Annotated in this window: 159 protein-coding genes; 78 read left to right on the top strand and 81 right to left on the bottom strand. The window is 68.5% G+C overall.

All coding sequences use genetic code 11. From position 1 onward, the window contains the following. The 10 genes from AC1DEL_RS17220 to AC1DEL_RS17175 form a co-directional block, all read right to left on the bottom strand. Window positions 1-855: hypothetical protein (locus AC1DEL_RS17220; protein WP_477159133.1), on the bottom strand; the 855-nt coding region annotated here is incomplete at its 3' end. Next, window positions 855-2,195, bottom strand: coding sequence for a T6SS effector BTH_I2691 family protein (locus AC1DEL_RS17215; protein WP_477159132.1), 1,341 nt, complete (start codon window positions 2,193-2,195; stop codon window positions 855-857). The genes AC1DEL_RS17215 and AC1DEL_RS17220, both read right to left, overlap by 1 nt. 212 nt (window positions 2,196-2,407) lie before the next feature. Then, window positions 2,408-3,106, bottom strand: a complete 699-nt coding sequence (locus AC1DEL_RS17210; RefSeq protein WP_477110418.1) for a phosphorylase — start codon at window positions 3,104-3,106, stop codon at window positions 2,408-2,410. After that, window positions 3,103-5,121 carry a squalene--hopene cyclase gene (shc, locus tag AC1DEL_RS17205; RefSeq protein ID WP_441592868.1) on the bottom strand — a complete coding sequence of 673 codons (2,019 nt, stop codon included), beginning with the start codon at window positions 5,119-5,121 and terminating at the stop codon, window positions 3,103-3,105. Before shc ends, AC1DEL_RS17210 begins: the two co-directional genes overlap by 4 nt. A 78-nt stretch (window positions 5,122-5,199) precedes the next feature. Next, entirely contained in the window at window positions 5,200-6,048 is an 849-nt protein-coding gene (gene hpnD / locus AC1DEL_RS17200) for a presqualene diphosphate synthase HpnD (RefSeq protein WP_092297016.1), read from the bottom strand. 201 nt (window positions 6,049-6,249) lie between these two features. Next, entirely contained in the window at window positions 6,250-6,855 is a 606-nt protein-coding gene (locus AC1DEL_RS17195) for a DUF2889 domain-containing protein (protein ID WP_092297429.1), read from the bottom strand. A 94-nt stretch (window positions 6,856-6,949) separates the two neighbouring features. Further along, on the bottom strand, window positions 6,950-8,098 hold the full coding sequence (locus AC1DEL_RS17190; RefSeq protein ID WP_477126043.1) for a porin: 1,149 nt from the start codon (window positions 8,096-8,098) through the stop codon (window positions 6,950-6,952). A gap of 276 nt (window positions 8,099-8,374) precedes the next feature. After that, window positions 8,375-9,031, bottom strand: a complete 657-nt coding sequence (locus tag AC1DEL_RS17185) for a hypothetical protein (RefSeq protein WP_092297023.1) — start codon at window positions 9,029-9,031, stop codon at window positions 8,375-8,377. A gap of 13 nt (window positions 9,032-9,044) precedes the next feature. Further along, window positions 9,045-10,172 carry a CaiB/BaiF CoA transferase family protein gene (locus tag AC1DEL_RS17180; protein ID WP_441592871.1) on the bottom strand — a complete coding sequence of 376 codons (1,128 nt, stop codon included), beginning with the start codon at window positions 10,170-10,172 and terminating at the stop codon, window positions 9,045-9,047. Between the two features lie 87 nt (window positions 10,173-10,259). Further along, window positions 10,260-11,222 carry a tripartite tricarboxylate transporter substrate binding protein gene (locus tag AC1DEL_RS17175; protein WP_092297028.1) on the bottom strand — a complete coding sequence of 321 codons (963 nt, stop codon included), beginning with the start codon at window positions 11,220-11,222 and terminating at the stop codon, window positions 10,260-10,262. 286 nt (window positions 11,223-11,508) lie between these two features. Between AC1DEL_RS17175 and AC1DEL_RS17170 the strand changes: the two genes are divergently transcribed. The 3 genes from AC1DEL_RS17170 (at window position 11,509) to AC1DEL_RS17160 (ending at window position 16,544) form a co-directional block, all read left to right on the top strand. Continuing rightward, on the top strand, window positions 11,509-14,316 hold the full coding sequence (locus AC1DEL_RS17170; protein WP_441592872.1) for a winged helix-turn-helix domain-containing protein: 2,808 nt from the start codon (window positions 11,509-11,511) through the stop codon (window positions 14,314-14,316). 162 nt (window positions 14,317-14,478) lie between these two features. Then, window positions 14,479-15,564 carry a Zn-dependent alcohol dehydrogenase gene (locus tag AC1DEL_RS17165; RefSeq protein ID WP_092297031.1) on the top strand — a complete coding sequence of 362 codons (1,086 nt, stop codon included), beginning with the start codon at window positions 14,479-14,481 and terminating at the stop codon, window positions 15,562-15,564. A gap of 59 nt (window positions 15,565-15,623) precedes the next feature. After that, window positions 15,624-16,544 (top strand): TauD/TfdA dioxygenase family protein, encoded by a 921-nt coding sequence (locus AC1DEL_RS17160; RefSeq protein WP_092297033.1) that lies wholly within the window; start codon window positions 15,624-15,626, stop codon window positions 16,542-16,544. A 75-nt stretch (window positions 16,545-16,619) separates the two neighbouring features. On the opposite strand, the gene AC1DEL_RS17155 is transcribed toward AC1DEL_RS17160, so the two are convergent. From AC1DEL_RS17155 to AC1DEL_RS17145, 3 genes are read right to left on the bottom strand one after another with little or no spacing between them, the layout of a single operon-like run. Continuing rightward, window positions 16,620-17,450: an SDR family NAD(P)-dependent oxidoreductase gene (locus tag AC1DEL_RS17155; protein ID WP_454757682.1), complete on the bottom strand. Its 831-nt coding sequence runs from the start codon at window positions 17,448-17,450 to the stop codon at window positions 16,620-16,622. 36 nt (window positions 17,451-17,486) lie between these two features. Next, on the bottom strand, window positions 17,487-18,674 hold the full coding sequence (locus AC1DEL_RS17150; protein ID WP_092297037.1) for a lipid-transfer protein: 1,188 nt from the start codon (window positions 18,672-18,674) through the stop codon (window positions 17,487-17,489). 36 nt (window positions 18,675-18,710) lie between these two features. Beyond that, window positions 18,711-19,850, bottom strand: a complete 1,140-nt coding sequence (locus AC1DEL_RS17145) for an acyl-CoA dehydrogenase family protein (RefSeq protein ID WP_477126042.1) — start codon at window positions 19,848-19,850, stop codon at window positions 18,711-18,713. Window positions 19,851-20,101: 251 nt separating this feature from the next. On the opposite strand from AC1DEL_RS17145, the gene AC1DEL_RS17140 reads away from it, so the two are divergent. The 8 genes from AC1DEL_RS17140 to AC1DEL_RS17105 all read left to right on the top strand — a co-directional run bounded on the left by AC1DEL_RS17140 (window position 20,102) and on the right by AC1DEL_RS17105 (window position 30,140). Beyond that, window positions 20,102-21,238 (top strand): acyl-CoA dehydrogenase family protein, encoded by a 1,137-nt coding sequence (locus AC1DEL_RS17140; RefSeq protein ID WP_092297042.1) that lies wholly within the window; start codon window positions 20,102-20,104, stop codon window positions 21,236-21,238. Between the two features lie 30 nt (window positions 21,239-21,268). Next, complete coding sequence (locus tag AC1DEL_RS17135) at window positions 21,269-22,462, top strand: lipid-transfer protein (protein ID WP_092297045.1); 1,194 nt, start codon at window positions 21,269-21,271, stop codon at window positions 22,460-22,462. Window positions 22,463-22,490: 28 nt separating this feature from the next. Next, on the top strand, window positions 22,491-22,934 hold the full coding sequence (locus AC1DEL_RS17130) for a MaoC family dehydratase N-terminal domain-containing protein (RefSeq protein WP_092297048.1): 444 nt from the start codon (window positions 22,491-22,493) through the stop codon (window positions 22,932-22,934). Window positions 22,935-22,947: 13 nt separating this feature from the next. Next, window positions 22,948-23,367, top strand: a complete 420-nt coding sequence (locus AC1DEL_RS17125) for a MaoC family dehydratase (RefSeq protein ID WP_092297051.1) — start codon at window positions 22,948-22,950, stop codon at window positions 23,365-23,367. A 48-nt stretch (window positions 23,368-23,415) separates the two neighbouring features. Further along, on the top strand, window positions 23,416-24,249 hold the full coding sequence (locus AC1DEL_RS17120; RefSeq protein WP_441592874.1) for an SDR family NAD(P)-dependent oxidoreductase: 834 nt from the start codon (window positions 23,416-23,418) through the stop codon (window positions 24,247-24,249). Between the two features lie 85 nt (window positions 24,250-24,334). Further along, entirely contained in the window at window positions 24,335-25,888 is a 1,554-nt protein-coding gene (locus AC1DEL_RS17115) for a long-chain-fatty-acid--CoA ligase (protein ID WP_092297057.1), read from the top strand. A 6-nt stretch (window positions 25,889-25,894) separates the two neighbouring features. Then, entirely contained in the window at window positions 25,895-28,663 is a 2,769-nt protein-coding gene (locus AC1DEL_RS17110) for a helix-turn-helix transcriptional regulator (RefSeq protein WP_477126041.1), read from the top strand. A 55-nt stretch (window positions 28,664-28,718) separates the two neighbouring features. After that, entirely contained in the window at window positions 28,719-30,140 is a 1,422-nt protein-coding gene (locus AC1DEL_RS17105; RefSeq protein WP_092297062.1) for an aldehyde dehydrogenase family protein, read from the top strand. 248 nt (window positions 30,141-30,388) lie between these two features. On the opposite strand, the gene AC1DEL_RS17100 is transcribed toward AC1DEL_RS17105, so the two are convergent. Continuing rightward, a complete protein-coding gene (locus AC1DEL_RS17100; protein ID WP_039009350.1) occupies window positions 30,389-30,592 on the bottom strand; it encodes a cold-shock protein in 204 nt (67 codons plus the stop codon). 851 nt (window positions 30,593-31,443) lie between these two features. Between AC1DEL_RS17100 and AC1DEL_RS17095 the strand changes: the two genes are divergently transcribed. From AC1DEL_RS17095 to AC1DEL_RS17055, 9 genes are all read left to right on the top strand, one after another. Continuing rightward, window positions 31,444-34,332, top strand: a complete 2,889-nt coding sequence (locus AC1DEL_RS17095; protein ID WP_477126048.1) for a bifunctional glycoside hydrolase/polysaccharide deacetylase family protein — start codon at window positions 31,444-31,446, stop codon at window positions 34,330-34,332. Then, complete coding sequence (locus AC1DEL_RS17090; protein ID WP_477126040.1) at window positions 34,295-38,431, top strand: tetratricopeptide repeat protein; 4,137 nt, start codon at window positions 34,295-34,297, stop codon at window positions 38,429-38,431. The genes AC1DEL_RS17095 and AC1DEL_RS17090 overlap by 38 nt, the downstream gene beginning before the upstream one ends. A 42-nt stretch (window positions 38,432-38,473) precedes the next feature. After that, entirely contained in the window at window positions 38,474-39,031 is a 558-nt protein-coding gene (locus tag AC1DEL_RS17085; RefSeq protein WP_092297071.1) for a penicillin-binding protein activator LpoB, read from the top strand. 40 nt (window positions 39,032-39,071) lie between these two features. Then, entirely contained in the window at window positions 39,072-40,574 is a 1,503-nt protein-coding gene (locus AC1DEL_RS17080; protein WP_092297432.1) for a PelD GGDEF domain-containing protein, read from the top strand. Window positions 40,575-40,577: 3 nt separating this feature from the next. Then, complete coding sequence (locus tag AC1DEL_RS17075) at window positions 40,578-41,564, top strand: tetratricopeptide repeat protein (RefSeq protein ID WP_092297074.1); 987 nt, start codon at window positions 40,578-40,580, stop codon at window positions 41,562-41,564. Beyond that, complete coding sequence (pelF, locus tag AC1DEL_RS17070) at window positions 41,561-43,156, top strand: GT4 family glycosyltransferase PelF (protein WP_441592878.1); 1,596 nt, start codon at window positions 41,561-41,563, stop codon at window positions 43,154-43,156. The genes AC1DEL_RS17075 and pelF overlap by 4 nt, the downstream gene beginning before the upstream one ends. A gap of 1 nt (window position 43,157) precedes the next feature. After that, a complete protein-coding gene (gene pelG / locus AC1DEL_RS17065; RefSeq protein ID WP_441592879.1) occupies window positions 43,158-44,528 on the top strand; it encodes an exopolysaccharide Pel transporter PelG in 1,371 nt (456 codons plus the stop codon). Between the two features lie 266 nt (window positions 44,529-44,794). Further along, window positions 44,795-45,511 (top strand): response regulator transcription factor, encoded by a 717-nt coding sequence (locus AC1DEL_RS17060; protein WP_092297083.1) that lies wholly within the window; start codon window positions 44,795-44,797, stop codon window positions 45,509-45,511. Window positions 45,512-45,524: 13 nt separating this feature from the next. Continuing rightward, window positions 45,525-46,655: a sensor histidine kinase gene (locus AC1DEL_RS17055; RefSeq protein WP_441644286.1), complete on the top strand. Its 1,131-nt coding sequence runs from the start codon at window positions 45,525-45,527 to the stop codon at window positions 46,653-46,655. 125 nt (window positions 46,656-46,780) lie between these two features. Here AC1DEL_RS17055 and AC1DEL_RS17050 read toward each other — a convergent pair whose 3' ends face one another. Both AC1DEL_RS17050 and hpnN read right to left on the bottom strand, forming a co-directional pair. After that, a complete protein-coding gene (locus AC1DEL_RS17050; RefSeq protein WP_092297090.1) occupies window positions 46,781-47,650 on the bottom strand; it encodes an MlaA family lipoprotein in 870 nt (289 codons plus the stop codon). Window positions 47,651-47,817: 167 nt separating this feature from the next. Beyond that, on the bottom strand, window positions 47,818-50,544 hold the full coding sequence (gene hpnN / locus AC1DEL_RS17045; RefSeq protein ID WP_477126039.1) for a hopanoid transporter HpnN: 2,727 nt from the start codon (window positions 50,542-50,544) through the stop codon (window positions 47,818-47,820). 168 nt (window positions 50,545-50,712) lie between these two features. Between hpnN and AC1DEL_RS17040 the strand changes: the two genes are divergently transcribed. Further along, complete coding sequence (locus AC1DEL_RS17040) at window positions 50,713-51,354, top strand: MlaC/ttg2D family ABC transporter substrate-binding protein (RefSeq protein WP_092297096.1); 642 nt, start codon at window positions 50,713-50,715, stop codon at window positions 51,352-51,354. Window positions 51,355-51,462: 108 nt separating this feature from the next. On the opposite strand, the gene hpnH is transcribed toward AC1DEL_RS17040, so the two are convergent. Together hpnH and ispH are read right to left on the bottom strand one after the other, a co-directional pair. Beyond that, a complete protein-coding gene (gene hpnH / locus AC1DEL_RS17035) occupies window positions 51,463-52,623 on the bottom strand; it encodes an adenosyl-hopene transferase HpnH (RefSeq protein ID WP_092297105.1) in 1,161 nt (386 codons plus the stop codon). A 33-nt stretch (window positions 52,624-52,656) separates the two neighbouring features. Next, window positions 52,657-53,655: a 4-hydroxy-3-methylbut-2-enyl diphosphate reductase gene (gene ispH / locus AC1DEL_RS17030; protein WP_092297108.1), complete on the bottom strand. Its 999-nt coding sequence runs from the start codon at window positions 53,653-53,655 to the stop codon at window positions 52,657-52,659. A 212-nt stretch (window positions 53,656-53,867) separates the two neighbouring features. On the opposite strand from ispH, the gene hpnA reads away from it, so the two are divergent. Then, the gene (gene hpnA / locus AC1DEL_RS17025; RefSeq protein ID WP_092297111.1) at window positions 53,868-54,860 is read left to right on the top strand and encodes a hopanoid-associated sugar epimerase; all 993 of its coding nucleotides are present in this window, start codon (window positions 53,868-53,870) and stop codon (window positions 54,858-54,860) included. A gap of 30 nt (window positions 54,861-54,890) precedes the next feature. Here hpnA and AC1DEL_RS17020 read toward each other — a convergent pair whose 3' ends face one another. The 4 genes from AC1DEL_RS17020 to AC1DEL_RS17005 all read right to left on the bottom strand — a co-directional run bounded on the left by AC1DEL_RS17020 (window position 54,891) and on the right by AC1DEL_RS17005 (window position 57,888). Beyond that, window positions 54,891-56,033: a glycosyltransferase gene (locus AC1DEL_RS17020; protein WP_477110452.1), complete on the bottom strand. Its 1,143-nt coding sequence runs from the start codon at window positions 56,031-56,033 to the stop codon at window positions 54,891-54,893. Between the two features lie 20 nt (window positions 56,034-56,053). After that, window positions 56,054-56,962 (bottom strand): ferritin-like domain-containing protein, encoded by a 909-nt coding sequence (locus AC1DEL_RS17015; RefSeq protein WP_211943569.1) that lies wholly within the window; start codon window positions 56,960-56,962, stop codon window positions 56,054-56,056. A gap of 236 nt (window positions 56,963-57,198) precedes the next feature. Next, a complete protein-coding gene (locus AC1DEL_RS17010; protein ID WP_477126038.1) occupies window positions 57,199-57,465 on the bottom strand; it encodes a hypothetical protein in 267 nt (88 codons plus the stop codon). 153 nt (window positions 57,466-57,618) lie between these two features. After that, entirely contained in the window at window positions 57,619-57,888 is a 270-nt protein-coding gene (locus tag AC1DEL_RS17005) for a hypothetical protein (RefSeq protein WP_092297120.1), read from the bottom strand. A 199-nt stretch (window positions 57,889-58,087) separates the two neighbouring features. Here AC1DEL_RS17005 and AC1DEL_RS17000 point away from each other — a divergent pair, with 199 nt between their 5' ends. Beyond that, window positions 58,088-59,200: an AGE family epimerase/isomerase gene (locus AC1DEL_RS17000; protein ID WP_477126037.1), complete on the top strand. Its 1,113-nt coding sequence runs from the start codon at window positions 58,088-58,090 to the stop codon at window positions 59,198-59,200. 28 nt (window positions 59,201-59,228) lie between these two features. Here AC1DEL_RS17000 and AC1DEL_RS16995 read toward each other — a convergent pair whose 3' ends face one another. After that, window positions 59,229-60,086, bottom strand: coding sequence for a LysR family transcriptional regulator (locus AC1DEL_RS16995; protein ID WP_441644280.1), 858 nt, complete (start codon window positions 60,084-60,086; stop codon window positions 59,229-59,231). 129 nt (window positions 60,087-60,215) lie between these two features. On the opposite strand from AC1DEL_RS16995, the gene mdtD reads away from it, so the two are divergent. Beyond that, entirely contained in the window at window positions 60,216-61,622 is a 1,407-nt protein-coding gene (gene mdtD / locus AC1DEL_RS16990) for a multidrug transporter subunit MdtD (protein WP_477113403.1), read from the top strand. 21 nt (window positions 61,623-61,643) lie between these two features. Here mdtD and AC1DEL_RS16985 read toward each other — a convergent pair whose 3' ends face one another. The 3 genes from AC1DEL_RS16985 to AC1DEL_RS16975 form a co-directional block, all read right to left on the bottom strand. Further along, window positions 61,644-62,015, bottom strand: a complete 372-nt coding sequence (locus tag AC1DEL_RS16985) for a hypothetical protein (RefSeq protein ID WP_177219960.1) — start codon at window positions 62,013-62,015, stop codon at window positions 61,644-61,646. Then, window positions 62,012-62,683, bottom strand: coding sequence for an alpha/beta hydrolase (locus AC1DEL_RS16980; RefSeq protein ID WP_477107963.1), 672 nt, complete (start codon window positions 62,681-62,683; stop codon window positions 62,012-62,014). Before AC1DEL_RS16980 ends, AC1DEL_RS16985 begins: the two co-directional genes overlap by 4 nt. Before the next feature lie 118 nt (window positions 62,684-62,801). Continuing rightward, window positions 62,802-63,113, bottom strand: coding sequence for a hypothetical protein (locus tag AC1DEL_RS16975; RefSeq protein WP_092297134.1), 312 nt, complete (start codon window positions 63,111-63,113; stop codon window positions 62,802-62,804). Window positions 63,114-63,597: 484 nt separating this feature from the next. On the opposite strand from AC1DEL_RS16975, the gene AC1DEL_RS16970 reads away from it, so the two are divergent. The 5 genes from AC1DEL_RS16970 to AC1DEL_RS16950 all read left to right on the top strand — a co-directional run bounded on the left by AC1DEL_RS16970 (window position 63,598) and on the right by AC1DEL_RS16950 (window position 74,713). After that, complete coding sequence (locus tag AC1DEL_RS16970; protein WP_477126036.1) at window positions 63,598-67,701, top strand: cobaltochelatase subunit CobN; 4,104 nt, start codon at window positions 63,598-63,600, stop codon at window positions 67,699-67,701. A 112-nt stretch (window positions 67,702-67,813) separates the two neighbouring features. Next, the gene (cobN, locus tag AC1DEL_RS16965; RefSeq protein ID WP_477159131.1) at window positions 67,814-71,629 is read left to right on the top strand and encodes a cobaltochelatase subunit CobN; all 3,816 of its coding nucleotides are present in this window, start codon (window positions 67,814-67,816) and stop codon (window positions 71,627-71,629) included. Then, window positions 71,626-72,663, top strand: a complete 1,038-nt coding sequence (locus AC1DEL_RS16960) for a magnesium chelatase ATPase subunit I (RefSeq protein ID WP_441592889.1) — start codon at window positions 71,626-71,628, stop codon at window positions 72,661-72,663. The genes cobN and AC1DEL_RS16960 overlap by 4 nt, the downstream gene beginning before the upstream one ends. 62 nt (window positions 72,664-72,725) lie before the next feature. Then, window positions 72,726-73,337, top strand: a complete 612-nt coding sequence (locus tag AC1DEL_RS16955) for a vWA domain-containing protein (protein WP_092297147.1) — start codon at window positions 72,726-72,728, stop codon at window positions 73,335-73,337. Between the two features lie 146 nt (window positions 73,338-73,483). Continuing rightward, entirely contained in the window at window positions 73,484-74,713 is a 1,230-nt protein-coding gene (locus AC1DEL_RS16950) for a methyl-accepting chemotaxis protein (protein WP_441644276.1), read from the top strand. A 26-nt stretch (window positions 74,714-74,739) separates the two neighbouring features. On the opposite strand, the gene AC1DEL_RS16945 is transcribed toward AC1DEL_RS16950, so the two are convergent. After that, window positions 74,740-75,561, bottom strand: coding sequence for an alpha/beta hydrolase (locus AC1DEL_RS16945; RefSeq protein WP_477126034.1), 822 nt, complete (start codon window positions 75,559-75,561; stop codon window positions 74,740-74,742). A gap of 374 nt (window positions 75,562-75,935) precedes the next feature. On the opposite strand from AC1DEL_RS16945, the gene AC1DEL_RS16940 reads away from it, so the two are divergent. Next, window positions 75,936-76,286, top strand: coding sequence for a hypothetical protein (locus tag AC1DEL_RS16940; protein ID WP_092297157.1), 351 nt, complete (start codon window positions 75,936-75,938; stop codon window positions 76,284-76,286). Between the two features lie 138 nt (window positions 76,287-76,424). Continuing rightward, window positions 76,425-77,027, top strand: coding sequence for a TetR/AcrR family transcriptional regulator (locus tag AC1DEL_RS16935; RefSeq protein ID WP_092297160.1), 603 nt, complete (start codon window positions 76,425-76,427; stop codon window positions 77,025-77,027). A gap of 119 nt (window positions 77,028-77,146) precedes the next feature. Here the strand turns inward: AC1DEL_RS16935 and AC1DEL_RS16930 are convergent, their stop codons facing one another. The 5 genes from AC1DEL_RS16930 to AC1DEL_RS16910 all read right to left on the bottom strand — a co-directional run bounded on the left by AC1DEL_RS16930 (window position 77,147) and on the right by AC1DEL_RS16910 (window position 82,455). Continuing rightward, on the bottom strand, window positions 77,147-77,893 hold the full coding sequence (locus tag AC1DEL_RS16930) for an alpha/beta fold hydrolase (protein ID WP_477126033.1): 747 nt from the start codon (window positions 77,891-77,893) through the stop codon (window positions 77,147-77,149). After that, window positions 77,890-78,921 (bottom strand): M14 family zinc carboxypeptidase, encoded by a 1,032-nt coding sequence (locus tag AC1DEL_RS16925; protein WP_477126032.1) that lies wholly within the window; start codon window positions 78,919-78,921, stop codon window positions 77,890-77,892. The genes AC1DEL_RS16930 and AC1DEL_RS16925 overlap by 4 nt, the downstream gene beginning before the upstream one ends. Window positions 78,922-79,004: 83 nt before the next feature. Continuing rightward, window positions 79,005-79,919, bottom strand: coding sequence for a LysR substrate-binding domain-containing protein (locus AC1DEL_RS16920; RefSeq protein ID WP_092297168.1), 915 nt, complete (start codon window positions 79,917-79,919; stop codon window positions 79,005-79,007). Window positions 79,920-80,035: 116 nt separating this feature from the next. After that, window positions 80,036-82,186, bottom strand: a complete 2,151-nt coding sequence (locus AC1DEL_RS16915) for a phosphocholine-specific phospholipase C (RefSeq protein WP_441644272.1) — start codon at window positions 82,184-82,186, stop codon at window positions 80,036-80,038. 53 nt (window positions 82,187-82,239) lie between these two features. Next, window positions 82,240-82,455, bottom strand: coding sequence for a hypothetical protein (locus tag AC1DEL_RS16910; protein ID WP_255370894.1), 216 nt, complete (start codon window positions 82,453-82,455; stop codon window positions 82,240-82,242). Between the two features lie 451 nt (window positions 82,456-82,906). Between AC1DEL_RS16910 and AC1DEL_RS16905 the strand changes: the two genes are divergently transcribed. Further along, complete coding sequence (locus tag AC1DEL_RS16905; RefSeq protein WP_092297174.1) at window positions 82,907-83,392, top strand: hypothetical protein; 486 nt, start codon at window positions 82,907-82,909, stop codon at window positions 83,390-83,392. 9 nt (window positions 83,393-83,401) lie between these two features. Here the strand turns inward: AC1DEL_RS16905 and AC1DEL_RS16900 are convergent, their stop codons facing one another. Next, the gene (locus AC1DEL_RS16900) at window positions 83,402-84,550 is read right to left on the bottom strand and encodes a DSD1 family PLP-dependent enzyme (RefSeq protein ID WP_477126031.1); all 1,149 of its coding nucleotides are present in this window, start codon (window positions 84,548-84,550) and stop codon (window positions 83,402-83,404) included. A 106-nt stretch (window positions 84,551-84,656) separates the two neighbouring features. Between AC1DEL_RS16900 and AC1DEL_RS16895 the strand changes: the two genes are divergently transcribed. The 4 genes from AC1DEL_RS16895 (at window position 84,657) to AC1DEL_RS16880 (ending at window position 88,605) form a co-directional block, all read left to right on the top strand. After that, the gene (locus tag AC1DEL_RS16895) at window positions 84,657-86,009 is read left to right on the top strand and encodes a tetratricopeptide repeat protein (protein ID WP_441592896.1); all 1,353 of its coding nucleotides are present in this window, start codon (window positions 84,657-84,659) and stop codon (window positions 86,007-86,009) included. Window positions 86,010-86,052: 43 nt separating this feature from the next. Beyond that, window positions 86,053-86,424, top strand: a complete 372-nt coding sequence (locus AC1DEL_RS16890) for a DUF6152 family protein (RefSeq protein WP_441592897.1) — start codon at window positions 86,053-86,055, stop codon at window positions 86,422-86,424. 6 nt (window positions 86,425-86,430) lie between these two features. Beyond that, entirely contained in the window at window positions 86,431-86,937 is a 507-nt protein-coding gene (locus AC1DEL_RS16885) for a DUF6644 family protein (protein ID WP_477126030.1), read from the top strand. A gap of 120 nt (window positions 86,938-87,057) precedes the next feature. Continuing rightward, window positions 87,058-88,605, top strand: coding sequence for a methyl-accepting chemotaxis protein (locus AC1DEL_RS16880; RefSeq protein WP_477126029.1), 1,548 nt, complete (start codon window positions 87,058-87,060; stop codon window positions 88,603-88,605). Window positions 88,606-88,626: 21 nt separating this feature from the next. Here the strand turns inward: AC1DEL_RS16880 and AC1DEL_RS16875 are convergent, their stop codons facing one another. After that, window positions 88,627-89,220, bottom strand: coding sequence for a 2-hydroxychromene-2-carboxylate isomerase (locus AC1DEL_RS16875; RefSeq protein WP_092297192.1), 594 nt, complete (start codon window positions 89,218-89,220; stop codon window positions 88,627-88,629). A 51-nt stretch (window positions 89,221-89,271) separates the two neighbouring features. Beyond that, the gene (locus tag AC1DEL_RS16870) at window positions 89,272-90,000 is read right to left on the bottom strand and encodes an SDR family oxidoreductase (RefSeq protein ID WP_441592899.1); all 729 of its coding nucleotides are present in this window, start codon (window positions 89,998-90,000) and stop codon (window positions 89,272-89,274) included. A 133-nt stretch (window positions 90,001-90,133) separates the two neighbouring features. Here AC1DEL_RS16870 and AC1DEL_RS16865 point away from each other — a divergent pair, with 133 nt between their 5' ends. The 4 genes from AC1DEL_RS16865 (at window position 90,134) to alaC (ending at window position 93,447) form a co-directional block, all read left to right on the top strand. Next, entirely contained in the window at window positions 90,134-90,823 is a 690-nt protein-coding gene (locus tag AC1DEL_RS16865) for a PadR family transcriptional regulator (protein WP_092297198.1), read from the top strand. A gap of 20 nt (window positions 90,824-90,843) precedes the next feature. Further along, window positions 90,844-91,656 (top strand): siderophore-interacting protein, encoded by an 813-nt coding sequence (locus tag AC1DEL_RS16860; protein ID WP_477113409.1) that lies wholly within the window; start codon window positions 90,844-90,846, stop codon window positions 91,654-91,656. 69 nt (window positions 91,657-91,725) lie between these two features. After that, window positions 91,726-92,115 carry a hypothetical protein gene (locus tag AC1DEL_RS16855; RefSeq protein WP_441644264.1) on the top strand — a complete coding sequence of 130 codons (390 nt, stop codon included), beginning with the start codon at window positions 91,726-91,728 and terminating at the stop codon, window positions 92,113-92,115. Between the two features lie 117 nt (window positions 92,116-92,232). Beyond that, entirely contained in the window at window positions 92,233-93,447 is a 1,215-nt protein-coding gene (alaC, locus tag AC1DEL_RS16850; protein ID WP_477107950.1) for an alanine transaminase, read from the top strand. Between the two features lie 9 nt (window positions 93,448-93,456). Here the strand turns inward: alaC and AC1DEL_RS16845 are convergent, their stop codons facing one another. Together AC1DEL_RS16845 and AC1DEL_RS16840 are read right to left on the bottom strand one after the other, a co-directional pair. Further along, on the bottom strand, window positions 93,457-94,425 hold the full coding sequence (locus AC1DEL_RS16845) for a Bug family tripartite tricarboxylate transporter substrate binding protein (RefSeq protein WP_477105658.1): 969 nt from the start codon (window positions 94,423-94,425) through the stop codon (window positions 93,457-93,459). Window positions 94,426-94,560: 135 nt separating this feature from the next. Further along, window positions 94,561-95,472, bottom strand: a complete 912-nt coding sequence (locus tag AC1DEL_RS16840; protein WP_092297444.1) for a LysR family transcriptional regulator — start codon at window positions 95,470-95,472, stop codon at window positions 94,561-94,563. A 386-nt stretch (window positions 95,473-95,858) separates the two neighbouring features. Between AC1DEL_RS16840 and AC1DEL_RS16835 the strand changes: the two genes are divergently transcribed. The 3 genes from AC1DEL_RS16835 to AC1DEL_RS16825 are packed head-to-tail and all read left to right on the top strand — an operon-like array spanning window position 95,859 to window position 100,574. Further along, window positions 95,859-97,214 carry an MmgE/PrpD family protein gene (locus AC1DEL_RS16835; protein WP_477110427.1) on the top strand — a complete coding sequence of 452 codons (1,356 nt, stop codon included), beginning with the start codon at window positions 95,859-95,861 and terminating at the stop codon, window positions 97,212-97,214. Window positions 97,215-97,241: 27 nt separating this feature from the next. Further along, a complete protein-coding gene (locus AC1DEL_RS16830; protein WP_477126028.1) occupies window positions 97,242-99,380 on the top strand; it encodes an acetate--CoA ligase family protein in 2,139 nt (712 codons plus the stop codon). 33 nt (window positions 99,381-99,413) lie between these two features. Next, the gene (locus tag AC1DEL_RS16825; RefSeq protein WP_441592902.1) at window positions 99,414-100,574 is read left to right on the top strand and encodes an acyl-CoA dehydrogenase family protein; all 1,161 of its coding nucleotides are present in this window, start codon (window positions 99,414-99,416) and stop codon (window positions 100,572-100,574) included. Between the two features lie 17 nt (window positions 100,575-100,591). Here the strand turns inward: AC1DEL_RS16825 and AC1DEL_RS16820 are convergent, their stop codons facing one another. Then, entirely contained in the window at window positions 100,592-101,494 is a 903-nt protein-coding gene (locus AC1DEL_RS16820; RefSeq protein WP_441592903.1) for a LysR family transcriptional regulator, read from the bottom strand. 98 nt (window positions 101,495-101,592) lie between these two features. On the opposite strand from AC1DEL_RS16820, the gene AC1DEL_RS16815 reads away from it, so the two are divergent. The 4 genes from AC1DEL_RS16815 to AC1DEL_RS16800 all read left to right on the top strand — a co-directional run bounded on the left by AC1DEL_RS16815 (window position 101,593) and on the right by AC1DEL_RS16800 (window position 105,158). Beyond that, window positions 101,593-102,612, top strand: coding sequence for a Bug family tripartite tricarboxylate transporter substrate binding protein (locus AC1DEL_RS16815; protein ID WP_092297225.1), 1,020 nt, complete (start codon window positions 101,593-101,595; stop codon window positions 102,610-102,612). A gap of 24 nt (window positions 102,613-102,636) precedes the next feature. Beyond that, entirely contained in the window at window positions 102,637-103,392 is a 756-nt protein-coding gene (locus tag AC1DEL_RS16810) for a PIG-L deacetylase family protein (RefSeq protein ID WP_441592904.1), read from the top strand. Continuing rightward, window positions 103,389-104,102: a 4-carboxy-4-hydroxy-2-oxoadipate aldolase/oxaloacetate decarboxylase gene (locus AC1DEL_RS16805; RefSeq protein WP_092297231.1), complete on the top strand. Its 714-nt coding sequence runs from the start codon at window positions 103,389-103,391 to the stop codon at window positions 104,100-104,102. The genes AC1DEL_RS16810 and AC1DEL_RS16805 overlap by 4 nt, the downstream gene beginning before the upstream one ends. Window positions 104,103-104,216: 114 nt before the next feature. Further along, window positions 104,217-105,158: a LysR family transcriptional regulator gene (locus AC1DEL_RS16800; protein WP_092297234.1), complete on the top strand. Its 942-nt coding sequence runs from the start codon at window positions 104,217-104,219 to the stop codon at window positions 105,156-105,158. An 8-nt stretch (window positions 105,159-105,166) separates the two neighbouring features. On the opposite strand, the gene AC1DEL_RS16795 is transcribed toward AC1DEL_RS16800, so the two are convergent. Next, window positions 105,167-105,565, bottom strand: a complete 399-nt coding sequence (locus tag AC1DEL_RS16795) for a PIN domain-containing protein (RefSeq protein WP_144196992.1) — start codon at window positions 105,563-105,565, stop codon at window positions 105,167-105,169. Then, on the bottom strand, window positions 105,562-105,795 hold the full coding sequence (locus tag AC1DEL_RS16790; RefSeq protein WP_092297239.1) for a hypothetical protein: 234 nt from the start codon (window positions 105,793-105,795) through the stop codon (window positions 105,562-105,564). The genes AC1DEL_RS16795 and AC1DEL_RS16790 overlap by 4 nt, the downstream gene beginning before the upstream one ends. A gap of 275 nt (window positions 105,796-106,070) precedes the next feature. On the opposite strand from AC1DEL_RS16790, the gene tcuA reads away from it, so the two are divergent. The 8 genes from tcuA to AC1DEL_RS16750 all read left to right on the top strand — a co-directional run bounded on the left by tcuA (window position 106,071) and on the right by AC1DEL_RS16750 (window position 114,149). Beyond that, entirely contained in the window at window positions 106,071-107,507 is a 1,437-nt protein-coding gene (gene tcuA / locus AC1DEL_RS16785) for an FAD-dependent tricarballylate dehydrogenase TcuA (RefSeq protein ID WP_477159130.1), read from the top strand. Then, a complete protein-coding gene (gene tcuB / locus AC1DEL_RS16780) occupies window positions 107,494-108,666 on the top strand; it encodes a tricarballylate utilization 4Fe-4S protein TcuB (RefSeq protein ID WP_092297245.1) in 1,173 nt (390 codons plus the stop codon). The genes tcuA and tcuB overlap by 14 nt, the downstream gene beginning before the upstream one ends. A 42-nt stretch (window positions 108,667-108,708) precedes the next feature. Then, complete coding sequence (locus tag AC1DEL_RS16775; protein WP_092297248.1) at window positions 108,709-109,497, top strand: class II aldolase/adducin family protein; 789 nt, start codon at window positions 108,709-108,711, stop codon at window positions 109,495-109,497. 116 nt (window positions 109,498-109,613) lie between these two features. Next, the gene (locus AC1DEL_RS16770; RefSeq protein ID WP_092297251.1) at window positions 109,614-110,591 is read left to right on the top strand and encodes a Bug family tripartite tricarboxylate transporter substrate binding protein; all 978 of its coding nucleotides are present in this window, start codon (window positions 109,614-109,616) and stop codon (window positions 110,589-110,591) included. A gap of 31 nt (window positions 110,592-110,622) precedes the next feature. Then, complete coding sequence (locus AC1DEL_RS16765) at window positions 110,623-111,513, top strand: amidohydrolase family protein (RefSeq protein WP_477126027.1); 891 nt, start codon at window positions 110,623-110,625, stop codon at window positions 111,511-111,513. Window positions 111,514-111,585: 72 nt separating this feature from the next. Continuing rightward, window positions 111,586-112,581, top strand: a complete 996-nt coding sequence (locus AC1DEL_RS16760; RefSeq protein ID WP_092297257.1) for a Bug family tripartite tricarboxylate transporter substrate binding protein — start codon at window positions 111,586-111,588, stop codon at window positions 112,579-112,581. A 4-nt stretch (window positions 112,582-112,585) separates the two neighbouring features. Then, on the top strand, window positions 112,586-113,620 hold the full coding sequence (locus tag AC1DEL_RS16755; RefSeq protein ID WP_092297260.1) for a D-2-hydroxyacid dehydrogenase: 1,035 nt from the start codon (window positions 112,586-112,588) through the stop codon (window positions 113,618-113,620). Between the two features lie 88 nt (window positions 113,621-113,708). Beyond that, window positions 113,709-114,149: a response regulator gene (locus AC1DEL_RS16750; RefSeq protein WP_477126026.1), complete on the top strand. Its 441-nt coding sequence runs from the start codon at window positions 113,709-113,711 to the stop codon at window positions 114,147-114,149. A 27-nt stretch (window positions 114,150-114,176) separates the two neighbouring features. Here AC1DEL_RS16750 and AC1DEL_RS16745 read toward each other — a convergent pair whose 3' ends face one another. Beyond that, the gene (locus AC1DEL_RS16745; RefSeq protein WP_092297263.1) at window positions 114,177-114,818 is read right to left on the bottom strand and encodes an HD domain-containing protein; all 642 of its coding nucleotides are present in this window, start codon (window positions 114,816-114,818) and stop codon (window positions 114,177-114,179) included. 133 nt (window positions 114,819-114,951) lie between these two features. On the opposite strand from AC1DEL_RS16745, the gene AC1DEL_RS16740 reads away from it, so the two are divergent. Then, entirely contained in the window at window positions 114,952-115,938 is a 987-nt protein-coding gene (locus AC1DEL_RS16740) for a GlxA family transcriptional regulator (protein WP_477126025.1), read from the top strand. Here AC1DEL_RS16740 and AC1DEL_RS16735 read toward each other — a convergent pair. The 8 genes from AC1DEL_RS16735 to AC1DEL_RS16700 all read right to left on the bottom strand — a co-directional run bounded on the left by AC1DEL_RS16735 (window position 115,874) and on the right by AC1DEL_RS16700 (window position 124,473). Then, window positions 115,874-117,106: an MFS transporter gene (locus AC1DEL_RS16735; RefSeq protein WP_454757699.1), complete on the bottom strand. Its 1,233-nt coding sequence runs from the start codon at window positions 117,104-117,106 to the stop codon at window positions 115,874-115,876. The genes AC1DEL_RS16740 and AC1DEL_RS16735 overlap by 65 nt on opposite strands. Before the next feature lie 32 nt (window positions 117,107-117,138). Beyond that, window positions 117,139-117,879 carry an SDR family NAD(P)-dependent oxidoreductase gene (locus AC1DEL_RS16730; protein ID WP_441592908.1) on the bottom strand — a complete coding sequence of 247 codons (741 nt, stop codon included), beginning with the start codon at window positions 117,877-117,879 and terminating at the stop codon, window positions 117,139-117,141. Window positions 117,880-117,996: 117 nt separating this feature from the next. Then, window positions 117,997-118,926: a LysR family transcriptional regulator gene (locus AC1DEL_RS16725; RefSeq protein ID WP_477126024.1), complete on the bottom strand. Its 930-nt coding sequence runs from the start codon at window positions 118,924-118,926 to the stop codon at window positions 117,997-117,999. Window positions 118,927-118,950: 24 nt separating this feature from the next. Further along, window positions 118,951-120,765 (bottom strand): dihydrolipoyl dehydrogenase, encoded by a 1,815-nt coding sequence (gene lpdA, locus AC1DEL_RS16720; protein WP_477126023.1) that lies wholly within the window; start codon window positions 120,763-120,765, stop codon window positions 118,951-118,953. Window positions 120,766-120,868: 103 nt separating this feature from the next. After that, the gene (locus tag AC1DEL_RS16715; RefSeq protein ID WP_092297281.1) at window positions 120,869-121,780 is read right to left on the bottom strand and encodes a LysR family transcriptional regulator; all 912 of its coding nucleotides are present in this window, start codon (window positions 121,778-121,780) and stop codon (window positions 120,869-120,871) included. A 29-nt stretch (window positions 121,781-121,809) separates the two neighbouring features. Beyond that, on the bottom strand, window positions 121,810-122,676 hold the full coding sequence (locus AC1DEL_RS16710) for an alpha/beta fold hydrolase (RefSeq protein WP_477126022.1): 867 nt from the start codon (window positions 122,674-122,676) through the stop codon (window positions 121,810-121,812). Between the two features lie 132 nt (window positions 122,677-122,808). Then, entirely contained in the window at window positions 122,809-123,450 is a 642-nt protein-coding gene (locus tag AC1DEL_RS16705) for a CGNR zinc finger domain-containing protein (RefSeq protein ID WP_477107935.1), read from the bottom strand. Between the two features lie 57 nt (window positions 123,451-123,507). Then, window positions 123,508-124,473, bottom strand: coding sequence for a LysR substrate-binding domain-containing protein (locus AC1DEL_RS16700; protein ID WP_477126021.1), 966 nt, complete (start codon window positions 124,471-124,473; stop codon window positions 123,508-123,510). Window positions 124,474-124,564: 91 nt separating this feature from the next. On the opposite strand from AC1DEL_RS16700, the gene AC1DEL_RS16695 reads away from it, so the two are divergent. Next, window positions 124,565-125,893, top strand: a complete 1,329-nt coding sequence (locus tag AC1DEL_RS16695) for a D-serine ammonia-lyase (protein ID WP_092297290.1) — start codon at window positions 124,565-124,567, stop codon at window positions 125,891-125,893. Here the strand turns inward: AC1DEL_RS16695 and AC1DEL_RS16690 are convergent. From AC1DEL_RS16690 to AC1DEL_RS16670, 5 genes are all read right to left on the bottom strand, one after another. Continuing rightward, window positions 125,881-126,864, bottom strand: a complete 984-nt coding sequence (locus AC1DEL_RS16690) for a Bug family tripartite tricarboxylate transporter substrate binding protein (RefSeq protein WP_092297293.1) — start codon at window positions 126,862-126,864, stop codon at window positions 125,881-125,883. The two genes, AC1DEL_RS16695 and AC1DEL_RS16690, sit on opposite strands and share 13 nt — an antisense overlap. A gap of 162 nt (window positions 126,865-127,026) precedes the next feature. Next, window positions 127,027-129,348, bottom strand: coding sequence for a caspase family protein (locus AC1DEL_RS16685; RefSeq protein ID WP_477126020.1), 2,322 nt, complete (start codon window positions 129,346-129,348; stop codon window positions 127,027-127,029). A gap of 17 nt (window positions 129,349-129,365) precedes the next feature. Continuing rightward, window positions 129,366-130,040, bottom strand: coding sequence for a matrixin family metalloprotease (locus AC1DEL_RS16680; RefSeq protein ID WP_218158043.1), 675 nt, complete (start codon window positions 130,038-130,040; stop codon window positions 129,366-129,368). A 28-nt stretch (window positions 130,041-130,068) separates the two neighbouring features. Then, entirely contained in the window at window positions 130,069-130,848 is a 780-nt protein-coding gene (locus AC1DEL_RS16675) for a hypothetical protein (protein WP_477126019.1), read from the bottom strand. A gap of 12 nt (window positions 130,849-130,860) precedes the next feature. Beyond that, window positions 130,861-131,805: a hypothetical protein gene (locus tag AC1DEL_RS16670; RefSeq protein WP_477126018.1), complete on the bottom strand. Its 945-nt coding sequence runs from the start codon at window positions 131,803-131,805 to the stop codon at window positions 130,861-130,863. A 235-nt stretch (window positions 131,806-132,040) separates the two neighbouring features. Here AC1DEL_RS16670 and AC1DEL_RS16665 point away from each other — a divergent pair, with 235 nt between their 5' ends. Continuing rightward, the gene (locus AC1DEL_RS16665; RefSeq protein WP_441592920.1) at window positions 132,041-132,505 is read left to right on the top strand and encodes a RidA family protein; all 465 of its coding nucleotides are present in this window, start codon (window positions 132,041-132,043) and stop codon (window positions 132,503-132,505) included. Window positions 132,506-132,528: 23 nt separating this feature from the next. Here AC1DEL_RS16665 and AC1DEL_RS16660 read toward each other — a convergent pair whose 3' ends face one another. The 5 genes from AC1DEL_RS16660 to AC1DEL_RS16640 all read right to left on the bottom strand — a co-directional run bounded on the left by AC1DEL_RS16660 (window position 132,529) and on the right by AC1DEL_RS16640 (window position 138,609). Further along, a complete protein-coding gene (locus AC1DEL_RS16660) occupies window positions 132,529-133,824 on the bottom strand; it encodes a CaiB/BaiF CoA transferase family protein (protein ID WP_477126017.1) in 1,296 nt (431 codons plus the stop codon). 5 nt (window positions 133,825-133,829) lie between these two features. Beyond that, complete coding sequence (locus AC1DEL_RS16655; RefSeq protein WP_092297308.1) at window positions 133,830-134,987, bottom strand: acyl-CoA dehydrogenase family protein; 1,158 nt, start codon at window positions 134,985-134,987, stop codon at window positions 133,830-133,832. Window positions 134,988-135,014: 27 nt separating this feature from the next. Next, window positions 135,015-135,995 carry a Bug family tripartite tricarboxylate transporter substrate binding protein gene (locus tag AC1DEL_RS16650; protein WP_441592922.1) on the bottom strand — a complete coding sequence of 327 codons (981 nt, stop codon included), beginning with the start codon at window positions 135,993-135,995 and terminating at the stop codon, window positions 135,015-135,017. Window positions 135,996-136,021: 26 nt separating this feature from the next. Continuing rightward, window positions 136,022-137,230 carry an acetyl-CoA C-acetyltransferase gene (locus AC1DEL_RS16645; protein WP_477126016.1) on the bottom strand — a complete coding sequence of 403 codons (1,209 nt, stop codon included), beginning with the start codon at window positions 137,228-137,230 and terminating at the stop codon, window positions 136,022-136,024. Window positions 137,231-137,295: 65 nt separating this feature from the next. Continuing rightward, entirely contained in the window at window positions 137,296-138,609 is a 1,314-nt protein-coding gene (locus AC1DEL_RS16640; RefSeq protein ID WP_092297317.1) for an acetyl-CoA hydrolase/transferase family protein, read from the bottom strand. 248 nt (window positions 138,610-138,857) lie between these two features. On the opposite strand from AC1DEL_RS16640, the gene AC1DEL_RS16635 reads away from it, so the two are divergent. Both AC1DEL_RS16635 and AC1DEL_RS16630 read left to right on the top strand, forming a co-directional pair. Further along, window positions 138,858-140,024, top strand: a complete 1,167-nt coding sequence (locus AC1DEL_RS16635; RefSeq protein WP_441592924.1) for an acyl-CoA dehydrogenase family protein — start codon at window positions 138,858-138,860, stop codon at window positions 140,022-140,024. Between the two features lie 99 nt (window positions 140,025-140,123). Beyond that, window positions 140,124-141,656 carry a class I adenylate-forming enzyme family protein gene (locus tag AC1DEL_RS16630; protein WP_477126015.1) on the top strand — a complete coding sequence of 511 codons (1,533 nt, stop codon included), beginning with the start codon at window positions 140,124-140,126 and terminating at the stop codon, window positions 141,654-141,656. A gap of 15 nt (window positions 141,657-141,671) precedes the next feature. Here AC1DEL_RS16630 and AC1DEL_RS16625 read toward each other — a convergent pair whose 3' ends face one another. Then, the gene (locus AC1DEL_RS16625) at window positions 141,672-142,574 is read right to left on the bottom strand and encodes a LysR family transcriptional regulator (protein ID WP_092297325.1); all 903 of its coding nucleotides are present in this window, start codon (window positions 142,572-142,574) and stop codon (window positions 141,672-141,674) included. A 427-nt stretch (window positions 142,575-143,001) separates the two neighbouring features. Here AC1DEL_RS16625 and AC1DEL_RS16620 point away from each other — a divergent pair, with 427 nt between their 5' ends. Both AC1DEL_RS16620 and AC1DEL_RS16615 read left to right on the top strand, forming a co-directional pair. Further along, the gene (locus AC1DEL_RS16620) at window positions 143,002-143,772 is read left to right on the top strand and encodes an alpha/beta fold hydrolase (protein ID WP_092297328.1); all 771 of its coding nucleotides are present in this window, start codon (window positions 143,002-143,004) and stop codon (window positions 143,770-143,772) included. Between the two features lie 73 nt (window positions 143,773-143,845). Continuing rightward, entirely contained in the window at window positions 143,846-144,748 is a 903-nt protein-coding gene (locus AC1DEL_RS16615) for a ketopantoate reductase family protein (protein ID WP_441592927.1), read from the top strand. A gap of 40 nt (window positions 144,749-144,788) precedes the next feature. On the opposite strand, the gene AC1DEL_RS16610 is transcribed toward AC1DEL_RS16615, so the two are convergent. The 3 genes from AC1DEL_RS16610 to AC1DEL_RS16600 all read right to left on the bottom strand — a co-directional run bounded on the left by AC1DEL_RS16610 (window position 144,789) and on the right by AC1DEL_RS16600 (window position 147,993). Then, complete coding sequence (locus AC1DEL_RS16610; RefSeq protein WP_477159129.1) at window positions 144,789-146,291, bottom strand: tripartite tricarboxylate transporter permease; 1,503 nt, start codon at window positions 146,289-146,291, stop codon at window positions 144,789-144,791. A gap of 10 nt (window positions 146,292-146,301) precedes the next feature. After that, complete coding sequence (locus tag AC1DEL_RS16605; protein ID WP_092297337.1) at window positions 146,302-146,763, bottom strand: tripartite tricarboxylate transporter TctB family protein; 462 nt, start codon at window positions 146,761-146,763, stop codon at window positions 146,302-146,304. Window positions 146,764-147,021: 258 nt separating this feature from the next. Continuing rightward, on the bottom strand, window positions 147,022-147,993 hold the full coding sequence (locus AC1DEL_RS16600) for a Bug family tripartite tricarboxylate transporter substrate binding protein (protein WP_441592929.1): 972 nt from the start codon (window positions 147,991-147,993) through the stop codon (window positions 147,022-147,024). 176 nt (window positions 147,994-148,169) lie between these two features. On the opposite strand from AC1DEL_RS16600, the gene yddG reads away from it, so the two are divergent. Then, window positions 148,170-149,075 (top strand): aromatic amino acid DMT transporter YddG, encoded by a 906-nt coding sequence (gene yddG, locus AC1DEL_RS16595; RefSeq protein ID WP_477105670.1) that lies wholly within the window; start codon window positions 148,170-148,172, stop codon window positions 149,073-149,075. Window positions 149,076-149,089: 14 nt separating this feature from the next. Here yddG and AC1DEL_RS16590 read toward each other — a convergent pair whose 3' ends face one another. From AC1DEL_RS16590 to AC1DEL_RS16545, 10 genes are all read right to left on the bottom strand, one after another. After that, window positions 149,090-150,067: a Bug family tripartite tricarboxylate transporter substrate binding protein gene (locus tag AC1DEL_RS16590; RefSeq protein WP_092297346.1), complete on the bottom strand. Its 978-nt coding sequence runs from the start codon at window positions 150,065-150,067 to the stop codon at window positions 149,090-149,092. Next, entirely contained in the window at window positions 150,064-151,380 is a 1,317-nt protein-coding gene (locus tag AC1DEL_RS16585) for a DUF1254 domain-containing protein (protein ID WP_092297349.1), read from the bottom strand. Before AC1DEL_RS16585 ends, AC1DEL_RS16590 begins: the two co-directional genes overlap by 4 nt. A 30-nt stretch (window positions 151,381-151,410) precedes the next feature. Next, window positions 151,411-152,730, bottom strand: coding sequence for a DUF1254 domain-containing protein (locus AC1DEL_RS16580; protein ID WP_477126014.1), 1,320 nt, complete (start codon window positions 152,728-152,730; stop codon window positions 151,411-151,413). 24 nt (window positions 152,731-152,754) lie between these two features. Further along, window positions 152,755-154,908 (bottom strand): acetate--CoA ligase family protein, encoded by a 2,154-nt coding sequence (locus tag AC1DEL_RS16575; RefSeq protein ID WP_477113422.1) that lies wholly within the window; start codon window positions 154,906-154,908, stop codon window positions 152,755-152,757. 100 nt (window positions 154,909-155,008) lie between these two features. Then, entirely contained in the window at window positions 155,009-156,082 is a 1,074-nt protein-coding gene (locus AC1DEL_RS16570; protein ID WP_441592933.1) for a porin, read from the bottom strand. Between the two features lie 46 nt (window positions 156,083-156,128). Beyond that, window positions 156,129-157,145 carry a Bug family tripartite tricarboxylate transporter substrate binding protein gene (locus tag AC1DEL_RS16565; protein ID WP_477126047.1) on the bottom strand — a complete coding sequence of 339 codons (1,017 nt, stop codon included), beginning with the start codon at window positions 157,143-157,145 and terminating at the stop codon, window positions 156,129-156,131. Between the two features lie 97 nt (window positions 157,146-157,242). Then, the gene (locus AC1DEL_RS16560) at window positions 157,243-158,400 is read right to left on the bottom strand and encodes an acyl-CoA dehydrogenase family protein (RefSeq protein WP_477126013.1); all 1,158 of its coding nucleotides are present in this window, start codon (window positions 158,398-158,400) and stop codon (window positions 157,243-157,245) included. A 39-nt stretch (window positions 158,401-158,439) separates the two neighbouring features. After that, the gene (locus AC1DEL_RS16555) at window positions 158,440-159,636 is read right to left on the bottom strand and encodes an acyl-CoA dehydrogenase family protein (RefSeq protein ID WP_477126012.1); all 1,197 of its coding nucleotides are present in this window, start codon (window positions 159,634-159,636) and stop codon (window positions 158,440-158,442) included. Beyond that, window positions 159,629-160,339, bottom strand: a complete 711-nt coding sequence (locus AC1DEL_RS16550) for an enoyl-CoA hydratase/isomerase family protein (protein WP_477126011.1) — start codon at window positions 160,337-160,339, stop codon at window positions 159,629-159,631. The genes AC1DEL_RS16555 and AC1DEL_RS16550 overlap by 8 nt, the downstream gene beginning before the upstream one ends. Then, entirely contained in the window at window positions 160,336-161,565 is a 1,230-nt protein-coding gene (locus AC1DEL_RS16545) for a CaiB/BaiF CoA transferase family protein (protein ID WP_477126010.1), read from the bottom strand. The genes AC1DEL_RS16550 and AC1DEL_RS16545 overlap by 4 nt, the downstream gene beginning before the upstream one ends. A 195-nt stretch (window positions 161,566-161,760) precedes the next feature. Between AC1DEL_RS16545 and AC1DEL_RS16540 the strand changes: the two genes are divergently transcribed. From AC1DEL_RS16540 to AC1DEL_RS16520, 5 genes are all read left to right on the top strand, one after another. Beyond that, entirely contained in the window at window positions 161,761-162,780 is a 1,020-nt protein-coding gene (locus AC1DEL_RS16540; RefSeq protein ID WP_477113424.1) for a LysR family transcriptional regulator, read from the top strand. A gap of 199 nt (window positions 162,781-162,979) precedes the next feature. Continuing rightward, the gene (locus AC1DEL_RS16535; RefSeq protein ID WP_477126009.1) at window positions 162,980-164,233 is read left to right on the top strand and encodes an alkyl sulfatase dimerization domain-containing protein; all 1,254 of its coding nucleotides are present in this window, start codon (window positions 162,980-162,982) and stop codon (window positions 164,231-164,233) included. 9 nt (window positions 164,234-164,242) lie between these two features. Further along, entirely contained in the window at window positions 164,243-165,271 is a 1,029-nt protein-coding gene (locus tag AC1DEL_RS16530) for a Bug family tripartite tricarboxylate transporter substrate binding protein (protein ID WP_477126008.1), read from the top strand. A gap of 119 nt (window positions 165,272-165,390) precedes the next feature. Continuing rightward, entirely contained in the window at window positions 165,391-166,008 is a 618-nt protein-coding gene (locus AC1DEL_RS16525) for an ABC transporter ATP-binding protein (RefSeq protein ID WP_092297370.1), read from the top strand. Next, window positions 166,005-166,802 (top strand): ABC transporter permease, encoded by a 798-nt coding sequence (locus AC1DEL_RS16520; RefSeq protein ID WP_477126007.1) that lies wholly within the window; start codon window positions 166,005-166,007, stop codon window positions 166,800-166,802. Before AC1DEL_RS16525 ends, AC1DEL_RS16520 begins: the two co-directional genes overlap by 4 nt. Window positions 166,803-166,888: 86 nt before the next feature. Here AC1DEL_RS16520 and AC1DEL_RS16515 read toward each other — a convergent pair whose 3' ends face one another. Next, a complete protein-coding gene (locus tag AC1DEL_RS16515; RefSeq protein WP_092297376.1) occupies window positions 166,889-167,608 on the bottom strand; it encodes a GntR family transcriptional regulator in 720 nt (239 codons plus the stop codon). Window positions 167,609-167,801: 193 nt separating this feature from the next. On the opposite strand from AC1DEL_RS16515, the gene AC1DEL_RS16510 reads away from it, so the two are divergent. From AC1DEL_RS16510 to AC1DEL_RS16490, 5 genes are all read left to right on the top strand, one after another. Continuing rightward, on the top strand, window positions 167,802-169,103 hold the full coding sequence (locus AC1DEL_RS16510; RefSeq protein WP_092297379.1) for an MFS transporter: 1,302 nt from the start codon (window positions 167,802-167,804) through the stop codon (window positions 169,101-169,103). Between the two features lie 25 nt (window positions 169,104-169,128). Then, window positions 169,129-170,322 (top strand): serine hydrolase domain-containing protein, encoded by a 1,194-nt coding sequence (locus tag AC1DEL_RS16505; RefSeq protein WP_477105680.1) that lies wholly within the window; start codon window positions 169,129-169,131, stop codon window positions 170,320-170,322. Window positions 170,323-170,385: 63 nt separating this feature from the next. Continuing rightward, window positions 170,386-171,114: a maleate cis-trans isomerase family protein gene (locus tag AC1DEL_RS16500; RefSeq protein WP_477113429.1), complete on the top strand. Its 729-nt coding sequence runs from the start codon at window positions 170,386-170,388 to the stop codon at window positions 171,112-171,114. A 27-nt stretch (window positions 171,115-171,141) separates the two neighbouring features. Beyond that, the gene (hydA, locus tag AC1DEL_RS16495) at window positions 171,142-172,560 is read left to right on the top strand and encodes a dihydropyrimidinase (protein ID WP_477126006.1); all 1,419 of its coding nucleotides are present in this window, start codon (window positions 171,142-171,144) and stop codon (window positions 172,558-172,560) included. Between the two features lie 11 nt (window positions 172,561-172,571). Next, complete coding sequence (locus AC1DEL_RS16490; RefSeq protein ID WP_477159134.1) at window positions 172,572-173,318, top strand: aspartate/glutamate racemase family protein; 747 nt, start codon at window positions 172,572-172,574, stop codon at window positions 173,316-173,318. Here the strand turns inward: AC1DEL_RS16490 and AC1DEL_RS16485 are convergent. The 5 genes from AC1DEL_RS16485 to AC1DEL_RS16465 form a co-directional block, all read right to left on the bottom strand. After that, window positions 173,315-174,388: an alpha-hydroxy acid oxidase gene (locus AC1DEL_RS16485; protein ID WP_477126005.1), complete on the bottom strand. Its 1,074-nt coding sequence runs from the start codon at window positions 174,386-174,388 to the stop codon at window positions 173,315-173,317. The two genes, AC1DEL_RS16490 and AC1DEL_RS16485, sit on opposite strands and share 4 nt — an antisense overlap. A 5-nt stretch (window positions 174,389-174,393) precedes the next feature. After that, a complete protein-coding gene (locus AC1DEL_RS16480) occupies window positions 174,394-175,080 on the bottom strand; it encodes a Fe2+-dependent dioxygenase (protein WP_092297391.1) in 687 nt (228 codons plus the stop codon). Between the two features lie 58 nt (window positions 175,081-175,138). Continuing rightward, window positions 175,139-177,412: a TonB-dependent receptor gene (locus AC1DEL_RS16475; protein WP_441592940.1), complete on the bottom strand. Its 2,274-nt coding sequence runs from the start codon at window positions 177,410-177,412 to the stop codon at window positions 175,139-175,141. A gap of 220 nt (window positions 177,413-177,632) precedes the next feature. Next, window positions 177,633-179,036 (bottom strand): ATP-binding protein, encoded by a 1,404-nt coding sequence (locus tag AC1DEL_RS16470; RefSeq protein ID WP_477113431.1) that lies wholly within the window; start codon window positions 179,034-179,036, stop codon window positions 177,633-177,635. Then, on the bottom strand, window positions 179,033-179,773 hold the full coding sequence (locus AC1DEL_RS16465) for a response regulator (protein WP_477113432.1): 741 nt from the start codon (window positions 179,771-179,773) through the stop codon (window positions 179,033-179,035). Before AC1DEL_RS16465 ends, AC1DEL_RS16470 begins: the two co-directional genes overlap by 4 nt. 194 nt (window positions 179,774-179,967) lie before the next feature. On the opposite strand from AC1DEL_RS16465, the gene AC1DEL_RS16460 reads away from it, so the two are divergent. From AC1DEL_RS16460 to AC1DEL_RS16440, 5 genes are all read left to right on the top strand, one after another. After that, window positions 179,968-180,480 carry a sigma-70 family RNA polymerase sigma factor gene (locus tag AC1DEL_RS16460; RefSeq protein ID WP_441592941.1) on the top strand — a complete coding sequence of 171 codons (513 nt, stop codon included), beginning with the start codon at window positions 179,968-179,970 and terminating at the stop codon, window positions 180,478-180,480. After that, a complete protein-coding gene (locus AC1DEL_RS16455) occupies window positions 180,473-181,459 on the top strand; it encodes a FecR domain-containing protein (protein WP_477126004.1) in 987 nt (328 codons plus the stop codon). The genes AC1DEL_RS16460 and AC1DEL_RS16455 overlap by 8 nt, the downstream gene beginning before the upstream one ends. A 100-nt stretch (window positions 181,460-181,559) precedes the next feature. Then, window positions 181,560-183,812, top strand: a complete 2,253-nt coding sequence (locus AC1DEL_RS16450) for a TonB-dependent receptor (RefSeq protein WP_477159128.1) — start codon at window positions 181,560-181,562, stop codon at window positions 183,810-183,812. A gap of 52 nt (window positions 183,813-183,864) precedes the next feature. Then, complete coding sequence (locus AC1DEL_RS16445) at window positions 183,865-186,198, top strand: TonB-dependent siderophore receptor (protein ID WP_477126002.1); 2,334 nt, start codon at window positions 183,865-183,867, stop codon at window positions 186,196-186,198. 280 nt (window positions 186,199-186,478) lie between these two features. Then, complete coding sequence (locus tag AC1DEL_RS16440) at window positions 186,479-186,982, top strand: helix-turn-helix transcriptional regulator (RefSeq protein ID WP_477105687.1); 504 nt, start codon at window positions 186,479-186,481, stop codon at window positions 186,980-186,982. Window positions 186,983-187,003: 21 nt separating this feature from the next. Here AC1DEL_RS16440 and AC1DEL_RS16435 read toward each other — a convergent pair whose 3' ends face one another. After that, a complete protein-coding gene (locus tag AC1DEL_RS16435) occupies window positions 187,004-187,564 on the bottom strand; it encodes a Fur family transcriptional regulator (RefSeq protein ID WP_441592944.1) in 561 nt (186 codons plus the stop codon). A gap of 172 nt (window positions 187,565-187,736) precedes the next feature. After that, window positions 187,737-188,647 (bottom strand): UDP-glucose dehydrogenase family protein (locus tag AC1DEL_RS16430; RefSeq protein ID WP_477159127.1); only part of this gene is annotated, 911 nt, incomplete at its 5' end.

Genomic DNA, 188,647 nt, shown 5'->3' with positions numbered 1-188,647 from the left:
CAGCATCTGCTCCCAGCCCGCGAACTTCCACACTGCGTCGATAGCTGTCAGGATTCCCTGCGATACCGCGCCGTAAATCGGGATCGAGCTGCCGATCTTCAGTACGCCGTATTCGTGCAGGCTCTTTGGGGTTTTCACATGTTCGGCCAGCCAAGCGATTTTCTTGGTTGGGTCCTTGATGTTCGCGAGCGCCTTATCCATGTCGTCGGTGATAAACACGGCAATCTTCGCTTTCACATCCTTGGACGCAATGGCCATGTTGAATGCACCGATATTGCCGCTGGCGAAGCTTCCCGCCACCTGCCGTTCGGCGTATGCCGTCAACTGCCGGATCCGGTCGTTGCTCAGCGGCTTGTCGCTGCGCTTGCCTGCCTCAACGAGATTGCCGACGAACGTCTGTGCAAGGAATTTGATAGTGTCTCCCGCCTTGCCGCTGACATCGATCACGCCCACCGGCGTGCGCATCGTCACGCCGATAATCGCCATCCAGCGTGCGAGCGCGCGCTCGGCGGCGTTGTTGTTGTATTCGCGCAAGGCCGTGGCGATTGGAGCGGCAACGTGGACCAGCAAGCTGGCGACGGAGTCCGGTAGCAGCTTTCCATTGGTTTCCTGCTTCGCGGCGCGTGCTTTTGCCTTTGCGGCCCTCAGGCGCTCGGCCGTAGTCTTCAGTCTGCGTTGACGCAGGGTGTCGCCAATTTCCGCCGCCCCCATATCCATCGCCTCGGCGATGTCACGGACGGCGCTGTCGTAATCGGCCTTCGCCTTGTCCACCTCGTCTTGTGCCATAGCCGCCTTCACCTTCGCATCCCAGGCGGGCCTGAGCAGCGCCTGCATGTGCTGCTTGTACTGGTCCATCAGCGTTCCAAGGTCTCCGCGTAGGCGTCGCCGCTTAGCGCATTGCTCCCATCGTGCGTGCAGTCGAGCTTGTTGGCGAGCAGGTTGCTCCGCATCCACGCGGCGTGGGCCTTCGCCAGGGGTTCGACGTGCTGGGCCTGGAGCGCGTCAGACTGCGTCTTGAACTCATTGCGCCACGCGCTATGGAGTTCCGGTTTGAAGCGCCGCAGGTAATTTGCCCATGATCCACGCTGGGCCGACTCGATGGTCTGCAGCGAGGGATGCCTGATCGCTGCGTACAACTCCTCCAGGCCCGCCTGACCGGCCATCCCGGCATCGTTCTCGAGCCTGTCCGCAGAGTCCTTTGCATCCTTGAACACTTGCCACCTCACCTTCTCGTCATTGGACTGCCGCAGCGACTTGATGGCGCCATCCAGTGCAACCAGATTCCGATGCGTGGTGGGATAGTTACCATAGCCGTTCTTCTTGTCGTACTTGCCCGCCGGGACGTAGGTGTCCAGCAAGCGCTCCTGATGCCAGTGGATCAGGGCGGCGAGGTCTTGCGCAACGCCGGCGGGGTCGTCCAGTGCGATGATGGCGGCCTGCATGTCCGGGCTGCGGCGGCGGCAGGCTGATTGGGTGGCATCGGTCCGCCCTACGCGTCCACCAAAGTTCGGCGCGGAAGGCGGCATGAAGGCGCGGGGCCCGACCGGCGCCGATCTTGCGACAGTTACGTAGTCGGCCACGGTGGTGGCCAGGGCGTCGATCGGCACCGCATGGGGCGTGTTGCCCCGGCCATTGCCGGGCGGCTTGCCCGGTGTGATCTGATGCGCTTTGGCCCACGCGCCGGCGTCAAACGGACGCATGTGCAGTTCGCGCAGCGGCTTGCCGGCGGCTCCTCGGTGCGCGTCCATGACGGTCCGCGTCCATTGCACGTCGGAGTAGCCAAACCAGACAATGCCAGCCTGCGTAGCATCGGCGATGCCGATGCAGCCAGCCAGTTCCACGTGGACGGCGTCACTGCAGGGCTTGAGCGACCTCGAGCTTTCCGTTATGCCGGCCTCCGCAGGAAAGCTCGTGTAGTAGCCCTCCTCCGTGATCCAGTACCCCGTCATCCAATCGCGCTTTTCGTCGTACACGTATAGATAGCCGCAGCGCAGCAGGCGGGTGGTGTAGCGGGCGCTGCCATGCAGCGTCAGGTCCTGCTTCTGGCCTTTGCCGACGCTACGGGCGGAATCTTCCACCTTCAGTGGCGCGGTCACCGCCGGCAGGCCCATGTCGATGGGTGCGACGGCATAACGCACGGGCAGGATGAGCAGGCCACGCTTGTCGCAATAGTTGCACTTCTTTTCGATGGCCATAGACGTCAAATCCCCAAGGTTCGCGTGTGCGAGGTATCCGCAGACAGCAAGGCATTACGCCTTGCGCGCTGCAAGATAAACGCTCTTCTTTGGAAGGGGGAATGCCTTTGACGGTGAATTCAGCCGTTCCTTGTCCAGGATCGACCGTCACGCCACATTGAGACTTGTCTTATGTGGCAACCACATTGCGTGTGCTAGAAGCCGCGAATCGACTAGGCGACCGCGGAAGCCGGCAAGCCGAATTCCTCGCCCAGCGCCCGGCGGGCGGCTTGCAGCGCGCGGCGGGCTGCCGCGGCGTCCTGGCCCAGGCGCAGCAGGCCGGGCAGGTGATGGGGGGCCTTGAGCAGGCCGATGAGGATGGCGCCGATATCGGTGCTGCCATCGGCGCCCATGCCGGCCACGGCCAGCGGTGGCACGGGGCGGTCGGCCGGGTCCACCACCACGCGCAGCGCGGTGAAGGGCAGGCCGTGCGCGCGGGCTATGCGGGCGGCGATGTGCGATTCCATGTCTACCGCCAGCGCGCCGTGCAGGCCATGCAGCGCGGCCTTGTCCGCCACGGTGGTCACGGCGGTGTCGGCGCCGGCCAGCAGGCCGGGCACCGCCTGCGGCAGCGCGCGGCGTAGGGCGGCGCTCCAGAACGGGTCGGTGCGGAACGATTCGGCGCCCGCGCGCACGCCGGTGGCCACGATGACCGTGCCCGGCGGCAGCGTCGGGTCGAGCCCGCCCGCCACGCCAAAGCTGATCACCCCCGCGAAGCCGCCCGCGCGGCCATGCTTCAATGCCTGGTCGAGGGCCCGCGCCAGCGCGGCGTCACGGCGGCCGTACAGCGTTTCGATACCGGGGCCGGCTGCGATCTGCGCCTCGAAGCGCATGCCGCTCACCGCCAGCACCGGGGCGTGGGCGGGGCTCACAGGCCCCACGCCACGGCGTGGTTACCCTCGCGCAGCAGGTTGCGGAAGCGCGCCAGCGCCCACAGCGGGAAGAAGCGTGCATAGCCGTGGTAGCGCAGGTAGAACACGCGCGGGAAGCCCACGGCCGTGAAATACGGCTCGTCCCAGAAACCATGGCTGGCCTGCGTGCGCAGCAGGAATTCCACGCCGCGCACCACCGCCGGATGGTCGCCGGCGCCGGCCGCCATCAGGCCCAGCATGGCCCAGGCGGTCTGCGAGGCCGTGCTCGGCGCGCGCTCGTAGCCGCGATAGGCGATCTTGTAGCTGTCGCCCGACTCGCCCCAGCCGCCGTCCGGGTTCTGGATCGACAGCAGCCACTTGGCCGCGCGCTGCACTTCGGGCGCGTTGGCGCCGATGCCGGCGGCGTTCAGGCCGCACAGCGCGCTCCACGTGCCATAGATATAGTTGGTGCCCCAGCGGCCGAACCAGCTGCCGTCCGCTTCCTGCTCGTCCAGCAGGTAGCGCAGCGCGCGCGCGGCGGGCTCGCTGTTGGCCGGCATCTGGCCGAGCTGGCAGAGCATGGCCAGGCAGCGCGCCGAGACATCGGCCGTGGGCGGGTCCAGCAGCGCGCCGTGGTCGGCGAACGGGATGTTGTTCAGGTAGAGATGGGTGTTCTCGGGCTCGAAGGCGCCCCAGCCACCGTTGCTGCTCTGCATGCCGACGACCCACTCGCAGGCACGCGCCACGGCGGTCTTGTAGCGGTCGGTCCGGTCGCCCTTGTCGGCGCGGTCCATCGCGGCGGCCACCACGGCGGTGTCGTCCACGTCCGGATAGTGGGCATTGGCGTACTGGAAGGCCCAGCCGCCGGGCCGCACGTCCGGGCGGCGCACGATCCAGTCGCCCTTGAGGTCGAGTTCCTGCAGCGGCACCAGCCAGTCCAGGCCGCGCACGGCGGCGGCGATGGCGCGCGGCTCGCCCACTTCCAGCAGCGCGTGGCTGGCCAGCGAAGTGTCCCAGACCGGCGACAGGCACGGCTGGCAATAGGCTTCATCGTCGCGGACGACCAGCAGCTTGTCGATCGAGCGGCGCGCGATGGCGCGGTCCGGGTCGCTCTCGGGCACGCCGAGCACGTCGAACATCAGCACCGAGTTGACCATCGCCGGGAAGATGGCGCCGAGGCCGTCTTCGCCGTTCAGGCGCTCCACGGTGAACGTGCGGGCGCGCTCGATGGCCCGCGCGCGCAGGCTGCGCGGGAACAGCGGCTCGGCCACGCGCACCACGGCGTCCAGCGCGCGGAACACGCCCACCCAGAGCGGGCTCTGGTGCGGCGCGCGCGCCGGCAGCCGGGTGGACTGGGCCGGGCGCAGGAACAGTTCGTCGATGCCGATCTTGCGCGGGTTGCGCGCCCGCGGACGCAGGCTGTTCAGCACCAGCAGCGGCACGATCACCGTGCGCGCCCAGTACGAGACCTTGGAGAGATGGAACGGGAACCACTGCGGCAGCAGCATGATTTCCACGGGCATCATCGGCACGGCCTGCCACGGCATCACGCCGTACAGGGCCAGCAGGGTGCGCGTGAAGACGTTGCTCGCCTCGGCGCCGCCCATCCCGTGGATGGCGGCGCGGGCGCGGCGCATGTGCGCGGCCTCGGGGTCGTCCCCGGCCATCTTGAGCGCGAAGTAGCCCTTCACGCTGGCGCTGATGTCGGAGGCGCCCGCGTGGAACAGCGGCCAGCCGCCATCGGCGTTCTGGATGCGGCGCAGGTAGTTGGCGATCTTGCCCTCGAGCACCGGGTCGGCCTGCTCGCCGAGGTAATGCACCATCAGGATGTATTCGGCCGGGATGGTGGCGTCGGCTTCCAGCTCATAGACCCAGTGGCCATCGGCCTGTTGCTGGGCGAGCAGGGTATCCACGGCATGGGCGATGCCGGCGTCGAGCGGGTCCGGCAGGGCAGGCTGGGCGAGCCGGTTCACGCTGGCGGCCAGCGCGTCGGTGGTGGCGAATTCGGGGCGGGTGATCGTTGCGGCCTGGTTCATCAATTCTGGGGGCACTTCTCTCTCTGCGGATGGCGCGCCGGGCGGCGGCCCATCCTCTTCCATATTAGGTGTGTCGGGTCAGGCAATGGCATGCCGGAGCAGGATCCACACGAGCTTGGCCTTGGGCACGCGCACACGCGTGCGCGGCGGCTGCCAGCCACGCGCCAGCAGGCGCGTGAGAATGCCGTGGTAGACCTCGAACATGATGCGCGGCGAGCGCACCACGCGCGCCGGGCAGCGCGCCATGATGGCGGCGGAGGCGTCGTAGTGAGCCTGCGCTTCCCGCGCCAGGCCCTGGCAGACCGTGCCGATGGCGGGGTGATGGATCACCGCGTGCGGCGTGCCGATCGGGATGCCGGCGGCGGCCAGCGCCTCGGCGGGCAGGTACAGGCGGCCGATGCCGGCGTCCTCGTCGATATCGCGCAGGATATTAGTCAGCTGCAGCGCGCGGCCCAAATGGTGCGCCAGCGCAATGCCGGGTGCTTCGTCGATGCCGAACACGCGTACGGCCAGCCGGCCCACGGCGCTGGCCACGCGGTCGCAATAGGTGTCCAGCGTGGCGGCGTCCGGCGCGACGATGGTCGACACGACGTCCATGATCATGCCGTCGATGACGTCGCAGAAGTCTTGCTGCTGGAGGTTGAATGCCTGAATCTGCACATTCAGCGGCTCAAGCGCGGCGGGCGCCCGGCCGGCGTAGCAGGCGGCGATGTCCGCGCGCCATTGATCGAGCGCGGCCAGACGGTCGGCGTGCTGGGTGTCGCCATCGGCAATATCGTCCACGGCGCGGCAAAACGCGTAGATCTCGAACATGGCCTGCCGCTGGGAGGCGGGCAGGATGCGCATGGCCGTGTGGAACGAGCTGCCCGATGACACGGCGGCTCCCGCGAGCGGGGCGCCTGGCGTTGCGATTTCAGTACCGGCCACGGGTTTCCTCGGCACGCTTGTCGGGTCCGCGGGGCCTGTCAGACGCCGTCCGGTGGACTGCCATGGAAACTGCGGGATGGCGCTGTGCGGACGGAGCCGCGGGCGGGGCGCGGATTCGGAGTTTTTTGAAGTCGGGCGATTATAACAACTTCATTGCAAGCGAGCGATGTGGCGAAATCCGCACTATATGTGGATGGACGATCACTCTTGCGGCGTGGACTCGCGAACCGGCGCTGCCCGGCGGTGCATCGGCCAGATAACCTGGGCGGCCTCGCCGTCCAGGCGGTAGGCGTGACAGGTATCCAGCACCCAGGGCTGGGGCAGCGGGGTGCTGCCGTGGAGCTTGGTGTGCCAGGGCGTTTCCTCGCGCTGGATCGACATCATGGTCTGCATCGCCGTGGTGGCCAGCGGGCCGAGCAGGTCGGTCAGGTGCGTGCAACCGCGCACGCCGGCCAGCCGTTGCCGGGCTGCCTGATGAAAGCCCTTGCCGATGCGCAGCCCGATCAGGGTGGCGTAGGCGGCGTTGATCTCGGCGCAGTAAGGCGTGGGGCCGGTCTCGGTACGGGCGGCGAAGTGGTGGATCACCATGCCGGCATCGACGGTCATGGTCAGGTGCATCCGGTGCAGGTGGCCGCCGGCGGGCAGGTCGGTGAACGGCAGCTCGGTGGCGACGGCGGAGATGTCCTGCATCTCGGCCTCGATGTCGTAGCGCCCATCGTCGCGCAGGTAGCCGCGGCACAGGATGCTGCGGGTATGCCGCAGCGTACGGAAGGGGGGCGTGGTGGCGTCTGGTACGGCGTTGGCCATGGTCGTCATCCTTGGGACTGTGGGGGTCTGTCAGGGATGATGCCGTTCCCGGGGGGGTGGGGGTCCCCCCCAAGAACGGGTGGCCGGGGGGCGGTCAGAAGATCTGGCGCACGCCGATCGTGACGCCGACCATGTTCTGCTGGCCAGACATGGTCGGGTACTTGAAGGCGTAGGCCGTGGCCAGGCCGTCGAAGCTCAGCCCGCCGTTGTGGGCGTAGCCGACCGACATATAGACGTCGGTGCGCTTGCTGAAGTTGTAGGTGGTGGTGAAGGTGACCTGCTGCATATTGGGCGGATTGGTCTCGGCCGCCGTGGCCGTGGCGCGCGCGCCCTTCACGTCCGCGTAGTAGTAGGCCAGCGAGAGGCCCCAGGCCGGCGTGGCCTGGTAGTTCACGCCCGCCCACCAGTAGTCGTCACGCAGCAGCGTGGCGCCGCTGGCGAACTCGCCCTTGTTGTAGCGATAGCCAAGCGTGAACTTGAACGGGCCGGTGTTGTAGAGGCCCGCCGCGCCGAGCTTGGTCATCTTGCCCGGTGCGCCGACCTGCGCCGCCGGGCGCCATTCGTCGGCAGCAATCGCCAGGCCCAGGCCGGTGCCGTTCAGGTACATCAGCGAGGCGCCGTAGCCGGTGTTGTCCTTGAAGTTGCCCGGCACCTCGCCGGCGCCGCCGTTGGCCAGGGCGATGGCGGCGTTCTGCACGGCCACGCCGGTGCCGAACGAGAAGTGCGCGGCGGCCTGGATCGGGCCCCACTTGCCGATGTACTTGGCCATGTTGTCTTCGCGGTAGTTCAGGCCCATCCACCAGATGCCCGGCTCGTACGTGGCGGCGAAGCGCATCGGCGCGAAGTTGGCCATGCCCTCGAAGAACGAGGTGTACTGGCGGCCGAAGGTCAGCTTGCCGAAGGCATCGTTCTGCAGGCCGACGAACGACTGGCGATTGAACAGCGGTACGCCCTGCAGGGAACCGTTATCCCACTGGAAGCCACTTTCGAGCACGAACAGCGCCTGGTTGCCGGCGCCGAGGTCTTCCACACCACGCAGGCCCCAGCGCGAGGCGGACAGACCGCCCACGGAGGGCATGCCGACGCGGCTGCCGCCCTGGTTGGGCGTGGCGGCCGAGGCGGCGACCCGGTTGACGTACTCGATGGAACCATCGACCACGCCATACAACGTGACGCTCGTCTGCGCATGGGCCGTGATCGCGAGCGGGGCCAGCGCTGCCAGGGTAATGAACTTCCGTTTCATGCTTGAGGGTCTCCTTATCGTTCTAGGAACCAGCGCATTGGCTGGCTGCGCGTCCGCTTTCACGGCGCACGCACAGTAAAGCGCGGATGCCCTTCAAACCTGCCCACTCCCGATGGGCGGACTGTGGCATTTGCGCACTACCCATCCGTGCAGACCCTTACCTCCTTCGCACGCTGTCTTGCCCAACGTCGCCCAAAAAAAATCCGACCCTGAGGTCGGAGTAAAGGCCATCGCCGGAACCGACATCCAGCGATGGAGGGCCTGTTCAGGAAAGCTTCAGCGGTACAGCGGGGCCGCATGCCGGGCGGGTACCACGGCCCAGACGGCAAACGGTTCGAACGGGGGCACGCGCCGCACCCATTGCGTGGCGCAGGTGCCGCAGCGATACCGGCATTCGGCCGCCCCATGGGGCCGGGGCGGCTCGTTGACGCCGTCCCGCGCCAGTTCGGCATGCGGGGTATAGCGGCGGATGTCCTGGCGCAGGTCGTCGCAGTCGCCACACATGTCGGGCGCGACGGCTGGCGATGTCGATGGCGCTGCCACAGACGTCGCCGGGGTGTCGTCGCGCATCGGACGGCTGCCCGGCGCGCGGCTCCATCGCTGCACGCTGGCCCAGTAGAGCGCGCGCAGGGCGCGGTCCGTGGTGCCGGCGGCGGTGCGCCGGCCGATCTCCAGATGCCCCTGCTGGAGCAGCCCCTGCTCCGCGCCGCAGGCCAGGCAGACCAGTTGCCGCCGGCCTTGCGCCTGCCGGATCCACTGGTCGAGCAGCCGCGCGCGCGAGGCCGCCGCATCGCGGCTGGGCATGCCATGCCGCGCCAGCGTGCGGTCCAGTTCATCGCGCACCGCGCGCACCTCCGCGATCAGGGCGGACAGCTTCGGCTGGAGGCGCCCGGCCGGTTGCGGCGCGGCGCCGCGTTGGGTTGCACTCGCCATCACAACGCTCCGCTCAAGCCTTGGCGGAAGAACGCCAGACGCTGGCGGCGCCTTGCGCCAGCCCGGCCGCGATTTCGGCCGTATGCTGACCGTGCGTCGGGATGGCGCCGGGCTGGCGCGCTTCGCCGTCGAAGCGCGGCGCCGGCGCGGCCTGGAGCCGGCCTTCGCTCTCCACATAGACGCCACGCGCCACGTTGTGCGGGTGCCTGGCCGCTTCCTCGGGGCTCAGCACCGGGCCGAAGCAGACGTCCGTGTTCTCCAGCAGCGCGCTCCATTCGGCGCGGGTGCGGCTGGCGAACAGTTCCGCGAAGTGCCGGTGCAGTTCCGGCCAGCGCTTGCGGTCCCACTGCCGTGCGAAGCGCGGATCCTCGGCCACGCCGAGCTTTTCCAGCAGCAGCGCGTAGAACTGCGGCTCGATCGACCCGACCGTGATGCAGTGCCCGTCCGCGCAGCGGTAGGTGGCGTAGAAGTGCGAGCTGTCGAAGATGTTGTCGCCGCGCTGGCCGGTGACGAAGCCCTTGGCCTGCGTGGCGAGCAGCAGTTGCAGCATGTGCGCCGAGCCGTCGACGATGGCCGCATCGACCACCGTGCCCTTGCCGGTAGCGCGCGCGTTGAGGATGCCGGACAGCAGGCCAATCGCCAGATACAGCGCGCCGCCGCCGATGTCGCCCACCACGGTGATGGCGGAGGAGGGCGGCTCGACCGGCCCGCCGTTGTAGTACAGCGCGCCCGACAGCGAGATGTAGTTGTTGTCGTGCCCGGCGGCCTGCGCCATCGGGCCGGACTGGCCCCAGCCGGTCATCCGGCCGTAGACCAGGCGGGGATTGCGCGCGTGGCAGGCATCGGGGCCCAGGCCCAGGCGCTCCATCACGCCGGGGCGCATGCCTTCGATCAGCGCGTCGGCGTCCTCGATCAGGCGCAGCACCAGTTCGCGGCCTTCCGGCGTCTTGAGGTCGGCCACGACCGAGCGCTTGCCGCGGTTGATCACGTTGCCTGCGGGGGGCGGCGTGCCCGTACCCGTGCCCGCGGGCAGGCTGCGTTCCACCGCGATCACATCCGCGCCGAGGTCCGCCAGATGCATGGCGCAAAACGGCCCCGGGCCGATACCGCAGATTTCCACGATCCTGATGCCAGACAACATGTGTTTCTACCGTTGGATGAAAGGAGGGGCCTAGGTTACGGTCAGGCCCTCCCACCCCCTCCCCCCCGCATCGGGTAGGTAGCGGGGTCAGTCCAGCCGGGCGCCCGTGCTCATCACCAGCCGCTGTTGCACCGGGTACATCGCCTCGTAGTTGGCCAGCGCCTGCTTGCTGCTGTTGCCGATCGGCTCCATGGCGATGGCGCGCATGCGGGCGCGGATCGGCTCCGAGGCAATCGCGGCGCGTGCAGCACTTTCCAGCTTTTCGACGACCGGGGCGGGCGTGTTGGCCGGCACCATCATCACCACGCGGCCGGTGACCTGGAACTCCGGATCGGTCAGGCCGGCCTCGGCCAGCGTCTGCACGTTGGGCAGGCCGGGCAGGCGGCGGTCCGACGCCACCGCCAGCACCTTGAGCTTGCCGGTTTCGACGAACGGCTTGGCGGCGAAGGCGGAGACGAAGGCGAGGTCGATCTGGCCGCCCACGAGGTCCTGGATCATCGGTGCCTCGCCCTTGTAGGCTACGTGCGTGATGTCGGCCTTGCGCGTGCGGGCCAGGTGCGAACTGACCAGATGGCCGTAGGAGCCCACCCCCCACGAGCCGAAGCTGGCGTGGTGGTGCGCGGTCCAGTCCAGCAACTCCTTCATGTCCTTGGCCGGCACGTTCGGGCTGGCCACCAGCAACACGCCGGCGGTGCAGATCTCGGTGACGAAGGCCAGTTCCTTGCGGGTGTCGTACGGCAGCTTCGTATACAGGAACTGATTGTTCAGGATCGCCTGGGTCAGTGTGATGCTGACCGTGTAGCCATCGGCAGGTGCCTTGGCCACCACATTCGTGCCGATCATGCCGGACGCGCCGGGACGGTTTTCGACGATGACCGGCTGGCCGAGGCGCTTGCCCATGTCATCGGCCAGCGCGCGCGAGACAATGTCGGCGGCGCCGCCCGGGGTGAACGGCAGGACGAAGGTGATCGGGCGGTTGGGGTAGGGCGCTTGCGCCGCCGCGGCCTGGGCGAGGCATGCCAGTACGAGCATGCAGGTCTTCTTGAACATCGTGTCTCCTGGTCGGCGCGGTCAGGCCGCGCATCGTGATTTTTGGCGCTGCGGCGGGAAGGGGATCCCTGCCGCCGACGCCATCATGCACGGCGCCTGCGCGTCACGACCCACCCGGTCCGGGTGGACGTTGGGGAGGCCCGGGCCCCCGTGCGCGCCGGAAACCCAGGCGCGGCGCGGCCTACAGACTGACCCCGATGGTCCGGGTGCTGGCGCGTCTCTATAATGCGGGGTTCCCATCGCGCAGAATCCTGCCTGGGTGACGAGCCCGGCACAATCGACACACATGTCTTCGTATGACCCGGCGCCGAAGCCATTGTCGGAGGCTTCCGCGCGCAACTTCGAGCCCATCGCCGGTACCAAGCTGGTACCGCCACGGCCCGCCCGCCGCCCGCTGGCGCGGGAGGCCCTTGCGGCGCGCCTGCTCGAAGCGCGGCACAAGCGCTGCGTAATCGTTCAGGGGCCGGCCGGGTGCGGCAAGACGTCCGCGCTCGTCAGCTGGCGTCAGTCGCTGGTGTCGCTCGGCTTCGAGGTGGCGTGGCTGTCCTTGTCCGAGGAGGACGACGATCCGGCCCGCTTCTTCGATTGCCTGCTCGCCAGCATCGGCTTGATCGATGCCGACATCGTCCGCGACGCGGCGTCGCTGGTGGGCGACGGCAGCGATGCCTCGGCCATCGAGCATTGGGTGGTCACGCTGATCGAGGCCATTGCCGCGCAGCCCCGCGACCTCGTGCTGATCCTGGACGATGTGCACCTCCTAGAGGACGCCCGCATCTGGCAGATGCTGCAATGGCTGTTCGACTATGCGCCGCCGCACCTGCACATCGTGCTCTGTTCGCGCGCCGCGTTGCCGCTCTCGCTGGCGCGGCTCGATTCGCAGGGACTGGTGGCCACGCTGGACCTGCGCGACCTGCGCTTCAGCCCCGAGGAGTCCGAAGCCTACCTGCGCGACCAGCTCGGCGAGATCTCGCCGCGTGACGCGCGCCGTCTGCACGAGCTGACCGATGGCTGGATCGCCGGCCTGCAGCTGTTTGCGCTCGACATCAAGGCCAAGCACGGCACCGGCACGCCGGGCTTCTTCCCCGGTTCCACCAGCACGCTGCGCGACGCCAGCGCCTTTGCCGATTATTTCGAGCACGAGGTGCTGCGCCAGCTTGGCACGGACGACCAGGAACTGCTGACCTGCGTGGCCATCTGCAGCCGCTTCTGCGCGCCGCTGTGCGCCACGCTGGTGGGCGAGCCGCGCGCCGTGGCGCGCATGACCACCCGGTTGGTGCGGCTGGACAGCAGCAACCTGTTCATCATCCAGGTCAGCGGCCACGACCATGAAAGCTGGTACCGGCTGCACCCGCTGTTGCGCGAGGTGCTGCTGGCGCGCGTGGCGCGCATGCCGCAGGCCCGGCAGCATGCGCTGCACGCGGCGGCGTGGCGCTGGTTCGAGCAGCGCGGGCAGGTGGAGGAGGCGGTCCGGCACGCGGTGATGGCCGGCGAGGCCGGCGCGGCGGCCGACGCGATCCAGACCTGCGCGCCCGAGTTGCTTGCGCGCGGTAGTTTCCGCCAGTTGAGTGGCCTGCTGCGCCTGCTGCCCGTCGCGCAGATCGAGTCGCGCTTCGCGCTGCAGCTGATGCAGGCCCACGTGGATTTGCGCTCGCTCAGGCTGGACGCCACCGCGCGGGCCATCCCCCGGCTGGAAGCCCAGGCCGCCGCGCTGGGCGCCCGCGAGCGCTTCGCGGTCATCGTGCTGCGCGGGGCCATGGCGCTGATGCGCGACGATATCGGCGCGGCGGTGGCCCTGCTGCCCGAACTCGAAGCCGCCCCGCCCGATGCCGACGATTTCGTGCTGACCTCGCGCGCCAACGTGCTGGGCTGGCTGCACATGCATCGGGGCGAGTACGAACGCGCCCGCCAGATACTGGCCGATGGCACGCATCACGGCGGTGGCGGCATGCTCAGCAACCTGATCGGGCGATGCCTGTCCGGCCTGAGCCTGTCGATCGAAGGCAGGATGCTCCAGGCCGAGCCCGTGTTCCGGCAGGTGCTGCACGAGGCCGACCAGCTTGGCGCCGAGTACGTCGGCGTGGCCCACATGGCGGCGGTGCTGCTGAGCGAGACGTTCTACGAACTCAACGAGATCGACGCCGTCTGCACGCTGCTGGAGCGGTGGATTGGCCAGCTGGAAACGGTGTCGGTGCCGGATGCGACGCTGCGCGCGCTGCTGATGCTGTCGCTGTCGCACCGCGTGGCTGGCCGGCGGCTGGAGGCCGCGGCCTGCCTGGACCGCCTGGAGGACTACGCGGTGCGCAACAACCTCGACCGCCTGCTGGTAATGGCGCTCAACGTGCGCTCCCGCTGGCAGTTGCGCGAAGGCGAGACCGATCTGGCCGAGGCGACCATCGAGCGCGTGCGCAAGCTGGCCGCCGTCAACGCGGGCCGGACCGATGTGTGGGAGATCGCCGCGCACGCGCAGTTGGCCTGCATCGGCCTGTGCCTGCATCGGCATGATTTCGACGGGGCGCTGGCCCGGCTCCACCCGATGCTCTCCAGCCCGGTGCTGGCGTCGCGCGGCCGGCATGGCGCCATCGTCCATATGCAATGCGCGGTGGCCGAGAACGGCCGGGGCAATGGCCGTGCCGCGCGGGAACATCTGGTCGAGGCGCTGCGCCTGGGCCACCGGCTGGGCCTGCTGCGCAGCCTGCTCGATGCCACCTCGGGCGGCGTCACGCTGCTGCGCACGGTGCTGGCCGAAGGCACGCTCGATCCCGTACTGGCGTTTTATACGAAGCGGCTGCTCGAGGCATCGGGCCGCTGGCGCGAGCGCGAGGCGCCCGCCGCGCCGGCCCGCCGCTCCGCGCCGATCAAGGCCCTGAGCGAGCGCGAGACCGAGGTGCTGACCTTGATCTCCCAGGCGATGTCGAACAAGATGGTGGCGCGCACGCTGGCAGTCTCGCCCGAGACCGTGAAGTGGCACCTCAAGAATATCTTCATGAAACTGGGCGTGAGCGGACGCGACGAGGCGGTGGCGCTGCTGCGCGACCTCGCCGCCGATGCGCCCGCCAGCGGCAAGCCGTCCGCCAGCCGTCCGTCTTCCCAGTAGTTCCGCCGTACCGCTGCACCGCCACCCCCCACCCCCCCGTACCGGGGAGGGGTGACGCCGTCGCACCGCTGTAACGTCCAGATCCGTGGGCGGGCGTCCTTCCGGCATCTCTTTCGGCATGCCCGCCTGTTTGTCCGTCCCATCGCATTTAGAGGTTCAGCCATGAAAGCTGCGGTATTCCATCGTCCCGGCCAACCCCTCAGTATCGAGGACATCGCCATCGCCAAGCCCGGCCCGCGCGAGGTGCTGATTCGCACCCGCGCCGTCGGCGTCTGCCATTCCGACCTCCATTTCGTCGACGGCGTGTTTCCGCACCCGGCGCCGGTGGTGCTGGGCCATGAGGCCGCCGGCGTGGTCGAGCAGGTGGGCTCGGAGGTGCGCACCGTCAAGCCGGGCGACCACGTGGTGACCTGCCTGTCGGTCTACTGCGGCCACTGCGAGCACTGCCTGACCGGGCACCTGTCGCTGTGCGAGTCCCCCGACACCCGCCGGTCCAAGGGCGATGAGCCGCGCCTGGCCTACCAGCACAAGCCGATGCCCCAGTTCGCCAACCTGTCGGCCTTCGCCGAGCAGATGCTGGTGCACGAACACGCCTGCGTGGCGATCCGGCGCGACATGCCGCTGGACCGCGCCGCGCTGATCGGCTGCGCCATCACCACGGGCACCGGCGCGGTGGTCAACACCGCCAAGGTGGCGCCCGGCGAGACGGTTGCCGTGATCGGCTGCGGCGGCATCGGGCTGGCCGCGATCAACGGCGCGGCGCTGGCCGGCGCCGGGCGGATCATCGCCATCGACATGCTCGACAGCAAGCTGGAACTGGCGCGGCAGTTCGGCGCCACGGACCTGATCCAGGCGAAGGACATCGACGTGGTCGCGGCCGTGCGGGAGCTGACCGGGCAGGGCGTGCACCACGCTTTCGAGTGCATCGGCCTGAAAGCCACTGCCGAGCAGGCCTTCGGCATGCTGCGGCGCGGTGGCACCGCCACCGTCATCGGCATGATCAAGCCGGGCACCAAGCTGGAGATCGATCCCTTCCATCTGCTGTACGAGCGCCGCATCCAGGGCTCGATGATGGGGTCCAACCGCTTTCCGGTGGATATGCCGCGCCTCGTCGATTTCTACATGGCGGGCAAGCTGCATCTCGACCAGATGATTTCACGCCGCCTGCGGCTCGAGCAGATCAACGAAGCCTTCGACGAGCTGCGGCGCGGCGAACTGGCGCGCTCGGTGATCGTGTTCGACAGCTAAACCGCCCCGCACGTCCGCGCGGGGCTGCATTCCCACGACGATAAAACGAGGAGACAACCATGCAACCTGCAGCAACCGCCGTCGCCGAAGACGCGCCCCCCGCGCGGACCCCCGCCCAGGACACCGAAGCCTGGCCGTTTGGCGTGCGCCGCTCCACCCCGACGATCGGCGCCGAGATCACCGGCATCGACTTCGCCCGGCCGCTCGATGAAGAGACCCACCTCGCCCTGCGCCGCGCGCTGCTGCTGTACAAGGTGCTGTTCTTCCGCGACCAGCACATCACGCCGGCGCAGCACGTGGCCGCCGCGCGCCGATTCGGCGAGCTGGAGGTCCATCCGATGATCCCGCACCATCCGGAGCACCCGGAGCTGGTGGTGTTCGGCCGTGACGGCAGCGCGCGTGGCCGCGAAAACCTCTACCACTCCGACGTGACGTGGCGCCAGGTGCCGTCGATGGGCTCGATGCTGCGCTGCGTGAGCTGCCCGGAGGTGGGTGGCGACACCATCTGGGTGAACATGGTGGCGGCGTACGAGAACCTGCCGGACGAGGTCAAGACGAAGATCGCCCGACTGCGCGCGGTGCATGACGCCATGCCGACCTTCGGCCAGGCCCTCTCCGACGCCAAGGTCGAGGAACTGCGCAAGCTGTATCCGCCGATGGTGCATCCGGTGGTGCGCACCCATCCGGAGACTGGCGAGAAGATCCTGTTTGTCAATGAAGGCTTCACCACCCATTTCGACAACTTCAGCAAGGTGCAGCCGTACCGCATCGGCTCTGATTTCCGTCCCGCAGAGCTGGACCTGCTGCAATACCTGTTCCGCCAGGCCGCCGCGCCCGAGTATCAGGTGCGCCTGAAGTGGGAGCCGGACACCATCGCGCTGTGGGACAACCGCTCCACGCAGCACTATGCGGTGCAAGACTACTTCCCGGCGCCGCGCCATATGAACCGCGCCACCATCATCGGCGACCGCCCGGTCTGAGCGCGCGGGGCAGGGAATGAAAAACGGGGCGCATGCCGCAGTGGCATGCGCCCCGTTCTCATTGGAGCGTGGGGATCAGAACCCGCCGCGCCCACCGCCGCAGATGATGGTCTGGCCGGTGACGTAGTCGGACTCGGGGATGCAGAACATGAAGACCGAACCGGCGGCTTCCTCGGGCGTGCCCGGGCGGCCCAGCGCGATTTCCTTGCTGGCCTGCACGATGCGGTCCGGGTTCACGCCGACCTTGATGTCGCGCCCTTCGATGCTGACGGTCTTCTCTTCGGCGGTCGGCTCGGTCAGGCGCGTGGCGATGAAGCCGAACGCCACGCAATTCACGTTGACCTTCATGCGGCCCCACTCGCGGGCCAACGTCTTGGTCATGCCCATCACGCCGGCCTTGGCGGCCGAGTAGTTGACCTGGCCGGCGTTGCCCTGCGTGCCGGAGGTCGACGAGATATTGACCACCTTGCGGAACACCTCGCGGCCGTCCGCCGCCTCGGCCTTGCTGGCCTCGCGGAAGTAGGGCTGGGCGGCGCGCAGCAGGTTGAAGGGCGCCTTGAGGTGGCAGTCAAGAATCGCGTCCCACTGCTCGTCGCTCATCTTCTGGATCACGTTGTCCCAGGTGTAGCCGGCGTTGTTGACGATGATGTCGATGCCGCCGAACGATTCCAGCGTGGCCTTGACGAGGCGGTCGCCGAAGTCCGGCGCCGTGACGTTGCACGGAAAGGCCAACGCATGGCCGCCGGCGGCGCGGATCTCCGCCACGACTTCGTTGGCCGGGGCGGCGTCGAGGTCGTTGACGACCACGCTGGCGCCCTCATTGGCGAATTTCAGCGCGATGCAGCGGCCGATGCCGCGTCCCGCACCGGTGACGATGGCGACCTTGCCTTCCAGTTTCCTGCTCATGGTGTGACTCCTCTTGTCTCTTGTAGATGGGTAGCGTCAGTTCTTGCCGTAGAGCGTGACCACGCACGCACCGCCAAGACCGAGGTTGTGTTGCAGGGCCAGGCGCGCGCCTTCCACCTGGCGCTTGTCGGCCGTGCCGCGTAGCTGATGGGTCAGTTCGTAGCACTGGGCCAGCCCGGTGGCGCCGAGCGGGTGTCCCTTCGAGAGCAGGCCGCCGGACGGGTTGGTCACGACCTTGCCGCCATAGGTGTTGTCGCCGTCCATCACGAACTTCTCGCCCTCGCCGGTGGGGCAGAAGCCGAGCGCCTCGTAGCTCAGCAGCTCGTTCTGGGCGAAGCAGTCGTGCAACTCGCATACGTCGATGTCCTGCGGGCCGATGCCGGCACGCTCGTACACCTGCTTGGCGGCGGCGCGGGCCATATGGCCGCCGACGTAGCTGATCATCGAGGGCGGATCGAACGATTCCACCGGGTCCGTCGTCATCGACTGGGCCACGATGACCACATCCGAACGCAGGTTGTGCTTGCGGGCAAAGCGCTCCGAGACGATCAGCGCGGCGGCGGCGCCGCACGTCGGCGGGCAGGCCATCAGGCGGGTCATCACGCCGGGCCACATCACCTTGTCGTTCATCACGTCTTCGGTGGTCAGCACGTTGCGGAACAGCGCCAGCGGGTTGTTGGCGGCGTGGCGGCTGGCCTTGGCGCGGATGGCCGCAAAGGTCTCCATGCGCGTGCCGTAGCGCTGCATGTGCTCGCGGCCCGCGCCGCCGAAGCTGCGCAGGGCCTGGGGAATGTCCGTGACGTCCTCGGTCAGCTTCTTCAGGATCGGCTGGAAACGCGCGCGCGTGGGCGGGCGGTCGTCCCAGTGGGACTTCAGCGCGCCGGCCTGCATCTGCTCGAAGCCGAGCGCCAGCACGCAGTCGGCATCGCCCAGCGCCACGGCCTGGCGGGCCAGGTACAGCGCGGTGGAACCCGTCGAGCAGTTGTTGTTGACGTTGACGATGGGAATGCCGGTCAGGCCCACCTCGTACAGCGCGGTCTGGCCGCAGGTGGAGTCGCCGTAGACGTACCCCGCATAAGCCTGCTGGACCAGCTCGTAGCCGATGCCGGCATCGGCCAGCGCGCGGCGCACGGCTTCGGCGCCCATGTCGGTGTAGCTGGCGCTCGCGCCGGGCTTGGCGAACGGGATCATGCCCACGCCGCCGATGATGACTTTCTCGCTCATATCTATCCTCTCTCTATAGGGGGGAGCCGCCCGCCGTTACAGCTTGCGGGCAATCAGGTCGCGCATGACCTCGTTGGCGCCGCCCACCACGCGTGAGACGCGGTAGTCGGTAAAGGCCCGCGCGATGGGGTACTCGAGCATGTAGCCGTAGCCGCCATGGAGCTGGACCATATCGTCCAGACACTTCCACAGCGTCTCGGTGGCGTGCATCTTGGCGATGGCCGCCTCGTTCACGGTCAGCTTGCGGCGCAGGTGCTCGCCGAGGTAGTAGTCGACCATGGTGCGGATGGCCACGGCATGCGCCTTGGCGTCGGCCAGCTTGAAACGGGTGTTCTGGAAGTCCCAGATCGTGCCGCCGAAGGCCTTGCGCTCCTTCACATAGTCCACCGTGATGCCAAGCAGGCGCTCCAGCGCCACGGCGGCGTAGAGCGCGATGATCAGGCGCTCCTGGGCCAACTCCTGCATCAGGTAGCCGAAGCCCCGGTTCACCTCGCCCAGCAGGTTGCTGGCCGGCACGCGTACGTTGTCGAAGAACAGTTCGGCGGTGTCCGCGGCGGGCTGGCCCACCTTGTGGAGCTTGCGGCCCCGGCGGAAGCCCTCGCGGTTGGTCTCCACCATGATCAGGCTCACGCCCTTGGCGCCGGCCGCCGGATCGGTCTTGCAGATCACCATGATCATGTCGGCGCTCGTGCCGTTCGAGATGAACGTCTTGCTGCCGTTGATGACCCACTCGTCCCCATCCCGGACTGCCGTGGTGCGGCAGGCCTTGACGTCGGAGCCGCCACCGGGCTCGGTGATCGCCACGGCGAGGATGGTCTTGCCGGCGCAGATGTCGGGCAGCCAGCGCTGCTTCTGTTCCTCGGTGCCCAGCCGCGCGATGTAGGGCGCGACGATGTCCGAGTGCAGGGAAAACCCCGAACCCGAGATCCCGGCGCGGTGCGTTTCCTCGAGCACGACCGCCGAGTGGCCGAAATCGCCGCCGCCGCCGCCGTATTCGGTGGGGATGGCCACGCAGAGCAGTCCTTCGCGGCCGGCCTTCAGCCAGCTCTCGCGGTCCACGCGGCCGTCCGCGTCCCACTGCGCCTGGCGCGGGGCGCATTCGCGCTCGAAGAAGCGCCGCGCGCTCTCACGGAGCATTTCGTGGTCTTCACGGAAAACGGTACGGGTTACTTCCACGGCACACCTCCTCTTCTGGTTATGGTCGGCGCGGCGTTGGGGGCACGCGCGGCCTGACGGAGATGATGGAGGGGGGGAAGGGGGGTGCGGCCTCCCCGGTTTGGGGAGGGGCGCGGCGCCGGGGGGGCAGGGCGGTGGCGACTACCCGATTCGGGGAGGGGTGGTGCGCAATGCGGCCCCGCATCATTTCGCTCACCGCAGGCAGCCCGGGAGCCGCCAGGCGCTTGTCAATTCCGAACAGGAGAGTCTTCGTGGAAGTCGTTCGTAATGTTTATCGTGAAGATCACGAGCAGTTCCGCACCACCGTGCGCCGTTTCCTCGAGCGTGAATGTCTGCCGCGTCAGGAATCCTGGCTGGCCGACGGCATCGTCGACCGCGAGACCTGGCTGAAGGCCGGGCGCGAAGGCTTGCTGGGCACGTCCCTGCCGGAAGAGTATGGCGGTGGCGGTGGCGACTTCGGCCACGCGGCGATCATCGCCGAGGAAATGGCCGACGTGGGCGTCAGCGTGAGCTTCGGCCTGCATTCGGACATCGTCGCGCCCTACATCGCGCGGCTGGGCACGGAGGAGCAGAAGCAGCGCTGGCTGCCCGGCGTCTGCGCCGGCGAGACCATTCTCGCCGTGGCGATCACCGAGCCCGGCGGCGGCTCCGACGTCAAGGCTTGCCGCACCACGGCGGTCCGGGACGGCGACGAGTGGGTCATCAACGGCAGCAAGACCTTCATCTCCAACGGCTTTATCTCGGACATGGTGATGGTGATCTGCAAGACCGATCCCGCCGCCGGCGCCAAGGGCGTGAGCCTGATCATGGTGGAGACCAACCGCGAGGGCTTCCGCCGGGGCCGCAAGCTCCACAAGGTGGGCATGCACTCGCAGGACACCGCCGAGCTGTTCTTCGACAACGTGCGCGTGCCGGCCAGCAACCTGCTGGGCGAGGTCAACAAGGGCTTCGGCTACCTGATGCACGACCTGGCGCAGGAGCGCTTCATCATCGCCGTGGGCGCCGCCTCCAAGCTGGAGCGTCTGCTCGCCCAGACCGTCGAGTATGTGAAGGACCGCAAGGCCTTCGGCGGCACGATCTGGGACTTCCAGAACACCAAGTTCAAGCTCGCCGATATCAAGGCGAATGCCGTGGCGCTGCGCACGATGGTGGACTACTACCTCGGCGAGCACATGCGCCGGGGCCTCTCTGGCGAGGAAGCCGCGATCGCCAAGCTGTACTCGACGGAGGTGCTGTGGAAGTGCATCGACGACATGGTGCAGCTGCACGGCGGCTACGGCTACATGCTTGAGTACCCGATCGCCCGGGCGTTCGTGGACATGCGCATCGCCCGCGTCTATGGCGGATCCAATGAAGTCATGCGTGAGCTCATCACGCGCAAGATGTAAGCACAACAAGACCAGCGAGGAGACAAGGCAATGTCAAAGCATGCAGTGGTTGCCGGGGTCGGCATGATCCCGTTCAAGAAGCCGGGCCAGAGCGAGTCGTACAGCGTGATGGGTGCCACGGCGGCGAAGCTGGCGCTCGAGGATGCGGGCCTGCCGTACGACAAGATCCAGCAGGCCTTCGTCGGCTACGTCTATGGCGATTCCACCTGCGGCCAGGCCGCGCTGTACAAGGTGGGCGTGACGGGCATTCCCATCGTCAACGTCAACAACAACTGCTCGACCGGCTCCAGCGCGCTGTTCCTGGCGCGCCAGGCCGTGGAGTCGGGCGCGGTGGAATGCGCGCTGGCGCTGGGCTTCGAATTCATGCAGCCGGGCGCGCTCAAGGGCAAGTGGGATGACCGCGAGGGTCCGCTCGATGGCTTCACCGCGATTGGCGGCCACCTGATCCAGGACGCCGTGGATGCCGGCGTACCGCGCGCGCTGACGCTGTTCGGCGGCGCCGGCCGCGAGCATATGGAGCAGTACGGCACCAAGCTGGAGACCTTCGCCCGAATCCGCGCCAAGGCCAGCCGTCACGCCGCCAACAACCCGCTCGCTGTGTTCCGCGACGTGGTGACGCCGGAAGACGTGATGAACGAGAAGGTGATGTGGCCGGGCGTGATGACGCGCTCGATGGCCTGCCCGCCGACGTGCGGCGCGGCCGCCGCCATCGTCTGTACCGAAGCGTTCGCGCGCAAGCACAACCTGCGTACCGACGTGCGCATCCTGGCGCAGTCGATGACCACCGACGTGCCGGACAGCTTCGCGCCGCCGTCGATGATCCGCCTGGTGGGCTTCCACATGGCGCAGAACGCCGCCAAGGCCGTCTACGAGCAGGCTGGCGTGAGCCCGTCCGATATCCAGGTCTGCGAGCTGCACGACTGCTTCGCGCACAACGAGCTGCTGACCTATGAGTCGCTCGGGTTCGCCAAGGTGGGCGAGGCCGAGAAGATGGTGATGGACGGCGACAACACCTACGGCGGCAAGGTCGTCACCAATCCGTCGGGCGGCCTGCTCTCCAAGGGCCATCCGCTGGGCGCGACGGGTCTCGCCCAGTGCTACGAACTGACCAACCAGCTGCGCGGCACGGCCGACAAGCGCCAGGTGGAGAACGTGCAGCTCGCGCTGCAGCACAACCTCGGCCTGGGCGGCGCCTGCGTGGTGACGCTCTACGGCCGCGGCTGAACCGTCCAATCGAAGAGGAGACAAGAACATGGCAGACAAGAGCATGATCGGGCTCGGCCTGGGCAAGGGCTCGATCGAGGTCGAGAAGGGGCGCCTGCGCTTCTTCGCCAAGGCCATCGGCGAGACCGATGCGATCTACACCGACGAAGCCGCCGCGCGGGATGCCGGGCATCCCACGCTGCCGGTGCCGCCGACCTTCCTGATGTGCCTGAACAGCGACGTCTCGGCAGGCGTGGACCGCATGGGCCTCCTGAAGCTGGACCTCGCGCGCATCCTGCACGCCGAGCAGGCGTTCGACTATCACCAGATGGCCTACGCCGGCGACACGCTGCATTTCGAAACCACCGTGACCGATGTGTACGACAAGAAGGGCGGCGCGCTGCACTTCGTGGTCAACACGACGCGTGTGACCAACCAACGTGGCGAGCACGTGGCCGACATGCGCGGCACGCTCGTGGAACGCCGTGGCTAAGGAGACAACGACCATGCAAGCCCCCCGTTTCAACGATGTGAAGGTTGGCGACCAACTCCCGCCGCTGGCCCTGCCGGCGATCAACCGCACCACGCTGGCGCTGTACTGCGGCGCCTCCGGTGACCACAACCCGATCCACATCGATCTCGACTTCGCCCGCAAGGCGCGCATGCCGGACGTGTTCGCGCACGGCATGCTCTCCGCCGCCTACCTGGGCCGCCTGCTGACCGGCTGGGTGCCGCAGACGCAGGTGCGCAATGTGGCCATCCGCTTCACCGGCATCACGCACCTGGGCAACCAGCCCACCTGCACCGGCGTGGTGACCGAGAAATTCGAGGCCGATGGCGAGCAGCGCGTGAAGGTGGCGCTGCGCTGCGCCAACCAGTATGGCGAGGACAAGCTGCTGGGCGAAGCCATCGTCGCCCTGAAGTAAGCCGGCTCCCCATCGCACCCCAGACGAATCGATACAGGAAGAACAGACATGAGCAAACTCGCAGGCAAGTCCGCCATCGTCACCGGCTCGGGCCGTGGCATTGGCCGTGAAGTGGCGCTGAAGCTGGCATCCGAAGGTGCCCGCGTGGTGGTGAACGACCTGGATGCCGATCCGGCCGCCGAAGTGGTGGAGCTGATCCGCGCGCAGGGTGGCGAAGCCGTGGCATGCGTCGGCAGCGTCACTGCTCCCGATTTCGCCGACCGCCTGGTCAAGACAGCCGTCGAGCACCACAAGGGCATCGACATCATCATCAACAATGCCGGCTACACCTGGGACAACGTCATCCAGAAGATGACCGATGAGCAGTGGTATGCCATCCTTGACTGCCACCTGACCGCGCCGTTCCGCATCCTGCGCGCCGCCCAGCCGGTGATCAGCGCGGCGGCCAAGGCCGAAGCGGCCGAGGGCCGCGAGGTGTTCCGCAAGATCGTCAATATCTCGTCCGGCGCGGCTGGCGGCAACCCGGGCCAGTCGAACTACTCGGCAGCCAAGGCCGGCATCCTGGGCATGACCAAGACCCTGGCCAAGGAATGGGGCCGCCTCAAGGTCAACGTGAACGCAGTGGCCTTCGGCCTGATCGAAACGCGCCTGACGCAGGCACTGGCCGGCGACCAGAGCAAGACCGTCACCATCGAAGGCCGCGAGATCAAGGTCGGTGTGCAGCAGGCGATGCTCGACGGCGTGAGCCGCATGACGCCGCTGGGCCGCGCCGGCAAGCCGGAAGAGGCCGCTGGCGCCGTGTACCTGTTCTGCACGCCGGAGTCGAACTTCCTGTCCGGGCAGGTCGTCTACTGCGGTGGTGGCCCCGGCGGCAATTTCTAAGCCCGGCTGCACCCGGAAAACCCCACAGAGCGGCCCGACAAGAGGCCGCTACCGCCCCTCTCGGTTGGTGACGGAGACACATCGCATGTACATGACACAATCGCTGCACAGATCGCTGCAGCAACGGCCGGACAAGACGGCCGTGCGTTTCCAGGGCCGCAGCCAGACCTATGCCGAACTTGCCGACCGCGTGGCGCGGCTGGCCGGCGCGCTGAAGAAGCTCGGCGTGACCGACGGCGAGCGCGTGGCGATGTTCTCGCTCAATTCGGCCCGCTATATCGAGTACTACATGGCCGTGCCGTGGGCCGGCGCGGCGCTCAATCCGGTGAACACGCGCTGGAGCGCGGCCGAGATCCTGTATTCGTTCAATGACTCGGGCACCGCCGTCCTGATCGTCGACGACCCCTTCACGGTCGTCGCCCGCAAGGTGGCCGCCGAATGCCCGACGTTGCGCCACGTCATCTACGCCGGCGACGGTGAGACGCCCGAGGGCATGCTGAACTACGAGGCACTGGTCGCCGACAGTGAGCCGGTGGAGGACGCCTACCGCCACGGCGACGACCTGGCCGGCATCTTCTACACGGGCGGCACCACGGGCTTCCCGAAGGGCGTGATGCTCAGCCACACGAACCTCGTTTCCTCGGCTTGCAACCAGCCGATGACGGGCACTTTCGACGAAACCATCGTGATGCTGCACGTCATGCCGATGTTCCACCTGGCGTGTTTCGCGGCGATCAACGCCGTCTTCCTGGTCGGTGGCACGCACGTGCCGATGACGGCTTTCGATCCGGGCCAGATGCTGGAGACCATTGCGCGCGACCGCGTGACCTCGGTGCTGCTGGCGCCGACCATGATCCAGATGGGGCTCGACTGGCGCGAACAGAATCCGCAGCGCTCGGCCGATCTCGACCTGTCGTCGCTCGGCCTGATCCGCTACGGCGCTTCGCCGATGACGCCCGCGCTGCTGGCCCGTACCCGGGCCGCGTTCCCGAACGCGCAGTTCGCGCAGGGCTATGGCATGACCGAATTGGCGCCGGTGGCCACGCTGCTCGGCCCCGAGTATCACAGTGAGGCCGCCCTGGCGAGCGGCAAGATGCACTCGGTGGGACGCCCCGCGCCGATGGTGGAAGTGAAGATCGTCGACCAGCAGGGCCGCGAGGTGCCGCGCGGCACGGTGGGGGAGATCGCCGTGCGCGGCCCCAACGTGATGCTCGGCTACTGGAACCAGCCGGAAGCGACCGCGGAGGCCGTGCGCAACGGCTGGATGCATACCGGCGACGGTGGCTACATGGACACGGACGGCTTCGTGTTCCTGGTCGACCGCATGAAGGACATGATCATCAGCGGTGGCGAGAACGTCTATTCCGCCGAGGTGGAGCGCGCGCTGGCGAGCCACCCGGCGGTGGCGCAAGTCGCCGTGATCGGCGTGCCGCACGAGAAGTGGGGCGAGTCCGTGCATGCGGTGGTGGTGCTGAAGGCGGGCGCGGAAGCCACGCTCGAGTCGATCCAGAACCATTGCCGGGAGCTGATCGCGGGGTACAAGATCCCGCGCAGCGCCGAGTTCGTCGACGGCCTGCCGCTGTCCAGCGTCGGCAAGGTGCTCAAGAACGAGCTGCGCAAACGCCACTGGAAGTCGTAGACGTCGATGGTCGCGTCTCCCTGCATCCTGCCCAAGATCGTGCCGCCGCGCCCCGCAAGCGACGCGATCTCGCGCGATCGGCTGATCGGCCGGCTGCAGGCCGCCAGCGACCGCAAGCTGGTGCTGCTCACGGGCGGCGCCGGCTTCGGCAAGACGACGCTGATGGCGCAGTGGCGCCAGCGGCTCGACAAGGCCGGCGCGCGCGTGGCCTGGCTCACGCTGGCCATGCAGGATGGCGCATTGCCGACGTTCCGCGCCATTCTGGCCGGGGCGCTCGGGCACGCGGGCCTCGCCATCGAGGCTGGCGAAGGCGGGGAGGGTGGGGAGGGCAGCGAGGCGTTGATCGCGTCGCTGCTGGAAGTGCTCGCGCGCACGCCGGCCGACCTGTACCTGATGATCGACGATTTCCATCATGTGCAGGACCCCGCCACGCTGACGCTGGTGCAGGCGTTGACCGACGCCATCCTGCCCGGCCTGCATCTGGTGATCGCCTCGCGCACCGTGCCTGCGTTGCGGCTCGGGCGCCTGCGGGCCATGGAAGAGTTCGTGGAAATCGACGGGGCCGAACTGACGTTCGACTTCGACGAGACGGCGGCTTTCCTGACGGCGCGTGCCGGCGTGCCGGCCAATGCCGAGGTGGCGCGGCAGGTGCACGAGATTACCGAAGGCTGGCCGGTGGGCGTACGGCTGGCGGGCCGCACGCGCGACGCCGCCTGCGATAGCGCCGGCGATATGCCGGCCCGCGTGGGCGACGGCGGCAACCTGGAGGCTTACCTGTCGGAGGAGGTCATCGACGAACTGCCGGCCGAGTTGCTCGACTTCATGCTGCATGTGTCGGTGCTGCGCAGCTTCCAGGCTGACCTCGCGGCATTCGTCACCAGCCGCGACGATGCCGCGACCCTGATCGACCAGATTCTGGGGCGCCACGTGTTCCTGCGGCGCGTGGACCGCCGCGACGATCTGGCGTGGTATCGCTTCCATCCGATGTTCGTCGCCTACCTGGACAAGCGCCGGGCGCAGGCGGGCATCGACCCGAAGCCACTGCACCGCCGCGCGGCGCTCTGGTTTGTGCAGCAGGGGCGGTTCGCCGACGCGATGCGCAGCGCCGCGCTCTGCGACGACCTGGAGCTTGCCACGCAGCTGGTCGATGGCGGGCTGCCGCCGGCGCATTCGCTGGCGCACCTCGGCGTGGTGGCGCGCTGGACCGAAAGCGTAGGCGGCAACCGCATGGCGGCCCATCCGCGCCTGTTGCGCATGGGCGCGTGGGCGTCCGCGCTGACCGCGCGCATGGACCTTGCCGAACGCTGGCTCACGCGTCTGGAGACCACGGCGGAAGCCGACGGCCTGGCCGAAGACCCCATCGAGCTGCGCCATCGGCTGCTGCTGCGCGCCGTGCTGGCCACCCATGGCGACGACGAGCCCAGCGCGCGCGCCGCCTTGCAGGGGCTGGATGCGATCCCGGCGCGGTCGCTGCCGGGTGGGCTGGAGGATGTTGAACTGGCGGTGCGCCTGCACTGGCTCTCGGCACAGGGCCACCATCTGGCGGCGCGCTGCCTGTACAGCGCCCCGGCGGCACGCGCCACGCGCACCGGCCGTGGCGAGCTGGCGCTGGTGGCGGCGGCCGCGGCGGCCAACGTGGCGATGCGCGAAGGCAACGCACTCGAGGCGGAGCGCATCGGCGCCGCCGCGCTGCGCCGCGCGCGGACCATCCACGGCAGCGGGGCGCTCTGCGCGACCCTTTGCGCCGGCGTGGTGGCGCAGGCATGGTTCGAACTCGACCGCCTGGACGAGGCGTACGCCGCGCTGGCGGCGTGCCGGGTGCGCCTGCGCGGGGCCTCGGCGGAACTGAAGGTGCGCGCCGCGCGCGTCTTCGGCCGCATCCAGGCCCTGCGCGAGGCCCCGCAGGATGCGCTCGCCTACTTCACGCGCGCGGAGGCGCATTTCCGGGCGACGGGCATGGATCGCGGCGTGGTGGCAATGGTCGCCGAACAGCAGCGGCTGGTGCTGTCTTATGGCGACCGCCGTCACGCGCAGGCCCTGCAGGCGGTGCTCGACGGCTACGCGGCACGGCATCCGGGCGATGGCATTCACGATGTGGAGATTGGCGCGACGGCGGCGTTGGGACGCGCGCGGCTGGCGCTGGCGCAGGACGCTCCGCAGGAGGCGCTGTCCGCGCTGGAGACGCTGCGACGGTTTGCTGCCGTGCGCGGGTGCGAGCGCCTGCAGGCCGTGGCCGACCTGCTACAAGCCCGCGCGCTTGAAGCGCTGGGCCGCAGCGCACAGGCCCAGGCTTGCGCGCAGTCGGCCGTGGCCACGTGCTACCGGCTAGGGCTCCATCGCACCTTGATCGAGGAGGGCGCCGGCCTGCACCCAATGCTGCTGCGCGCCGCCACGCATGGTGGCGCGGCGCTGGTCGACCATGTGCGCGCGCTGCTGGGCGAGTCGGGCGGTGTCTCGGCGCCAGCCATGGCCCCCGCGCCCGTTTCGACCGTTTCGACAGTTTCGACCGTTTCGACCGCTTTGCCCGCCTCACCCCCGCCGGCACCCGCCGCGCCGGTGCGCACCATCGCCGCCACGCCGGGACTCACCCGGCGCGAACAGGAGGTGCTTGCGCTGCTCGAACAGTCCATGTCGAACAAGCGGATTGCGCTGACGCTGAACATCAGCGTGCAGACGGTCAAGTGGAACCTCAAGAAGATCTTCGTCAAGCTGCAGGTGACCAGCCGCTACGAAGCCATCGTCGCGGCCCGCAAGCTCGCCACCTGCGAGCAGTGAGCCGGGCATCCTCGTTTCAAACACCCGAAGTCCAACCCTCAGGGAGACACAGCGCATGTATCAGCTCGACCATTTCTATATTGGCGGCCAATGGGTGGCGCCAGCGGCGGGCGCCGGCCGCTTCGACATCGTCAATCCGGCCACCGAGGCGGTGATTGGCCACGTGGCCATGGGCGGCGCGGCCGATGTCGATGCCGCCGTGGCGGCGGCCCGGGCGGCCTTCCCGGCCTGGTCGGCCACCACCCGCGAAGCCCGCGTGGACGTGCTGACGCGGCTGATCGCGCTGTACAAGACGCGCATGGACGATATCGCGCTGGCCATCCACCACGAGATTGGCGCGCCGCAATGGCTGTGCAAGGTCAAGCAGGCGCCGCTCGGCCTGCAGATGCTGGAGTCGGCGCTGGCCGCGCTGAAGGAAGCGGATTTCACGCGGCAGCTGGGCGGCACCGAGGTGGTCAGCGAGCCGATTGGCGTGGCCGCGCTGATCACGCCGTGGAACTGGCCGGTGACGACGATCGCCACCAAGGTGGGTTCGGCGCTGGCGGCGGGGTGCACAGTGGTGCTGAAGCCGTCGGAGCTGGCGCCGCTCGATGCGCGGATCTTCGCCGAGATCGTGCACGCAGCCGAGGTGCCGGCGGGGGTCTTCAATATGGTCTATGGCGATGGGCCGACGGTCGGCGCGGCGCTGTCGCGCCATCATGACGTCGATGTGATCTCGATTACAGGCTCCACGCGGGCCGGGATCGAGGTGGCGGCGGCTGCCGCCGGCACGGTCAAGCGCGTGCTCCAGGAGTTGGGCGGCAAGTCGGCCAACGTGATTCTGGACGATGCGGACCTGCGCGCGGCGGTCTCGGACGGCGTGATCAGCTGCATGATCAACTCCGGCCAGACCTGTGTGGCGCCTACGCGTATGCTGGTGCCGCGCCATCTGCACGAGCAGGTCGTGGCCATCGCGGGGGCCACGGTCGCCGCGCTGAAGGTGGGCGACCCGACGCAGCCCGACAGCAAGGTCGGTTCGATGGCCAACCGGGCCCAGTTCGAGAAGGTCCAGCGCCTGATCGGCATTGGCATCGAGGAGGGCGGGCAGGTGGTGGCGGGGGGTGTCGGCCGGCCCGAAGGGCTGGCGTCGGGCTATTTCGTGCGGCCGACCGTCTTCGCCAACGTCCGCAACGACGCCACCGTGGCGCGCGAGGAGATCTTCGGCCCGGTGCTGGCGATCATTCCTTATGACTCGGAGGAAGAGGCGATTGCCATCGCCAACGACACCGAATATGGGCTCGCCGCCTATGTCTGGTCGGGCGATCCGGCCCGGGCGCGCCGCGTGGCGGGACGTCTGCAGGCTGGCATGGTGCGGATCAACGGCGCCCAGCCGCACAGCGGCGCGCCATTCGGCGGATACAAACGGTCTGGCAATGGCCGCGAGTTCGGCAGCTACGGGCTGGCTGAATATATGGAAGTCAAGGCCATCGCGGCCTGACCGGCGCCTGCTCCGGGTCTGGCGCCGGCTGGCGTCGGGCCCGATCTGAGACAGGAGGCGCCGAAGATTTCTGTCCCGGCAATGCGCGTAGTCATTCCCGCGACATGGAATATGGGTATACGAGAACTAAAACAGATGCCCCGGGAAACGTTCCCAAAGCCATACATTATCAAGAGTGCAAAAAGCAGAAAGCCCCGCCAGTGGCGGGGCTTCCCAGGCAAGATATTGCCGGGCGCTTCAGGCGGTTATCAAACTGCCTGAATCTTCGTGGCCTGTTCGCCCTTCTGGCCCATTGCCTTGACGTAGCGGACCTTCTGGCCTTCCTTCAGCGACTTGAAGCCATTGCCTTCAATCGCCGAGAAATGCGCGAACAGGTCGTTGCCGCCTGCGTCCGGGGTGATGAAGCCGAAGCCCTTGGCGTCGTTGAACCACTTAACGGTACCGGTTTCCATATATCTTTCCAACCTTGAATTTCAGATGAGCGTAATCGCCCGACGAGGCATGATCTTCGCAACAGCCCGCGTCGAAAAATTCGTTAGAGGGCAGTGCGCATGCGAGGACCCATTCTGCCGGTTTTTTTTCGCGTGTCAATCGGACTAAGCCCCTAACGGTATTTCGGCATGCAAACAGCAGATATTAGAGTTTTCTACATCGAACACGGTTTTGTCTGACATCTCAACACCTTGGACGATGGTAAGACAGGGTTATCCGCATACCGAGTATCGATAGTCGGTACGAATTCGCGCGATTCCGTTCCGCCGGGCAGTTCGGTGGCCCCCTTCCCGCCATGGCGCCGAATGCTTCAAACTCCTGTACTCCATATGGACTATGGCATTTGGCGGAGGATGCCACGACAATTGCCGCCAATAGAAAACAACGTCGTCTGGACACCAGGCGGCGCGCGCCCAAGGCGCAATTTGAACGTAGAACGGGGATTTTCATGTCAATCGAGCCATAGCCTGGCCGACCGGACGTGCATGCGCGCGTCGCCAGGGTCGGCCTGCCTCGGTCCACATCGGCCCATATCCGGGCTGGACGGACTCCCGCCACAATTTTTCACAATCCATTCCCAGCGAATGCCCTAGCATCGCCCCTTGCCCGGCACATTAGGGAAAATCCCGTATCGATGGCCACGGGGACGGGCATCGCGCGGGCAGCGCCGCCAACGGCGCGCCCAAGGCATAACAGAAGAAGCGGATAACAGCCAGTGAAGCAAGTGCAACGTTCAATCCGGGGACTTTTCGGCCATGCCGGCGATGCCGGCCAGGCGCCGTCACGGGCCGCCGCCCCATGGCAACGCGCCATGGCGGTCGTGGCGGTGCTGGCGTCCGCGCTCGGCGTGGTGCTGGGCACGCTGACGCCTTCGACGGCGGTTCAGGCCCAGCCGGCGGCCGATCTGGCCCGGCCGGCCGCGCCCAACGTCGCCTTCCATTACGGCAGCAAGCCCCCCGTGGACGCCCTGCAGGCCTTCGACGTGGCCGTGGTGGAGCCCGACAGCGGCTTCGATCCGCGCCGCGTCTCCACGCCGCAGACGGCGTGGTTCGCCTACGTGAGCCTGGGCGAGGTGCTGCCCAGCCGGGCCTACTTCCCGGACATCCCCAAGAACTGGCTGGTGGGCAGCAACGACGCCTGGCAGGCACGCGTGGTCGACCAGGCCGCCGACGGCTGGCCGGCATTCTATGTCGACAAGGTCATCGCCCCGCTGTGGGAGCGCGGCTATCGCGGCTTCTTCCTCGATACGATGGATTCCTATCACCTCGTGGCCAAGACCGACGCCGAGCGCGCCCGGCAGGAAGCCGGCATGGTGCGTGTGATTCAGGCCATCAAGGCCCGCTACCCCGAGGCGCGGCTGTTGTTCAACCGGGGCTTCGAGATCCTGCCGCAGGTCCACAGCCTGGTCTACGGCGTGGTGTTCGAATCGCTGTTCCGGGGCTGGAACCAGGCGCAGGGCCGCTATACCGAGGTCAGCCAGCAGGACCGCGACTGGCTGCTGGCGCAGGCCCGCGTCATCCGCGAGCAGTACAAGCTGCCGGTCATTTCCATCGATTACTGCCCGCCGACCGGCCGCCGCTGCGCCCGTGACACCGCGCGCCGCATCCGCGCGCTCGGCATCACGCCGTACGTGACCGATTCCGGCTTGCAGACCGTGGGCGTCGGCCAGATCGAGGTCATGCCGCGCCGCGTGCTGGTGGTGCAGGAGAGCGAGCCCGGCGTGGCCATCGACAACACGGAAGGCGTGCGTTTCGTCTCCATGCCGATCAATTACCTGGGCTACCGGGTGGACTTCGCCGAGACGCGCGATCCGCTGCCCGAGATCGGCCCGGACCGCTATGCCGGCGTGGTGGTCTGGTCCAACGGCTATTTCACCCAGCAGCCCGGCCGTTTCCTGGCCTGGGTGGAAAAGCAGATCGCCCAGGGCGTGCCGGTGGTCTTCATGAACGGCTTCGGCGCTCCCGTGGCCGGCTCGCTGGCGCGTACGCTGGGGCTCAAGCCGGTGAAGGGGCGCGTTTCCGGGCCGGTGTCGATTGTGTCGAAGGACCCGATGGTGGGCTTCGAGATGCCGGTCGCCCCGGACCGCACGGAGGCCGTGCCGGTGCAGGTGCAGGACGGCGCCGCCAACACGCGGTCGCTGCTGCGCATGCGATCGGGCACGCTGACCTTCGACGCCGCTGCCATCACGCCATGGGGCGGATACGTCACAGGCCCATACGCGGTGCGCCAGAACGTGGCGACCGACCAGGACCGCTGGACCATCCAGCCGCTCCAGTTCCTGCGCGAGGCGCTGCGCCTGCCGCAGATGCCCGTCCCCGATTCCACGACGGAGAGTGGCCGCCGCCTGCTGACCATCCATATCGATGGCGACGGCTTTGCCTCCAAGGCCGAGATCCCCGGCGGCGGTTTTTCGGGCGAGGTGCTGTTCCGCGAGATCTTCGACAAATACCGCCTGCCGATGACGATGTCCGTGATCGAGGGCGAGGTGGGCAAGGCGGGCATGTACCCGAAGCTGACGGCGGAGCTGGAGCCGATCGCCCGCAAGATCTTCGCCCAGCCCTACGTGGAAGTGGCCAGCCACACCTATTCGCACCCGTTCGAATGGGGCCGCACCGTGCCCGGTCACGAGAACGACGCCCGGATCCAGGAGGGCGACGAGGCCTATCACCTGGCGATTCCCGGCTACAAGATGGACCTGAACCGCGAGATCGGCGGGTCGATCGACTATATCAACAAGGTGCTGGCGCCCCCGGGCAAGCCGGTGAAGATGGTGCTGTGGCCCGGCGACTGCCAGGCCCCGCCCGAGGCACTCAAGCTGACCGAGCAGGCCGGCGTGCTGAACATGAATGGTGGCGACACCATGATCACGCGCAGCAACCCGAGCTGGACCGCGATTGCGCCGCTGGGCATCCACAAGGCCGACAACACCTTCCAGGTCTTTGCGACCAACCAGAACGAGAACATCTACACCAACCTGTGGCACGGCCCGTACTACGGCTTCGAGCGCGTGATCGAGACCTACGAGCTGACCGAGAAGCCGTACCGCTTCAAGGCCGTGAACATCTACTACCACAGCTATTCGGGCACCAAGGTGGCGTCGCTGCGGGCGCTGCGCAAGGTCTATGACTACGTGCTCACGCAGCCGCTGCTGCCGATCCATTCCACCGACTATGTGCTCAAGGTCATCGACTGGCAGGGCATGGCCGTGGCGCGCGAGCTGGGCGAGGGCGCGAATGGTGAGAATGGTGAGATGGGCGCGCCGGCCGCCGGGGCCTGGGTGGTGCGGGGCGATGGCAACCTGCGCAACCTGCGCTGGAACGGCACGGGCGTGCCGGACGTGGCCACCGCGCGCGGCGTGACCGGCTCGTCGCCGGCGCCGGGCGGCGGCACCTATGTCCACCTCGATGGCGGCAATGCACGCTTTCAGATCGTGCCGGCCGCCACGCGCGCCGTGCCCGAGATCCCCGAGGCCAACGGCCTGGTGCGTGACTGGCAGCGCGACGGCCAGGTCACGCGCTTCCGTTTCAGCGGCTACTACAAGCCCTTCTTCCGGCTGGCCAACGCCGGCCAGTGCAGTGTGACGGTCGACGGCAAGCCCGTGGCCGGTGTGCGCGAGCGCAACACGCTGCGTATCGATACCCCCGCGGTGAATGATCCGATCCATGTCCAGCAACAAGTCGAAGTCCGCTGCGCCGGCTGAGCGCGAGCGGCTGTTGCCGCCCGCACTGGTCCTGACCTTCACCGCCATGGTGGGGGTGGGGCTGGCGCTGATGTTCCCGCGTGAAACGCTGCGCGAGCGCCTGCTCGGCCAGGGCCGCACCGTCGACGGCCTGACCGTGGCCTACCTCGAGGCGTGGTCGCGCGTGGCCCCCAACGACACCAGTTTCATGGGTGTGCTGGCGGAGCAGTACGCCCGCAGCGGCCGGCTCGATGACGCCGAGGCCATGCTCGCCCGCATGCAGGCGGTGCAGGGCGCGGACCTGAGCGGCCCGATCCTGCGCACCCGGATCGAGATCTCCCAGCAGCGCGCCTACGCGGCGCTGCCGGAGACGCCCGAGCGCGCGCGGCGGCTGGCGATGATGAACGACCTGCTGAAGGACGCCACCACGCCGGCGCAGATGCGCAAGTGGTCGCTCGCCGATCTGCAGGCGCTGGCCACGCAGTCGCGCCAGATCGGTGCGGCGGACCCGGCCGGCAAGCTGTTCCGCGAACTGGCCGTGCGTGACCCCGGCAACGCGGACTTCTACAACAAGCAGCTCGCCGGCATCGCGCTGGCCGGCGGCAACTATCGCGACTCCGCCCAGGCGCTGTTCGACGCCCAGGCGCGCGCCAAGAACCTGTACGAGCAGCGCACGCTGTTCCTGCAGGCGCTGCAGACGCTGCAATCGGGCAACCTGCTCGACGAGGCGCTGGCGGAAGCCGAGCGCCGCGGCGGCAAGCTGCTCGATGATGCCGAGGTGCTGCGCTACCTGACCAAGCTGGCGCTGGCGGCGGGCAAGCCCGAGGTGGCGGCGAAGTACGTGGAGCGGCTGCTGAAGCTGTCGGCCAACAAGCCGATGGGCGCGACGCTGCTCGCGCAGGCCCATCTGCGCCGTGTCTCCGACACCGAGCCGTGGCTGGCCCGCGAGGTGGTGTTCCTCGACGGCCCGCGCGGCGTGAAGCTGCGCGACAAGCTGGCGGCAGCCGGCGAACTTGGCGTGCGCCACGTGGCGGACACCGGCAATGTCTCGCAGGCCGACGCCCAGGCGGCGGCCAAGGCCGAAGTGGCGGCTGCGGCAGCCGAAGGCAAGGCGTTCAATGCCGACGACTACGATCTCGCCTATCGCGTGTTCCTGGCCGCCGGCAAGCTCGACCAGGCGCAGCGCGTGGCGCAGACCGCCGTGCAGAAGCTGCCGAACGAGCCGGTCTGGCGTGAGCGGCTGGCGCAGGTGGCCGAATGGAACCGCCAGCCGATGATCGCGCTGCAAAGCTGGCTCCAGTACGCCCAGGCCACCAACGACGAGCGCGCGTGGAACAACGTCATGCGGCTGGCCCCGGGCCTGTCCGACGACCGCGCCTATCTGGCGGCGCTGCGGCACCGCGCCGGCGACCTGAAGACCATCGACGAGGTGGTGGCTGCCTACGAGCGGCTGGGCGAGCCCGAGGCCGGCATGGCCTTCCTCGATTCCCTGAGCAGCGGCCCGCACGCCCGCGAGGTGATGGAGCGTAACGCGCAGCTGGCCGAGCGCGCAGGCCGCGACGGCCGTGCCTTCGAGCTGTACGGCCAGCTGCAACAGCGCTTCGGCCCCCGGCCCGAGTACGCGCTCAAGCGCGCCAATATGCTCTACGTGGGTGGCCGGCTGACGCAGGCCATGGACGCGATGCTGCCCGCGCGCGCCAAGGCCGGCCCGCGCGACCTGCTGTACTGGCGCACCTACACGGACCTCGCGCGGCTGACGCAGCGCGACGACCTGCTCGCGGACGGCTACCGCCAGATGATGATCGCGGTCAGCAACACGCACGACGACCATTGCATGACGATGCCGCCCGGCGCCGCGCGCAACGACTGTCTGGCCGAAGTGCGCGATACCGAGGAAGCCGATTTCTCGAACCTGATCCAGTACTACGACAAGACGCCGATCGATGCCGGCCGGATTGCCGAGGCCGGCTGGCGCAAGGGCGGCAAGCGCGAGCAGCTCGAACTGGCTATCTATTACTACACCCGCGCCCATGCCTACGTGCGCGTGGAGCGGCTGTTCGCCAGCCTGACGCCGGAGCAGAAGCGCGACGCCGAAGGATCGGCCACGTTCCTGATGCGCCGCGCCGAATACTGGCGCCTGACCGGCGACCGCGAGCACGCGCTGGCCGACCTGCGCCACGCGGTGGGCCAGCCCGATGCGGACAGCGAGACCTTCGCCGCGCTGCTGTGGGCGCTGGTCGACATGGGCACGGACAGCGAAGTGCGCGCCGTGATGCTGCGCCTGAAGCCCGAGGCCGAGGACGATCCCGGTCTCTGGGGCGCCTACGCCGCCGGCGCCATGCGCTTCCAGGACGGCCGCACGGCGCTGCACTACCTGCACAAGATCCAGATGGGCAAGAGCGCCGATCCGCTCTGGCTGGGCCTGCTGGCCGATGCGTACGAGGCCATTGGCCAGACGCAGATGGCGTGGCGCATCCGCAAGCAGGCGTGGATCGACCTTCACAAAGCGTGGTCGCCTGCCGGGCTGCAGGGTGCCGATGCACCGCAGGCCGGCGAGGAGGACGACGCGGCCACTGACCCCGAAGACGAGGAAAACGCGCAGGGCGCCCCGGCGCGCGCGGACCTGCGCCGCCAGACGGTGGCGCTGGGTCAGGTGTTCGCGTCGGGCGATGTCTCGCGCAGCCTCGTCATCGAAATGCTGCGCCGCGACCGCGCGGAAGTGGCTGCGCGCCGTCAGTCGCCGGGGGATCTGCCGTCGGTCACCGGTGCGTCGAAGCTAGGCGAGGTGCCGGGCCTGCCGCCGCTGGTGGTGGCGCCGCCGGCCGAACTGACCGAGCGCGAGCGCCGTCGCCAGAGCCTGATCTCGGCCGCCAGCCGCGAGGTGGCGCTAGCCTGGGCGATGTCGTCGGAGTCGAACGAGCTGGCCCGCGCGTGGCTGGCGCGGCAGTACGTCAAGACGCTCCAGCGGCCGGCGTACGCCGAAGTGTCGATCGCGCTCGACAACAACGACCTGAACGCGCTGGACCGCATCATGGAGCGCCAGGCGGGCCGCGTGCCCGTGGCGAGCCAGATCGAGGCCAATCGCCAGCTTGACCGCATCTCGGCCGCGCAGACCCAGGCGTTCGAGACCCAGGAGCTGGCCCGCACCGACGACACCCTGCAGGAGACCCTGCAGGATGCGCTGCTGTTCAACGCGCAGGCCATCGAGCCGCGCGTGACCTTCCAGCACCAGAAGCCGCTCGAATACTTCGAATACAGCCTGGGCGCCGGTGCCCGGCTGTGGGACGGCTACGCGGTGGGCCTGCGCGGCGTGTTCCGCGACCAGCGCAGCACCGATCCGACCCAGCTGGCCAACGTGCCGGCGGGCGACCGCCGCGCCGAGCTGACGCTGGACTACCGCGACTCGCAGAAGCGCTGGCTGGTAGGCGTGGGCCGCCGCGACGGCCTGGAGAGCTTCACCACCGCGCGCATGACCGGCCAGTGGAATCTGGAAAGCCGGGTGTCGTTCACGACGCTGGCCGGCTACAACCAGCAGGCCGACGAGTCGTCGCAACTGCGCGTGGGCGGCATGAAGGATGTGCTGGGCGCCGGCGCCACGTGGCGGCTGGGCCTGCGCGAGTTCATCAGCGGACGCTTCGAGTACAGCCATTTCTACGGCCAGGACCGCAGCGCGCTGGGCCATGGCCTGCTGTTCGACGTGGAGGCCGGCTACCGCATCCGCACGCAGTATCCGGACTACACGGTGCGCGCCGTGGCCACGCGCGGCATCTACACCCGCAACAGCGGCACGCTCACGCCGGCCCTGCAGCGGCTGATGCCGGCCGATGACGACGAGGCGAACACCGCGTTCTACATGCCGCAGAGCTTCACGCAGACCGGCGTGCTGTTCGGCTTCGGTACCGACCTGCTCGCCGAATACACGCGCAAGTGGCGGCCGTTCGCGGAGGTGGGGGCGCTGTACGACTCGCGCGCCGGCCACAACTTCCACGGGCAGGCAGGCCTGGCCGGGTCGGTGTTCGGCAACGACCACCTGGCGCTGTATATCTCGCACGACACCGCGGCCCGCACCAGCGGGACGCCGCTGACCGAGGTCGGCCTGCGCTATCGCTGGCTGTACTGACGATTGACGACGAAGGTTTTCAAGGTAAACGAGGGGAATCCCATGAAAAAGACAATGACTGGCAAGGGCCGCATCGGGCGGATGGCAGCATGGATCGGTGCCGTTGGCGCGGCACTGTGGCTGGCGGGTTGCGCGGTGACGGATGTGGGCCGTGCGCCGCAAATGTCGCCCGGCGACACGGTGGCGGTGCTGCCGATTGTCAACTACACCGAGACGCCGCAGGCCGGCCTGCGCGCCGAAGCCATCGCCGAATCGCTGCTGAAGACCGGCGGCATCGCCAACCTGAAGCGCTACCCGGCCTCGCTGAACCCGGAAACGCTGTTCGAGCCGGCCGAGCGCGAGTCGGTGGGCAAGGCGCTGGAATGGGCCCGGGGCGAGCGCGCCCGCTACGCGCTGACCGGCGCGGTGCAGGAATGGCGCTATAAAGTCGGCGTGGATGGCGAACCGGCAGTGGGCATCTCGCTGCAACTGATCGACGTGGCCAGCGGCCAGGTGGTGTGGTCGGCCACGGGCAGCGACAGCGGCTGGAGCCGCGCCTCGCTGTCGGGCACCGCGCAGAAGCTGCTGCGCCGCCTGCTGGCACCGCTGATGCAGGGTTGATCGCGTTTTCGGACGCTGTAGAAAAGGACAGGTGACACGCGTGGGGAATTCTGCGGAAAAAAGGCGCCAGGGGCAGGGGATCGGCCTCGGCGGGCGCTATGCGCGCTGGCTGGCGCCCGCGGTGAGCGGGCCGGCTGCGGTGCTGGAGTTGATCGCCACGATGGTGGTCGCGATGGGGCTGGCCTATCTGGTGCTGCCGCAGAACCCGCTGCTGCTCGGCATGGGCTTTCCCTGGGCGTGGCTGCTGCCGGTGATCCTGGCGCTGCGCTATGGCACGCTGATCGGCGTGGGCTCGGTGCTGATGCTGCTGGGCGGCTGGTTTGTCTTCGAAGCGCTTGGCAGCTACACCAGCGCGTTCCCGCGCATGTTCTTCCTGGGCGGGCTGCTGCTGGTGCTGATCTCGGGCCAGTTCGGCGATGTGTGGGGCACGCGGCTGGCGCGCGCTCGCGCCGTCAACCGCTATCTGGACGAGCGGCTGGCCGCGCTGACCAAGAACCACTACCTGCTGCGCATTTCCCACGCGCGGCTGGAGAACGACCTGCTGGCACGCCCGACCACGCTGCGCGACACGCTCTCGCAGATGCGGGCCGTCGCCATGGGCGACGCGGCCCGGGGTGGGGTGGACCAGCCCGAGACCACGCTGCCCGGCGCGCAGCCGATGCTGCAAGTGGTGGCGCAGGCCTGCCAGATCGAAGGCGCGGCGCTGTTCGCGTGTGATGGCGAGCGCATCTCGCCGCAGGCCGCCGCGAGCATCGGGCCGGCCTTCGAACTGAACCTGGACGACCCGCTGGTGCGCCATTGCCTCGACACGCGCGAGCTGGCCCACCTGCGTTCCTCGGGCCTGCAGCAGGACGCCGAGACCCGCTACGTGGCCGTGGCGCCGGTGCTGGCCGGTTCCGACCGCCTGATCGGCGTGCTGGTGGTGGAGCGCATGCCGTTCCTCTCGCTGACCTATGAAAACCTCCAACTGCTGATGGTGCTGATGGGCTACTACGCCGATGGCGTGGAGCACGGGCAGGCCACGCACGGCATCCAGGCGCTGATGCCGGCGATTCCGTACGCGTTTGCGCTCGACTACGCGCGGCTGTCGCGGCTGCGCCAGGAAACCGGCGTCGAAAGCTCGGTGGTGGCGCTGGTGTTCGACCTCGACGAAGCCCGCGACGCGCTGTTCGAACAGGTGGTGCGCAGCCGCCGGGCGCTGGACGTGGCCTGGCCCGCGCGCAGCCCGCGCCAGCGCGCCATGCTGACGCTGATGCCGCTGTCCGACAGCCAGGCCGTCTCGGCCTATCTGGTGCGGATCGAAGACATGCTGCGCGCGCAGTTCGGCACCGATTTCGCCACCTCGCACATCGGCGTGTACTCGCTGACCGTGCCGGCCACCGGCGCCGAAGACGCGCTGGTGCGGCTGTTGCAGCGTTGCCAGATCGATGGCGCCACGGCGACCGATGCCACGGCGCCGCGCTCGGTGGCCCCCGGCGTGGTAGCTGGCGCCGCCGGCAACAACGCTCCGGTGCCGGCTTCGGCCGGCACGCAGGCGGGCTGACGCATGGGCAAGCTGACCTTCGGCGGCACCGCCTTCCAGATCGCCGCGCTGGCGCTGCTGTTTCAGGGCGGCACGGGCCTGCCGCTGCTGCTGGCATTTTTCGCCCTGCAGGCGGCGGCCTCCGGGTTGCTGGGGCTGGCGCTGTGGCGTCTGCTGCCGCGCCGCTTCCGCGCGCCGTTTGCGTGGACCTACGCCTACCTCGCCGCGTTCTGCTTCTTCGTGCCGCTCGGCGGCACGCTGGTCTGCCTCGGCAGCCTGCTGTTCGCGCGGCTGTTCCCGGGCCGGCGCGATGCGTCCGGCATTGCCTCGGTAGCGCTGCCGGCCTTCGTCACCCACCTGATCCAGCGCGTGACGCACGGTGGCGGGGCGCGCCTGCGCGCGCAGCTTGGCAATACCCGCGCGCCGCTGCCGGAGCGCATGAACGCGCTGGTGGCCATGCAGTCGATGCCCACGCGCACGGCCAGCCCGGTGCTGCGCGAACTGCTGGCCGATAGCACGGACGATATCCGCCTGCTCGCCTACGGCATGCTCGACGGCGCCGAGAAACAACTGACGCAACAGATCTTGGCCGAACTGCCGCGCCTGGAAGCCGCCGACACGCCCCAGGCGCGCGGCGAGATCAACAAGCGGCTGGCCGACCTCTACTGGGAACTGATCTACCAGAACCTGGTACAGGGCGATGTCTACCGCTATACCGCCAGCCAGGTGGAGCGCTACGCCAGCGCCGCGCTGGAGACCGACGACACCAACGCCGCGCTCTGGTACATGCGCGGCCGGCTGGCGCTGACGCGCAATGCGCCGGCCGAGGCGCGCGCGTGGCTCACGCGGGCCGAGTCGCTTGGCTTCGCGCGTGAGCGCGTGCTGCCGCTGCTGGCGGAAGCCGCCTACCTGGAACGCGACTACGCCGCCGTGCATCGCCTGATGGCGGCTTTCGACAGTCCTTCGCCGCTCCCACTGGTGCGGCCCCTGTTGCGGTACTGGCAATCATGAGTGAAATACTGGTCAAGGGAACGTCCGCCGACGTCATGCTGCTGCTGGAAGGCACGTTCCCGTATGTGAGCGGGGGCGTGTCCAGCTGGGTCAACCAGATGATCCGCGCTTTCCCGGACATCCGCTTCGGCATCGTCTTTATCGGCAGCCGCCGGCAGGACTATGGCGAGATGGCCTACGCGCTGCCGGACAACGTCGTGCATCTGGAAACCCATTTCCTGTACGACTTTCCGCCGCCGCCGATGGTGCACGGCAGCGCGGGCGACCCGAAGGCTTTTGAGAAGTCCGACGCGCTGCACGAAATGCTGCGGGAGCCCGGCAAGGAACAGGAGGCGGGGGAGCTGATCCGCGAACTGATGCCGGCGCTGCGCGAGGGCGGGGCGCTGTCGGAAGATGCCTTCCTCTACAGCCGCCGCGCCTGGCAGACGATCACCGAGCAGTATCGGCAGTTCTGCACGGACCCGTCGTTCACGGACTACTTCTGGACCATCCGCATCATGCACAAGCCGCTGTGGCAGCTGGTGCGGATTGCCGACTCGCTGATCCCGGCGAAGATGTACCACACGGTGTCCACCGGCTACGCGGGCTTTCTGGGCGCGATGCTGCGCTACCGCAGCGGGCGGCCGCTGCTGGTGTCCGAGCACGGCATCTATACGAAGGAACGCAAGATCGACCTGTTCCAGAGCCAGTGGATCCGGGACAACCGCAACATCTTCGAGCGCGACATCTCCCAGATCAGCTACTTCCGCGAGCTGTGGGTGCGTTTCTTCGAGACGCTGGGCCGGGTCTGCTACGACGCCGGCGATGAGATCGTGGCGCTGTACGAGGGCAACCGCCGCCGCCAGGTGGCCGATGGCGCGGTGGAAACCCGCACGCGCAATATCCCGAACGGCATTAACCTGCCGCGGCTGTCGGCGCTGCGCACGCAGCGGGCGCCGGGCGTGCCGCCGGTGCTGTGCCTGATCGGCCGCGTGGTGCCGATCAAGGACATCAAGACCTTTATCCGCGCGATGCTGACCGTGGTGCGCGAGTATCCGGACGCCGAAGGCTGGATCGCCGGCCCCGAGGACGAGGATCCCGAGTACGCGCAGGAATGCCGCAGCCTGGCGGAAAGCCTGGGGCTCGGCCAGAAGGTCAAGTTCCTCGGCTTCCAGAAGATCGACGAACTCCTGCCGAAGGTGGGCGTGCTGATCCTCAGCTCGATCTCGGAGGCGCTGCCGCTGGTGGTGCTCGAGGGCTTCGCGGCGGGCGTGCCGTGCGTGACGACTGACGTGGGCTCGTGCCGCGAACTGATCTTCGGCCTGCCGGGCGAGGATGCAGCGCTGGGCGCGGCGGGCGGCGTGGTCCGTATCGCCGATCCGGCCGCACTGGCTGGTGCCGCGCTGGAACTGCTCACCGACCCGCCGCGCTGGCAGGCTGCCCAGGCGGCCGGCATCGCCCGGGTGGAGCGCTACTACACGCAGGAACAGATGGTGGGCAGCTATCGCACGTTGTATGCGTCGCTGATGGACAAGCCCGATCACGCGGGGCGCACGGATGGGGTCGCGCCCGCCGGCAATCCGGCAAAGTGCCCCGTGCACGGAGGACGCTGACATGGCCGGGATTGGTTTCGAACTCCGCAAGATGCTCCGGCGCGACAGCCTGTCCGGCATGCTGAGCGCCTACGCCTACGCCGGCGTGATCAGCTCCGGGCCGTGGGTGCTGTCGATCCTCGGCATCCTGCTGATCGGCCTGCTGAGCATCGGCTTCGTGATTCCGGGGATGCTGATCACGCAATTCCAGGTGTCGGTGACCTACCTGATTGCCTGCAGCCTGATCCTGACCGGGCCGATGCAGCTGTCGTTCACGCGCTTCACCTCCGACCGGCTGTTCGAGCGGCGCGACCACCTCGTGCTGTCGAACTACCACGCGGTGGCGCTGCTCTCCACCGGGCTGGCCGGCGCCATCGGCGTGGGCTGCGCGGTCTGGGCGTTCCCGGAGCAGTCGGTGCTGTACCGGCTGCTGATGATCGCGGGCTTCGTGATCATGAGCAATATCTGGATCGCGGCGATCTTCCTGTCGGGCATGAAGCAGTACAAGGCCATCGTGTGGACGTTCTTCGTCGGCTACACGATCACGGTGCTGGGCGCGCTGGCGCTGCGCTCGCGCGGGCTGGAGGGGCTGTTGGCCGGCTTCGTGGTGGGGCAGCTCTGCCTGCTGGTGGGCATGATCACGCTGATCTACCGCAACTACACCAGCCAGCGCTTCATGTCGTTCGAGGTGTTCCAGAAGCGCTACGCCTATCCGAGCCTGGTGGCCATCGGCCTGTTCTACAACCTCGGCATCTGGATGGACAAGTTCATGTTCTGGTACGCGCCGTCCACGGGCCAGCAGGTGATCGGCCCGCTGCACGCGTCCATCATCTACGACATCCCGGTGTTCCTGGCCTACCTCGCCATCATCCCGGGCATGGCCGTGTTCCTGGTGCGTATCGAGACCGATTTCGTCGAGTACTACGACGCGTTCTACAACGCGGTGCGCGGCGGCAGTTCGCTCGAGCACATCGAGGACATGCGCAACACGATGGTCCAGACCATCCGCCTGGGGCTGTACGAGATCGTGAAGGTGCAGGCCATCGCGGCGCTGCTGCTGTTCGTGGTCGGGCCGTGGGTGCTGCGGCTGCTGGGCATCTCCGAGCTGTACCTGCCGCTGCTCTATGTCGACGTGATCGGCGCGAGCTTGCAGGTGGTGCTGCTCGGCGTGCTCAACATCTACTTCTACCTGGACCGCCGGCGCGAGGTGCTGCTGCTGACCGGGACCTTCGTGGTGCTGAACTTCGTGCTGACCCGGCTCACGCTGGAGCTGGGCCCGGCCTGGTATGGCTACGGGTTCGCGGTGTCGCTGCTGATCGTGGTGGCGCTGGCGCTGTACCTGCTGGACCGCAAGCTGGAGCGCCTGGAGTACGAGACCTACATGCTGCAGTAGGGCGGAGCGGGCAGGGGAGGGTTGTTGTAGCTTTTACACGCGACGGGGCGCTTGCGTGCGCCTCGCTAGCCATCGTTTCAAACGTGCCGGCCCAATGTGGCCCAATGTGGCCCAATGGCTGCGCTTGCCGCGCGCCATCCCCCGCCGTCGCGGCGGCGCCGCAACACTGGTGCATGCCCCCCGAACGGAGCCTCGACGCGCCATCGTGCGTTTGGGTAACATGACGCGGCCGCGCCACACATCGGCGGTAGTCATCAGAGGGATGTATGAGAATTGCCTCCGTGGAGGACGACCCCAGCCAGGCCGCACAGATCCGACAACTGCTCGAGGAGGCCGGCTTTACCTGTACGAGCTTCGCCGCCGGATCGGATTTCCTGCGCGCGCTGCGCGACCAGGTATTCGACCTGCTGGTCATCGACTGGCAACTGCCCGACATGAGCGGCTACGAAGTCGTGAACTGGGTGCGCCAGCATGCCGGCCGGCTGCCGCCCATCCTGTTCCTGACCAGCCGGATCGATGAATCCGACATCGTCGCCGGCCTCGCCGTGGGCGCCGACGACTACCTGGCCAAGCCGGTGCGCCCCGCCGAATTCGTGGCCCGGGTGCGTGCGTTGCTGCGCCGCGCCTATCCGGCGGTGCCTCATGACGATCAACTGCTGCGCCAGGGCCGCTATGTAGTGGATGCGCGCCGTCGATCCATCACGCTGTCGGGCACGCTGGTGGAACTGTCGCCGCGCGAGTTCGACCTCGCGCTGTTCCTGTTCCGCAATATCGGCCGGCTGCTTTCGCGCGAGGTGATCGAGCAGGCCGTCTGGGGCCGCGCCATGGAGGCCGGCTCGCGCACGCTGGACACCCATATCTCGCGGCTGCGCATCAAGCTGGAGATGCGGCCCGACAACGGCGTGCGGCTGATGTCCGTCTACTCGCACGGCTACCGGTTCGAGGAGGCCAGCACGCTGGCCGCCGGGCAGCCTGATGCGTAGCCAGGCGCCGCCGTTGCCCCGGTATCTCGACGGCCTCGAGAACCTGCCCGAGGCCACGGTGATCGTCGATATCGACGGTGGCATCCTCGTGGCGAACCGCCGCGCGGTGGCGCTGGCGCCTGCCATGCTGTCCGGCATCGAGGATCTGGCGGCGGGCGCATCCCTCGATTTCCCTGATTTCCCCGAAGATGCCTATGGCGGCCTCGCGCCGCCGGGCCTGCCGGACCTGATCGAAGCGCTGTTCCCGGTGCCGGGCCCCGGCCTCGCCTACTGGGACGGGCTCTGCGCGGTGCTGGATTCCCACGCCCCGGTCATGTCGTCCGACGATTCCCAGGGCGTGGAACTCGCCACCGAGGACGATCGCCGCTTCCTGCTCCACGGCGCGCCGCTGCAGGGCGAGGCGGGCTGCCCGCCCGGGGCCATCGTCAGCCTGATCGACATCACCACGGTGCGCCGCGCCGAGCGCCAGCGCGCCCAGATGCTGCATTTCCTGTCGCACGACATGCGTTCGCCCCAGGCGTCGATCCTGGCGCTGATCGACATGCAGTCGCGGCCCAACCGCGCGCTGCCGCCGGAGGTGCTGCTGGCCCGCATCGCCGAGCACGCTCACCGCACGCTGGCGCTGGCCGATGACTTTATCCGGCTGGCGCAGGCCGACTCGGAGCGGCTGGAATTTGCCGAGGTGGAGCTGACCGGGCTGGTGCTGGATGCCACTGACGAACTCTGGGCGCTGGCCAAGGCGCGCGGCATCGAGCTGCAACTGAGTCTGGAGGCGGAGGGTGAGACCCTGCGTGCCGCGCCGGTGCTGCTGGTGCGCGCCATCGCCAATCTGGTCAGCAATGCCATCAAGTTCGGGCCGCCGGGCAAACCGGTGTCGGTGCGACTGCGGCGCATGGGGCCGTTCCTGGCGGTGGCGGTGTCGGATTCCGGCCCTGGGATTTCCTACGCGGATCAGGCACGCCTGTTCGAACCGTTCCGCCGCGTGCATGCGCCGGGCGCCGATGCGCCGGGCGGCAGCGGGCTGGGGCTGGTGTTCGTGAAGACCGTGGCAGAGCGGCACGGCGGCCGCGTCATGGTGGACAGCGCCGCCGGCGCCGGGGCCACCTTCACGCTGTTGCTGCCGTTGCGCCGCCGCGCCGGCTGATCCGGCCGCGCCGACACAATTGTTGGCAATCGGCAGAGCCGAACTTGCCTACGATGGGTGGGGCCACGGACTCCGCATCCGAGGCTTTAGTGTCCGCGCTGGCCTCGGCGCGGACACGGCTTTTTTTACTTCGCCATCCCCGGTGCAGGCGCCGGCGTGGCGGCCGGCACCGGTGGGGTGGGTTCGGGCTTGGCGCCGTCGGCGTCCGGCTTGGCCGATGCATCGGGGGAAGCCGGCGTATCCGGCTTGATCCGCTTCGGCACGTCCGAAGGCGTGCCCTCATCCTCATCGTCATACGACGGCAGATCGTCGCCGCCCTGGCCCAGCAGGTAGCGGCGGCGCTGCAGATAGCCATCCCGCACGAAGGAATACTTGTCCAGCGCCGCCAGCGAGAGCAGGTCCGTCGCGCCGAGCAGGTTCGTCCGCACGTTCACCACGTTGAGCGCGAACAGCGAATTGCGCCATGCCGGGTCGAGGTAGTGCGCTGGGTCGAGGTAGAAGCTGCCGGCCAGCCCGATGCCATCACGCACCGTGCTCGGCCCGAACAGCGGCAGCACGATGTACGGCCCCTGCGGAAAGCCCCACACGCCCAGCGTCAGCCCCAGATCCTGCGAATGGCGCTCGATGCCGGCTGCCGTGGCGATGTCGATCAGGCCTCCGATGCCAAGCACCGAGTTGATCGCCACGCGCATCAGCGTCTCCGCCGCGGCGGTGCCCTTGCCTTGCAGCAGGTTGTTGGCGAAGTTGCCGACGTCGGCGAGGTTCGAATAGAAGTTGGTCACGGCCAGCCGCACCGGCTCGGGCGTCACGGCCTTGTAGCCCTTGGCGACGGGCACGGCCACGTACTGGTCCACCGTGTCGTTGACCTTGAAGGTCACGCGGTTCATCGGCTCGAGCGGATCGTCGGGGTTGGCTTGCGGACCGGAGGCGCAGCCCGTGATCAGGGCGGAGAGGGCGGTAGCGGCCAGCACGCTGGCGATCCGCGAGCGGCCCATCGAGCGGGGAACAGAGGGGGAAACCGGAAGATGGCGGGCGCCGGGCATGAGCGGGAGACGGGAGAGCATGGTGAGACGGTTGGTCTTTCTTGATTTCTTGTGGTTATGGGGGCCGGCCGCCGGTACTTCAAGGGCGGCGGCAGGCAACAATACCGCATCACCGCCACTTACCGCCTGGTATTCCCGTTGTCTGCCCCATGGTGGTTATCGGCGGAATTCCCCAGCGTCGTAGCCACCGTCAAGGGGGGTAGCGAGGGGCCGAGCGGGTCATGGCGCCCCACCGGCGCCCGGCGCGGCCGGCCCATCAGGATCGGCTGGAAGAACACCGCGCCCGCCAGCGTGGTCACCAGCGCCAGCGCCAGCAGCTTGCCCATGCTCGCCGTGCCCGGGTGGTGCGACAGCCAGAGGCTACCGAACGCCGTGGCCGTGGTGGCGGCGCTGAACAGCACCGCATGCGTCAGGCTCGATTGCAGCAGCTTGGTCTTGCCGTTGCGCCACGCAATCACGTAGTAGATCTTGAACGCGACGCCGATGCCGAGCAGCAGCGGCAGCGCAATCACGTTGGCGAAGTTCAGCGCGATGCCGAACACCACGCACAGCTCCAGCGTGACGATGCCGGACACCAGCAGCGGAATCAGCGTGCGCAGCACGTCGCCGATGCGCCGCAGCGTGATCCAGAGCAGCACCGTGATCGACAGCACGGCCCATAGGCCAGCATGGCTGAACGCGGTCATGATCGTGTCCGCCGAACCGCGGATCGCGATCGGGCCGCCCGTGGCATCGGGCTGCACGCGGGCCATCACGTCCAGGAAGTGGTCGAGCGCGGCGGCGCGCGCGGCCTCGTTCTTGACGCCTGGCGGTGGCAGCTTGGGCGTAACGCTGAGCAGCGCCTTGCCGTCCGGGGCCAGCCAGTCGCGCAGGAGTTCAGGCGGCAGGGTCTGCTGCGACACCGGCTCCGGCTGCAGCGAACGTTGCAGCGTGGCCAGCGCAAGCCGCAGCGGCAGGGCGATGGCGCGCTCGGCACGATCGCGCGTGGCGGGTTCGGCATCGGACAGCTTCTTCAGGGAACGCGACAGATGCGCGGCGGCTTCCGCGCCCGGGCCGGGATGATCGAGCGCGGCCAGGTCGAGCTGGCGCGAGGCGTTGCGCAGTGATGCCACGCGCCGCACATCGTCAGCCGGCGCGGATGGGGATTGCGTCAGCGCCGGCATCATCGTCTTCGCCAGCCCGGCGATGATCGCCAGCTTCGGCGCCTGGTCGTCAGGGATGAAGGTGCGCAGCGTGACCACGCGCTCCACCTCGGGCAGGGCCTTGAGCTTGTCGGCGGTGCGCTGGGCGGCGGCCAGGGACGGGGCCAGCACCTTCACGTCGTCGGTGCCGGCCTGCGGGGCATCCTTGAGCGCCAGCAGCGTGGACATCGACTCGGAATGCGGGTCCTTCAGGTGCAGCGGATCGAAATCGAACTTCAGGTGCGGCAGCAGCGGGGCGCCGCCGATGATCAGCACCAGCACGCCCACCAGCACGCCCTTGCGATGGCGCTCGAAGAACGCATCGGCCGGGGCCAACCAGCCGAAGCCGGGCAACTCGGCTTCGCCCTTGGGGCGCAGCACGCGGATCAGGGCCGGCAGCAGCGTGAACGTGGTGGCGTAGGCGATGAACATGCCCACGCCGGCGATCTTGCCCAACTCCGCCACGCCCCGGTAGTCGGTGGGCAGGAAGCAGAAGAACGCGGCGGCAGTGGCGGCGGCGGCCAGCGTCAGCGGCGTGCCGACGTCGCGCGCGGTCAGCCGCAGGGCTTCGTCGAGGTCGTCGTGCTCGTGCCGCTCGGCACGGTAGCGCACGCCGAACTGGATGCCGAAGTCCACCCCCAGCCCGACGAACAGCACGGCGAACGCCACCGAGATCATGTTCAGCGCGCCCACCATCATCAGGCCCAGCGCGGCCGTCATCAGCAGGCCGGCCACCAGGCTGGCCAGCACGGCCACGATCAGGCGCGCGGAACGCAGCGCCATCCAGAGAATGCCGATGACCACCACCAGCGTGAGCAGGCCGTTGAGCACGGCACCTTCGCTCACGGATGCGAATTCGTCGTCCGCCAGCGGCTGCGGGCCGGTGAGACGGACGGCGGCGCCATAGCGCTGGTCGAGCTTGAGATCGGCGGCGGCGCGACGGATGGCCTCGCTGGCGCCGGCGCCGGCCTTGAGGTCGCTGAAGTCGAGCACCGGCGACAGCGTGACGAAGCTGAACGCCCGGCCATCGGCATTAGGCTTCAGGCTGTCGTCGACCAGCCCCATCCAGGACAGCGCCACGGGTTTGTTGGCCAGCACGCCGTCCACGGTGGTGGCGCTGGCCGCCAGCAGCTTCTCCATATCGCCCAGCTTGATCTGGCCCAGTTGCAGCGGCAGGGTCAGCGTGGTGGTCAGCAGGTCGGACAGCCCACGCAGCGTGGGGTCATGGGCGAGGTTGTTGATCAGCGGTCGCGCCTGGGTGAGCTTGGCGGCCATGTCGTTGACCGAAGCCGTATCGGCGAACAGCAGGCCGTTGTGCTCGAAGAAGGCGCCCGCGCCGGGCTGGCCTACTGCGCGGAAGCGCTGCGGCTGCTGGCGCAGGGCGTCGGCCAGCTCGTTGGCGGCGGCGTCGGCCAGTTCCTTGGCCGGGGCCTGCACCACGGCCAGGATCATTTTGTCGCGCTGCGGAAACGCGTCGCTGATGGCCGCGTCGTTCTGCGCCCACGGCGCGTCGGACTCCAGCAGGCGGCTGATATCGGTATTGATGGCGAAGTTGCGCGCCATGTAGACGCCGCTGGCAATGGTGAGCAGCAGCGAGACGCCGATCACGGTCCAGGCGCGAACGGTGGAAAACTTGACGATACGGGTCAGCGTGGATCTGATCATTTGCGTGGGGTTCTGGCACCCGGCCCGGCCGGGGCGCACGGAGGCGGCAGCCCGGAGTATAGCCGCTGGCAGCGGCTTCTCCGCACCCGCCGCGGTCCGGCCGCGCCGCGATCCGCTATATACTGGGCCGACTGGCCCTGTGGTCGATTATCCCTGCATCGGAGACTCATGAACCGACAATTTCCCAGCGCCATCATTGCTCCCGCGATTGCCCCCGTTGCCGTGGCGATTGCGGCCGTAGCGATGATCGGCACCGCGCACGCCCAGACGTCACCTGACAAGCTCGTGCAAACCGCCGTCGAAGGCGTGATTGCCAAGATCAAGGCCGATCCCGAGACGCGCAGCGGCGATCTGGCAAAAATTACCGCCGTCGTGCAGCGTGAGTTCCTGCCTTACACGGATTTCGGCCGCACCACCCGCCTCGCGGTCGGGAATGCCTGGAAGCAGGCTACCCCTGAACAGCAAAAAACACTCCAGGAGCAATTCACGGCCCTGCTGGTGCGCAGCTACGCGGTTTCGCTCTCGCAACTGCGTGACCAGAGTCCCAAATTTACCTACAAGCCGGCCAAGGCTGGCAGCAGCGCCAACGACTCCGTGGTGGCCACCCGCGTGCTGAACAATGGCGACGAGATGCTGATCGACTACCGCCTCCAACGCGGCAACGACGGCTGGAAAATCTACGACATCAATATGATGGGCGCGTGGCTGATCGAGGTGTACCGCAAGCAGTTCGCCGACATCGTCGCCCGCGACGGCGTGGACGGCCTGATCAAGTATCTGACCAATCACAACGCCCGGGCGGCAGCTTAATCGTCCCAAACAAAAAATGAAGCCGATTTGGCTACAAACGTAGTCAAATCGGCTTCATTCATTTGGAGCGTGTGCCCCGGCCGCCATCGCCGGGGTGAGTTCAGGCGCTCAATGCGTCGCTTGCACGGCTTCGGCGCGGCTGCCCTGAGCCTTCTTCAGGTTGCCGATCTCGGCCAGCTTGATCTCGACGTGGCGCGAGAACACGTAGTCGGCCGGGCGTTGCTTGTCCAGCGAGATGTCCGGGGCCATGGCGCCGGTTGTCTTCACGCCGCGCAGGGTCACGCCCAGCGCCTTGAGCGGATGCGAGAACGTGTCGGCCACGGCGGTGGCTTCGAAGCCGCTGTGGACCATGCAGTCGGCGCACTTTTCATAGTTGCCGACGCCATAAGCGTCCCAGTCCGTGTCTTCCATCAGTTCCTTGAAGGTCTTCACGTAGCCTTCGCCCACCAGGTAGCACGGGCGCTGCCAGCCGAACACCGTGCGCGCCGGGTTGCCCCAGGGCGTGCACTTGTAGGTCTGATTGCCGGCCAGGAAGTCCAGGAACATCGTCGACTGGCTGAATGCCCAGTTCTTGCCCGCACGGCCGCGCGACAGGATGTCGCGGAACAGCTGCTTGGTCTTGTTGCGGTTCAGGAAGTGCTGCTGGTCCGGCGCGCGCTCGTAGGCATAGCCCGGCGACACCGTGATGCCGTCCACGCCCATCGCCTTGACCGAGTCGAAGAACTTGGCCACGCGGTCCGGCTTGGCGTCGTTGAACAGCGTGCAGTTGATGTTCACGCGGAAGCCGCGTTCCTTGGCCATGCGGATGGCTTCCACGCAGCGGTCGTACACGCCTTCCTGGTTGACCGAGTGGTCATGCATCTCGCGGTCGCCGTCGAGGTGGATCGACCACACGAAGTACGGGCTCGGCTCGTACTGGTCGATCTTCTTCTCCATCAGCAGCGCGTTGGTGCACAGGTAGACAAAGCGCTTGCGGGCGATGATGCCGCGCACGATCTCGGGCATGTCCTTGTGCAGCAGCGGCTCACCGCCGGCGATGGACACCACGGGCGCGCCGCACTCGTCCACGGACTGCAGGCATTCCGCCACGGACAGGCGCTGGTTCAGGATGGGATCCGGATAGTCGATCTTGCCGCAGCCGGAGCAGGCGAGGTTGCAGCGGAACAGGGGTTCCAGCATCAGGGCGAGCGGGTAGCGCTTTTGCCCGGAGAGGTGCTTGCGAGCAATATAGGCGCCAACGCGGGCGACCTGCAGAAACGGAATGGCCAAGGGGTGCTTCCTGTGAGGGTTCGGCGGTGCGGTTCAGCCTGCCGCCGTCTGGTCGGCGAGGCGCGCATCGCGCTGTTCGGTTGTCTTGCTGGCGGGTTGTGCCAGTGCTGTGTCGGCCAATTCGGCCGGCAGGCGGAATTCCGCGTGTTCCACGATGCCTTCCATGGTCGATACCTCGACCGGCCCGAGTCGGCGTAACGCCGCGATCACGTCTTCCACCATCGCCTCGGGCGCCGAGGCCCCCGCGGTAATGCCCACGACATCGGCGTCCCGAACCCAGGCGGGATCCAGCTCGCTGCCATCGGCAATCAGGTAGCTCGGCACGCCGCTTTCCGTGCCAATTTCGCGTAAACGGTTGGAATTGGAGCTATTTGTCGCCCCGATCACGAGAATCACATCCACCCGCGACGACATCTCGCGCACCGCACTCTGGCGGTTTTGGGTGGCGTAGCAGATGTCGCGCGTGTTCGGCCCGACCAAATTGGTGAAGCGCGCCGCGAGCGCCGCAATGATATTACGGGTGTCGTCCACGGACAACGTGGTCTGCGTGATATAGGCCACGGGGGCATCTATCGGCAGGTCCAGCGTGGCGACTTCCGCTTCATTCTGGACCAGGATCACCTTGCCGGGGATCTGGCCCATCGTGCCTTCCACCTCCGGGTGCCCGGCATGGCCGATCAGGATCACGTGACGGCCGGCCGCAGCATACTGGCGGCCCTGGGTATGCACCTTGATGACGAGCGGGCAGGTCGCGTCGATGGCGTGCAACGCTCGGTGCCGGGCGTCCGCCACGACTTCCCGCGAGACTCCGTGGGCGCTGAAGATGGTGACGGCGCCACCGGGCACTTCTTCCAGTTCCTCGACGAAACGCGCGCCTTTCTGCCGCAAGCCTTCCACCACGTGCTTGTTGTGGACAATCTCGTGCCGGACGTAGACGGGAGCGCCGTGCTTGACGAGCGCGCGGTCGACGATCTCGATCGCACGGACCACGCCGGCACAGAAGCCCCGAGGCTGGGCGAGTATTACCTGCATAGGGACGGCCCCCCGACCCACTGACGAATATTCAACATTTTCTTATCTTGGTATGCCGGCATCACTTTCCGGCTCACGGTGGTTACTATATACCGGTGCAGAAATTTCTGTCTGGCACGTTGGCTGCGGCCAACACGGGCTTTTGGGTCACAATGCGCGTGGTTTAGGGCCTTAACGGCCCAAAATGGCAATCTGTAGACAGGGGAACTGAAATTAACAATTGCATTTTGGTGACAGGCGCGTCGGGTTTTCTTGGCTCTTCTGTGATGCGGCAGGCCCTCGACCGGGGTTTCCAGGTCCGGGTGCTGGTGCGGGCCACCAGCCCGCGTGCCAACCTTGCCGGGTTGCCTGTGGAGGTGGTGGAGGGCGATATGCGGGACGCGGCGTCCATGTCGCGCGCGATGGCGGGCGTGCGCTATCTGTTCCACGTGGCGGCCGATTACCGGCTCTGGGCGCCCGATCCCGAGGAAATCGTCCGATCCAACGTGGATGGCACCGTCACCGTGATGGAAGCCGCCCGGCAGGCCGGCGTGGAGCGCATTGTATACACCAGCAGCGTGGCCACGCTCCGGGTGGCCGGCGCCACGGCGCCCGTGGACGAGACGGCTGCCATGGCCGGCCACGAGGCCATCGGCGCCTACAAGCGCAGCAAGGTGCTGGCCGAGCGCGAAGTGGAGCGCCTGGTCGCCGAGGGTTTGCCGGCGGTCATCGTCAATCCGTCCACGCCGATCGGCCCGCGCGATGTACGGCCGACGCCCACCGGGCGGATCATCGTCGAGGCGGCCACGGGCAAGATCCCGGCGTTCGTCGATACGGGCCTGAACCTCGCCCATGTCGATGACGTCGCGACGGGCCACTTTTTGGCGCTGGAGCGCGGCAAGATCGGCGAACGGTATATTTTGGGTGGTCAGGACGTCACTTTGCAGCAGATGCTGCAGGACATCGCCGGCATGACCGGCCGCAAGCCGCCCACCGTGCAACTGCCACGCTGGCCGCTGTACCCGCTGGCGCGGGTGGCCGAGACCGTGGCGCGTTTCACCGGAAAGGAGCCGTTCGTGACCGTTGACGGCCTGAAGATGTCCCAATACCGGATGTTCTTCACGTCGGACAAGGCGCGGCGCGAACTTGGCTACACGCCGCGGCCGTATCAGGAGGGGCTGCGTGACGCCCTGACCTGGTTCCGCGAGGCCGGCTATCTCAACTAGCACTATTAGATACAGATAGAGCGATCGCGCTCACGAGCGGATCGGCGCCTGGGCGCGGCCTTTCCACTGGCCGCCCCGGCGTAGCCAGTAACGGCGCGCCGAATCCAGCGTCGCGCCCAGATAGAACAGCGCGGTGAGCGGCAGCAACGGTGCCAGCCAGGCCGGTTGCCGGTATTCGCGCAGCATCGGCCGATAGCTGACCGCCATCAGGATCCACGCCAGCCACGCCGGCCACAGCGCGGCGCCACCGGCCAGCGCCAGCACCGGTGGGGCCAGGTAGGTCAGGATCATGCCGAGCGTGGCGCCGGCCAGCATCCAGGGCGAGTAGTGCAACTGGGTGTAGGCGCTGCGCGCGATCATGTTCCAGAGGCTTTCCCAGTCGTCGTAGGGACGCAGCGAGATGCTGTCGTCCGCCAGATCGAGCCGGATCGGGCCGCCTTCCTTGATCCGCGCCGCCAGGCTGCAATCGTCGATCAACTCGCCGCGAATGGCATGGAAACCGCCGATACGGGCCAGCGCCGAGCGCCGCGCCAGCATGCAGCCACCCGCCGCCGCCGCAACGCGGCTCGACGGGTCTGCCACCCGCGCGAACGGGTAGAGTTTGGCGAAGTAGAAGACAAAAGCCGGCACGATCATGCGTTCCCAGGCTGATTCACAGCGCAGGCGCACCATCAGCGAAACGAGGTCGCGGCGCTCGTGCTCGGCGCGGGCCACCAGTTCTGTCACCGTTTCCGGGCCATGCCAGATGTCGGCGTCGGTGAGGAAGGCGAAGCCGGCGTCCGGCATCTGCACGTCGGCGGCGGCCAGCCCCTCGGACTGCGCCCAGACCTTGCCGCTCCAGCCGGCAGGCAGGTCGCGTGCCGCCACCACGGTGAGCTGGTCGGCCTTGCCGATCGACAGCGCAGCGGCGCGGGCGATATCGGCGGTGCCATCGCTGCTGTGGTCGTCCACCACGATCAGGTGAAGCCGGCCCGCGTAGTGCTGGCCCAGCACGCCGGTCACGGCGCGGCCGATCACATCGGCCTCATTGCGGGCGGGGATGATGCCGACCACGGGCGGCCACGCGGCCGGGCGGGGGGAGGGCGCGGGCTTGCGCACGCGCCAGAAGCCGGCGCGGGCGAAGACCAGTACGCACCAGATCAGCAGGACCAGCAGGGACAATCCAAACGCCATGGCGTGCGTCAATTCCAGATTCATTTGAGAAAGCGGCGCACCAGCCGGGCCAGCCGGGGCACCGTGGTCGGGCGCAGAAGCCGCGCATCATACCCCGCCATGCGCCGCGCGTCCTCGGCCAGGCAGAGGTCGATCATGGCGCCGGGGGAGAGCGTCTGGCCCAATGTGTCGGCGGCGTTCATCGGAAAATTCGCATCCTGGGCGGCGCCGTCCACATCCACGTCAATGCCGCGCGCGATGCCGATGCGCTCGCGGATCAGGAAGAACCAGACCCGCCAGACCTTCCAGGCGAAGGCGGGCTTGCGCCACCACGGCAGGCTGGCGCGGTACCACGCCACCCAGTTCGCAAAAAACAGGATATGGCGGCCTTCTTCCTGGATCACGGGCTCAAATGTCTCGACCAGCTCGGCCGGAAAGAAGCCGGAGTCCTTGGCGGCGGCGAACAGCCCGAACGCGGCGAAGCTGTCGATGCACTCGCTGTAGCCGGTCACCAGCCAGCCCCATTCGGGGTCGGCGGGCGGCAGGTACTCGGGTTCGGGCGCCAGCGTGATGCCATACGCCTCCACCAGCTTGGCCAGCACCACCTTGTGGCGCGCTTCCTCGTCGGCATCCATCTCCAGCGCGCTGCGCAGCAGCGGGTCGCGCACGGTGCGGGCATAGCTGTGCACGCGGATGGACGCACGGCCCTCGGTCTGCACGGCGATGTCCCAGATCGGCAGCGAGGTCACCCGGCGCAGCGCATCGGGCGGCAGCACCGGCCAGTCGATCACGGACGGTTTGTAGGGGTTGTGGGTCTGCAGCAGCATGTTGCAGAACATGCGCAGGTGTTCGGGAGAGCCGATGCGGAGCCGGTCCGGCAAGGGATCGGTCCAGTGGCGCATCGCATGGTCGGCCTGCTCCACCGCTGTGCGGGCGATGGTCGCCGCCACGGCGGCGGCACGCGCCTCAGCGCTGGCGGGGGCAGACGGGCTCGGCGAACTGGCGGTGTCGGCAGGGGCGGATGGCAGGTCCGCGACGCTGCCATCGGCTTCGAAAGCTCTTTTCATTGGCGCTCCGGGCAGGGGATGCGGAGGCCATTGTATCTAGGGCCGGTCAATATCGCAGGCCAGGGTGGCCTGATTTTTTCGGGGGCGCACTGCCGGAAGCGGGATTTCGGCGAATTGTCTTACCGCGCACGCGATTCGTGTCCGGGGCGGTGATGCGGGTCGGGCGGGAATTCGGGGAAGACATCGCATTCGCCCCGCACGATGTTCTCGATGGTGGCACAGATGCCCTCGGTGCCGCGCGGGCCCACGCAGACCAGGCTGCGCGGATGGTCGGAATGCGGCGGGATGGCGTAGACGTGCATCCCTTCACGATAGAGAGGATGCCGGGCGAGCCGCTCGTTCATCAGTTCGACAAAGCGGCGGGGGCTGACAGTGGGCTTGTCCATCGCTTTTCTCCGAGAGGCATACGGGAAAAAACGGGACAAAGCGTCCCGTGCCGTGTGCCGCCACGCTTTCAGACTAGGCCGGCGGCCACGGTGGATCAAGGGCAAACAAGCGCTAACGTCGCTTAATGCCTGCCAAACGGATGTTCGATGCGTCTAATGGCGCATGTCCTTCGGATACATGCCGGGCAGTTCGCTTGCCGCGCGCTGGCCGTCGAGCATGCTGTTGCCGGCAGCCCAGCAGGCCGCTTCGGCCTCAGCCTGGGAGCCGTAGTCGGTGGCCGCCTCGATCATGCTGTCGCATTCGGCGCCTCCGCATTTCTCCTCCACCACGATGCGCCATGTATAGCGTCCGGGTGGGTCTTCCATCACATGCATCACGAGGGTGCGACGGTGGTCGGCGATTGTCGTGGGATGAGCGGACATGGCGGTTCTCCCGGAGGGCAGGGTTACGACCGGTGGTGGACTTTCAACATAGCACCGCATGGCCGCTTTGCCAGTGTCATCTGCCGCCGTGCGGCGCGCGCGGCGCCTGGCGCCTTCCGCCGCCCTGTCATTTCCAGTATCTTGTGTCGCCTGGGCAGTGGCCGCGCAACGCGGCAGCGCCCGCATTTCGCTCACCCCCATGCTCGCCTCTCCGACACTTTCCGAACGGATCGCCTCGCTGATCGCCCATTTCGACACGGCCATCCTGCCCGCCTGGACCGGTCCCGGCTGGCGGGCAGACCTCCGGCTGGCGCATGAGGCGCTCGATGGCGCCACCAGCCAGCCCTTGCCAGACAAGCGTTTCCGGGCGATGGCCTGCGCGCGGCAACTGTACGTCTTCGCCACCGCCGGCCACCTCGCGCATGCCGATACGCTGTTCGCCTCGCTCCAGCACTATTTCGGTGATGGCGCAGGCGGCTGGATCTACAGCACCGATGCCGATGGCGCGCCGCGCGATACGACGCGCGACCTCTACACCCACGCCTTCGTGGTCTTCGCCTGCGCCCACTACCATCGCGCCGGGGGCAGTGCGGCGGCGCTCGAGACCCTGCGCCGCACCGTGGATGTGATCGAGAATCGATTCGGCGACGGAAACGGCCTCTATCACGCGGCTTTGTCGCCCAACTTTGCGGTCAACGGCGGCGGCGTGCTCCAGAACCCGGTCATGCACCTGACGGAGGCCTACCTCGCCGCGTGCGATGTCACGGGCGATAGCTGGTTCGCCGCCCGCCTGCGAGAGATGGGGGCGGCCGTGGCGGAGCGTTTCGTCAATCCCGCCAATGGCTGCGTGGCCGAGCAGCCGCAGGGCACGCCCGGCAACCGGATCGAGCCGGGACATCAGTTCGAGTGGTATTCGCTGGTGATGATGGCGCCGGCCCTGTTCGCCGATACGCCGTTGCCGGCCTCGCTGCGCCGCGCGTACGACTTCGCACGCACCCATGGTGTGATCAATGACACACTCGGTGTCAGCGCAGCGCTGGATCTCGACGGCACGCTGCAGGACGGTACCCAGCGGATCTGGGCCCAGACCGAATTCGCCCGCGCGTTGGCCGTAAAGGGCACCGTGGAGCAAGACGCGGCGCCGCTGATCGAACTGGAGCAGTGGATCGACCGCTTCCGCAGCCGTTTTCTCCATGCCGATGGCTGGCACGAATGCGTGGCGCCGGACGGCGAGGTGGTGCGCGCCGAAATGCCGTCCACCACGCCTTACCACCTGCTCACGGCCTATCAGGCGCTGCGCACGCTCGGCTGAATCGGCGACGAAGCGGGCTGCTGACGCCTCAATCCATGCGCGATGCGCGCAGATCACTCTTGCGCAGCAGCGTCAGCAGCGTCTCCGCCGGCTCGGAAAGGCGGCCAGCCGCCAGCGAGATAAATTCCACTTCTGGCAGCGCCGGCAACTCCTGACTGTTGACGGGCGGCACCAGCCCGCGCCCCGCCAGCGCATGGGCCCGCACGGTGATGCCGAGCCCGCCGCGCGCGGCCGCGATGCAGCCGGAGTGGCTGCTGCTGGCGCAGACCACGCGCCAGGGCCAGCCGGCCTTGGCCAGCGTGGCGAGCACAATCGAGCGCGTGACGCTGGGCTCGTTCACCAGAATCAGCGGCAGCGGCTGGCGCACGTCGATCACCGTGCCCGGCCGGGCCAGCCATTCCAGCGGCCCCCGGAACAGCGACACGCCGCGCCGGTCGCCCTCGCGCCGCTTGCCGATCATCAGATCCAGCATGCCGGCATCGACCAATTCATAGAGCTTGCCGGTCATGCCGATGGTGATTTCGAGTTCCACGTCGGGATGGGTGTCGCGGAACGCCGCCAGCACATTGGGCAGCGGGCCCTGGGCGAGGTCGTCCGAGGTGCCCAGCCGCACGCGGCCGCGCAGCCGGGGCGCGCTGAACTGCGATTCTGCGCGCGCCAGCGCCTCCAGGATTAGCCGGGCGTGGACCAGCAGCGCTTCGCCATCGGCAGTCAGACGCAGGGAGTGGGTGTCGCGCACGAACAGGCGCCGCCCCACGCTGTCTTCGAGCCGGCGGATATGGTCGCTGACCGACGATTGCGAGAGGCCGAGCTGGCGGCCCGCATCGGTAAAACTGCGCGCCGTCGCCACGGTGGCGAAGGTCTGGATCCAGACGGGATTGAGCATCGGGCCATTGTCATCGGATTTTCCGATTGCAGTCAATAGCGCCAGAGGGGTTCCCGATGGGCAGCCCGGTGTTTACCATAGGGTCCATTGTTCCTGGCCACTGCCGACCAGGGATTACAAAGAATCACCATGACCACCGCTTCAGCCCCCGCCAGCCCAGCCGCCGCCTCGCAGAAGGCCATGCTGTGGATCGTCTTCGCCGGCTTCTTCATGCAGACGCTGGACACCACCATCGTCAACACCGCGCTGCCCTCGATGGCGCACAGCCTCGGCGAAAAGCCCCTCGACCTCAAACCGGTGGTGGTGGCCTACACGCTGACCATGGCGATGCTGACCCCCGCCTCCGGCTGGCTCGCCGACAAGTTCGGCACGCGGCGCGTGTACTTCTGCGCCATCCTGATCTTCGTGCTCGGCTCCATCTACTGCGCCACAGCCCATACGCTCACGCAACTGGTGATCGCGCGGGTGCTGCAGGGTGTGGGTGGCTCGATGCTGCTGCCGATCGGCCGGCTGGCCGTGCTGCGCAATATCCCGGGCGAGCAGTACATCGCCGCGCTGGCGTTCGTGTCGATCGCCGGGCAGGTGGGGCCGATCTTCGGCCCGGTGCTGGGCGGCTGGCTGGTGCAGAGCGCGTCCTGGCACTGGATCTTCCTGATCAACGTGCCGGTGGGGCTGGTGGGCCTGCTGGCGGTGCGCCGCTACCTGCCGGCGGGGGAGGCCGGCGTGGCGCCGCCGTTCGACTGGGTCGGCTGCGGGCTGCTGTCGCTATGCATGGTGGCGTTCTCGCTGGCGCTGGACGTGCCGCACGGCGCATCCCACGCGCTGCTGTGGAGCCTGGGGCTGGCCGCCGTCAGCATCGTCGCCGCGCTGCTTTATATCCCGCATGCACGCCGGCACGCCACGCCGCTGTTCCGGCTGGCGCTGTTCCGCGAGCCGAACTTCAGCGTGGGGCTGGTGGGCAATCTGGTCTGCCGCATCGGTTCCGGCGCGGTGCCGTTCCTGCTGCCGCTGCTGATGCAGTTGCAGCTCGGCTATTCGCCGTTCCATTCGGGCCTGATGCTGCTGCCGGTGGCGGTGGCCGGGACCGTGTCCAAGCGCTGGATCGTGCCGCTGGTCAACCGCTACGGCTACGACAACTTCCTGCTGGTGAACACGCTGATCGTGGGGGCCTCGATTGCCTCGTTCGCGGCGATGTCGCCGGGCTGGCCGCTGGCCCTGTCCATCCTGCAACTGGCCACGTTCGGGGCCTCGAACTCGATGCAGTTCGCGGCCATGAACAGCGTGACGCTGAAGGGCCTCTCGCGCGAGGACGCCGGCAGCGGCAACAGCCTGTTCTCGATGGTGCAGATGCTGGCCATCGGCCTGGGCGTGACGATTGGCGGCGGGCTCGTCAGCCTGTTCTCGAACGAGCTGGGCGTGGCCGCGCCCGCCTATCGGCTGGCCTTCCTGGCGGTGGGCATCATCACGCTGCTGTCGGCCTTCGTGTTCCGGCGACTGGACGGCGAGGCACTCAATCCGGTGCGCCGCGCGGTCTGAGCCCGGTCTGAGCCCTAGCTCTCACTCGGTCACGCCGTTCTCATGAAGCAGCCGTTCGCATTCGTCCAGCATGTCATGGGCGAAGGCGGACTGGTAGTTCGGATCGAGCGCTTCCATCATCTCGTGCGTCGCGTAGAGGCCGGCTTCCCGCGAGAGCGATTCGGACAACTGGCGCGCGAACTGATCGCTCAGCTCCGAGAGCAGGCGCCGTTCCGATAGCGCCAGTTGCAGCTTGGAGCGCGACAGCCACATCCCGGCCAGCGTGGCGCCCTGCGCGTCGGTCATCCATTTGCCGTGTTCGTAGAACGCTGCCAGCCGCTCGGCCGTCAGCGCGAACAGCAGCGCCTTGCGGGTGTTGAAATCGATGCGGGGCGGGGGCGTGGTGGGAATCATGCCAGCCGCTCGCGCAGCCACTGGCCGATATCGGCAATTTCTTCCAGGCAGACCGAGTGCGGCATGCGGTACGTGTGCCAGGCCACCGGCTGCTCCCGCGCGGTGAGGAAGTCCCGGGCGCGCGTGCCCAGGCCCAGCGGCACCACGTCGTCCTCCGTGCCGTGCGCGGCGAACACCGGCGTGGCGGCATTGGCGGGCGTGGCCTCGGCGGCGATCAGGTCTGGCGAGGGGATGTAGGTCGAGAGCGCGATCACTCCGGCCAGCGTCTCCGGGTGCGTCAGCGCCGTGGTGTAGGCGATGGCGCCGCCCTGCGAGAACCCGGCCAGCACGATGCGGCTGGTCGGCACGCCGCGCGCGTTCTCGCGCGCGATCAGCGCGCGGATGGCCTCGCACGAGGTGCGGATGCCCGCCTCGTCGGCGCGCCGGCCGGCTTCGTCGAGCGAATAGATGTCATACCAGGCCGGCATGACGTAGCCGTTGTTGCAGGTGACGGGAATCGCCGGGGCATGCGGGAAGATGAAGCGCACCGCCAGCGTGGCGGGCAGGCCCAGTTCGGGCACGACGGGGACGAAATCGTTGCCATCGGCGCCAAGGCCGTGCATCCAGATCACGCTGTGCGTGGGGTTTGGCGCGGTCTCGAGGTCAATCGCGGGCAGAAGGGTGCTCATGGGCCGGTTCCTTGAAGTCTGGTGCAGACGTGCGCATGCCGCCCCGGAGTGGGGGCGGCATGGCATCGAACGCGGCGAGTATCGCACAGCCGGGCATGCCGGCCGGGCGAAGGAACGGTCAGGCGGCCGAGGGTACGATGGGGACGGTGGTCAGGCCCGGCGCCACGCGCGCGGGCTGCGAGGCCGGCGGCAGGGCGGGTGCTCCGGGGGTGGGCGACATGGCCGCATGGCGACGGTCCGCCACGCCTTCGACACCGGTCGCGCCCACTTCCTCGAGGAACGAGATCATGTTGCGGTAGTAATCGACTTGCATCTGCGCTTCCAGCAGGCGACGCTCTGCCTGAAAAAGCGTCAGCCTCATGTCTTGCAGTTCCTTCTCGGCGATCTTCTCTGGCGTCGGCGGACTGAACAAGTTGGCAAGCGAACGCATGGCAGTTACCTCCAGGGCTGTCTTACGGCTGGGTGATTCGGGATGTGCGCGCCATAGGTCAAATATAGTCGATTCGCCGCGAGGTACACGATGGGTCACCACAATGCATGTGGCGTCGCCCACAAGGATGATTGCCGCCACTTACCTGGATGAGTAGATTGTTCGCCCATTGGCCTCCCGCCCCGTGATTGCGGGGGATCCGGGCGCGATCCGGGGCGATTCCGGCGCCATACTTTGTGATTACTACCGGCGGCTGTGTGACGTAATTGCCTGTCATGGTCAACATTGCAAAGCGGACCGCCGGCGCCCATCCGATGAAAAAAACAACACCCGCGTGGGTGGCGCGCAACAGCAGGTGATCTGCACGCATCAAACATACGTACGAATGGCGCGCGGCTGCCGCATCCACTGCGGGTAAAATGCCGGGCCAGCCGCTTCCGCGATGTGCGGTGTGCTGCCCGTCATGCCATCCTGCCCCCTCCGAGTGACTCCCCATCCTGCCGTCGCCCGCTGCCTGCGCCTGTGGCTCGCGCTGCTCTGCTGCCTGCTGCTGCCCACTTCGTTGGTAGCTGCAGTCGCCGCGGTCGCTGCCGCGCCGGTGCGCGTGCTTGTCGTCACGTCGAACGCCCACCTGCTGCCCGCCGCCGAAGCCGCCTTCCGCGCTGCGCACGGCAACGCGCTGGCCATGTTCACCTTCCGCACCGATGCCCCGGACGCCGCAACGCTGGCGCACGCCGATGTCATCTATGCACGATTCGCCCCGACCACGGTGCTGCGCGCGATGGCACCCGGCGTGCGCCAGGCCGCCGCGCGTGGTGCGCTGGTCTTCGGCGCCCCGGCGGAGAGCGTCGATGCGGCGTGGGGCCCGGTAGCGGCCCGGCGCGATGTTGCCGATGCCGCGCAGCCCTATTGGGAAGCGGGCGGCGTGGACAACCTCGCCGCCTTCCTCGCTCTCGCCGTGGCGGCGCGGCAGCGCATGCAAGGGCTGCCGGCGCAGGACGTGATCGCCGTGCCCGCCGTGCGCCCTGCGCCGGCGGCCGGCATCTACCATCCCCGCGCGGCGCAGCCGTTCGCGTCGCTGGCGGACTACCTCAAGTGGTACCGGCAGGCCGGCATCGTTGCCGACGGCGCGCCGCTGGTCGGCATCGCCTTCTACGCCACCCACTACCGCCAGCGTGACCTCGCCCATATCGACGCCCTGATCGCCGCGCTCGAGCGCCAGGGCGTGGGCGCGGTGCCGGTGTTCGGCTGGCCGCTTTCCGGGCTCGATGCGCTGGTCACGCAGGATGGCGTGTCGCCGTTGCGCGCACTGCTGGCGCTGAACCTGACCATTCCGCGCGCCGAGGACAAGGACTGGCTGGCGCGGCACGGCCTGCACACGATCAACCTGATTGCCTCGCGCGACAGCGAAGCCGGCTGGCGTGCCGATGTACGGGGCATCGCCGGGGAGCGGCTGCCGTTGCTGCTGACCGCACCCGAGCGCAGCGGGGCGACCGAGCCGATCCTGTTCGCCACGCAGGAAGGCGGGGAGGGGAGCCAGCGCAGCGCGGCGGTGCCCGAGCGCGTGGACGCCATCGTGGCGCGCGTGCGCCGCTGGATCGCGCTGCAGGACAAGTCGCCCGCCAGCAAGCACGTGGCGGTGCTCTACTACAACAACCCGCCCGGGCGCGGCAATCTCGGCGCCAGCTACCTGGCCACGCTGCCGTCGCTCACGCAGATCCTGCAGCGGCTGCGCGCGGCGGGTTATCAAACGGGCGATGACCTGCCAGACACCGCCACGCTGACCGCGCTGCTGGAAGCGAACGGGCGCAACATCGAAACCTGGTCGCCCGGCGAGCTGGCGCGCATGGTGCGCGGCGGCCACGTCACGCTGCTGCCGATGGCGCAGTACCGGCGCTGGTTCGACGCGCTGCCGCCCGCCTTCCGCGCCGCCGTCACGCAGGCCTGGGGCCCGCCCGAGCGCAATCCGCTGATGGTGGCGCGCGACCCACAGGGCGAGCCGGCCTTCGTGATTCCGGGCCTGCGTTTCGGCAATGTGTTCGTCGGCCCCCAGCCGCTGCGCTCGACCTTCGCGCGCGCGATGGATACCTCGCACGACACCATCACGCCACCGCCGCATTCCTACCTCGCCGCCTATCTCTGGTATCGCCATGCCTTCGGCGCCGATGCCGTGGTGCACGTGGGCCGGCACGGCACGCTGGAGTGGCTGCCCGGCAAGCAGGTGGGGCAGGCTGGCGACGACAGCGCCGAAGTGCTGCTCGGCGACCTGCCCAACGCCTACGTCTACATCCAGGATGGYGGCGGCGAGGCGATCCAGGCCAAGCGCCGCAGCGCCGCCGTGCTGGTGAGCCATCTGTCGCCGCTGCTGGCCAGCGCCGGCCAGCCGCCCGTGCTGGCGCAGCTCGACGAAGCCATCGAGCAGGCCGAGGCCACGCGGGGCAGCTCGCCCGAGCTATCGGCGCAGTACCGGCAGCAGGCCATCGCCCAGATGCGCACGCTGAAGCTCGACCAGCAACTGGGTCTCGATGCCGACGCGCCGTGGGCGCAGATCGAGCCGATCCTGCACGCCTTCCTGCACAAGGTGGAGGCCGAGCCGATGCCGCTGGGCATCCACGCGCTCGGCGAGATGCCGCCCGAGGCCGATCAGGCGGACGCGCTGGCGCTGCTGCTGTCGTCCCAACTGCGCAATTCCGCCCATGACGCCCGGGTGCACGGCTGGGCCGAGGATCTGGTCGCCGGCCGCGCGCCGTCGCTGGACGGACTGGCCGACGATCAGGCGCCTACTGTGCGGGCCGCGCTCCAACTCGCCCGGCAATGGCTGGCCGATCTGCGCGCATCGCCCCGGGGCGAACTGGATGGCCTCGTCACCGTGTTGTCGGGCCGCTATCTGCCGACCGGGCCGCTCGGTGACCCCGTGCGCACGCCCGACGGCCTGCCCACGGGCCGCAACCTCCATGCCTTCGATGGCGCGAAGATCCCCACGCCGGCAGCGTGGGCGCTCGGCAAGACCATGGCCGCGCAGACGCTGGCGCGCTATCGGCAGGAAACGGGGCGGCTGCCGGAGTCGGTGTCGATGGTGCTCTGGTACGGCGAAACGGAACGGCATCAGGGCGCGATGGAGGCCGAGGCGCTCTGGCTGATGGGCGTGACGCCGGTATGGAACGCGCGCGGCGGCGTGGAGGACGTGCGGCTGATTCCCGATGCCGAACTGGGCCGGCCGCGTGTGAACGTGCTGCTGACGATTTCCGGCATCTACCGCGATGGATTTGGCGACAAGGTGGCGCTGCTTGACAAGGCCGCGCGGCTGGCCGCTGCCGCCGGCGACAACGCCATCAGCCGTCACGACCGCACGGTGGCCGCCGCGCTGGTCGCCCGGGGCACGGACCCGGACACCGCCGGCAAACTGGCCCGCGCCCGCGTGTTCGCCGCCAAGCCCGGCAACTACGCCATCGGCGTGCAGCAGATGGTGGAGCAGAGCCGCGATGCGCAGGACGGCCCGGACGCCCTCGCGCGGCAGTACCTGCGCTACATGAACTTCGCCTATTCGGCCGAAGGCTGGGGCGCCAGCGCGCCGGATGCGCTGGCGAGCCATCTGGCCTCGAACGAGGCCGTGCTGTTCTCGCGCACCAGCACGCTGTACGGCGCGCTGGACAACGACGATACCTACCAGTACGCCGGCGGCCTGACCGCCGCCACGCGCGCGGTGCGCGGGCAGGCGCCGCGCTTCTGGCTGCACAACCTGCGCCGCGCCGGCGAGACGGATACCGTGGATGCCCGCACGTGGCTGGCCACGGAGTTGAACGCGCGGCAATGGAACCCGAAGTGGATCGGCGCGATGCAGCGCTCGGGCTATGCCGGCGCGCGCGAGATGTATAAGGAGATCGAGCATCTTTACGGCTTCCAGGCCACCGTGCCGGAGCAGATGCCGGGCGAGTTCTGGCAGCGCACCTATGACGTCTACGTGGCCGACAAGCTCGGCCTCGGCATGGACGCCTTCTTCCGGCAGGCCAATCCGCACGCGCAGCAGGGCATTCTGGCGCGGCTGCTCGAGGTGGACCGGCAGGGCAGCTATCGCTTCACGGACGAAGAACGCGCCGAGCTGCTGCGCCGCTACGCGGATGCCGTGCGGCGGGACGGCCTCTCGTGCACGGCCAATACTTGCGGCAACCCGGTGCTGATGGCGCACATCGCGCAGGCGGGCCGGGCGGCGCGGGTGGACCCGGCGCTGCTGCACGCGCTGGGCCGGGAGTTGGCCGATGCGGTGGTGGCGCCGGGGCCGGTGGCGCGGCCGTCGATGACGGCGAAGGCTGCGCCGACGCCGACGCCGACGCCCGCGCCCGCGCCAGCACCCGCCCCATCGCCACAGGCCGACCGCGCCCAGTCGGTGACGGGTCAACACCTCGTTCCGCGCGTGGCGCCGGTAGCGGCGGCATCGCCCGCCCGCTCGCACCATGGCCCGATAGCGCTGGCGCTGGCTTTGCTCGCCATCGCCCTGGGCGCCTTCCGGGAATGGCGTCGGGCGCGGCGCGCGGCGCCATCACCGTCGTCCGCCGCCGATGGACAGCCACCCCACATCTCTTTATCCTGATCGCCTTCACGCGACCCGCCCCGCCACTGGATTCCGCATGCACACCGCCATGATCCCCGCCACCCTCGTCGCCGGCTTCCTCGGCAGCGCCGCGCTGTCGGCGCGCTGACCCATGCACCTGCTGTCCACCCGGCCCGGCGGCTTTGTCGAGGACAGCGCTGTCGTGCTGCGCATCGCGCAGACGCCCGGCGAGATCGTCGTCCTAAGCGCGGCAGATACCACGCTGTCGCTGCTGGCCGGCGCGGTGCCGCGCCTCGGCCCCGGTTACCCGTCCGTGCGGTTGGCCAACCAGATGTACCTGCGCCAGCCGGCCTCGCTCGATCTCTATATCGACGAAGTGCTCCAGCACGCGCGCGTGGTGGTGGTGGACCATCTGGGCGGCGTCAACGACTGGGCTTACGGGCTGGAGCGGCTGCCGGAACTGGCCCGCGCGCGTGGCCAGTTGCTGGTGATGGGGTCCGGCGATCTGGCCGAGGACGACAACCTCGCCCGGCACGGCAACGCGCCCGCCGCGCTGTCCCATCAGCTCTGGCACTACCTGCGCGAAGGCGGCGCCGGCAACGCCGAGCAGTTTTTCCGCTGTCTGGCTCACCATGCCTTCGGCTGGGGCACACCCGCGCTGCCGCCGCAGGTGCTGCCCGAAGCCGCCATCCATCACCCGGAACGGACGGTCGCCACCGTCGAGGACTGGGCCGCGCGCTGGGCCGCCCACGGGCTGGCAGACGACGCCCCCGTGGTGGCGCTGCTGTTCTACCGCTCGCACCTGCAGGCCGGCAACACGGCCGTCTTCGACGCCATCGCCGATGCCTTGCTCGATGCCGGCCTGCGCCCGCTGCCGCTGGCGGTGACCTCGCTGAAGGCACCGCTCTGCCGTGAAGTGCTCCAGCGCCTGTGCGATGCGCACGAGGTGGCGCTCGTCCTCAACACCACGGCGTTCGCCGTCGCCTCGCTCGACAGCGTCGATGGCGAGGCGGACGCCCCGCTCGCCAACGATGCCCCGGTACTCCAGGTGATCCTGAGCGGCGGCAATCGCGAGGACTGGCTCGCCGACAGCCAGGGGCTGGGCACGCGCGACGTGGCGATGCACATCGCGCTGCCCGAGGTCGACGGGCGGATCATCACGCGCGCGGTCAGCTTCAAAGGGCTGGCCTACCGCTGCCCGCACACCGAGGCGGACATCGTGCAATACCAGCCGGACGCGGAGCGCGTGCGCTTTGTGGCGGAACTGGCGCACCGCTGGTGCCGGCTCCGCACGCTGCCCAACGCCGGGAAGCGCGTGGCGCTGGTGCTGGCCAACTATCCGGCCAGCGAAGGGCGCATCGGCAACGGCGTGGGGCTCGATACGCCGGCGTCGGTCGTGCACATCCTGGCCGCCCTCCATGCCGAGGGCTACGCCATCGACGCGCTGCCGGAGAACGGCGATGCGCTGATGCAGGGCCTGACGCGCGGCATCACCAACGACCTCGACCAGCACGCCGTGCGGCCCGCGTTCCAGAGCGTGATGGTGGACGACTACCGGCGCTGGCTGGCGGCGCTGCCGGCGGCGCTTCAGGACGCGATGACCGCGCGTTGGGGCGCGCCCGAAGCCGACCCGATGGTGCGTCAGGGCCGCTTCATGATCGCCGGCGTGCGCACCGGGCAGGTGTTCGTCGGCATTCAACCCGCGCGCGCCTATGGGGTGGACGGCGATGGCCTGGATGGCTACGCGAGCTATCACGATGCCGAACTCGTGCCGCCGCACGGCTACCTCGCGTTCTACTTCTGGCTGCGCCACGTGTTCGGCATCGACGCCATCGTGCACGTGGGCAAGCACGGCAACCTCGAATGGCTGCCGGGCAAGAGCGTGGCGCTCTCCGACGCCTGCTGGCCGGACGCCATCCTCGGTCCGCTGCCGCACCTGTACCCGTTTATCGTCAATGATCCGGGCGAGGGCGCGCAGGCCAAGCGCCGCACGCAGGCCGTGATCATCGATCACCTGATGCCGCCGCTCACGCGCGCCGAGAACTACGGGCCGCTGCAGGATCTGGAGCGGCAGGTGGACGAGTACTACGAGGCGCTGACCGTGGACGCGCGCCGCGCCCGGCTGCTGCGCAAGGAGATCCTGGCGACGATTGTCGGCCAGCAGCTGCACACGGAACTGGGGCTGGCGGCGCCGGCCGGCGGCGAGGAGGAAGACGCGCTGCTGAATCGCACCGATGCGTGGCTGTGCGAACTCAAGGAGTCGCAGATCCGCGATGGCCTGCACGTGTTCGGCCAGTCTCCGGCCGGCGTGCAGCGCCGGGACACGCTGGCGGCGCTGGCGCGTTTTCCGGTGGGCGATGGCCGGGACGCCCGGGCGGGGCTGCTGTCGGCGATGGGCGCCGACCTCTCGCTGGGCGACGACTTCGACCCGCTCGACGCTGACTGGGCCGCGCCGTGGCTGGGGCCACGCCCGGCGCTGCTGGCGGACATCGACGCCGGCCCGTGGCGCCACCATGGCGACACGCGCGAGCGGCTGGAAATGCTGGCACTGCGCCTGCTTGACGGGGGGCTGGACGACGAGGCACCCCTGCCGCACACCGCGCAGGTTCTCGCCCGGCTGCGCCAGGAAGTGGCGCCACGGCTGGACGCCTGCGGCGCACAGGAACTGACGCAGCTAATGCGCGGCCTCGCCGGGCGCTTCGTGCCACCCGGCCCGAGCGGGGCGCCCTCGCGCGGCCGGCCGGATGTGCTGCCCACCGGCCGCAACTTCTATTCGGTGGATACCCGTGCGGTGCCCACGCGCACGGCGTGGACGCTCGGCCTGCGCGCGGCCAACCTGCTGATCGAACGGCACCTGCAGGAACACGGCGAATATCCGCGCGCGGTGGGCCTGTCGGTCTGGGGCACGGCGACCATGCGCACCGGCGGCGACGACATCGCCCAGGCCATGGCCCTGCTCGGCGTGCGGCCCAAGTGGGCGCAGGGCAGCCATCGCGTGGTGGACTTCGAGATCCTGCCGATGGCCAACTTCGGCCGCCCGCGCGTGGACGTGACGCTGCGCGTGTCCGGCTTCTTCCGCGATGCCTTCTCCAACCTCGTGGCGCTGTTCGACGCCGCCGTGCGCGCCGTGGCGGATCTCGACGAGCCGGCGGACGTCAACCCGATCCGCGCCCGCGTGCTGGCGGAGCAGGCGCGGCTGCAAGCCGAGGGCGCCGCGCCGGACGAGGCGCGCGAGCGCGCCGGGTGGCGCGTCTTCGGCGCAAGACCCGGCGACTACGGCACCGGCCTCCAGGCCCTGATCGACGGCCGCCAGTGGCAGGACGACGCGGACCTCGCCCACGCCTACCTGCACGCGGGTGGTTACGCCTACGGGCAGCGTGCCGATGGCATCGACGCGCGCGACGCCTTCGCCACCCGGCTGGCCGAGATCGACGCCGTGGTGCAGAACCAGGACAACCACGAGCACGACCTGCTCGACGCCAACGACTACTACCAGTTCCAGGGCGGYATGGTKGCCGCMGTGCGGCATCTGGGCGGCGAGCAGCCGGYGATCTATCACGGCGATCACGCCAACCCGGCCGCGCCGCGCGTGCGCACGCTGGGCGAGGAAATCGCCCGCGTGATCCGGGCGCGGGTGGTCAATCCCAAGTGGATGGATGGCGCGCGCCGGCACGGCTACAAGGGCGCGTTCGAGATGGCCGCCACCGTGGACTACCTGTTCGGCTACGATGCCACGACGCGCGTGGTGGGCGACCACCAGTACGCGCTGGTGGCGGACGCCTACGTCCACGATCCCGTCAATCGCGAATTCCTCGCCCGGCACAATCCGCGCGCGCTGCAAGGCATCTGCGAGCGGCTGCTGGAGGCCATGGAACGCGGGCTCTGGCAAGAACCGGGCGCCCAGCGCGGCCGGATCGAACAACATCTGCTCGATAACGAGCAGCGCATCGAAGGTCAATCCTTATGAGTCCCGTCACCGTCGTGCGACATCCGTTTCCGTTCAGCGCCCTGGTCGGCCAGGCGCGGCTGCAACAGGCGTTGCTGCTGGCTGCCGTCGATCCCGGCATCGGCGGCGTACTGGTCACCGGGCCGCGCGGCACGGCCAAGTCCACGGCGGCGCGCGCGCTGGCGGAGCTGCTGCCGCATGGCCACTTCGTCACGCTGCCGCTGGGCGCCAGCGAGGAACAGCTAACCGGCACGCTGGACCTGAGCCACGTGCTGCAGCAGGGCGAGGTGCGCTTCGCGCCGGGCCTGCTGGCGCGCGCGCACGAGGGCGTGTTGTATGTGGATGAGGTCAACCTGCTGCCGGACCCGCTGGTGGACCAGCTGCTCGACGTGGCGGCCAGCGGCGTGAACGTGGTGGAGCGCGATGGCGTGTCCCATCAGCACGCGGCGCGCTTCGTGCTCGTCGGCACGATGAATCCGGAGGAGGGCGAGTTGCGCCCGCAGCTGCTCGACCGCTTCGGCCTCGCGCTGGCGCTCGACAACTACGCCGACCCGGCCACGCGGCAGGCCATCGTGCGCGCCCGGCTGGCGTTCGATACCGACCCGGAGGCGTTCCGCGCCGCCGTGGCGACGGCCCAGCAGGCGCTGGCGGCGCAGGTCGCCCGGGCGCGCGGCGCGCTCGGCGGGCTGGATTTCTCCGATGCCGTGCACGCCCATGTCAGCGCGCTGTGCCTGGCGGCGGCGGTGGATGGCGTGCGGGCGGACCTCGTCATGCTGCGCGCCGCACGCGCGCTGGCCGCGTGGGACGGCGCCCCGGCGGTGACCGTGGCGCATGTGGATGCCGTGGCGGAGCTGGTGCTCCATCATCGTCGCCATGCGGGGTCGCCGGCATCCCCCGAAGCTGGCCAAGTGGATTCGGCCGGGGAGCGTGCCACGGCGCCCGCGCCGCAGGACAACCCGTGGGGCGCCATGCCGCCCCCGGCTGACACCGCCGCCGGCATCGCCAGCATCAAGCCGCTGCGCGCCTTCGGGAATCGCCCGCCAAAAAAAGCCTGAGCCACCGGCAGGCCGCCGGGCAGGTCCGGCAAGGCGGCAACCGGTGGCAGACTCCGCGTCCGATGCCACGTCCGGCCACACCGGGCGCGGGCGTGCCCGGGGCGCGCATCCACTGGCCGCGCACGCTGGCGGCCAAGCGGCAGGCGCGGCTGGCCGCCGAGCACCTGCGCCACCGGCGGGCCGATGCACGCGCTGGCGTGCTCCACTGCGTGGCGCTCGACTGTTCCGGCTCGATGACGCAGGGCGAGCAGCTCGCGCTGGCCAAGGGCGTGCTCGTGCGGCTGCTGGAGCGCGCCTACCAGTCCCGCGCGGACGTGGCGCTGGTCTGCTTTGCCGGGCAGCAGGCCGAAGTCCGGCTCGCGCCGTCGCGCGCACGGTACTGGAACGCCGACTGGATCCGCCCGATTGCCGGCGGCGGCGGCACCCCGCTGGCGCTGGGCGTGGCGCGCGCCGGCCAGTTGCTCGAGGCGCAGGCCCGCCACCGGCCGATGCAGCGGCGCTGGCTCTGGCTGCTGACCGATGGGCGCAGCGGTGAACTGCCGCCCCGGCCCGCCTGGGCCGATCACGTGGTGGTCGTCGACGTGGAGCGACGCGCCGTGGCGCTCGGCCGCTGCCGCGCGCTGGCCACGGCGTGGGACGCCGACTACCGCGACGCCGCCGCATTGATCGACTAAGTTCGACTAAAAGCCACCCTTGCGCCACATCCCCCTTCCGTGGGGCATGCCCGGCCTAAAGTCCCGGACCCGACTGGCCGTTAGCCCATCGATAGCCCCGACACGCAACGACGAACAGCGGGGCACTACGAGGAGCGGACGGCATCATGGCTTGGGACAACTTGAGTATGCGCACGCGGCTGGGCGCGGCGTTTGGCGTGGTCGTGCTGTTGGTGGCGGTCATGATGACACTGGCGCTCGGGCGCATTGGCGAGCTGGAGCAGCGCGCGGCGGCCGCGCCGGACAAGCCCGCCGCCACGGCTCAGGCTGTGCCCCCGAACGAGGACAACACCCGCACCTGGATTTGGGGCCTGGGCGGCGCCGTGCTGCTGGCTAGCGTGGTGTGCTGGTTCCGCCTGACGCGCGCCATCGAGATCCCGCTCAAGGAGGCCGAGTTCATCGCCGAAACCGTGGCGGCGGGCGACCTCAGCAAGGAATTCGAGACCGAGCGGGGCGGCGATTTCGGCCGCCTGCTGGGCGGGCTGGGCGAGATGGAGGACATGCTGACGGACCTGGTCACGCGCATCAAGGCGTCCAGCGATTCGATCTCGTCGGCGTCGCACCAGATTGCCGCTGGCAATACCGATCTGTCCCAGCGCACCGAGGAACAGGCCGCCACGCTCGAGGAAACGGCATCCAGCATGAGCGAGCTGACCGCCATGGTGAAGCAGAACACCGAGCGCGCACGCACGGCCAACGGGCTGGCGGCGTCCGCGTCTGGCGTGGCCGAGCGCGGCGGCGCCATCGTCGGCAATGTCGTGGAGACCATGCAGGCCATCAGCGCCAGCTCCCGCAAGGTGACGGACATCATCGCCGTGATCGAGGGCATCGCCTTCCAGACCAATATCCTGGCGCTGAACGCCGCCGTGGAAGCGGCACGCGCGGGTGAGCAGGGGCGCGGCTTCGCCGTGGTGGCGGGCGAGGTGCGCACGCTGGCCCAGCGCAGCGCGGCGGCGGCCAAGGAAATCAACGTGCTGATCAACGATTCGGCGCGGCAGGTGGAGTCGGGCTCGTCGCTGGTGGGGCAGGCCGGTCAGACCATGGCGGAAATCGTCCAGTCGGTGCGGCATGTGACCCAGATCCTGGGCGAGATCGCCGAGGCCTCCGAGCACCAGAGCGGCGGCATCGAGCAGGTCAACGAGGCGGTGGCGCAGATGGACGAGGTGACGCAGCAGAACGCCGCGCTGGTGGAAGAGGCCGCCGCGGCGTCTGCGGCGCTGGCCGAGCAGGCCCAGCAACTCCAGCATGTGGTGGGCGAGTTCAAGCTCGACGACGAGCCGGTCCGGCCGGCGGCACGCCAGGCGCTGGGCGTCCAGGCCAGGCTGGCGCGCGCCTGACTTTACTCATATCTGATACCTAATATCTAAGGGGCGATGTCCGGCGCGGCGGCGACGCCCAGGTCGCCGCTCTGGAGATAGGCGATCACCGGCGCCCAGAACGCCTGCGCGTGCGCAGGTTCGATGGCGGCGTTGTGGGGCAGGTCCTCGAAGATCTCGAGCCGGCTCGGCGCGCGCGCCATCTGCGCCAGATATTCGCCATGGCTGAACGGGATGGTCTGGTCCTGCCGGCTGTGGATCAGCAGCAGCGGCATGCGCAGCTTGCGGATGCGCGCGGCGTTGTTCCACGGCTCCGGCAGCATCCACGCCAGCCACGCGGGCACCCGCCCCGTGACCACCGCCGCCGCACGCGCGGAGCGGAAACCGGCGCCAATCACGGCGCCGTCCGGGCTGGGCCGCAGCCGGCCAATCACATCGAGCAGAATCCCACTTCCCAGCGAATAGCCCATCACGTGGCGCCGCGCCGCAGCCGGCGTGGCGGCGATGAACTGGAGGTAGCCGGCCAGCGCGTCCTGACGCAGGTTGCGCACCGAGGGCCGCCCGGTACTCGCGCCATAGCCGCTGTAATCGAACACGAAGGAGCCGATGCCGGCCGCGTGGAGCATGGCCTGGACCGGCGCCCAGTCGGTCAGGGATTCGGAATCGCCGTGAAACACGCACAGCGCCGGGCCGCTCGGATCGGGCGCGGCGACGAATGAGGCGTGCAGCGTGCGATCCCCGCTGGCGAAGGTGTACTGGCGGGACGGCACGCCGAGGTGGTCGGGGGTGACATCCCCGATCGGGATGGTGACGAAAGCGTCACGTTCCATCATCCGGAAGACCAGCCAGCGGCCTAGACTTGCGGCCACTGCGACGCCAGCCACGCCGGCAACCCAGCGTTTCAGGGGACGGGAGCCAGCAGCGGGCGGAGTGGGCAGCGGGGCAGACATGGCGGGCCGGGGCGCGGGGGATGTGATAAGCCTAGCACCCGATGGGCCGGGGCGCCGGCCGCAAGAGAGACAGGCTATCGGCCTCATAAATAAGTTTTCGGCGCGATCCCCAGATTCGCCTTGCTTGTCTATCTACCAGTAGATATTATCCAACCCATGGACTCGCCGCACAAACCAAGCGGTGGTCTGAGCAAGACCTCGAACGGGGCCTTCCAGAGCCAAAATATCTATCTAGTGGTAGATAGCATCGGAAGGTAGCCCCGGCAAACGCAGCCAATACAAGGAGCTTCACCATGAACGCCAAGACCATCCTCAGTGCCGCCGCTCTCGCCGCCGCCTTCGTCACGGGCGCTGCCCAGGCCGCTCCCGCCAGCAACCAGACCGGTGAAGCCTACGGTTACGGCTACCGCGTGAACGACGCACGCAGCCCGTACAGCGACGGTGCCCGCGACGTACATCGCCCCCGCAACCCGTTCGTGGACGGCGCCCGCGTGAATGATCAGCGCAGCCCGTTCTCCGATGGCGCCCGCGCCGGCAAGTTCGACCCGTACACCGACGGCACCCACACCGTGGCCGGCCGCGACCGCACCGGCGTCTCCGCCGAACCGGGCCGCGCGGATGATTCGGCTGTCGAAACCGCTTAAACCATTTCTACCATCGCCCCGCCGCGGATCGCGGCAAGCGGTACCGGCCGGCGCCCCAAAAGGGTGCCGGCCTTCCTGACGTTGACATCGGGGTAATCCCGGTTGAGTATCTATCTGCGTGTAGATAAACTTTGCCCCATGAAAACCCAACCCGTCCGTGAGCAGCTGCTCGAACACACGCTGGTACTGATTCGCCGCCGTGGTTTCAATGGCTTCAGTTACCGCGATCTGGCCGAGCTGGTGGGGGTCAAGACCTCCAGCATCCACTATTACTTTCCGTCCAAGGACGACCTCGTCCTGGAAGCGGTGAAGGAATACAGCGCGCGCATCGTCGAGCGCCTGCGCAATATCGACCCCGAACTGCCGGTGCTGGAACAGGCCCGCCAGTACCTGGAGCCGCTGCGCGCCACCTGCGGATCTGACCAGATCTGCCTGGCCGGCATGCTCTCCACCGAGGTGCTGTCCCTGCCCGAGCCCGTGCACAAGGTGCTCAAGGATTTCTATCACATCAACGAGGCCTGGCTCGCCAAGCTGCTCGAACGTGGCCAGGAGCAGCGCGAGACCTTGTACCCCGTGCCGCCCGAAATGCTCGCGCAAGTACTGTATGGCGCGCTCCAAAGCGGCCTGATCGCCGCGCGCCTGTTCGGCACGCAGGAGCGCCTCGAAGCCGCCGCCGAAACCCTGCTCGGCGCCCTGTGCAACAAACGCGCCGCCGCACTGCTCGGCAAGACCTGCGCCTGACGTAGTCGCTGCATAAAAAACCGCCGGATGGCCGCAAGGCCTCCGGCGGTTTTTGTTTCTCGAACTGGGAATTGCACCCGAACAGGCAACGCGCCTCGACGCCGTGTCCCGGCAGCAGATCAAAGAGGACCGTTCTTCTCGACCATCGCGCACAACCACCCCCCATCGTCATGCGGCAGGTCATGTCCCGCCCACGGGTGGCGGAGGTGCTGCGCCTGCCAGGCCGCCGCGATGCGGGTCGAGCAGATCGGGTTGACCAGACGGTCGGCGTCCGAGGAGAGGATCAGCGTGGGGCAGGGCGGGGCGGAGGGGGTTGCCCGGTAGCGGGCGGCGGCCAGCAGTTGGCGGAGGGCCGCCGCGCGGATGACCGGGGCGGATTGGCCGATGGTGACCCACTCCGCCAGGTCGGCGTCGCGGGTGTCCATCCGTTCGCAGGTCAGCCGGTGGACCGTGCGCTCGCAGCGGGCGCGGTCGTGCCAGTGGTTGGCCATGCCGATGAGCGCGGCCCAGTTCTGGGGGCGCAGGCGCTGCGGCATGGTGCTGAAGGGACGCATGCTCGTGTTGATCAGCACCAGTCCGGCCACTTCCCCGGGGTAGCTTTGGGCCCATTCGGTGGCGACCATGGCGCCGAGCGACATCGCCAGGATGCGGCATGGCGCGGCCACCCCGTCGGCGCGGGCCGTGGCGCGTACGGCTTCCATGATGCCGCGCACGTCGGCGGGCACCAGCGCGTGGCGGGCGGTGCCGTTGCCGGGCAGGTCGATCAGGGACGGGTGGCCCAGGCCGCGAGCGGTCCATAGCGCCGGCAGGTCGCCCCAGTGCCGCGATTCGCGGGTGAGGCCGCGCAGGAAGATCCACGGGTTCATGGTGCCGGTTTCCGGTCTTGCCAGTGCGCGCTTGCCTGCGCCAGCAACTGCTGTCGATGGTCGCCCTGGGGCAGCCATCGCTCCGGGGCGAAGGCGGTGCGCCCGAGGAAATCGAACAGGCTCACATGCCGGCGCAGCACGCGCGCCGTGCGGTGGGCCTTGATCGGATTGAAAATGCCCGCGCGCGAGAAAAGCTGGCGGGGATTCTTCTTGATCCACAGCCACGAGCCCAGCTCCAGCGTCATCGGCAGGAACAACGTGCCCGCCGGCGCGCGGTCGTAGGCGTAGTCCCACAGGTCGCCGTGCAGCAGGTACTGATGGCTCTGGGGTTCGAAGGCGTAGCCGTGGTGCGGGTGGGCCTGCTCGAACATGGTCTTGAGCAGGTACATCTCGGGCAGGTGCGCCATCGGCGCGTGGGTGCGCGCGTAGGGGAACCAGATGCTGTCGCGCCAGCCATAGCCGGAATGGCAATCCACCGCGAAACTGAGCGGCCGGCCCAGCAGTTCGTCCTCCACCACGCGCAGCAGCGCGGCAGCCTCGGGCTCCATCGGCGCGCCGGCGCGGCCGCGATACCACGGCAGCCAGGCGCCGAGGCGCTGCCCGCCGGCCAGGAAGGGCACGCGCGCATCGGCGTTCTGCGGCGCGTTGCGCATCAGGTCCACACCCCGGGGATTGGCGCGCGTGGCCGCGTACATGCCGCCGGGGTTGACGATCGGCATGAAGACCAGCTTCACGGCCTGTAGCTCGCGGTGGAGCAGTTCGTCCCATTGCAGGCGGCACAGCAGCGAGCGCATGTAGTCCAGCACCAACTGAGTGCCGATGCGCTCGAGCCCGTGAATGCCGCCGAAGATGCCGATGGCCGGCGCGTCGGGCGCGTCCGTGCCCAGCGCCGCCACATGGACCCCAAATGAGCGGCCGTCCACGGTTACCTCGCACGCCACGCGCGACCGGAACCACGGAGCGCCCAATTCCAGCAGCGTCAGCAACTGGTCGTACTCGGGAAAGCTGGGGCGGCCCGGGTCGGTCATCGGCGGAGGGGGTCCTTGGGGGCGGTGCGGTGGGGGCGTGAGGCTCAGGTCAACTCAGGTCAACTCAGTCAACTCAGGTCAACTCAGTTCAATATAGGTGCAGGTTGCAGAACCTCGCAATGCCGTTGCGCCGCGCTGCCCGGCAGGACCAGGCAGTCCAGCAGCGCGCGCACCAGCCGTGTCCCGCTGCGGATCTTGAGGCTGTAGAGATATTCGTGGATGACCGGCGCCTGGCTGGCGAAGGGCACCACGCAGAGCGCGGGGTCGCGCGGCACCTCGCCCACGGGCATCACGCTGGCGCCGAGGTTGTGCCGGATCGCCTCGCAGATGGCTTCGCGGCTGCCGATCACGGTATGGGGCGGGAGGTCGATGCCCACCGCGCCCAGCGCCGCCTCGGTGGCCTCGCGAGTCATCGACCCTTGTTCGCGCACGATCAGGTGGCAGGTGGCCAGTTCGGCCACCTCCACGCGCGGACGGCGCGCCAGCGGGTGGAGCGGATGGGCGACCAGCACCATCGGGTCGGCGGCGAGCATGACGCGGGAGAGCCGGTCGTCGTCCACCGCGTGCGACGACACCGCGGCATCGATCCGGTATTCGAACAGCGCGTCGAGCATCTGCCGGGAATTGCCGATCTCGATGCTGATCGCCACGGCCGGGTAGCGCTCCCGGAACGCAGCCACGCTGCGCAGGATGTAATAGGGGCCAGTGGCGCCAATCCGCAGGCTGCCCAGCCGCAGGTTGCCGGCGTTGCGGAGCAGGAAATCGGCCTCGCCCTCCTGCTGCATCATCTGCTCGGCCAGCGGCATGAGGGCCACGCCGACGTCGCTGAGGTCGAGCCGGCTGGCGCGGCGGTGGAACAGTTCCACGCCGTAGAGCACTTCCAGCTGGCGGATGCGGCCGGTGACGGTGGGCTGGCTGAGGCGCAGCTGCCGGGCCGCGCTCGTGATGCTGCCTTGTCGCGCCACTTCATAGAACGTCATCAGCAGATCGCCAAGCATGGGGCTCCCATCGAGTTCAGGACGAACCCGCGAGCCTAGCCCGTCAATGTGACAGTGGTGAGTATGACGGCGTTCCCCCCTCCCCAAAGGGAGAGGGGAGAACGCCGGACGCGGGTTTAGCTCCCCATCGCCGGATCGGACACCGTGTGGGTGCCGTTCTCCAGGCGGCCGGCAAAGCGGCGCGAGAAGCCGCCCTGCTGGGTGGTCACCGTGAAGTCATACCAGTTGCCCTGCGACTTCACCGGGAAGGGCTGGTCGAGTTCCTTGCCGGCGGGCAGCTCGAAGGTCCACGGGCCGTCCGTGCGGTAGGCGTTGGGCACCACCGTGAACGTACAGGCCGTCGTGCCGCGGTTGATCAGCGTCAGCCAGACCTTGGGCTCGTCGGATTCCTCGTAGCACACGCGGATCTCCGGCGCGGCGCCGCCGCCGGCTTCCTTCTGGGCGCTCACGTCGCCGATAAAGGCGCGATGGTAGCCATTCGGGCCAAGTACCCAGAGGTCATAGCGGCCGCTGTCGGTGGCGTAGACATCCCAGGTGGCGTCGATGCCCTTGCCCGCCTCCACCGCATAGCGGCGCGGCACGCTGCCCAGGTGCAGGCGATCGTACACATGGAACACTGCGGCCTGCGTGCCGTCATTGCGGAACTTGAGGACCATGGCGCGGTTGACCGGATCTTCCAGCCCGCTGGTGTGCAGCGTGTACGGCAGCGCGCGCGAGGGCCGCGTGCCGCTGGCCTGCGTCGGCATGGTCTGCGCCGCCACGGTCGGGGTGGGAATCTGCGCCAGCGCTTCCTGCTGGGTGCGCTGGGCGTCCGCGCCGGTCTTGTCGAGGCCCGTGAAGGAGATCGACGTGGTGCCGTTCGGGTTGATGAAGTCGAACGCAGTCATCATGTCGCCCATCACCGCGCGGCGATAGGGGCTGATGTTGGTCTCCTGCACGCCGAATCGCTGCTCGAGGAAGCGCAGCACCGAGGTGTGGTCGAACGCCTGCGAGTTGACCCAGCCGCCACGGCTCCACGGCGACACCACGTACATCGGCACGCGCGGACCGGGGCCGAACGGGGTCTTGTCCACGCTGTAGTACTCGGTGGCGGCGTCCATCGTGGTAGCGCCGACGGGCTTGCCCGCCGCATCCAGCGCCGGCGCGCAGGGCGGCGGCACGTGGTCGAAGAAACCGTCGTTTTCGTCGAAATTGATCAGCAGGACGGTCTTGCTCCAGATGTCCGGGTTGGCCGTCAGCGCGTTGAGCACCTCCTGGGTGTACCAGGCGCCCTGGACCGGACTCGACGGCCCCGGGTGCTCCGAGTACGTGGCCGGTGCCACGATCCACGATACCTGCGGCAGCGTGCCGGCGGCGATGTCGTCGCGCAGCGCCTGCAGGAAGCCGCCGTCCGGCATGGTGTTGGCGATGCCTTTGAACAGCGGGTTCACGGTGTCGTTGGCCGCCGTGTAGGCCGGGTAGGGCGCACCGTTGGCCGCGTTGCCGAGCGCGGCGTTGGCGGCGCGGTACTGGGCGAAGCCGGCCAGCGGGTTGTCGGTGAAGTTGTCCGGCATGTTCTGGTAGACCTTCCAGGTCACGCCGGCGGTCTGCAGGCGTTCCGGGTAGGTCGTCCAGGTGTAGTTGATGCCGGTGGCGTCGAGCGAGTCGCCGCTGTTGTCGATCACCGGGCCGCCCTTCTGGCCGAACGGGTCGTTGGTGCCGGTCCAGTGGAACAGGCGGTTGGTGTTGGTGCCGCCGTGGAAGCTGCAGTGGTAGGCATCGCACAGCGTGAAGGCGTCGGCCAGCGCGAACTGGAATTCCACCTCCTTCTGCTTGTAGTAACCCATCGACTGGCGCTGCTTGGAGGTCGGCCAGGCGCTCATGCGGCCCAGGTCCCAGGCGGCCTGGCCGTCCGGCTGGCTGTGCGGGGTGCCGCTCACGCGCTGGGCGTTGCCGGCGGTGCTGTCCAGGTGGTACGGCAGCACCACGCGGTTGGTGTTGCCGCTGGCGTAGGTCTGCTGGAAGACGTTGCGGCCGCCCGGCAGCGGGATCGGGAAGCGGTCACCGAAGCCCCGCACGCCCTTGAAGGTGCCGAAGTAGTTGTCGAACGAGCGGTTTTCCTGCATCAGGATCACCACGTACTGCACGTCCTGGATCGACTTGTTGACGTTGTTGGCCGGAATGGCCAGTGCGCGGCGAATAGCCGGCGGAAACGCGGCGAGCGCGGCGGTTGCGGCGGCACTGCCGCCTGCCATCTTGAGAAAATTGCGTCGGCTGCTGGAGTTCATGTCGAGTTCTGCCCTGAGCGGTTCTGGATTCGAGGAGGTGGGATCGCGGCGCTTCAGGGCGCGCACTTCATCTGGGGCTTGACCGTGGGCTCGCCCGGCTGGGTCGGGGTGCCGCCGCCCGGTTGTCCGGGGGTGGGCGGGGTGTCGTCGCCGCCACAGGCGGTCAGCGCCGCGCAGAGCAGCAGGGCGGCGGCCAGCCCGGCCAGGGGGCGCGGGGCTTTGGGTGGCCGCACGTGGGCAAGGCGTGCAAGGGTGCGGATGTCGTGCATGGTCTGGATTCTCTTGCGGTGGGGAGGGACGGGGGCCGTCAAGCGCCCTATGCGTTGCTCGCGTCGTTCGCGTGGCTCGCGATGCGCTTCGCAGCGTACGGTCCCGCCTTGTCCCGGCGGTGACATATGCCCCAAGAATCCTGATACGGACATTCGCGGATTTGGCCCCAAAGGGCGCCTGACGCACATTTGACGGCGTCAGTTGCTGCGTCGCACCAAGTCCTGTGCTAAGGTGTTTGGAAGGTTTCCTCCAATTTGCCCCCGAATCCCGTTTACCTGTCAGACTGCCGGACTCGGGAAGATCCTTGCCCAGACCGGGCTGCAGGACCGGCACATTGGATAGCCCCCCACAAACGCATTTTTGTTGCACTTGCAACGTGGCATGACCTTGCTTGTTAGCAAGGCTTTCCGCCCCCATTCTGCAATGCGGAAGGGCTTGCAGGAGCGGTACATGAACACCGAATCACGTTACGTCTGGCATTACACCGTGGGTACGCCACTGGCCGCAATTGCGCGGTCGGGACGGCTGCGGCCCGCGATGGCCCACGGCCGTCCCGCGCGTCCGGGCGAGCACGACATCCTCTGGTTTTCGCGCAATCAGCAATGGGATCCATCCGCCACCCAGGACGATGGCCTGAGCGAGGCGCGTCACGCGCTCTCGCGGGCTGCCCTGCATGCGCGCTTTGGGCTCTACCGGTTTGGCATCGCCGCCAATGACTCGCGCCTGCTGCCGTGGCCGACGGTCACGCGCGTGGCCGATATCGAAGTGCCCGATGCCATGGCGATGGTCGCCGCCGGCCTGCGCTGCGGCGCCGCGCCCACCGACTGGATCGGCACGCTGACCGAGATTCCACTGTCCGAACTGCGCTTCGAGGCGTGGACCGGCCGCGAATGGACCACGGCCGATCTCAACGAGCTGGCCGCCCAGCTCGCCTAGCTCACCCCGTCAGCGGCTGAAGCCGCGCGCGGCCACCGGCCACACCGCTTCCACCACGCCGCCGCGCACCGTCACCAGTGCATCGTAGAGATTGAGGGTCGGGTCGCAATGACCCGGCACCAGCAGCACGCGGCTGCCCAGCGCCGGCAGGGCGGCGACGTTGCCCGCCTGGCGGGGTTTGACGATGCCATGCTCGTCGTTCGCCGCCACGTACTCCAGCGCCTCGGACGCCGCGCCATCGGCCCAGATCCACGGCAACCCCGAATCCACCGCCATCGACTTCAGCCCTGCATCGAGGATGACGCGGTCGCCGGCGGCCACGCTCATCACCGTCGTGGCGATAAACAGGCTGTGTTCGAAGCGCAGCGCACCGGGATAGGCGTTGCTGCCGTAGTCGGCATCCATGAACACGTACGAGCCCGGCTGGATCTCGGTGTAGACGCCGCTGCCGAGGTCGAACTCCACGCTGCCGCTGCCGCCCCCCGTTACCACCTCGCACTGCACGCCCGCTGCCGCCAGCTTCGCCAGCACGGCGCCGGTGCGTTCGGCAGCTTGCGCGGCGGCGTCGCGGCGGGCCGCCCAGTCGCGCAGATGCTGGATACCGCCGTGGTACGCCTGCAAACCGCGCAGGGACAGGCGGGGCTGGGCGGCGATTCTTTCCGCCAGCGCGATGGCCGCCGGGGCATCGGCCACGCCGCAGCGGCCCTGGCCGACATCGATCTCGATGAAGACATCGAGCTGTGTGCCGGCGGCTACGGTGGCTACCGCCAGGGCGTCAATTTGTGATGCATCGTCCACACACACGCTGAGGCGCGCATGGCGGGCCAACTCGGCCAGCAGCGCCGCCTTGGCCGGCGACGCAATCTCGTTACTGATATGGATGTCCGTCACGCCGGCCGCCACGAAGGGCACGGCCTCGCTGACCTTCTGGCAGCAGATGCCCACCGCGCCGCGCGCGATCTGCGCCAGCGCAATCTCGGGGCACTTGTGCGCCTTGGCGTGCGGGCGCAGCTTCACGCCGGCGCGGTCGGCGGCGTCCTGCATCCGCGCCACGTTGCGCGTGAAGGGGTCGAGGTCGACGATCAGGGACGGTGTGTCGATGGCATCGACGGACTGGCCAGGGGTGGCGGCGGGCGGCAAATCGAAAGGCAGGGGCATGAGCAGCGAAGATGTGATGAATGGGGCCGGAGCGGAAGCGTAGCACGCGCGATTCCACTACGATGAGGAAGTCCGCGCCGATGCGGACCCAAACCGGGAGGGCGCCATGGCACATGATGCAAGAGGCCTGGAGGTCACATCTGATCATCCCGAAGCGCTCGCGCACTACGAGACCGGGCTGGCGCTTCTGCATGGCTACTACGGCGATCCACTCGCGGCGGTCGATGCCGCCCTGGCCGAACACCCCGACTTCGCCATGGGCCACGCGCTGCGCGCCGCGCTGATGGTGACCTCGGGCGACGGCACCGCCGTGCCGCTGCTGCGCGAGAGCGTGGAGGCAGGCGAGGCATTGGGCGACCGCGCCAACCCGCGCGAGCGCCGCCATCTGGCCGCCGCGCGCGCCTGGCTGGATGGGCGGTTCGCCGAGTCGGTGCAGGCCTACGGCGACATCGCCATCGACTATCCGCGCGACATCCTCGCCGTGCAGGTGGCTCATCTGGGCGATTTCCTGCTCGGCCAGTCGTCGATGCTGCGCGACCGCATCGCGCAGGTACTGCCCCATTGGGATAAGGATGTGCCCGGCTACGGCTACCTGCTCGGCATGCATGCCTTCGGGCTCGAGGAATCCAATCGCTATGAAGACGCCGAGGCGCGTGGCCGCGAGGCGGTGGCGCTGAACCCGCGCGATCCGTGGGCGATCCACGCCGTGGCGCATGTGATGGAGATGCAGGGCCGGCTGGACGATGGCGCGGCCTGGCTGCACACGCGCGTATCGGACTGGTCCGAAGACAACATGCTGGCGGTACATAACTGGTGGCATCTGGCCCTGTTCCTGCTCGAGCAGGAGCGCTACGACGAGGTACTGGCGCTCTACGACGCGCACCTCAACCGGCCCGCGCCGGCCATTGCGCTCGATCTGGTCGATGGTGCCGCGCTGCTGTGGCGCCTGCACCTGCGCGGTGTGGACGCGGGCGCGCGCTGGGCCGCGCTGGCCGACGACTGGTACACGCGCGGCGCCGCCGGCTACTACGCCTTCAACGATGTGCACGCCATCATGGCGTGCCTGGGCGCGGGCCGCGAAGACGCCGTGGCCGAGATCCGCGCGGCCATGGCGGGCGCGGCGATCGGGCAGGGCACCAATGCGATGATGTCGCGCGACGTGGGCCTGCCCGTGGCCGACGCGATGATCGCCTTCGCGCGCGGCGACTATGCCGCCACGGTGACGCTGCTGATGCCGGTGCGCATTCTCACCCATCGCTTCGGCGGCAGCCATGCCCAGCGCGACGTCTTCGCGCTGACCCTGATCGAAGCGGCCCTGCGCGGCCGCCACGCCAACCTCGCCGCCGCGCTGGTGGCCGAGCGTGCCGCGCTGAAGCCGATGAACCCGAGCCTCGCCGCGCTGGCCGGCCGCGCACGGCGGACGTCGCAGGCGCAGGCAGCCAGTTCGACGCTGCACTGATCCATCCACCCTGTATCTACCCGTAGTCACCCTGGAGGTCACCATGCATCTACCGACGTTCCGCTCGAAGCCCCTGCGCCTCGCCGCCGTCCTGCTCGCGATGGCCAGCCTGCCGGCCATCGCCCATCATGGCTGGTCCACCTATGACCAGACCAAGCCGCTGACCGTGACCGGCAAGGTGGTGGAGAGCCACTACGAGAACCCGCACGCCACGATCCGCGTGGATGCGGAGGGCAAGCGCTGGTTCGCCGTGCTGGCGCCGGTGTCGCGCATGGAGTCGCGGGGCGCCACGCAGGAGAAGGTGGCCGTGGGCAAGCAGGTGACCATGGTCGGCTACCAGAGCAAGGAAAAGGCCGACGAGATGCGCGTGGAGCGCATCACGCTCGACGGCGGCCAGACCGTGGAACTGCGCTGAGTGCCGATGGAGGCACTTGGCGAGTGGGGCGCCACGCTCGCCGCGTGGCCGCTCTCGGTGGCGCTGCGGGCGTCGTCCTGGGCGTATCCGATCATCGAGATCGTGCATCTGGCCGGCATGGCGCTGCTGTTCGGGTCCATCGTCGTGGTGGACCTGCGGCTGGCCGGGCTGGGGCGCCAGTTGCCGGTCACCACGCTGCTGCGCCATGCGCTGCCGGCCTCGGTGGCGGGCTTTCTCGCCGTGGTGGCCAGCGGGGCGCTGCTGTTCCTGGCGCATGCCGATGAACTGATCGTCAATCGCGCCTTCCTGATCAAGATCGTGCTGATCGGGCTCGGGCTGGCCAACGCGCTCTGGTTCCATCAGGGGCCTTACCGGCAGTTGCATGCCGCGCCTTCCGGCGCGAGTTGGGACATCGGCCGGCCGCCGCCCACGGGGGCGCGCGCCTGTGCCATGGTGTCGCTGCTGACCTGGGGGCTGGTGATCTGCGCGGGCCGGCTGATCGCCTACGTCTGAGCGGTTTGCAACCTCGCAATTTGATGTAACGCAAATGGCGTGCAGGCGTCGCTCAAGGTTTAAGGGGGTGGGTCGTTAAGCCTGATCGGTACTCCATCGATCCAACGAACAACCTGCCCCATGAATAACCTCAGTATTCGCCATGGCCTGCTGGCCACCCTGGTGGTCTTCGGACTGATGATCCTGTTTGGCGCCGCGCTGGGCGTGACCGAGCTACGTGCAGCAAGCGGCGCTTCCGAGCGCATTCACGTGGTGGCCACGCGCGCGCTGCTGATCAACGACGCCTATAAGGACATGACGCGCGCGCGCTCGGCCCTGACCCGCGCGTACAGCTCCGCCAAGGAGTCCGGCGCGGTGAACGCCGACGCCATCGCCAGCGCCGAGAAGTCGATGCGCAAATCCGCCGATGAGCTGAACGCCTTCGAGAAGGCCGCGCCCATCGAGGGCCTGGAAGCCGGCGCGCGCGACGAGATCATCGGCGCCGGCCGTGCCCATATGGATGCCGTCCAGCGCGCGCTCGAGGCGCTGCGCAACAATGATCCGGCGGCCTACGCGGCGATCAACGACAAGGACATCACCGCTTCCGGCGGGAAGTACTCGGCCGGCGTGGAGCGCTTCCAGAAATTCGCCGAACAGCATAACGACGAGGCCGTGGCTACGGGCCGCAACCGCTTCCAGCGCGTGCTGGTGCTGGTGGGGATTGGCCTGGTGGCGTCGGTGTTGCTGATCGTGGCGGTGCACGTAGCGCTGCGCCGGCTGGTGGTGGCGCCGCTCAACGCCGCCTGCCAACTGATCATGCGCGTGGCCGATGGCGACCTGACCATGACCGTGCCGCCGGCTGGCCGCAACGAGATTGGGCAACTGCTGGACGCGCTCGCCCGCATGCGTGCCGGCCTGACCGAGACCGTGCGCAAGGTGCGCGCGGGTTCCGATGCCGTGACCACCGGCGCGCGCGAGATCGCGGCGGGAAATACCGACCTGTCCTCGCGCACCGAGGAACAGTCGTCGGCGCTGGAGCAGACCGCCGCCAGCATGGAGGAACTGACCTCCACCGTGGGCAATAACGCGGAGAGCGCCACCCGGGCCAGCGCGCTGGCGCGCGACGCGGCGGACCTCGCCCAGCGCGGCGGCGACGTGGTGCGCGGCGTGGTGCAGACCATGAGCGACATCAACACGAGTTCGCAGAAGATCGTCGACATCATCGGCGTGATCGACGGCATTGCCTTCCAGACCAACATCCTCGCGCTGAATGCCGCCGTGGAAGCGGCGCGCGCGGGCGAGCAGGGCCGGGGCTTTGCCGTGGTGGCGGGCGAGGTGCGCGCGCTGGCGCAGCGCAGCGCCGGCGCCGCCAAGGAAATCAAGGCGCTGATCGATTCGTCGGTGGAACGCGTGGACGCCGGCAGCACCCAGGTGGAGCAGGCCGGCGACACCATCGGCGAGATCGTCGGCGCGGTGCAGCGGCTGGCGGCCACCGTCAACGAGATCTCGGCGGCGTCGCAGGAGCAGTCCAGCGGCATCACGCAGGTCAGCGAGGCGGTGTCCCAGATGGAGCAGGTCAACCAGCAGAACGCCGCACTCGTGGAGCAGGCCGCCGCGGCGGCCGACTCGCTCGAAGCGCAGGCCAACCAGCTGGCGGCGGCCGTGACGGTGTTCCGTCTGGCGGCTTGAAACTGTATTAATTAGCAGGCATTACGCCGCCAGCCGTTCTTCGACGAACAGCAGGCGGTCGTTGCCCCAGAACAGCTCCCCATCGACGATAAAGCTGGGCGCGCCGAAAATGCCGCGCGCCACGGCTTCCTCCGTCACCCGCTTGAGTTCGGCCTTGACTTCGGGGTCATCGAGCATGGCCAGCGCCTGCCGGGGATCCATCCCTGCATCGACCAGCACTTTTCCGATCTCCTGCGGATCGTTGAGGTTGCGGCCGTCCTCCCACATCGCACGGAAGATCGCGTCCACGTAGCGCGCGAAGGCGTCCGGGCCCTGGCGCTGGTAGCCGATGGCGCCGCGCATCAGCGCCAGCGTGTTGATCGGGAAATGGGGGTTGTGGCGGAACGGCACGTCGTAGCGGCGCGCCCAGTGCTCGGTATCCGTCTTCGACCATTGCGACTTGAGCGGGATGTCGGCCGGGCTGTGGTTGCCGGTCGCCTTGAACACGCCGCCCAGCAGCATCGGGCGCCAGACGATGGTGGCACCGGTGCGGGCCGCCACGCGCGGCAGTTCCTTGTACGCCAGGTAGGAATAGGGGCTACCGAAGTCGAAGAAGAACTCCACCTGCTTGGTCATCGCATGTCTCCGTTGTAGTTTGTGACGGTTGTCCGGGGCGGCGGGGTGGGGCTACCAGTGCTCGATCCACGGGCGGATGTCCAGCTCGTGGGTCCAGGCATCGCGCGGCTGCTGGTGCAGCATCCAGTAGGTATCGGCGATGTGGTCGGGATTGACGATGCCGTCGCGCGCCTTGGCCGCGTAGCGGTCTGGAAAGGTCTCGCGGATAAAGGCGGTGTCGATGGCGGCATCGACGATCAGGTGCGCCACGTGAATGCCCTGCGGCCCCAGTTCGCGCGCCATGCTCTGCGCCAGCGCCCGCAACGCGTGCTTGGCGCCGGCGAACGCGGACATCCCATCGCGCCCGCGCACGCTGGCCGTGGCGCCGGTGAAGAAGATCGAGCCCCGCTGGCGCGGCAGCATCGCCCGCGCGGCCTCGCGGCCCATCAGGAAGCCGCCGAAGCAGGCCATCTCCCACACCTTGAAGTAGACGCGCGAGGTGGTCTCCAGGATCGGGAAGTTGACGTTGGCGCCGATGTTGAACACGGCCACTTCCAGCGGGGCGATGTCGCGCTCGATGCGCTCGATCAACGCCACGGTGTCTTCTTCCTTGCGGGCGTCGCAGCCGAATGCGTGGGCCTCGCCGCCTTCGGCGCGGATCTGGTCCACCAGTGGCGCGAGCTTGTCCGCGCTGCGCCGGGTCACGCAGGCGATATAGCCCTCGCGCGCAAAGCGGCGGGCAATGGCCCCCCCTGTGGCGTCTCCGGCACCGACTACCAGGATGGCTTTCTTGTCAGGCATCGCGTCTCCTCCGTGGTTTGCGTCGCATTGTGACAGCAAAGGCAGAATCGCTTTTGGCTTGACTTTATATCGTACGATATATATCTTACGATACGTCGTACGATATATTCGTACCCAGGCAACGGAGTGCAGCATGCGACATCTCTTTGGATTTCCCTTCGGTTCTCCCTTCGGTGACCACCATCATCACCGCGCCCACGACGGCTGCGGCCACCGCTTCGGCAAGCACGCCATGTCCCGCCGGGGCGGCGGTTTCTGGTCGCAGGGCGGCGGCCCGGATTTTGAGGGCGGCGATGGTTTCGATGGCGATAGCTGGCGCCGGGGCCGCAAGTTCAGCGCGGAAGACCTGCAATTGCTGCTGCTGTCGCTGCTCGAGGAAAAGCCGTCGCACGGCTACGAGCTGATCAAGGCGCTGGAGGCCCGCACAGGGGGCTTCTACAAGCCGAGCCCGGGCGTGGTCTATCCCGCGCTGACCTTCCTCGAAGACCTCGGCTACGCCACGGTCATCACCGAAGGCAACAAGAAGCGCTATGAACTGGCCGATGCGGGCCGCGCCTATCTGGCCGAGAACCGCGAGCGGCTCGAGCACATGGTCGCCCGGCTGCGCCACGTGGCGCGCAAGATGGACTTCATGCGCCGCGCCATGAGCGGCGAGCCCCAGCGCGAGCCGGAGCAGGGCGGCTGGCTGCCCGAGTTCGTCGAGGCGCGCCTGCGCATCAAGCGCGCGCTGACCCAGCGCAGCGAGGCCTCCGCCGACGAACAGCGCCGCATCGCCGCCATCCTGGCCCGCGCCGCCGACGAGATCGAAGCCGGCCAGCCCTGAACCCTAATACAAGGTATTCCATGACGATTTCCCGTGACCTGACGGTCCAGCGCGTGCGCCATCCGCTCAAGATGCGCCTGCTCCAGGTGCTGCGCACCCAACTGCTGTCCCCGCAACTGCTGCGCGTGACGCTCGGTGGCGACGATCTGGCCGATTTCACCTCCAGCTCCTTCGACGACCATATCAAGGTGTTCTTCCCCGCGCCCGGCGCCGAGCGCCCGGTGCTGCCGGTGGTGGGCCCGGACGGCATCGTGTTCCCCGAAGGCCAGCCGCGCCCGCAGGCGCGCGACTATACGCCGCGCCGCTACGACCCCGTGGCGCGCGAGCTGGACATCGAATTCGTGCTCCATGGCGATGGCCCCGCTTCCACATGGGCGGCGCAGGCCCGGCCGGGGCAGTATCTGGGCGTGGGCGGCCCGCGCGGCTCGTTCGTGATTCCGACTGAATTCGACTGGCACCTGCTGATCGGCGATGACACGGCGCTGCCGGCCATCGCCCGCCGCGTGGAGGAACTGGGGCCCGATGCCCAGGTGATCGTGGTGGCCGAGGTGCCCAGCGCCACCGCGCAGATCCCGCTGGCCGTGGGGCCGCGTGGGCAGGTGCACTGGCTGCATCGGGAAGACCAGCCCGAAGGTAGTCTGCTGGCGCCGGCGCTGCAATCGGTGGACCTGCCGGATGGCGAGGGCTATGTCTGGGCGGCCGGCGAGGGCGCCGCGATGCGCGCCGTGCGCCAGCACCTGGTGGGCGAGCGCGGCGTGGACAAGGCCCGCATCCGCGCATCGGCCTACTGGAAGCGTGGCAACGCGGCGGTGCACGAGACGCTCGACGATTAAGCGGGTCGGGTTTGGCCGGGCGGCGGGCCTCGCCTACACTGGCGGCATGCCAACCGCCCGGGATGTGCCATGCCGCTGATGCGTCCAACCTTGCTGTCGATTGCTGCTGTGGTGTCGATGACCGTGGCCGCCTGCGCCCCAGACGCCGTGCGCAACGTCGAAGCCAAGGGCTTCAACACCTATCTCGATACGGTGCAGAAGGCATGCGCCAATACGCGCCTCGGCTCGCACCCGCTGGGCGAGTGGCTGCGCAGCGGCGGCGACGACAGCGACAGCGACTACGTGTTCTGGCTCGACCAGACCTCGCGGCTCTACTACCAGCGCATCAGCGTGCCGCAGTACCGGAGTTCCATCGCCGGCGCCATGGGTGGCGACAAGGCCAACGCCGCCGCGCTCGACTGCATCGTCCGGCACCTGCCGGCGGATCGTCCCACCAAGGTGCCCGGCGGGCTGCTGTAGTAAAAAAGCCCGTTGTGCAAACGGGCAAGGCTGGATAAGATCGATTCCCGGTGGCCGAGACAACGGCCGCCGACGTCGCTCGGACGGTTCCGGGCGCTTACGTAAAGGACTCCCGCCATGACTGCCGATTCCGGCAAGCGCCGCTTTGCGCGCATCGATCGCCTTCCCCCGTACGTCTTCAACATCACCGCCGAGCTCAAGATGGCCGCCCGCCGCCGTGGCGAGGACATCGTCGACATGAGCATGGGCAACCCCGATGGCGCCACGCCGCCTCATATCGTGGCCAAGCTCGTGGATGCCGCGCAGCGGCCGGACACGCATGGCTATTCGGCCTCGAAGGGCATCCCCCGGCTGCGCCGCGCCATCTCGCACTGGTACCGCGAGCGCTATGACGTGGAGATCGATCCGGACAAGGAGGCGATCGTCACCATCGGCTCGAAGGAGGGCCTCGCCCACCTGATGCTGGCCACGCTGGACCGGGGCGACACCGTGCTGGTGCCGGACCCGAGCTACCCGATCCACATCTACGGCGCGGTGATCGCCGGCGCCGACATCCGCTCGGTGCCGCTGTCGCCGGGCATCGACTTCTTCGCCGAACTGGAACGCGCCATCCGGGGCAGTTATCCCAAGCCCAAGATGATCGTGCTGGGCTTCCCGTCGAACCCGACGGCGGCCTGCGTGGAGCTGGACTTCTTCGAGCGGGTGATCGCGCTGGCGCGCAAGCACGACATCTTCGTGGTCCACGACCTGGCCTACGCCGACATCGTGTTCGACGGCTGGAAGGCCCCGTCGATCATGCAGGTGCCGGGGGCGAAGGACATCGCGGTGGAGTTCTTCACGCTGTCCAAGAGCTACAACATGGCGGGMTGGCGTATTGGCTTCATGGTCGGCAACCCGGACCTCGTGGCCGCCTTGACGCGCATCAAGAGCTACCACGACTACGGCACCTTCACGCCGCTCCAGGTCGCGGCAATTGCCGCGCTGGAGGGCGACCAGCAATGCGTGAAGGACATCGCCGCCCAATACCAGTCCCGCCGCGACGTGCTGGCCAAGGGCCTGATCGAAGCCGGCTGGCCGGTGGAGATCCCCAAGGCGTCGATGTACATCTGGGCCCGCATCCCCGAACCCTACCGCGCGCTGGGCTCCCTCGAGTTCGCCAAGCAACTGCTGGCAAAGGCCAAGGTATCGGTATCGCCGGGCATCGGATTCGGCGACTACGGCGACGAATACGTCCGCTTCGCCCTGATCGAGAATGAATCCCGCATCCGCCAGGCGGTGAGGGGCATCAAGTCGATGTTCCGGGCGGATGGGTTGGTTGGGGCGGGGGGGTAGCCCCGCCAATCAATCGATCCGCGCCCCCGACTGGATCACCACGGGCTTCCACTGTTCGTATTCCGCCAGCACGAATTTGCCGAAGGCTTCCGGGGCCAGTTGCATGGCCTCGGCGCCTTGCTGGGACATCTTCGTGCGCACTTCCGGCTTGTTCAGTGCATCGTTGACCGCCTTGTTGAGCGTGGCGACGATGGCCTTCGGGGTGCCCTTGGGGGCGAACAGCCCGAACCACGCACCGGTGACCAGGTTCGGCACGCCGGCTTCGGCCATGGTCGGGATCTCCGGCAGGGCGGCGGAGCGCTTGCGCGAGGTCACCGCCAGCGGACGCAGCGCGCCGCCGCGGATGTGCGAGATCACCGACGGAATCGTCGCGAACATGAACTGCACGCGGCCGGCCAGCAGGTCGTTCAGGGCATCGGCGCCTTTGTAAGGCACGTGAGTGGTCTTCACGCCGGTGCGTTCGTTGAACAGCACGCCAGAGAGGTGCGCCGCCGTACCCACCCCCGTCGAACTGAAATTCAGGGTGTTGGGGTGGGCCTTGGCGTAGGCCACCAGCTCCTGCACGGTCTTCACCGGCAGCGTGGGGCTGACCACGAGCACATTCGGCACGTCCGCGATGGGCGCCACGGCCGCGAGGTCGGTCTGCGGATTGACCTTGAGCTTGCGGTAGAGCGTGGGATTGATCGCCACCGGGCCGACCGAGGTGGCCAGCAGCGTGTAGCCGTCCGGGTCGCTGCGGCCGACGTAGTCCGTGCCGATATTGCCGCCGGCGCCGGGCCGGTTCTCCACCACCACGCTCTGGCCGAGCGTCTGGCCAAGCTGCTGGGCGACTTCGCGCGCCAGGATGTCAGTGGTGCCGCCGGCGGTGAAGGCCACCACCATGCGTACCGGCTTGGACGGGTAGGGTTGCTGGGCGCCCGCCGTGGCGGCGCAGCACAGCAGCAGGCCGGCGGCCGTGCGCCGCAGGATCTTGTTCATGGCTGTCTCCGAATCGTGTCGTTATGTCAGCCATGTTAGGAAGCCGCCAGCCGCCAGCTTTGAAAAAAGAGCAACGCAGCGTTCTTTGCGCGCATGGCGGAAAACCCTGATCGGGCCGCCCCGGGGGAATGCCCCCTACCTCGGTTTCTGGAAGTGCTGCTCCATCGCCGCGCACCGGCTCAGGTATTCCAGCAGCCGTCCCACGCCCGCCGGCAGGCAGTCCTTGTCGCGCACGCACACGTAGAAATCCCGCACCGCCCAGGCATCGTTCAGCGTCAGCAGGGACAGGCCCATCATCGCCAGATAGTTTCGGGCGATGCCCTCGGGCACCACGGCGATCCCGAGCCCCTCGCGCACCATGCGGCAGCGCGCCTCGAAGTTCGACACCTGCGTCTTCACGGTCAGCGGCCGGGAGATGGTGCCGGACACCAGCGTCAGGAAGGCATCGAAGGTATGCCGGGGGAAGTAGCCGAGAAAGTCGTAGTCGAGCGCCTCTTCCAGCAGCAGCGCGCCCTTGGCCTCCAGCGGATGCCCGCGCGGCACCACCAGCCCCACACGGTCCTTGCGGTACGGCAGCGAGTACACGCCGGGGCTGGGGCTGCGCGCGTGATAGATGCCGATGTCCACGTCGCCGTTGGAGACCATGCGCGGAATATCCATGCTGAAGGACTCCACCAGGTCGATGCGCGCCTCCGGGTCGTGCTTGAGATAGCCGCTGATGTCGGTCGGCAGGAACTGGAGCACTGTGGAACGGTTGGAGGCCAGGCGGATCTTGGCGATGCCGTCGGTGGAGTAGGCCGCCAGCGCATCCTGCGCGAGCTGCACGCTCCGCACGATGGCCTTGGCGCGCTGGTAGAGCATGGCGCCGGCCGGCGTGGGCTCCACGCCCCGGCCATGGCGGCGCAGCAGGGCGGTGCCGGCGCGGCGCTCCAGTTCGGCAATGCGCTTGCTGGCGGCGGAAGTGACGAGGTTCTCGCGCTCCGCGGCGCGCGAGAGGCTTTTTTCCTCGACGGCGGCGATCAGGATGGCGAGCGAGGGGATATCCATGTCCATGGGCGCGGGCGTTCTCCAGACGGAAAGGGTTCCGGGGCGCGCGGCCGGGCGGCGGATCTGGCGATGCGGGTTTTCCCGGAATCGCACGGCATCGGCGCACGGCGCGCCTGCGGAGTATGCACCGGCCCCGCACGCCCCGGAATACACGGCGCGGCGCGGGAGCGTTCTCCAAATGTCAAAGCTCGCGCCGGCGGCGTCCCTACCATGTGAGGCATTGAGGCGCCCCGCTTTTCTCCCCTCTCCCGCTTGCGGGAGAGGGGCCGGGGGAGAGGGCAGGAGCGGAATGCGCGGTATCGCATCGACGATACGCCGTCCCTCTCCCCCGACCCCTCTCCCAGAGGGAGAGGGGAGAAAGGCGCCCCGGAACAAGGAGACAACACATGCTGATAGACGAATTCGCTGCCTACGTGGGCCGTGCCGCCACGGCGGAGCTGCCCGCTCCGGTGCTGCATCACGCACGCCGGGCGGTCATCGACTGGTTTGCCGCGCTGCTGGCCGGCGTGCCGATGGCGCCGGGGCAGCCGCTGGTGCGGGCCCACAGCGCGGAACTGGGCGTGGGCGCGTCCACGGTGGTCGGCCACGCCACCACGGCGTTTCCGGCGCTGGCGGCGTGGATCAATGGCAGCGCGTCCCACGCGGCCGAATTCGACGACATTTTCCGCGATGCCGTCTATCACCCGGGCTGCCCGACCATCGCGGCGGCGCTGGCCCTGGCCGAGCAGGCCGACGCCAGCGGCACCGATTTCCTGCGCGCCGTGATCGCCGGCTACGAGGTCTCCACGCGCATCGGCGCCGCGATCCAGCCGGCGCACTATCGCTACTTCCACACCACCGGCACGGTGGGTTGCCTGGGCGCGGCGGCGGCCGGCGCGCTGCTGGCGGCGCCGGGCGATGCACGCGTGGCCGCCGACGCCATGGCCACGGCCACGACGTTCGCCTCCGGTCTCCAGCAGGCGTTCCGCTCCGATGCCATGACCAAGGCGCTCCACGCCGGCCACGCCGCGCAGGTGGGCGTGCAGGCAGCCCAGGCCGCCGCGCATGGTGTGAACGGCGTGCACGACATCCTTGAGGGCGACGCCGGTTTTGGCGCCGCGCTGTGCGGCAAGCCCGACTGGCGCGACGTTACCGCCGGCCTCGGCACCGACTTCAATATCACGCGGATCACCCAGAAGAACCACGGCTGCTGCGGCCACACCTTCGCCGCCATCGATGCCGCGATGCAGATCGTGCGCGACCACGGGCTCGATCCGGCTCGCATCGCCGCCGTACGCGTGGCGACCTACCAGGTGGCGCTCGACGTCACCGGCAATTTCCAGCCGACCACCGCCTTCGAGGCCCGCTTCAGCCTGCCCTACGTGGTGGCGCACGGGCTCTTGCACGGCGCCGTGCGGCTCGATGCCTTCCAGCCCCAGCGCATGGCCGACCCCGCCATCCGCGCGCTGATGGCCCGCATCACGCTGACCGCCGACGCCGACCTGACCGCCGCCTTCCCGCGCCAGCGCGCCGCGCGCGTGGAGATCGAGATGGCCGATGGGAGCCGGCACACCCACTTCGCCCCGTACCGCCGGGGCGACCCCGAGGCGCCGCTCGACGACGCCATGCTGACCGACAAATTCATGGAACTCGGCGCGCCCGTGATCGGCGCCGGCCCCGCCGCACGCCTGCTCGACGCGCTCTGGCAACTCGGCGACCGCCCGGTGCGGGCGCTCGGCCTCGGCCAGCTGCGCGCCGGCTGACCCGCAACCCTACAGACAGATACCGATATGACGAGAGTGGACGAACACGTGGCGCCGGACGCGACGGTGACCGGCAGCGCGCTGGCCCGGGCGCTGTTCACGCCAGCCGCCGTGGCGCTGGTGGGCGCCTCGGCCGACGAGAGCAAGAACACCGCCCGGCCGCTGCGCTTCATGCGCAAGCACGGCTATTCGGGCCGCATCTTCCCGATCAACGCGGGCCGCACCGAGGTGATGGGCCTGCCCGCCTACCCGAGCGTGGCCGCGCTGCCGGAGACCATCGACCATGCCTTTGTGATGGTGCCGGGCCGCCACGTGCCCGAGGTGCTGGAGCAATGCGCCGCGCGCGGCGCCAGCGTGGTGACGGTGTTTTCCGATGGCTTTGCCGAACTTGGCGAGGCCGGCATGGCCGCCCAGCAGGCGCTGGCACTGCGCGCCCGGGAGCTGGGCGTGCGGCTGCTCGGCCCGAACAGCATCGGCGTGGTGGACGTGCACAGCGGCGCCATCCTGTCCGTGAACGCCGTGCTGGAGACCGACACCCTGCACGCGGGCGGCATCAGCGTGATTTCGCAGAGCGGGTCGATGCTGGGCGCGCTGCTGTCGCGCGGCGCGGCGCGCGGGCTGGGCTTCGCCAAGCTGGTGTCGGTGGGCAACGAGGCGGACATCGGCGTGGGCGAACTGGTCGACCTGATGGTCGATGACAGCGCCACCGAGGTGATCCTGCTGTTCCTGGAGACCATCCGCGACGCCGCCGTGCTCGGCCCGGCCCTGCGCCGCGCCCGCGCCGCCGGCAAGCCGGTGCTGGTCTACAAGCTGGGCCGCTCCGCGCAGGGCGAGGCGCTGGCGCAGTCCCACACCGGCGCGCTGGCTGGCAACGACGCCGCCGTGGATGCCTTCCTGCGCAAGCACGGCGCGATGCGCGTGGAGATGCTGGAGACGCTGTTCGAGGCCGCACCGCTGGCGCGCCGCTACGCCAGCGCCATCCCGCCGCTGGACCGCAATCCGCGTATCGCGGTGGTCACCACCACGGGCGGCGGCGCGGCCACGGTGGTGGACCGGCTCGGCCTGGCCGATGTGGAGGCCGTGGCGCCGCCCACGGCGTTCATCGAACACATGGCCGCGCGCGGCCTGAAGATCCGCCAGACGCCGATTCTCGACCTGACGCTGGCCGCCTCGCCGGCGCAGTACCGCGACCTCGTGGAGCAGATGCTCCAGAGTGACTGGTGCGATGCGGTGCTGTGCGTGGCGGGTTCGTCGGCGCAGTTCCACCCGGCGTACGCGGTGCGGCCGATCGTCGAGGCCTCGGCGGTGCAGGGCAAGCCGCTGCTGGCCTTCCTGGCCCCGGAGGCCGGGCAGTCGCTGACGCTGTTGCAGGAAGCCGGCGTGCCGGCGTTCCGCACGCCCGAATCCTGCGCGGACGCCCTGGCCTGCCTGTTCCGCGCCGCACGCACGCCGCTGGACGCTGGCACGCCGCCCGAGCCCGTGGCGTGGCCCGCTAGCTTGCCGACGCATGGCGACCTGTCCGAGTTCGAAGCCGCCGCCGCGTTTGGCGAACTGGGCGTGCCGATCGCCCCGATGGCGCTGGTGCAGCCCAACGCGCTGCAACACGCGGTGCCGTACCCGGTGGTTGCCAAGATCTGCTCGCGCGACATCCTGCACAAGACCGAAATCGGCGGCGTGGAAGTGGGCGTGCGGGACAACGAGGAACTGGCCCGCGCGGCGGCGCGGCTGGTCGACAACGCCGGGCGGGGCGTCCCCGCCGCGCGGCTGGACGGCATTCTGGTCCAGCGCATGGAACACCGGCTGCTGGAACTGATGCTCGGCTATCGGCACGACCCGCTGGTCGGCCCGATGGTCATGCTGAGCGCGGGCGGCATCACGGCGGAATTGCACCGGGACGTGAGCCTGCGGCCGGCGCCGGTCAGCCTTGAGGAAGCCCGCGACATGATCGGCGAGGTGCGTTCCACACGCCTGATCCGTGGCTTCCGGGGCTTGCCGCGTGGCGATGTGGATGCGCTGGCGCGCGCCATCGTCGATTTCTCGCGGCTGGCAGTGGTGCAGGGCGTGCGCATCGACGAAGCCGAGATCAACCCCTTGTTCGTGCGCGCCGAGGGCGTGGTCGGTGTCGACTGCGTGCTGCGGCTCAGCGCCACGCCAGATGCGTCGTAATCATCACAAATTTCTAAAATTCGGAGACTGGACATGAATTTCACACTCACCCCGGAACAGCAGGAGTTTCAGGACGCCGTCAGCCGCTTCGCCGAGAAGGAACTGCGCCCCGGCGCCCACCAGCGCGCCCACACGGATGCCTACCCCTGGGACGTGGCGAAGAAGATGGCCGCGCAGGGCCTGCTCGGCATCACCATTGCCGAGGCCGACGGCGGGCAGGGCGGCACGCTGATGGACGCCATCATCGCCATCCAGGCCGTGGCGGCGCACTGCCCGCGCAGTGCCGACGTGATCCAGGCCGGCAACTTCGGCGCGATCCGCGTGCTGGCCGAGTACGGCTCGGCGGCGCAGAAGGCCAAGTGGCTGGCCCCGCTGCTGGAAGGTAGCGCGCTGATTTCGGTGGGCATGACCGAGCCGGAGGCCGGCTCCGCCGTGACCGAGCTGAAAACCAGCGCCACGCCGGACGGCGCGGGCTTCCGCATCAACGGCAGCAAGGTCTTCACCACACACGGCCCCCATGCGGACGTGATCCTGGCCTACGTGCGCTTCGGCCCGGGCGTGGGCGGCATCGGCTCGGTGCTGATCGACACCAAGGCGCAGGGCGTACGCATCGGCCAGCGCTCGAAGTTCATGTCGGGCGAGGAGTGGGCACAGATCTATTTCGACGATGTGTACGTGGCGCCCGAGGACGTGCTGCTGGGCGAGGGCGGCTTCAAGAAGCAGATTGCCGGCTTCAACGTGGAGCGGATGGGGAACACGGCGCGCTCGCTGGCGCTGGGCCGCTATGCCTACGAGGAAGCGCGCCAGTGGGCCATGCAGCGCAAGCAGTTTGGACGCCTGCTGTGCGAGTTCCAGGGCCTGCAATGGAAGTTCGCCGAGATGAAGATGAAGCTCGATGCCGGCCAGCTGCTGCTCTACCGTGCCGCCGCCAATGCCGACAGCGGCATCCCGTCCGCCGAGGAAACCGCGATTGCCAAGGCGTTCTGCAACCAGGCTGGCTTCGACATCGCCAATGAGGCCATCCAGGTGATGGGCGGCATGGGCTACAGCCAGGAAGCGCTGGTGGAGTACTGCCAGCGCCGCTGCCGCGGCTGGATGATCGCCGGCGGGTCGATCGAGATCCTCAAGAACCGCATCGCCGAATCGGTGTTCGAGCGGACGTTCTCGCAGCGGCCCGAGAAGGCACGGGCCTGATCGCTTCGTCCGTTCGATCAGAAATAGCCGATAAACCGCGCCATGATCGGCGACAGGGCGCCGGCGCGGTGGGCCATCAGGACCCGGCTGCCGGCGTCCGGGCCGGCCAGCGGCAGGTAGGCCACGCCGGGAATGCCGGTGCGCGCGTAGATCTCGGGCAGCACCGACACCCCGGCGCCGCTGGCCACCAGCCCGATGATGGTCGTGGCCTCGCGCGCCTCCTGCGCGACGTTGGGCGCGTAGCCGGCCCGGTTGCACAGCGTGGTCACATGGTCGAACAGCCCGCAGCCCAGCCCGCGCGGGAATAGCAGGAAGCGCTCGGCGGATAGCTCGGCGATGTCGATACCTGCAGCGCCATCCCGGTCATCGCTCCCTTCGCGCGCCAGCGCATGGCTGACCGGCAGTACGGCCACGAGGCGGTCTGCCAGCACCTCCCGCACCGTGATGCTGGCCGGTGGCCGAAACTGTGGCGACGGCCGCAGGAAGCCGATATCGATCTCGCCCTGCTCAAGCTGCTGCAGTTGCTGCCCGGTCGACATATGCACCAACTGGAGGGTGGCGTTGCGGTGTGCCTCGCGGAACTGATGCACGGCGCGCGGAAAGACGTCATGCATCGGCACGGATGCCGTGAATCCCACCCGAATCTCCCCGGCATCGCCCGATGCCACCTGCTTCACCACCTCGCGCGCCTGATCCAGCGTGGCCAGCGCATCGCGGGCCTTGTCCAGGAACAGCGCCCCGGCGGGCGTCAGCGCCACGTGATGGCGGGAGCGTTCGAGCAGCGCACTGCCCAATTCCTCCTCCAAAGCCTTGATCTGGATGCTGAGTGGCGGCTGGCTCACATGCAGCTTGCGGGCGGCTTCACTGAAGCTCAACGCCTCGGCTACGGCCACGAAATATCGGAGTTGGCGAAAATCCATGATTCGAAATCGAAATAACAAGCCACCTGAAAACATATTGGACAGTATCACGACGGCTGCACAGAATGGGCGCACTTAAAAGAAACCTGGAGAAGACAATGCGCGGGTCCGCTCGTCGTCGTGTTTCGCAGGGCGCGCGCCGCCCGTTCTTGATCAACTCGCTCGCCACGCTGCTGGCCGCCACCCTTGGCCTGGCCGTCTCGGCCCCGCAGGCCGCCGAGGCGTATCCGGACAAGCCCATCCGTCTGGTCGTGCCGTACGCCGCCGGCGGCGCGGTGGACATCGTGGCGCGCGCCGTCGGCCAGAAGATGAGCCAGGCGCTCAAGCAGCCGATCATCGTCGACAACCGCCCGGGCGCCAGCACCAATATCGGCCTGGACATCGTCGCCAAGTCGCCGGCTGACGGCTACACGATCATGATGGCGTCCAACAGCCTCGCCACCAATTCGGCGCTGTTCGCCAAGCTGTCGTTCAACCCCGCCACCGACTTCGCGCCCGTGGCGCGTGTGGGCGAGGCCTCGCTGGTCGTGGTGGTGCCGGCCAAGTCGAAGATCGACTCGCTGAAGACCCTCGTCGCCCAGGCCAAGGCCCAGCCCGGCAAGCTGGCGTACGCGTCCGCCGGCAACGGCAGTTCCGGCCATCTGGCCGGCGAAATGCTCAAGGACACCGCCGGCATCGACGTGCTGCACGTGCCGTACAAGGGTGGCGCCCCCGCCATCACCGACCTGCTCGGCGAACGGATCACCTTTATGCCGATCAACCCGCTCGAGGTCATCACCCATATCCACGCCGGCACGCTGCGCCCGCTGGCCGTGGCGAGCGCCAAGCGTTCGGCCCTGCTGCCGGACGTGCCGACCTCGCGCGAGGAAGGGTTGCCCAACTTCACCGCCTCGGTCTGGTGGGGCCTCGTGGCGCCCGCCAAGACGCCGCCCGCGATCATCAAGCAGCTCAATGCCGCCGCCAACACCGCGCTGGCCGACGCCGACGTGCGCAAGCAGCTCACCCAACTGGGCGTGACCATCCTGCCCGGCACGCCGGAAGCCTTCGGCCAGTTCGTGCGCACCGAAACCACGACCTGGGCGGGCGTTATCCGCAAGGCCGGTATCACGGCCGACTGAGTCTCACCCTGACTGGTATTAGGTATGTCCCAAAACACTGCTCCTTCCACTGCCACGGCCGCGGCTACCCAGCCGTCCATCCTGGTTGTCAGCGCCCACGCGGCTGACTTCGTCTGGCGCGCCGGCGGCGCCATCGCGCTCTACGCCGAGCGCGGCTACCACGTGCGCATCGTCTGCCTGTCGTTCGGCGAGCGCGGCGAATCGGCCAAGATGTGGCGCCAGCCGGGCATGACGATGGACCGCGTGAAGGCCGCCCGTCATGAAGAGGCGCAGCGCGCCGCCGAGATCCTCGGTGGCACGCTGGAGTGCTTCGACCTCGGCGACTATCCGATGCGCGTGCCCGACGAGGCGCTGCTGCGTCTGGCCGACATCTACCGCGACATCCGTCCCGAACTGGTGCTGAGCCACTCGCGCGAGGACATCTACAACTTCGACCACCCGCTCGCCACGCATGTGGCGCAAGAGGCACGCGTGATCGCCCAGGCCCACGGCTACAAGCCCGAAGTGCCGGTGATCGGCGCGCCGCCGGTGTTCCTGTTCGAGCCGCACCAGCCTGAGCAGTGCAACTGGAAGCCGGACGTGCTGCTGGACATCTCCTCTGTCTGGGAGAAGAAGCAGCGCGCGTTCACGACCATGGCCGCGCAGGAGCACCTGTGGGAGTACTACACCCGGGTGGCGCTCCAGCGCGGGGCGCAGGCCACGCGGAATTCCGATCGCAAGGTGCAGTACGGCGAAGGCTATGCACGCGTGTTTCCCCAAGTTTCGGAGGTACTGGCATGAAGACGATTGCCTACCGTAATATCCTGCGCGCGGCACCCGCCGCGATCGAGTCGCTCGGCAAGCTGGGCGTGGCCACGGTGCATGAGGCGCAGCGCCGCACCGGCCTGATGAAGCCGTACCTGCGGCCGATCCAGTCCGGCACGGCGATCTCCGGCAGCGCCGTGACCGCGCTGATGCACCCCGGCGACAACTGGATGATCCACGTGGCCGTGGAAATGATCCAGCCGGGCGACGTGCTGGTGGTGGCCCTGACCAGCGACTGCACCGATGGCCTGTTCGGCGACCTGCTGGCCACGTCGCTGAAGGCACGCGGCGCGCGCGGCCTGATCATCGACGGCGGCGTGCGCGATGTCAGCACCCTCAACGCGATGGGCTTCCCGGTCTGGTCCCGCGCCGTGCACGCGCAGGGCGCCGTGAAGGAAACCGTGGGTGCCGTGAACGTGCCGGTGGTCTGCGCCGGCGCCACTGTGCGGCCGGGCGACGTGATCGTGGCGGACGACGACGGCGTGGTCGTGGTGGCGCGCCCGCAGGCGCAGGACATCGCGCAAAAGGCGGCCGAGCGCGAGGCGCTGGAGCTGTCCAAGCGCGACAAACTCGCCTCCGGCGTACTCGGCGTGGACATGTACAACATGCGCCCGGCCCTCGCGGCCAAGGGTCTGGTCTACCTCGACCAGACCGTGGACTGGTACAGCGGCGCCGACGAAGCCTGACGGCGCCCGGGGTGCCCGCGCCACGCGCGGCCCCCGTACATCTGGTATAAGACCCCGGAACAACAGGTCGAATCCCGCCGGCGCGGCAGGGATCCGCGAGAACGGGGGAGACCGATGGAACTGCGCCAGCTTCAGTATTTCGTCCGGGTGGTCGAGCTTGGCAGCATGAGCCGTGCCGCGCTCGAGCTGGACATGGTGCAGTCGGCCGTCAGCCAGCAGATCAGCCGGCTCGAAGGCGAGCTTTCCACCCGGCTGTTGCGCCGAACGCCGCAGGGCGTGACTCCCACCGAGGCCGGCCTGGCCTTTTTCCACGAAGCCCAACTGACGCTGCGCCATGCCGAGCAGGCGCGGCGCGCGGCCCATCACGCGCGCCTTTCCGGCACCGTGAGCGTGGGGCTGGCGCCGACCACGGCGTCGGTGATCGGCGTGCCGCTGATCCGCGCCATGCGGGAGCGTTACCCCGATGTGCGCCTGCATATCGTCGAAAGCCTGTCCGGCCACCTGACCGCCATGCTCAACGCCCGCCAGCTCGACCTCGCGGTGCTGTTCGACACGCATGCCGCCCGGCGCTGGACCGTGCTGCCGCTGCTGGAGGAGACGCTGTTCCTGATCCAGTCCCGGCAGGCGCTGCCCCAGGGCAAGGCGGAGCCGCCCACCCAGCTTGGCATGGCCGACCTTGCCGAGGTGCCATTGATCATGCCGACCGGCGTGCACGGCCTGCGCAGCACGCTGGACGCCGCGTTCGCCCGCGCCAAGGTGGCGCCGCGCGTGATCCAGGAGGTGGACTCGCTGGCGATGCTGATGTCCGCCGTGGACATGGGCTTCGGCGCCACGCTCCAGCCCTGGGCGGCGGTAGGACGGTACCCGGACGCCGCCACGCGCTTCCACCTCGCCCAGATCGACGACCCGAGCGTGGGCCGGCGCAACCTGCTGTGCAGCCTGTCCGACGACGAACTGTCGCCCGCCGCCCTGGCGCTGCGGGTGGTGCTGGCCGACACCGCCCGCGGACTGGTGAAGTCCGGGGGGTGGAGAGGGGCGCGGTTGATCGAGGGGTGACATGCGGCTCAGTCTGGAACGCGGCGGAAGCCAGGCACGCGTGACGCGCGCCTGTCGAACGTGTAGATGAATCTGCATCTCATGCTCTGGCAGCTTTCCAGAATGACGCAATCGCCGAAGTCGATGCCTGTCTTCCCGTAGCGGACCATGGCACGGCATACGGTTGCGTACGATTCCAGGACGATCCAGTGGGATTCGAGGAAGGCCACCAGCACGCGCGTGATGCGCTTGCGGGTGAAGGCGTATCGCTTCTTGAGCACCCAGACGAGTTCAACGAGGGCGGCCAGCGGCACAAAACCGCGGCACCCACTGGAAAACGATGCGATCACGCGGCTGGCGTGTCGAGCCTGAGGGGTATCGTCTTGCGTGAAGTGCCGGACTAGCACACAAGTGTCGAGTCCTATCATTGGCGCTCCTCCGCAGCATATCTCTGCAACACCTTTTCCAGCCGCGCCTCAATGTCCGCGATTTCCTCGGGGCTCAGCGGCCCGTCGTCCGGGTCGTCCTCGTACGGCCCATTGAGTTTCCGGAGCACCGATTCAACAATGGCGTCGCCGATGGCATCGTCTATTTCCTCAATCGTCAAGGGTTTGGGCGGCTCGGGAAGGGTGGCCGGGTCGGTGGGATGTTCGTTCATGGTCTTGGACTCCAAAAGTCGGGGAAGCGGGCACCTGGAAGGTGCCGCCAACGCAACTTTCCCCCACCGCGAGCCCCTTGCCTATGAGACAGCTCTGAAATTTCCCCGGACTGGCCCGGAACTTCCCCGGACCCCCATCACAAATCGTGATACCCCCATGCCCATCAAGGGGTTAGCAGCGGTCCGGCGGGCGGATACAGTCCGGCTCAGACTCCCGAAGCCATAGAAAAAGTCGTGTCCAACCCCACTCAAACTCCCCGCGAGGGCGCCCGGCCATGATCGACGTCCTTGTGATTGGCGGCGGCAACGCTGCCCTGTGCGCTGCGCTGATGGCCCGCGAGGCCGGCGCCAGCGTGATGCTGCTCGAATCCGCCCCGCGCGAATGGCGCGGCGGCAACTCCCAGCACACCCGTAACCTGCGTTGCATGCATGACGCGCCGCAAGACGTGCTGATCGATGCCTACCCCGAGGAGGAGTACTGGCAGGATCTGCTCAAGGTCACCGGCGGGCTGACCGACGAGCGGCTGGCCCGGATGGCCATCCGGGCCTCGTCGAACTGCCGTGACTGGATGCGCAGCCATGGCGTCCACTTCCAGCCGCCGCTCTCGGGCGCGCTGCACGTGGCGCGCACCAATGCCTTCTTCATGGGCGGGGGCAAGGCCCTTGTCAACGCCTACTACCGCAGCGCCGAGCAGCTCGGCGTGCAGATCCGCTACAACGCGCCGGTCGATGCCATCGAGCTGGATGGCGGCCGCTTCGTGGCGGCGCGCATCGGCGCCGAGCGGATCGAGGCCCGCGCCTGCGTGCTGGCCGCCGGCGGCTTCGAGTCGAACCGCGAATGGCTGCGCGAGGCCTGGGGCCAGAACGAGCGCGGCGAATGGCCGGCGGACAACTTCCTGATCCGTGGTACGCGCTTCAACATGGGTGTGCTGCTGAAATACATGATCGAGGCGGGCGCGGATGCCATCGGCGATCCGTCCCAGTCGCACTGCGTGGCCATCGACGCCCGCGCGCCGCTCTACGACGGCGGCATCTGCACGCGGATCGACTGCGTGTCCCTGGGCGTGGTGCTGAACGCCAATGCCGAGCGCTTCTACGACGAAGGCGAGGACTTCTGGCCCAAGCGCTATGCGATCTGGGGCCGGCTGGTGGCCCAGCAGCCGCAGCAGATCGGCTACTCGATCATCGACGCCAAGGCCGTGGGCCGCTTCATGCCGCCAGTGTTCCCGGGCGTGAAGGCGGACACGCTGCCGGAACTCGCGCGCAAGCTCGGCCTCGACGAAGCCACCTTCATGCGCACGATCAACGACTACAACCCCGCCTGCCGCGTGGGCAAGTTCGACCACACCGTGCTCGACGACTGCCACACCGAGGGCGTGACCCCGTCCAAGACCCACTGGGCCCGCCCGCTGGATACCGCGCCGTTCTACGGCTACGCGCTGCGCCCCGGCATCACCTTCACCTACCTGGGTTTGAAGGTGAACGAGGATTCGGCCGTGCATTTCGGCGGCCAGCCCAGCGACAACCTGTTCGTGGCCGGCGAGATGATGGCCGGCAACGTGCTCGGCAAGGGCTATACGGCCGGCGTGGGGATGGCCATCGGCACGGCGTTCGGCCGCATCGCCGGCACGCAGGCAGCCAAGGCGGCACTCGCCCCGGCAAAGGGCCAACGCGCCCGTGCATCACAGGAATTCGACCATGCAACATCTTGAAGCGCTGACGCGCGAGGCGGCGGCGCTGGCACAGGGCGTGCTGCCGCTGACCGCCGACGAGGGCGAAGTCGCCCGGACCCTGCAGATCTGCAACGCCTGCCGCTATTGCGAGGGCTTCTGCGCCGTGTTCCCGGCCATGACGCGCCGGCTGGAGTTCCCCAAGGCGGACATCCACTACCTGGCCAACCTCTGCCACAACTGCGGCGCCTGCTACCACGCCTGCCAGTACGCGCCGCCGCACGAGTTCGCGGTGAACATCCCCCAGGCGATGGCCAAGGTGCGCGTGCAGACCTATGGCGACTACGCGTTCCCGGCTGCGCTGGGCGGGCTGTACCGCCGCGCCGGCCTGACCACGGCGCTGGCGCTGTCCGGCGGGCTGGCGCTGTTCCTGCTGATGGTGCTCGCCATGCGCGGCAGCCTGCTGCATGCACCGCTGGCCGGCAATTTCTACGCGATCTTCCCGCACAACCTGCTGGCGGCGATGTTCGGCGTGGTGTTCCTGTTCGCGATCGGCGCGCTGGGCGTGGGTGTCACGCGCTTCTGGCGGCAGGTCTCGCCGGGCACGCGGCCGGGCGAGTCACGCGGTTCGGCTGTTGGCGGCGCCGCGCACGACGCGCTGCGGCTCAAGTACCTCGACGGCGGTCATGGCCAGGGCTGCAACAATGCCGACGATGCCTTCACGCTGGCGCGCCGCCGCTTCCACCATTTCACGTTCTACGGCTTCATGTTGTGCTTCGCCGCCACCACGGTGGCCACGCTGTACCACTACCTGCTGGACTACCACGCGCCGTACCCGGTGACGAGCCTGCCGGTGCTGCTGGGCATCGCGGGCGGCATCGGGCTGCTGGTTGGCCCGGCCGGCCTGCTGTGGCTGAACCTGCGCCGCGACCCCAATACCGGCGATGCCAGCCAGCGCCCGATGGACCGTGGCTTCATCGCGCTGCTGTTCCTGACCAGCGCCAGCGGCCTGGCGCTGCTGGCCTGGCGCGACACGTCCGCCATGGCCGCGCTGCTGGCCGTGCACCTGGGCATCGTGATGGCGCTGTTCCTGACGCTGCCGTACGGCAAGTTCGCCCACGGCATCTTCCGCAGCGCGGCATTGCTGAAGTGGAATATCGAGAAGCGTCGGCCTAGCGATCTCGCGCTCGGCGCAGACTGACAAGCTCGCACAGAATCCAACCATCCCCAAAGGAGACTCATCATGACAAAGCCCGGTGTGCTGAACATTCCGTCGATGCGCGGCCAGTGCAGCGAGGCGGAGTGGCAGGCCCGCGTGGACCTGGCCGCCTGCTACCGCCTCGTGGAGTTGTATGGCATGGCAGACATGATGGCCAACCATATCTCCGTCCGCGTGCCGGACGAGGAGAACGCCTTCCTGATCAATGCCTACGGCATGATGTACGAGGAGATCACCGCGTCCAGCCTGATCAAGGTGGACCACGACGGCAAGATCCTCGCCAAGCCGGACTTCGGCGACCTCGGCTACGGCATCAACAAGGCCGGCTACGTGATCCACAGCGCCGTCCACCACGCGCGCCCGGAAGTGGCGTGCGTCATCCACACCCATAGCTGGGCATCGATGGCCATCTCCTCGCTCGACTGCGGGCTGCTGCCGATCACCCAGACCGCCATGCGCTTCCTGAAGATCGGCTATCACGAGTACCAGGGCGTGGTGCTGGACACCGCCGAGCAGGAATCGCTGATTGCCGACCTGGGCACGGGTGAGGCGCTGATCCTGCGCAACCACGGCGCGATGACCGTGGGCAACACCGTGGGCGAAGCCTTCAACTGGATGCACCGCCTGGAGCTGGCCTGCCGCTCGCAGGTGGCCGCGATGTCGTGCAGCACGCCGCTGCGCGATGTGCCGGCAGACGTGCTGCAGGAAACCTGGAACAACTACCAGCCCGGCACGCGCCGTCCGTACGGCGTGATGGAATGGCCGGCGCTGCTGCGCAAGCTCGATCGCCTGGACCCCAGCTACCGCGACTAAGACGTAAATCAGACGGCGGCGGAGTCCCCCAGGGGCCGCATGGAACGGGATTGCAGGGCGGCCTCGCCTTGAACGATGAATCAGGTCAGAAGAAAGCCCTGAACGGAGTGAGATGTATGAAACGCAGAACCCTGCTGGCGCAAATGCTTGCGCTCGGCGTCGCCCCCTATGTCATGTCGGCCCGCGCGCAAGGCGGCCTGCCCAACAAGCCGATCACGCTGGTCGTGCCGTTCGCCCCGGGCGGCAACCTGGACGTGGTGGCCCGCGCCATCGCCCCGGCGCTGGAGCAGAGCCTCGGCCGCAACGTCATCGTCGATAACCGCCCGGGCGCCGGCGGCGTGATCGGCGCGACGGCGGTCTCCCGCGCCGAGCCGGACGGCAGCACGCTGCTGGTGACCACGCCCAACGCCATCGTGGTGCTGCCGAAGATGACGCGCACCAGCTTCAAGCTGGCCAGCTTCAGCCCGGTGGGGCTGGTGTCCACCACGGCGCTGGTGATCGTGGTGAAGGGCAACGACACGCGTTTCAAGGACATCGGCGCGCTGCTGGCCCACGCGCGTGCCAACCCCGGCAAGACCACCACCGGCCACGCCGGCCCCGGCACCACCAACCACATGGCCACGCTCCAGCTCGAGGACGCCGCCAGGATCCAGTTGAACGAGGTGCCCTACAAGGGCTCCGCGCCGGCGCTGATCGACCTCATGGGCGGCCAGATCGACATGGTGGTGGACCAGCTCACCAGCTCGGCACCGCATATCCAGTCCGGCGCCCTGCGTGCGCTGGCCGTGATGTCGCGCGAGCGCGATGCCGCGCTGCCGAAGGTGCCCACGCTGCGCGAATCCGGGCTGGCCAACTTCGAGGCGACCACGGCTACGGGCCTGCTGGCCCCGGCCGGCACGCCGGCAGCGGTCATCGAGACGCTGAACAGTGCGCTGCGCAAGGTGCTGGCCGAAGGCGCCGTCAAGAGCCGGCTGCTGACCGTGGGCAGCGTGGCGCAGGCCTCGTCGCCGCAGGAACTGCTGGCCTCGCTGCAACGCGAGGATGCCCGCGCGCAGACGCTGGCCGCCGCCGGGCGCCTGAAGGCCCCGGAATAACGCCGAACGTATCGACCGGACGCCATCGACCATGACCCGCCCCTGCCTGCCCCCGCTCCAGACCCTCACCGCACCGGTGTTCCGCGCGCCCGCCGGCGCCTGTGACAGCCATGCCCACGTGTTCGGCCCGTTCGCGCGCTATCCGCTCGCGATGGACCGCAGCTACACGCCGGCCGAGCATCCCGCCGACGCCTTTATCGCCCATCTGGACGAACTCGGGCTCACGCGCGGCGTGCTCGTCACGGCCAGCGCCAGCGGCACCGACAACAGCGTGGTGACCGACGCCCTGCGCCAGTACCCCACGCGCCTGCGCGGCATCGTGGTGCCGTCGCCGGACACCACGGACGCCGAGCTGGACGCCTGGCACGCCGCCGGCGTGCGCGGCGTGCGCATCAACCTGTATCAGGTGGATGGTCACGCCGTGTACCGCAACGGCGTGGGCATCGAGGTGCTCGAAGCGCTGGCCCCGCGCCTCGCCGCGCGCGGCTGGCACGCGCAGATCTGGATCCATGCGCCGGACCTCGTCACGCTGGGCCCGCGCCTCAAGGCGCTGGGCCTGCCGCTGGTGATCGACCACATGGGCCGCATGGCCACCTCGCGCGGCGTGGCGGACCCCGGCTTCCAGGCGCTCTGCGCGCTGCTGGCGGAAGGGGTGGCCTGGACCAAGATCTCGGGCGCTGACCGGCTCCAGCCCGCCGGCGCGCCGTACGAACAGGTCGATCCCTTCGTCGCCGCGCTGATGCGCGCCAACCCGGAGCAGGTGGTGTGGGGCTCCGACTGGCCGCACATCAACTACTTCGAGTCCGCCCAGATGCCTGACGACGGCGTGCTGTTCAACCTGCTGGCGCGCTGGCTGCCGGACGCCGGCAGCCGCGAGCGCGTGCTGGTGCACAACCCGGCACGGCTGTACGACTTCGGCTAAGCATTGATTTTTGCGTCTTATCACCACGACGGCGGCCGCGAAGACGGCTGCCGCATCAACAGGAGAACCAACATGCCTCGATTCGCCCCCGGTCGATGGTTGACCCCCTACCTGAGCGCGGCACTGGCTGCCGGCGCCGCGCTGGTCACCCTGGCCGCCCCCGCCCAGGCCGCCGACGAATACCCGACCAAGCCCGTGCGCGTGGTGGTGGCCTTCACCGCCGGCGGTACCACCGACATGCTGGCCCGCAGCGTGAGCCAGCACCTGGGCCAGCGCTTCAAGCAATCGTTCGTGGTGGAAAACCGCCCCGGCGCGGGCGGCAACATCGGCACCGAGTACGTGGTGCGCGCCCCGGCGGACGGCTACACGCTGCTGGTGGACTCGGTCGGCCCGATCTCGATCAACCAGACGCTCTACAAGAAGCTGAACTACGACCCGCTGGCGGACCTCGTGCCGGTGGTGCAGATCGCCGACGTGCCGAACGTGCTGGTGGTGCATCCCTCGGTGCCAGCCAAGACCTTCGAGGAGTTCGTCGCCTACATCAAGGCCAATCCGGGCAAGCTGAACTATGGCTCGACGGGCGTGGGCACCTCGTCGCACCTGTCCGGCTTCATGCTGTCGGAGCGCATCGGCGCGCCGGCCACGCACGTGCCCTACAAGGGCGCCGATGCCCTGAACGACCTGCTGTCCGGCCGCATCCAGTTCATGTTCGCGACGATTCCGTCGGTGATCTCGCATATCCAGGCCGGCAAGCTGCGCGCGCTGGCGGTGACCAGCGCCAAGCGCTCGCGCTCGCTGCCGGAGGTGCCGGCAGTGGCCGAGAAGGGCTTCCCGGGCTTCGAGGCCGGCTCGTGGTTCGGCATCTTCGCGCCCAAGGGCACGCCGAAGACCGTCATCACGCAGGTGAATCAGGCCGTGAACGAGGTGCTGCCGTCGCTGCAGGCGCAGATGATCCGCGAGGGCGCCGACCCGGTGGGCGGCACGCCCGAGCAGTTCGGCAAGTTCACGCGCAAGGAGTATGACAAGTGGAAGGTGGTCGTCAAAGCCTCGGGAGCGACGGTAGACTGACGCCATGACTGCATCCGCTGCCTCCTCCGCCTCCGCTGCGCCCGTGCGCATCCTGCTCTCCGAAGCGGCGCTGCGCGCCCATGGCGACGCGATCACCGCCACCATCGCCGCCGCCATGGCAGGCCGGGACTGGGTTCCCGTGGCCCCGCCGGCCGTGGACGACGCCCGGCCCATCGACGCCGACATCGCCTTCGTCTCGCGCGATGTGACGGGGCGCTCGACCAAGCACGAGGTGCAACCGGCCACGCGGCGCTTCTACACCGCGATGCTGGAGGCGCCCTCGCTGCGCTGGACCCACACGCACTCGGCCGGCGCCGACCGCCCGGTGTTCGGCGAACTGCGCCAGCAGGGGGTGACGGTGACGACTTCGTCGGGTGCCAATGCCAGCGTGGTGGCGCAGACGGCGCTGGCCGGGCTGCTGGCGCTGGCGCGGCACCTGCCGCAGATGCTGGCCACCCAGCGTGAACGCCGCTGGGCCCCGCTAATGGGCGCCGACATGCCGCGCGACCTGCACGGCCAGACGGCGACCATCGTCGGCTGGGGGCCGATCGGCCAGCAGATCGGCGCGGTGCTGCGCCTGTTCGGGATGTCGGTGGTGGTGGTGCGCCAGCGCGCCACGCCGGCGGGGGAGGGCTTCGAGACCGTGACCTTCGCCGATGTGCCGGCGGTGCTGCCGCGCACGGACTGGCTGGTGCTGGCCTGCCCGCTGACGGATGAAACGCGCGGGCTGCTGAGCGCCGCCGCGCTGGACAGCCTGCCGAAGGGCGCGCGGCTGGTCAACGTGTCGCGTGGCGAGGTGGTGGACGAGCCGGCGTTGATCGCCGCGCTGCAAGGCGGCAGGCTGGCGGGTGCCTATCTCGATGTCTTCGCCCATGAGCCGCTGCCCGCGGATTCGCCGCTCTGGACGCTGCCCAACGTCATCGCCACGCCGCACAGCGCCGGCTTTTCCGATGGCAACGCGGCGCGCGTGGTCGAGATCTTCCTCGACAACCTGGGCCGCTGGATCACGCAGACGCCGCTCCGCAACGCGGTGTCGTAACAAATCGGACACCATCTTCGGAAATTTCCGCAGCCATTTGCAGAAATTTCCGCACCTCTGCGGCGACTTCCGCAGGCAGGATGACAGCATGTTCTGCCACCTGCCTGCCGCCGCCGTGCCTGCCCCCTCCCAGTCTTCCCAGCTACCCGTTCCCCGCATCGTCGTGGCCGAGGACCATCCGGTCAGCCTGCTGGTGCTGGAGGACCAGCTCACCGGCATCGGCGGCTGCGTGGCCCAGCCCTGCCGCTCCGGCGAGGAAGCGTGGGCCGCCGTGCAGCAGGACCCACGGCCCGCCTTGCTGCTGACGGACCTGGGCCTGCCGGGGCTGGACGGACTGGCGCTGGCCCGCCGGATCCGGGCGGCGGAGGGCGGCAAGCGCGCCGGGCGGCTGCCCATCGTCGCCATCACGGCCACGGCCGGCCCGGAGGCGCGCCTGGCCTGCCTCCGGGCCGGCATCGATACGGTGCTGTCCAAGCCGGTCAGCTTCCAGACCCTCCGCGCCGTGGTGAGCCGCTATCTCTCTATATAGATATAGAGAGCGGGGGGCGCGCGGGCCTCAGCCGTGCCAGTGCGAGCAGCGGATCACGCTGCAGAAATTGCCGCGATGGAAGTGCGGGTCCTTGTCGGCCAGCACATCCGCCTTCACGTTGCCGAACGTGGTGTCCGGCTTGTGGCGAATGCCATCGTAAAACGCTTGAATAATGTCTTCCTTGAAGTGCGGGGTGCGCGGATACGCCTGCACCACGCGCTCGCGGTCTTCATCGGCAAACGTCTCGTAGCGGATGCCCAGCACGTCCATCTCCACGCCAGCCGTCACCAGCGCCACCACCGGGTCCATGAACTCGGGAATGCCGGGCGTGGTGTGCAGCGCGATACCTGTCCAGACTTTGTCGATGTCCGCCTGCGCGATGCCACGGCTGCGCAGGAAGTCCGCCGCCGCGTTGGCACCATCCACCTCGAAGCGCTTGTCCGGGCTGCTGTGCGCCGGCGTCAGGCCCATGTCGTGGAACATCGTGCCCGCGTAGAGCAGTTCGGGGTCGTATGGCAGGCCACGCTGCTTGCCGGCCAGCGCCGCGAAGTAGTACACGCGGCTCGAGTGGTTGAACAGCAGCGTGGATTCGGTGTCGCGGACCAGTTGCGTGATGTCGCGGGCCAATTGGCTGTCAGGGATGGCGATGTCGCCCAGGGTGAATTGCATGGCTGGCTCCTTTCGTTTGGGGTTGAAACGAGTGTAGGAGCGGGAGTACCATGTCTTCAATCGTCGTAGTGCGACGTTTTGGGCCAAACCGGACGGATCGCGACGCGACAGCAATGCTCAGGGATTTTTCACCATGACCACCCCCCGCACCATCGTGCTGCTGGCCATCGAAGGCGTGCAGTTGCTGGATGTCTCCGGGCCCCTCGACGTCTTCGCGGAAGCCAATGCCCAGGCCGGCCGGCAGGTCTATACACTCCAGGTGGTTGGCGTGCGGCGCGGGCCGATCCGGGCCTCGTCAGGCGTCCGGCTGCTGGCGGATCTGCTGGTCGAGGAAGACCCGCTCGGGGCGGCGCTGCCCCGTCCCCATACCGTGCTGGTGGCGGGTGCGCCACATGCGGGCGAGACCCCGACCGAACCGATCGTGCTGGACTGGATTCGCGCCGTGGCGCCGCGCGCGCGCCGCTATGGCTCGGTGTGCAGCGGCGCCTTTCTGCTGGCCGATGCCGGCCTGCTGGAGGGGCGGCGCGTAACCACGCACTGGGCGGGCGCGGACCGGCTGGCGGCGCGTTTCCCGGGCGTGACCGTGGATGCCGACGCCATCCACGTGCGCGACGGCAAGCTGCGCACGGCGGCCGGCGTGACGGCGGGGCTGGACCTTGCGCTGGCGCTGGTCGAAGAGGATCTCGGGCGCGAACTCGCCATGCGCGTGGCCAGCCAGTTGGTGATGTTCTTCAAGCGGCCCGGCGGGCAGGCGCAGTTCCGCCGCAGTGCGGCGCCCGCGCTGGCCAACCGCTCGGCCTTGCAGGAACTCCAGCGCTGGGTGGCCGCGCATCCGGCGGATTCCCACGATGTGCCCAGCCTCGCCGCGCGCGTCGGCGTGAGTCCGCGCCACCTGACGCGGCTGTTCCGCGAGGAAGTCGGCGTCACGCCGGCCAGCTGGGTAGAAGCAGCACGCGTGACTGCCGCGCGGCAACTGCTGGAGGCCGGCCACCTCGCGCCCAAGCAGGTAGCGGGTGAGTGCGGCTTTTCGAGTGTCGATACGCTGCGCCGCGCGTTCATGCGCGTGGTGGGGGTGACGCCTGCGGACTATCGCAAGCGTCACGCCTCGACCGCCGATTGACGGCAGGCGCGGTCGGTCGCCCCAGCAACCGCCACGCCAGCACCGCCGACCCCGCCACCACGACTGCCGCCGCCACGCCGATCCATGCGATGCCGGGCCCGTCGATCACGCGCCCGCCCAGGATGGCCCCGATGCCGATGCCCGCGTTCGCGCCCGAGATATTGAGCGCGGAGCCCAGCGCCTGCGCCGAGGGTGCCGCCTGCATCAGCCGGACGTTATTGACGATAAACAGCGCCGATTGCGCGATGCCCCAGACCGCCAGCACCGCGAACAGGGCGGGCGACCACGGCGCGGCCCACGCCACCAGCGCCAGGCTGAGTGCCAGCCAGCCGCTGAACACCAGCGTCGCGCGCAGGGCGCTGCGGTCCACCAGCCGGCCGCCGAAATGGTTGCCGACCAGCCCCATCGCGCCGAACGCCATCAGCGTCCAGCCCACCGCCGGCCCGGACAGCCCGCCCAGCCGCTCCAGGAAATCGGCCAGATAGGTGTAGGCGATGAACATCCCCGTGAACGACAGCACCGACAGCGCCACGTGCCCGAGGATGGCCGGCTGCCGCGCCAGCCGTAGCTGCGCCGCGAACGGCAGCGGCGGGGTGGCGGCGGCGGTGGGCGGCAGCCGCGTCAGCAGCAGCGCCTTGACCAGCGCCAGCGCGGCCAGCACGCCGAAGGCGGTGCGCCAGCCGAAGGCATCGCCGATCAGCGTGCCGAGCGGAATGCCGAACACGGTGGCACCGACCATGCCATAGGCCATGATCGACAACGCCCGCCCGGCCCGGGCCGCGCCGAGCGCCGCCACGGCGGTCTCGCAGGCGAGCGACCAGAACACGGCCACGCCGAGCGCCGGCACCAGCCGCGCGATGGCCAGCACGCCGAGGTTCGGCGCCATCGCCGCCAGCGCGTTCGAGAGCGCGGTCAGCACGAGGATGACCACGAACACGCGCCGCCGCGCGTGCGGGCCGGTGTGTGGGCCGATGTGCGCCGCCACGCGCGCGGTCAGCAGCGGGCCGGTGACGGCCACCGTGAAGGCGAACAGCGAGACCAGCAGCCCTGCCTGCGCCACGCTGACGTGGAGGTCGCGCGCAAGCCCGGGCAGCAGGCCCACGATCAGGAACTCCGTGGTCAGCACGGTAAAGCCGGCCGCAGCCAGCAGCAGAATCGGCAACAACATGGGGGAGGAAACTCCTGAGGGGGATGGCGGCGTCAGTCGGTGAAGCCGCCATCGGTAAGGATCGACCGCCCGGTGACCCAGGCCATGTCCGGAGACGCCAGCGCCACGATCACGCGGGCAACGTCCTCCGGCTCGGCCAGTCGGCCCAGCGGGGTTTCGGCGGCGAGGTGCCGCCGTTCGTCGTCGGGAATGCCCGCGGTCATGTCCGTGCGCGTGATAAACGGGGCGACGGCATTGACGCGGATGCGGCGCGCGCCAAGCTCCATGGCGAAGGCGCGGGTGAGGGCGTCCACGGCGGCCTTGCTGGCCGAGTAGACACTGGTCGGCGCGGTGGGCGCGTGCGCGAGGTTGCTCGACACGTTGACGATGCTGCCGCCATGATCCCCAAACAGCGGGGCGAAGGCTTGCGTCGTCAGCATCACGCTGAGCGCGTTGTTGTCGAACTGTTCGGCAAAGAATGCCGCGTCGAGTTCCGCCAGCGGGCGGGCGCCGAACACGCCGGCGTTGTTGACCAGCACGTCGATGCGCCCGTGCTGTTGCCCGACCGCCTGCGCCAGCGCGCGCACCGAGGCCGGATCGGCCACATCGGCCTGGAAGGCGTCCGCCTGCCCACCGGCGGCCCGGATCGCGGCCACCACGGCCTCCGCCGCCGCGCGTTGCGCCTTGTAGACCACCGCCACGTGGGCGCCGCGCGCCGCCAGCGCCAGCGCCGTGGCCTTGCCGATGCCGCGCGAGGCGCCCGTGACCACCGCTACCTTGTCTTGCAGGGACATGATTGTTGCTCCGTTACCAGGTTGTCGATGACGGACAAGGTAGCGGGGCGCCCCCGGTGCGGGAAGCCGGAAGACTGGAACGTCGCGTTCCGATTCTGGAACGGGTGGGCGAGGGAGTCAGCCCTCGTCGGGCCACTGCTCCCGGAGTAGGGCCAGCAGGGCGCGCACGGCGGAGGTCATGCCGCGCCGGCTCGGGTACATCACGTAGATCGTGGCATCGCGCGAGCGTACCGCGCCGAGCACCGGCACCAGCGTGCCGGCTTCGATGGCGTCCCGGCACATCGTCATCGGCAACTGCGCCAGCCCGGCGCCGCGCATCGCCAGTTCGCGCATTGCCATCAGGTTGTCCACGGCAATCGCAGGCGTGATCGGCCAGTCGAACGGCTCGCCGGCATCGTCGACGAACTGCCACGGGCGCGGCTGCGCCAGCGTGCCTTGCGCCAGGCAGGGGTAGCCGGCCAGGGCGTCGAGCGAGGCGGGCAGGCCGGCGTCGCGGAACAGGTCAGGATGGCCGACCACCAGCGAGCGCGACGTGGCGACCGGCGTCGCCACCACGTCCTCCGAGGCCAGCGGCACCACCGCCGCGCGGATCACGAGGTCGAGCCGCTCCTCGGTCAGGTCCACGAAGCGGTTGGACAGCGTGAGCTGCACGCGCACCTGCGGATGCGCCCGCGCGAACGCGGCCAGGATCGGCGCGAGCGTGGTCTCGGCAATCAGTACGGAGGTGTGGAGGTGGATCACGCCGGACGGCTCGGCCAGCGACTGGCGCGTCAGCGCGCCAATCTCGGCCACATGGGCCGCCGCCTGGCGCGCATGGCCGGCCACGGCCTCGCCCACGGGCGTCAGCCCGAACGCCTGCGTGGACCGGTGCAGCAGCCGCACGCCCAGCGCGCGCTCCAGCTCGGCCACGCGGCGCGAGAGGCGGGATTTGGCGATGCCGGTCTGGCGCTCGGCCGCGCTGAAGCCGCCGGCCTCCACTACGTGGAGGAACAGCAGCAGGTCGTCGAGGTGGGTGGCTGGGGGCGGCGGAGCGGTCTTGGCGTCCATGCCCCGCAGCTTATCACCGGGCCGCTACATGTTCAGCGCACGCTTCTGCACCGCCAGCGCGGCCTCGCGCATCACCTCGGACAGCGACGGATGCGGATGGCTGATCATGCCGATGTCCTCGGACGCCGCCTTGAACTCCATCGCCACCACGCCCTCCGCGATCAGGTCGGACGCATTGGCGGCGATGATATGCACCCCCAGCAGCTCGTCCGTCTTCGCGTCGGCAATCATCTTGATAAAGCCGTCCGGCCGGCCCATGCCCAGCGCGCGCCCGTTGGCCGACATCGGGAACTGGCCGGTGCGGATCTCGCGGCCCTCGGCCTTCAACTGCGCCTCCGACTTGCCCACCCAGGCAATCTCCGGCTCGGTGTAGATCACCCACGGAATGCAGTTGTAGTCGATATGCGGCTTCTGGCCGTCGATCACCTCGGCCACCATCACGCCCTCGTCCTCGGCCTTGTGGGCCAGCATCGGGCCGCGCACCACGTCGCCAATCGCGTAGATGCCGGCCACCGACGTGCGGCAGTGATCGTCCACGGGGACGAAGCCGCGCGCGTCGGCGGCCAGCCCCACGGCCTCCAGCCCGAGGTTGTCCGTGTTCGGCACCCGGCCGATGGAGACGATCAGCCGGTCCGCGTCCAGCGTCTGCGCTTTGCCGTCCTGGTCGGTGTAGGCGATGCTCACGCCCTTGCCGCTGCGCTTGATCTCGCCGATCTGCACGCCGAGGTGGATGGCGAGCCCCTGCTTCTTGAACTGCTTGGCGGCCTCCCGGGCGATGGCTTCGTCCACGGTGCCGAGGAAGGTCGGCAGCGCCTCAAGAATGGTCACTTCCGAACCCAGCCGGCGCCACACCGAGCCCAGTTCCAGCCCGATCACCCCGGCGCCGATCACGGCGAGCTTCTTGGGCACCGCATCGAAGGACAGCGCGCCCTCGTTGTCGGAGACGATGACGTTGTCCACCGGCACGTTAGGCAAGTGGCGCGCCCGGGAGCCGGTGGCGATGATCACGTTGCGCGCGGTGTAGGTCTTGGCCTTGGCCGCCCCCTCGCCCCCGCCCCCATCTTCACTGGCTTCCACGGTGACCACGCCGTTGTCCGCGCGGCTCTGCAACTTTCCGTGGCCCTTGATCCAGGTGACCTTGTTCTTGCGGAACAGGAACTCCACGCCGCCCGTGAATTTGTCCACGATGGCGGCCTTGCGCGCGATCATCGTGCCGAGGTCCAGCGTCACGCCCTTGACCTGCACGCCGTGCTCGGCCAGCCCGTGCTGGGCCTGCTCGAAGTGCTCGGACGAGGCCAGCAGCGCCTTCGACGGAATGCAGCCCACGTTCAGGCAGGTGCCGCCCAGCCGGGGCTTGCCGGCCGGGTCCTTCCATTCCTCGATGCAGGCCACGGTCTTGCCGAGCTGCGCGGCGCGGATGGCGGCGATGTAGCCGCCGGGGCCGGAGCCGATCACGATCACGTCGAAGTCAGCGGTGGCGGAAGCGGCAGCACCGGCGCCGCCGCCCTGCACGGCCGGGGCGGAGGCCGCAGCGGGAGCGGGTGCGGCCTTGGGCGGCGCTGCGGCGGTAGCCGGGGCCGAAGTCACCCCCGGCTTGCCTTCCGTATCGATGGTCGCAATCACCTCGTCGGCGTGCACGGTCGCGCCGTCCGGGTGGACGATGCTGGCCAGCACGCCGCTGGCGGGCGCAGGCACCTCCAGCGTGACCTTGTCCGTCTCCAGTTCCACCAGGATCTCGTCGCGGGTCACGGCCTCGCCGGCCTGCTTTTTCCATTGGATCAGCGTGGCTTCGGAAACGGATTCGGAGAGCTGCGGCACCTTCACTTCGATCGCGGCCATGGTCTTCCTTTTCTAGATGGAGTGACAAAGACCTTCAGTCTAGGAGAGACGCGAGACAGACATGTCGCCGACGCGGCGAGCGTTGCTAGGGGTTTACCCTGGATCAAGCCGCGAACTTGTCCACGAGGAAATCGACGAAAGCCCGCACCCGGCGCGAGACGTGGCGCGCGTGCGGGTAGAGCAGCATGAAGGGCCGCGTGCAGCCACCGTAGGCCTGCAGCACCTCCACCAGCGTGCCGTCGCGCAGGTCCTGCTCCACCACGAAGCGGTAGGTCTGGAACAGGCCGGCGCCGGCGCGGGCCAGCGTGGCGCCGCCCAGCGCGTCCTCGGCCGTGCCATAGGCGCCGGCGGTCACCATCTCCAGGGTCTCGCCCTCCTGCTGGAAGATCCATGGCAGGCGCCGGCCGCTGCTCGGGACATCGAACTGGATGCATTCGTGCGCCGGCAGGTCGTCCGGCGTGGCCGGCGTGCCGTGCTTGCGCAGGTAGGCGGGCGTGGCCACCACCACCATCTCGGCGTCTTCCAGCTTGCGGGCGATCAGCGTGGAGTCGTCGGGCGCCCGGCCGCGCACGGAGAGGTCGAAGGTGTCATCGGCAAAGTCCACATTGCGGTTGCTGATATGGATCTCGACGTCCACCTCGGGATAGCGCTCGCGGAAGGCCGGCAGCACCGGCAGCACGCGATAGTGGGCGTAGGGCGTGGGCAGGCTGATGCGCAGCCGCCCGGCGGGCGTGCCGTGCTGGCCGCTGATCTGGCGCTCGGCGTCCACCAGCTGCGCCAGCGCCGGCCGGCTCTGCTCGAAATAGACCCGCCCCTCGTCCGTGAGCCGGATCTGCCGCGTGGTCCGCACGAACAGCCGCACGCCCAGGCGCTCCTCCAGCCGGGACACACTGCGGCTCACCGCCGCCGGCGTGACCCCCGCCGCCACCGCCGCCGCGGTAAAACTGCTCAGTTCCGCGGCCAGGCAGAACAGTTCGATGCTGCCGAGCTGGAGATCGTCGAATTGGCGCGTCATAAGCAAATAGGGTGGGGGTTAGCGGCGAATTAGCGAGCCAGCACGTCGAGAATGCGTTGGCCGATGTAAGGGCCATGCGTCTCCAGCGCGAAGTGGCCGGTGTCCAGCAACTCCACCACGGCGGTCGGGTTGTCGCGGCGGAACGCCTCGGCGCCGGGCGGGATGAAGAACGGATCGTTGCGGCCCCAGATTACCAGTGTAGGCACCTGCGCCTGGCGGAAGAACGCCTGGAAATCGGGGTAGCGCTTCAGGTTGTTGGCGTAGTCGAGGAACAGGTCGAGCTGGATGTCCTTGTTGCCGGGCCGTTCCAGCAGCGCCGCGTCCAGCGTGTACGACTCGGGCGCCACGCTGTCCGGGTCGGCCACGCCGTGCACGTACTGCCACTTCGTGCCTTCCAGATGGAGCATGGCGTCGTGCAGCACCTGCCGGTTGGCCGCGCTGGGCTCGGCCCAGTACTGGCGGACCGGCGCCCACGCATCGCCCAGCCCCTCGAGATAGGCGTTGCCGTTCTGCGAGACGATGCCCGTCACGCGCTCGGGGTGGGCCACGGCCAGCCGGAAGCCGGTGGGCGCGCCGTAGTCGAACACGTACATCGCATAGCGCTCCAGCCCGAGGGCATCGACAAAGGCGCCGAGCGTGGTGGCGAGGTTGTCGAAGGTGTAGCGGTACTGGCGCGCGGCCGGCACCTCGGTAAAGCCGAAGCCGGGCAGGTCTGGGGCGATCACCCGGAAATGGCTCGCCAGTTGCGGAATCAGGTGACGGAACTGGTGGGACGAGGTCGGAAAGCCGTGCAGCAGCAGCATCACGGGCGCCTGCGGGTCGCCGGCTTCACGGTAGAAGACGCGCACGCCGTCGGCGTCGGCGTAGCGGATGTGGACCTGCGGGCTGGCAGTCATGGCAATTCTCCGGAAGCGAAAGCGGAAGCGGGAACGAGGGCCGTCATCGGCTTGGTTCCGAAGTGTATGCCAATCTGGTAACCTGTCAAACTTAATTTTAACGGTTACCAACGAATGCCCAATGGCATGGCGTCATGCAGCGTCTTCATCGGCAGCCGCCTCGCGCTTGCGAAAGGCGGCGACCTTGTGGCGATTGCCGCAGACCGCCATGCTGCACCAGCGGCGCCGGTGCGACTTGGTGCGGTCATAGAACCAGAGCGTGCATTCGTCGCTCTCGCATTGGCGGACCCGCCCGAAGTCGCCGTGGGCGAGCAGGTCGGCGGCGGCTTCCGCCAGCGGCACCAGGCATTGCGCGGCGTTACCGGCGGCGTGGATGCGGGCGATGCGGACGCCGCCGTCGGGCAGCGGATGCACGGCCAGATGGCTGCCGCCGGCCGCCAGCGCGTCATTCAGCGGCGCCAGATCCGGCTTGCCGCCGGCCTTGCCGTCAGCCTTGCAGGCCACGATCAGCCGGATGGCCTCGCGCAGCGCGCGTGCTGCTGTGGCCAGCCCCTTGGGCGGCGCGGCGCGATCGTCGCCGGGCCAGAGCGCCACCTGTTTCAGCCAGGCGAGCACATCGGCATCGGTCTGCCAGTGGTCGCGCGGGGTGGTGTCGGCCCGTTCGATGGTATTGAGCAGGTCCAGCGCAACGTGATCGGCAAGCAGGCGGGGGCCGGTTTCCGGGGTGGCCGCGGGATTGGCAGGTTTGGGGGGAGGGGTGTTCGAGGCGGGCATGGCGTTCTCCTGTGCCGATCCAATGTAACCGATTAAAAGCCGGCTTCCAAGTTACGCTTATTTGGGGGCTGAACCGGTCAGTGCCAGCAGGCGCCGTCGTGCCGTGTCGAAGGCGGCACCTTCGGCCAGCAGCCAGGCTTCGACCTCCGCCACCTGCGGCGAGGGTGTCGGGGCGCGCACCAGGTGGTAGGCGGCCTCGCTGCGCACATGCAGGCCCCACAGGTCCACCAGCCGGCCCGAGGCCAGTTCGTCGAGGACCAGCGCCGTGCGGCCCATGGCCACGCCCTGGCCGGCCAGTGCCGCGCCGATGGCCAGTTGGGACAGGTTGAAGTGCTGGCCGCCCGCCATGTCGGGCAGCGTCACGCCCGCGTGCCGCAGCCAGACCTGCCATTCGTGGCTCTCGCCGGCGCCTTCCCACGGGCTGGCGTCGTGCAGCAGCATCGAGGCGCGCAGGCCGTCCGGCGAACGGAGTGCCGGGTTGGCCGCCAGATAGGCCGGGCTGGCCACCGGCAGCAGCCATTCGTCGAGGAAGGGCGTGGCGCGGAGGTCGGGGTAGTGGCCGGGGTCGAAGCGCACGGCGGCGTCGATGCCCTCGCGCAGCATCCGCGAACGATCCAGCGCGTGGAACTCGCCATGCACGCGCAGGCCGATCTCCGGGTGCTGGCGGAAGAAGTCGCCCAGGCGCGGCGTGAGCCAGACCATGGCGAACGAGGGCGAGCAGGACAGCGCCACCGGCGGGCGATGCCCGGGTTTGCGCAGTTGCGCCAGCGTGCTATCCAGCGCCTGGAACGACTCGCGCGCCACACCGCGCAGCCGCTCGCCCTCGGGCGTCAGCACCAGCGCACGCGGCGTGCGCACGAACAGTGGCCGTTCGAGCCACTGTTCCAGCTTGTTCACCTGCTGGCTGACCGCGCCCTGCGTCACGCACAGCTCCCGGGCGGCCAGCGTGAAGCTGCCATGGCGCGCCGCCGCCTCGAAGCAGCGCAGCCAGCTCAGGACGGAGGCGTTGAGGGTGTTTGTCATCAGCAAAACTAATGGATAGATCAGTACAAATCGTTTGTCGGGCGGGGCGGGGGCGTCAACAATGAGTGGTCTCCTTCCCGTCCCCCTCCCCATGACGCTCCATCTGTCCTCGATTTCGGCTGCATTGCTGGCCGACCTGCAAGCCGCCCGACCGCTGATGTGGACGAATCCGCACCGCAGCGCGGAGGCCGACGTCCAGACCGTGGTGGATGGACGGCGCATTAGTCTAGCTGATATGCGTGCAGCACAGGCGCGGTTCGCCCGCTTCGCGCCGCTGCTGGTGCGGCTGTTCCCGGAGCTGGAGGCCAGCGCGGGGCGGATCGAATCCGATCTGCTGGGCGCGCCGGACATGCAACAGGCGCTCGGCCTGCCCACCCGCCACGGCTCGCTGTGGATCAAGGCCGACCACAGCCTGCCCATCGCCGGGTCGATCAAGGCGCGCGGCGGCATTCATGAGGTGCTCGAGTTCGCCGAGTCGCTGGCGCTGCGCCACGGGCTGGTCGATGTGGATGGCGACTACGGCGTGCTGGCCGACGCCCCGGCGCGCGCGCTGTTCGGCCGCTATCAGGTGGCGGTGGGGTCCACCGGCAACCTGGGCCTGAGCATCGGCGTGATGGCCTCGGCGCTGGGTTTCCGGGCGGCGGTGCATATGTCCGCCGACGCCAAGGCATGGAAAAAAGCGCGCCTGCGCGCGCGGGGCGTGGAGGTGGTCGAGCACACGGGCGACTACGCGGCGGCGGTGGCCGCTGGCCGGCGCGAGGCGGAGGGCGATCCGCACTGCTACTTCGTCGATGACGAGCGCTCGCTCTCGCTGCTGCTCGGCTACAGCGCTGCGGCGCTGCATCTGCACGATCAGCTCGAAGCGGCCGGCCTGCGCGTGGACGCGGACCATCCGCTGTTCGTCTACCTGCCGTGCGGCGTGGGCGGCGCGCCGGCTGGCATCGCCTTCGGGCTCTGGCAGTTGTATGGCCCGCACGTGCATGCGTGCTTTGTCGAGCCGACCCAGTCGCCGTGTTTCCTCGTGGAGATGCTTGCACCCGGCGCCTCGGTCTATGACGTGGGCCTGACCAATCGCACCGAGGCCGATGGGCTGGCCGTGCCGCGCGCCTCCGAGCTGGCCGCCGAGGCCATGGGCCCGCTGCTGGCCGGGGTGTGCACGGTGCCGGACGAACGGCTGTTCCTGGACCTGCACCGGGTGCGCGAGACGGAAGGGCTGCGGATCGAGCCATCCGCCGCCGCCGGCTTCAGCGGGCCGCGCATGCTGACGGACAGCGCAGCCGGCCGCGCCTACCTCGCCCGGCACGGCCTGGACACGGTGATGCCGCAGGCCACCCATCTGGTGTGGACGACCGGCGGCCTGTTCGTGCCGCCGGACGAGTACGCCCGATTCGCCGAACGCGGCGCCGCCTACTCGGGCTGAATCCCCGCCAGCTTGATCATGCGCTGCCAGTTGCCTTGATCCTCGACGATGGCGCGGGCCAGCTGCGCGCCTGGCGCCGGGTAGGCATTGGTGCCGCGCTGGGCGTGGTGGGCGGCGGCTTCCGGCGAATTGACGAATTCGAGCGTCCAGGCCTGCAGCTTGTCCAGCACCTCGGGCGGCGTGCCCTTGGGCGCGAACAGGCCGGTCCAGCTCACCACGGTGATGGCCGGCAGGCCCGCTTCGGCCATGGTCGGCACATCGCCCATGATCGGCACGCGGCGGTCGCTCATCACGGCCAGCGCGCGCATCTTGCGTGATTCGATCATCGGCACGGCGGCGGAGATCTCCAGCACGGTGAAGTCCAGCGTGCCGCCGAGCAGGTCGGGCAGCAGGTTGGCCATGCCCTTGTAGGGCACGTCCTGGGTGCGGATGCCGGCGGCATCGTTGAAGGCGGCCAGCATCACGCGATAACCGGCGCTGCTGGTGCCGTAGTTGAGCGTGCCCGGCTTGGCGCGCGCGGCGGCGGTCAGGTCGGCCACGGTGCGGTAGGGCGAGTTTGCCGATACCACCAGCGCCACGGGCACGGTGGAGAGGCGCGCCACGGGCACGAAGTCGCGCGGGCTGTACGGCATCGACTTGAACAGGTAGGGGTTGGCCGCCATGGTGGAGGCCGACGCGAACAGCAGCGTGTAGCCGTCCGGTGCGGACTTGGCGACGTAGTCCGCCGCGATGATGGTGTTGGCGCCGGGCTTGTTCTCGACGATAAAGCTGCGCCCGGCCTTCTTGTGCAGGTATTTGGCGAGCAGGCGGGTGTAGTCGTCGATGCCGGTGCCGGCGCTGGTCACCGAGACGATCTTGACCGGCCGCTCGGGGTAAGCCTCGGCATGGGCGGGGGTGGGTGCCGTGGCGGGTAGGGCACCCAGCAGGATGGCGGCGGCCAGCCACCGCGTCGGGAAGGTATTGCGTAGCATTCCGGTCTCCGTGTCAGTGCAGTCGAGCGATGCGCGATCATGGCGCCGGAGGCCAGCTTCAGACCTCCCCGAGGCGGGGGGGCAGGGTCTGCCCGTGGTTTTGATCCTCGCCGTCATTCTCTCCCTTCCTCTTTCCCTTCCTCTCTCCCTTCCTGTTTCCCTTCAGGCCGTCAGCACCCGCAGGCCCGCAGGCGGCACGCTCGCGCGGAGTGCCCGGGCCGGCACGGTGCGCAGGCTATCGGTGGCGGTCTGGCGCACGCTGTCGTCGGCAGCCCAGACCATCAGCGGTGGCAGGGCGGTCTGCGCCACCACGCGCCGCCACATCGCCTCGGGAATCCAGTCCTCGCGCCGCTGCGCCGCCGTCACCAGCAGCTTCCAGCTCCGCTGGAACATTGGCGGGCCGGTCAGCGGGCCGAAGCGCCGCAGGCTCGCTGTCGCGCATTGCTGGCCGAGCGCGGCGACATCGGGATGGTGATCGCCCACCAGCTTGCGCAGGCGCGTCACCACCACATCGAGCCCGGACATGTCACGGCCCGGGTCGCGCTCCCGCTCCACCAGCAGCAGATGGCCGCCGATCATCCCGGCAATCGGGTTGGTGCAGTTGCGCAGCAGGATGTCCTCCAGCTCGGGGCTCAGGATGCGCCGCTCATCGGCCAGCGCCAGCCGGGCGGTCTCGATGATCTTCTCCAGCGTGGCATCGGGCTGCTGGTCTGGCCGCCGCATCATCAGCGACACCCGGGGCCGCGCGCTGGGCGCATGCTCGCCGGGCTGCGTGCGGCGCAGGACGTAGGCTTCCAGCCCCCACGATTCGCAGGCGATCAGGCTTTGTTCGATGACCGGGCCGTTGTCCACCTTCTGCCGCAGGTAGTAGGCGCCGGGCGTCACCGCCTGCACGGCGCAGGCGTGGGAGTCCGCATCGGTGTTGCGCGCGCTGCCGCGCTCCATGCTGATGACGAGGTTGTCGTCGGCGTCCACCACCTGCACGTCCCGCCAGGGCGCGATGTTCTGCTGGGGCACCTCGGCGCTGCTCGCCGCGCGCGCCATGACCATCAGCGTGGCCTGTTTGCCGTCGCCCTCGCTCTGCAGGCGCAGTGCGGTGGCCAGCGCCACCTGCCGGTCGCGCTCCTGGGCGCCGTCCTCCGGCAGGCCCACCGGCGGCAGCACCGACGAGGCGGGTTTGGCGATCTGCGCGACGGCCAGCGGCGGGCGGTCACTGTCGAGCAGGATCACGTGCTGCGCCAGGCTGCGCCCGATCCGCGTCTTGATCTTGAACAGCCCGAACGGCAGCGGCGTGGAGAGCTTCGACATGCCGTTGTCGACCAGCGAGAAGCGGCTGTCGATGACGAAGATCTCGGCGGCGGGGTCGGCCGGGTCGATGTCGAGCGGGAACATCGTGCCGTCCGGGGCCGGCGTGACGGGCGGGCCGGTCGCCGTGATGGCGATCGACACATCGTTGGTGACGTCGAACCCCTGCCGGAGGCCGGCTTCGGGCACCTCCACCACATACAGGCCGGGCGCCAGCGGCAAGGTCATAGCGGGCTGCGCGGTCATCGCCTCCGCGCGGGGCGGCGTGCCAGACCACAGCCGCAGCGGCTTGCCGGCGGCCTCGGGCGGCAGGGTGAGCGTGACCGTGTAGCGCGGCGGCGCCACGCCGCGCGCGAAGATCAGGCCGGCATCCTCCTGCACGATCTCGGGTTCCTTGGCCACGTCGCCATCGCGCAGATGCGCCGGCGTCATGCGGGCGCAGAGGGCGTTGCGCAGCCAGTCCGCCAGGCTGCGCCCGGTGACGCGTCCGTTGGCGTCGGATGCCGCGCCGCGCAGCCCTTGCAGCAGCGCCCAGGTAAAGGCGCCGTGGATCTTGTCGCCATCTTCGGGAATGCCGATCTCGATGGCCTTGAGCGGGCGCTGCGCGGCGAAGGCGACGAACGTGGCCGCCGGCGGGTCCGTGGCCTGCACCGGAGACAGTTGGGGGTCGCGCGGCTGCAGGAAGGAGACCCGGTTCATGCAGCAGTCCATCCACAGCACGAACTCGCGGAAGTAGCCGGCGTCCTGCAGCCAGCTCAGCCAGCCCGTGGCGTGTACGTTGAAGGTGCCGAGCGTGGCGCTGGCGTTGGCCGCGAACAGGCAGCCGCGTTCGCGGCCCGGCGAGAAGCCGTGGCCGGAGACGAAGATATACAGCCGGCGGCCCACCCGCAGCCCGCGCCGTTTGGCCTGGTTCTCCCGGGCGATGGCGTTGAGCCGGCCAAAGGCGGTTTCGATTTCGTCGGTGGTCGGCAGCGCGGTGTCGCCCGCCTCGGTCAGGCGGGACTTGATCACCTGGATCTGGTCCTCGCTGGCGAAGGCGCCGCCGTTGGGGTCCATCAGCCACGCCTTCACCGCATCGACATCGTTCGCGGGCCCGTGGAGATTCGCGTCCGCGCCCGGCTCGCCGAGCTGCGGGTAATGATTGATCCCGATCAGGATGGCTTGGTCGTCGGCATTCATGGCGCGGCGGGCAGGCCCTACTGCGGATAGGCCTGGCGGATGAAGTCCTTGTCCGACTCGGACAACGCCGAGTTCATGCCGGCCGTCACGCCGTTCAGCGTCCAGGCGGGGGGGATCGGATACATCATGATCGAGCTCGGGTCCACCGCCGTGCCGGCCACGTCAGCGGCATTGAACGCCGCGAACATATTGTTTTCGATGGTGGCCTTGTCCCAGTTGTTCGGGGGGCCGGACAGATCCTTGATCACCTGCTCGCGGTTCCACTGGATGGCATTGAGCGGGTTCTGGTGCTCGTGGATCAGCCCGATGGCGTGGCCGAACTCGTGCAGCGTCACGCGCAGGATTTCGTCTTCCTCGGTGTCGTCGGTGAACCAGCCGTAGTTCATGGTCGGCTGGGGCGCCTGGATCAGGCGGGCGTCGGTGCCGATGAACGACCACGAGCCCTTGCCCTCCAGGAAGTCGATGCGGATGTCGGTCGGGCCGCTGTCCCGCACATCGAACTGGAGGTTGGCGAATTGCAGCCAGATATTGGCGGCGTCCATCACGCGGTCCTGGAGCGCGCGGGAGCCGGACAGGAAGCTGATGGTGAGTACCGTACCCGGCTGCCACCGTTTGCCGGTCAACATGGCAATCTTGCCGGGCACGCCGTTCGTCATCGGGAAGCCGGCGCAGAAACGCTTGTCGTTGCTCATGGTGCATGCTCCATTTGTGATGACCGGCCTACGCGAGCAAGCCGGTGATAACGCCCACCGCCCTGGTGGCACGATCGATCAGTTGCGACGCCTTGGTCAGGACGTCGGTAGCCTGGCGCATCTCCTGCGCCGTGCGCGTGATGTCGCTGGTGATGGCCGCGAGCTGCGCCAGGCTGGCGCGCACGGCATCTGACTCCAGGATGTCTCGCAGCCGCAGTTGCGCCAGGGCGTCGAGTTGGTCGGTGATATCGACCAGACTGGTCTGGAGGCTGTTGCGCTCGGCGTCCGTGGGCGCGAGGCCGATGCGGCGCAGCAGCTCGCGCTGCGCCACGGTCAACGCGGTCAGGGTCTGGTCGCGGGCGGCGTTCAGGCGCGCGCGGGGGGATTCGGTCGATGGGCCGACCGGCTCGGGCGCGCCGAAGGCCATCGGGGCGGCGGCACTCGGCCCGGGGCGCTGGGGCGCCATGGGGGCGGTCGTCGCGCGCACGTCGCCCGGGATGACCCAGCCATCGGGCAGCGCCTTGCGGCGCCCGTCGAGGAACCAGGTGGCGTCGAACTGGTCCGAGCGCGCCACCATCAACACCAGCACCAGAAAGTAGGCGAAGAAGCCCACCGCGAGGCCCACGCCGTAGTAGCCGAACAGCGTGCCGCTGGCGCCGCCGAACAGCGCCGTCACGGCTGCGCCGCCAATCACGCCCAGCAGCGCGATGAGGTCGCTGAACTGCACATCCCCCTTGCGGTAGCGATTGGTGAAGTACACGAACCAGCCCAGCACCACCCCAAACGCGAAGGCTCCACATTCGGCCATGTCTGTCTCCGATCAGCTCGCAAAGGCTTCCTGAACCGCGCGGGCTTTCTCGCGGAATGTCTTCAGGGCGGTGACCACGGCGGCCACCTGCCGGGTGTCGTCGTTGAGCGCCTGCGCCAGCGCGGCGTGCGCCTTGACCATGTCGTCAGCCGCCGCGCGCGCGTTGGTGCGCCGGAGCGTTTCGATGGCATCCGTCTTCGCCTGCAAGGTCGTGAGGGCGGCCGTGTAGTCGTCCGGGCTCATCTTGGCGTTGATCTGGCCGGCCAGGGTCGTGCCCGCCAGCAGCAGCCCGTCGGCACGCGCCTTGCGCAGGGTGTCCAGCGCCTGCCCCATGGCATCGCCCAGCACGGCAACCGGCTCGTTGGCGGCGGTCACGCCGCGCTTGAGCATGTCGAAGCGCCGCTGGTTCAGCGTGGCCACGCCCACGCTGAACGCCAGCCCGGCAATCGCGCCGAACTCGTTCGGCAGCCCCACCTTGGCCGTGTTGGCCAGCCCGGCGAGCGAGCCGGTCAGCTTGGAATTCGCGGCCTCCAGCGCCTCCTGGTCCTGGGCGTTGGTGATGGCGGCGAGGGCATCGGCGTAGTCGCGCAGCGCGTGGATCAGCGGCGCGGCGGAGGTGGACTCGCGCGGGGCCGCCTGGCGCGGCGCCATTGCCGGGTCAGCGGGCTGGAGCGCGCAGGGCAGTGCGTTATCCGCCGCTGGGGCGGCCGAGACCGTGGCAGGCAGCGCGCAGCCGGGGCTCAGCGCCACGCGCGTGCGCGTTGGCGTCAGTTGTGTCTGCTGGATGACAGCCCGCTCCGCCGCCACGCCCTTCGTGCCGGACTGGTAGGCCGTGGCGAGGTCATTGACCCCGGCGCGGAAGCTCTCGACTTCGGACTTGTAGAGATAGGGCGAGCAGGCGGCGAGGCCGGCGCACAGGCAGGCGGCCAGCATGCCAAGCGGCGTGGATCTGCGCATGCTGGCTCCTTTGGCCGGGAATCTCATCAGGGATAGATGATAAAAATGCCAAAGGAAACATTTCTGTGTTCGGTGGCGAACGGAAGCAAATCGGCATGTGCGCTTTGCGGGGCCGGCCCGTGCGGACTTGTTCCGCCGTGTATCAATTCAAGTTCTGCCCAGCGGGTTTATCGGCACATGGCGCGCTCCTATAGTGGCTTCCAAGGAACCGCTGTATCGATATAGGAGCTTGATCATGACCGTCGAATCCAGACTCGCCGCGCGCGGCCTGACGCTGCCGCCGCCCCCGCAGCCGCTGGGCAGCTATACCGCCGTCAGCCGTGCCGGCGACCTGCTGTTCATTTCCGGCCAGCTGCCGTTGCAGGACGGCAAGGTGGTCTGGCAGGGCCAGGTCGGCAAGGACCTGACCGTGGCGCAGGGCCGGCAGGCGGCCGAGCTGGCCGCCCTGAACGTGCTGGCGCAGATCCACGCCCATCTGGGCGGGTTCGACCGGCTCGATCACATCGTCCGGCTGGAAGGGCATGTGACGAGCGCGCCGGGGTCGTTCGACCAGCCGGCGGTGCTCGACGGCGCGTCCGACCTCTTCGCCGAGGTGCTGGGCGAACGCGCCGGCCATGCCCGCGCCGCCTATTCCCAGACCCAGCAGCCCGGCAATGCGGCGGTGATCCTGGTGGTGATCGCGCAGGTCAAGGGCGCCTGACCGGGGATTTTGTCGGCGTGCCGCTACACCACGCCCCTGGCCCGCAGCGCGGCCACGTCCTGCGGGGCGAGTTGCAGGTAGTCGCGCAGGACCTCTTCCGTATGCTGGCCGAGCGCCGGCGGCGCGTAGCGCAGCGTGGTGGGCGTGTCCGAGAGCCGCAGCGGGCTGGCGGCGGTGCGCACGCGGTTGACCGGGTCGCCGGCACGCGGTTCGTCGGCCCGATAGCGTTCCTGCTCGATCTGCAGGCCACGGTGCTGCACGTGCGGATCGGCGAACGCCTGCTCGACGTTGTTGATGGGGCCGCACGGCACGGACTTGGCTTCCAGCAGGCGGATCCAGTCGTTCGTGGGCTTGCCGCGCGTGACGGCGACCATCATCGGGATCAGCGTCTTGCGGTGGGTCACGCGGGCGCTGTTGGTGGCGAAGCGCGCGTCCGTCGCCCAGTCGACCTCGGCGGCCTCGCAGAAGCGGGCGAACTGGCCGTCGTTGCCGATGGCGAGCAGCATGTTGCCATCGGCCGTCGGGAAGTCCTGATAGGGCACCACGCTCGGATGCACATTGCCCTGCCGCGTGGGCACGTTGCCGGCGTTCAGGAAGCCGGCGCCCTGGTTGGCCAGCACCGCCATGGCGACGTCCAGCAGCGCCACGTCGATGCACTGGCCGCGCCCGGTGTGGTGGCGGGCTTCCAGCGCGCCGAGGATGGCCGTGGTGGCGTACATGCCCGTGAACAGGTCGATCACGGCCACGCCCACCTTCATCGGGCCGCCGCCGGGCTCGCCGTCCGCATGGCCGGTGATGCTCATCAGCCCGCTCATGGCCTGCACCAGCAGGTCGTAGCCGGGGCGGGCCGCGTACGGGCCGGTCTGGCCGAAGCCGGTGATCGAGCAGTAGATCAGGCGCGGATTCAGCGCGCTGAGCGTCTCGTAGTCGAGCCCGTAGCGCTTGAGGCCGCCGGTCTTGAAGTTCTCGACCACCACGTCGCTCTGCTTGGCCAGCTCGCGGATCATGGCCTGCCCGTCGGGCGTGGACATATCCACGGTCACCGAGCGCTTGTTGCGGTTGCACGCCGCGAAGTAGCTGGCCTGGGCGGTCGGGCCGTCATCGCCGGTAAGGTAGGGCGGGCCCCAGAGGCGGGTGTCGTCGCCTTCGGCCGGCTTCTCGATCTTGATGACGTCGGCGCCCATGTCGGCCAGGTTCTGGGTGCACCAGGGGCCGGCGAGCACGCGCGAGAGGTCCAGCACGCGCAGGTGGCTGAGGGCGCCGGTCTGCGGGGACGGGTGGGGTAGGTCGGGGTGGATCTGGGCTTGGGGTGTGGTCATGGGGCTCAGCCGTTGCGCGCGTCGCGGATCATGTTGCGGGCGATGATGACCTGCTGGATCTGCGTCGTGCCTTCGTAGAGGCGGAACAGGCGCACGTCGCGGTAGAAGCGCTCGATGCCGTACTCGGCGATATAGCCCGCGCCGCCCAGAATCTGCACCGCGCGGTCCGCCACGCGGCCGACCATTTCGGTGGCGAACAGCTTGCAGCAGGAGGCTTCGGTGGAGACGTTGCGGCCTTCGTCGCGGCGGCGTGCGGCGTCGATCACCATGCACTCGGCGGCGTAGAGTTCGGCCTGGCTGTCTGCCAGCATGGCCTGGATCAGCTGGAAGTCGCAGATCGGCTGGCCGAACTGCTGGCGCTCGACGGCGTAGTTGAGCGCATCCCGCAGCACGCGCTTTGCCACGCCCACGCTGACGGCCGAGATATGCAGGCGGCCCTTGTCCAGCACCTTCATGGCGGTCTTGAAGCCCTGGCCTTCCTTGAGCCCGATCAGGTTGGCAGCCGGCACGCGCACGTTCTCGAAGATCACGTCGCAGGTATGGGCGCCTTTCTGGCCCATCTTCACGTCGCGCTTGCCGAAGCTGATGCCCGCCGACTTCGCATCGACGATAAAGGCTGAGACGCCGGCCGAGCCCTTGATCGACGGATCGGTGCGCGCCATCAGCGTGAACATGCCGGCCTGCGGCGCGTTGGTGATGAAGCGCTTGGTGCCGTTGACGACGTAGTCGTCGCCGTCCCGTACGGCGGAGGTGCGCAGCGAGCCGGCGTCCGAGCCGGCGTCCGGCTCGGTCAGCGCGAACGAGGCGAGGATCTCGCCCGTGGCCAGCCGGGGCAGCCAGGCGGCCTGCTGCTCGGGCGTGCCATCCATCAGAATGCCCTGCGAGCCGATGCCGACCGTGGTGCCCAGCAGCGAGCGGAAGGCCGGCGCGGTCTGGCACAGCTCCATCACCACGCGGGCCTCTTCCTCCATGGTCAGTTCCAGGCCGCCGAAGCGCTCGGGAATGGTCATGCCGAACAGGCCCATCTCGCGCATGTCCTGCACGATGTCCTGGGGGATTTCGTCGGTCTCGGCCACGAGTGCCTCGGCCGGGACCAGCCGCTCGCGCACAAAGCGGCGCACGCTGTCGAGCAGGGCTTCGAGGGTGTCGTTATCGCGGATCATGGTTGGTCGTCCTTTGCTTCGTCTCGGTCAGTCAAGTGTCACGCCCTGCAGCACGCTGGCCCATTGGGTGCGTTCGCGTGCGGCGGTGTTGACGAGATCCTCGGTGGTGCCGTTCCACTGCTCGTAGCCCAGTTCGGCGTAGCGCTTGCGCAGGTCCGGGTCGGCCACGGCGTGCTTCACGGCGACGGTCAGCTTCTGGGTGACCTCGGGCGTCAGGCCCTTGGGCGCGTAGACGGCGTACCAGCCGCCGGCCTCGTAGTCCTTCAGGCCGGCAATGCCGGATTCGCGGAAGGTGGGCACGTTGGGCAGCGCCGGGCTGCGGTTGGGCGAGCCCACGGCGATGGCGCGGACCTTGCCGCCGTTCACGTAGCCGCTGGCGGTGCTGATGATGTCGAACAGCATGTCGATCTGGCCGCCGATGGTGTCCGTCATGGCCGGCGCGTTGCCCTTGTACGGGATGTGGTTCAGCTCGACATTGGCCTGCCGGGCGAACAGCGCGGCGGCCACGTGGTTGGAGCTGCCCACGCCCGACGACCCGTAGCTGAGCTTGCCCGGATGGGCCTTGGCGTAGCTGACCAGTTCCTTGGTGGAGGTGAACGGCTCGCTGTTGTTGACCACTAGCATGTTGTAGTAGCGCGCCACCGGGGCGATCGGCGTGAGGTCCTTGGCCGGATCGAACGGCATGCGCTTCATGATGTTGGGGGCGACCGTGATGCCGGCGCTGGCCGCGAACCACAGCGTGTTGCCGTCGGCCTTGGCGCGCACGACCTCGTGGCCGGCCAGCGTGGCGTTAGCGCCGGGCTTGTTGTCCACCACGACCGTAGCGTTGAGGGCCTTGCCGAGCGCGGCGGCGAACAGCCGCGCGCCCTGGTCAGCCGGGCCGCCGGCCGCGTAGCCCACCACGAGGCGGACCGGCGGGTTGGACTGGGCCATGGCAGCGCCCGCGCCCAGCACGGCGGCGCCAACGATCAGGCCCGAAAGCAAGGTCCGTCGAAATGATGTGTGCATGGTTGTCTCCTTCATCCTTCTTGTTGTCAGTAGCGCTCGAAAACGGCCGCAATGCCCTGGCCGCCGCCGATGCACATGGTTTCCAGGCCGTAGCGGCCGCCCCGGCGTTGCAGTTCGTGCAGCAGCGTGGTCAGGATGCGCACGCCCGTGGCGCCAATCGGATGGCCGAGCGAAATGCCCGAGCCGTTGACGTTGAGCTTGCTGTCGATCTCGCCCTGGTCCTGCCAGTCCCAGCCCTTCAGCACGGCCAGCACCTGGCAGGCGAAGGCTTCGTTGAGTTCGACCAGATCCATCTGGTCCAGCCGCAGGTTCAGGCGGGCCAGCAGCTTCTTCACGGCCGGCACCGGGCCGATGCCCATGTGCGAGGGCTCGCAGCCGGCGGCGGCCCAGCCCACCAGCGTGGCCATCGGCGTCAGGCCCAGTTCGGCCAGCTTGTCTTCGGCTACGATCAGGCAGGCAGCGGAGGCGTCGTTCTGCTGGCTGGCATTGCCGGCGGTCACGATGCCGCCCGGCATCAGCGCGCGCAGCTTGCCGAGGGATTCGGTGGTGGATTCCGGGCGATAGCCCTCGTCACGCGCGAAGCGCAGGGCCTCGCCCTTGCGCTGCGGTACGGAGACGGGAACGATCTCGGCGTCGAAGCGGCCGGCTTCCCACGCGGCGGCGGCGCGCTGGTGGCTGCGCAGCGCGAAGGCGTCCGCGGCTTCGCGGCTGATGCCGTAGTCGCGCGCCAGGTTCTCGGCGGTTTCGATCATCCCGGAGATCTCGCCGAAGCGGGACACCGGCTGGGAGCGCTCGCGGCCCCGGTCGAGCCGGTCGTAGAAGCGGACGTTGCCCGAGCGCGCGCCCCAGCGCATATCGGTGGTGTAGTACTCGATATTGCTCATGCTCTCCACGCCGCCCGCGATGACCACGTCGGCGGCGCCGCTCTGCACCATCATCGACGCCGTGACCACGGCCTGCAAGCCGCCCCCGCAGCGGCGGTCGAGCTGCATGCCTGGCACCTCCACCGGCAGGCCGGCCTGCAGCGCGGCCCAGCGGCCCACGCAGGGGACTTCGCTGTTGGCGTAGGACTGGGCGAACACCACATCGTCGATGCGCGCGGGGTCGATGCCGCTGCGTTCCACCACGGCACGCACGGTGGTGGCGGCCAGTTCCTCGACGGGCACCGGGCGCAGGCTGCCGCCGAAGGTGCCAACCGGGGTGCGGACGGGGGTAACGATTGCGGCTCTGCGCATGGTGGGTCTCCTGTGGATCTGGTCTGGGATGGAAATCGGTGGGAATCGATAGGAATCGATAGCAATCAGGCGGCGGCCGGCACGGTGACGAACGCGGCGCCGCACTGGCGCAGCAGTGCGTGGGCCTGGCGGTCCAGCGCCTCGCGGTGTTCCGGCGCGGCGATGTCGATCATGCGGCGCACGCGCTGCGACAGCGGCAGCCCGCGCAGGTCGGCCACGCCGTATTCGGTGACGATGAGCCCGGCGTCCGATCTGGCCGTGCTGACCGGTCCGGATAGCTGCGCGACGATGCGGCTGGCGCCCTTCGCGGTCGCCGGCAGCGCGATGATCGGCAGGCCGCCGTGGCTGCGCGCGGCACCGCGCAGGAAGTCCGCGGCGCCGCCCACGGCGCCCATGTAGACGCCGCCGGCTACCTCGGCATTGATCTGGCCGGTCAGGTCCACCTCGATGGCGCCGTTGATGGCCGCCAGCTTGTGCTGGCGCGCCAGTACCTCGGGATCGTGGGTGTAGGTGGTTTCGCGCAGCTGCAGCAGCGGGTTGCGATGTGCCCAGCGGCGCAGGCGCTCGCTGCCCATCAGGATGCCGCCGATGCCGACGCCGGTATCGACAGTCTTGCGTGCGTGCGTCAGCGCCCCGGACTCGGCCAGCGCCACCACGCCATCGCCCACGGCGCCGCTGTGCAGGCCCAGGTCACGGTGGCCGTGCAGCGCCGCCAGCACCGCTTCGGGCAGGTTGCCGATGCCCATCTGCAGCGTGGCGCCGTCCTCGATCCGGCCGGCGATGTGGCGGGCAATCGCCAGTTCCACCTCGGAGGGCGCGCCGCGTTCGAGGTCGATTGGCGCATATTGCGCATCGACGGTCAGGGCGATGTCGTCGGCGGTCAGGTAGCGGCTGCCATGGGTCCACGGGACGTCCGGGTTGACCTCGGCGATGATCACGCGTGCCCGATCCAGCACGGCGGGGAGGTATTCGTGCACCAGCCCGAGGCTATGGCGGCCCTCCGTGTCGGCGGGGGAGACCTGCACCAGCGCCACGTCCACCGGCAGCGTGCCGGACCGTATCAGCCCGGGCAGGTGGGAGTAATGGCACGGCACGATGTCCAGCAGGCCGGCGCGGGCCAGTTGGCGGTGCGGGCCGCTGGCGGCGTAGCCGAAGAAGTCGATCACATCGGACTGGTCCGGCCGGAGCGTGTCTGACTGGCCGATGCCGACGAAGACACCCAGCCGCCCACCCTGGGCGATGGCGTGCCGATGGGCCACCAGCGCCCGCGTGAGCGTCAGCGGCTCGGCGGTGGCCTGGCCCCACCAGATGCGGTCGCCGGGGCGGATCAGGGCGCGCAGCGCGGCGGCCAGCGAGTGGGCATCCGAGTGGGCATCCATGTCCGGCGTGTCTCCTGTTTGTCGTTTTTTGGTATGGGCTGGAGCATGTTGGCATTTGCGCGCCGGCGCTATTTGAGAATGCCAATGGCGGACTTCGCCTGTTGCGAAATCAGCGTGCCGGTGCGGGTTGGCAGGCTGCCTGGCGGGCTGCCTTCTGCTCCGGCAAAGGCCCGGTTCCGCAAACGTTGATTGCGCCACACGCCAAACCTCGCGAGCATGGCAACGCCAACAAAAGCGGGAGACGCGCCATGATCGAACAGACCCAATCGAATAACTTCCAGGAAATCCGGGACGCCGTGCGCAGCCTCTGCGCGGAGTTCCCCGACGAGTACTTCCGCAAGATCGACGAGCAGCGGGCCTATCCGGAAGCCTTTGTCAACGCGCTGACCGACGCCGGCTGGCTGGCGGCGCTGATTCCGCAGGAGTACGGCGGCTCGGGGCTCGGCCTGACGGAAGCGTCGGTGATCATGGAGGAGATCAACCGCTGCGGCGGCAACTCGGGCGCCTGCCACGGCCAGATGTACAACATGGGCACGCTGCTGCGCCACGGCTCGGACGCGCAGAAGCAGAAGTACCTGCCGAAGATCGCCTCGGGCGAGTGGCGCCTGCAGTCCATGGGCGTGACCGAGCCGACTACCGGCACCGACACCACCAAGATCAAGACCCGGGCCATCAAGAAGGACGGCCGCTACGTGGTCAATGGCCAGAAGGTGTGGATCAGCCGCGTGCAGCACAGCGACTTCATGATCCTGCTGGCGCGCACCACGCCGCTGGACGAGGTGAAGAAGAAGAGCGAAGGCATGTCGATCTTCCTGGTGGACCTGCACGAGGCCCAGAAGAAGGGCATGGTGGTGCGCCCGATCCCGAACATGGTCAACCACGAGACCAACGAGCTGTTCTTCGAGGACCTGGAGATCCCCGAGGAGAATCTGATCGGCGAGGAAGGCAAGGGCTTCAAGTACATCCTCGACGGCCTGAACGCCGAGCGTACGCTGATCGCCGCCGAGTGCATCGGCGACGGCTACTGGTTCATGGACCGCGTGACCAAGTACGTGACCGAGCGCCAGGTCTTCGACCGGCCCATCGGGCGGAATCAGGGCGTGCAGTTCCCGATTGCCGAGTCGTTCATCGAACTGGAAGCCGCCAACCTGATGCGCTGGAAGGCCTGCGAACTGTACGACGCGCACGCGGCGATGGGCGCGCAGGCCAATATGGCCAAGTACCTGGCCGCCAAGGCGAGCTGGGAGGCGGCCAACGTGTGCCTGCAGTTCCACGGCGGCTTCGGCTTCGCCTGCGAGTACGACATCGAGCGCAAGTTCCGCGAGACGCGCCTCTATCAGGTGGCGCCGATCTCCACGAACCTGATCTACTCCTATGTGGCGGAGCACATCCTGGGCCTGCCGCGCTCGTTCTGAGCGGCAATCGACCTTGTCCGTTGCACGCCAGATGCACCGCCCCTACACTGGCGGCACTCAAGCCAAAGCCAGCCTTCATTGATCGAGGAAGACCCAGACATGTGTTCGGACCGAACCCCCGCCCAACGCATCAGCGACATCCCCCGTCACTGGGCGCTCGCCACGCCTGACCGCCCGGCGGTGGTGGAGGAAGGGCGCGCCGTGTCTTATGGCGAACTCTGGGCCGATATCGAGGCCGCGCAGCAGTATCTGCGCACGCAGGGCGTGGCCGGCGGCGACCGGGTGATGATCGTCGCGGAGAACTCGCTGTCCGTGGTGACGCTGCTGTTCGCGCTGTCGGAGATCGGCGCGTGGCCGGTGGTGGTCAATGCGCGGCTGTCCGAGCGGGAGGTGGAGGTCATCCGCGCGCATTGCCGGCCCCGGCTGATGCTGTTCACCCATGGCGCCTCGCCCGATGCCCTGCGGCACGGCGTGACCTACCGCGCCCGGGAAACCGCGCCGCCGGGCCTGGGCCCGCTGATGGCCGGCGCGGTGGACCCGACCAGCGAGCGCGTGCCTGAGGCACTGGCGCAGGAAGTGGCGGCGCTGATCTACACCTCGGGCACCACCGGCCAGCCGAAGGGGGTGATGGTGTCGCATCGCGGCCTGCTGCACTTCGCGCGGGTCACCGTGGCGTCGCGGCGCATGGTGCCGGACGACTGCGCCTACGCGGTCATGCCGATGTCGCACATCTTCGGCATGGGCACGGTGCTGCTCGCCACCTTCCAGGCGGGCGCCAGCCTGTACCTGTCGTCCCGCTTCAATGCGGCCGATGTGACGCAGGCCATCGAAGCCGGGTCGATTTCGATCCTGCAAGGCGTGCCGACGATGTTCCACCGCATCCTCGCCCATCTGCGGGCGGCCGGGGTGCAACGGCTGGCCTCCACCCGGCTGCGCTATTTGTATACCGGCGGCGGGCCGCTCGACCCCACGCTCAAGCAGGAAGTGGAGGGCATGTTCGGCCAGCCGCTGCATCACGGCTACGGCATGACCGAGTACGCCGGCTCGCTGTTCGTCACCCATATGGATCGCCCGCGCACCGATTGCGCGGCGGGGGAGATCGTGGAAGGGGCCGAAGTGCGGTTGATCGGCGCGGATGGCCAGCCGGTGGAGACGGGCACGCCGGGCGAAATCTGGGTCCGGGGGCCGGGCGTCATGCTTGGCTACTATCTCGCGCCGGAACTGACCAGGCAGGTCATCAGCGAGGACGGCTGGCTCAATACCGGCGATATCGGCCGGCTCGGGCCGGACGGCGCGCTATACATCGTCGGCCGGACCAAGGACCTGATCATCCGCTCGGGCTTCAATGTCTATCCGATCGAGGTGGAGTCGGTGCTGAACGCCCATCCGGCGGTGCTGGTGTCGGCGGTGGTCGGCGTGCCGACGTCGGACGGCAACGAGGAAGTGGTGGCCTTCGTCGAGATCAAGGAAGGGGAAGCCTTCGATGCCGATGCGCTGCGTGCCTTCGTGATGGATCGGCTGTCGCCCTACAAGCGGCCGGAGCGCTACCTGCGCCTGGGCGCGATTCCGAAGACAGCCAGCGGCAAGCTGCTCAAGCACCAGCTGCGGGAAATGCTGGCCGTGCAGGGGTAGGCGCCCGCCGCCACGTTAGTCCTGGCGGCCCTGGCCGTCCTCGACCAGCAGATCGACCAGCTTGCGGGCGAACAGCGGCAGCGCCGCCAGATCCGCCACGCAGATCTGGAGCCGGCGCTCCGCCCAGTCGTCCTCAAGCTGGACAATGCTCAGCGCCATCGACTTGGCGTGCCGGACGGCCGTGCTCTCCGGCAGCACGCCAATGCCCACGTTCGCCTCGATCATCCGGCAGGCCGTCTCGAAATTGCTGACCTGCACCCGCCAGCGCAGCGAGCGCTGGAGGTCAGCGGCGGCGCCTTGCAGGAAGGTATGGATGGCGCTGGCCTCGGGCAGGCCGATGATGTCGTACTTCAGCGCCTCGATGAAGCCCACGCGCTTGCGCTGCGCCAGCGGGTGGCTGAGTGCCACCGCCAGCACGAGGCGGTCATTCCGGTAGGGCATCATCTCCACCCCTTCGGCACGGAGATTCCCCGCGACGATGCCGATATCGACGGCGCCTTCCTGCACCGCACGCAGAATGTGCGGACTGAGGCGCTCCTGCATGTCGATCGTCACATCAGGATGATTCACCAGATAGGTCCGCAGCACGGCGGGCAGGTACTCGCTCATCGCCGTGGTATTGGCGAACACGCGCACATGGCCCTTCACGCCGGACGCGTACTCCTGAAGGTCGCCACTGAGCTGTTCGAGCTGGCGAATCACGCGCCGCGCATGGGCCAGCAGCGTCTCCCCGGCGCCGGTGACCTTCACCCCATGGCTGCTCCGGCTCAGCAGCTTCACGCCTACGTGTTCCTCCAGATTCTTGATCCGGGTACTGGCCGCCGCGAGCGAGAGGTGGGAGCGTTCGGCGCCGCGAGTGAGGCTGCTGGCCTCCGCGATATGGGTGAAAAGCTTCAGGTCAACGAGATCAAAGCGCACGAGCGGGTCCCTGGCGGCGGGGCCGCGTCCAGGATCGAAATATGAAGTGGGGGGATTTTGCGCTTGCATCCCGCCCAATGCAAAGGCGCGGAATGCCTGTTCTGCCTTGCAGTATGTCGCGCCGAGCCCCCGCAACCTTTGTAGCGAATCAGGCACCTTTCGCGGAGGCGCCTGCTGCAAAAGGCGCTTCAGCGCATCGCGCGGCGGATTCCGGTAGCATCCGGCTCGCTGTGGATCGGGCACTGCGGATGCGGGGAGCCGAGCCTTTGTATCGGCATGTATCCGGGCTGTCCGCCGATACATCCGCATACCCATCCACGCATTCATCACACGGGGGCGATACATGGGCGCGATTCAATGCATGCATGGCAGACGGCAGCCACGCAACGCCGCCGCCTGTGTCCCATCACCCATTGAAAGGATCGACATGTTGACTCGCACGCTTGCATCGCTGGCCGTCGCGGCCCTCGCTTTCTCGGCCGGTTCGGCCGCCTACGCAGCAGAGAAGGCCCCCACCTCGGTCGTGATCGTGCACGGCGCGTTTGCCGATGGCTCCGACTGGGCCAAGGTCATTCCGCTGCTGCAGGCCAAGGGTGTCAGGGTGCAGGCCGTGCAGAACGGGCTCAACTCGCTGGCGGACGACGTGGCGGCCACGCGCCGCGCCATCAACAACCAACCCGGCAAAGTCGTGCTGGTCGGCCATTCGTGGGGCGGTACGGTGATTACCGAGGCGGGCGCCGTCGACAAGGTGTCCGCGCTCGTCTACGTGGCCGCCTTCGCACCGGATGCGGGCCAGTCCACGGAGGAAGCGGGCAAGGCTCACCCGCCCGCGCCGGGTATCGGCAAGATCGTCGCCGATGCGGAGGGCTACCTCTCGCTGCCGCCCGAGGCGCTGGCCAGCGATTTCGCGCAGGACGTGCCGGCCGCCCAGGCGCGCGTCATGGCCGCCACGCAGGGCCCGATCCAGGCGAAGGCGTTTGGCGAGAAGACCACCGTCGCCGCATGGACCACGCGGCCCTCCTGGTACATCGTCAGCCAGAACGACCGGATGATCCCGCCCGCGCTCGAACGTGAAATGGCCAAGAAGATCGGCGCGAAGGTGACGACGCTGCCGACCAGCCACGTGCCGCAGCAGTCCCGGCCGGCCGATGTGGCGAAGGTCATTCTCGACGCCGTGCAGACGGTGCAGAAGCAGTAAGACAGGTTGCAGTAAGGCAGGCGGCAGGGCAGTCCGCTGCGCAGGCATTCCCAAACCATGCGAGGAACGACACATGAAAATCGCGGTGATTGGCGCAGGTGCGGTGGGCTGCTTCTATGGCGGGATGCTGGCGCGGGCCGGTCAGGATGTGGTGCTGATTGGCAGGCCGCGGCATGTCGATGCCATCCGGGCGCGTGGCCTGCGATTCGAATCCAGGCTGTTCGATGAACAGGTGACCATCGCGGCAAGCGCCAACGCGGCGTCCGTGGAGGACGCCGATATCGTGCTGGTCTGCGTGAAATCCGTCGACACCGAGCAGGTTGCCGACGAGATCCGCAGCCACTTGAAGCGCGAAGCGCTGGTCGTGTCCCTGCAGAATGGCATCGACAACGCAGGGCAGTTGGAGCAGGTGCTGGCACGCCCAGTGATACCCGCCGCCGTCTACGTCGCCAGCGAGATGGCCGGCGATGGGCACCTCCGGCATCACGGCCGGGGTGACCTGGTGATCGGGCAGGAGCAGGGCAGCGAGCTGGTGGCGCGCCTGTTCCACGACGCCGGCGTGCCCACAGTGGTCTCGGCCAATGTGGCGCGCGCACTCTGGGAGAAGCTGATCCTGAACTGCGCCTACAACGCGCTGTCCGCGATCGTCAACCTGCCCTACGGCGAGATTCGCGGCGTGGCGTCCGCCGAGGAAGCGATGCGCAACCTCATCGCGGAGTGTCTTGCGGTAGCGCACGCCGAAGGCGTCGACATCGACCTCGATGCGGATGGCCAGCTTGAACGGATTCGCCGCACCATCCCTCTTGGCCAGTACTCGTCGATGGCGCAGGACTTCGCCCGGGGCCGCGCCAGCGAGATCGCGGCCCTGAACGGCGCCATCGTCCGGCGCGGCAACGCGCGGGGCGTGCCGACACCGGTCAACCAGATCATCGTGGCATTGGTGGAACTGCTGGAAAGCCAGCACCCCCAGAAGTGACAAACGCGGACAGCGCCTGACGGCCTGTCCGCGTTCGCGTTTACTCCTCCTGGAATGCCTCCTCGCGCTTGGCCTTGATCGCGGGCAGCGCCACGACTGCCACCAGCGCCGCGGCCGCTATCAACAGCCCGAGCGACAACGGACGCGTCGTGAACACCGTGTAGTCGCCGCGCGACAGCAGCAAGGTGCGCCGGAAATTCTCCTCCATCATCGGCCCGAGCACAAAGCCGAGCAGCAGCGGCGCCGGCTCGCACTTCAGCTTATGGAACACATAGCCGATGAGGCCGCAAGCCGCTGCGGCGAAGACATCGAACACCGTGTTGTTGACCGAGTACACGCCGATGCTGCAGAACACGAGGATGGCCGGATAAAGGAAGCGATACGGCACCGTCAGGAGCTTGACCCAGACGCCGATCAGCGGCAGGTTCAGCACCACCAGCATCAGGTTGCCGATCCACATGGAAGCAATCAGGCCCCAGAACAGCGCCGGGTTGCTGGTCATCACCTGCGGGCCGGGCTGGATGTTGTGGATCGTCATCGCGCCCACCATCAGCGCCATCACGGCGTTGGGCGGAATACCCAGCGTCAGCAGCGGGATGAAGGACGTCTGCGCCGCAGCGTTGTTAGCCGATTCCGGACCCGCCACGCCTTCGATCGCGCCCTTGCCGAACTCATGGGCGTACTTCGATGTCTTCTTCTCCAGCGAGTACGCCGCAAACGAGGCCAGCGAAGCACCGCCGCCCGGCAGGATGCCCAGCGCCGAGCCCAGCAGGGTGCCGCGCAACACCGCCGGGATCATGCGCCGGAAATCCTCCCTGCTCGGGAAGAGTCCGGTGACGCGGTCCGTGAAGGTCTCGCGGTGTTCCTTCTGCTCCAGGTTGGCGATAATCTCGGCAAAGCCGAACAGTCCCATCGCCAGCGCGGTGATGCTGATGCCATCGGTCAGCTCGGGCACATCGAACGAAAACCGCGCGGCGCCGGAGTTCACGTCGGTGCCCACGAGGCCGAGCAGCAGGCCAAGGACGATCATGGCCACTGCCTTGACGAGCGAGCCCGATGCCAATACCACCGCACCGATCAAACCGAGCACCATCAGCGAGAAGTACTCCGCCGGCCCGAACTTGAACGCCAGCTCGGAGAGCGGCGTGGCAAACGCGGCCAGGATCAGCGTGGCGACGCTGCCCGCGAAGAACGAACCCAGCCCGGCGGTGGCCAGCGCCACGCCGGCACGGCCGCGGCGCGCCATCTGGTAGCCGTCCAGCGTGGTCACCACGGCGGACGACTCGCCCGGCAGGTTGACCAGGATGGCCGTGGTGGAACCGCCGTACTGCGCGCCGTAGTAGATGCCGGCCAGCATGATCAGCGCGGCCACCGGGGGGAGCGTGTACGTGATGGGCAACAGCATGGCGATGGTCGCCAGCGGCCCCAGACCCGGCAGCACGCCGATCAGCGTGCCCAGCACGCAGCCCAGGAAGGCATAGGCCACGTTCTGTAGCRAGAGCGCCGTGGAAAAGCCGAGCGCGAGATGACTGAGCAACTCCATTCCATGGCTCCTAGTTGGTCAGGAACGCCGGCCACACCGGCATCTGCAGGTTGATGCCGTAGACGAATGCCACGGTACTGATCACCACGAGCACCACGGCATTGAGCGCGGCACCCTTCCACGTGAATTCATGGCTGGCCATCGACGAGACGAGCACCAGCGCCAGCACCGACAGCACCATGCCGAGCGGCTTCAGCAGCAGGCCGAACAGGACCACGGAGCCCAGGATCCACAGCAGCGTCTTGATGTCCCAGCGCGCCATGCGATCCGCTTCACCTTCGCGGGACATGGACCCGGCCGCCACCACGGCGCCGAGCAAGGCCAGCACGATGCCGAGCCAGAACGGGAAGTAGCCCGGCCCCATCTTGGCGGCTGTGCCCATGGAGTAGCCACGGGCAACGAAGGAAAAGCTGAGTCCGACGATGACGAACATCAGCCCGGAAAGTAGGTCTGTCTGCCTGCGTATGCGCATGCGAGGTCTCCTTGGGGGCGCGCGGATCGGACGACGCGCAACGCGCCGACACAACCGACTCTGTTTTTGGAGTTCCGAAAGATACATCATGTTGTGATGTATTTTGGTGAAGACAAGGGTTATTCCCTAGAAATCCGTGGGGCCGGTTCCTGCGGTGGTGCCCGGGGCGCCACAATGAAAAAAGCCCGGCAGCCTGATGGGCTGCCGGGCTTTTGGCCGGGCTTTTGGGGGGGTGGCCGCATGGGGCGGCCAAGTCTGTCAGTCCGCCGTCGCCCCCGACCGCTTCACCACCGTCGACCACTTGCGGATCTCGCTGTCCACGAACTTGCCGGTCTCGGCCGGGGTCATCGGCATCGGCTCGGAGCCGCGGTCGGTGATGAATTTGCGCAGTTCTGGCGATTGCAGCGCTTTCACCGTCTCCGTGTTGAGCTGGTTGACGATGGCCGGCGGCGTGGCTGCCGGCGCCATCATCACCGCCCAGCCCAGCGCCTCGAAGCCCGGCACGCCTTCTTCTCGCACGGTCGGCACCTGCTGCAGCTGGGGCACGCGTTTCGCCGTGGTCACGGCCAGCGGCACGGCCTTGCCGGACTGGATCAGCGGCATGGCGGCGGTCACGGAATCGACCATCAGCGGGATCTGGTTGCCCAGGAAATCCGCCTGCGCCGGGCCGCTGCCTTTGTAGGGAATATGCACGATGAACACGCCGGTCTGCGCCTTGAGCATCTCGGCGGACAGGTGCTGCGTGCCGCCGATGCCGGCGCTGGCATAGCTGTACTTGCCCGGGGCCGCCTTGGCCTTGGCGATCAGTTCATGCAAGGACTGGAAGCCCGACTGCGGCGTGGCCAGGAAGACCAGCGGCACCGAAAACACCCCGGAGATCGGCGCGAAATCCTGGCGCGGATCGTAGTTGATCTTCTTGTAGAGCGTCTGGTTGATGGCCATCGCACTGCCGCCCATGACCAGCGTGTAGCCATCGGCCGTGGCTTTCGCGGCCACTTCCATGCCGATATTGCCGCCGGCGCCGGCGCGGTTTTCCACCACGATGGACTGGCCGAGCTGCTTGCCGAGCTTCTCGGCCAGGGCACGCGCGAAGATGTCGGTGGCCTGTCCGGGCGGGAAGGGCACGATCAGCTTGATGGGACGGTCCGGGTAGGCGGCGTGGGCGGTGCTGGCGATGCTGAGCAGCAAGGCGAGAAGGGTAGTGTGCGGGGTAGTGCGCGACGGCTTCAACGGAATCTCCTCAAATGATGGGCAATGACGTGACGTCTCTCGGTGGCGTCTACGGGCGAGATTCTACGCTCCCGTGCCCGCTCCGTGCCCGCTACCAGTCGACCCAATTTCGGGAAGCCACTGCCCGGGACGATTAGAATGCCGCTCCAACCGTCCACATCGTTGTATCCGAACACATGGCAGTCACGCATAGCAGAAAGCAGGCCACGCTGATCGGGCTGCTCGCGATCCTCCTCTGGAGTTCGATCGTTGGCCTGATCCGGGGCGTCAGTCAGAGCTTTGGCGCCACCGGCGGGGCGGCGCTGATCTACACGGTGGCCTCGGCCCTGCTCTGGCTGTCCGTCGGCGCCGTCAAAATCCGGACGCTGCCGCGCGCCTACCTGATCTGGGGCAGCCTGCTGTTCGTGTCCTACGAACTGTGCCTGTCGCTGTCCATCGGCTACGCCAACAGCGGCAGGCAGGCCATCGAGGTCGGCATGGTCAACTACCTTTGGCCAAGCTTCACGATGCTGGCCGCCATCGTCTTCAACCGGCAGCGCGCCAACTGGCTGATCGTACCGGGCTTCCTGATGGCGATCCTGGGGATTGCATGGGTGCTCGGCGGCGAGCAGGGCTGGGATCTGGGCGAGATGGCGCGCAACGTGCAGGACAATCCGCTCAGCTACGGCCTGGCGTTCGTCGGCGCCGTGATCTGGGCCGGCTATTGCACGGTGACCAGCCGCATCGCGCAAGGCAAGAACGCCATCACGCTGTTCTTCATGCTCACGGCGCTCGCCCTGTGGGGCAAGTACCTGTTCACCCATGGGGAGACGATGGTGTTCAGCTATGCCGGCCTGATCTACCTGGCGCTGGCGGCCTGCGCGATGGGCTTCGGCTATGCGGCGTGGAACGTCGGCATCCTGCATGGCAACGTGACTGTGCTGGCCGGCGCCTCGTACTTCATTCCGGTGCTCTCGGCGGCGCTGGCTGCCGTGCTGTTGCAGACGCCGCTGTCCCTCGCGTTCTGGAAGGGCGCGTCGATGGTCTGTGGCGGGTCCATCCTCTGCTGGCTGGCCACGCGACGCGTGGACCAGCCTAAGTAGCCCCGACAGCGCCCTTACTCCAGCACAATCCCCCGCGCCTTCACCAGCGCGCCCCATTTGGCCACTTCGCTGTCGATGAATCCGGCAAAGTCGGCGCTGGTGCCGGGCGCCGGCTGCAGCCCGAGCGCCAGCAGCCGCTTGGTGACCTCCGGGTCGCCCAGCGCCTGCGTCGCATCCCGGTTCACCTGCTGGACGATGGCCGCCGGCGTGCGCGCCGGGGCGACGATTCCGAACCAGCCGTGCCCCACCACGCCGGGCACGCCCTGCTCGGCGAATGTCGGCGCATCCCGATAGACCGGCGTGCGGGCCTCCGCCGCCACGGCAATCACGCGCAGCTTGCCGGCCTGGATGAACGGCAGTGCCGTGGTGATCGCGGTGAGGGTGGCATCGACGCGGCCGGCCAGCAGTTCCGTGTAGGCGGTGGCGTCGCCCCGATAGTGCACGTTCAACGCCTTGAACCTGGCCTGCTGCGCGAACAGTTCCGCCGTCAGGTGCGGGCCGGAGCCGATGCCGGGCGAGGCGAACGTCACGCCATCGGGCTTCTTCTGGGCCAGTTTCACGAAGTCCGCCACCGTCTTGACGGGCGAGCTGGCGTTGACGATCAGGAAGATCGGCCCGAGCACACGCGGCCCCACGGCGACGAAGTCCTTGTGGATGTCGAACCGCTGCGACAGCCCCGCGCCCGTGTTGATCGCGAACGGCGCGGCGGCCCAGAGCAGGGTGTAGCCGTCAGGCGCGGCATGGGCCACCGTCTCGCTGGCCAGCCGCGTGCCGGCGCCGGGCTTGTTCTCCACGACCACCTGCTGGCCATACTTGCGGCTCAACGCCTCGGCCAGCACGCGCGCCGAGGTGTCGTTGGACCCGCCGGCCCCGTAGGGCGAAATCAGCCGCACCGGCTTGGCGGGGTAGGTCTCCCCGAACGCAGCGGGCGCCACGCCCGCCAGGGCCATGGCGCCGAGCAGGCGGCGGCGCGTCAGTTGTCGTGGCGTCACGCGGCACCTCCCGTGCGCTGGATGACCGGATACCGGTAGGTCTTGTCGAGGTGGGCGGCCTGCGGCACGTAGAGCCGCAGCGCCACGTAGAACGGCCCCGGCGGTGCCGGCAGCCAGTTGCCGTGCCGCGCCGGATCGGCCGGCGGCTGCGCGGAGAGCCACAGCGTGAGGCCCCCATCGGCACCGCGCTGGAGCGATGCCGAACGGTCCCCGAGCGAATAGCGGCCGATCGCGTTCGGCACCAGCATGCAGTCCTGTTTGTCGTACATCGTCAGCGACCAGAAGGCGCCGACCTGCGGCGGATTGTCGGCGGGGAAGTCGAGCCGGTATCCGTGCCGGCCGTCGAGCGGCTCGCCATCGCCGCTGCGGTCCGCAATCACGTACATCGCCTCCTGCACGCCCAATGCGCCGATATAGTTGCGCGCTACGTGCGCACGCTGTGCGAAGTTGTCGCCATACGAGTCGCGGACTTCGACCGACATCGCCCAGCCGCCGCCCATGTCCGAAGACTGGGGCACGGCCAGCGCCTCAAGCACGTTGTGCAGCGCCGCGCCCAGCCCATCGCGCTGGCTGGCATTGGGCACGACATCCGGACCGAGGCCGACGCTGGCGAAGCTTGCCACCAGCCCCGCCTCGGCAGCCGGGGGAGGATTCTCGCGCAGCGCCCGCGCGACGACTTCGGCGAAGCGTTGCGGATCCCCGAGCTGCTCGGCCGGATGCATGCCGGTATCGAACGGCTGCGCGGCGTCGGCGCCATCGAGCGTGGTCAGATGGATGGCGTCCTGCAGCGCGTGCACCACCGGCAGGTCCGCATCGCCATCCACCAACAGGCGGCCGATCATCCAGACGCCATCGGTCGGGCAGGGCACGGCCTGCATGTCCGCCGGCACCTCGCCACGCCACGACGGCCCGTGCAGCAGGAAGCGTCCCGCCGCCGTGCCCGTGGTGCGGCTGCCGATATAGCCGAACGGGTTCGTGTAGAAGTCGAGCAGGCCAAGCACGTAGTAGCGCCCGTTGAAGTCCGGCACATGCAGCACAACGGGCCCCTGCGAGAGATCGAGCCACGCGTTGGTGTAGAGCGTGTCGTTGTTCGGCGTGACGACTTGCCGGTGCTGCGGGCCCAGCAGCTCGCGCGTGTGGATCACGTGGTTGATCCAGCGCAGCGTGGATTCGGGGCCGTCGCCAGCGAACTTGCCGGCGCGGTTGCGTCGCGGACACGTGGCCGCACGCATGCGCGCCATCTCGTACAGCGGCAGCGTGTAGATCACGGCATCGCGCGCCAGCGCGGGTGTGCCGGTTACCTCTTGGGGCATGGTGTCTCCTGTCTTGTTCTGATGGACTGCTCAGCCGGCGCGGCGCACGGCGGGAATCGTGTACTGGCCTTCCATGAATGCCTGAGCCGGATGATAGAGCCGCAGGATCAGGTAGAACGGGCCTGCCGGCGCCGGCAGCCAGTTGTCATCCTGCGTGGGCCGCGCGTGGCCCACCGGTATCACCAGCGTGCCATCGGCCTCCATGCGCAGGCCCGGCGTGCGGTCGCCCACGGCATAGCGGCCGATGGCGTTGGCAGTGAAGAAACGGTCCTCGCCATAGAGGGACACCGACCAGAACGCATCGGCCGGCGGCAGCATGCCCGGCGCAAAGCGCAGCTCGTAGGCGTTGCGACCATCGAGCCGCTCGCCATCGGCGTCGAAGTCTGCCATGGCATAGACCGCTTCGTCCGCGCGCAGCGCGCCCAGCCCCTTCATGGCCGTGCAGGCGCGCAACAGCCAGTCGTCGCCATAGGTGCCGAGCCGCACGCTGTAGCCCCAGGCCTTGTGGCCCTGGCTGCGCGTGTGTGCCTCGATGATGGCCAGGCCCTGCTGGTAGGCGCTGCGCAGGCCGGCGACGACCGACGCCCGCAGCGAGGCGAAGTCGACATCCTCCCCGAGCCGCAGCCCCGCCTTGCGCAGCAGCGTGAACAGTCCCTGTTCGGCCGGCGCGGGCGGGAAATCGCCCATCGCGCGGTACAGGTTCTGGAAGAAGTCGATGGCCGCGTCGCCGCTGTCCTGCCATTGCTGAACGCTTGCGGGGCGCGCCGGCCCCGCGCTGCGCAGGATCTCGAAGCCCTGTTCGAACGCATAGGCGCGCGGGAGGTCGTCGGGGCCCTGCACCAGCGCGCGGCCGATCAGCCAGACCAGCGAGGTCGGCGCGTGTACGACCTGCGCGTGCGCGCCCGAAGGCTGCTGTCCGGGCCCGAGCAGTTGCACGTCCGCACCGGTGAGCGGCACGTTGCGCGGCCCGAGGTTCGTGAAGTTGTTGGTGTGGGCGTCGAGCAGTTCGATGACGTAGTAGCGGTCGGCATCAGGGAGCGGCGGCACGCGCAGCGTGACGGGACCATCGGCCAGATTCAGCCAGCCGCAGAAGTAGAGCAGGTCATTGGCGGGCGTCACGATGTCGCGGTCTTCGTGCGTCCACAGCCGCGCGCTGGCGGAGAGCGTGTTCATCGGCGCGCGGCCATAGCGCGTGGGCGCATCGACGGAAGTTTGCAGGCGGCAGGTGCGCAGCGTTTCGATCAGCGGATAGCCGTAGATCACGAGCGGCAGCGCGGCGGCGGCGACCAGGGCCTCCTGCGGGCTGGCATGGACGGGCGCGGCGAAGACGGGCGGTGCGGGATGGTTCATGTCGTTGGGCAAGGGGGAATGGAGTCAGCCGGGTTGGCGGAGCGTGATGACGGCGTCGGCGGCGCAGAGGCCATCGGCGCCGACGATGAATGGGTTGATCTCCAGCGTATCGAGCCGGTCCCCGAGGGCGGCAGCGGCGCGGGAGACCTTGACGAGCACCTCCGCCACCGCGTCGAGATCGAGGGGCGGGTGGCCCCGATGCCCGGTGCAGAGCGCCTCCGCCCGGCTCTGTGCGAGCATGGCGCGCGCGCGGGCGCGGCTCAGCGGGGCGAGTCCGAACGCCATCTGCCGGAAAATCTCGACGGCCGTGCCGCCGATGCCGGCCAGTGCGACGAGGCCGAACACGGGATCGCGCCGCACGCCGACCATGATCTCGCCCCAGCCGCGCACCATGCGGGCGATGATGGCGCCTTCGAAGTGCGCGGGCTGGCCATCGGGATCGCGCGACTGCAGCACGGCGGCTTGCACGCGCGCGAAGGCGTCGCGCACGGCGGCTGCGTCCTTGAGGTTGAGCACCACGCCGCCAATGTCGCTCTTGTGCAGGATGGTGCGCGAGCACAGCTTCACGGCCACCGGATAGCCGAGCGATTCCGCGATGCGCACGGCTTCGTCGGCGTCGTGCGCCACGCCATGCGCGGCCACCGGTACGCCGGCTTCGGCCAGCCACGCCATCGCTTCGGCTTCTGACAGCGCGGTAGCGTCATCGGGGAAATCGGGCGGGGCGATGGCAGCGGGCTTCGAGCTGTCCTCAGCCGGGACGCCAGCCAACGCTTCCATTGCCGCCGCCTTTGCGAGCGCAGCCACCGCTTCCATCGTGTGAGCCGGTTCGCGGAACACCAAACATCCACGGGATTCGAGCCAGGCGCGCTTCTCGTCGTCCATCACGCCCGATACCAGCAGCGGGGCGGACTCCGGTTCCGTGGCCAGCGTCGCCACGGTCTGCTGCAACTCGGTCCACAGGCGGGGCGCGTTGGCGCCGCCGGCCAGGAACGCCGCCACGCTGCCGTACTCGCCGCAACGCGCCACGCCGGCCAGCGCATCGAGAAAGATCTTCGGCTGCGACACGACCTGTCCGGTCACGTCGATCGGATTGGCGGTACTGGCGAACGGAATCGCGGTGCGCAACGCGTGGGCGGCTGCGTCGGGCATGGGCGGCAGCGGTAGCCCCAGCGACTCGGCGCTGTCCGCCATCATGATGCCGACGCCACCGGAGACCGTGACGATGGCCACCGGCGCCACGGCATCGGCCGGCAAGCCGCCGCGCGCGTGCCAGCGCGCAGGCCGGCGCCCACGCGCCAGCGTGTAGCCGAGGCGGAAGAACGCTTCCAGCGTTGGCGCGCGGTGCACGCCGTATTCGTCGAACACGGCCTGATAGACCGCATCCTCTCCCGCCAGACTGGCGGTGTGAGATTGCGCGGCGCTGGCGCCGGCAGCTGTGGTGCCGACCTTGGTCATCACCACCGGCTTGCCGGCGTCACGCGCGGCTGCCAGCGCGCGGCGCAGCCGTGCGCCGTCGCGGGCGCCTTCCATATAGGTCAGGATCACCCGGGTGTCGGGGTCGTGCGCCAGCCATTCGATCACATCGGCTACCTGCACGCCGGCTTCGTTGCCGGTGGTGACCCAGTGGCTCAGGCCAAGCCCGGCCTCGCGCGCCAGCGCAAACGCATACGCGCCGAACGCGCCGCTCTGGCTGACCAGACCGACTTCGCCCACGGGCGGCACGCCGGTCAGCGGGATGGGCGAGAACGTGGCGAACATGCGCGCGCGCAGGTTCATCGCCCCGAGGCAGTTGGGGCCGAGCAGTTGCACGCCGTGCGCCCGGGCGTTCGCCGCCAGCGTTTCTTGCAGCGCCGCGCCGCCGGCGACTTCCGCGAAGCCGGAGGTGAACACCACGGCAGCGCGGGTGCCGGCGCGGCCAAGCTGCGTCATCACGTCCGCCGCGCTGGCGGCGGGCACGGCCACGATGGCGAGGTCCACCGGCTCGCCGATGGCGTCGATGGTGGGATAGGCGCGCAGCCCCTGCACCGTGTCCGCGCCGGGATTCACCGGATAGACGCGGCCGGCATAGCCGAGTTCGCCGAGCAGGCGGATGGGCATGCCGCCCACCTTCTCGGGTTGTGTGGAGGCGCCGATGACCGCAATCGAGCGTGGACGCAGCAAGGGTTCCAGATCCAGCATGTTGTCTCCGTATGGCGCGGCGTGGGGCACCGCTTTTGCAGAAATATAGACCGATCGCCGGCGTTCCGATACCGGCCCGCCGACGTGCCTGCCGCTGGCGTCAGAAGCGGTGCCGCAGGCCCACGCTGATCGAGCGCGCGTCATCGCCGCTGCCCGGATCGATCGCGATGCTGTTGTTGGAGACGCTGCCGCCCGGGCTGTTGTGGACGTAGACCGCGCGCAGGTAGGCGGTGGTGCGCTTGCTCAGGTCGTGGTCCCAGCCGATGGTCATCGACCATGGCCGCTCGCCGCCGCCGAGCACCTGCCGCTTGAGCGCGGCGGCCTTGAAGGTGTCGCTCGCGGTGACGTTCCAGTTGAACGTGACGCCATAGTGGCGTGCCACGCGGGTATTGGGCAGGCGGCTGTTGGCGGTGCTGAACAGCACGCCGACTTCCACCGGCTTGAAGCGGTAGGAGCCGCCGACGAAGTGGTTGGACGTCAGCGCCGTCTCCACCTGCGGCGTGGCCGCGCCGGTGTACATCCCCTGATAGCTGTAAAACGCGTAGGCGTTGCCGGCCTCATAGGCCACGTTCATGCCGAAGTTCGTCCCGGAGCGCGGCGCCCCGGGCACTTCCCCCGGCGCCACCGCGGCGCCGAACGAGAACCCGCCCCAGGTGGGCGAGAAGTACTGCACGGCATTGTCGAAGCGCGCGCCGTAGGCCACCTGGCCCGTGCCCTGCGACGCCGTGGCGCTGAGCAGGTTGAACGGCGACACCATGCCGTTGAGCAGGAACGGGTCCAGCCGCAGCAGCGCGTAGAACGATGGCGTGTACTGGCGGCCGAGGCGGAACTCGCCCCATGTCTCGTTGGACAGGCCCATCCACGACTGGCGGCCGAACAGGCGGCCATTGCCGAAGAACTCGACGCCGGTGTCGATATTGAAGCCCGATTCGACCAGGAAGTTGGCCTTGGTGCCGCCGCCCAGATCCTCGATGCCGCGCAGGCCCCAGCGCGACGCGGCCTGCTGGCCCTCGCGCATGCGCACCACGCTCTCCGACCCCTTGGCGTACTCGATCGACGCATCGACCACACCGAACAACTGCACGGTCACCGCAGATGCGCTGCCGCATCCCACGGCCAGCCCCATGCCGATGGCACGTTGCACGCTTCGCCAGCGGCTCGACTTCTCTCTCATTGCTGTCTCCCGTTCTTTGTTTTGGATGTTGTGCTTTGACGTTCGGTTACTGAGGCGTTACGCCGGACACCTTCACCACCTCGCCCCAAGCCCCAAGGTCGGCGCGCACCAGCTCACCGAGTTCGCCGGGCGTGGAGGGCTTGCCCGGCTTCAGGTACATCGCGGCAAAGCGCTGCTGTTCCTCGGGCGACTGGAGGATGCGGTTCACCTCGGCATTGAGCCGATTGACGATCGGCGCCGGCAGGTTCTTCGGGCCGAACAGCGCGAGCCAGCTGGCCTGATTGAAGGGCGTGCCCTGTTCGCCCATGGTGGGCACGTCCGGCGTGGTCAGCCCCCGCTCCGGGCCGGAGGCGGCCACGGCCCGGATGCGGCCCGATTTCAGGTGCGGCACGGCAGAGAGCGAATCGGTGAAGGCAATCGTCACGTGCCCCGCTGCCAGGTCGTTGGTGCACTGGACGGCGCTCTTGTAGGGCACGTGCCGGAGGCGCATGCCGGTCTTGGCCTTCAGGTACTCCATGGTGAGGTGGCCGCCCGAGCCCACGCCCCAGGAGCAGTACGCCAGCTCGGTGGGGCTGGCCTTGACGTAGGCGACCAGCTCCTTGAGGTTGTGCACGGGCAGGGTGGACGTGACGACGAGCAGGTTGCCCCCGGGGGCGCTGGGCCGGGCGATCGGCGTGAAGTCCTTGAGCGGATCGTAGGGCAGGTTGGCCGTGATCCACGGGTTCACGGTCAGCGTGGCCGAGTAGGTGAAGAGCAGCGTGTAGCCGTCGGGCTCGGCGCGGGAAACCATCTCGCTGGCGATGATGCCGTTGGCGCCCGGGCGGTTATCCACCACCACCGGCTTCTTCAGCGCAATCGACAGTCGCTCGGCCACGAGGCGTGCGGTCTGGTCCGTCACACTGCCGGCCGCAGACGGCAGGATCATGCGAATGGGCCGATTGGGGTAGGGCGCCGTTTCGGCATGGCCCAGCGCGGGGCCCAGGGCGGACAACGTGGCCAGCGTGGCGAACGTTGAGGCAAGGGTCGGTAACACCCCGCGCGTGCCAGTGTGCTGGCTTTTCATCATGCTGTCTCCGTCGCGGCGCATTGGCCGCGCAAGCCGGTACGTTGCCGGCATGTCGTGGTTGGGCCCACATGCAGTGGGCCCGGGTGAATGCCGCTCAGGCGGATGCCGGGGCGGCGGATTCGAGTGCGTCCAGCCGGGCGAGGTGCCAGTCGGCATCGCCGAACAGGTTCGCCTGCGCGGCCAGCCGCTTGTAGCAGTGGCCGACCTCCATCTCGTCGGTCATGCCCACAGCGCCATGGAGCTGCACGGCGTCTTCACCGAGCGCGCGCCCGGCCGTGGAAACGAACGCCTTCGCGCAAGACACCGCGCGCATGCGCGTGGCGTCATCGGCCTGCAACGCGGCGGCAGCGGCTTCCGTGATGGCGCGGGCCTGCTCGATGCTGACGAACAGGTCGACCAGCCGGTGCCGGATCACCTGATTGGCGCTGAGCGGGCGGCCGAACTGCTGGCGCGTCATCACGTACTCCCGTGTCAGGGCGAAGGCCCGCGTCATCGCGCCCACCGCTTCGGCGCAGGCCATGACCGTGGCGCGGTCGATGGCGGCCTGCACCATCGGCCAGGCCACGCCGGCGGGGCCGATGCGCGTGTCGTCCGCCACCAGCACGCGTCGCAGCGTGACGGTGGCGGTCTGGCGGCCGTCGTAGGTGGGTAACGCCTGCACGCTGACGCCGCGCGCGCTGGCCGGCACCGCGAACAGGGTCAGCCCCTGGCGGTCGCGGCGCGTGCCTTCGGTACGGGCCAGCACCAGCAGCACATCGGCACATCCGCCCCCGAGCACGAGCGTCTTGCTGCCGTCGAGCACCCACTGCGCCGCGCCGCGCGGTTCGGCCTGCGTGGTGACGTCGAAGGCGTCGTGGCGGCCCTGCACCTCGAAGGCGGCCAGCGCGGCGAAGCTCTCCCCGGCGGCGATGGCCTCGGCCATGGCGAGATGCGCCGCGCTGCCGGCGTTCGCCAGCAGCGGCGCGCACAGGGCGACGTTGGCCAGCCACGGCTCGGCCGGCATGGCCTGCCCCAGCGCCTCGGCCAGCAGGGCCTGATCCATGTCGTCACCGAGTCCGCCGCAGGCTTCGGGCAGGCCGAGCGCCAGCCAGCCCATCTCGGCGAAGGTGCGCCAATGCTTGCGCGAGAATCCATCGGGCTCTGCCAGCGCGGCCCGGCGCTGGGCGAAGTCATAGCCGCGCGCCACAAAGCGCTCCACGCTTTCCTGCAGCATGCGGCGCTCTTCGATGCGCGCGTCGTCGCGGTCTTCCATGCTTGAGTGTCCTGTCATGTCGTGTGGAGGTGCCGTCCCTCAGAGTCCGAGTACCTGCTTGGCGAGCAGCTCGTGCTGAATCTCGCTGGATCCGCCGGCGATGGTGTAGCCACGCGTCACGAAGCGGCGCGCCGAGGCGGCGGGCGCGTACTGCGAGCGATCCGGCTGCGTGGCGGGCGGTTCGAAGTGCGCGGCGCGGTCATAGGCCAGCGTGTCCGGGCCGAGCGCATCCACCGCAAGGTTCTCGATGTCCTGGATCAGCCGGCTGCCGATCAGCTTGAGCATGCCGGTCTCCGGACCGAGTGCGCCGCCGGCCCGTTCGAGCCGCCGGAAGCGCAGCACCGTGGCGGCCAGCGTTTCCAGCCGCACTTCCAGTTCCCGCAGCCGCCGCGCGAACCACGGGCGGCGCAGCAGCGGTTCGCCGGCTTCCTCCACCTCGGCGCCAATCGCCCGCACCTTGGCCAGCCGCCGGCGATTCTCGGCCACGCGGGCGAGGTTCAGCCGCTCATGTTCCAGCAGGGACTTGGCGATCGACCAGCCCGCGTTCTCCTCGCCGACGCGCATGTCCACCGGCACTTCCACGTCATCGAGAAACACCTGATTGAACAGGTGCCAGCCGTGAATGCCGATCAGCGGCCGTACGCTGACGCCGGGGCTGCGCATGTCGATCAGCAGGAAGCTGATGCCCTGCTGGGCGCGCGCCTCGGTGTCGGTGCGCACGAGGCAGAACATCCAGTCCGCGTACTGGGCGTAGGACGTCCAGATCTTGCTGCCGTTGACCACGTAGACCTCGGTGCCGTCCGGGCGCGTGCGGCGCACCGCGCGGGTGCCCAGCGAGGCGAGATCCGAGCCGGCATTCGGCTCCGAGTAGCCCTGGCACCACCAGTGTTCGAGATTGAGGATGCGCGGCAGGAAGTGCTGCTGCTGCGCGGCCGTGCCGTAGCGGATCAGGATCGGGCCGATCATTTCGATCGAGATACCGCCCGTCTCGGGCGCGTGGGCCAGCACCAGCTCTTCCTGCAGCACGGCGCGCTGCGCGGCGCTCCAGTCAGCCCCTTGCCAGGCGGCCGGCCAGTGCGGCGCGAGCCATCCGCGCGCGGCCAGCCGGCGCTGCCAGTCGATCATCTCGTCCTTGTTGACTTCCAGCCCGAGGCGCACTTTCTCGCGCACGGGCGGGGGCAGGGCTTCCGCCACGAAGGCGCGGACCTCGTGACGCAGTGCTTCGAACTCAGCCATGAGGGGTCTCCTTGTCGGCGCAGGCATCGAACCATTCGGCCGGCGGTCGGCGCGTGCTGGCGGCGCGCAGGCTGCCCTTGATGGCGGCCACCGCTTCGGCGGGGAAGCCGGCAATCGTGGTGGCCAAGGTCTGGGCGCGAGCGACGACGTCCGCGTCGGCAATGACTTCCGTCGCGATGCCCAGCCGCAGCAGGTCGCTGGCCGGCACGCGCTCGCCCAGCAGGCACAGCCGGGCCGCCACGGCCTCGCTGTGCCCCAGGGCCAGCCACGCGATATTGCGCGGCGCATTCATGCCGATGCGCACCTCCGCGATCTGCAGGAATGCGCGCTCCCCGCAGACGAGCAGATCGCCAGCCAGCGCCAGCGCGGCGCCGCCGTTCACCGCGTGCCGTTCGAGCGCCACGATCCACGCCTTGCGGCTGCGCATCAGGCCGCCATGCACGCGGTCCCAGCGTGCTGCGAAGCCGTTCATGCCGGCCGGATGGGCCTGCAACGCTTTCAAGTCGAGGCCGGAGCAGAACGCGCCATTGGCGCCGCGCAGCACCACCGCCCGCAAGCCGGGCTCGCGTTCGAGCGTTTCGATGGCCTCGCCGAGCGCTTCGGCGGTGGCCATGTCGATGGCGTTGCGGGTTTCCGGCCGGTTCAGCGTGATCTCGGCCCAGCCCTCGTGCCGGTCGATCAGGATGGGGGTGTCGGCTGTCATGTGCTGGCCTCCGTGGTGTCGAGCGATTCAATGGCGATGGCGCGTGCCTGCGCCATCGTGCGGATCGCGACGTCGTCATAGCCGAGTTCGCGCAGCACCGCTGCGGTGTGCTCGCCCAGCCGCGCCACGGCGGGCGTGGCGGCGGGAGGCAGGCTGGCCATCGTGAAGGGCAGGCCCGGGAGGGCGATCTCGCCGCCGAGGCCGTCGCCGACGCGCATCAGCAGGCCGCTCGCCAGCACATCGGCGCTGCGTTCCACCTGCTGGTAGTCGCGCACCACGCCCACCACCACCTGATGGCGTTCCAGCAGCGCGCGCGCTTGTTCACCGGTGTAGCCGCGCAGGGCGGCGTGCAGCACGTCCAGCAGGGCAGGGCGGTTTTTCACCCGCAGCGGGTTGCTCGCGAAACGCGGATCCTGGGCCAGCGCGGGTTGTCCGATGGCATCGCACAGCCGCGCCCAGTGTTCGTCGAGATAGGCCGACAGCACGATATGGCCATCGGCCACGGCGATAACATCCGCCGCCGGCGCCGCCTTCGGCTGGCTGTTGCCGCTGCGCACCGGCAGGGCGCCCGAGCACTGGTATTCGGACCAGAGTTGCGCCTGGAGCTGGATGCCCACGGTCAGCAGCGAGGTCTCGATGGTTTCGCCCTGGCCGGTGCGCAGGCGCCGGAACAGCGCGGCGAGGATGGCGTTCGAGGTGGCGAGCGCCGTGGCGGCGTCGATCAGGGCGAAGCCGGCCTTCAGGGGCTGGCCGCCCGCTTCGCCTGTCACCGACATCATGCCGCTTTCGGCTTGGGCCGCGATGTCGAGCCCGGGCCGCAGGCGCGACGGACCGCGCGTGCCAAAGCCGGTGACGGAGGCATGGATCAGCGCCGGTTTCGCGGTGCGCAGCGTGGCGGCGTCGAGGCCGATCGATTCCATCGTCCCCGGCCGCGCGTTGTGAAGCACCACGTCGCAAGACAAGGCGAGCCGGCGGGCGGCTTCCGCGCCGGCCGGCTGGCGCAGGTCCAGCGCCATGCCGCGCTTGCCACGGTTGTAGGCCAGGAACATCGGGCTTTGCGAGCTGGTACCGTCGAAGCGCCGCGCGCTGTCCCCGCGCAGCGGTTCCACCTTGATCACATCGGCGCCCAGGTCGGCCAGCATCATCGCGGCGCCGGGGGCGGCAATGAACTGGCCGAACTCGGCCACGCGGATGCCTGCCAGGGGCAGGTCTTCTGGAATTGCCATCGATCTCTCGTTTCATGACGATGCGGGGCATCGATGGAAGGGGATGATGGGCCACGCATTGCAATGCCAATAGCCTCCGCAACACGCGGTGTGTGAACCCACGGTTAGCACCTCGGGTTATCACTGATGCCCGCAAATCCCGCTATGCTCGCGGAGCAGGGCGTTATCACACGGTCTTTCGGGAGGAGGCGAGTCATGCGTCTGAGCCAATTGCAGGATTTCATTGCCGTGGCGGAAAGCGGCAGCATTCGCGCCGGCGCCAAGGTGCGCGACGTGTCGGCGCCGGCCATCACCAAGAGCATCCGGCAGCTCGAGGAAGAGCTGCACGTGCCACTTCTGACGCGCACCACGCGCGGCGTGGTGCTGTCCCGCTTTGGCGATGCGTTCCTGCGCCGGGCGCGCCTGATCGCCACCGAGGCGCGCAAGGCCACGGACGAGATGACCCAGATGCTGGGCACGCGCAACGGCACGGTGCGCATCGGCGCCACGGGCGGGCCGGCCAACCTGCTGCTGCCGGCGGTGCTGAAGCGCTTCCGCACCCAGCATCCGGACGTGCAGGTCTGCATCGACAGCGGCGTTTATCCCGAGCATCTGGCCGACCTGCGCGCCGGCGTGATGGACATGGCGGTGAGCCCGATTCCCGATGAAGGCATCGAACGCGAATTTGTCTGCGAGACGCTGTACCACAACGATTCGGTGGTGGTGGCGCATCAGGAGCATCCGCTGCGCCATGCGCGGACGTTGCGCGAGCTGGTCAATTCCGACTGGGTGCTGACCGGTCGGCGCATGCAGGGCCCGGGCGCGGCGATCCTGGACGCCTTCCGCGCGCTCGACCTGCCGCTGCCCCGCGTGGCGGTGCGCTGCGACACCATCGGCATGATCCAGACGCTGCTGCAGGACCGCTCGCTGCTGTGCCTGCTGCCGCGCCAACTGGTGCCGGGGCGCCTGGCCACGGCTGGTCTGGTGGCGTTGCCGATCGAAGACCCGCTGCCGAGCCATGCGGTCAGCCTGATCTACCGCGCCGATTCGCCGATGACGCCGGTGGCGGAGCAGTTCGCCACCCTGCTGCGCCGCGAGGTGCATTACATGAGCAAGATGCCGGACAGCCCGCTGCGGCGACAGGTGCCGCACCCGGCACCTGCGGCCCGCGCCACCCCGGCCCCGATCGCCCCGATCGCCCCGATCGCCCCGATCGCCCCGATGGCGGCTGGCTAGCGCAGCCACCGCGCGCCGGGAACTCCCTGCGCCACGCAGGTGATAACCGGCGGTTCACAGCGAAAATTTCCGATCCATCGCCAGGGCGCCCCGGCGCTGGCGCCGCAGGCTGCGCGCCGTGCCGGCCGGGGACTTTCCCCACTGACGATAGTGCGCCGTCTGCGCGTGAATATCCCTTCGCCAAACTGGAAGGGATGCCATGAACGAGATCGAGGATCGTCCGGCCGCACTGATCACCGGCAAGGGGATCGACCGCATTGCCGAGGGTGTCTGGCTGCTGCATGGACAGGGCCAGACCTTCGTCGCTGACGTCGGCGACGGCCTGCTGGTGGTGGACAGCGGCCCCGGCGGGTCCGTGACGGCCGGCATGATCGAGGCGCTGCGCACGCAGACCGAACTGCCGGTGATCGCGCTCTGCTACAGCCACGGCCACCTCGGCTACAACGCCGGCGTGCAGCAGTGGATCGACCATGCCACGCAGCGCGGCGAACCGGCCCCGCGTGTGCTGGCCCATGTGAACGTGCTGGCGCGCCAGAGCCGCTACCGCGAAACGCAGCGGCTGCAGGAGCGCATGGCCGAGATCCAGTTCCGGCATCGCGCCGGGGCGCTGGCCGGCAAGCTGCGGCATACCACGCCGTCCGAGACGTTCCGGGACGGCATGACCGTGGGTCATGGCGAACAGCGCGCAGAGATTCTCTGGGCACCCTCCGAGACCGACGACGCCGTGGCGGTCTGGCTGCCCGGCCGGCGGCTGCTCTATGGCGGCCCGGCCATCATCGATTCCATTCCCAATATCGGCACCCCGTTCCGCACCATGCGCGACACCGTGCGCTGGGCCGAGACGCTGGAACGGCTGGCCGGCCTGCGCCCGCAGACCGTGGTGCGCGAGTTCGGCGCCACGCTGGAAGGGGAGGACATCTGCCAGCACGTGCTGCTGCACACGGCGCGGGCCTTGCGCTGGATGCGCCAGGAAGTGGTCCGCCTGATGAACGCCGGCTGCAACGAGCGGGAGATGCTGGCCGCGCTGCGGCCGCCGCCGGACCTGTTCGAGCAGCCGTGGATGCGGCCGACCTACGGCGACCCGAGCTATATCGCCCGCGATATCTATCGCTCCGAAAACGGCTGGTGGGACCGCAACGCCACCACGCTGCATCCAGCCCCGCCGCAGCAGGTGGCCAGCGAGATCGCGGCGGCCATCGACAACCATGGCGCGGTGGTGCGCCATGCCCAGGCGCTGGCCGCGCGTGGCGACCTGCAACTGGCGCTGCATGTGATCGACCTGCTGGCGCTGGCGCCCGGCGATGCGCCGCACGTGGTCGAGGCGCGCCAGCTCAAGGCGGAATGGCTGCGCGCACGGGCCAAACAGGTGCAGAGCTACGTGTCGCGCAGCCTGTACGTGGCTGCGGCCACGGTGCTGGAGGCGGGCGCCGATGACAACTTCGGCATGCATTGAGGGATGGCGATGACACGACTCCTCTCCCTTCCCGATGACGACGAGACAGACGCCGGGCGCCGCAGGCTGCTGAAGTCGATGGCGATGCTTGGGCTCGCCGCCGCCGTAAATCCGATCCGAGCGACCCGTGCCGCCAACCCGTGGCCGTCCCGCCCGGTGCGGCTGGTGGTGCCGGGGTCCGCCGGCAGCGGTCCGGACCTGTTCGCCCGGCCTATCGCCGACCAACTCGGCAAGGTCCTCGGCCAGTCCTTCGTGATCGACAACAAGCCCGGCGCCACCGGCATCATCGGCAATGACATCGTGGCCAAGGCCGCGCCGGACGGCCATACGCTGCTGTTCACCTACGCGGCGACGGTGGTCATCAACCAGACCCTGCAGCCGAAGATGCCGTATGACGGGCTGCGCGACCTGATCCCCGTGGTGCAGGTCGGCGGCGGCGGCAACTTCCTGGCGGTAACGCCGGACTTCCCGGCGCGCGACCTGAAGTCCTTCGTCGAGCACGTGCGCTCGCGGCCGGACGCCTACGACTACGCGTCGTGGGGCATCGGCTCCGGCGGCCATCTGACCATGGAGGCCCTGAAGATGCAGACGGGCATCCGCCTCCGGCATGTGCCGTACAAGACCGTGCCGCAGATCCTGAACGACATGCAGGGTGGCATCGTGCGGGTGGCCTTTGTCGATACCTCCTCGTCGGTGCCGCTGATCCGTGCCGGCAAGCTGCGCGCGCTGGCCATCAGCGGCACCCGGCGCGGGCCGGCCACGCCCGAGGTGCGGACCATGACCGAGCAGGGCTATCCATTCGAGACGAATAGCTGGTACGGCATGTTCGCGCCGGCGGGCACCAGCGCCGCTATCGTGCAGCGGCTGAACGCGGAGGTGAACCGGATCCTGACCAGCCCGGACATGCGCGAGCGCTTCCTGCTGCTGAATATGGCGATGCCGCCGGTCAAGACGCCGGAGCAGTTCGCGCAGACCGTGCGCGACGATGTCTCGGTCTGGGGCAACGTGATCCGCACCAACCACATCACCGTCGACTGACCAACAAAAAGGGCGGGTGGGCGATGAGAGCAAGACCGCGCGGACCGATAATCTGCGCTTAAGGAAATCGCGGTAGGCTGTGGTCCCCACAACTGTGCCGACGCTCACCCGTGCGCCCGATGGACGGTCATCTTCATATCCACAACCTGACCGGCCATGGCCGGGGTCCCTATACCTTCGACGTGCCGCCGGGCAAATGCACGGTGCTGTCTGGCGCGTCCGGTAGCGGCAAGAGCCTTTTGCTGCGCATGATTGCCGACCTCGACCCCAATGACGGCGACGTGCGGCTCGGCAATCTGTCGCGCGAGGCCCTGAGCGGGCCGGCCTGGCGGCGCGAGGTCATCTATGTGGCCGCCGAGTCGGGCTGGTGGGCCGACGATGTGCGCGCCCATTTCGGCGAAGAGGACGCGATCGACCCCCGGCTCGACCAACTGGCCCGGCATCTTTGCCTGCGCGCGGACATCCTCGCGGCCCCCGTCAGCCATCTCTCCACCGGCGAGCGGCAACGCCTGGCGTTGCTGCGGGCTGTCATGCGCCGGCCGCGCTTCCTGCTGCTCGATGAGCCCACGTCCGCGCTGGACCGCGATACCACACTCGCCGTGGAAGCGGTGCTGAAGCGGGTGATGACCGAAGGCATCGGCCTCCTGGTGGTCTCCCATAACGAGGAACAGGCGGCCCGGCTGCGCAATGCGCAGTTCCGGCTGTGCCAGAACGGGCTGGAGGCCGTGTCCCCATGAGTCCGATCCTGTTGACCACGGGCGATCTGGTGCTCGCCAGCCTGCTGATCGTGGCGGGCGCCGCGCTGTCGCTGGTGATGTCCCTGGACATCCATCGCACCCTGCTGTGGGCGGCGGTGCGCATGGTGGTGCAGCTGATGCTGGTGGGGTTGATCCTGCGGGCGGTATTTGAGCTGTCGTCGCCGTGGGTGACGCTGCTGGTGGTGCTGGCCATGATCCTGGCCGCCGCGCGCGAGGCCGGCAGCCGGCAGGAGCGCCGCTTCGATGCGCGCTGGCAGTTCATCATCGGGCTGGCCACGGTGAGCGTGCCCACGCTGGTCATCACGGTGCTGGCGCTGGTCACGGCGCTGCGGCCTTCACCGTGGTACGACGCCCGCCACGCCATCCCGCTGGCCGGCATCATCCTCGGGAATGCGATGAATGCCGCCAGCCTGACGCTGCAGGCCACCTTCACGGCCGCCTGGCACCAGCGCCAGGCCATCGACGCGCGGCTGGCACTGGGCGACGACCGCCACACGGCCCTGCGTCCCATCCTTCGCCAGGCCGTGCGCAGCGGGTTGCTGCCGACCGTGAACACCATGGCGGCGGCCGGCATCATCACGCTGCCCGGCATCATGACCGGCCAGATCCTCGCGGGGATGGACCCGATCGACGCCGCACGCTACCAGATCCTGCTGATGTTCCTGCTGGCCGGCGGCAGCCTGCTGGCGGTGGTGCTGGCCGCCTGGCTGGCCGCGTGGCGGCTGACCGACGCCCGGCATCGGCTGCGGCTGGACCGCCTGCAGGTGCGGTGAAGCCTGCCGCGCCGGCTTACCAGCGCGTGCTCACCGTGGCAATCACCGTGCGGCCGTTGCCGTAGTAGCACTGGATCGTCGAGGCGCTAGCGCGAGGCGCCGGCCACCCGCGCGGCAGGTTCGGCCAGGGTCTGCTCGAGTACCCGCAGGACTTCCTTCGCGGTATTTTCGGAATGCTCGCGCAGGATCTGCGGCAGGCGTGGGCGGCCCGCTTCGCGCAGGGCGGCCATGATGGCCTCGTGTTCCTCGTGCGATTCCTGCCAGCGCAGCATTTCGGTGTTGGCCGCGCCCCGGGCGCGATGCACCTTGCTCATCAGCGTGGCGTAGATGCCGGACAGCACGGCGTTGTCCGCGCTATCGACGATCAGTTGGTGGATTTCCTGGTTGATGCGGAAGTAATCCGTGCGCCGGCCGGCCGCATGCGCGTCGATCATGGACTGGTGCTTGCGCTCGATCTTCGCCAGCGCCGCATCGCTCATGCGCCGCGCCACCAGTCCCCCGGCGTGGGCTTCCAGCCCGTGCAGGGTTTCAAAGGTTTCGCGCAGTTCCTCGAGGTCCAGCGGCGCCACGCGATAGCCGATGTATTGGCGATGCAGCACCAGCCCTTCGGACACCAGCACCTTCAGCGCCTCACGCAGGGGCGTCTTCGACACGTCGAACGCTTCGCAGAACGCTTTCTCGTCCATGCGGACCCCGGGCGGCAGCTCGCCCTCCTGAATCATCGTGCGCAGCCGCGCCGCGATTTCGGCGGACATGCCAAGTGTGCGGAGTCGGGCAGTTTTGGGCAGCGCTTGTGTCACGGACATCACCAGAATGGGGAAATTGCACTGAAGCGAAGCGTATCACACCCGGAATTGGTGCTTACCCTATGCATATAAATCAATGACTTACACGCGTTGTAATTACAGATTACGTATCCTATACTCCGTCACAGTTGCGCGACACCCGGATTAGAAACGCCTCGACAACGCAGCACCAAGGAGCAAGGAGACCCCCGTCATGCCATCCACGAGCCAGGCCGCCGCCACCATGCCGGCCCCGCGCAGCACCGTCCGCTGGAAGATCTTCCTGATGATGCTGTTCCTGATCGCGATCAACTACATCGACCGCGCGTCGTTGTCCGTGGCCATGCCGCTGATCGCGAAGGAGTTTGACCTCAGTCCCACCATGCAGGGCCTGATCCTCAGTTCGTTCTTCTGGACTTACGCCCTGATGCAGGTGCCGGGCGGCATGCTGGCGGACAAGTACAAGCCGCGCATCGTGATTGCCTGCGCCACCGTGTTCTGGGGCGCGTTCCAGGCCATGGCCGCCGTGTGCACCAGCGCCACGACGTTGCTGCTGACCCGCCTGGGCCTCGGTGCCGCCGAGGCGCCGATCTATCCGGCCGGCGGCAAGCTCAACGCCATCTGGATGACGCAGAACGAACGCGGCCGTGGTGCCACGCTGCTTGATGGCGGCGCGCCGCTCGGTGCCGCGCTGGGCGCCATCATCATCACCTGGCTGATTGCCGCGCTCGACTCCTGGCGCCTGGCCTTCGTCGTCGCCGGCGTGGGCACCGTCATCGCCGGCGCCGTGGCCTGGTGGTACATCCGCAATTCCCCGCGCCAGCACCCGGGCGTCAACGAACTCGAGGCCCGCTATATCGAGGAAGCCCAGGCCAGCGAGCATCGCGCCGAGCCGGCCAACCTGTCGGGCCGTTCGCTCGATTTCTTCAAGTACCGCTCGGTCTGGTGCATGGCCATCGGCTGGATGTGCTTCAACACCGTGTTCTACGGCCTGCTCACCTGGATGCCCAACTACCTGAACAAGGTGCACGGGTTCGACATCAAGGCGATGGGCGGTGCCAGCTTCATCATTTTCTTCAGCGGCTTCGTCGGCGAACTGATCGGCGGCTGGATCGCGGACAAGTGGAAGGAGGCCGGCGGCCGCCCCAACGTGGTGATGCGTACGCTGTTCGGCATCGCCGCCGTGGTCGCCACCGTGTCGATTTTCTCCGTGGCCTATGTCACCAACGCCACCGTGGTCGTGGCCCTGCTGTCCTCCACGCTGTTCTTCCTGCGCTGGTGCGGCCTGTTCTGGTGCATCCCGTCGATCCTGGGTACCCGTGACAAGATCGGCTTCCTGGGCGGCGTGATGAATCTCGGTGGCAATATCGGCGGCATCTGCGTGCCGATCATCGTCGGCATGATCGTGCAGTTCACCGGCTCGTACTTCCTGGCGCTGATGTTCTTTGCCGCCGCCGGCGTGGGCCTGCTGCTGTCGTCCACGGCTATCGACTACGAAAAGAAGATCCCGGTCTGACGGGCATCGGCTGGAGGAGACCATCATGCAACGATTCCACCCTGTCGTGGCGGCGCTGCTGGCCGCTGGCGCCTTGCTGGCCCAGCCGGCCATGGCCGGCACCGCCACTGCCACCGTCGAAGGCATTCCCACGGCACAGCCCGAGTCGGTCGGCGTGGATTCCACGCGGCTCGTCGCCTTGTCCGAATGGATCCGGCGCGACAAGCTCGACGTGCGCAGCCTGCTCGTCATCAAGGACGGCAAGATTGTGTTCGAGCGCTACGGCGACGGCCTCTCGCGGGACTACAACCACGAGCTTTACTCCGTCACCAAGTTCATCAGCGCGCTGCTGGTGGGCACGCTGGTCGGCGACGGCAAGCTCAGCGCGAGCGACGCGCCGGCCCCCAGGCTGGCCGCCGCGCGCCCCGACCTGGCCCCGTCACTGGCGGACAAGCAGCAGATCCAGCTCCGGCACCTGATGTCGATGTCGAGCGGGCTGTCGTACAAGCTGGTGGAGGGCACCGACACGCTGTACTACGGCGTGCCGGACCGCCTCAAGGTGGCCGCCTCGGCCAGTGTGCGCGCCAGGCCCGGCACGGAGTTCGACTACATCGACGTCAACCCGGTGCTGGTCGGCGCCACGATCAGCCAGGTCACGGGCATGCCGGAGCAGCAGTACGCCGCGCAGCGCCTGTTCAAGCCGCTGGGGATGTCGCACTACCGCTGGGACGGTGCCGACGGCAAAGGCGCGGTGTCCGGTGGCTGGGGGCTGCGCCTGCGCTCGCTCGACATGGCCCGGCTCGGCATGCTGATGCTGAACCAGGGCCGCTGGAACGGCCAGCAGATCGTGCCCGCCTCGTGGGTGGCCCAGATGACCACGCCGTCCGGCCCCGCCGGGGACTACGGCTACTACTGCTGGGTCAACAACATCGTCAAGAGCGAGCGCGAGTTCAGCGCGATGGGCTACAAGGGCCAGTTCATCACGGTGCTGCCCAAGCAGAACGCGGTGATCGTCATGAACAGCATCATGTCGACGCAGGGCGGCCTGCGCGATGCGAAGTACCTGGACCTCTATCGCCAGATGGTTAACGACTACGTGCTTCCCGCGCTGCAGGCCGGCAACACCGTCAAGCCGGACGCCGCGCGACAAGCCGCGTTGAAGCGGGAACTGGAGCTGGCGCGTACCAGCCAGGGCGTGCCCGGCACGCAGCTCGCCTTCAACGACAAGCCCGAACAATAAAACCAATACAACCCGCAGAGGCGCCGCTCCCAGACGGTGCCCGCAAACTCCTGAGAACCAACCATGAGCAAACAGATTCGCCTTGGCATGCTGACGCCGTCTTCCAACACCGCGCTGGAGCCCATTACCAGCGCGATGGTCAGCGGCTTGCCCAACGTCAGCGCGCATTTCTCGCGCTTCACGGTCACCGAGATTTCGTTGCGTGACCAGGCGCTGGGTCAGTTCGACCTGGAGAAGATCCTCGCGGCGGCCCGCCTGCTGGCCGATGCCCGTGTCGACGTGATTGCGTGGAACGGCACGTCGTCCGGCTGGCTCGGCTTCGACCGTGACCAGGCGCTGTGCAAGCAGATCACCGAAGCTACCGGCATTCCCGCCACCACTTCGGTCCTGGCCCTGAACGAGATCCTCGAGAAGACCGGCGCGCGCCGCTTCGGCCTGGCCACGCCCTATCTCGATGATGTGCAGCAGCGCATCATCGCCAACTACCAGCGCAGCGGCATCGACTGCTCGGCGGAGCGCCACCTGGACCTCCACGTGAACTACAGCTTCGCCGAGGTCGAGGAAGACACCATCCGCACGATGGTGCGCGCGCTGGCGAAGGAGAACGTGCAGGCCATCTCCACGTTCTGCACCAACCTGCACGCCGCCCATCTGGCGGAGGAACTGGAAGCCGAGACGGGCATCCCGCTCTACGACACGATCTCCACGGTCGTGTGGAAGTCGCTGCGCCTGGCCGGCGTGGACACCCGCACCCTGAAGGGCTGGGGCCGGCTGTTCCGCGAAGTCGAGTAAACAAGGCCGCGTAACGGAGGGATGACCATGCCTGCAGACAACATTCTTGACCTCGTGATCCGCAATGCGGACGTGGTCACCGCTTCGGACCGCTTCCGCTGTGACATCGGCGTGCGCCACGGCCGCATCGTGGCGCTCGGGCACGACCTGCCCGCCGCCGCAACGGAAGTCGACGCCACGGGCCTGCTGGCCTTGCCCGGCGGCGTCGACGGCCATTGCCACCTGGACCAGCCCATGCCGGAAGGCATGCGCATGGCCGACGATTTCTTCACCGGCACGCGCGCGGCGGTGTGCGGCGGCACCACCACGGTGATCCCGTTCGCCGCGCAGGAGAAGGGCCATTCGCTGCGTGCGGCGGTGGCCGACTACCATCGCCGCGCCGAGGGCCGCGCGGTGATCGACTACGCCTTCCACCTGATCGTGGCGGACCCGACGCCCGCCGTGCTGCAGGACGAACTGCCGGCGCTGATCCGCCAGGGCTACAGCTCGTTCAAGGTCTACATGACCTACGACGACCTGAAGCTGTCGGACCGCGAAATGCTGGAAGTGCTGGACGTGGCCCGCCAGAACAAGGCGCTGGTGATGGTGCATGCCGAGAATGCCGATTGCATCTCGTGGCTGACCGACAAGCTGGTCGGCGAAGGCCGCATCGCGCCGCGCTTCCACGGGCTGGCGCGCCCCGCCGTGGTGGAGCGGGAAGCCACGCATCGCGCGATCTCGTTCGCGGAACTGGTCGATGTGCCGATCCTGATCGTGCACGTGTCCGGCAAGGAAGCCATCGAGCAGATCCGCTGGGCGCAGGGCCGTGGCATGAAGATCCTCGCCGAGACCTGCCCGCAATACCTGTACCTGACCGCCGAAGACATGGGCCTGCCCGGCGACGACGGCTACGAAGGCGCCAAGTGCGTGTGCAGCCCGCCGCCGCGCGACCCGGAGAACCAGGCCGCCGTGTGGCGCGCGCTGGCCAACGGCGTGTTCAGCGTGTTCTCGTCCGACCACGCCCCGTTCAACTACGACGATCCCGAGGGCAAGAAGCTCGGCGGGACGGCGCAACCGTTCGACCACATCCCCAACGGCGTGCCCGGCATCGAGACCCGCCTGCCGCTGCTGTTCGATGGCGTGACGCGCGGCAAGCTGTCGCTGCACCAGTTCGTCGAATTGACGTCGTACCGGGCGGCCAAGCTGTACGGGCTCTATCCGCGCAAGGGCACCATCGCGATTGGCGCCGATGCCGATATCGTGCTGTGGGATCCGGCGCGCCAGGTGCGCATCGCCAATAGCAACCTGCACCACGCCGTGGACTACACGCCGTACGAGGGCATCGAGGTGACCGGCTGGCCGATGACCACCTTCTCGCGCGGCGAAATGATCGTGCGCAATGGCGAATACCTGGAACCGACGGCCGGCCGTGGCCGGTTCCTCGAAGCGGGCCAACCCGAGATCTGATGGCGCAAACCATGAACCTGTTGATCGTCAATCCCAATATCAGCGCGTCGGTGACCGACCTGATCCACGCGGAGGCGCAGCGTACCGCCGCGCCGGACACCCGCATCACGATGGCCACGGCGGCGTTTGGCGTGGCCTATATCGAAACCCGCTTCGAGGCGCTGGTGGGCGGCTATGCCACCGCGTGCGCGGCGGCCGAGCATGCCGGCCAGTTCGACGGGCTGGTGGTCGCCGCCTTCGGCGATCCCGGTCTGGCCGGCCTGAAGGAGCTGTTCGATGTGGCGGTCGTCGGCATGACCGAAGCCGCGCTGGCCAGCGCCTGCCTGCTGGGACAGCGCTTCTCAATCATCGCGATTTCGCATCGCATTGAAGCGTGGTATCGGGAGTGCGTGGCCGCCAATGGCCTGACGTCGCGCCTGGCCAGCATCCGCTCCTTGCAGTCGCCGCTGCGCGATATCGGCAGCGTGCAGGAGGAYCATGCGGMRCGGCTGGAGGMRMTGAGCCTGMARGCGGTGCGSGAGGAYGGCGCYGATGTGATCATCGTGGCCGGTGCGCCGCTGGCCGGGCTGGCGCGCTCGCTCAAGGGGAAGATTCCGGTGCCCGTGGTGGATGGCGTGAGCAGCGCCGTGCGGCACTGCGAGTCGCTGGTGGCCCTGCAGGCCGGCAGCGCGCGGGAAGGCAGCTTCGCGCGGCCCCCGCAGAAGCCCAACACGGGCTTGCCACCGGCGCTGGCGCGGCTGCTGGCAGAGGGCCGTTAGAGCACGTTGGAGGGGCCGATGGCCGCGAGCGTGGGGCAACCCGCCAGCGCCATGGCCACTTCCAGTTCGGCTTGTAGCAACGTCAGCATATGGGCCACGCCGGGCATGCCGCCCACGGCCAGCGCATGCAGTACGGGCTGTCCGACCAGGACGGCCGAAGCCCCGAGTGCGATGGCCTTGACGATATCCGTCCCACGCCGCACGCCGCCGTCGAGCAGCACCGGCACGCGGCCGGCCACCGCCGTGGCGACGGCGGGCAGGCAGTCGATGGTCGCGGGAACGGTGTCCAGCGTCCGGCCGCCATGGTTGGAGACGATGATGCCCGAGACGCCGGCGTCCAACGCCGGCCCGACATCGGCCGGATTGAGCAGCCCCTTGACCAGCACCGGCAACGCCGTCTGCCGGCACAGCGCCTCGACATCGGCCCATGTGGGCGTGTGGTCCAGCATGCCCTGGAAGACCGGGCTGCCGTGCGTGGCCCGGGCGGGCGGATTCGGCGGAAAGGCGTCCAGGTTCACCGGCCGGACATCGTCCGGCAGGCGGAATCCTGCACGCTGCTCGATATTGCGGATGCCGCTGACAGCGGCGTCGATGGTCAGGACGATCGCCTTGTAGCCGGCCTGTTCGGCCCGGCGCACCAGCGCCTGCGTGTCCTGCGGCCGGGTCTGGAAATAGAGCTGGAACCAGAGCGGCACCGTCGCGGCACGCGCTACCTCCTCCAGCGTCACGCTGGCCTGCGTGCTGACCGTCATCCACGTGCGCGTCAGCGAGGCCGCCTGCACCGTGGCCAGTTCGCCGTCCGGGTGCACCAGCTTGTGATACGCGGTGGGGGCCATCAGGATCGGATAGGCCAGCGTCTCCCCGAACAGGGTCTGCTGCGCGGACGCTCCCGACAGTTCGACAAGCGCCCGTGGCATCAGCCGCAGGCGCTGGAATGCGGCGCTGTTCTCGCGCTGCGTGATGCCATCCGCCGCCGCCCCGGCGATGTAGGCCCGGATCGACGGCTCCACCCGTGCGTGGAAGTGGCGCTCATAGTCGCCCAGCGACACGGTGTCCGGCGGAATCTGCATCGCGCTCACAGCTCGGACCAGCGCCTGAGCAGGTTGTGATAGTGGTTGACGAGGGACAGCACGGCGGGCTTGTCATCGCCCAGTTCCTTGCGGATCTCGATGATCGCCAGGTCCAGTTCGTAGAGCATGCTGCGCTGGCCCTCGTCCTTGACCAGCGACTGGGCCCAGAAGAACGACGCCCAGCGCGCGCCGCGCGTGACGGGCGTCACGGCATGCAGCGAGGACGCCGGATAGACCACCAGATGCCCCGCCGGCAGCTTCACCGAGTGGGAGCCGTAGAGATCCTGGATCACCAGTTCGCCGCCATCGTATTCGTCCGGATCGGACAGGAACAGCGTGCTGGACACATCGGCGCGAATCCGCATGCCGCCCGTGCCGGGCACGGTGCGGATGGCGTTGTCGACGTGGTTGCCGAAGGTCATGTCGCTTTCGTAGCGATTGAACATCGGCGGCAGCACTCGCAGCGGCAGCGCGGCGGAGTGATAGCGCTCGCTGCGGCCCAGGGCATTGAGAACGAGTTCGCCGAGTTCCTGCGCCTCGGCGCTCTCGACGGGAATCTGCAGGTTGCGCTTGGCCCTGGCGGCGAGGTCACCGGCCGACACGCGCCCGTCGATCCATTGCGATTGCTCGAGGCGGCCTCGGCAATACTGGATCTCGGCAGGGGTCAGCACATCGGGAATCTGGACAAGCATGGCGTTTGAGACGATGAAACGGTGAGGGCCGGCTGTCCGGCCGGCCCGGTACTTCAGCTTAGAACGTCATGCCGACGTTCAGCAGGAACGTGCGGCGCGAGGTCGGCACGGCACGCACGGCACCGAACGACGACTGGTAGTTCAGGTGGTTCGTGAGATTGTAGCCGTTCAGGGAGATGCGGTACTTGCCCTGCTTGTAGCCGATCATGGCATCCAGCGAGAAGTTGTCCGGCATCTTCGTGGTATTCGCCGAATCCGCCCAGTAGCCGGTGGCGTACTGCAGGCCGCCGCCGATGGTCAGTTGGCCCGGCACCGGCAGGATCGAGTGGGGGATGTCGTACGCGGTCCACAGCGTAACGTTGTGACGCGCCACGCCCGGCGCCACGTTGCCCACCGTGGAAGCGGTGGAGGCCGACGTGACCTCGCCGTTCAGGTAGGCGTAGGCCACGTTGGCCGTCCAGCCGCCGACGATGCGCCCGCTCAGGCCCAGTTCCAGGCCACGGATGCGGCGGCCTTCGCCTGTATCAGAGAAGCCGTTGGTGATGTCGCCGGTGGTCGGGTCCACCGTGTAGGCGTTGGTCTTCTTCGTCTGGAAGAGGGCACCGGTCACGCCCAGGCGCTTGTCCAGGAAGTCGAGCTTGGCGCCCACTTCGATGGTGTCCGCGCGTTCCGGCTCGCTGTTGACGCCGTTTTGCGGCACTTCCGAGGCCACGCCGCCCACTGCCACGGCGATATCCGTGCCCACCGGGCGATACGTGCGCGAGAACGACGTGTAGAACATGTAGTCCTTGGTCGGCTCCCAGATCGCGCTGATGGCCGGGCTCAGCTTCTTCGAGTCGGCGGCGCCGCCCAGCGACGAGGCGCTCGTAGCGTACTCGCTGCGGAAGTAATCCCAGCGCAGGCTGCCGAGCACCGAGATCTGTTCGGTCAGCCAGACGCGATCGTTCATGAACACGCCAACGTCGATGGCGTTGGCATCGCGCGTGCTGTTGTAGGCCACCGTGGCGTTCGGGCTGTTGTAGAAGACCGGGTTCACCACCGTCTGGTTGTTCATGCGGCCGGTCCACGTGCCCTGGTCGCGGTGATCGCGCTGGTACATGGTGTCCAGGCCGACCATCGCCTTGTGGCGGAAGCTGCCGGTATGGAACTCGCCCTTGGCGCTCAGCACGTTCTGGACGCCCCAGCCGCGCTGCAGGTAGCTCGAGCCGCCGCCGGCACCGTAGGACAGGGCCACGTTGCGGCCTGCCATCAGGGACTGGAGGTTGGCGTAGGACAGGGCGGCCGGGGCGGTCGACGAGAAGTCGCGCTCGTAGAAGCTGAAGCGCGTGTCGTTGCTGATGGTGATGCCGTTGTCGAGGCGCGTGAAGAAATTCGACGAGACGATGTGCGCGTCGGTGGTGTCGCGGTCGGTGTTGCGGATGTACGAGGTGGAGGACGAGATGCCCGGCACGCCGTACTGCGTCAGCGGGCGATAGATGCCGTCGGCACCGGCCGCGACGGGCACGCCGTAGTCCGGCGCGCCGCTGCGGTGCAGGTAGGAGTAGTTAAGGTGCCATTCGGTGCTGGTGCCCAGACCCGTGCCGAAGTCGATGGCCACGCCGCGACGGTCGTCGTCCACGTGATCGCGATCGGCCACGCGGCCGTTCTGGAACACGCCGTTCACGCGCAGCGCCGTCGTATCGTTCAGGCGGAAGTTGCTGTCCAGCGTGGTGCGATAGGTCGCGTCCGTGGCGAAGCCCTGGTCGATGCTGGTGCTGGTGTTCAGGTTGGCTTTCTTGGTGGTCTGGTTGATCAGGCCACCGATGTTGCCCACGCCGAAGCTCTCGCCGGACGGGCCCTTGATGACTTCCACGCTCTCGGTATTGAACGCGTCGCGCTTGTAGGCGCCGAAGTCGCGCAGGCCATCGACGTAGATATCGCCCTTGGCCGACAGGCCGCGAATGCGGAACTGGTCGCCGTTCTGGCCGCCGTTGCCTTCCCCGGTGGAGATGGTGATCCCCGGCACGTTCTTCAGGATCTGCTCCAGCGACGTGGCGTGCTGCTGCTCGATGATCTCCTGCGGCACCACGTTGATGGTCTTCGGCGTTTCCTTGACCGTGTCCTGCAGGCGGGAGATGCCCAGCGTCGCCTCGTTGGTGTTGCGCGAGGACTGGCCGACCACGGTGACCGGGGGCAGGACGTTGCTGGGCTTGGCCGTGCCGGCGGGCGCGTCTTCCTTGCCTGCCGTCTGGGCGTGGACGGCCAGCGGCAGGGTGGTGGCGGTCATGACCAGGCCTGCGGAGGCGCCCGAGACCAGCAGGCGGATCGCGCCCGATATCGCTTTTTGTTGCACTGTGACTCCAGCTTGATTGACAACGGACTTGACGTTCTGCCGTGCCCAAACTGGACCAGAGACCTTCCCCGTCAGAAGGTGGAATGCACATCGCCGCCGATAAGGCGGGCACTAGTCATCACGTCAAAATGAGAATGATTAGCATTTAATGTTGTCCGGGTTTGTTCGATTGTGGCGAAATGTTGCAGCGCTGTGAAAAGCGACGGCGGCGGGCCGGCGCCTAGTTCGGCAGTTCGATCACCGCACGCAGGCCGCCTTCCCGGCGATTTTGCAATGTGACGTCTCCGCCATGTGCGCGAATGCAGGAGCGGGCGATGGCCAGCCCGAGGCCCAGTCCGCCCCCCATGCCACCCGTGTCCATGCTGCGTGCGGAGTCCAGCCGGGCAAACGGCTCGAAGACCCGGCCCAGATGTTCCGGCGCGATGCCGGGGCCGCTGTCGTCGACCTCGATCCGCAAGGTCTGGCCCAGCGTGTCCGCCAGGACCGTGACGCACACGGCGCCGTAGCGCGCGGCGTTGTCGATCAGGTTGTTCAGCGCGCGCTTCAGATGCACGGGGCGGCAGCGGTAGAACGCCGCCGTATCCACGTGCGCGCTCCAGGCGACGTCGCGGCCCTGGATGCGGTGGCTGTCCACCACGTCGCCAACCAGTTCCCCGATCGGCACGTCCTGCGTGGCCTCCTGCAGGGCATCGTCGCGGGCAAACTGCAACGTTTCCTCCACCATTACGCTCATTTCCTCGAGCGTCTGGATCATGGCCTCGCGCAGTTCGGCATCGTCGATCAGCTCTACCCGGATGCGCAGCGAGGTCAGCGGCGTCCGCAGGTCATGGCCGATGGCGGCAATCATCTGCGTGCGCCCGTTGACGAAGCGCACCAGGTTCTCCTGCATGTCGTTGAATGCCTGGGTGATCTCGCGCACGCCGCTCAGCCCGTCCGGCCGGGGCAGCACCACCTGTTCGCCCCGGCTGACGCGCCGGGAGGCTTCCGTGAGCAGCCGGAGCGGCCGCATGATGCGCCGCCCGAACAGCAGCGCAATGAGCGCCGTGGGCAACATGCCCACCAGCAGCGAGAAGGTCAGCACCCGGCTCCAGTGGGCGGGCAGCATGGTGGGCCAGTGCCGGCTCTCCAGCCATTGCCCATCGGCGAGTTTGAGATCGACATCGAGCGCCCACGCGTGCGTGCCGCGGAATTCCCGCTCCAGCCAGTTGCTGTTGCCGGCCACGCGCTGGGCGGATTCCACCTGCCGCAGCTGGACCTTGACCGACCCATCGGCCGGCAGCTTGAGCAGGGTGCGCAGCCGCTGCGCCAGCGCGCGTTCCTGGTCGCTCGGCTCGGCGATATCGGCGGGATCGGCATGATCGGGGCGCGGCGCGGTGGCCAGCCGGAACGTGGAATCCGGCAGGCTGATGTCCTCGAGCAGCATGTCCGGGTCGGCCGAACGGCCCACCGCGCGGTAGGCGGACTGGATCCGCGTCTCGATCGAGCGGACGTACAAGGGGTGGATGGTCTCGTTGTCGGCACGCCACCAGGACAGCACCAGCACGGCGATGACATGGGCGGCCAGCATCGCCAGCAACCACAACGCCACGAGTTGCCCGGACAGGCTGCGCGGCAACCACTTCATGATTTTTCGACCGTGACCCGGGTGGCGAGCAGGTAGCCGTCGCCGCGCACGGTTTTCAGCATGGCCGGGCGCCGGGGGTCGCATTCCAGCTTCTTGCGCAGCCGGCTGATCTGGCTGTCGATGCTGCGATCGAACGCCACAGTGTCGGTGCGCTGGGTCAGGTCCAGGATCTGGCTGCGGCTCAGCACGCGGTTGGGGTGCTCCAGCAGGGCGCGCAGCAGGTGATATTCGGCGGTGCTGAGCGGCACTTCCTCGTCGGAGGGATTGCGCAACTCGCGGGCGCGGGTGTCGAGAATCCACCCGCTGAAGAGGAAGCGGACTTCGGAAGGCGCCGGCGCGCGCCAGGCATCGGCGGGCGGTACGGGGGCCTGGTTACGGCGCAGCACGCTGCGGATCCGGGCCACCAGTTCGCGGGGGTCGAACGGCTTGACCACGTAGTCGTCCGCGCCAATTTCCAGTCCGGCGATGCGATCCGCCTGATCGGTCACGGCGGTCAGCAGGATCACCGGGGTGCGCAGATGTTCGGACACATAACGGCACAGCGACAGGCCGTTCTCGCCGGGCAGCATCACATCGAGCACGATGAGACTGAAACTGCGCGCCTCCAGCCGTTCGCGCATGGCCCGGCCATCCTCCACTGCCTCGACTTCAAAGTCGAAGCGGCGCATATAGGTGGCTAATGGGTCACGTATGTTCTTGTGGTCGTCGACCAGGAGGATGCTGGGGCGTACATCCATGGCAGGGCAGCACTAAATAAGAATCATTCTATTTTACCGCAAAGCCGCTTGCGTTCCCGGAATCGCCCACGCCAAAGCTGTTGTTTGTGCGCGAAGCGGCGGCGGCGCGCTTGCCGGGGGCTTGCCCATCTTTTAAGATTGGAACAATTCTCATTTGTGTTTGGCTGCGCCAGGCATTTCACTCCAGAGGGCGCATGGCTGCCGCCGCTGAACCCGCAATCCAGGAACACGTCGACGCGCTCTACCAGGGCCACCACCGGTGGCTGCAGGGATGGCTCGGTCGCAAGCTTGGCAATGCCTGCGATGCGGCCGACCTCGCGCAGGACGTCTTCGTGCGCCTGCTGTGCCGGCAGCCCTGCAAGGTGCAGGAGCCGCGCACCTACCTGAGCGCCATCGCCAACGGTCTGGTGATCGACCTGTGGCGGCGCCGGGAACTCGAGACCGCCTGGCTCGAGACCCTCGCCCAACTGCCGGAGGCCCACGCGCCATCCCCGGAAAGCCGGCTCCAGTTCCTCGAAGCCCTGATCGCCATCGACCGCATGCTCGATTCGCTGAAGCCCAAGGTGCGCACCGCGTTCCTGTGGGCGCAGCTCGAAGGGCTGACTTGCCGGCAGATCGGGGAGCGCATGGGCGTCTCGCTGGCCACCGCCGAGCGCTACGTCGCGGCGGCGCTGCGGCAGTGCTACGCCATGCGTTTCGATGTCTGAGGCCGACGCGCCATCCATTCCCCTGCCTATCGTCGATCGCGCGATCGACTGGGCGGTCAAGCTCAACTTTGGCGAGCCCGACCCCGCCGCGCAGCGGGCGTTCGAGCAATGGCTGCAGGCGGACCCGCTCCACGGTCAGGCATGGCGGCGCATCCAGTCGATGCGGGCGGAGTTTTCCGGCGTGCCGTCCCGGCTGGCCCTCGATACCCTCCAGTCCGCCGATGCCCTCCGGGCCGCGCGCGCCCGCAAGCGCCGTCAGGTACTCCGCATGATGGCACTGGCAGGCGTGAGCGTTGTTGCCGCGTCCGGCGTGCGCGAGCTGGCGCCCTGGCAGCGCTGGGTGGCGGACGCGAGTACCGCCACGGGTGAGCAACGAACGCTGCGGCTGGCGGACGGCACCACGCTGGTCTTGAACACGGATACCGCCGTCGGCATCGCGCTGGAGGCGGACCGCCGCGTGATCACGCTGCGCCGGGGCGAAATCCTCGTCACGACGGGGCACGACGACCGCCCATTCTGGGTCCGCACGCCATCCGGCAGCATGCGTGCGCTGGGCACGCGGTTCATGGTCCGGCTGGACGGCGACCGCTCCCGCGTCAGCGTGCAGGAGGGCGCCGTGGCGCTGCATCCGGGTGGCGGCGGGGCCGGCGACATCGCCCGGCCGGGCACCACGTGGTGGCTGGCCGAGGACAGCGTCGCGCTGGCCCCGGCCCAGCCGTTCGCGGCCGATGGGTGGGCGGAAGGAGTGATCGCCGGCAACGACATGCGCCTTGCCGATGTGCTCGCCGAACTCGCGCGCTACCGGACCGGGCGCCTCGTCTGCGATCCACGGGTGGCCAACCTGCGGGTGTCCGGCGCCTATCACGTCGACGATACCGATAGGGCGCTGGCCTTCCTGTCCCAGACCTTGCCGGTCAGGGTGTCCTATCGCACCCGCTTCTGGGTCGTGGTGGGGCCGCAAGATGGCAGTGGCGGCTAGCCGTGGCCGTCTCGCTAAAAAAATCAAGAAATGTTGAGGGGATCTGGATTCTCGTCCGGCCTGTTCTTCAGGAACTCCATTCATACCGGAACAGGGAATCATGCTCGTCAACCGTCTTGCCACTATCGCCCGTACCCCCCGCCTTGCCAGCGCGCCGCAGCTCACGCCGCTGACGCTGGCCGTGCACGGCGCCGTCCTGTGTCTTGGCCTGATCACGGGGGYCGCGCAGGCCCAATCGCCGGCCGCCGCTCCAACAACCGCCCCGGCCGCCGCCCCGACCACCGCGCCGGCCGCCGCCCCGGACGCGCCGACGCTGCCGGCCGTCACGGTCTCCGCCACCACCGAGGGCGACCTGCCGCCGGCCTACGCGGGCGGCCAGGTGGCGCGCGGCGGGCGCATGGGCATGCTGGGCAACAAGGACGTGCTGGACACGCCGTTCGCCACCACCAACTACACGTCCCAGCGCATCGAGGATCAACAGGCCGTGACGCTGGCTGACGTGCTGAACAGCGACCCTTCGGTCCGCTTCACCGGGCAGACCGGTGGCGTCACGGACTCGTTCTTCATTCGCGGATTCCCGATCAACGAGGGCAATCTGTCCGAGATTGCGTTCGATGGCGTCTATGGCGTGTCGCCGAACTACCACCTGTTCACCGAATACATCGAACGCGTGGAAGTGCTGAAGGGCCCCGGCGCGCTGCTGTATGGCATGTCGCCGAACAGCGGTGTGGGCGGCGTGGTGAACATCGTGCCCAAGCGCCCGCTGGCCACCGACCTGACGCGCTTCACGCTCGATTACGCCTCCGACGCCCAAGTGGGCGGCGCGGTGGACCTGAGCCGCCGCTTTGGCGAAGAGAAGCAGTGGGGCATCCGCTTCAACGGCCTGCACCGCCAGGGCCCGACCGCGCTGGACAACCAGAAGTCCCGTGCCGAGGTGGCCGCGCTCTCGCTCGACTACAAGAGCGACCGCCTGCGCGCCTCGCTCGACGTGATCGAGCAGTACCAGTGGATCGACGCGCCGACGCGTCCTTTCCTGGTCGCCGCCGGCATTCAGGTGCCCGACGCCCCGGACGGCCGCCGCAACGTGACGCAGCCCTGGGGATGGTGGAAGTCCAACGACATCTCCACGTTGCTGCACGCCGAGTACGACGTGACCGACAACGTGACGATCTTTGCCGACGCCGGCGGCACCCGTTCCGACGTGGCGCGCCTGTCCGACCAGACGCCGACCATCCTGAACAGCAGCGGCGCGACCTCGGCCGTGCCGCAGAACTGGAAGTTTCAGGTCAACCGGTCGACCTTCGATACCGGCGTGCGCACCAAGTTCGAGACCGGCCCGGTCCGCCACGCGCTGGCGCTGCAGGCCAACCTCTATATGGACCGGATTGCCAACGCCAACGTGGCCGGCACGCCGGTGCTGTCCAATATCTACGCGCCGGTCGACCGCCCCGAGCAGCACATCGCCACGCCGCAACGGGTGCCGAAGGTATCGGACTCCACGCTCTCCGGCGTGGCGCTGGCTGACACGCTGAGCGCGCTCGATGACCGCGTCTCCCTGACCCTCGGCCTGCGCTACCAGCAGGTGAAGTCGGGCAACTACAACGCCAGCGGCGTGAAGACCGCTGACTACGACGAGAGCGCGGTCACCCCGCTGGCCGGCATCGTGTTCCGTCCGTGGCAGCAGGTGTCCTTCTACGCGAACTACGTGGAAGGGCTGAGCAAGGGCGACATCGCCCCGGCCACGGCTGCCAACGCCGGGCAGGTGTTCTCGCCCTACAAGACCAAGCAGAAGGAGGTGGGTGTCAAGGTCGACACCGGCAAGATGATGGCCACGCTGGCCGCGTTCCGCATGAACAAGCCCAGCGGCCAGCTCACCGGCACGATCTACAACGTCGACAGCGAGCAGCGCAACCAGGGCCTGGAACTGACCCTGTCCGGCGAGGTGGTCAAGCACGTGCGCCTGCTGGGCGGCGTGACCTGGCTCGATGCCGAGCTGACCCGCACCAACAGCGCCGCCACGCTCGGCAACCGTCCGGTGGGCGTGCCTACCGTGATGGCCAATGTCGGCGCGGAATGGGACCTGCCCTGGGTGCCCGGCCTGACGCTGACCAGCGCGGTCAACTACACCGGCGGCGAGTACGTCAACCAGGCCAATACGCAGCGCGTGCCGTCCTGGACCACGGTGGACTTCGGGGCGCGCTACCGCACCTCGGTGTATGGCAAGCACACGACCTTCCGGGCCGGCCTGTTCAACGCCTTCAATCGCAACTACTGGTCCGGTGTTGCATCTTATGGAACCATTTCCCTCGGTGCGCCGCGTACCTTCCTGGCTTCGGTTTCCGTGGCCTTCTGACGCATCGCCGGGGTGGTCGCTGACCGCCCTCGGCCTGGCCGTCTCCTCCGCGATGTCACTGTCGGCGTATGCCGAGGTGGCGCAGGTGGTCGGGCTGGCTGGCCAGGCCGGAACCTTCTCCATCGCGCCGGGCCCGCTGCACGCCACGCTGCTGCGGTTCGCGCGCGAGACCGGCATCGATCTTTCCTACGACACGGCCCTGCTCGGCGATTTGACGAGCCCGGGCCTGCACGGCACCTACACGATTCCCGATGGCCTGCGTGCGCTGCTCGAAGGCAGCGGCCTGCAGGCCGTGGCGCTGCCCGGCGGCGGATTTTCCGTGCGACGCGTGCCGACGCTGCCGACCGTGACCGTGACGGACGCGGCGCTGCACCCGGGACAGCCGGCGCCCGGGTTTGCCGGCGACCAGATCGCGCGGACGGCGCGCCTCGGCATGCTGGGCGATACGGATGTGATGGACGCGCCGGTGCAGGTCCTCAGCTACACCGACACCGCCATCCGCGACCAGCAGGCGCAAACCGTGGGCGACATGGTGGCGAACGACGCCTCCGTGCGCTTCGCCAGCCAGCCCGGTGGCATCCTTGACGCCTTCACGATCCGCGGCTTCCCCGTGAACAGCGGCAACTTCGGCGAGGTGGCGCTGGACGGCATGTATGGCGTGGCGTCCAACTACCGCGTCTCCACCGGCTATATCGAACGCATCGAACTGATCAAGGGGCCGACCGGCCTGCTGACGGGCATGGCGCCGGGTGGCAGCGTCGGGGGCAGTCTCAACATCGTTCCCAAACGGGCCACGGACGCCGACCTGACCCGCGTGACGCTGGACTACGCCACGGCCGCGCAGCTGGGCGGCAATCTCGATCTGGGCCGGCGCTTCGGCCCGGGCGGCGCCTTCGGCGTGCGGGTGAACGGCAACTACCGGGCGGGCGAGACGGGGCTGGACAACCAGTCGCGCAATGCCGGCGCCGGCGCACTGGCGCTGGACTATCGCGGCCAGCGCCTGCGCGCGACGCTCGATGTCATCGACCAGTACGAGAAGATCCGCGCGCCGTCGCGGCTGCTGCATATCGTGCCGGGCATCGAGGTGCCCGAGGCGCCCAATGGCCGGCGCAACATCACGCAATCGTGGGAAAACTCGCGTATTCACGACCAGTCGCTGCTGGCCCGGGTGGAATATGACGTGGCCGACCACGTCACGTGGTTCGCCGGCGCGGGGGGCGGGCGGACCCGCGTGGCCCGGCTGTTCGCCATCACGCCGACCATCGTCAACGCAGCCGGGGACGTGCTGGCGTCGGACTCGAACTATCGCTTCAACGTGGCCCGATCCAGCGCGGAGACCGGGCTGCGCGCCCGCTTCGATACCGGCCCGGTGCGCCACCGGCTCAGCGTGGTGGTGAATGCCTACCGGGATCAGCTCGACCGCAATCTGGTGAGCAGCGCCACGATCTCGCAGACGAACATGTACAACCCTGTGCCGCTGCCGGCCCAGGCCATCGACGCCCCGGCGAACGTGCCGAAGGTCTCGGAGAACTGGCTCTCGGGTGTGGCGCTGGCCGATACGCTGTCCATGTGGGATGAGCGCGCGCAGCTGACGCTCGGCCTGCGCCACCAGCGCTTGCGGTCGGAGAACTTCCTGCCGACCGGCGGCACGGCGTCCAGCTATGACCAGACCGCGCTGACGCCGATGGTGGGGCTGGTGGTGAAGCCGGCGGATCATGTGTCGCTGTACGCGAACCGGATCGAAGGGCTGAGCCGGGGCGACACTGCGCCCAACAGCGCCAGCAACGCCGGCGAGGTCTTCGCGCCCTACAAGTCGCGCCAGTACGAGGTGGGGGTCAAGGTCGAGGGGCGGCAGATCATCGGCACGATCAGCGCGTTCCAGATCACCAAACCGGGCGGCCAGATAACGGGGGCGGTGTTCACGGCCGATGGGGCGCAGCGCAACCGGGGGCTGGAGTTCGCCCTGTACGGCACCCCGGTGACGGGGCTGCGCCTGCTGGCCAGCGCCATGGTGCTGGACGCCACGGCCACGGGCAGCACCGCGCCCGGCACGCAAGGCAAGGCGCCGATCGGCGTGGCGCCGCTACAGGCCAATTTCGGGGCGGAATGGGATACCGACATGCTGCCGGGGCTGACGCTGACCGGCGCGGTGGCCTACACGGGCCACCAGTATGTGGATGCGGAAAACACCCAGCGCATTCCGCACTGGACCCGCCTCGACCTCGGCCTGCGCTATCGGACCACGGCGCAGCGCAAGCCGGTGGTGCTGCGGCTCAATGTCCGCAATGTGCTGAACACGCGCGGCTGGGCGGCGGTGGATGCCTACGGTGGCCTGGCTATCGCAGACCCACGGACCGTGCAGGTGTCGGTCTCGATGGACTTCTGAGGACGCTAGCGACGACGGCGACGTAGGCGGCAAACCGGGCCGGGGCGTTGCCGCCCGGGCCCGGTTGCGCGTGTCGGAGGTACTGTCAGTGTCCTCGGTGATTCAGTGCGGCTTGGAAGCCTGCCAGGACGTCGGCGTGCGCCTTTTCATCCACTTGGAGGCCCGCTTCGCGGATGGGGTTCGTCTCGTCTTTTCTTCAAAACGAGAAACAGTTACATTTCAATTCACCCGTTCCCACCCCGGCTCCGGCGCCATGCCGCGAGCCCGACATCTGCCCTCCATGCCGCCGAAGTTTCTGTTCCTGCTTGCTGTGTTTCCCGCCTATCAGATCTGGGACATCTGGCAACTGCATGGCGCGGTCGGCGTCAACTACCACCTCTTGGCCGAGACGGCAGCTACCGTCGTGTTCCTGTGGATCCTCACCGTCGTCTGGCGCGAGCGTCGCCGGACCGCGCGGGAGTTGGCCGAGCTGAAGACCTTGCGGCTGGCCGGGGAGCGCGCGGCGCAGGAGCGCGATGCCACGGCGCGCCAGTCGACCCGGGACTTCCTGAAGCAGATGCAGGCCCAGTTCGAGGCATGGCGGCTGACGCCAGCCGAGAAGGAGGTGGCGCTGCTGCTGGTGAAGGGGCTGTCGCTGGAAGCGATTGCGGGGCTGCGGGAGAGCGGCGCCAAGACGGTGCGCCAGCATGCCGCGAACATCTATGCGAAGGCCAAGCTGGAAGGGCGCCATCAGCTGGCGGCTTACTTCCTGGAAGACTTGATGGCGCCAGTCACGGTGGACTGAGCCAGCCGCCAGCCAACTACCTTAGCGGGCGCTGATATCGATGGCGCCATCAGCCTGGCACGCCGCGCAAAGGCCGACCCAGGCGGTCTGGACCAGCGCGTTGGGCGTCAGCCCGTGGCGCAGCAGGCGCCGGTTTTGCAGCGAGATCAGCGGGTCGTCGTGGATTTCCTCGATCCGCCGGCATTCGGTGCAATAGAAGTGGGCGTGCGCGGAATGGTCGGGCAGTTCGTAGAAGTTGATGCCGCTGCCCGAGCTGGGCACGAAGATCCGGGCCAGCAGGTTCAGGTGGGCCAGTTCATGGATGGCGCGCCGGAAGGTCGAGATGCCGGTGGCATCCGGCAGCCGCGTCATCGCGGCGCAGAGCTGCTCCGGGCTCATATGCCGGACGGGATGCTTGCGCAGCAACAGCAGGACCAGCCGGCGGGAGATCGTCGCAGGAAGGCCGGCGCGCCGCAGTGTCTCGTGGATCCACGCCGCATCTTCCCGCGAGCAGGTGACAGGGAGGGCGCGACCGTCCTCGGTCGGGGTGGACGGCGTCACCTCGTGCTGGAGTTCGGTTCTTCGCGCGGCAGAAACTTTCATCCTCGGGCTACGTGGCATGTCAGGGCGGCCGCGTGGGAACGCGACCAGATCGAGAATGCTAATAAGAACCGCCGCACGCTCGGGGCGGCCGCGGGGCCTTCAGGCACAAATGTCCCGTGGCTGGAGGCCGAAATCCGACGGTACGGGACAAATAGCCCGGACGATCTGTGACTTAAGCGGCATTTATCGTACCGCGCCCGATGGCRTGGTACTCGATTCCGGCGGCCGTCATGGCTTCCGGGTCGTACAGATTCCGGCCGTCGACGATGACCGGCGCCTTCAGGCTGGCGCGGATGGCGCGGAAGTCCGGGCTGCGGAAGACCTTCCACTCGGTGGCGATCACCAGCGCGTCGGCGCCCTGCAGGGCGTCCATCTGGGCATCGCAGAAATGCACCCGGGCGAAGCCGCCGGGGATGTCCGCAAGATCCGTCTCGATCACACGGCGCGCTTCGGGCATCGCCACCGGGTCGTGCACGCGCAGCGCGGCGCCGCGCGACACCAGTTCGCGCGCCAGCACCCGCGACGGGGCTTCCCGCATGTCATCGGTATTCGGCTTGAAGGCGAGGCCCCAGATTGCGAAGGTCTTGCCGGTCAGGTCTTCGCCGAAGCGCTTGATGACCTTGTTGGCCAAGACCTGCTTCTGCGCGTCGTTGACGGCCTCCACGGCCTCCAGCACCCGCATCGGCTTGCCGTACGACGTGGCCGTGCGCATCAGCGCCTGCACGTCCTTCGGGAAGCACGAGCCGCCGTAGCCGGCGCCGGCGTACAGGAAGCTGTAGCCGATGCGCGGGTCGGAGCCGATGCCGAGTCGGACCAATTCGATGTCTGCGCCCACCTCGTCAGCCAGGTTGGCCAGCTCGTTCATGAAGGAAATACGCGTCGCCAGCATCGAATTGGCCGCGTATTTGGTGAACTCGGCCGAGCGCACATCCATATAGAAGGTGCGTTCGTGGTTGCGGTTGAACGGCGAGTACAGCTCGCGCATGATGGCCTTGGCATGGCGGCCGGCCACGTCGGGCGAGCAGCCCAGCACCCGGCCACGTCGGGCGAGCAGCCCAGCACGATGCGGTCCGGGCGCATGAA

The organism is Cupriavidus sp. 10L43_2 (assembly GCF_056395265.1).
This window is presented reverse-complemented; position numbering and strand designations above follow the sequence as displayed.

Coding starts and splice junctions, on each gene's coding strand:
- AC1DEL_RS17005 (WP_092297120.1), bottom strand. CDS start 57,888: ATGTCCGCTCATCCCACGACAATCGCCGACCACCGTCGCACCCTCGTG.
- AC1DEL_RS16540 (WP_477113424.1), top strand. CDS start 161,761: ATGCGTCTGAGCCAATTGCAGGATTTCATTGCCGTGGCGGAAAGCGGC.
- AC1DEL_RS16895 (WP_441592896.1), top strand. CDS start 84,657: ATGGCACATGATGCAAGAGGCCTGGAGGTCACATCTGATCATCCCGAA.
- AC1DEL_RS16870 (WP_441592899.1), bottom strand. CDS start 90,000: ATGCCTGACAAGAAAGCCATCCTGGTAGTCGGTGCCGGAGACGCCACA.
- AC1DEL_RS16735 (WP_454757699.1), bottom strand. CDS start 117,106: ATGTTGTTGCCGATTCTGCTGCTGGCTGCGGCCGGCTTTACCGTGCTG.
- AC1DEL_RS16725 (WP_477126024.1), bottom strand. CDS start 118,926: ATGGACGCCAAGACCGCTCCGCCGCCCCCAGCCACCCACCTCGACGAC.
- AC1DEL_RS17050 (WP_092297090.1), bottom strand. CDS start 47,650: ATGGGCCGCTCGCGGATCGCCAGCGTGCTGGCCGCTACCGCCCTCTCC.
- AC1DEL_RS16800 (WP_092297234.1), top strand. CDS start 104,217: ATGGAACTGCGCCAGCTTCAGTATTTCGTCCGGGTGGTCGAGCTTGGC.
- lpdA (WP_477126023.1), bottom strand. CDS start 120,765: ATGGCCGCGATCGAAGTGAAGGTGCCGCAGCTCTCCGAATCCGTTTCC.
- AC1DEL_RS16650 (WP_441592922.1), bottom strand. CDS start 135,995: ATGCACACATCATTTCGACGGACCTTGCTTTCGGGCCTGATCGTTGGC.
- AC1DEL_RS16435 (WP_441592944.1), bottom strand. CDS start 187,564: ATGAAAGTTTCTGCCGCGCGAAGAACCGAACTCCAGCACGAGGTGACG.
- AC1DEL_RS16940 (WP_092297157.1), top strand. CDS start 75,936: ATGAACGCCAAGACCATCCTCAGTGCCGCCGCTCTCGCCGCCGCCTTC.
- AC1DEL_RS16930 (WP_477126033.1), bottom strand. CDS start 77,893: ATGAACCCGTGGATCTTCCTGCGCGGCCTCACCCGCGAATCGCGGCAC.
- AC1DEL_RS16645 (WP_477126016.1), bottom strand. CDS start 137,230: ATGCGCAGAGCCGCAATCGTTACCCCCGTCCGCACCCCGGTTGGCACC.
- AC1DEL_RS16605 (WP_092297337.1), bottom strand. CDS start 146,763: ATGCGCATACGCAGGCAGACAGACCTACTTTCCGGGCTGATGTTCGTC.
- AC1DEL_RS16805 (WP_092297231.1), top strand. CDS start 103,389: ATGAAGACGATTGCCTACCGTAATATCCTGCGCGCGGCACCCGCCGCG.
- AC1DEL_RS16985 (WP_177219960.1), bottom strand. CDS start 62,015: ATGATTCCCACCACGCCCCCGCCCCGCATCGATTTCAACACCCGCAAG.
- AC1DEL_RS16585 (WP_092297349.1), bottom strand. CDS start 151,380: ATGCCCCAAGAGGTAACCGGCACACCCGCGCTGGCGCGCGATGCCGTG.
- AC1DEL_RS17075 (WP_092297074.1), top strand. CDS start 40,578: ATGGGCAAGCTGACCTTCGGCGGCACCGCCTTCCAGATCGCCGCGCTG.
- AC1DEL_RS16745 (WP_092297263.1), bottom strand. CDS start 114,818: ATGCAATTCACCCTGGGCGACATCGCCATCCCTGACAGCCAATTGGCC.
- AC1DEL_RS17100 (WP_039009350.1), bottom strand. CDS start 30,592: ATGGAAACCGGTACCGTTAAGTGGTTCAACGACGCCAAGGGCTTCGGC.
- AC1DEL_RS16520 (WP_477126007.1), top strand. CDS start 166,005: ATGAGTCCGATCCTGTTGACCACGGGCGATCTGGTGCTCGCCAGCCTG.
- hydA (WP_477126006.1), top strand. CDS start 171,142: ATGCCTGCAGACAACATTCTTGACCTCGTGATCCGCAATGCGGACGTG.
- AC1DEL_RS17215 (WP_477159132.1), bottom strand. CDS start 2,195: ATGGCCATCGAAAAGAAGTGCAACTATTGCGACAAGCGTGGCCTGCTC.
- AC1DEL_RS16480 (WP_092297391.1), bottom strand. CDS start 175,080: ATGCTTGTCCAGATTCCCGATGTGCTGACCCCTGCCGAGATCCAGTAT.
- AC1DEL_RS16935 (WP_092297160.1), top strand. CDS start 76,425: ATGAAAACCCAACCCGTCCGTGAGCAGCTGCTCGAACACACGCTGGTA.
- AC1DEL_RS16505 (WP_477105680.1), top strand. CDS start 169,129: ATGCAACGATTCCACCCTGTCGTGGCGGCGCTGCTGGCCGCTGGCGCC.
- AC1DEL_RS17170 (WP_441592872.1), top strand. CDS start 11,509: ATGTCTTCGTATGACCCGGCGCCGAAGCCATTGTCGGAGGCTTCCGCG.
- AC1DEL_RS16500 (WP_477113429.1), top strand. CDS start 170,386: ATGAGCAAACAGATTCGCCTTGGCATGCTGACGCCGTCTTCCAACACC.
- AC1DEL_RS16640 (WP_092297317.1), bottom strand. CDS start 138,609: ATGGATGCCCACTCGGATGCCCACTCGCTGGCCGCCGCGCTGCGCGCC.
- AC1DEL_RS17105 (WP_092297062.1), top strand. CDS start 28,719: ATGTATCAGCTCGACCATTTCTATATTGGCGGCCAATGGGTGGCGCCA.
- AC1DEL_RS16955 (WP_092297147.1), top strand. CDS start 72,726: ATGCCACGTCCGGCCACACCGGGCGCGGGCGTGCCCGGGGCGCGCATC.
- AC1DEL_RS16695 (WP_092297290.1), top strand. CDS start 124,565: ATGACGCTCCATCTGTCCTCGATTTCGGCTGCATTGCTGGCCGACCTG.
- AC1DEL_RS17010 (WP_477126038.1), bottom strand. CDS start 57,465: ATGGACAAGCCCACTGTCAGCCCCCGCCGCTTTGTCGAACTGATGAAC.
- AC1DEL_RS16905 (WP_092297174.1), top strand. CDS start 82,907: ATGAACACCGAATCACGTTACGTCTGGCATTACACCGTGGGTACGCCA.
- AC1DEL_RS16455 (WP_477126004.1), top strand. CDS start 180,473: ATGTCTGAGGCCGACGCGCCATCCATTCCCCTGCCTATCGTCGATCGC.
- AC1DEL_RS16810 (WP_441592904.1), top strand. CDS start 102,637: ATGTCCCAAAACACTGCTCCTTCCACTGCCACGGCCGCGGCTACCCAG.
- AC1DEL_RS17165 (WP_092297031.1), top strand. CDS start 14,479: ATGAAAGCTGCGGTATTCCATCGTCCCGGCCAACCCCTCAGTATCGAG.
- AC1DEL_RS16675 (WP_477126019.1), bottom strand. CDS start 130,848: ATGGCCGAATGTGGAGCCTTCGCGTTTGGGGTGGTGCTGGGCTGGTTC.
- AC1DEL_RS16515 (WP_092297376.1), bottom strand. CDS start 167,608: ATGTCCGTGACACAAGCGCTGCCCAAAACTGCCCGACTCCGCACACTT.
- AC1DEL_RS16815 (WP_092297225.1), top strand. CDS start 101,593: ATGCGCGGGTCCGCTCGTCGTCGTGTTTCGCAGGGCGCGCGCCGCCCG.
- hpnN (WP_477126039.1), bottom strand. CDS start 50,544: ATGATCAGATCCACGCTGACCCGTATCGTCAAGTTTTCCACCGTTCGC.
- shc (WP_441592868.1), bottom strand. CDS start 5,121: ATGAACCAGGCCGCAACGATCACCCGCCCCGAATTCGCCACCACCGAC.
- AC1DEL_RS17175 (WP_092297028.1), bottom strand. CDS start 11,222: ATGTTCAAGAAGACCTGCATGCTCGTACTGGCATGCCTCGCCCAGGCC.
- AC1DEL_RS16915 (WP_441644272.1), bottom strand. CDS start 82,186: ATGAACTCCAGCAGCCGACGCAATTTTCTCAAGATGGCAGGCGGCAGT.
- AC1DEL_RS16835 (WP_477110427.1), top strand. CDS start 95,859: ATGCTGATAGACGAATTCGCTGCCTACGTGGGCCGTGCCGCCACGGCG.
- AC1DEL_RS17150 (WP_092297037.1), bottom strand. CDS start 18,674: ATGAGCGAGAAAGTCATCATCGGCGGCGTGGGCATGATCCCGTTCGCC.
- AC1DEL_RS16560 (WP_477126013.1), bottom strand. CDS start 158,400: ATGGAAGACCGCGACGACGCGCGCATCGAAGAGCGCCGCATGCTGCAG.
- AC1DEL_RS17095 (WP_477126048.1), top strand. CDS start 31,444: ATGGCGGTCGTGGCGGTGCTGGCGTCCGCGCTCGGCGTGGTGCTGGGC.
- AC1DEL_RS16655 (WP_092297308.1), bottom strand. CDS start 134,987: ATGATCCGCGATAACGACACCCTCGAAGCCCTGCTCGACAGCGTGCGC.
- AC1DEL_RS17135 (WP_092297045.1), top strand. CDS start 21,269: ATGTCAAAGCATGCAGTGGTTGCCGGGGTCGGCATGATCCCGTTCAAG.
- AC1DEL_RS17110 (WP_477126041.1), top strand. CDS start 25,895: ATGGTCGCGTCTCCCTGCATCCTGCCCAAGATCGTGCCGCCGCGCCCC.
- AC1DEL_RS16700 (WP_477126021.1), bottom strand. CDS start 124,473: ATGACAAACACCCTCAACGCCTCCGTCCTGAGCTGGCTGCGCTGCTTC.
- AC1DEL_RS16960 (WP_441592889.1), top strand. CDS start 71,626: ATGAGTCCCGTCACCGTCGTGCGACATCCGTTTCCGTTCAGCGCCCTG.
- AC1DEL_RS16550 (WP_477126011.1), bottom strand. CDS start 160,339: ATGACAGCCGACACCCCCATCCTGATCGACCGGCACGAGGGCTGGGCC.
- AC1DEL_RS17115 (WP_092297057.1), top strand. CDS start 24,335: ATGTACATGACACAATCGCTGCACAGATCGCTGCAGCAACGGCCGGAC.
- AC1DEL_RS16685 (WP_477126020.1), bottom strand. CDS start 129,348: ATGAATGCCGACGACCAAGCCATCCTGATCGGGATCAATCATTACCCG.
- AC1DEL_RS16630 (WP_477126015.1), top strand. CDS start 140,124: ATGTGTTCGGACCGAACCCCCGCCCAACGCATCAGCGACATCCCCCGT.
- AC1DEL_RS16790 (WP_092297239.1), bottom strand. CDS start 105,795: ATGAACGAACATCCCACCGACCCGGCCACCCTTCCCGAGCCGCCCAAA.
- AC1DEL_RS16570 (WP_441592933.1), bottom strand. CDS start 156,082: ATGAGAGAGAAGTCGAGCCGCTGGCGAAGCGTGCAACGTGCCATCGGC.
- AC1DEL_RS16680 (WP_218158043.1), bottom strand. CDS start 130,040: ATGAGCAACGACAAGCGTTTCTGCGCCGGCTTCCCGATGACGAACGGC.
- AC1DEL_RS17040 (WP_092297096.1), top strand. CDS start 50,713: ATGAACCGACAATTTCCCAGCGCCATCATTGCTCCCGCGATTGCCCCC.
- AC1DEL_RS16565 (WP_477126047.1), bottom strand. CDS start 157,145: ATGAAAAGCCAGCACACTGGCACGCGCGGGGTGTTACCGACCCTTGCC.
- AC1DEL_RS17195 (WP_092297429.1), bottom strand. CDS start 6,855: ATGGCCAACGCCGTACCAGACGCCACCACGCCCCCCTTCCGTACGCTG.
- AC1DEL_RS16770 (WP_092297251.1), top strand. CDS start 109,614: ATGAAACGCAGAACCCTGCTGGCGCAAATGCTTGCGCTCGGCGTCGCC.
- AC1DEL_RS16510 (WP_092297379.1), top strand. CDS start 167,802: ATGCCATCCACGAGCCAGGCCGCCGCCACCATGCCGGCCCCGCGCAGC.
- AC1DEL_RS16485 (WP_477126005.1), bottom strand. CDS start 174,388: ATGCAGATTCCGCCGGACACCGTGTCGCTGGGCGACTATGAGCGCCAC.
- AC1DEL_RS16615 (WP_441592927.1), top strand. CDS start 143,846: ATGAAAATCGCGGTGATTGGCGCAGGTGCGGTGGGCTGCTTCTATGGC.
- AC1DEL_RS16670 (WP_477126018.1), bottom strand. CDS start 131,805: ATGCGCAGATCCACGCCGCTTGGCATGCTGGCCGCCTGCCTGTGCGCC.
- AC1DEL_RS17020 (WP_477110452.1), bottom strand. CDS start 56,033: ATGGCGTTTGGATTGTCCCTGCTGGTCCTGCTGATCTGGTGCGTACTG.
- AC1DEL_RS16900 (WP_477126031.1), bottom strand. CDS start 84,550: ATGCCCCTGCCTTTCGATTTGCCGCCCGCCGCCACCCCTGGCCAGTCC.
- AC1DEL_RS16525 (WP_092297370.1), top strand. CDS start 165,391: ATGGACGGTCATCTTCATATCCACAACCTGACCGGCCATGGCCGGGGT.
- AC1DEL_RS16470 (WP_477113431.1), bottom strand. CDS start 179,036: ATGAAGTGGTTGCCGCGCAGCCTGTCCGGGCAACTCGTGGCGTTGTGG.
- AC1DEL_RS16765 (WP_477126027.1), top strand. CDS start 110,623: ATGACCCGCCCCTGCCTGCCCCCGCTCCAGACCCTCACCGCACCGGTG.
- AC1DEL_RS16620 (WP_092297328.1), top strand. CDS start 143,002: ATGTTGACTCGCACGCTTGCATCGCTGGCCGTCGCGGCCCTCGCTTTC.
- AC1DEL_RS16665 (WP_441592920.1), top strand. CDS start 132,041: ATGACCGTCGAATCCAGACTCGCCGCGCGCGGCCTGACGCTGCCGCCG.
- AC1DEL_RS17160 (WP_092297033.1), top strand. CDS start 15,624: ATGCAACCTGCAGCAACCGCCGTCGCCGAAGACGCGCCCCCCGCGCGG.
- AC1DEL_RS17180 (WP_441592871.1), bottom strand. CDS start 10,172: ATGTTGTCTGGCATCAGGATCGTGGAAATCTGCGGTATCGGCCCGGGG.
- pelF (WP_441592878.1), top strand. CDS start 41,561: ATGAGTGAAATACTGGTCAAGGGAACGTCCGCCGACGTCATGCTGCTG.
- AC1DEL_RS16445 (WP_477126002.1), top strand. CDS start 183,865: ATGTCACTGTCGGCGTATGCCGAGGTGGCGCAGGTGGTCGGGCTGGCT.
- AC1DEL_RS16635 (WP_441592924.1), top strand. CDS start 138,858: ATGATCGAACAGACCCAATCGAATAACTTCCAGGAAATCCGGGACGCC.
- AC1DEL_RS17085 (WP_092297071.1), top strand. CDS start 38,474: ATGAAAAAGACAATGACTGGCAAGGGCCGCATCGGGCGGATGGCAGCA.
- AC1DEL_RS16845 (WP_477105658.1), bottom strand. CDS start 94,425: ATGAACAAGATCCTGCGGCGCACGGCCGCCGGCCTGCTGCTGTGCTGC.
- AC1DEL_RS17190 (WP_477126043.1), bottom strand. CDS start 8,098: ATGAAACGGAAGTTCATTACCCTGGCAGCGCTGGCCCCGCTCGCGATC.
- AC1DEL_RS16440 (WP_477105687.1), top strand. CDS start 186,479: ATGCCGCCGAAGTTTCTGTTCCTGCTTGCTGTGTTTCCCGCCTATCAG.
- AC1DEL_RS17185 (WP_092297023.1), bottom strand. CDS start 9,031: ATGGCGAGTGCAACCCAACGCGGCGCCGCGCCGCAACCGGCCGGGCGC.
- AC1DEL_RS17060 (WP_092297083.1), top strand. CDS start 44,795: ATGAGAATTGCCTCCGTGGAGGACGACCCCAGCCAGGCCGCACAGATC.
- AC1DEL_RS16580 (WP_477126014.1), bottom strand. CDS start 152,730: ATGAACCATCCCGCACCGCCCGTCTTCGCCGCGCCCGTCCATGCCAGC.
- yddG (WP_477105670.1), top strand. CDS start 148,170: ATGGCAGTCACGCATAGCAGAAAGCAGGCCACGCTGATCGGGCTGCTC.
- AC1DEL_RS17090 (WP_477126040.1), top strand. CDS start 34,295: ATGTCCAGCAACAAGTCGAAGTCCGCTGCGCCGGCTGAGCGCGAGCGG.
- AC1DEL_RS16575 (WP_477113422.1), bottom strand. CDS start 154,908: ATGCTGGATCTGGAACCCTTGCTGCGTCCACGCTCGATTGCGGTCATC.
- tcuA (WP_477159130.1), top strand. CDS start 106,071: ATGATCGACGTCCTTGTGATTGGCGGCGGCAACGCTGCCCTGTGCGCT.
- AC1DEL_RS16830 (WP_477126028.1), top strand. CDS start 97,242: ATGACGAGAGTGGACGAACACGTGGCGCCGGACGCGACGGTGACCGGC.
- AC1DEL_RS16710 (WP_477126022.1), bottom strand. CDS start 122,676: ATGACTGCCAGCCCGCAGGTCCACATCCGCTACGCCGACGCCGACGGC.
- AC1DEL_RS16860 (WP_477113409.1), top strand. CDS start 90,844: ATGACGATTTCCCGTGACCTGACGGTCCAGCGCGTGCGCCATCCGCTC.
- AC1DEL_RS16950 (WP_441644276.1), top strand. CDS start 73,484: ATGGCTTGGGACAACTTGAGTATGCGCACGCGGCTGGGCGCGGCGTTT.
- pelG (WP_441592879.1), top strand. CDS start 43,158: ATGGCCGGGATTGGTTTCGAACTCCGCAAGATGCTCCGGCGCGACAGC.
- AC1DEL_RS16705 (WP_477107935.1), bottom strand. CDS start 123,450: ATGCCCGCCTCGAACACCCCTCCCCCCAAACCTGCCAATCCCGCGGCC.
- AC1DEL_RS16690 (WP_092297293.1), bottom strand. CDS start 126,864: ATGCTACGCAATACCTTCCCGACGCGGTGGCTGGCCGCCGCCATCCTG.
- AC1DEL_RS17120 (WP_441592874.1), top strand. CDS start 23,416: ATGAGCAAACTCGCAGGCAAGTCCGCCATCGTCACCGGCTCGGGCCGT.
- AC1DEL_RS16465 (WP_477113432.1), bottom strand. CDS start 179,773: ATGGATGTACGCCCCAGCATCCTCCTGGTCGACGACCACAAGAACATA.
- AC1DEL_RS16865 (WP_092297198.1), top strand. CDS start 90,134: ATGCGACATCTCTTTGGATTTCCCTTCGGTTCTCCCTTCGGTGACCAC.
- tcuB (WP_092297245.1), top strand. CDS start 107,494: ATGCAACATCTTGAAGCGCTGACGCGCGAGGCGGCGGCGCTGGCACAG.
- mdtD (WP_477113403.1), top strand. CDS start 60,216: ATGACCACCGCTTCAGCCCCCGCCAGCCCAGCCGCCGCCTCGCAGAAG.
- AC1DEL_RS16980 (WP_477107963.1), bottom strand. CDS start 62,683: ATGAGCACCCTTCTGCCCGCGATTGACCTCGAGACCGCGCCAAACCCC.
- AC1DEL_RS17000 (WP_477126037.1), top strand. CDS start 58,088: ATGCTCGCCTCTCCGACACTTTCCGAACGGATCGCCTCGCTGATCGCC.
- AC1DEL_RS16875 (WP_092297192.1), bottom strand. CDS start 89,220: ATGACCAAGCAGGTGGAGTTCTTCTTCGACTTCGGTAGCCCCTATTCC.
- AC1DEL_RS16995 (WP_441644280.1), bottom strand. CDS start 60,086: ATGCTCAATCCCGTCTGGATCCAGACCTTCGCCACCGTGGCGACGGCG.
- AC1DEL_RS16910 (WP_255370894.1), bottom strand. CDS start 82,455: ATGCACGACATCCGCACCCTTGCACGCCTTGCCCACGTGCGGCCACCC.
- AC1DEL_RS16760 (WP_092297257.1), top strand. CDS start 111,586: ATGCCTCGATTCGCCCCCGGTCGATGGTTGACCCCCTACCTGAGCGCG.
- AC1DEL_RS16890 (WP_441592897.1), top strand. CDS start 86,053: ATGCATCTACCGACGTTCCGCTCGAAGCCCCTGCGCCTCGCCGCCGTC.
- AC1DEL_RS16660 (WP_477126017.1), bottom strand. CDS start 133,824: ATGACCACACCCCAAGCCCAGATCCACCCCGACCTACCCCACCCGTCC.
- AC1DEL_RS16855 (WP_441644264.1), top strand. CDS start 91,726: ATGCCGCTGATGCGTCCAACCTTGCTGTCGATTGCTGCTGTGGTGTCG.
- AC1DEL_RS16925 (WP_477126032.1), bottom strand. CDS start 78,921: ATGACCGACCCGGGCCGCCCCAGCTTTCCCGAGTACGACCAGTTGCTG.
- AC1DEL_RS16880 (WP_477126029.1), top strand. CDS start 87,058: ATGAATAACCTCAGTATTCGCCATGGCCTGCTGGCCACCCTGGTGGTC.
- AC1DEL_RS16555 (WP_477126012.1), bottom strand. CDS start 159,636: ATGGCTGAGTTCGAAGCACTGCGTCACGAGGTCCGCGCCTTCGTGGCG.
- AC1DEL_RS17125 (WP_092297051.1), top strand. CDS start 22,948: ATGCAAGCCCCCCGTTTCAACGATGTGAAGGTTGGCGACCAACTCCCG.
- AC1DEL_RS16460 (WP_441592941.1), top strand. CDS start 179,968: ATGGCTGCCGCCGCTGAACCCGCAATCCAGGAACACGTCGACGCGCTC.
- AC1DEL_RS16545 (WP_477126010.1), bottom strand. CDS start 161,565: ATGGCAATTCCAGAAGACCTGCCCCTGGCAGGCATCCGCGTGGCCGAG.
- AC1DEL_RS17130 (WP_092297048.1), top strand. CDS start 22,491: ATGGCAGACAAGAGCATGATCGGGCTCGGCCTGGGCAAGGGCTCGATC.
- AC1DEL_RS16715 (WP_092297281.1), bottom strand. CDS start 121,780: ATGACGCGCCAATTCGACGATCTCCAGCTCGGCAGCATCGAACTGTTC.
- AC1DEL_RS16755 (WP_092297260.1), top strand. CDS start 112,586: ATGACTGCATCCGCTGCCTCCTCCGCCTCCGCTGCGCCCGTGCGCATC.
- AC1DEL_RS16975 (WP_092297134.1), bottom strand. CDS start 63,113: ATGCGTTCGCTTGCCAACTTGTTCAGTCCGCCGACGCCAGAGAAGATC.
- AC1DEL_RS17155 (WP_454757682.1), bottom strand. CDS start 17,450: ATGAGCAGGAAACTGGAAGGCAAGGTCGCCATCGTCACCGGTGCGGGA.
- AC1DEL_RS16530 (WP_477126008.1), top strand. CDS start 164,243: ATGACACGACTCCTCTCCCTTCCCGATGACGACGAGACAGACGCCGGG.
- AC1DEL_RS16820 (WP_441592903.1), bottom strand. CDS start 101,494: ATGGATTTTCGCCAACTCCGATATTTCGTGGCCGTAGCCGAGGCGTTG.
- AC1DEL_RS16840 (WP_092297444.1), bottom strand. CDS start 95,472: ATGGATATCCCCTCGCTCGCCATCCTGATCGCCGCCGTCGAGGAAAAA.
- ispH (WP_092297108.1), bottom strand. CDS start 53,655: ATGCAGGTAATACTCGCCCAGCCTCGGGGCTTCTGTGCCGGCGTGGTC.
- AC1DEL_RS16730 (WP_441592908.1), bottom strand. CDS start 117,879: ATGTCCCTGCAAGACAAGGTAGCGGTGGTCACGGGCGCCTCGCGCGGC.
- AC1DEL_RS16775 (WP_092297248.1), top strand. CDS start 108,709: ATGACAAAGCCCGGTGTGCTGAACATTCCGTCGATGCGCGGCCAGTGC.
- AC1DEL_RS16740 (WP_477126025.1), top strand. CDS start 114,952: ATGACCACCCCCCGCACCATCGTGCTGCTGGCCATCGAAGGCGTGCAG.
- AC1DEL_RS16750 (WP_477126026.1), top strand. CDS start 113,709: ATGTTCTGCCACCTGCCTGCCGCCGCCGTGCCTGCCCCCTCCCAGTCT.
- AC1DEL_RS16825 (WP_441592902.1), top strand. CDS start 99,414: ATGAATTTCACACTCACCCCGGAACAGCAGGAGTTTCAGGACGCCGTC.
- AC1DEL_RS16920 (WP_092297168.1), bottom strand. CDS start 79,919: ATGCTTGGCGATCTGCTGATGACGTTCTATGAAGTGGCGCGACAAGGC.
- AC1DEL_RS16795 (WP_144196992.1), bottom strand. CDS start 105,565: ATGATAGGACTCGACACTTGTGTGCTAGTCCGGCACTTCACGCAAGAC.
- AC1DEL_RS16535 (WP_477126009.1), top strand. CDS start 162,980: ATGAACGAGATCGAGGATCGTCCGGCCGCACTGATCACCGGCAAGGGG.
- AC1DEL_RS16885 (WP_477126030.1), top strand. CDS start 86,431: ATGGAGGCACTTGGCGAGTGGGGCGCCACGCTCGCCGCGTGGCCGCTC.